Annotated in this window: 214 protein-coding genes, 2 tRNA genes and 4 pseudogenes (2 of these 220 running past the window's edge); 123 read left to right on the forward strand and 97 right to left on the reverse strand. The window is 67.9% G+C overall.

Translation table 11 applies throughout. From position 1 onward, the window contains the following. A protein-coding gene (locus AC3WQM_RS05215; protein ID WP_390346221.1) for a tripartite tricarboxylate transporter permease crosses the window boundary here: on the forward strand, positions 1–138 show its final stretch. 1,374 nt of this gene lie to the left of the window's left edge; only the last 138 of its 1,512 coding nucleotides appear in the window; its start codon lies beyond the left edge, outside the window; it ends in the stop codon at positions 136–138. A 75-nt stretch (positions 139–213) separates the two neighbouring features. On the opposite strand, the gene AC3WQM_RS05220 is transcribed toward AC3WQM_RS05215, so the two are convergent. Further along, positions 214–1,548 (reverse strand): amidohydrolase, encoded by a 1,335-nt coding sequence (locus tag AC3WQM_RS05220; protein ID WP_492677235.1) that lies wholly within the window; start codon positions 1,546–1,548, stop codon positions 214–216. A gap of 35 nt (positions 1,549–1,583) precedes the next feature. Then, a complete protein-coding gene (locus tag AC3WQM_RS05225; RefSeq protein WP_492677922.1) occupies positions 1,584–2,861 on the reverse strand; it encodes a porin in 1,278 nt (425 codons plus the stop codon). A gap of 363 nt (positions 2,862–3,224) precedes the next feature. Between AC3WQM_RS05225 and AC3WQM_RS05230 the strand changes: the two genes are divergently transcribed. The 4 genes from AC3WQM_RS05230 (at position 3,225) to AC3WQM_RS05245 (ending at position 7,748) form a co-directional block, all read left to right on the forward strand. Beyond that, positions 3,225–4,196: a tripartite tricarboxylate transporter substrate binding protein gene (locus AC3WQM_RS05230; RefSeq protein ID WP_492677236.1), complete on the forward strand. Its 972-nt coding sequence runs from the start codon at positions 3,225–3,227 to the stop codon at positions 4,194–4,196. Positions 4,197–4,327: 131 nt separating this feature from the next. Continuing rightward, on the forward strand, positions 4,328–5,941 hold the full coding sequence (locus AC3WQM_RS05235; RefSeq protein ID WP_492677237.1) for a gamma-glutamyltransferase family protein: 1,614 nt from the start codon (positions 4,328–4,330) through the stop codon (positions 5,939–5,941). Positions 5,942–5,962: 21 nt separating this feature from the next. Next, positions 5,963–6,916, forward strand: coding sequence for a DMT family transporter (locus AC3WQM_RS05240; RefSeq protein ID WP_095743893.1), 954 nt, complete (start codon positions 5,963–5,965; stop codon positions 6,914–6,916). 40 nt (positions 6,917–6,956) lie between these two features. Further along, entirely contained in the window at positions 6,957–7,748 is a 792-nt protein-coding gene (locus AC3WQM_RS05245) for an SDR family oxidoreductase (RefSeq protein WP_159274987.1), read from the forward strand. A 19-nt stretch (positions 7,749–7,767) separates the two neighbouring features. Here AC3WQM_RS05245 and AC3WQM_RS05250 read toward each other — a convergent pair whose 3' ends face one another. After that, positions 7,768–8,679 carry a DMT family transporter gene (locus AC3WQM_RS05250; protein ID WP_492677238.1) on the reverse strand — a complete coding sequence of 304 codons (912 nt, stop codon included), beginning with the start codon at positions 8,677–8,679 and terminating at the stop codon, positions 7,768–7,770. 109 nt (positions 8,680–8,788) lie between these two features. Between AC3WQM_RS05250 and AC3WQM_RS05255 the strand changes: the two genes are divergently transcribed. Together AC3WQM_RS05255 and AC3WQM_RS05260 are read left to right on the forward strand one after the other, a co-directional pair. Continuing rightward, entirely contained in the window at positions 8,789–9,775 is a 987-nt protein-coding gene (locus tag AC3WQM_RS05255; protein WP_307696304.1) for a quinone oxidoreductase family protein, read from the forward strand. Positions 9,776–9,884: 109 nt separating this feature from the next. Beyond that, positions 9,885–10,307, forward strand: a complete 423-nt coding sequence (locus AC3WQM_RS05260) for a response regulator (RefSeq protein WP_492677239.1) — start codon at positions 9,885–9,887, stop codon at positions 10,305–10,307. On the opposite strand, the gene AC3WQM_RS05265 is transcribed toward AC3WQM_RS05260, so the two are convergent. Then, positions 10,267–11,193, reverse strand: coding sequence for a LysR family transcriptional regulator (locus AC3WQM_RS05265; RefSeq protein ID WP_492677240.1), 927 nt, complete (start codon positions 11,191–11,193; stop codon positions 10,267–10,269). The two genes, AC3WQM_RS05260 and AC3WQM_RS05265, sit on opposite strands and share 41 nt — an antisense overlap. A gap of 70 nt (positions 11,194–11,263) precedes the next feature. On the opposite strand from AC3WQM_RS05265, the gene AC3WQM_RS05270 reads away from it, so the two are divergent. The 3 genes from AC3WQM_RS05270 to AC3WQM_RS05280 all read left to right on the forward strand — a co-directional run bounded on the left by AC3WQM_RS05270 (position 11,264) and on the right by AC3WQM_RS05280 (position 14,477). After that, on the forward strand, positions 11,264–12,271 hold the full coding sequence (locus AC3WQM_RS05270; RefSeq protein WP_492677241.1) for a bile acid:sodium symporter family protein: 1,008 nt from the start codon (positions 11,264–11,266) through the stop codon (positions 12,269–12,271). A gap of 158 nt (positions 12,272–12,429) precedes the next feature. Further along, a complete protein-coding gene (locus AC3WQM_RS05275; RefSeq protein WP_492677242.1) occupies positions 12,430–13,590 on the forward strand; it encodes a porin in 1,161 nt (386 codons plus the stop codon). Positions 13,591–13,868: 278 nt separating this feature from the next. Then, on the forward strand, positions 13,869–14,477 hold the full coding sequence (locus tag AC3WQM_RS05280) for an ATP-binding protein (RefSeq protein WP_492677243.1): 609 nt from the start codon (positions 13,869–13,871) through the stop codon (positions 14,475–14,477). On the opposite strand, the gene AC3WQM_RS05285 is transcribed toward AC3WQM_RS05280, so the two are convergent. Then, the gene (locus tag AC3WQM_RS05285; protein WP_447741567.1) at positions 14,466–15,422 is read right to left on the reverse strand and encodes a LysR family transcriptional regulator; all 957 of its coding nucleotides are present in this window, start codon (positions 15,420–15,422) and stop codon (positions 14,466–14,468) included. The genes AC3WQM_RS05280 and AC3WQM_RS05285 overlap by 12 nt on opposite strands. A gap of 152 nt (positions 15,423–15,574) precedes the next feature. Here AC3WQM_RS05285 and AC3WQM_RS05290 point away from each other — a divergent pair, with 152 nt between their 5' ends. Beyond that, entirely contained in the window at positions 15,575–16,453 is an 879-nt protein-coding gene (locus tag AC3WQM_RS05290) for a pirin family protein (protein WP_492677244.1), read from the forward strand. A gap of 27 nt (positions 16,454–16,480) precedes the next feature. On the opposite strand, the gene ureG is transcribed toward AC3WQM_RS05290, so the two are convergent. From ureG to ureE, 3 genes are all read right to left on the reverse strand, one after another. Next, positions 16,481–17,131 carry an urease accessory protein UreG gene (ureG, locus tag AC3WQM_RS05295; protein ID WP_369644510.1) on the reverse strand — a complete coding sequence of 217 codons (651 nt, stop codon included), beginning with the start codon at positions 17,129–17,131 and terminating at the stop codon, positions 16,481–16,483. A 21-nt stretch (positions 17,132–17,152) separates the two neighbouring features. Further along, positions 17,153–17,824 (reverse strand): urease accessory protein UreF, encoded by a 672-nt coding sequence (locus tag AC3WQM_RS05300; RefSeq protein ID WP_492677245.1) that lies wholly within the window; start codon positions 17,822–17,824, stop codon positions 17,153–17,155. Positions 17,825–17,975: 151 nt separating this feature from the next. Continuing rightward, complete coding sequence (gene ureE / locus AC3WQM_RS05305) at positions 17,976–18,578, reverse strand: urease accessory protein UreE (RefSeq protein WP_492677246.1); 603 nt, start codon at positions 18,576–18,578, stop codon at positions 17,976–17,978. Positions 18,579–18,763: 185 nt separating this feature from the next. On the opposite strand from ureE, the gene AC3WQM_RS05310 reads away from it, so the two are divergent. Continuing rightward, the gene (locus AC3WQM_RS05310) at positions 18,764–19,702 is read left to right on the forward strand and encodes an AraC-like ligand-binding domain-containing protein (RefSeq protein ID WP_492677247.1); all 939 of its coding nucleotides are present in this window, start codon (positions 18,764–18,766) and stop codon (positions 19,700–19,702) included. Positions 19,703–19,854: 152 nt separating this feature from the next. Further along, on the forward strand, positions 19,855–21,255 hold the full coding sequence (locus tag AC3WQM_RS05315; RefSeq protein ID WP_492677248.1) for an amidase: 1,401 nt from the start codon (positions 19,855–19,857) through the stop codon (positions 21,253–21,255). 35 nt (positions 21,256–21,290) lie between these two features. Here the strand turns inward: AC3WQM_RS05315 and ureC are convergent, their stop codons facing one another. The 4 genes from ureC to AC3WQM_RS05335 are packed head-to-tail and all read right to left on the reverse strand — an operon-like array spanning position 21,291 to position 24,257. Further along, positions 21,291–23,009 (reverse strand): urease subunit alpha, encoded by a 1,719-nt coding sequence (gene ureC / locus AC3WQM_RS05320; protein WP_095949383.1) that lies wholly within the window; start codon positions 23,007–23,009, stop codon positions 21,291–21,293. 3 nt (positions 23,010–23,012) lie between these two features. Next, positions 23,013–23,318, reverse strand: a complete 306-nt coding sequence (locus tag AC3WQM_RS05325; RefSeq protein WP_099792392.1) for an urease subunit beta — start codon at positions 23,316–23,318, stop codon at positions 23,013–23,015. Between the two features lie 7 nt (positions 23,319–23,325). Then, positions 23,326–23,925 carry a HupE/UreJ family protein gene (locus tag AC3WQM_RS05330; RefSeq protein ID WP_492677249.1) on the reverse strand — a complete coding sequence of 200 codons (600 nt, stop codon included), beginning with the start codon at positions 23,923–23,925 and terminating at the stop codon, positions 23,326–23,328. A gap of 29 nt (positions 23,926–23,954) precedes the next feature. Continuing rightward, entirely contained in the window at positions 23,955–24,257 is a 303-nt protein-coding gene (locus AC3WQM_RS05335) for an urease subunit gamma (RefSeq protein WP_062474548.1), read from the reverse strand. Between the two features lie 78 nt (positions 24,258–24,335). On the opposite strand from AC3WQM_RS05335, the gene AC3WQM_RS05340 reads away from it, so the two are divergent. From AC3WQM_RS05340 to AC3WQM_RS05355, 4 genes are all read left to right on the forward strand, one after another. Beyond that, positions 24,336–27,986, forward strand: coding sequence for a hybrid sensor histidine kinase/response regulator (locus AC3WQM_RS05340; protein ID WP_492677250.1), 3,651 nt, complete (start codon positions 24,336–24,338; stop codon positions 27,984–27,986). Beyond that, the gene (locus tag AC3WQM_RS05345) at positions 27,983–29,014 is read left to right on the forward strand and encodes a response regulator (protein WP_492677251.1); all 1,032 of its coding nucleotides are present in this window, start codon (positions 27,983–27,985) and stop codon (positions 29,012–29,014) included. The genes AC3WQM_RS05340 and AC3WQM_RS05345 overlap by 4 nt, the downstream gene beginning before the upstream one ends. A 90-nt stretch (positions 29,015–29,104) precedes the next feature. Then, positions 29,105–29,797, forward strand: a complete 693-nt coding sequence (locus tag AC3WQM_RS05350; protein ID WP_492677252.1) for a PA4824 family protein — start codon at positions 29,105–29,107, stop codon at positions 29,795–29,797. A 104-nt stretch (positions 29,798–29,901) separates the two neighbouring features. Then, entirely contained in the window at positions 29,902–31,134 is a 1,233-nt protein-coding gene (locus tag AC3WQM_RS05355) for a threonine synthase (RefSeq protein ID WP_489059815.1), read from the forward strand. 27 nt (positions 31,135–31,161) lie between these two features. Here AC3WQM_RS05355 and AC3WQM_RS05360 read toward each other — a convergent pair whose 3' ends face one another. Continuing rightward, the gene (locus AC3WQM_RS05360) at positions 31,162–31,470 is read right to left on the reverse strand and encodes a DciA family protein (RefSeq protein ID WP_056578205.1); all 309 of its coding nucleotides are present in this window, start codon (positions 31,468–31,470) and stop codon (positions 31,162–31,164) included. 204 nt (positions 31,471–31,674) lie between these two features. Between AC3WQM_RS05360 and secA the strand changes: the two genes are divergently transcribed. The 5 genes from secA to AC3WQM_RS05385 are packed head-to-tail and all read left to right on the forward strand — an operon-like array spanning position 31,675 to position 39,046. Then, positions 31,675–34,461 carry a preprotein translocase subunit SecA gene (gene secA / locus AC3WQM_RS05365; RefSeq protein WP_492677253.1) on the forward strand — a complete coding sequence of 929 codons (2,787 nt, stop codon included), beginning with the start codon at positions 31,675–31,677 and terminating at the stop codon, positions 34,459–34,461. A gap of 35 nt (positions 34,462–34,496) precedes the next feature. Further along, a complete protein-coding gene (gene argJ, locus AC3WQM_RS05370) occupies positions 34,497–35,726 on the forward strand; it encodes a bifunctional glutamate N-acetyltransferase/amino-acid acetyltransferase ArgJ (RefSeq protein WP_492677254.1) in 1,230 nt (409 codons plus the stop codon). After that, the gene (locus AC3WQM_RS05375; RefSeq protein WP_492677255.1) at positions 35,723–36,598 is read left to right on the forward strand and encodes an ATP-binding protein; all 876 of its coding nucleotides are present in this window, start codon (positions 35,723–35,725) and stop codon (positions 36,596–36,598) included. The genes argJ and AC3WQM_RS05375 overlap by 4 nt, the downstream gene beginning before the upstream one ends. Further along, on the forward strand, positions 36,595–37,044 hold the full coding sequence (locus AC3WQM_RS05380) for a (deoxy)nucleoside triphosphate pyrophosphohydrolase (protein WP_492677256.1): 450 nt from the start codon (positions 36,595–36,597) through the stop codon (positions 37,042–37,044). Before AC3WQM_RS05375 ends, AC3WQM_RS05380 begins: the two co-directional genes overlap by 4 nt. A gap of 37 nt (positions 37,045–37,081) precedes the next feature. After that, positions 37,082–39,046: an acyltransferase family protein gene (locus AC3WQM_RS05385; protein WP_492677257.1), complete on the forward strand. Its 1,965-nt coding sequence runs from the start codon at positions 37,082–37,084 to the stop codon at positions 39,044–39,046. 42 nt (positions 39,047–39,088) lie between these two features. On the opposite strand, the gene AC3WQM_RS05390 is transcribed toward AC3WQM_RS05385, so the two are convergent. The 10 genes from AC3WQM_RS05390 to AC3WQM_RS05435 form a co-directional block, all read right to left on the reverse strand. Beyond that, positions 39,089–39,298, reverse strand: a complete 210-nt coding sequence (locus tag AC3WQM_RS05390; protein WP_492677258.1) for a DNA gyrase inhibitor YacG — start codon at positions 39,296–39,298, stop codon at positions 39,089–39,091. A gap of 8 nt (positions 39,299–39,306) precedes the next feature. Further along, on the reverse strand, positions 39,307–40,062 hold the full coding sequence (gene zapD / locus AC3WQM_RS05395; protein ID WP_489059805.1) for a cell division protein ZapD: 756 nt from the start codon (positions 40,060–40,062) through the stop codon (positions 39,307–39,309). Positions 40,063–40,098: 36 nt separating this feature from the next. After that, a complete protein-coding gene (locus tag AC3WQM_RS05400) occupies positions 40,099–41,130 on the reverse strand; it encodes a hypothetical protein (protein WP_492677259.1) in 1,032 nt (343 codons plus the stop codon). A gap of 6 nt (positions 41,131–41,136) precedes the next feature. After that, a complete protein-coding gene (locus AC3WQM_RS05405; RefSeq protein ID WP_489059802.1) occupies positions 41,137–42,630 on the reverse strand; it encodes an MBOAT family O-acyltransferase in 1,494 nt (497 codons plus the stop codon). Between the two features lie 76 nt (positions 42,631–42,706). Continuing rightward, on the reverse strand, positions 42,707–43,318 hold the full coding sequence (gene coaE, locus AC3WQM_RS05410; protein ID WP_492677260.1) for a dephospho-CoA kinase: 612 nt from the start codon (positions 43,316–43,318) through the stop codon (positions 42,707–42,709). Between the two features lie 13 nt (positions 43,319–43,331). Continuing rightward, complete coding sequence (locus tag AC3WQM_RS05415; protein ID WP_492677261.1) at positions 43,332–44,297, reverse strand: prepilin peptidase; 966 nt, start codon at positions 44,295–44,297, stop codon at positions 43,332–43,334. Then, positions 44,297–45,526 carry a type II secretion system F family protein gene (locus tag AC3WQM_RS05420; RefSeq protein ID WP_492677262.1) on the reverse strand — a complete coding sequence of 410 codons (1,230 nt, stop codon included), beginning with the start codon at positions 45,524–45,526 and terminating at the stop codon, positions 44,297–44,299. The genes AC3WQM_RS05415 and AC3WQM_RS05420 overlap by 1 nt, the downstream gene beginning before the upstream one ends. Before the next feature lie 24 nt (positions 45,527–45,550). Continuing rightward, positions 45,551–47,284, reverse strand: coding sequence for a type IV-A pilus assembly ATPase PilB (gene pilB, locus AC3WQM_RS05425; RefSeq protein ID WP_489059796.1), 1,734 nt, complete (start codon positions 47,282–47,284; stop codon positions 45,551–45,553). 115 nt (positions 47,285–47,399) lie between these two features. Then, positions 47,400–47,476 (reverse strand) — tRNA-Pro (locus tag AC3WQM_RS05430). A gap of 52 nt (positions 47,477–47,528) precedes the next feature. Beyond that, positions 47,529–48,521, reverse strand: coding sequence for a polyprenyl synthetase family protein (locus AC3WQM_RS05435; RefSeq protein WP_447780035.1), 993 nt, complete (start codon positions 48,519–48,521; stop codon positions 47,529–47,531). 182 nt (positions 48,522–48,703) lie between these two features. Here AC3WQM_RS05435 and rplU point away from each other — a divergent pair, with 182 nt between their 5' ends. The 4 genes from rplU to proB all read left to right on the forward strand — a co-directional run bounded on the left by rplU (position 48,704) and on the right by proB (position 51,657). Beyond that, a complete protein-coding gene (gene rplU, locus AC3WQM_RS05440) occupies positions 48,704–49,015 on the forward strand; it encodes a 50S ribosomal protein L21 (RefSeq protein ID WP_042578903.1) in 312 nt (103 codons plus the stop codon). A gap of 12 nt (positions 49,016–49,027) precedes the next feature. After that, positions 49,028–49,288, forward strand: a complete 261-nt coding sequence (gene rpmA / locus AC3WQM_RS05445) for a 50S ribosomal protein L27 (RefSeq protein ID WP_013543198.1) — start codon at positions 49,028–49,030, stop codon at positions 49,286–49,288. A 72-nt stretch (positions 49,289–49,360) separates the two neighbouring features. Then, complete coding sequence (cgtA, locus tag AC3WQM_RS05450) at positions 49,361–50,437, forward strand: Obg family GTPase CgtA (protein WP_070063611.1); 1,077 nt, start codon at positions 49,361–49,363, stop codon at positions 50,435–50,437. An 80-nt stretch (positions 50,438–50,517) separates the two neighbouring features. Then, positions 50,518–51,657 carry a glutamate 5-kinase gene (proB, locus tag AC3WQM_RS05455; protein WP_489059791.1) on the forward strand — a complete coding sequence of 380 codons (1,140 nt, stop codon included), beginning with the start codon at positions 50,518–50,520 and terminating at the stop codon, positions 51,655–51,657. A gap of 34 nt (positions 51,658–51,691) precedes the next feature. Here the strand turns inward: proB and AC3WQM_RS05460 are convergent, their stop codons facing one another. Continuing rightward, the gene (locus tag AC3WQM_RS05460) at positions 51,692–52,285 is read right to left on the reverse strand and encodes a CNP1-like family protein (protein WP_492677263.1); all 594 of its coding nucleotides are present in this window, start codon (positions 52,283–52,285) and stop codon (positions 51,692–51,694) included. Next, positions 52,233–52,901: an RNA pyrophosphohydrolase gene (locus AC3WQM_RS05465; protein WP_099792345.1), complete on the reverse strand. Its 669-nt coding sequence runs from the start codon at positions 52,899–52,901 to the stop codon at positions 52,233–52,235. Before AC3WQM_RS05465 ends, AC3WQM_RS05460 begins: the two co-directional genes overlap by 53 nt. 135 nt (positions 52,902–53,036) lie before the next feature. Between AC3WQM_RS05465 and AC3WQM_RS05470 the strand changes: the two genes are divergently transcribed. Together AC3WQM_RS05470 and AC3WQM_RS05475 are read left to right on the forward strand one after the other, a co-directional pair. Next, a complete protein-coding gene (locus tag AC3WQM_RS05470; protein ID WP_492677264.1) occupies positions 53,037–54,782 on the forward strand; it encodes a proline--tRNA ligase in 1,746 nt (581 codons plus the stop codon). Further along, on the forward strand, positions 54,779–55,453 hold the full coding sequence (locus tag AC3WQM_RS05475; RefSeq protein ID WP_492677265.1) for a lytic transglycosylase domain-containing protein: 675 nt from the start codon (positions 54,779–54,781) through the stop codon (positions 55,451–55,453). The genes AC3WQM_RS05470 and AC3WQM_RS05475 overlap by 4 nt, the downstream gene beginning before the upstream one ends. Positions 55,454–55,463: 10 nt before the next feature. Here AC3WQM_RS05475 and paeA read toward each other — a convergent pair whose 3' ends face one another. The 5 genes from paeA to hemA all read right to left on the reverse strand — a co-directional run bounded on the left by paeA (position 55,464) and on the right by hemA (position 60,553). Then, positions 55,464–56,783: a polyamine export protein PaeA gene (paeA, locus tag AC3WQM_RS05480; RefSeq protein ID WP_492677266.1), complete on the reverse strand. Its 1,320-nt coding sequence runs from the start codon at positions 56,781–56,783 to the stop codon at positions 55,464–55,466. A 92-nt stretch (positions 56,784–56,875) separates the two neighbouring features. Then, positions 56,876–57,205, reverse strand: coding sequence for a Grx4 family monothiol glutaredoxin (gene grxD, locus AC3WQM_RS05485; protein ID WP_056578246.1), 330 nt, complete (start codon positions 57,203–57,205; stop codon positions 56,876–56,878). A 32-nt stretch (positions 57,206–57,237) separates the two neighbouring features. Beyond that, on the reverse strand, positions 57,238–58,086 hold the full coding sequence (prmC, locus tag AC3WQM_RS05490; protein WP_492677267.1) for a peptide chain release factor N(5)-glutamine methyltransferase: 849 nt from the start codon (positions 58,084–58,086) through the stop codon (positions 57,238–57,240). Continuing rightward, entirely contained in the window at positions 58,086–59,174 is a 1,089-nt protein-coding gene (gene prfA, locus AC3WQM_RS05495) for a peptide chain release factor 1 (protein ID WP_492677268.1), read from the reverse strand. The genes prmC and prfA overlap by 1 nt, the downstream gene beginning before the upstream one ends. Before the next feature lie 107 nt (positions 59,175–59,281). Beyond that, on the reverse strand, positions 59,282–60,553 hold the full coding sequence (hemA, locus tag AC3WQM_RS05500; RefSeq protein ID WP_139700143.1) for a glutamyl-tRNA reductase: 1,272 nt from the start codon (positions 60,551–60,553) through the stop codon (positions 59,282–59,284). A 111-nt stretch (positions 60,554–60,664) separates the two neighbouring features. On the opposite strand from hemA, the gene AC3WQM_RS05505 reads away from it, so the two are divergent. Further along, on the forward strand, positions 60,665–60,943 hold the full coding sequence (locus tag AC3WQM_RS05505) for a hypothetical protein (protein WP_492677269.1): 279 nt from the start codon (positions 60,665–60,667) through the stop codon (positions 60,941–60,943). A 7-nt stretch (positions 60,944–60,950) separates the two neighbouring features. Here AC3WQM_RS05505 and AC3WQM_RS05510 read toward each other — a convergent pair whose 3' ends face one another. The 4 genes from AC3WQM_RS05510 to AC3WQM_RS05525 all read right to left on the reverse strand — a co-directional run bounded on the left by AC3WQM_RS05510 (position 60,951) and on the right by AC3WQM_RS05525 (position 64,214). Further along, complete coding sequence (locus AC3WQM_RS05510) at positions 60,951–61,466, reverse strand: GNAT family N-acetyltransferase (RefSeq protein ID WP_492677270.1); 516 nt, start codon at positions 61,464–61,466, stop codon at positions 60,951–60,953. Then, positions 61,466–62,260: an ABC transporter ATP-binding protein gene (locus tag AC3WQM_RS05515; protein ID WP_492677271.1), complete on the reverse strand. Its 795-nt coding sequence runs from the start codon at positions 62,258–62,260 to the stop codon at positions 61,466–61,468. The genes AC3WQM_RS05510 and AC3WQM_RS05515 overlap by 1 nt, the downstream gene beginning before the upstream one ends. After that, positions 62,260–63,156: an ABC transporter permease gene (locus AC3WQM_RS05520; protein WP_062474491.1), complete on the reverse strand. Its 897-nt coding sequence runs from the start codon at positions 63,154–63,156 to the stop codon at positions 62,260–62,262. Before AC3WQM_RS05520 ends, AC3WQM_RS05515 begins: the two co-directional genes overlap by 1 nt. Before the next feature lie 80 nt (positions 63,157–63,236). Next, positions 63,237–64,214 (reverse strand): ABC transporter substrate-binding protein, encoded by a 978-nt coding sequence (locus AC3WQM_RS05525; RefSeq protein ID WP_492677272.1) that lies wholly within the window; start codon positions 64,212–64,214, stop codon positions 63,237–63,239. 225 nt (positions 64,215–64,439) lie between these two features. Between AC3WQM_RS05525 and AC3WQM_RS05530 the strand changes: the two genes are divergently transcribed. After that, positions 64,440–64,910, forward strand: coding sequence for an Lrp/AsnC family transcriptional regulator (locus tag AC3WQM_RS05530; RefSeq protein WP_056578260.1), 471 nt, complete (start codon positions 64,440–64,442; stop codon positions 64,908–64,910). Positions 64,911–64,923: 13 nt separating this feature from the next. Here the strand turns inward: AC3WQM_RS05530 and AC3WQM_RS05535 are convergent, their stop codons facing one another. The 6 genes from AC3WQM_RS05535 to ugpB all read right to left on the reverse strand — a co-directional run bounded on the left by AC3WQM_RS05535 (position 64,924) and on the right by ugpB (position 72,422). Beyond that, positions 64,924–67,428, reverse strand: coding sequence for a DUF3772 domain-containing protein (locus tag AC3WQM_RS05535; RefSeq protein WP_492677273.1), 2,505 nt, complete (start codon positions 67,426–67,428; stop codon positions 64,924–64,926). A 51-nt stretch (positions 67,429–67,479) separates the two neighbouring features. After that, positions 67,480–68,226 (reverse strand): glycerophosphodiester phosphodiesterase, encoded by a 747-nt coding sequence (gene ugpQ, locus AC3WQM_RS05540; protein ID WP_492677274.1) that lies wholly within the window; start codon positions 68,224–68,226, stop codon positions 67,480–67,482. A gap of 3 nt (positions 68,227–68,229) precedes the next feature. Then, positions 68,230–69,237 carry a sn-glycerol-3-phosphate ABC transporter ATP-binding protein UgpC gene (gene ugpC, locus AC3WQM_RS05545; RefSeq protein WP_489059766.1) on the reverse strand — a complete coding sequence of 336 codons (1,008 nt, stop codon included), beginning with the start codon at positions 69,235–69,237 and terminating at the stop codon, positions 68,230–68,232. Positions 69,238–69,240: 3 nt separating this feature from the next. Then, a complete protein-coding gene (gene ugpE / locus AC3WQM_RS05550; RefSeq protein WP_062474482.1) occupies positions 69,241–70,092 on the reverse strand; it encodes a sn-glycerol-3-phosphate ABC transporter permease UgpE in 852 nt (283 codons plus the stop codon). A gap of 39 nt (positions 70,093–70,131) precedes the next feature. Continuing rightward, positions 70,132–71,013: a sn-glycerol-3-phosphate ABC transporter permease UgpA gene (gene ugpA, locus AC3WQM_RS05555; protein WP_492677275.1), complete on the reverse strand. Its 882-nt coding sequence runs from the start codon at positions 71,011–71,013 to the stop codon at positions 70,132–70,134. Positions 71,014–71,111: 98 nt separating this feature from the next. Then, a complete protein-coding gene (gene ugpB, locus AC3WQM_RS05560) occupies positions 71,112–72,422 on the reverse strand; it encodes a sn-glycerol-3-phosphate ABC transporter substrate-binding protein UgpB (protein WP_489059762.1) in 1,311 nt (436 codons plus the stop codon). A 227-nt stretch (positions 72,423–72,649) separates the two neighbouring features. Between ugpB and serA the strand changes: the two genes are divergently transcribed. The 3 genes from serA (at position 72,650) to AC3WQM_RS05575 (ending at position 78,377) form a co-directional block, all read left to right on the forward strand. Beyond that, positions 72,650–73,882, forward strand: a complete 1,233-nt coding sequence (gene serA, locus AC3WQM_RS05565) for a phosphoglycerate dehydrogenase (protein ID WP_492677276.1) — start codon at positions 72,650–72,652, stop codon at positions 73,880–73,882. A 182-nt stretch (positions 73,883–74,064) separates the two neighbouring features. After that, on the forward strand, positions 74,065–77,943 hold the full coding sequence (locus tag AC3WQM_RS05570) for a DUF3683 domain-containing protein (RefSeq protein WP_492677277.1): 3,879 nt from the start codon (positions 74,065–74,067) through the stop codon (positions 77,941–77,943). Further along, positions 77,940–78,377 carry an HIT family protein gene (locus tag AC3WQM_RS05575; RefSeq protein ID WP_492677278.1) on the forward strand — a complete coding sequence of 146 codons (438 nt, stop codon included), beginning with the start codon at positions 77,940–77,942 and terminating at the stop codon, positions 78,375–78,377. The genes AC3WQM_RS05570 and AC3WQM_RS05575 overlap by 4 nt, the downstream gene beginning before the upstream one ends. A gap of 15 nt (positions 78,378–78,392) precedes the next feature. Here the strand turns inward: AC3WQM_RS05575 and AC3WQM_RS05580 are convergent, their stop codons facing one another. Further along, complete coding sequence (locus AC3WQM_RS05580; protein ID WP_492677279.1) at positions 78,393–79,169, reverse strand: hypothetical protein; 777 nt, start codon at positions 79,167–79,169, stop codon at positions 78,393–78,395. A 105-nt stretch (positions 79,170–79,274) separates the two neighbouring features. On the opposite strand from AC3WQM_RS05580, the gene AC3WQM_RS05585 reads away from it, so the two are divergent. The 18 genes from AC3WQM_RS05585 (at position 79,275) to AC3WQM_RS05670 (ending at position 93,893) form a co-directional block, all read left to right on the forward strand. Further along, positions 79,275–79,688 carry a gamma-butyrobetaine hydroxylase family protein gene (locus tag AC3WQM_RS05585; RefSeq protein ID WP_159278167.1) on the forward strand — a complete coding sequence of 138 codons (414 nt, stop codon included), beginning with the start codon at positions 79,275–79,277 and terminating at the stop codon, positions 79,686–79,688. Positions 79,689–79,860: 172 nt separating this feature from the next. Then, positions 79,861–80,592 (forward strand): bifunctional demethylmenaquinone methyltransferase/2-methoxy-6-polyprenyl-1,4-benzoquinol methylase UbiE, encoded by a 732-nt coding sequence (gene ubiE, locus AC3WQM_RS05590; protein WP_070063595.1) that lies wholly within the window; start codon positions 79,861–79,863, stop codon positions 80,590–80,592. A gap of 41 nt (positions 80,593–80,633) precedes the next feature. Next, on the forward strand, positions 80,634–81,638 hold the full coding sequence (locus tag AC3WQM_RS05595; RefSeq protein ID WP_489059753.1) for a Tim44 domain-containing protein: 1,005 nt from the start codon (positions 80,634–80,636) through the stop codon (positions 81,636–81,638). A gap of 164 nt (positions 81,639–81,802) precedes the next feature. Next, on the forward strand, positions 81,803–82,360 hold the full coding sequence (locus tag AC3WQM_RS05600) for a ubiquinone biosynthesis accessory factor UbiJ (protein WP_062477123.1): 558 nt from the start codon (positions 81,803–81,805) through the stop codon (positions 82,358–82,360). Beyond that, complete coding sequence (ubiB, locus tag AC3WQM_RS05605; RefSeq protein ID WP_492677280.1) at positions 82,357–83,922, forward strand: ubiquinone biosynthesis regulatory protein kinase UbiB; 1,566 nt, start codon at positions 82,357–82,359, stop codon at positions 83,920–83,922. Before AC3WQM_RS05600 ends, ubiB begins: the two co-directional genes overlap by 4 nt. A gap of 19 nt (positions 83,923–83,941) precedes the next feature. After that, positions 83,942–85,390 (forward strand): high affinity choline transporter 1, encoded by a 1,449-nt coding sequence (locus AC3WQM_RS05610; RefSeq protein ID WP_492677281.1) that lies wholly within the window; start codon positions 83,942–83,944, stop codon positions 85,388–85,390. 115 nt (positions 85,391–85,505) lie between these two features. Next, positions 85,506–85,841: an FmdB family zinc ribbon protein gene (locus AC3WQM_RS05615; RefSeq protein WP_489059747.1), complete on the forward strand. Its 336-nt coding sequence runs from the start codon at positions 85,506–85,508 to the stop codon at positions 85,839–85,841. Positions 85,842–85,855: 14 nt separating this feature from the next. Further along, the gene (locus AC3WQM_RS05620; RefSeq protein WP_492677282.1) at positions 85,856–86,488 is read left to right on the forward strand and encodes a DUF502 domain-containing protein; all 633 of its coding nucleotides are present in this window, start codon (positions 85,856–85,858) and stop codon (positions 86,486–86,488) included. Positions 86,489–86,525: 37 nt separating this feature from the next. Next, positions 86,526–88,334, forward strand: a complete 1,809-nt coding sequence (gene aspS, locus AC3WQM_RS05625) for an aspartate--tRNA ligase (protein WP_099792286.1) — start codon at positions 86,526–86,528, stop codon at positions 88,332–88,334. A gap of 67 nt (positions 88,335–88,401) precedes the next feature. Further along, positions 88,402–88,671, forward strand: coding sequence for a type II toxin-antitoxin system prevent-host-death family antitoxin (locus AC3WQM_RS05630; protein WP_307584105.1), 270 nt, complete (start codon positions 88,402–88,404; stop codon positions 88,669–88,671). Positions 88,672–88,677: 6 nt separating this feature from the next. Continuing rightward, a complete protein-coding gene (locus AC3WQM_RS05635) occupies positions 88,678–88,995 on the forward strand; it encodes a CcdB family protein (RefSeq protein WP_492677283.1) in 318 nt (105 codons plus the stop codon). 8 nt (positions 88,996–89,003) lie between these two features. Then, complete coding sequence (gene nudB / locus AC3WQM_RS05640; RefSeq protein WP_492677284.1) at positions 89,004–89,465, forward strand: dihydroneopterin triphosphate diphosphatase; 462 nt, start codon at positions 89,004–89,006, stop codon at positions 89,463–89,465. Beyond that, complete coding sequence (locus AC3WQM_RS05645) at positions 89,462–90,232, forward strand: endonuclease/exonuclease/phosphatase family protein (protein ID WP_492677285.1); 771 nt, start codon at positions 89,462–89,464, stop codon at positions 90,230–90,232. Before nudB ends, AC3WQM_RS05645 begins: the two co-directional genes overlap by 4 nt. A 139-nt stretch (positions 90,233–90,371) precedes the next feature. Continuing rightward, complete coding sequence (gene folE / locus AC3WQM_RS05650) at positions 90,372–91,103, forward strand: GTP cyclohydrolase I (protein WP_095743929.1); 732 nt, start codon at positions 90,372–90,374, stop codon at positions 91,101–91,103. A 3-nt stretch (positions 91,104–91,106) separates the two neighbouring features. Further along, positions 91,107–91,529, forward strand: coding sequence for a BLUF domain-containing protein (locus AC3WQM_RS05655; RefSeq protein WP_489059734.1), 423 nt, complete (start codon positions 91,107–91,109; stop codon positions 91,527–91,529). 16 nt (positions 91,530–91,545) lie between these two features. Then, positions 91,546–92,427 (forward strand): DMT family transporter, encoded by an 882-nt coding sequence (locus AC3WQM_RS05660; protein ID WP_095743930.1) that lies wholly within the window; start codon positions 91,546–91,548, stop codon positions 92,425–92,427. Positions 92,428–92,440: 13 nt separating this feature from the next. Beyond that, a complete protein-coding gene (locus tag AC3WQM_RS05665) occupies positions 92,441–93,262 on the forward strand; it encodes a DUF429 domain-containing protein (RefSeq protein WP_492677286.1) in 822 nt (273 codons plus the stop codon). Between the two features lie 136 nt (positions 93,263–93,398). After that, positions 93,399–93,893 (forward strand): BON domain-containing protein, encoded by a 495-nt coding sequence (locus AC3WQM_RS05670; protein WP_489059730.1) that lies wholly within the window; start codon positions 93,399–93,401, stop codon positions 93,891–93,893. An 81-nt stretch (positions 93,894–93,974) separates the two neighbouring features. Here the strand turns inward: AC3WQM_RS05670 and AC3WQM_RS05675 are convergent, their stop codons facing one another. The 5 genes from AC3WQM_RS05675 to AC3WQM_RS05695 form a co-directional block, all read right to left on the reverse strand. Beyond that, positions 93,975–94,484: a hypothetical protein gene (locus AC3WQM_RS05675; protein WP_492677287.1), complete on the reverse strand. Its 510-nt coding sequence runs from the start codon at positions 94,482–94,484 to the stop codon at positions 93,975–93,977. After that, entirely contained in the window at positions 94,471–94,854 is a 384-nt protein-coding gene (locus AC3WQM_RS05680) for a hypothetical protein (RefSeq protein ID WP_099792263.1), read from the reverse strand. Before AC3WQM_RS05680 ends, AC3WQM_RS05675 begins: the two co-directional genes overlap by 14 nt. A 57-nt stretch (positions 94,855–94,911) precedes the next feature. Further along, positions 94,912–95,286 (reverse strand): hypothetical protein, encoded by a 375-nt coding sequence (locus AC3WQM_RS05685; RefSeq protein WP_099792261.1) that lies wholly within the window; start codon positions 95,284–95,286, stop codon positions 94,912–94,914. Positions 95,287–95,340: 54 nt separating this feature from the next. Then, the gene (locus AC3WQM_RS05690) at positions 95,341–95,505 is read right to left on the reverse strand and encodes a DUF1328 domain-containing protein (RefSeq protein ID WP_070063586.1); all 165 of its coding nucleotides are present in this window, start codon (positions 95,503–95,505) and stop codon (positions 95,341–95,343) included. Positions 95,506–95,706: 201 nt separating this feature from the next. Beyond that, positions 95,707–97,062 carry a CHASE3 domain-containing protein gene (locus tag AC3WQM_RS05695; protein ID WP_492677288.1) on the reverse strand — a complete coding sequence of 452 codons (1,356 nt, stop codon included), beginning with the start codon at positions 97,060–97,062 and terminating at the stop codon, positions 95,707–95,709. Positions 97,063–97,192: 130 nt separating this feature from the next. On the opposite strand from AC3WQM_RS05695, the gene AC3WQM_RS05700 reads away from it, so the two are divergent. After that, positions 97,193–97,825 carry a response regulator gene (locus tag AC3WQM_RS05700; RefSeq protein WP_007837167.1) on the forward strand — a complete coding sequence of 211 codons (633 nt, stop codon included), beginning with the start codon at positions 97,193–97,195 and terminating at the stop codon, positions 97,823–97,825. Between the two features lie 55 nt (positions 97,826–97,880). Here the strand turns inward: AC3WQM_RS05700 and AC3WQM_RS05705 are convergent, their stop codons facing one another. Next, positions 97,881–98,285 (reverse strand): response regulator, encoded by a 405-nt coding sequence (locus AC3WQM_RS05705; RefSeq protein ID WP_492677289.1) that lies wholly within the window; start codon positions 98,283–98,285, stop codon positions 97,881–97,883. Between the two features lie 239 nt (positions 98,286–98,524). Here AC3WQM_RS05705 and AC3WQM_RS05710 point away from each other — a divergent pair, with 239 nt between their 5' ends. Continuing rightward, a complete protein-coding gene (locus tag AC3WQM_RS05710) occupies positions 98,525–100,546 on the forward strand; it encodes an AsmA family protein (RefSeq protein ID WP_492677290.1) in 2,022 nt (673 codons plus the stop codon). Between the two features lie 19 nt (positions 100,547–100,565). Here AC3WQM_RS05710 and AC3WQM_RS05715 read toward each other — a convergent pair whose 3' ends face one another. The 3 genes from AC3WQM_RS05715 to gpmA all read right to left on the reverse strand — a co-directional run bounded on the left by AC3WQM_RS05715 (position 100,566) and on the right by gpmA (position 103,722). After that, positions 100,566–101,330, reverse strand: coding sequence for a HesA/MoeB/ThiF family protein (locus AC3WQM_RS05715; protein ID WP_492677291.1), 765 nt, complete (start codon positions 101,328–101,330; stop codon positions 100,566–100,568). An 82-nt stretch (positions 101,331–101,412) separates the two neighbouring features. Next, entirely contained in the window at positions 101,413–102,855 is a 1,443-nt protein-coding gene (locus AC3WQM_RS05720; protein ID WP_099797176.1) for a S41 family peptidase, read from the reverse strand. A gap of 123 nt (positions 102,856–102,978) precedes the next feature. Further along, on the reverse strand, positions 102,979–103,722 hold the full coding sequence (gene gpmA, locus AC3WQM_RS05725) for a 2,3-diphosphoglycerate-dependent phosphoglycerate mutase (protein WP_013543140.1): 744 nt from the start codon (positions 103,720–103,722) through the stop codon (positions 102,979–102,981). A 105-nt stretch (positions 103,723–103,827) separates the two neighbouring features. On the opposite strand from gpmA, the gene AC3WQM_RS05730 reads away from it, so the two are divergent. The 6 genes from AC3WQM_RS05730 (at position 103,828) to nadA (ending at position 108,178) form a co-directional block, all read left to right on the forward strand. After that, positions 103,828–104,211: a rhodanese-like domain-containing protein gene (locus tag AC3WQM_RS05730; protein WP_492677924.1), complete on the forward strand. Its 384-nt coding sequence runs from the start codon at positions 103,828–103,830 to the stop codon at positions 104,209–104,211. A gap of 20 nt (positions 104,212–104,231) precedes the next feature. Continuing rightward, a complete protein-coding gene (gene grxC / locus AC3WQM_RS05735) occupies positions 104,232–104,492 on the forward strand; it encodes a glutaredoxin 3 (RefSeq protein WP_062477087.1) in 261 nt (86 codons plus the stop codon). 128 nt (positions 104,493–104,620) lie between these two features. Further along, positions 104,621–105,085 (forward strand): protein-export chaperone SecB, encoded by a 465-nt coding sequence (gene secB, locus AC3WQM_RS05740; protein ID WP_099792246.1) that lies wholly within the window; start codon positions 104,621–104,623, stop codon positions 105,083–105,085. 28 nt (positions 105,086–105,113) lie between these two features. Then, positions 105,114–106,154: an NAD(P)H-dependent glycerol-3-phosphate dehydrogenase gene (locus AC3WQM_RS05745; protein ID WP_492677292.1), complete on the forward strand. Its 1,041-nt coding sequence runs from the start codon at positions 105,114–105,116 to the stop codon at positions 106,152–106,154. Positions 106,155–106,177: 23 nt separating this feature from the next. Further along, complete coding sequence (gene nadC / locus AC3WQM_RS05750) at positions 106,178–107,056, forward strand: carboxylating nicotinate-nucleotide diphosphorylase (protein WP_487847817.1); 879 nt, start codon at positions 106,178–106,180, stop codon at positions 107,054–107,056. 6 nt (positions 107,057–107,062) lie between these two features. Further along, the gene (gene nadA / locus AC3WQM_RS05755; protein ID WP_492677293.1) at positions 107,063–108,178 is read left to right on the forward strand and encodes a quinolinate synthase NadA; all 1,116 of its coding nucleotides are present in this window, start codon (positions 107,063–107,065) and stop codon (positions 108,176–108,178) included. A 129-nt stretch (positions 108,179–108,307) separates the two neighbouring features. Here nadA and AC3WQM_RS05760 read toward each other — a convergent pair whose 3' ends face one another. From AC3WQM_RS05760 to AC3WQM_RS05790, 7 genes are all read right to left on the reverse strand, one after another. Further along, positions 108,308–108,670: a 6-carboxytetrahydropterin synthase gene (locus AC3WQM_RS05760; protein ID WP_062477101.1), complete on the reverse strand. Its 363-nt coding sequence runs from the start codon at positions 108,668–108,670 to the stop codon at positions 108,308–108,310. A 41-nt stretch (positions 108,671–108,711) separates the two neighbouring features. Beyond that, complete coding sequence (gene queE / locus AC3WQM_RS05765) at positions 108,712–109,350, reverse strand: 7-carboxy-7-deazaguanine synthase (protein ID WP_492677294.1); 639 nt, start codon at positions 109,348–109,350, stop codon at positions 108,712–108,714. Then, positions 109,347–110,189 carry a pantoate--beta-alanine ligase gene (gene panC, locus AC3WQM_RS05770; RefSeq protein WP_492677295.1) on the reverse strand — a complete coding sequence of 281 codons (843 nt, stop codon included), beginning with the start codon at positions 110,187–110,189 and terminating at the stop codon, positions 109,347–109,349. Before panC ends, queE begins: the two co-directional genes overlap by 4 nt. A 19-nt stretch (positions 110,190–110,208) precedes the next feature. Then, positions 110,209–111,114 (reverse strand): 3-methyl-2-oxobutanoate hydroxymethyltransferase, encoded by a 906-nt coding sequence (panB, locus tag AC3WQM_RS05775; RefSeq protein WP_159278152.1) that lies wholly within the window; start codon positions 111,112–111,114, stop codon positions 110,209–110,211. A gap of 72 nt (positions 111,115–111,186) precedes the next feature. Next, positions 111,187–112,764 (reverse strand): L-aspartate oxidase, encoded by a 1,578-nt coding sequence (nadB, locus tag AC3WQM_RS05780; RefSeq protein ID WP_095949345.1) that lies wholly within the window; start codon positions 112,762–112,764, stop codon positions 111,187–111,189. A 136-nt stretch (positions 112,765–112,900) separates the two neighbouring features. Next, positions 112,901–113,737, reverse strand: a complete 837-nt coding sequence (locus tag AC3WQM_RS05785; protein WP_095949343.1) for a segregation and condensation protein A — start codon at positions 113,735–113,737, stop codon at positions 112,901–112,903. A 68-nt stretch (positions 113,738–113,805) separates the two neighbouring features. Beyond that, entirely contained in the window at positions 113,806–114,012 is a 207-nt protein-coding gene (locus tag AC3WQM_RS05790) for a DUF3460 family protein (RefSeq protein WP_070061458.1), read from the reverse strand. A 39-nt stretch (positions 114,013–114,051) separates the two neighbouring features. On the opposite strand from AC3WQM_RS05790, the gene AC3WQM_RS05795 reads away from it, so the two are divergent. Next, the gene (locus tag AC3WQM_RS05795; protein WP_095743942.1) at positions 114,052–114,555 is read left to right on the forward strand and encodes an outer membrane protein assembly factor BamE; all 504 of its coding nucleotides are present in this window, start codon (positions 114,052–114,054) and stop codon (positions 114,553–114,555) included. Between the two features lie 9 nt (positions 114,556–114,564). Here the strand turns inward: AC3WQM_RS05795 and AC3WQM_RS05800 are convergent, their stop codons facing one another. Beyond that, entirely contained in the window at positions 114,565–116,001 is a 1,437-nt protein-coding gene (locus AC3WQM_RS05800) for an amidase (RefSeq protein ID WP_492677296.1), read from the reverse strand. Between the two features lie 141 nt (positions 116,002–116,142). Here AC3WQM_RS05800 and AC3WQM_RS05805 point away from each other — a divergent pair, with 141 nt between their 5' ends. Further along, positions 116,143–116,901, forward strand: coding sequence for a helix-turn-helix transcriptional regulator (locus tag AC3WQM_RS05805; RefSeq protein WP_492677297.1), 759 nt, complete (start codon positions 116,143–116,145; stop codon positions 116,899–116,901). 10 nt (positions 116,902–116,911) lie between these two features. Here AC3WQM_RS05805 and AC3WQM_RS05810 read toward each other — a convergent pair whose 3' ends face one another. Further along, positions 116,912–118,585: a SulP family inorganic anion transporter gene (locus tag AC3WQM_RS05810; RefSeq protein ID WP_492677298.1), complete on the reverse strand. Its 1,674-nt coding sequence runs from the start codon at positions 118,583–118,585 to the stop codon at positions 116,912–116,914. 133 nt (positions 118,586–118,718) lie between these two features. Between AC3WQM_RS05810 and AC3WQM_RS05815 the strand changes: the two genes are divergently transcribed. Beyond that, positions 118,719–120,431 carry an enoyl-CoA hydratase-related protein gene (locus AC3WQM_RS05815; RefSeq protein WP_492677299.1) on the forward strand — a complete coding sequence of 571 codons (1,713 nt, stop codon included), beginning with the start codon at positions 118,719–118,721 and terminating at the stop codon, positions 120,429–120,431. Positions 120,432–120,438: 7 nt separating this feature from the next. Here the strand turns inward: AC3WQM_RS05815 and AC3WQM_RS05820 are convergent, their stop codons facing one another. Genes AC3WQM_RS05820 through AC3WQM_RS05835 form a run of 4 tightly spaced genes read right to left on the reverse strand, consistent with a single transcriptional unit; the run spans position 120,439 to position 123,618 of the window. Then, on the reverse strand, positions 120,439–120,663 hold the full coding sequence (locus AC3WQM_RS05820) for a hypothetical protein (RefSeq protein ID WP_492677300.1): 225 nt from the start codon (positions 120,661–120,663) through the stop codon (positions 120,439–120,441). Beyond that, the gene (locus AC3WQM_RS05825; RefSeq protein ID WP_492677301.1) at positions 120,650–121,849 is read right to left on the reverse strand and encodes a CaiB/BaiF CoA transferase family protein; all 1,200 of its coding nucleotides are present in this window, start codon (positions 121,847–121,849) and stop codon (positions 120,650–120,652) included. Before AC3WQM_RS05825 ends, AC3WQM_RS05820 begins: the two co-directional genes overlap by 14 nt. After that, positions 121,846–122,820 carry a Bug family tripartite tricarboxylate transporter substrate binding protein gene (locus AC3WQM_RS05830; RefSeq protein ID WP_492677302.1) on the reverse strand — a complete coding sequence of 325 codons (975 nt, stop codon included), beginning with the start codon at positions 122,818–122,820 and terminating at the stop codon, positions 121,846–121,848. Before AC3WQM_RS05830 ends, AC3WQM_RS05825 begins: the two co-directional genes overlap by 4 nt. Before the next feature lie 42 nt (positions 122,821–122,862). Further along, the gene (locus AC3WQM_RS05835; protein ID WP_492677303.1) at positions 122,863–123,618 is read right to left on the reverse strand and encodes an enoyl-CoA hydratase/isomerase family protein; all 756 of its coding nucleotides are present in this window, start codon (positions 123,616–123,618) and stop codon (positions 122,863–122,865) included. 58 nt (positions 123,619–123,676) lie between these two features. Here AC3WQM_RS05835 and AC3WQM_RS05840 point away from each other — a divergent pair, with 58 nt between their 5' ends. Continuing rightward, positions 123,677–124,348: a GntR family transcriptional regulator gene (locus tag AC3WQM_RS05840; RefSeq protein ID WP_062478945.1), complete on the forward strand. Its 672-nt coding sequence runs from the start codon at positions 123,677–123,679 to the stop codon at positions 124,346–124,348. Positions 124,349–124,368: 20 nt separating this feature from the next. Here AC3WQM_RS05840 and metG read toward each other — a convergent pair whose 3' ends face one another. Next, entirely contained in the window at positions 124,369–126,465 is a 2,097-nt protein-coding gene (metG, locus tag AC3WQM_RS05845) for a methionine--tRNA ligase (protein ID WP_492677304.1), read from the reverse strand. Between the two features lie 226 nt (positions 126,466–126,691). Between metG and AC3WQM_RS05850 the strand changes: the two genes are divergently transcribed. The 5 genes from AC3WQM_RS05850 to AC3WQM_RS05870 all read left to right on the forward strand — a co-directional run bounded on the left by AC3WQM_RS05850 (position 126,692) and on the right by AC3WQM_RS05870 (position 130,160). Continuing rightward, positions 126,692–127,723: an isocitrate/isopropylmalate dehydrogenase family protein gene (locus AC3WQM_RS05850; protein ID WP_489059698.1), complete on the forward strand. Its 1,032-nt coding sequence runs from the start codon at positions 126,692–126,694 to the stop codon at positions 127,721–127,723. Between the two features lie 23 nt (positions 127,724–127,746). After that, entirely contained in the window at positions 127,747–128,472 is a 726-nt protein-coding gene (locus tag AC3WQM_RS05855) for a phosphodiester glycosidase family protein (protein ID WP_492677305.1), read from the forward strand. Between the two features lie 41 nt (positions 128,473–128,513). Beyond that, complete coding sequence (locus AC3WQM_RS05860) at positions 128,514–129,215, forward strand: YceH family protein (protein ID WP_492677306.1); 702 nt, start codon at positions 128,514–128,516, stop codon at positions 129,213–129,215. A gap of 85 nt (positions 129,216–129,300) precedes the next feature. Next, positions 129,301–129,756 carry a hypothetical protein gene (locus tag AC3WQM_RS05865; RefSeq protein WP_492677307.1) on the forward strand — a complete coding sequence of 152 codons (456 nt, stop codon included), beginning with the start codon at positions 129,301–129,303 and terminating at the stop codon, positions 129,754–129,756. A gap of 44 nt (positions 129,757–129,800) precedes the next feature. Next, positions 129,801–130,160, forward strand: a complete 360-nt coding sequence (locus tag AC3WQM_RS05870) for a hypothetical protein (RefSeq protein WP_492677308.1) — start codon at positions 129,801–129,803, stop codon at positions 130,158–130,160. Between the two features lie 18 nt (positions 130,161–130,178). Here the strand turns inward: AC3WQM_RS05870 and AC3WQM_RS05875 are convergent, their stop codons facing one another. Beyond that, positions 130,179–130,652 carry an Lrp/AsnC family transcriptional regulator gene (locus AC3WQM_RS05875; protein ID WP_492677309.1) on the reverse strand — a complete coding sequence of 158 codons (474 nt, stop codon included), beginning with the start codon at positions 130,650–130,652 and terminating at the stop codon, positions 130,179–130,181. Positions 130,653–130,742: 90 nt separating this feature from the next. On the opposite strand from AC3WQM_RS05875, the gene AC3WQM_RS05880 reads away from it, so the two are divergent. The 4 genes and pseudogenes from AC3WQM_RS05880 to AC3WQM_RS05895 all read left to right on the forward strand — a co-directional run bounded on the left by AC3WQM_RS05880 (position 130,743) and on the right by AC3WQM_RS05895 (position 135,393). Beyond that, positions 130,743–131,924 carry a M20 aminoacylase family protein gene (locus AC3WQM_RS05880; protein WP_492677310.1) on the forward strand — a complete coding sequence of 394 codons (1,182 nt, stop codon included), beginning with the start codon at positions 130,743–130,745 and terminating at the stop codon, positions 131,922–131,924. Between the two features lie 28 nt (positions 131,925–131,952). Beyond that, a pseudogene (locus tag AC3WQM_RS05885) lies at positions 131,953–133,152 on the forward strand (diaminopropionate ammonia-lyase); the annotation flags it as partial. 39 nt (positions 133,153–133,191) lie between these two features. Beyond that, the gene (locus AC3WQM_RS05890) at positions 133,192–134,397 is read left to right on the forward strand and encodes a M20 family metallo-hydrolase (protein WP_492677926.1); all 1,206 of its coding nucleotides are present in this window, start codon (positions 133,192–133,194) and stop codon (positions 134,395–134,397) included. A 231-nt stretch (positions 134,398–134,628) separates the two neighbouring features. Next, entirely contained in the window at positions 134,629–135,393 is a 765-nt protein-coding gene (locus AC3WQM_RS05895; RefSeq protein ID WP_492677311.1) for an alpha/beta hydrolase, read from the forward strand. Between the two features lie 31 nt (positions 135,394–135,424). On the opposite strand, the gene AC3WQM_RS05900 is transcribed toward AC3WQM_RS05895, so the two are convergent. Further along, positions 135,425–136,630, reverse strand: coding sequence for a patatin-like phospholipase family protein (locus AC3WQM_RS05900; protein ID WP_492677312.1), 1,206 nt, complete (start codon positions 136,628–136,630; stop codon positions 135,425–135,427). Between the two features lie 107 nt (positions 136,631–136,737). Here AC3WQM_RS05900 and apbC point away from each other — a divergent pair, with 107 nt between their 5' ends. The 4 genes from apbC to tsaA all read left to right on the forward strand — a co-directional run bounded on the left by apbC (position 136,738) and on the right by tsaA (position 139,750). Next, positions 136,738–137,829 carry an iron-sulfur cluster carrier protein ApbC gene (gene apbC / locus AC3WQM_RS05905; RefSeq protein ID WP_062478984.1) on the forward strand — a complete coding sequence of 364 codons (1,092 nt, stop codon included), beginning with the start codon at positions 136,738–136,740 and terminating at the stop codon, positions 137,827–137,829. Between the two features lie 77 nt (positions 137,830–137,906). After that, complete coding sequence (locus AC3WQM_RS05910; RefSeq protein WP_492677313.1) at positions 137,907–138,857, forward strand: LysR family transcriptional regulator; 951 nt, start codon at positions 137,907–137,909, stop codon at positions 138,855–138,857. Between the two features lie 51 nt (positions 138,858–138,908). Beyond that, the gene (locus AC3WQM_RS05915) at positions 138,909–139,256 is read left to right on the forward strand and encodes a winged helix-turn-helix domain-containing protein (protein WP_062478989.1); all 348 of its coding nucleotides are present in this window, start codon (positions 138,909–138,911) and stop codon (positions 139,254–139,256) included. Continuing rightward, positions 139,253–139,750, forward strand: a complete 498-nt coding sequence (gene tsaA / locus AC3WQM_RS05920) for a tRNA (N6-threonylcarbamoyladenosine(37)-N6)-methyltransferase TrmO (protein WP_492677314.1) — start codon at positions 139,253–139,255, stop codon at positions 139,748–139,750. The genes AC3WQM_RS05915 and tsaA overlap by 4 nt, the downstream gene beginning before the upstream one ends. On the opposite strand, the gene AC3WQM_RS05925 is transcribed toward tsaA, so the two are convergent. After that, a complete protein-coding gene (locus tag AC3WQM_RS05925) occupies positions 139,711–140,394 on the reverse strand; it encodes a nitroreductase family protein (RefSeq protein ID WP_492677315.1) in 684 nt (227 codons plus the stop codon). The genes tsaA and AC3WQM_RS05925 overlap by 40 nt on opposite strands. Then, on the reverse strand, positions 140,391–140,630 hold the full coding sequence (locus AC3WQM_RS05930) for a hypothetical protein (RefSeq protein ID WP_062478998.1): 240 nt from the start codon (positions 140,628–140,630) through the stop codon (positions 140,391–140,393). Before AC3WQM_RS05930 ends, AC3WQM_RS05925 begins: the two co-directional genes overlap by 4 nt. A gap of 115 nt (positions 140,631–140,745) precedes the next feature. Between AC3WQM_RS05930 and modB the strand changes: the two genes are divergently transcribed. From modB to fdhD, 7 genes are all read left to right on the forward strand, one after another. Continuing rightward, positions 140,746–141,435 carry a molybdate ABC transporter permease subunit gene (modB, locus tag AC3WQM_RS05935; RefSeq protein WP_070061481.1) on the forward strand — a complete coding sequence of 230 codons (690 nt, stop codon included), beginning with the start codon at positions 140,746–140,748 and terminating at the stop codon, positions 141,433–141,435. A gap of 26 nt (positions 141,436–141,461) precedes the next feature. Next, positions 141,462–142,211 carry a molybdate ABC transporter substrate-binding protein gene (gene modA, locus AC3WQM_RS05940; protein ID WP_070061482.1) on the forward strand — a complete coding sequence of 250 codons (750 nt, stop codon included), beginning with the start codon at positions 141,462–141,464 and terminating at the stop codon, positions 142,209–142,211. Next, entirely contained in the window at positions 142,208–142,996 is a 789-nt protein-coding gene (locus AC3WQM_RS05945) for an ABC transporter ATP-binding protein (RefSeq protein ID WP_492677316.1), read from the forward strand. The genes modA and AC3WQM_RS05945 overlap by 4 nt, the downstream gene beginning before the upstream one ends. A gap of 34 nt (positions 142,997–143,030) precedes the next feature. Next, the gene (locus tag AC3WQM_RS05950) at positions 143,031–143,207 is read left to right on the forward strand and encodes a hypothetical protein (RefSeq protein ID WP_492677317.1); all 177 of its coding nucleotides are present in this window, start codon (positions 143,031–143,033) and stop codon (positions 143,205–143,207) included. Positions 143,208–143,285: 78 nt separating this feature from the next. After that, complete coding sequence (locus AC3WQM_RS05955; protein WP_492677928.1) at positions 143,286–145,628, forward strand: FdhF/YdeP family oxidoreductase; 2,343 nt, start codon at positions 143,286–143,288, stop codon at positions 145,626–145,628. Further along, a complete protein-coding gene (locus tag AC3WQM_RS05960) occupies positions 145,625–145,915 on the forward strand; it encodes a helix-turn-helix domain-containing protein (RefSeq protein ID WP_307586209.1) in 291 nt (96 codons plus the stop codon). The genes AC3WQM_RS05955 and AC3WQM_RS05960 overlap by 4 nt, the downstream gene beginning before the upstream one ends. 19 nt (positions 145,916–145,934) lie before the next feature. Further along, positions 145,935–146,840: a formate dehydrogenase accessory sulfurtransferase FdhD gene (gene fdhD / locus AC3WQM_RS05965; protein ID WP_492677318.1), complete on the forward strand. Its 906-nt coding sequence runs from the start codon at positions 145,935–145,937 to the stop codon at positions 146,838–146,840. On the opposite strand, the gene mnmH is transcribed toward fdhD, so the two are convergent. The 5 genes from mnmH to AC3WQM_RS05990 are packed head-to-tail and all read right to left on the reverse strand — an operon-like array spanning position 146,777 to position 151,202. Next, positions 146,777–147,844, reverse strand: coding sequence for a tRNA 2-selenouridine(34) synthase MnmH (gene mnmH, locus AC3WQM_RS05970; protein ID WP_492677319.1), 1,068 nt, complete (start codon positions 147,842–147,844; stop codon positions 146,777–146,779). The genes fdhD and mnmH overlap by 64 nt on opposite strands. A 35-nt stretch (positions 147,845–147,879) precedes the next feature. Then, entirely contained in the window at positions 147,880–148,677 is a 798-nt protein-coding gene (phnE, locus tag AC3WQM_RS05975; protein ID WP_369631717.1) for a phosphonate ABC transporter, permease protein PhnE, read from the reverse strand. Then, complete coding sequence (locus tag AC3WQM_RS05980) at positions 148,674–149,510, reverse strand: PhnE/PtxC family ABC transporter permease (RefSeq protein WP_492677320.1); 837 nt, start codon at positions 149,508–149,510, stop codon at positions 148,674–148,676. The genes phnE and AC3WQM_RS05980 overlap by 4 nt, the downstream gene beginning before the upstream one ends. Then, complete coding sequence (locus tag AC3WQM_RS05985) at positions 149,507–150,325, reverse strand: phosphonate ABC transporter ATP-binding protein (protein WP_492677321.1); 819 nt, start codon at positions 150,323–150,325, stop codon at positions 149,507–149,509. The genes AC3WQM_RS05980 and AC3WQM_RS05985 overlap by 4 nt, the downstream gene beginning before the upstream one ends. Positions 150,326–150,338: 13 nt before the next feature. Further along, positions 150,339–151,202, reverse strand: a complete 864-nt coding sequence (locus AC3WQM_RS05990) for a putative selenate ABC transporter substrate-binding protein (protein ID WP_492677322.1) — start codon at positions 151,200–151,202, stop codon at positions 150,339–150,341. A 111-nt stretch (positions 151,203–151,313) separates the two neighbouring features. Between AC3WQM_RS05990 and selD the strand changes: the two genes are divergently transcribed. The 3 genes from selD (at position 151,314) to AC3WQM_RS06005 (ending at position 156,700) form a co-directional block, all read left to right on the forward strand. Next, positions 151,314–152,393, forward strand: coding sequence for a selenide, water dikinase SelD (gene selD / locus AC3WQM_RS05995; protein ID WP_369631720.1), 1,080 nt, complete (start codon positions 151,314–151,316; stop codon positions 152,391–152,393). Between the two features lie 199 nt (positions 152,394–152,592). Next, complete coding sequence (locus AC3WQM_RS06000) at positions 152,593–155,109, forward strand: ABC transporter permease (protein ID WP_492677323.1); 2,517 nt, start codon at positions 152,593–152,595, stop codon at positions 155,107–155,109. A gap of 106 nt (positions 155,110–155,215) precedes the next feature. Next, entirely contained in the window at positions 155,216–156,700 is a 1,485-nt protein-coding gene (locus AC3WQM_RS06005) for an AAA family ATPase (RefSeq protein WP_492677324.1), read from the forward strand. Between the two features lie 21 nt (positions 156,701–156,721). On the opposite strand, the gene AC3WQM_RS06010 is transcribed toward AC3WQM_RS06005, so the two are convergent. After that, a complete protein-coding gene (locus AC3WQM_RS06010; RefSeq protein ID WP_492677325.1) occupies positions 156,722–157,642 on the reverse strand; it encodes a LysR family transcriptional regulator in 921 nt (306 codons plus the stop codon). Between the two features lie 128 nt (positions 157,643–157,770). On the opposite strand from AC3WQM_RS06010, the gene AC3WQM_RS06015 reads away from it, so the two are divergent. The 3 genes from AC3WQM_RS06015 to AC3WQM_RS06025 all read left to right on the forward strand — a co-directional run bounded on the left by AC3WQM_RS06015 (position 157,771) and on the right by AC3WQM_RS06025 (position 161,654). Then, on the forward strand, positions 157,771–159,294 hold the full coding sequence (locus AC3WQM_RS06015) for an MFS transporter (RefSeq protein ID WP_492677326.1): 1,524 nt from the start codon (positions 157,771–157,773) through the stop codon (positions 159,292–159,294). 93 nt (positions 159,295–159,387) lie between these two features. Beyond that, complete coding sequence (locus AC3WQM_RS06020; protein ID WP_492677327.1) at positions 159,388–161,352, forward strand: bifunctional metallophosphatase/5'-nucleotidase; 1,965 nt, start codon at positions 159,388–159,390, stop codon at positions 161,350–161,352. A gap of 77 nt (positions 161,353–161,429) precedes the next feature. Continuing rightward, complete coding sequence (locus tag AC3WQM_RS06025; RefSeq protein ID WP_062469081.1) at positions 161,430–161,654, forward strand: SlyX family protein; 225 nt, start codon at positions 161,430–161,432, stop codon at positions 161,652–161,654. 10 nt (positions 161,655–161,664) lie between these two features. Here the strand turns inward: AC3WQM_RS06025 and trhA are convergent, their stop codons facing one another. The 8 genes from trhA to cyoA form a co-directional block, all read right to left on the reverse strand. Further along, positions 161,665–162,372 carry a PAQR family membrane homeostasis protein TrhA gene (gene trhA, locus AC3WQM_RS06030; RefSeq protein ID WP_492677328.1) on the reverse strand — a complete coding sequence of 236 codons (708 nt, stop codon included), beginning with the start codon at positions 162,370–162,372 and terminating at the stop codon, positions 161,665–161,667. Between the two features lie 63 nt (positions 162,373–162,435). Next, on the reverse strand, positions 162,436–162,999 hold the full coding sequence (locus AC3WQM_RS06035) for a response regulator transcription factor (RefSeq protein ID WP_062469084.1): 564 nt from the start codon (positions 162,997–162,999) through the stop codon (positions 162,436–162,438). Further along, positions 162,996–164,390: an ATP-binding protein gene (locus AC3WQM_RS06040; RefSeq protein WP_492677329.1), complete on the reverse strand. Its 1,395-nt coding sequence runs from the start codon at positions 164,388–164,390 to the stop codon at positions 162,996–162,998. The genes AC3WQM_RS06035 and AC3WQM_RS06040 overlap by 4 nt, the downstream gene beginning before the upstream one ends. After that, entirely contained in the window at positions 164,374–165,198 is an 825-nt protein-coding gene (locus AC3WQM_RS06045) for an SURF1 family protein (protein WP_492677330.1), read from the reverse strand. Before AC3WQM_RS06045 ends, AC3WQM_RS06040 begins: the two co-directional genes overlap by 17 nt. Next, a complete protein-coding gene (cyoD, locus tag AC3WQM_RS06050; RefSeq protein WP_062469089.1) occupies positions 165,198–165,620 on the reverse strand; it encodes a cytochrome o ubiquinol oxidase subunit IV in 423 nt (140 codons plus the stop codon). The genes AC3WQM_RS06045 and cyoD overlap by 1 nt, the downstream gene beginning before the upstream one ends. Continuing rightward, positions 165,617–166,258, reverse strand: coding sequence for a cytochrome o ubiquinol oxidase subunit III (gene cyoC, locus AC3WQM_RS06055; RefSeq protein ID WP_369644430.1), 642 nt, complete (start codon positions 166,256–166,258; stop codon positions 165,617–165,619). The genes cyoD and cyoC overlap by 4 nt, the downstream gene beginning before the upstream one ends. Continuing rightward, a complete protein-coding gene (cyoB, locus tag AC3WQM_RS06060; protein WP_489059652.1) occupies positions 166,251–168,257 on the reverse strand; it encodes a cytochrome o ubiquinol oxidase subunit I in 2,007 nt (668 codons plus the stop codon). The genes cyoC and cyoB overlap by 8 nt, the downstream gene beginning before the upstream one ends. Before the next feature lies 1 nt (position 168,258). After that, positions 168,259–169,284: a ubiquinol oxidase subunit II gene (cyoA, locus tag AC3WQM_RS06065; RefSeq protein ID WP_062469097.1), complete on the reverse strand. Its 1,026-nt coding sequence runs from the start codon at positions 169,282–169,284 to the stop codon at positions 168,259–168,261. Positions 169,285–169,474: 190 nt separating this feature from the next. Between cyoA and AC3WQM_RS06070 the strand changes: the two genes are divergently transcribed. Continuing rightward, positions 169,475–170,815 carry an MFS transporter gene (locus tag AC3WQM_RS06070; RefSeq protein WP_095743978.1) on the forward strand — a complete coding sequence of 447 codons (1,341 nt, stop codon included), beginning with the start codon at positions 169,475–169,477 and terminating at the stop codon, positions 170,813–170,815. An 85-nt stretch (positions 170,816–170,900) separates the two neighbouring features. Next, complete coding sequence (locus tag AC3WQM_RS06075) at positions 170,901–171,569, forward strand: HAD family hydrolase (protein WP_489059651.1); 669 nt, start codon at positions 170,901–170,903, stop codon at positions 171,567–171,569. Positions 171,570–171,597: 28 nt separating this feature from the next. On the opposite strand, the gene AC3WQM_RS06080 is transcribed toward AC3WQM_RS06075, so the two are convergent. From AC3WQM_RS06080 to AC3WQM_RS06100, 5 genes are all read right to left on the reverse strand, one after another. Then, positions 171,598–172,599 (reverse strand): isopenicillin N synthase family dioxygenase, encoded by a 1,002-nt coding sequence (locus AC3WQM_RS06080; RefSeq protein ID WP_492677331.1) that lies wholly within the window; start codon positions 172,597–172,599, stop codon positions 171,598–171,600. Beyond that, the gene (locus AC3WQM_RS06085; protein WP_062469108.1) at positions 172,596–173,339 is read right to left on the reverse strand and encodes an amino acid ABC transporter ATP-binding protein; all 744 of its coding nucleotides are present in this window, start codon (positions 173,337–173,339) and stop codon (positions 172,596–172,598) included. Before AC3WQM_RS06085 ends, AC3WQM_RS06080 begins: the two co-directional genes overlap by 4 nt. After that, entirely contained in the window at positions 173,336–174,046 is a 711-nt protein-coding gene (locus AC3WQM_RS06090) for an amino acid ABC transporter permease (protein WP_095946444.1), read from the reverse strand. The genes AC3WQM_RS06085 and AC3WQM_RS06090 overlap by 4 nt, the downstream gene beginning before the upstream one ends. Positions 174,047–174,059: 13 nt before the next feature. Next, on the reverse strand, positions 174,060–174,755 hold the full coding sequence (locus AC3WQM_RS06095) for an amino acid ABC transporter permease (protein WP_056578440.1): 696 nt from the start codon (positions 174,753–174,755) through the stop codon (positions 174,060–174,062). 121 nt (positions 174,756–174,876) lie between these two features. Then, complete coding sequence (locus tag AC3WQM_RS06100) at positions 174,877–175,704, reverse strand: ABC transporter substrate-binding protein (protein ID WP_062469113.1); 828 nt, start codon at positions 175,702–175,704, stop codon at positions 174,877–174,879. A 191-nt stretch (positions 175,705–175,895) separates the two neighbouring features. On the opposite strand from AC3WQM_RS06100, the gene fabV reads away from it, so the two are divergent. The 4 genes from fabV to AC3WQM_RS06120 all read left to right on the forward strand — a co-directional run bounded on the left by fabV (position 175,896) and on the right by AC3WQM_RS06120 (position 181,010). Then, positions 175,896–177,092 (forward strand): enoyl-ACP reductase FabV, encoded by a 1,197-nt coding sequence (gene fabV, locus AC3WQM_RS06105; RefSeq protein WP_492677332.1) that lies wholly within the window; start codon positions 175,896–175,898, stop codon positions 177,090–177,092. Between the two features lie 26 nt (positions 177,093–177,118). Beyond that, complete coding sequence (locus tag AC3WQM_RS06110) at positions 177,119–177,538, forward strand: group II truncated hemoglobin (protein WP_447741765.1); 420 nt, start codon at positions 177,119–177,121, stop codon at positions 177,536–177,538. 31 nt (positions 177,539–177,569) lie between these two features. Then, positions 177,570–178,793, forward strand: coding sequence for an NAD(P)/FAD-dependent oxidoreductase (locus tag AC3WQM_RS06115; protein WP_492677333.1), 1,224 nt, complete (start codon positions 177,570–177,572; stop codon positions 178,791–178,793). Between the two features lie 111 nt (positions 178,794–178,904). Then, the gene (locus AC3WQM_RS06120; protein WP_492677334.1) at positions 178,905–181,010 is read left to right on the forward strand and encodes a bifunctional 2',3'-cyclic-nucleotide 2'-phosphodiesterase/3'-nucleotidase; all 2,106 of its coding nucleotides are present in this window, start codon (positions 178,905–178,907) and stop codon (positions 181,008–181,010) included. A 132-nt stretch (positions 181,011–181,142) separates the two neighbouring features. Here AC3WQM_RS06120 and AC3WQM_RS06125 read toward each other — a convergent pair whose 3' ends face one another. Together AC3WQM_RS06125 and radC are read right to left on the reverse strand one after the other, a co-directional pair. Further along, positions 181,143–181,805, reverse strand: a complete 663-nt coding sequence (locus AC3WQM_RS06125) for a Smr/MutS family protein (RefSeq protein ID WP_492677335.1) — start codon at positions 181,803–181,805, stop codon at positions 181,143–181,145. Continuing rightward, positions 181,805–182,482: a RadC family protein gene (gene radC, locus AC3WQM_RS06130; protein WP_095946449.1), complete on the reverse strand. Its 678-nt coding sequence runs from the start codon at positions 182,480–182,482 to the stop codon at positions 181,805–181,807. The genes AC3WQM_RS06125 and radC overlap by 1 nt, the downstream gene beginning before the upstream one ends. Before the next feature lie 107 nt (positions 182,483–182,589). On the opposite strand from radC, the gene AC3WQM_RS06135 reads away from it, so the two are divergent. The 7 genes from AC3WQM_RS06135 to AC3WQM_RS06165 all read left to right on the forward strand — a co-directional run bounded on the left by AC3WQM_RS06135 (position 182,590) and on the right by AC3WQM_RS06165 (position 187,970). Continuing rightward, positions 182,590–183,033, forward strand: coding sequence for an FKBP-type peptidyl-prolyl cis-trans isomerase (locus tag AC3WQM_RS06135; RefSeq protein ID WP_062469447.1), 444 nt, complete (start codon positions 182,590–182,592; stop codon positions 183,031–183,033). Next, complete coding sequence (gene ispH / locus AC3WQM_RS06140) at positions 183,030–183,998, forward strand: 4-hydroxy-3-methylbut-2-enyl diphosphate reductase (RefSeq protein ID WP_095743996.1); 969 nt, start codon at positions 183,030–183,032, stop codon at positions 183,996–183,998. The genes AC3WQM_RS06135 and ispH overlap by 4 nt, the downstream gene beginning before the upstream one ends. 5 nt (positions 183,999–184,003) lie before the next feature. Continuing rightward, the gene (locus tag AC3WQM_RS06145) at positions 184,004–184,960 is read left to right on the forward strand and encodes a threonine/serine dehydratase (protein ID WP_492677336.1); all 957 of its coding nucleotides are present in this window, start codon (positions 184,004–184,006) and stop codon (positions 184,958–184,960) included. A gap of 63 nt (positions 184,961–185,023) precedes the next feature. Beyond that, entirely contained in the window at positions 185,024–186,355 is a 1,332-nt protein-coding gene (gene serS, locus AC3WQM_RS06150; protein WP_492677337.1) for a serine--tRNA ligase, read from the forward strand. A 57-nt stretch (positions 186,356–186,412) separates the two neighbouring features. After that, positions 186,413–186,502: transfer RNA gene (locus AC3WQM_RS06155), tRNA-Ser, on the forward strand. Positions 186,503–186,669: 167 nt separating this feature from the next. Continuing rightward, positions 186,670–187,116 (forward strand): hypothetical protein, encoded by a 447-nt coding sequence (locus tag AC3WQM_RS06160; RefSeq protein WP_492677338.1) that lies wholly within the window; start codon positions 186,670–186,672, stop codon positions 187,114–187,116. 281 nt (positions 187,117–187,397) lie between these two features. Beyond that, positions 187,398–187,970, forward strand: a complete 573-nt coding sequence (locus AC3WQM_RS06165; protein ID WP_492677339.1) for a hypothetical protein — start codon at positions 187,398–187,400, stop codon at positions 187,968–187,970. A 17-nt stretch (positions 187,971–187,987) separates the two neighbouring features. On the opposite strand, the gene AC3WQM_RS06170 is transcribed toward AC3WQM_RS06165, so the two are convergent. Continuing rightward, the gene (locus AC3WQM_RS06170; protein WP_492677340.1) at positions 187,988–188,236 is read right to left on the reverse strand and encodes a helix-turn-helix domain-containing protein; all 249 of its coding nucleotides are present in this window, start codon (positions 188,234–188,236) and stop codon (positions 187,988–187,990) included. A 301-nt stretch (positions 188,237–188,537) separates the two neighbouring features. Between AC3WQM_RS06170 and AC3WQM_RS06175 the strand changes: the two genes are divergently transcribed. After that, positions 188,538–189,209 carry a hypothetical protein gene (locus AC3WQM_RS06175; protein ID WP_492677341.1) on the forward strand — a complete coding sequence of 224 codons (672 nt, stop codon included), beginning with the start codon at positions 188,538–188,540 and terminating at the stop codon, positions 189,207–189,209. 8 nt (positions 189,210–189,217) lie between these two features. Beyond that, positions 189,218–190,759, forward strand: a complete 1,542-nt coding sequence (locus tag AC3WQM_RS06180) for a site-specific integrase (RefSeq protein WP_492677342.1) — start codon at positions 189,218–189,220, stop codon at positions 190,757–190,759. 263 nt (positions 190,760–191,022) lie between these two features. Here the strand turns inward: AC3WQM_RS06180 and AC3WQM_RS06185 are convergent, their stop codons facing one another. Then, entirely contained in the window at positions 191,023–191,838 is an 816-nt protein-coding gene (locus AC3WQM_RS06185; protein ID WP_492677343.1) for a Tle-like phospholipase domain-containing protein, read from the reverse strand. Between the two features lie 1,269 nt (positions 191,839–193,107). Here AC3WQM_RS06185 and AC3WQM_RS06190 point away from each other — a divergent pair. Next, the gene (locus tag AC3WQM_RS06190; RefSeq protein WP_492677344.1) at positions 193,108–193,821 is read left to right on the forward strand and encodes a restriction endonuclease; all 714 of its coding nucleotides are present in this window, start codon (positions 193,108–193,110) and stop codon (positions 193,819–193,821) included. Positions 193,822–194,352: 531 nt separating this feature from the next. Here AC3WQM_RS06190 and AC3WQM_RS06195 read toward each other — a convergent pair. After that, positions 194,353–195,093 (reverse strand): GntR family transcriptional regulator, encoded by a 741-nt coding sequence (locus AC3WQM_RS06195; protein WP_492677345.1) that lies wholly within the window; start codon positions 195,091–195,093, stop codon positions 194,353–194,355. Between the two features lie 174 nt (positions 195,094–195,267). Between AC3WQM_RS06195 and AC3WQM_RS06200 the strand changes: the two genes are divergently transcribed. The 7 genes and pseudogenes from AC3WQM_RS06200 to AC3WQM_RS06230 all read left to right on the forward strand — a co-directional run. Next, on the forward strand, positions 195,268–196,764 hold the full coding sequence (locus AC3WQM_RS06200) for an FAD-binding oxidoreductase (protein WP_492677346.1): 1,497 nt from the start codon (positions 195,268–195,270) through the stop codon (positions 196,762–196,764). 2 nt (positions 196,765–196,766) lie between these two features. After that, positions 196,767–197,801, forward strand: coding sequence for a TauD/TfdA family dioxygenase (locus tag AC3WQM_RS06205; protein ID WP_492677347.1), 1,035 nt, complete (start codon positions 196,767–196,769; stop codon positions 197,799–197,801). A gap of 4 nt (positions 197,802–197,805) precedes the next feature. Next, positions 197,806–198,810: an NAD(P)H-quinone oxidoreductase gene (locus AC3WQM_RS06210; RefSeq protein ID WP_492677348.1), complete on the forward strand. Its 1,005-nt coding sequence runs from the start codon at positions 197,806–197,808 to the stop codon at positions 198,808–198,810. A 53-nt stretch (positions 198,811–198,863) separates the two neighbouring features. Beyond that, complete coding sequence (locus AC3WQM_RS06215; protein WP_492677349.1) at positions 198,864–199,850, forward strand: Bug family tripartite tricarboxylate transporter substrate binding protein; 987 nt, start codon at positions 198,864–198,866, stop codon at positions 199,848–199,850. Between the two features lie 20 nt (positions 199,851–199,870). Next, positions 199,871–200,254, forward strand: a complete 384-nt coding sequence (locus tag AC3WQM_RS06220) for a RidA family protein (protein WP_492677350.1) — start codon at positions 199,871–199,873, stop codon at positions 200,252–200,254. Between the two features lie 225 nt (positions 200,255–200,479). Next, positions 200,480–200,725: pseudogene (locus AC3WQM_RS06225) on the forward strand (leucine zipper domain-containing protein); the annotation flags it as partial. After that, a pseudogene (locus AC3WQM_RS06230) lies at positions 200,718–200,927 on the forward strand (microcin ABC transporter ATP-binding protein); the annotation flags it as partial. The pseudogenes AC3WQM_RS06225 and AC3WQM_RS06230, both read left to right, overlap by 8 nt. A gap of 198 nt (positions 200,928–201,125) precedes the next feature. Here the strand turns inward: AC3WQM_RS06230 and AC3WQM_RS06235 are convergent. After that, positions 201,126–203,999: an FAD-binding and (Fe-S)-binding domain-containing protein gene (locus AC3WQM_RS06235; protein WP_492677351.1), complete on the reverse strand. Its 2,874-nt coding sequence runs from the start codon at positions 203,997–203,999 to the stop codon at positions 201,126–201,128. A 61-nt stretch (positions 204,000–204,060) separates the two neighbouring features. On the opposite strand from AC3WQM_RS06235, the gene AC3WQM_RS06240 reads away from it, so the two are divergent. Continuing rightward, positions 204,061–204,573 (forward strand): tripartite tricarboxylate transporter substrate-binding protein, encoded by a 513-nt coding sequence (locus tag AC3WQM_RS06240; RefSeq protein WP_492677930.1) that lies wholly within the window; start codon positions 204,061–204,063, stop codon positions 204,571–204,573. Positions 204,574–204,583: 10 nt separating this feature from the next. Here the strand turns inward: AC3WQM_RS06240 and AC3WQM_RS06245 are convergent, their stop codons facing one another. Further along, entirely contained in the window at positions 204,584–205,459 is an 876-nt protein-coding gene (locus AC3WQM_RS06245; protein ID WP_492677352.1) for a LysR family transcriptional regulator, read from the reverse strand. Positions 205,460–205,562: 103 nt separating this feature from the next. Here AC3WQM_RS06245 and AC3WQM_RS06250 point away from each other — a divergent pair, with 103 nt between their 5' ends. The 4 genes from AC3WQM_RS06250 to AC3WQM_RS06265 are packed head-to-tail and all read left to right on the forward strand — an operon-like array spanning position 205,563 to position 209,269. Next, on the forward strand, positions 205,563–206,687 hold the full coding sequence (locus tag AC3WQM_RS06250; protein WP_492677353.1) for a mandelate racemase/muconate lactonizing enzyme family protein: 1,125 nt from the start codon (positions 205,563–205,565) through the stop codon (positions 206,685–206,687). 44 nt (positions 206,688–206,731) lie between these two features. Beyond that, positions 206,732–207,718: a tripartite tricarboxylate transporter substrate binding protein gene (locus AC3WQM_RS06255; protein ID WP_492677932.1), complete on the forward strand. Its 987-nt coding sequence runs from the start codon at positions 206,732–206,734 to the stop codon at positions 207,716–207,718. A 13-nt stretch (positions 207,719–207,731) separates the two neighbouring features. Further along, positions 207,732–208,517: an SDR family oxidoreductase gene (locus AC3WQM_RS06260; protein ID WP_492677354.1), complete on the forward strand. Its 786-nt coding sequence runs from the start codon at positions 207,732–207,734 to the stop codon at positions 208,515–208,517. A gap of 26 nt (positions 208,518–208,543) precedes the next feature. After that, positions 208,544–209,269, forward strand: coding sequence for a ribonuclease activity regulator RraA (locus AC3WQM_RS06265; protein WP_492677355.1), 726 nt, complete (start codon positions 208,544–208,546; stop codon positions 209,267–209,269). A gap of 7 nt (positions 209,270–209,276) precedes the next feature. On the opposite strand, the gene AC3WQM_RS06270 is transcribed toward AC3WQM_RS06265, so the two are convergent. Then, complete coding sequence (locus tag AC3WQM_RS06270; RefSeq protein WP_492677356.1) at positions 209,277–210,209, reverse strand: LysR family transcriptional regulator; 933 nt, start codon at positions 210,207–210,209, stop codon at positions 209,277–209,279. Positions 210,210–210,310: 101 nt separating this feature from the next. On the opposite strand from AC3WQM_RS06270, the gene AC3WQM_RS06275 reads away from it, so the two are divergent. Genes AC3WQM_RS06275 through leuD form a run of 3 tightly spaced genes read left to right on the forward strand, consistent with a single transcriptional unit; the run spans position 210,311 to position 213,365 of the window. Next, a complete protein-coding gene (locus AC3WQM_RS06275; protein WP_492677357.1) occupies positions 210,311–211,273 on the forward strand; it encodes a tripartite tricarboxylate transporter substrate binding protein in 963 nt (320 codons plus the stop codon). Between the two features lie 38 nt (positions 211,274–211,311). Further along, a complete protein-coding gene (leuC, locus tag AC3WQM_RS06280) occupies positions 211,312–212,730 on the forward strand; it encodes a 3-isopropylmalate dehydratase large subunit (RefSeq protein ID WP_492677358.1) in 1,419 nt (472 codons plus the stop codon). Continuing rightward, positions 212,727–213,365: a 3-isopropylmalate dehydratase small subunit gene (leuD, locus tag AC3WQM_RS06285; RefSeq protein ID WP_492677359.1), complete on the forward strand. Its 639-nt coding sequence runs from the start codon at positions 212,727–212,729 to the stop codon at positions 213,363–213,365. The genes leuC and leuD overlap by 4 nt, the downstream gene beginning before the upstream one ends. Positions 213,366–213,490: 125 nt before the next feature. Here leuD and AC3WQM_RS06290 read toward each other — a convergent pair. Further along, positions 213,491–213,913 (reverse strand): annotated as a pseudogene (locus AC3WQM_RS06290) (IS5 family transposase); the annotation flags it as partial. Between the two features lie 192 nt (positions 213,914–214,105). On the opposite strand from AC3WQM_RS06290, the gene AC3WQM_RS06295 reads away from it, so the two are divergent. The 3 genes from AC3WQM_RS06295 to AC3WQM_RS06305 are packed head-to-tail and all read left to right on the forward strand — an operon-like array spanning position 214,106 to position 217,717. Beyond that, positions 214,106–215,041: an anti-phage phospholipase gene (locus AC3WQM_RS06295; RefSeq protein WP_492677360.1), complete on the forward strand. Its 936-nt coding sequence runs from the start codon at positions 214,106–214,108 to the stop codon at positions 215,039–215,041. 8 nt (positions 215,042–215,049) lie between these two features. Then, a complete protein-coding gene (locus AC3WQM_RS06300; RefSeq protein ID WP_492677361.1) occupies positions 215,050–215,946 on the forward strand; it encodes an anti-phage nucleotidyltransferase in 897 nt (298 codons plus the stop codon). Between the two features lie 25 nt (positions 215,947–215,971). Further along, positions 215,972–217,717, forward strand: coding sequence for an anti-phage protein (locus tag AC3WQM_RS06305; RefSeq protein WP_492677362.1), 1,746 nt, complete (start codon positions 215,972–215,974; stop codon positions 217,715–217,717). Positions 217,718–218,055: 338 nt separating this feature from the next. Here AC3WQM_RS06305 and AC3WQM_RS06310 read toward each other — a convergent pair whose 3' ends face one another. Then, positions 218,056–218,183: the 3' end of a hypothetical protein gene (locus tag AC3WQM_RS06310; protein ID WP_492677363.1), read on the reverse strand. Its footprint extends 388 nt past the window's final position; the window shows 128 of its 516 coding nt (coding positions 389–516); its start codon lies beyond the right edge, outside the window — the gene reads right to left on this strand; the stop codon is at positions 218,056–218,058.

Consider the following 218,183-nt stretch of genomic DNA (forward strand, 5'->3'; position numbering starts at 1 on the left):
CTGTCGCGTGGCGACTGGAGCGTGTTCGTCACGCGTCCGATCTCGGCCAGCCTGCTGGCGGCGGCGGCCCTGCTGCTCATCATCGTGCTGTTGCCGGCCGTGAAGTCCAAGCGCGAAGAGGCCTTCGTCGAAGACTGATCGACGGGCTTTCTCTGAACGCACAAACGGCGCCCTCGGGCGCCGTTTTTCATTTTTGGGGGATGCTGTTGGTCCCTATCTGCCCAGCGCGCTGAGCACCGCCACGGTCATCGCGTGCACGCCGGTTTTGATCGACGGCTCGGGCACCGGTGCGAAGAAGGGCGAATGGTTGCGGGCCAGCGGCTTGCCGCCGGGTTGGGCGGAGGCCGCGATGTCCCGCGCATCGAGCACGCCGATCGTGAAGTACATCGACGGCACACCGGCGTTGACGAAGGCCGAGAAGTCTTCGCTGCCCGTCGAGGGCACTGTGGATTGAACGACCTGCGCCGCGCCCAGCGCCTGCTTGAGCGCGGTGACTGCGCGCGTCACGACCGCTTCGTCGTTGACCAGCGCTTCTCCGCCCGGCATCAGTTTGACCGCGGGTTCGGGCGCACCGCTCGTCGCGGCGGCGGCCATGGCCATGCGGCGCACGCCGGCCAGCAGCTGCTCGCGCACCTGCGGCTTGTACGAGCGGATGGTGCCGCGCAGCGTGACCGTGTCGGGAATGATGTTGCCGGCGGTGCCGCCCTGGATGGCGCCGATGGTCACGACACCGAATTCGGCCGGGTCTTTCTCGCGGCTCACCACGGCCTGCACGTCGGTGACGAAGCGCGCGGCGGTCACGATCGGGTCGATGGTGGTGTGCGGGCGCGAGCCGTGGCCGCCGCGTCCCTTGAAGACGATCTCCAGCGCGTCGGAGTTGGAACTGCTGATGCCGACGCCATAGCCGATGGCGCCGTGGGGCGTGGGCGCCGTGTGCAGCGCGAACGCGGCGTCGGGCTTGGGAAAGCGCGTGAACAGGCCGTCCGCGAGCATCGCCTTGGCGCCCGAGACGGTTTCTTCGGCGGGCTGGCCGATGAACATCAGCGTGCCTTTCCATTGGTCCTTGAGCGCGACCAGCGCGCGCGCGGTGCCGAGCCAGCTGGCCATGTGGATGTCGTGGCCGCAGCTGTGGGCCACGAAGCTGTCGCGCCCGCCCCAGTCGGTGCGGGCCTGGCTGGCGTAGGGCAGGCCGGTCTTCTCTTCCATCGGCAGGCCGTCCATGTCGGTGCGCACCATCACGACCGGCCCGGGGCCGTTGCGGTACAGCGCCACGACGCCGGTGCCGCCGACCTTCTCGGTCACCTCGAAGCCGATGGTGCGCATCTCGGCGGCGAGCAGGGCGGCGGTGCGCGTTTCCTTGAAAGCAAGCTCGGGGTGGGCGTGCAGGTCCTTGTAGAGGGCGTCGAGCCGGGGGTACATCGCATCGACGAGCGGCGGGATCGCCGACGCCTGAGGTGATGCGGCGGGCTGGGCCTGCGCGCCCGCGCCGAAGGCGAGGAGGGCGGCCACGGCCAGTGAACGAAGCGCAAAGGTGGAGGTGTGGGTCATCGTGGAATGAATGCAGGGGCGCATGAAAACGAAGATCAGAAGATGTGGCGGATGCCGAAGTCGTAGCCCGTGGCGCTGCGCGGGCGCCAGCCGCTGGCGGCCACGTAGACCGGATAGGGCGCGTCGCTGGCGCTCGTCACAGCGCTGATCGCCTTGTCGTTCTGGCCGTCCCGGATGCGAACGCGCGCGAACGTGGCGTACAGCGCCGTGCGGCGGGACAGGTGGTGCACGTAGCCCAGCGCCCATTGGCTGGCGCTGGCGCCTTGCGCGGTGTCTCCCGGCAGGCCGGTGGCGCCGGCCTTGTAGCTGACGCGACCGAACGACGCGCGGACGAGTCCCGGGCCCACGGGCACCGTGGCGCCCACCAGGTAACCGTTGTATTTGTCGGTGCGATCCTGCATCCACGGCTGCGCCTGCGCGCGCCGGTGCCGCAGCTGCGACAACTCGCCCAGCAGCTTGACGGGGCCGAAGTCGTAGGTGGCGCTCAGGCTGACGGTCTTCAGCCGGTCCTCGCCGCCAGCGTCGACGGGCGGCTTGGCTGCCGAACCCGAGGGCAGGCGGTCCTTGTTGTCTTCACCGAACGCCAGCGCCACGTTGAGCGGCCCCTTGGCATAGCCGAAGCGCCCGCCCAGGTAGCGCCCGCGCGCGTTCGTCGGCGTCACGTCCGGGCTGTAGCGGGTGTTCTCGGGCAAGGCGTACTGGAGCTGCCCGTGGAAGCCGCCGAGGTCCGGCGGCAGGAAGTAGCCGATGCTGTTGCTGGCGCGTGCGTAGTTGTCGCCGGCCGCCACGCCGGCCGGTGCGCCGCCCAGGAGCGTGGACGAGGCGCTGTTGACGCGCGCGATCACCGACAGGCCCGCGCCCTGCACGGCGAAGGGGTCGGCCAGCGAGTCGTTGCGAAAGATCGGCGTGTAGTCGCGGCCCAGCCGCAGCTCGCCGAAGCAGCCCGACAGGCTCAGCGTCGAACGCTTGGCGAACGAGGCCAGGCCCGTCTTGCCGTCGTCGTTGGCGATGTTCGACTCCAGCCAGAAGCTCGCCGCCAGGCCGCCGCCCAGGTCTTCCGTGCCCCGAAAACCCAGGCTGCTGCCGCGGTAGCCGCCGCGCGACAGCGTGGTCTGGCTTTGCGTCACCCGCGGCACGGCCGCGGCGAGCACGGCGGCGGTAGGGCGCCGTGGATCGAACGCCGGGCGGTACTCGCTGACGGTCTCGAAATGGCTGACGCCCGCATCCATGACGCCGAAGAGCGTCACCGAGGACTGCGCCGAGGCCGCGCCGGCCAGCGCCAGCAGGGCCAGGCCGAGCGGGTGCCGCTTCACGCGAAGAACGCGCGAGCTGAAGCAGAGGGCGCCGGCATCGGCGCCCTCGAAGGAAGGAAAGTTCAAGGGGAGGTCTCCTGTGCGCCACTTCTGTGTCGAGTGGACTGGCGCGACTATCGGACGGCAGGGCGCCCGGGAGGAAATACCGTTTGCTGATGCGACCCCATCGCTATTTCTGATGGTCGGGCGCGGGGCCTCGCGCCGCGTGATGGCCGAGGCAATGGCCGTGGCCACATTGATGCGCCAGATTCATATATCTATCCGATAAATCCATTTCCCTTTTCAATGCCCCGCGTGTCCAATCCTGCGGCCACGTCGGACAAGGCGCGCTCCCGACACACCACCTCGGACACAATGAATTCCATGAAACGAACCACCCGCGCCGCGCTTGCCGCGGCTGCGCTGGTGCTGGCCGCGGTGCCCGCACTGGCCCAGAACTACCCGAACCGGCCCATCCGCCTGATCGTGCCGTTCCCGGCGGCCGGCGCCACCGACCTGTTTGCCCGCACGCTGGGCCAGAAGATGGGCGAGAAGCTCGGCGCCACCCTGGTGGTCGACAACAAGCCCGGCGCGGGCGGTGCCATCGGTTCCGACCAGGCCGCCAAGGCGCCGCCCGACGGCTACACGCTGCTGCTCGCGACCACGAGCACGCACGCCATCGGCCCGGCCATCACGCCCAAGCTGCCCTACGACACGGTGCGCGACTTCACGCCCATCGCCCACGTGGGCGATGCGCCGAGCATCATGCTGGTGCCGGTCAACACGCCCGCCAAGACGGTGCGCGAGTGGATCGACAGCGCCAAGAAGAACCCCGGCAAGCTCAACTACGCATCGAGCGGCAACGGCACCATCGTGCAGCTCACGGCGGAGCTCTTCAAGGCGCAGGCCGGCGTGTTCGTCACGCACATTCCCTACCGCGGCACGGCGCTGGCGGTGCCCGACCTCATCAGCGGCAAGGTCGACGTGCTGTTCGACTCGCTGCCCACCGGCATGCCGCACGTGCGCGACGGCCGCCTGCGCGCGCTCGGCGTGACCTCGCTCAAGCGCAGCCCGCTCGCGCCCGAGCTGCCGCCCATTGCCGACACGCTGCCCGGCTTCGAGTCGACCACCTGGTTCGGCTTCTACGGTCCGAAGGGGCTGCCGGCCGACATCGTGGCGCGCGTGAACAAGGCCGCCAACGAGGCGCTGGCCGATCCGGAACTGAAGGACAAGCTCGCGCGCCTGGGCATCGAGCCGGCGAACGCGGGCACGCCCGAGCAGTTCGCAAAGATGGTGGCGGTTGATGCCGCCAAGTGGAAAAAGATCGTCGTCGATCGCAAGATCACGAACGATTGACTCGGCTCGCCCCCAGGCTTCGCGCACTTCGTGTCGCTTCTCCAACCCCCTACCGGGGGCAACACCAGCGGCCCGGCAAAGCCGGTTCCGCGGTGTTCCTGAATGGTTCATGTCGCCCTTGAAAGCACCGTATGAAGTTTGATTACGTCAACCCCTACCTCTCGACCCGCCTCCCGGTCTTCGCGCGCAACGTGGTCGCGACCTCGCACCCGCTGGCCGCGCAGGCGGGCCTGCGCATCCTGCAGCAGGGCGGCAACGCGGTCGATGCGGCCATTGCCACGGCCGCCGTGATGACGCTGGTCGAGCCCGTGAGCAACGGCCTGGGCAGCGACGCCTTCTGCATCCTGTGGGATGGCAAGGAGCTGCACGGCCTCAACGCCTCGGGCCCGGCGCCCAAGGCCTGGACGCCCGAATACTTCAAGGCCAAATACGGCGCCGACGCCGCCACGCCGCCGATGCGCGGCATCGACTCGGTGACGGTGCCGGGCGCGGTGCGCGGCTGGGTCGCGATGAGCGAGCGTTTCGGCAAGCTGCCGTTCGCCGACCTGATGGCGCCCGCCATCGACATCGCCGAGCGCGGCTACCTCGTGCCGCCGGTGGTGCAGGGCAAGTGGGCGGCGGCCACGCCGATCCTGCAATCGCAGCCCGGCTTCGCGCAGGCCTTCCTGCCCTGGGGCCGCGCGCCCGAGGTCGGCGAGCTGTTCCGCTTCACCGCGGCGGCGCGCGCGCTCAAGGCCATCGCCCGCACCAAGGGCGAGGCCTACTACAACGGCGAGATCGCCGAGGCCATCGCCAAGTTCTCGAAGGAACAGGGCGGTGCGCTCACCGTGGCCGACATGGCGGCCTACCAGCCCGAGTGGGTCAAGCCCATCTCGCGCGACTACCGCGGCCACACGCTGCACGAGATCCCGCCGAACGGCCAGGGCATCGCGGCGCTGATCGCGCTGGGCATCCTCGAGAAGTTCGACATCGCCTCGCTGCCGGTCGACTCGGTGCAGTCGCAGCACCTGCAGATCGAAGCCATGAAGCTGGCCTTCGCCGACGTGTACCGCTACGTGTCGGAGCCATCGTCGATGACGGTGACCCCTGCGCAAATGCTCGATGACGCCTACCTGGCTTCGCGTGCGAGACTCATCGACGTGAACAAGGCGCAGGACTTCAAGGCCGGCAACCCGGTCAAGGGCGGCACCATCTACCTCACGGCCGCCGACGAGAGCGGCATGATGGTGAGCTTCATCCAGAGCAACTACATGGGCTTCGGCTCGGGCTGCGTGGAACCCGAATTCGGCATCAGCCTGCAGAACCGCGGCCACGGCTTCAGCCTCAAGGCCGAGAGCCCGAACGTGGTGGCACCGGGCAAGCGCCCGTTCCACACCATCATCCCGGCCTTCCTCACCAAGGACGGCCAGCCGGTGATGAGCTTCGGCGTGATGGGCGGCAACATGCAGCCGCAGGGCCACATGCAGACGCTGGTGCGCATGCTCGACTACGGCCAGAACCCGCAGGCCGCGTGCGATGCGCCGCGCTGGCGCTTCAACGCGGGGCTCGAGATCAACGTCGAGGCCGCGATGAATGCCAACACCTTGCAAGGCCTGCGCGACCTGGGCCACCACCTCGAGGTGATCAACGACTCCTACCAGGACTTCGGCGCCGGCCAGTTCATCTGGCGCGCAGGCGAGCCTTCGGTGGAAGGCTACGTGGCCGCGAGCGACCCGCGCCGCGACGGCCTCGCTGCAGGCTACTGAGGATCAAGGGATGATCGGGGGATGAACAAGACAGCCGCATCGGTCGGCATTCCCCCGCACGGACACGAGGCCGCCCGCAAGGGCTACGCCACCGGCCTCGTCCTTGCCACGCTGGGCGCCATCGCCTTCAGCGGCAAGGCCATCATCGTCAAGCTGGCGTACCGCTACGGCGTCGACGCCATCACGCTCATCATGCTGCGCATGCTCTTCGCGCTGCCGCTGTTCGCGCTGATGGCGTGGTGGGCCGGGCGCGGCAAGCCTGCGCTCACGACGCGCGACTGGCTCGGCATCCTCGGGCTCGGCTTCTCGGGCTACTACCTCGCAAGCTTTCTCGACTTTGCCGGGCTGGCCTACATCTCGGCCAGCTTCGAGCGGCTGATTCTTTACCTCAACCCCACGCTGGTGCTGTTCTTCGGCTGGCTGCTGTACCGGCGCCGCCCGACGCGCCCGCAGGTGGTCGGCATGGTCGTGAGTTATGCCGGCGTGCTGCTGGTGTTCGGCCACGAGCTGTGGACCGGCGGCGACGGCAAGGGCGGCGGCGCCGCCGCGTGGGGCGCGTTCCTCGTGTTCCTGAGCGCGGTGAGCTATGCGGGCTACCTCGTGTACAGCGGCGAGTTCGTCAAGCGGCTGGGGTCGCTGCGGCTCGTGGGGCTGGCGACCACCGTGGCCTGCGTGCTGTGCATCCTGCAGTTCGTGCTCACGCGGCCGATGAGCGCGGCGATGGCGGTGGCGCCCGAGGTGATCTGGCTGTCGGTGCTCAACGCCACGCTGTGCACGGCGGTGCCTGTCCTCATGGTGATGATGGCCATCGAGCGCATCGGCCCCGCCATTGCGGCGCAAACCGGCATGATCGGGCCCCTGTCGACCATCCTCATGGGGGTGGTCATACTGGGTGAGCCGTTCACCGCGTGGATCGCGGCCGGCACGGTGCTCGTCATCGCGGGCATCTTCGTTTTCACACGCAAGGGGCGGTAGCCCCTGCAGCATCGATCGATCGATCGACGGGAGCAAACACATGGATCTGGGCATTGCAGGCAGGACCGCACTCGTGTGCGGCGCGAGCAAGGGGTTGGGCTACGGCTGCGCCGAGGCGCTGGTGCGCGAGGGCGTCAACGTGGTGATCGTGGCGCGCGGCGCCGAGGCGCTCGACGCAGCAGCCAAGCAGCTGGTGGCAGCGGCCGGGCCGTCGGGTCCGTTCGTCAAGCACGTGGCGGCCGACATCACGACCGAAGCCGGCCGCGCGGCCGTGTTCGCGCTGGGCCACGACTTCGACATCGTCGTCACCAACGCCGGCGGTCCGCCCCCCGGCGACTTCCGCAACTGGGACCGCGAGGCGTGGATCAAGGCGGTCGACGCCAACATGCTCACGCCCATCGAGCTCATCAAGGCCACGGTGGACGGCATGGCGAAACGCGGCTTCGGTCGCATCGTCAACATCACGTCGAGCTCGGTGAAGTCGCCGATCGACATCCTGGGCCTGTCGAACGGCGCGCGCAGCGGCCTCACGGGCTTCGTGGCCGGCGTGGCGCGCACGTCGGTGGCGGCGCAGGGCGTGACCATCAACAACCTGCTGCCGGGCTCCTTCGAGACCGACCGCCTCAAGGGCACGATGGCCGGCGCGGCGCAGAAGTCGGGCCAGGATTTCGACACCGTGTGGGAAGCGCGCAAGAAGAACATTCCGGCCAAGCGCTTCGGCAACCCGGCGGAGTTCGGCGCGATCTGCGCGTTCCTGTGCAGCATGCAGGCCGGCTACATGACCGGCCAGAACGTGCTGGCGGACGGCGGCGCTTACCCGGGCACTTACTGACCGACGCCGCGGCGCGCGTTCAGCGCCGCGACGACACCACGATCCCGCCCACGATCAACACGAAGGCGGCGCCGTGGTACCAGTACGGCGCCTCGCCGAGGAAGGCCGCCGACAGCACGGCCGCGAACAGCGGCGTGAGGTTCATGAAGATGCTCGCCGCCTGCGGCCCCGCGCGCTGCACGCCGGTGCCCCAGCAGCGGTAGGCCAGCACGGCGGGGCCGATGCCGATGAACAGCATCGCGCTCACGAGCGGCCAGCCCAGGTCGATGTGGGCGGGCGTGAACGTCCACTCGCCGGCGGCCAGCGCGCCCGACCACGCCACGCCGAACACCAGCTGCGCCATGAGGAAGGCGGCCCAGTCGCTGCGCACATTGACGGGCTCGTGCGTGCGTGCCAGCAGCCAGCTGTAGAAGGCCCAGGCGATGGTGCCCGCGATCATGTACAGGTCGCCCGGCACCAGCCGCAGCGCCAGCAGCTGCTGCCACTCGCCGCGGCTCAGCACCAGCAGCACGCCCAGCATCGACAGCAGCGCGCCGCCCAGTGCGCGCCGGCTGACGCGCGCGCCGAAGCACAGCGTGCCCACGGCCAGCATCCACAGCGGCAGGCTCGAGCCCACCAGCGTGACGTTGATCGGCGTGGAGGTCTGCAGCGCCAGGTACTGGAAGGCGTTGTACAGGCCGATGCCCAGCAGGCCCAGCAGCGCATAGCGCTGCCAGTGCGCCCACAGCGGGCTGTCGCGGCGCAGCACCCAGGCCGCCAGCGGCAGCAGCAGCAGGAACGCGATCACCCAGCGCACGAAGTTCAGCGTCAGCGGCGACACCAGCGCACGCACCAGCCGGCCGACCACCGCATTGCCGGCCCACAGCAGCGGCGGCACGGTGAGGAGCAGGGCGGTGAGGGGCGTGAGGCGGTGGTGCGATGCGGACGACATGGCCGCCGACTCTACCGGGCCCGCACGGAGACCGTGCCGCGTCGAGAAAAAGGCAAACGTGGCACGATGCCCGTCCCATTCTTTTTTCCCCTGCGTGGAGACAGCAACGATGTTGAGCAAAGCCGTCCGTATCGACCGCCACGGCGGTCCCGAGGAACTGAAGGTCGTCGAGGTCGAGGTGGGCGAGCCCGGCCCCGGCGAGATCCGCATCCGCCACAAGGCCGTGGGCCTGAACTTCATCGACACCTACCAGCGCACCGGCCTGTACCCGTTCCAGATGCCGCTGCAACTGGGCATGGAAGCCTCGGGCATCGTCGAGGCGGTGGGCGAGGGCGTGACGCACCTGAAGGTGGGCGACCGCGCCGCCTACGCGAGCCAGCCGCCCGGCGCCTACTGCGAGCTGCGCGTGATGCCCGCCAAGTGCGTGTGCAAGCTGCCCGACGACATCTCCTTCGAGACCGGTGCGGCCATGATGCTCAAGGGCCTCACCGCGCAGTACCTGCTGAAGAAGACGCTGCCGGCCGAAGGCCTGCAGCCCGGCGACTTCGTGCTGTTCCATGCCGCGGCCGGCGGTGTCGGCCTCATCGCCTGCCAGTGGGCCAAGGCGCTCGGCCTGCAGCTCATCGGCACGGCCGGCAGCGACGCCAAGTGCCAGCTCGCGCTGGCGCACGGCGCGGCGCACGCCATCAACTACAGCACCGAGAACTTCGCGGCACGCGTGAAGGAGATCACCGGCGGCCAGGGCGTGAAGGTGGTGTACGACTCGGTGGGCAAGGACACCTTCGAAGGCTCCGTCGACAGCCTGCGCCCCTTCGGCCTGCTGGCGATCTTCGGCAACGGCTCGGGCCCGGTGCCGCCGGTCAATCTCGGCCTGCTGGCCTCGAAGGGCTCGCTCTACGTGACGCGCCCGACGCTGTTCACGCACATCGCCACGCGCGAGCGCACGCAGGCCATGGCCGACGACCTGTTCGCGGTGGTGCAAAGCGGCGCGGTGAAGATCCCGATCGACCAGCGCTACGCCCTGGCCGACGTGCAGCAGGCGCACCGCGACCTCGAGGCGCGCAAGACCACGGGCTGCACGATCCTCACGCTCTGAACCAGCGCACGGGCCAGCGGGTGATGTCCTACGTGCGGTGGGGTGTCACACCTTCGACTTGTGGCGGGCGCAATTTGTAGCCTGCACTTGTCCCTTTGCAGAGCCCGCCATGACCACCGTCCGCGCCTTCATCGTCGAAGACAACCCCGCCCAGCGCGCCAGCCTGGCGGGCACGCTGCGCGAGATGGCGCGCGTCGATCCGGTCGGCCAGGCCGAATCGGAGGCCGAGGGCACGCGCTGGCTCACGCGCAACCCGGCGCTGTGGGACCTGGCCATCGTCGATCTGTTTTTGGGCGACGGCACAGGCTTCAGCGTGCTCGAGGCCTGCCGCAACCGCGACCCGAAGCAGAAGATGGTGGTGCTCAGCAACCACGCCACGCCCGAGACGCGCCGCAAGTGCGCGCAGCTCGGCGCCGACGCGGTGTTCGACAAGGCCACCGAGGTCGAGGAGCTGATCGACTTCTGCGTGCGCCAGCGGCAGGAGCGCTTTTTCAGCGCGCCTTCGTCGGCGGGGCCGCGGGCGCCTCACTGAGCGCCGCCGTCTCGCGCACCATGCGCCAGACCCGCTGCGCGAGCGGCGACAGCTCGCGGTTGCGGCGCCGGATCAGCATGATCGCGCGCTGCACGTTCGGCACCAGCGGGCGCACCACCAGCCGCGCCAGCCCCTCGGGCGGCAGCGACAGCCCCGGCATCACGCTGATGCCGATGCCGGCCTCGACCATGCGGAATACGGTGGTCGCATGGCCCAGCTGCTGCTTCACGTCGCAGCGCGCGCCGTGCCGCTCCAGCGCCTGGTCGATGAGGCGCCGGCTGCCCGAGGCGTGGTCGAGCAGCACCAGCGGCTGGCCGTCGAGCGCCGACCAGTTCACCGAGGCCTTCTTTTCCGTCAGCCGGTGGCCGGACAGCGTGACCACCATGAAGGGGTCGTTGAGGATCGATTCGCAGTGCAGGTCGTCGGCCTCGGAGGGCTCGATCACCACGCCGAAGTCGACCTCGCCGCTGCGCACGCTGTCCAGCACGTCCTGCTGGATGCGGTCGAGCAGCAGGAATTGGATGCCCGGCGCCTGCACCGCACAGGCCGCGATGCAGTCGGGCATGAGGTTGGCCGAGAGCGTGGGGCTGCTGGCCACGCGCACCTTGCCGCCGCGCGCGCTGGCCAGGCCGGCCACGTCCTGCAGGGTCTGGTCGAGTTCGTCGAGCACGCGGTCGAGCCGGGCCGCGAACGAGTGGCCGGCTTCGGTCAGCACCACCTCGCGCGTGGTGCGGTCCAGCAGCTTGAGGCCGAGCTGGGCCTCGAGCTCCGAGATCGACCGGCTCACCGCCGGCTGGCTCAGGCCCACCTGGTCGCCGGCACGGCTGAAGTTGCGGCCCTCGGCCACCGAGCGGAAGACGCGGAGTTGGCGCAGCGTGACGTTCATGCGCTCAAATCATATATCCATCCGATAAATCCATTTCTCTTTTGAATGGCCGGAAGGTCCAATGCAGGGCATGGCACGTTCACGCTTTCTTCCTGACAACTTCACGCTCACGCTCGTCGCGGTCGTCACCCTGGCCAGCCTGCTGCCCGCCAGCGGCCGCGTGGCGCATTTCTTCGAGGGCCTGACCACGGTCGCGATCGGGCTGCTGTTCTTCCTGCACGGCGCCAAGCTGTCGCGCGAGGCGATCCTCGCGGGCATCACGCATTGGCGGCTGCACCTGCTGGTGTTCGCCTGCACCTTCATCCTGTTTCCGGTGCTGGGGCTCGCGCTGCGGCCTGTGCTGGGGCCGCTGGTGACGCCGCTGCTGTACACGGGCGTGCTGTTCCTGTGCGTGCTGCCGGCCACGGTGCAGTCGGCGATTGCTTTCACTGCGATGGCGCGGGGGAACATGCCGGCCGCCATCTGCAGCGCCTCGGCCTCGACCCTGCTGGGCGTGTTCATCACGCCGGTGCTGGTGAGCCTGGTGGTGTTGCCTGAAGGCGGGGCGGTGGCGTCGTCTTCGTCGCTCGACGCGATCGGGCGCATCCTGCTGCAACTGCTGGTGCCGTTCGTCATCGGTCACCTGTCGCGTCCGTTGATCGGCAAGTGGATCCAGAAGCGCGCTGCGGTGCTGAAGTTCGTGGACCAGGGCTCGATCCTGCTGGTGGTCTACACGGCGTTCAGCGCGGCCGTGATCGAAGGGCTCTGGAAGCAGATTCCCGTGAGCGCGCTGCTGGGCCTGCTGCTGGTGTGCGGTGTGTTGCTGGCGCTGGCGCTGGGTCTCACGACGTTCATGGCGCGGCGCTTCGGCTTCAACATCGAAGACGAGATCACCATCGTCTTCTGCGGCTCGAAGAAGAGCCTGGCGAGCGGGATTCCGATGGCGAAGGTGCTGTTCGCCTCGCACGCCGTCGGCGCGATCGTGCTGCCGCTGATGCTGTTCCACCAGATGCAGCTGATGGTGTGCGCGGTGCTGGCGCAGCGCTACGCGCGGCGTGCGGCGCCAGCCCCGGCGCCTGCGCTTCGCACGGCTGAGTAGCCTTTTCGGCGCAAGGCGTTCACGCACCGGCCGGCGCGTGAACGCAAAACAACACCCCTGAGGGGAGGGCTGGCGTCCACCAGATTCCTCCAATTTTGAACAGGACCATCCGGTCAGCGGCTCGATGAAGAGCAGCTGAAAACCCCGGAGAAACCTGAATGAAGAAATCCCTCACGGCACTCGCCGCGCTGGCCGTCACCGGCCTGGCTTCTGCCCAATCGTCGGTCACCCTGTTCGGCGTCGTCGATGCCGGCGTGAGCTACCAGAGCGCCACCTCGCGCAACCCCGTCACGGGCACCACCAGCAAGCAGAGCCAATGGAGCCTGGCCAACTCGGGCTACAACTCCAGCCGCATCGGCTTTCGCGGCACGGAAGACCTGGGCGGCGGGCTCGCCGCCAGCTTCTGGCTCGAGGCGCCGATCAGCAACGACGACGGCGCCACCGGCATCGCCAACTTCAACCGCCGTTCCACCGTCAGCCTGTCGGGCGGCTTCGGCGAAGTGCGGCTGGGCCGTGACTACACGGCCACGTTCTGGAACGACACGGTGTTCGACCCGTTCGGCACCAACGGCTCGGGCTCCAGCGTGATCAACACGGTGAGCGGCAGCACCGCGCTGGGCAACACGAACTACGTGCGCGCCAGCAACATGGTCGGCTACTTCCTGCCGCCGAACTTGGGCGGCTTCTACGGCCAGCTGCAGTACAGCCTGAACGAGAACACGAAGACCAGCGCCACCGACACCACGGCAGCCACCAGCAGCAGCGCCGGGCGCTATGTGGGCGGGCGTTTCGGCTATGCGAACGGGCCGCTGGACATCGCGCTGGCGGTGGGCCAGAACGTGGCGGTCGACACCACCACGCTCACGCGCAAGGTGCAGACCATCAACCTCGGCGCGTCGTACGACTTCGGCCCGGTCAAGCTGTTCGGCGAGCTGTCGAATGTGAAAAACAAGTTCGACCTCGCGGCGCTGGGCAACCGCCACGACAGCTACAACGGCTACCTGATCGGTGCGAGCATGCCGGTGGGCGCGGGCCTGATCCGCGCGTCGTACTCGACGGTGCGCTACAACGAAGGCGCGGTCGGCGTCACGGGTAACGACCCGCGCGCGAACAAGCTCGCGATCGGCTACGTGCACAACCTGTCCAAGCGCACCGCGCTGTACGCCACCGTGGCGCGCGTGAGCAACCGCAACGACGCGAACTACACGGGCAGCCTCACGGCCGCCAGCACCACGGGCTACGGCAGCACCGGCGTGGGCTACACGGGCCTGCCGCGTTCGTCGACGGGCTACGACTTCGGCATTCGCCACGCGTTCTGATCGGTCTCCGTTCGCGTGTGGCGGCGCTGCCGGTGCACGCGAACGGGCCCTGCCGTCGAACCAGTCATGCATCGATTCACATGATCCGAATTCATCACCTCGCAGGCGTGCTGGCAGCGCTCGGCCTGTCGGGCTGCATCGTGCTGCCGCCGCCTCTTTATCCGCCCGGGCCACCGCCGGGGTTTCGCGGCGAGGGACCGCCGCCACTGCCACGCTGCGAGGCTCCGAGCGGCTGCGCGCGACCGGCCTTTCCTGAAACGCGCTGAGGACTGTCGACCGTGTACGGCAGTTCACTCGGCCTGGTCATCGCCACGCTCATCGGCCTCGGCCTGGCCGGCGTGCTCGCGCTGATGGGCGCGCTGTTCGTCGCCAACGCCCGCGCGGCCGTGCACGCCCGTGGCCTCGCGCAGCAGGCCCGCACCGAGCTGCACCAGCACCTGGCGGACAGCCGCGTGCAGGATCTGCGGCCTTTGCTCGGCGCGACGCCCGATGCTGCAGACGCGTTGCGCCTCGCGGTGGACCTGCCCGCGGAAGCGGTGCCGGTCTTCGGCATTCCGTCGGAGCTGCGCGAGCTGCTGGCCAAGGTGGCCGCGCATGCCGCGCGCGTGATGGCGGCGGGCGCGACGCTGCAGGTGCGCGCGCGCATCGAAGGCACGCAGGCCGTCGTTCACTGGCGCGACCTCGACGCCGACAGCGAACGGCCCCCGCTGGCGCGCTTCTTCGACGCGCTCGACGCCGCCTCGCTGGCCAGCGCGCGCATCTGCGAGCGCATCGCGGGGCGCCACGGCGGGCGCATCTATTCGGCGCCGGACGACGGCGGCGTGCTCGGGCTGACGCTGCGCCTGCCGCTGTACGCGCCGGCGGTGGCCGCCGGATCAGTCGACTGAGGTGCGCGTCGGCGCCGACGCGGCCGGTACGCCCGACAGCTCAAGCGCCTCGAGCGCCTCGTACTCCACCGCCAGGAAGTCCACCAGCTTGCGCACCGACGGCAGCAGGCCGCGGCGCGAAGGGAACACCGCGTGCACGATGCCGCTGCGCGGCGCCCATTGCGGCAGTGCGTCGACGAGGCGGCCGGCCTGCAGGTCGTCGCGCACCATCATCGTCGGCATCTTGGCCACGCCCACGCCCTGCAGGGCGGCATGGCGCAGCGCGGCCATGTCGTCGGTCACCAGGCGGGGCTGGTGGCGCACCTCGGCGCTCGCGCCGTCGGGGCCTTCGAGCGACCAGGTGTGGTGCGGCTGGGCCGGGCCGAGGTCCAGGCTGGGCAGCAGGCCGATGTCGGCGGGGCTGGCCGGCGCCGTCAGGCCTTCGAGCAGGCGCGGGTGGGCCACCAGCCGCTGCGTGCTGTGGCCCAGCACCTTCATCACGAGGTCGGTGTCTTCGAGCGGCGGAAAGCGCACGCGCAGCGCGAGGTCGAAGCCCTCGCGGATCACGTCGACGCGGCGGTTGGTGCTCTCCAGCTGCACGGTCACGCGCGGGCACTCGGTCATGAAGCGGGCGAGCATCTCGGCCACCTGGTAGTACACCAGCGCCGGCGGGCACGACAGCCGCACCAGCCCCTGCGGCTGGGCCTGCAGGCGGTCGATGGCCTCCTGCGCGGCGTCGGCCTCGACCAGCATGGCGACGCAGTGCTCGTAGTACTGGCGGCCGATGTCGGTGACGCTGAAGCGGCGCGTGGAGCGCTGGATCAGGCGCACGCCCAGCCGCTCTTCGAGCAGCGCGATGCGCCGGCTCAGGCTCGACTTGGGCACGCTGAGCGCGCGGCCGGCCGGGGCAAAACCGCCGTGGTCGACCACCTGGGCGTAGTAGTAGAGATCGTTCAGGTCGCGCATGGCTTTGGGGGGCCCTCCGTGCCGTTGATCGTTCGCCAGATGGAACGATGAGGGCGAATTCTGGCATCTACTCAAAGCATCGTTGCGGCCCCATCCTTGATCCATGGCTTTCCCGTTCCGGGCGAGCCGCCAGATGGAAAGGAACACAGACCATGAAGAAGATCCTCGGCACCTACAGCGCACCGCGCCCGCACTGGGTGGGCGACGGTTTTCCCGTGCGCTCGCTGTTCAGCTACGACACGCTGGGCCGCCACGCCAGCCCCTTCCTGCTGCTCGACTACGCCGGCCCGGCCCAGTTCACCCCGACCGCACAGCCGCGCGGCGTGGGCCAGCACCCGCACCGCGGCTTCGAGACCGTGACCATCGTCTACAAGGGCGAGGTGTCGCACCGCGACTCGACGGGGCAGGGCGGCACCATCGGCCCCGGCGACGTGCAATGGATGACCGCCGGCGCGGGCATCCTGCACGAGGAGTTCCATTCCGAAGCGTTCACGCGCGACGGCGGCGAGCTCGAGATGGTGCAGCTGTGGGTCAACCTGCCCGCCCGGGACAAGATGGCCACGCCCGGCTACCAGGCCATCGTGGATGCGCAGATTCCGTCGGTGCCGCTGCCCGAAGGCGCGGGCAGCGTGCGCGTGATCGCGGGCGACTACCTCGGCCACAAGGGGCCGGCCCGCACCTTCACGCCCATCGACGTGTGGGACCTGCGCCTGAACCAGGGCGCGCAGGTGACGCTGCCGGTGCCCGAAGGCCACACGGCTGCGCTGGTGGTGCTGCGCGGCACGGTGCAGGTGAACGGCGAGACGGTCGTGCGCGACGCGCAGATGGTGCTGCTCGACCGCGCGGGCGATGCGCTGACGATCGATGCCAACAACGACGCGGTGGTGCTGCTGCTCAGCGGCGAGCCGATCGACGAACCCATCGTCGGCCACGGCCCGTTCGTGATGAACACGCGCGACGAGATCGTGCAGGCGATGAAGGACTTCGGCAGCGGGAAGTTCGGGCAGATGCCGGAGGCCGTGGCGCACTGAGCGCCCACCGCCGCCCTGGTTGAAGAATCAGGCGGCGGTGAGCATGCCCCGGGCTTCGATGAAGGCCACGACCTCGGCGACGCCCGTCAGCGTCTTGAGGTTGGTCATCACGTAGGGGCGCTGGCGGCGCATGCGCTGGGTGTCCTGTTCCATCACGTCGAGGTTCGCGCCCACGTAGGGCGCGAGGTCGGTCTTGTTGATGACGAACAGGTCGCTCTTGGTGATGCCGGGCCCGCCCTTGCGCGGGATCTTTTCGCCGGCCGCCACGTCGATCACGTAGATGGTGAGGTCCGACAGCTCGGGGCTGAAGGTGGCGGCCAGGTTGTCGCCGCCCGATTCGACGAACACGATGTCGGCATCGGGAAAGTCCTCGAGCATGCGGTCGATGGCCTCGAGGTTGATCGACGCGTCCTCGCGGATCGCGGTGTGCGGGCAGCCGCCGGTTTCCACGCCCATGATGCGCTCGGCCGGCAGCGCGCCGGCCACGGTGAGCAGGCGCTGGTCTTCCTTGGTGTAGATGTCGTTGGTGATGGCGACCAGGTCGTACTTGTCGCGCATCGCCTTGCAGAGCATTTCGAGCAGGGTGGTCTTGCCCGAGCCGACGGGGCCGCCGATGCCCACGCGCAGCGGCGGGAGCTTCTTGGTGCGGTTCGGGATGTGGTGCAGGGCGGAGGTCATGGGCGAAAAGGTCCGGTTCGGTCAGCTTCGGAAGAGGCGGGAATATTGTGTTTCATGGCGGGCCGACAACACCGCCAGCAGGGGCGCGAAGGCCTGGCGCTCGTCGTCGCCCAGTTGCATGGCGCGGTCGACGGCCGCAGGGATTTCGTTGGCCAGCCGCGCCAGGATGCGCTGGCCCGCGCTCTGGCCCAGCGGCACGGCCTTGACGGCGGCGGCGACCATGTTCTCGGCCCAGCCGAAGGCGAAGGCCAGGCAGCCGTCCTGCACGGTGGCTTCGGTGCGGCTGGCGGCGAACGCGAAGGCCACGGGGTAGGTCGCGGGCAGGCCGGCGAAGACCTCGGCCGTGTCGGCGTGGTGCAGCTTGAGCCACTCGACGAAGGAGCGGCCCATCTGCTCGGTCTGCAGGAAGAACTCGGCGGATTCGCGGGTGTGCAGCACCCAGTCGTTGAGGGTGCGGATGCGCTGCGCGTCGTTCGCCCGCCAGGCGGTGATCGCCTGGGCGGCCAGGGCGAGGTCGCCGCGCGCGAAGCTCAGGTGCAGCTGGTCGGAGAGCCACTCGGTGGCGCCGGCTTCGGAATGGATGCCGGCCCATTCGACCGCGGCCTCGACGCCTTCGGAGTACGAGAAGCCTCCCACTGGCAGGGCGGGGGAGGCCAGCCAGATGAGCTGGAGGAGGCTGTGCGGGGTTGGCATTTGTTTATTGGCGCGCGCTGCTGTTCAGGGCGCGTGCGCAGGCCACCGGGTACTTCCCTTCGCGAATGTCCCCCGGGGCTTCGCCCCTCCTCCTTGATTTCGCTGCGGGAAGCACCCAGTGCCCTGCGCACGAGAAGAGCGGTGGGTCATTTCAATGCGAGTGGCCGTGGGCGTGATCGTCGTCGAGCAGTTCGGGGGCGAGCACGAGGGGCTTCGGGCCGCTCTTGCCGTGGGAATGTCCGTGGTCATGGTCATGGCCATGGTCGTGGTCATGACTGTGGCCGCCATGCGAATGTCCTTGCGCCCCGTACGCGCCGCCTTCGGGCTCGAAGGCTTCTTCGACGGCCACGACGATCAGGTGCATCGAACGCAGCATGTCGGCCAGCACGTGGTCGGGTTCGATCTTCAGGTGGTCGGGCTTGAGCTCGATCGGCACGTGCCGGTTGCCCAGGTGGTAGGCCGCGCGCGTCAGGTCGAAGGGCGTGCCGTGGGCGGTGCAGTGCGTGATGCGCAGCACCGGCTGCGGCGCCGCGATCACGCGCACCAGCGAGCCGTCTTCCGCCACCAGCACGTCGCCGCCGCGCACCGCGGTGCCGCGCGGCAGGAAGATGCCGATCTGCCGGCCCTGCGAGTCGGTGGCGTCGAAACGGCTTTTCTGGCGCACGTCCCAGTCGAGTTCGATGGTGGCGGCACGCTTGAGCAGCACGGGCGCGAGACCGCGGCCCTGGGGCATGAGTTTGTTGGCGGTGAGCATGGCGGGTTGCGGGGTCGAATGAGGCCGATGAATGTAGCGCCTCTTGCAGCCCCTGTTCGGCGTGGTGTCCCAAGCCCGTCGGCGAGGCCAACGTGCCGAGAACGGGCTTTCCTTGGTTAGCAAATATCGGGCCTTGTGGGCTCGGGGGCTTGCCTGCGCGCCCCATCCGCCCCAGCATCCGCGTCATGAACAGCCTGGCCTACCTGACGACCGACGTCGCCACCCCGCTGCGTTTCGACTACTGGCACGACGTCGTGTGTCGCCACTGCATTCCCGCGGCCAGCCGTGCGATGACGGCCGAGCCGTTCGAAGGGCGGCTCGACGTGCGCGAGGTGGGCGCGGTCAGCGTCAACCGCATGTCGGCGCCGATGCATCACTGGTCGCGCGACGCGCCCCACCTGCGCCGGCACCCGCTGGACGACCTGTGGCTGGCGTTCGTGCAGGAGGGCGAAGGCACCTTGGTGCAAGGCGGGCGGCAGGGGCGGCTGCGCAGCGGCGACATGCTGCTCTACGACGCCGGCCGGCCGTTCGAATGCACGCTGGACGCGCGCTCGGTCTACCTGGCGCGCATGCCGCGCCGGCTGCTGCTGCGGCGCTTCGCGAAGGCTGAAGACTTCACCGCCCGCACCATCGCCGCGGACCGCCCCGGCGCGGCGCCGCTGCACGCGATGCTGCGGGAGACGGCGAACCCGGCCTTTGCGCAGCCGCATTCCACCGCCGCCGAACGCTTCGGCGGTGCGCTCATCGACCTGCTGGCCGTGACGCTCGAACTGCAGCAGGACATGGCTGGCGACGCCGGCGCCGAGCGCGGCTTGCATGCGCGCATGACGGCCTACATCGAGCGCCATCTGGACGACCCGGCGCTGTCGCTCGATACGTTGGCGCAGGCGCACCACGTCTCGGCGCGCACCGTGGCGCGGGCGTTCGCGCGCCAGGGCGAGACGGCGATGGGCGCGGTCTGGCAGGCGCGCCTGGCGGCCAGCCGCGAGGCGCTGGTGGGTGGGCGTGCGCACAGCGTGACCGACGTCGCGTTCCAGCACGGGTTTTCCGACCTGTCGCATTTCAGCCGGGTCTTCCGCAAGGCCTACGGCTGCGCGCCGCACACGTTGCTGAAGCCGCGCTGAGCGCCGCGCGCGGGGTGTCCGCCCCAGCACAAGTGCATGTCCGAAAGAGACCAGCGCGGGCCGCCCCGCGCCGATAAGGTTCGCCCGGGGTGGCAGCTTCGCCACTTGGATTCAGACCTTCTTTCTCAACCCTACACACGCGGGAGTCAGTCATGGCGGACAAGGAATTGCATCATCTCGAACTGCTGGAAGTCGGCCGGCAGATCCAGTCGCGCGAGCGCTCGTCGGAAGAGGTCACGCGCGCCATGCTCGCGCGCATCGAGGCCGTCGATGGCCGGCTGCGCAGCTACGCGACGCGCATGGACGCGCTGGCGCTCGACGAGGCACGCCGCGCCGACACCGAGATCGCCGCCGGCCGCGCGCGCGGACCGCTGCACGGCGTGCCGCTGGCCGTGAAGGACCTGCTGTGGACCGAGGGCGTGCCGAGCGCGCACGGCATGACGATCCACAAAGCGTTCCGCCCGACGGAAGACGCGACCGTGGTGCACCGCCTGCGCGAAGCCGGCGCGGTGATCCTGGGCAAGCTGCAGCAGACCGAAGGCGCCTTTGCCGACCACCATCCGCAGATCGCGTCGCCGGTCAACCCGTGGGACGCCACGCTGTGGCCCGGCGTGTCGTCCAGCGGCTCGGGCGTGGCCACGGCGGCGGGGCTGTGCTTCGGCGCGCTGGGCACCGACACGGGCGGGTCGATCCGCTTTCCGTCGGCGGCCAACGGCATCACGGGCCTGAAGCCGACGTGGGGGCGGGTGAGCCGCCACGGCGCCTTCGAACTCGCCGCCTCGCTCGACCACATCGGCCCGATGACGCGCAGCGCGGCCGACGCGGGCGCGATGCTGGCGGCCATCGCCGGCGCCGACCCGCGCGACCCGACGGCCAGCACGCTGCCGGTGCCCGACTACCTGGCGACGATGACGCGCGGCCTGGACGGCCTGCGCGTGGGCATCGACCCCGCCTGGACGCTGGACCGCGTGGACGCACCGACGCGCGCCACGCTCGCCGCCGCGATTCGCACGGTCGAATCGCTGGGCGCTTCGGTGCGCGAGGTGGTGTTTCCCGACACGACACAGGCGGTGCTCGACTGGTCGCCGCTGTGCGCGGTCGAGACCGCCGTGGCGCACGAGGCCACGTACCCGTCGCGGCGCGACGAGTACGGCCCGGGCCTCTCGGGGCTGATCGACCTGGGGCTTTCGCAAAGCGCCACCGACTACCAGAAGCTGCTGCTGCGCCGCGCCGATTTCACCGGCCGTGTGCGCACGTTCTTCGAGCAGGTCGACCTGCTGCTGATCCCGGCCATTCCCTTCGCGGCGCCGACACTCGAACGCGCCGGCCAGCTCGGCGTGGACCCGGAGCTGCTGGCGGGCATGCTGCGCTACACCTGCCCGTTCGACCTCACGGGCAGCCCCACGCTCACCTTGCCGGGCGGCGCCACCGAGGCGGGCGTGCCGGTGGCCTTCCAGTTCGTGGCGCCGCACTTCGGCGAAGACCTGCTGGTGCGCGCGGGCTGGGCATTCCAGCGCGCGACCGACTGGCACCGCCGGCATCCGGAGGTGTAAGTCACCGCAGCAGCCGCAGCGCGGCTTCCGTCAGGTCAGAACAGGAAGTAGCGCTGCGCCATCGGCAGCACTTTGGCCGGCTCGCAGGTCAGCAGCTGGCCGTCGGCGCGCACGGCGTAGGTCTGCGCGTCGATCTCCATCTTCGGCGTGTAGCCGTTGTGGATCAGGTCCTGCTTGCGCACGTTGCGGATGTTCTTCACTGCGCTCAGGTGCTTGCTCAGGCCGTAGCGCTCCTTGATGCCCGCGGCCAGCCCGGCCTGCGAGACGAAGGTCAGCGAGCTCTTCGCCAGCGAGCCGCCGTAGGCACCGAACATCGGCCGGAAGTGCACCGGCTGCGGCGTGGGGATCGACGCGCTGGGGTCGCCCATCGCGGCCATCGCGATGGTGCCGCCCTTGATGATGGTGAAGGGCTTCACGCCGAAGAAGGCCGGCTTCCAGACCACGAGGTCGGCCCACTTGCCGACCTCGATGGAGCCCACCTCGTGCGCGATGCCGTGCGCGAGGGCCGGATTGATCGTGTACTTGGCCACGTAGCGCCGCGCGCGGAAGTTGTCGTTGCGTTCGCTGTCCTCGGGCAGCGTGCCGCGCTGCTGCTTCATCTTGTGCGCGGTCTGCCAGGTGCGGATCACCACCTCGCCGACGCGGCCCATGGCCTGGCTGTCGGAGCTGAACATGCTGATCGCGCCCAGGTCGTGCAGCACGTCTTCGGCGGCGATGGTTTCCTTGCGGATGCGCGACTCGGCAAAGGCCAGGTCTTCGGCAATGCCGGCGTCCAGGTGGTGGCACACCATGAGCATGTCGACGTGCTCGTCGAGCGTGTTCACGGTGTAGGGCATCGTCGGGTTGGTCGACGAGGGCAGGAAGTTCGACTCGCCCACCACGCGCAGGATGTCGGGCGCATGGCCGCCGCCCGCGCCCTCGGTGTGGAAGGCGCAGATGGCGCGCCCGCCCACGGCGGCGATGGTGTTCTCGACGAAACCCGATTCGTTCAGCGTGTCGCTGTGGATCGCCACCTGCGTGTCGGTGGCATCGGCCACGTCCAGGCAGTTGCTGATGGCCGACGGCGTGGTGCCCCAGTCTTCGTGCAGCTTCAGGCCCATGACGCCGGCCTCGATCTGCTCGTGCAGCGCGTCGGGCAGGCTGGCGTTGCCCTTGCCGAGGAAACCCAGGTTCATCGGGAACGCATCGGCCGCCTGCAGCATGCGTTCGATGTGCCACGGGCCGGGCGTGGCCGTGGTCGCGAAGGTGCCGGTGGCCGGGCCGGTGCCGCCGCCGAGCATGGTCGTCACGCCCGAGGCCAGCGCCTCCTCGATCTGCTGCGGGCAGATGAAGTGGATGTGGCTGTCGATGCCGCCCGCGGTGACGATGGTGCCTTCGCAGCTGATGATCTCGGTGCCCGGGCCGATGACGATGTCCACGCCCGGTTGCACGTCGGGGTTGCCGGCCTTGCCGATGGCGGCGATGCGGCCGTCCTTCAGGCCGATGTCGGCCTTCACGATGCCCCAGTGGTCGAGGATGAGGGCGTTGGTCATCACCGTGTCGACGGCGCCTTGGGCGCGCGTGCGCTGCGACTGCGCCATGCCGTCGCGGATCGTCTTGCCGCCGCCGAACTTCACCTCTTCGCCGTAGCCGCCGGCGCGCAGCGTGTAGTCGGCTTCGACTTCGATCAGCAGGTCGGTGTCCGCAAGACGAACCCGGTCGCCCACGGTGGGGCCGAAGATTTCTGCGTAGGCGCGTCGCCCGATGGTGGCCATGTTTTAGAGCTTCCCTTGAACCAGGCCGCGAAAGCCGTAGACGATGCGATCGCCGGAAAAATCGACCAGCTCGACCGTGCGTTGCTGCCCCGGCTCGAAGCGCACCGCGGCGCCCGAGGCGATGTTCAGCCGCATGCCGCGCGCGGCGGCGCGGTCGAAGTCGAGGGCGCCGTTGGTCTCGGCAAAGTGGTAGTGCGAGCCGACCTGGATCGGCCGGTCGGCCGTGTTGCGCACCACCAGCGTGAGGGCGCGGCGGCCGGGGTTGAGCGTGTGCTCGCCGTCGTCGGTGAAAAGTTCGCCGGGCGTCATGGCGGCCTCAGATTGCCTGGGCCAGCAGCGTGGCGCCCAGGGCGACGACGGCGGCACCGGCCACGCGCGGCAGCCAGGCGTTGGCGTGGCGCAGCGCCCAGCCCAGCGCGATGCCGGCCGCGTGCAGCAGCAGCGTGGCGCTGACCATGCCGGCCAGCGTGAGGGCCGCGCCGTGCTCGCCCGCGAGTTCGTGGCCGTGCGCCACGCCGTGGAAGACGGCGAACAGGCCCACCACGGCCATGGCGACGCCGGCCGGCAGGTGCACGCGCGTGGCGACCAGCAGGCCCAGCACCAGCAGCGAGGCGGCGATCATCGGTTCCACCGCTGGCAGCTGCACGCCGGCCAGCCCGACCAGCGCACCTGCGAGCAGCATGCCCGCGAAGGCCAGCGGCGCCCACAGCAGGTCGGGCCAGGCGCGGCGCGCGACCAGCGCGCTCCACAGGCCGACCGCGACCATCGCCGCGAGGTGATCGGCGCCGGTCAGCGGGTGCATGAAGCCGGTGACAAAGCCGTGGTGCACGCCACCGTCGACGCCGGTGTGGGCGCTGGCGGCCAGCGGCAGCAGGAGAAGGGTGGCGAGCAGGGCGGAAGTCTTTGCGAAGCGCATGGAGGGATCTTTCTTCTTGTGGCGGAGGTTCAGACGATCGGCTGGTGGACGGTCACGAGCTTGGTGCCGTCGGGAAAACTGGCCTCGACCTGGATGTCGGGAATCATCTCGGCGATGCCGTCCATCACGTCGGCGCGGGTCAGCACGCTGCGGCCCTCGCTCATCAGCTCGGCGACGCTCTTGCCGTCGCGGGCGCCTTCCATCACGGCGGCGGTGATCAGCGCGACGGCTTCCGGGTAGTTGAGCTTGAGCCCCCGCGCCTTGCGGCGCTCGGCCAGCAGCGCGGCCGTGAAGATCAGCAGCTTGTCTTTTTCGCGCGGGGTCAGTTCCATGGCGGGGGTGGGGTCGGGTGGCGGTCGGTGATTATGGGCAAGGCTGTGGCTTTGCAACAGTCGTGCCCTGTTCGCCAAATGCCGTACCCGGTGGCACGGAAGCTGCACCGAAACGGTGTGAACGCAGCCGACGCCCCCCTCCTTCCCGACGACGCCCCCCAGCGCATCGTCAAGGTGCGGCGCGACTACAACAGCTGGGTCGCGAGCGAAACGCTGGAGGACTACGCGCTGCGCTACACGCCGCAGCGCTTTCGCAAATGGTCCGAATGGCGGGTGGCCAACACGGCCTTCGGGGCGGCCTCGTTCCTGGTGCTGGAGGCGGTCGGCGCCACGCTGCTGGTTCAGTACGGCTTCGCCAACGCCTTCTGGGCGATCCTCGTCACGGGGCTCATCATCTTCCTGGCGGGGCTGCCGATCAGCGTGTACGCGGCGCGCTACGGCGTCGACATGGACCTGCTCACCCGCGGCGCGGGCTTCGGCTACATCGGCTCCACGCTCACCTCGCTGATCTACGCGAGCTTCACCTTCATCTTCTTCGCGCTCGAGGCGGCCGTGATGGCCTACGCGCTCGAGCTGGCGCTGGGCATTCCGCCGGTGTGGGGCTACCTGGTGTGCGCGCTGGTGGTGATTCCGCTGGTCACGCACGGGGTGTCGGTGATCAGCCGGCTGCAGCTGTGGACGCAGCCGCTGTGGCTGCTGATGCTGGTGGTGCCCTTCGTCTTCGTGCTGGTGCGCGATCCTGGTGCGTTCGCGGGCATCACGCACTACGGCGGGGCGAAGTCGGGCGCGCAAGGATTCAACCTGCACCTGTTCGGTGCCGCTCTGACGGTCGGCATCGCGCTCATCACGCAGATGGGCGAGCAGGCCGACTACCTGCGCTTCATGCCGGCGCGCACCGCGGGCACGGCGCGCCGCTGGTGGGCCGGCGTGCTGGCGGGCGGGCCGGGCTGGGTGGTGCTGGGCGTGGTCAAGATGCTGGGCGGGGCGGCGCTGGCCTACCTGGCGATCACGCACATGGTGCCGGTGGAGCGCGCGGTCGACCCGAACCAGATGTACCTGGCGGCCTACGAGTACGTGTTTCCGAACTACGGCTGGGCGGTGGCGGCGACGGCGCTGTTCGTGGTGGTCTCGCAGCTGAAGATCAACGTGACCAACGCCTACGCGGGCTCGCTGGCCTGGAGCAATTTCTTCTCGCGCGTGGCGCACAGCCACCCGGGGCGTGTGGTGTGGGTGGTGTTCAACGCGCTCATCGCCTTCATGCTGATGGAGATGAACGTGTTCGAGGCGCTGGGCGACGTGCTGGGGCTGTTCGCCAACATCGCCATCGCCTGGATGATGGCCGTGGTGGCCGACCTCGTCGTCAACAAGCCGCTGGGGCTGTCGCCGCCGGGCATCGAGTTCAAGCGCGCGCACCTGTGGGACATCAACCCGGTGGGCGTGGGCGCGATGGCGCTGGCGTCGGTGCTGTCGATCACGGCGCACCTGGGCGTGTTCGGGCCGCTGGCGCAGGCCTTCTCGGCGCTGATCGCATTGGGCACGGCGCTGGTCGCGTCGCCGCTGCTGGCGTGGGCCACGGGCGGCAAGTACTACCTGGCGCGCACGTCCGACGCCGGCGGCTCGGTGCTGTTCGCGCCGGCCGCGGGCGGGCGCAAGGTGCGCTGGGCGCGGGTCGAGCCGTCGCCGGACGAAGGCGGCAGCTACCAGCGCCTGAAGGTGCAGCACTGCGTGATCTGCGAGCGCGAGTACGAAGGCCCCGACATGGCGCACTGCCCGGCCTACCAGGGCGCGATCTGCTCGCTGTGCTGCACGCTCGACGCGCGCTGCGGCGACCTGTGCAAGCCGCACGCGAGCCTGTCGGCGCAGTGGTCGGCGGTGCTGCGCTGGTTGCTGCCGCGTCGCAGCTGGCGCTACCTCGACACGGGGCTCGGGCATTTCCTGCTGCTGATGCTGGTCATCGTGCCGCTGCTGGCGGTGGTGTTCGGCGTGCTCTACCAGCAGGAGTTGCGGGCCCTGAGCGAGAGCGCGCTCGCGCTGGCGGCGCAGGCCGACGTGGGCGGGGCGCTGGTCGCGGTGCAGCAGGCGTCGTTGCGCTCGGGTTTTCTCAAGGCCTACATGGCGCTGCTGGTCATCGCGGGCATCGTCGCGTGGTGGCTGGTGCTGGCGCACCAGAGCCGCAAGGTGGCGCAGGAAGAATCGAACCGCCAGACCCACCTGCTGGTGCGTGAGATTGCCCTGCACCGCGAGACCGACCGCGCGCTGCAGGACGCCAAGCAGAGCGCCGAAGAAGCCCGCGAGATCGCCGAACACGCCAAGCTCGCGGCCGACCAGGCGCGGCGCGCGGCGGACCTCGCGAACCAGGCCAAGAGCCGCTACATCAGCGCCATCAGCCACGAGCTGCGCACGCCGCTCAACAGCATCCTGGGCTACGCGCAGCTCATGGGCGAAGACCACTCGGTACCGCCGCACCGCCAGCAGGCGGTGGCCGTCATCAAGCGCGGCGGCGAGCACCTGCTGTCGCTCATCGAGGGCACGCTGGCCATCGCTCACATCGAGGCCGGCAAGCTCACGCTGGACGCGCGGCCGATGCGCTTTGCCGACGCGATGCGCGAGCTGGCCGACATGTTCGAACTGCAGGCGGCCGAGAAGGGCCTGCGCTTTCGCTTCGAGGCGGCCGGTACGCTGCCCGACGTGGTGCGCGCCGACGAAAAGCGCGTGAGCCAGATCCTCATCAACCTGCTGGGCAATGCGATCAAGTTCACGGCGGCGGGGCAGGTGACCTTGCGCATTTCGTACGCGCGCGAGTTCGCCGCCATCGAGATCGAGGACACCGGGCCGGGCATGACGGACGCCGACATCGAGCGCATCTTCGAGCCCTTCGCGCGCGGCCACGCGGCGGTGTCGTCGGCGCCGGGCGCGGGCCTGGGCCTGACCATCGCGAAGATGCTGACCGACCTGATGGGCGGCGAGATGAAGGTGCGCAGCACGCCGGGCGAGGGCTCGCTGTTCTGCGTGCGGCTGTTCCTGCCGCGCGTGCACGAGGCGGTGGCGGGCAGTGCGCGCGTTGCACCGGCGCCGCGCGCGCGGCGCGGCTACGAGGGCGCGCGCCGTCGCCTGCTGGTGGTCGACAACGAGGAGGCCGACCGCGAGCTGCTGGGCCATGTGCTCGCGCCGCTGGGCTTCGAGCTGCGCAGCGCGGCCAGCGGGCACGACGCGCTGGATCTCATCGCCGCCGGCTACCGGCCCGACGCCATGTTCGTCGACCTCGCGATGCCCGGCATCGACGGCTGGGAGACCATCCGCCGCGCGCGCAAGCTGGGGCTGGCCGATGCGTCGGTGGCCATCGTCTCGGCCAACGCTTTCGACAAGGGGCTGGACAACGACGTGGGCATTGCGCCCGAAGACTTCTTCGTCAAGCCCGTGCGCCACACCGAACTGCTCGACTGGCTGGAGCGCCGGCTCGCCCTGCAGTGGACCGACACCGCCGCGCGGCCCGCGCCCGCCGTGGCCGCGCCGCGCGCGATGCAGCCGCCGTCGCTGGCGCGCCTGCGTGCGCTCGACGAGGCCGTGGGCCTGGGCTACTTCCGGGGCATCATGAACCAGCTCGACGACATCGACGTCGCGCAGCCCGAGTGCGCCGCGTGGACCGAGGCCCAGCGCGCGCTGGCCCGCCAGTTCCAGTTCGAGGCCATGGGCCGCGCGCTGGCCGAAGCCGCCGAGGGCGCCGCATGACTTTCTTGTCTCCACCGACCCTGCCCGCTTCACCGCTCGCCCGCACGCTGCGCGAGCAGCAGGGCGCCCACGGCGACCTGGTGCTGATCGTCGACGACGTGCCCGACAACCTCGCCGTGCTGCACGACGCGCTCGACGAATCGGGCTACACCGTGCTCATCGCCACCAACGGCGAGCAGGCGCTGCAGCGCGCCGCGCAGGCGCGGCCCGACATCGTGCTGCTCGACGCCATGATGCCGGGCATCGACGGCTTCGAGGTGGCGCGCCGGCTCAAGGCCGATGCGGCCACCGCGCACATCCCCATCGTGTTCATGACGGGCCTCACCGAAACCGAGCACCTCGTGGCCGCGCTCGAGGCGGGCGGGGTCGACTACGTCACCAAGCCGATCAAGCCGAAGGAGGTGCTGGCGCGCATGAACGTGCACCTGCAGGGCGCGCGCCGCGCGCGGCAGGAGGCGCACCAGGCCGGGCAGGCGCGCAACGCGCTCGATGCCTTCGGCTACGCGAGCATCACCGTGCGGCTGCCCGAGGGGCGGTTGATCTGGCAGACGGCGCTGGCGCGCGAACTGCTGGCGCGCTATTGCGAAACGCAGGCGCCCGAGACGCCGCCGGCCGTGCTCGGCTGGCTGCGCCAGCACGCGCCCGAGGCCCGCGCGCGCGGCATCGAGCCGCCGGCGCTGGTCATCGCGCAGGGCGCGCGCAGCCTGAGCCTGCGGCTGCACCGCCAGACCGGCGAGGACGACGCCGGCGACGAATGGATGATCGTCATGCGCGAGGTGTCCGACACCGCCGTGATCGAGGCCATGAGCCTGAGCCTGAAGCTCACGGCGCGCGAGGCCGAGGTGCTGTACTGGGTGGTCAAGGGCAAGACCAACAAGGACATCGGCGAGATCCTCGGCAGCAGCCCGGCCACCGCCAAGAAGCACCTGGAGCGCGTGTACGTGAAGCTGGGCGTGGAGACGCGCACGGCCGCCGCGGGCGTGGCGATCAAGCGCATCCGCGAGCTGCAGCCGCAGTTCGAGTTCTGAGGTCGTGAAGGGTGCGAGGGCCGCGCCGCGTCATGGCGTGGACTTTCGGGCTTCCTAGAATGAGGCAGGGCTCTCTGAGGGAAGCACGAGATGAAGAACAACAACAAACGCACCGCACGCCTGCTCTTCGCCGCATGCGCGGCGCTGTCGGGCCTGGGTGCACAGGCCGCCGGCCACTTCGATGTCGACGATGCCGGCACGCTCGATCCCGGCCAGTGCCAGTACGAAACCTGGTGGGGCCGCAGCGGCGCCGAGCCGGTCACGACGGGTTTCCATGTCGGGCCGGCCTGCCGGGTCGGGCCGGTCGAGCTGGGGCTGAACTTCGACCGGCTCTCGGCGCAGGGCGTGCATTCGGTCACGGGCGGCCCGCAGCTCAAATGGACCTTTGCCGGCACCGCCGCCGACGCGCCTTTCAGCGCCGCCGTGTCGATGGGCGCGGTGGCCGACCTGCGGCGTGGCGGTCGCTGGGGCGGCCAGCTGGTCGTGCCGCTCACCTGGCGACCCACCGGCAGCCTGCAATTCCACGCCAACCTGGGCGCCGACTGGGCGCTGGGCAACGGCGTGCGCACGCCGCGCGGCGGCCTGGCGGTGGAGTGGGCGCTGAACGACGCCGTGTCGCTGATCGCGGAGCGCAACCGGGCCGGGGGCGTGTGGACCTCGCGCGTGGGCGGCCGCTTCAGCCTGACGCCGCTGATCAGCGTCGACATCAGCACCTCGCGCACCGGGCCACAGGGCGTGCGCGGCGTGGTGATCGGGCTGAACCACGAATTCACGTGGAAATAAGTGAAGGAAATCTGAAATCCACTGCAATGGGATGAACTCCCGTATCGTGGATTTCGTTGATTTTGAATAAGATTCGGTCACATTTATTAACGAGTCAACGATCCGTGACCCCATCGCCCGTTCTGGACTTCAAGTTCACCGCGCCGCCGGAGAACCCCGCGCAGACCTTCCTGCCGGGCCGGCCGGCCGGGGTGCTCGGCCGCTCGTTCACGCCGCAGCGCAATCCGCGCCTGCAGGGGCTGCAGTGCCTGCGCTGCGACACGCTGTACCCGGTCACGCTCGCCAACGACGGCTGCCCGGCCTGCCGTCAGGCCGGCTTTCACGTCGGGCTGCGCGCGAGCTACCGGCCCGGCGGCCCGGACGTGGTGCCGATGCCCTACGTGCAGGGCTTTTCGCTCGGCGAGGGAAACACGCCGCAGCACGACATGCCCGACCTGGCACAGCAGTTCGGCGTGGCGCGCCTGAGCATCAAGGACGAATCGCGCAACCCGACCGGCTCGCCCAAGGACCGGCTGACCGCGATGGGCGTGGCCCAGGCGCTGGACGCCGGCGCCCACACGCTGGTGCTCGCCTCGTCGGGCAACACGGCGGTCTCGGCGGCGCACTACGCGTGGGCCGCGGGGCTTGGTTGCGAAGTGGCCACTTACGAGGCGATGCCCGCCACCTATGCGCGCCAGCTCGACGCGCTGGGCGCGCGGCGTTACGTGTTCGCCGACAACACCGGCCGCTGGGGCTTCGTGCGCGAGCGCTCGCAGTACCCGGGCTATTTCGCGCTCTCCAACTACCGCCTGCCGGCGCTCGGCAGCGCGCCCTTGGGCGTGGAGGGCTACAAGGCCATCGCCGAAGAGTGCCTGCAGGATGGCGGCCTGCCGGACCACGTCGTGGTGCCGACCGGGCGCGGCGACATGGCCTGGGGCATCTACGCGGGCTTTCGCGACCTGCTGGCGGCCGGGCGCATCGCGCGCCTGCCGCGGATGTGGCTGGTCGAGCCTTTCCCGCGGCTGTCGCGCGTGCTCGAGGGTGGGGCGCTCAACGGCAGCTACCCCGGTCGCACGGCGCAGCTGTCGAGCGCGGGCGCGACGGTCACCTATCTGCAATGGCAGGCCGCGACGGCCAGCGGCGGCGGGGCCGTGGTGGTGGGCGACGACGAAGCCCGCGCGGCGCGGCGGCTGCTCACCGCGGCCGGCGTGAGCGCCGAGCTGGCGGCGGCGGCAGGCCTGGGGGCGGTGCGGCAATTGCGTGAGGCCGAGACCATTGCGGCCGATGCGCACGTCGTGCTGGTGCTGACCTCCGACGCGTCGAGCGATCCGAGCTGGCCCGATCGCGCCGTGGCCTGAGCCGCGCGTGCCGTGCGGCTACGGGGCTCAGCGCCCCGTGTACACCTTGATGCGGATCGTCGCGACGTCCCAGCCCCGGTTCTTCAGGCGCGTGACCAGCATCGGCGACAGCTGGCGCAGCTTGGCGGCCGCGGCACTGCCCTTGACCAGCAGGCACCACACGTCGCCCTCGGCCGGCCCCGGCTGGATGGCCGCACGCATGGCCGGCGGAATCAACCCTTCGATCGCCTTCAGCCGCTCGGCCGTGTCCCGCGCGCGTGCCATCAGGCTCCCCAGGGTGGGGGCGCCTGCCGCAGCTTCGTGCAGTGAAATGGCGGGGGGAAGTCGGCGATACATGGGTAATCCAGGGGTTAGAAACAAGACAGCTAAAATGCCCGGTTTGCCGACGCGTGCGTCGGCGTTTGTTCCGGAACGGGGCCATCCGACTTCGAGACTTGCCAAGCTTGCATTCGAAGAAGGTGCGCCCAACTGCTTTCACCATATCTTAGGGAATCCGGTCGCAGTGCCTGTCGTGTCAGGTGCCCGCCCCTCTCCACGCCCATGGCAACCAACTTCCTGACCCAGATCTTCGGCAGTCGCAACGACCGGCTCCTCAAGCAGTATCGCAAGACGGTGACGCGCATCAATGCGCTCGAACCCGAATTCGAAAAGCTCAGCGACGACGCGCTGCGCGCCAAGACGCAGGAATTCAAGGACCGCATCGCCAAGGGCGAGTCGCTCGACGACCTGCTGCCCGAAGCCTTCGCCACCGTGCGCGAAGGTTCCAAGCGCGTCATGAAGATGCGCCACTTCGACGTCCAGCTGCTCGGCGGCATGGCGCTGCACAACGGCAAGATCTCCGAAATGCGCACCGGCGAAGGCAAGACGCTGACCGCCACGCTGCCGGTGTACCTGAATGCGCTGTCCGGCAAGGGCGTGCACGTGGTCACGGTGAACGACTACCTGGCCAACCGCGACGCGACCTGGATGGGCCGCCTGTACAACTTCCTGGGCCTGTCGGTCGGCATCAACCTGCCGCAGATGCCACGCGAGGAAAAGCAGGCCGCCTACAGCAGCGACATCACGTACGGCACGAACAACGAGTACGGCTTCGACTACCTGCGCGACAACATGGTCTACGAGCCCGGCGACCGGGTGCAGCGTGGCCTGAATTTCGCAATCGTCGACGAGGTGGACTCCATCCTGATCGACGAGGCCCGCACGCCGCTGATCATCAGCGGCCAGGCCGAAGACCACACCGACCTGTACCTGGCGATCAACAAGGTGGTGCCGCTGCTCAAGAAGCAGGAAGGCGAAGCCGATCCGCGCACGGGCGAGGGCGTCACGGTGCCCGGCGACTTCACGGTCGACGAAAAAACCCACCAGGTGTTCCTGACCGAAGACGGCCACGAGAACGCCGAGCGCATCCTGGGCGAGCTCAAGCTGATTCCCGAAGGCGCGTCGCTGTACGACCCGGCCAACATCACGCTGATGCATCACCTGAATGCTGCGCTGCGTGCTCGCCACCTGTACCACCGCGACCAGCACTACGTGGTGCAGCAGGGCGAAGTGGTCATCGTCGACGAATTCACCGGCCGCCTCATGAGCGGTCGCCGCTGGAGCGACGGCCTGCACCAGGCCGTGGAAGCCAAGGAAGGCGTCGAGATCCAGGCCGAGAACCAGACGCTGGCCTCGATCACCTTCCAGAACTACTTCCGCCTGTACGGCAAGCTGGCCGGCATGACCGGCACGGCCGACACCGAGGCCTACGAGTTCCAGGAAATCTACGGTCTCGAGACCACGATCATTCCGCCGAACCGCATCAGCAAGCGCGACGACCAGCTCGACCGCGTCTACAAGACGACGCGCGAGAAGTACGAAGCAGCCATCCAGGACATCCGCGAGTGCTACGAGCGCGGCCAGCCGGTGCTGGTGGGCACCTCGTCGATCGAGAACTCGGAAATCATCGACGCCCTGCTCGAGAAGGCAGGCCTGCCGCACCAGGTGCTCAACGCCAAGCAGCACGCCCGCGAAGCCGACATCGTGGCGCAGGCCGGCCGCACGAAGATGATAACCATCGCGACCAACATGGCCGGCCGCGGTACCGACATCGTGCTGGGCGGCAACATCGAGAAGATGATCGAGGCGATCGAGAACGACGAAGGCCGCGACGAAGCCACCAAGCAGGCCGACATCGCCCATGTGCGCGCCGAGTGGACCAAGGACCACGAGTTCGTGAAGTCGCTGGGTGGCCTGCGCATCATCGCCACCGAGCGCCACGAGTCGCGCCGCATCGACAACCAGCTGCGCGGCCGTTCGGGCCGCCAGGGCGACCCGGGTTCCTCGCGCTTCTACCTGAGCCTGGACGATCCGCTGATGCGCATCTTCGCGGGCGACCGCGTGAAGGCGATCATGGACCGCCTGAAGATGCCCGACGGCGAAGCCATCGAAGCCGGCATCGTCACGCGCAGCATCGAGAGCGCGCAGCGCAAGGTCGAGGCGCGCAACTTCGACATCCGCAAGCAGCTGCTCGAGTACGACGACGTGTCGAACGACCAGCGCAAGGTGATCTACCAGCAGCGCAACGACATCCTCGACGCGGCCGACCTCACGGCGCAGATCGCCGCGCTGCGCGAAGGCTGCTTCACCGACCTCGCGCGCCAGTACGTGCCGCGCGAATCGGTCGAAGAGCAGTGGGACCTCGACAGCCTCGAGAAGAGCCTGTTCAGCGAGTGGGGCATCGACATGCCGCTCAAGCAGCAGGTCGAGGCCGCCGATGCCATCTCCGACGAGGAAGTGGTCGAGAAGATCGTGGCCTACGCCAACGAGAGCTTCGACGCCAAGGTCACGCTCATCGGCCAGGAGAACTTCACTCAGTTCGAACGCATGGTGCTGCTGCAGAGCATCGACACCCACTGGCGCGAACACCTGGCCTCGCTCGACTACCTGCGCCAGGGCATCCACCTGCGCGGCTATGCACAGAAGCAGCCCAAGCAGGAATACAAGCGCGAGGCCTTCGAGCTCTTCGGCCAGCTGCTCGACTCGGTCAAGAACGAAGTCACGCGCCAGCTCATGACGGTGCGCGTGCAGTCGGGCGAACAGCTCGAGCAGGCGGCCGAGGAAATGGAAAGCCGCGGCGAGAACGTCTCGAACATCACCTACACCGCGCCCACCGAGACCGGCGAGGTCGAGGTGCGCGTCGACGAAGAGAACCAGCGTCGCCTGGCGGCCGTCGGCACGGGCGCCCTGAGCGCCGAAGCCGCCGCCTTTGCGCGCGTCGGCCGCAACGACCCCTGCCCCTGCGGCAGCGGCAAGAAGTACAAGGCGTGCCACGGCAAGCTGAACTGAGCTGAAGTCCCGCACCTTTCATTGAGAGAAATCCCATGCCCGTGAACCTGTCCGCTCCCGATCCCGCCGCGCTGTTCGCGGTGCCCGGCGTCCGCATCGGCGTGGCCGAAGCCGGCGTGCGCAAGGCCAACCGCAAGGACCTGACCGTCGTGCTGATCGACGAAGGTTCGGCGGTCGGCGGCGTGTTCACGCAGAACCGTTTCTGCGCCGCGCCCGTGCAGGTCTGCCGCGACCACCTGAAGGCCAGCTACGGCATTCGCGCGATGGTGATCAACACCGGCAACGCCAACGCCGGGACCGGCGAAGACGGCCTGATGCGCACGCGCTCCACCTGCATCGCGCTGGCGCGCCACCTGGAGCTGGCGCCCGAGCAGATCCTGCCGTTCTCGACCGGCGTGATCATGGAGCCGCTGCCCGTGGACCGCATCGAAGCCGGCCTGCCGGCCGCGCTGGCCGACGCGTCGGAAAACAACTGGGCCCGTGCCGCCGAAGGCATCATGACCACCGACACGATCCCCAAGGCGTTCAGCCGCCGGGTGCAGATCGGCGGCGCCACCGTCACCATCACCGGCATCAGCAAGGGCGCCGGCATGATCCGCCCGAACATGGCGACCATGCTCGGCTTCATGGCGACCGACGCGAAGATCGACCCGGCGCTGATCCAGCCGCTGGCCACGCAGCTGGCCGATGCCTCGTTCAACCGCGTGACCATCGACGGCGACACCTCGACCAACGACTCGTTCGTGGTCATCGCCACGCAGAAGGCCGCGCACGCCACCATCACCTCGCTCGACTCGGCCGACGGCCAGGCGCTCGTGGCCGCGATGCGCGACGTGGCCCGCCTGCTGGCGCAAGCCATCGTGCGCGACGGCGAAGGCGCGACCAAGTTCATCACCATCCAGGTCGACGGCGGCAAGGACGGGGCCGAGTGCCGCCAGGTGGCGTACGCCGTGGCGCACTCGCCGCTGGTCAAGACCGCCTTCTTCGCCAGCGACCCGAACCTGGGCCGCATCCTGGCGGCCGTCGGCTATGCCGGCATTGCCGACCTCGACCAGACCGGCATCGACCTGTTCCTCGATGACGTGCACGTGGCGGTGAAGGGCGGGCGCAACCCGTCGTACCGCGAGGAAGACGGCCAGCGCGTGATGAAGCAGAGCGAAATCACCGTGCGCATCGGCCTGGGCCGCGGCGCCGCCAGCGACACCGTGTGGACCTGCGACTTCAGCCACGAATACGTCACGATCAACGCCGATTACCGGTCATGAGCGAGCAGTTCCAGAAGCTCATCGAGCGCGCCGAACAGCTCATCGGCCGCATCGAATCGATCCTGCCGCAGCCGCTGTCGGCCCCTCCCGACTGGAATGCGTCCATCGCCTGGCGCTACCGCCGTCGCAACTCCGGCCATGGCGTGCTGGAGCCCGTGAAGCACGTGGCCACGATGGCGCTCGATTCGCTCAAGGAAATCGACGTCCAGAAGGAAAAGATCGAGCGCAACACGCGCCAGTTCGTCGAAGGCAAGCCGGCCAACAACGTGCTGCTGACCGGCGCACGCGGCACGGGCAAGTCGTCGCTGATCCGCGCCTGCCTGCAGGCCTACGCGCCGCAGGGCCTGCGCCTGATCGAGGTCGACAAGGCCGAACTCACCGACTTGCCCGACATCGTCGAGGTGGTGTCGCAGCGCCCCGAGAAGTTCATCGTCTTCAGCGACGACCTGAGCTTCGACGAGGGCGAGCCGGGCTACAAGGCGCTCAAGTCGATCCTCGACGGATCGATTGCCGCGTCGACGCCCAACGTGCTGATCTACGCGACCAGCAACCGGCGCCACCTGCTGCCCGAGTACATGAAGGACAACCTCACGTACAAGCACACGGACGACGGCGAGGTGCATCCGGGCGAGGTGATCGAAGAGAAGATCTCGCTGTCGGAGCGCTTCGGCCTCTGGGTGAGCTTCTACCCTTTCAGCCAGAACGAATACCTGACGATCGTGGGCCAGTGGCTCTCGTCGTTCGGCGTCGACGACGCGGCCATCGCGGCGGCGCGGCCCGAGGCGCTCGTGTGGGCGCTCGAGCGCGGCTCGCGCAGCGGCCGCGTGGCCTACCAGTTCGCGCGCGACTATGCAGGGCGGGCCGGCGCGTGAGTGAGACGGCACGCAAGCACACCGAAGTGGCCGTCGGCGTGCTGATCCGTCTGGCCGACGATGCGCTGCTGCTCACCACGCGGCCCGAAGGCAAGGCCTATGCGGGCTACTGGGAGTTTCCAGGCGGCAAGATCGAGGCCGGTGAAACGGTCGAAGAAGCCCTGCGCCGCGAGTTGCAGGAAGAGCTGGGCGTCACCATCGGCGGTGCCGAGGTCTGGAAGGTCACCGAGCACGACTACCCGCACGCGCTGGTGCGCCTGCACTGGTGCAAGGTGACGGACTGGACCGGCGAATTCGAAATGCGCGAAAGCCAGGCCATGGCCTGGCAGCAGCTGCCGCTGGAGGTGGCGCCGGTGCTGCCGGGCGCGCTGCCGGTGCTGCAGTGGCTGGTCGAGGAGCGCGGGCTGCCTGCGTCGGCCGCCGAGGCGGTGTCGACCCTCGCCTGACCTTGCACGGCGAGACCGTGGTCGAGAAGTAAGAGACATGCATCCCAAGTACCGTGCCGACATTGACGGCCTGCGCGCCGTGGCCGTGGCCTCGGTCGTCATCTTTCACGCGTTTCCGAAGCTGCTGCCTGGCGGCTTCATCGGCGTCGACATCTTCTTCGTGATCTCGGGTTTCCTGATCACGACGATCATCATGCAGAGCCACGCGGCCGGTGATTTCAGCTACCGCGATTTCTATGCGCGACGCATCCGCCGGATCTTCCCGGCGCTGATGCTGGTGCTCGCGGCGGTGCTCGCCTTCGGCTGGTTCGTGCTGCTGAACAAGGAGTTCGTCGAGCTGGGCAAGCAGGCGCTGGGCGGCGTGGGCTTCGTGGCCAACTTCGTCTTCTGGAGTGAGGCGGGCTACTTCGACACGGCCGCCGAGACCAAGCCGCTGCTGCACCTGTGGTCGCTGGGCATCGAGGAGCAGTTCTATATTTTCTGGCCGCTGCTGCTCGGGCTGGCCTGGCGCCGGCGCTGGCCGATCGTGCGGGTGTTGTGGGTGCTGGCGGTGGTGTCGTTCCTCATCAACGTGACGACGATCCACCCGTTCCGCACGGCGGCCTTCTATTCGCCGGCCTCGCGCTTCTGGGAACTGATGGTGGGCGGCATCCTGGCCTGCATGCGGCTGAAGCCCTCGGTGCCGAACATCTGGCGCAGCCATGTGCAGTCGGTCCTGGGCGTGGGCCTGATCGTGCTCGGCCTCGTGATGATCCGCAGCGACAAGGCCTTCCCGGGCTGGTGGGCGCTGCTGCCGACCCTGGGCGCGGTGAGCTGCATCGCGGCCGGCCCGACGGGCGTGCTGAACAAGTACTTCCTTTCCAACCGCGTGATGGTGTGGATCGGCCTGATCAGCTATCCGCTGTACCTCTGGCACTGGCCGTTGCTGGTGTTCGAGCGGATCATCAAGGGCGCCGAGTTGTCGGTGGCCACGCGTGTGACGATGGTGGTCGCGAGCGTGCTGCTGGCCTGGCTGACCTATCGCTTCATCGAGCGGTTCACGCGGGCCCGCGTGGGCGTGGGCATGCTGCGCACCCTCGTGGGAACGGGCGCCTTCGTGGCGGTGGCGGGCCTGGCCGTGTTGAACGGCCTGCCGGCACGTCACAACAGCGAGCTGCTGCAGAAGGTGACCGATGCGACGGTGGACGGTGACTACTACGCCGGCTTTTCTTCGGAAAACTTCGGACCCTACGCGGTGAACCGCATCGGTAACGGCGCTCGCAAGGTGCTGCTGATCGGCGACAGCCACGTCATCGAATACGGCCCGCGCGCCGCAGAGCTGGCACGCATCGCGCCCGAGCGCATGGCGACCACGTACTTCTTCACCTACGGCGCGTGCCCGGCCATTCCGAACGTCTTCGCCGAGCAGAACCCGGGTTGCGGCCCGGCCCGCGATCAGTGGATGGCGATGGCGCGCGACCCGCAGATCGACACCGTGGTGATCGGAAGCTGCTGGAACTGCTATTTCACGGGGGAGTTCCCGCTGGACTACGTGCTGCGCCAGAACGGCGCGTCGCTCTCCCTGACCCGCGGCGACCGCGCCGGCATCGAGCCCTCGCTGGTGGCGCTGCAGGCGTGGGTGACCGAACTGGTCAAGCAGAAGAAAAAGGTCTACCTGCTGCTGGACAACGCGCTGGGCGACGACTTCGAACCCCGTCGGATGATCGAGGGCAGCCGGCTGCGCACGCTCTCGGTGGTGGGGAATTCGCCGACCGCGCCCGTACTCGCCGACCAGGTGAAGCTCAACCAGCGGCTCCTGCAGATCGCGGCCGCCAGCGGCGCGGAGGCGATCGACGTGCTGGGCGCGCTGTGCAAGGACGGTCAGTGCCCGCGGACGATGCCCGATGGTGCGCCCGCCTACAAGGACCACGGGCACCTGCGGCCCGCGTTCACGCGGCAGTTTGCGACCTACCTGGACAAGGTGTTCCTGGAAGAGGGCGTGCAGCCCGCGACGGCCAACTGACGGCGACTCCGCAGCCCCAGGGCTGCGGCGCTGCTGGACACCCTATTGCGTCAGTTTGGGATCGCCGAAAGGCTCTTCGTCAGGCGGTGCCTCCGCCGGCATCCTGAACTCCTCGCTGGCCCAGGCGCCGAAGTCGATGCCCTTGCAGCGTGCACTGCAGAACGGCCGGAACGGGTTGCGTTCGGCGTAGATGCTGTCGCCGCCGCAGCTCGGGCAGCGGACGATGCGCTCGTCTTCTTTCTTCGTGCTCACGCCGGGCCTCACGCGCAAAGCGTCAGTTCGAAGGGGGTGTCCCCCGTGCTTGGGTGCAGGCGGTCGTCGGCTTCATGCCGCATGAGCCGCACGGAGACCATGAGGCGGTTGCCACTGATTTCCGGGACCAGGCCCAGCTTGGGATCGATGCGCAGCCGCAGCAGTTGGAAGCTGCGTCCCTGCGGCAGGTTCTGCTGGAACTGCCCGTGGGTGGCGATCACCTTGTAGGGCACGTCGGCGTCGCGCAGCAGCTTGAGCAGCAGGTAGATCGACGAGGCCAGCGGCGACAGCGTGTTCGACCAGCGTTCCAGGTCGGCGCGGCGGCTGGCCGGCGTGCGGTGCTGCCAGGCGTAGTAGGCGGGCAGGTCGAATTCGCAGGTGCCGCCCGGAATGCCGGCGCGGCTGCGGATGCTCATGAGCCACTCGTTCTCGGTGAGCGCTTGGCCCGCCTTGCCGGCCACGCCGTTGAGCGCGCTGAAGTTGCGTTCGAGCTGGTCGACCACCTGGTTCAGCACCGTCTCGGCGATGGCCGGATTGCCCCGGTAGCTGTTGAAGACGTTCTTGTGCTTGTCGAGGTCGCGCAGCACATCGGCCTTGAGGTCGGCACGTGCCGCCACATCCATGATCTCGAAAATCGTGACCAGGGCGTAGTGGTGCGAAAGCGGCGATTCCGAGGGCACCAGTTCCCCGAGACGACGGAACAGATGCTCCAGCCTCAGGTACGTGCGGATGCGCTCGTTGAAGGGGTACTCGTAGAGGATCACGCGTATTTGTCGGTTTCCTGTCGCGGAATCATAACTTCAGGGCGATTTGGAAGGGGGTGTCGGCATCACTTCACGCACCGCAGCCAGCATGCGCTCGCCGAGTGCGAGCTGTCCATGCATGGACATGTGCGTGTCGTTCGAGAAGTAGAAGTCGCGGATCTGCGTGTGCTTTTCGCGGGTGAAGGCGTAAAGGTCGGGGCCCAGCTTCGCGTCGCGGAAGCCGCTTTCGAAGTCCTTCGAGAAATCGGGCTTGAGGTAGACCGTGGTCTTGTTGGGCACCACCATCCACAGAAGCGGGATGGTGCTGTGCGCAGCGGTGAAGTTCTTCATTCGCGCCAGCGTGTCGAGGGTCAACGGGCCATTGTCTTCGTCTTCCTGGAAGAAGGGCATCCGGTCGCACTGGCGATGCGAGAAGAATTTGCAACCGTCGGGGACTTTCCTTACCCAGGTGTCACGATCGAAATAGGTGTCTACCGGCGAGTTCTTGGCCTTCCACGTGTGGTAGTAGGTCACGACGCCGGTCATGTACTGCACTTCCCAGTTGGGCGCGAAGGCCGGCACGGTCTCGTCGGGCTCGATCAGGGGCTCGGCCTTGGCGCTGTAGGGGAAGATGGTCTTGCCGTCCTTGCAGCGCTCGCTGTAGCGCATGCGCATGTCCAGCAAACGCTCCACGCTTTCGATGATGACCAGCTTGCCCTTGAAGCCGGAGTCATGGACCCACTGGCTGAAGTCGCCGCACAGCGATTCGCCGTACTGGCCCCAGTACGAGGTCGAGACCCGGTAGCCGGCTTTGGCGAGCACGGACTGCCAGCGGTGCGTCATGGAAAAGCTGTCGCCCACGACCATCACGTCTGCCTGTTCGATGGGCGTGCTGGCAAGGTAGGCCGGGTCGACCTTGGGTGGTGGGTCACGCCAGCCGAACTCGCGTTCGGACAGGCGTCCGATGCGCGTGAGGTCGCCGTAGGGCACCGGGCTGGTGAGCGAAATGATCCACAGGGCCATCAGGACGAAGTAGCCGAAGAGGAAGAACCGCAGCCAGACTTTCGCGGGCGTCGTGGTCGTCGTCATGTCGAATCAGAATTGGAAATAGAGGAAGGGGCTGTAGCCGCCCAGCTTCGAAACGCACCACGCGAACAGTGCGAAGGTACCGATGGCGAGCACCACGGTCGACAGGCGGGCCATCACCGGACGGCCGGCCATCGACTTCGGATGGGGAATCCAGCGCTCCAGGGTGATGGTCGGCGGCAGCGTCAGGCAGATGACGATCGCCACCAGCATGAGCTGGAAGAACTCCGGCTTGCGGAACGGCACCTTGCCGAATTCGCTGAATGCCGAGGCCGGCGCGCCGTGCAGGCCGAGCATGCCCTTGTAGATCGACATGGCCGTGTTCATGCCGTCGGCGCGGAAGACGATCCAGGCCACCACCACGCACAGGAAGGTCAGCAGCCAGCCCAGCACGCGCGCGATGCGCCCCGGGGTGGCGTTGCGACGGACCTTGGCGTTCCAGAGGTGGTTGACCATCAGGAACGCGCCGTGCATCGCGCCCCAGACCACGAAGGTCCAGGCCGCACCGTGCCACAGGCCGCCCAGCAGCATCGTGAGGAACAGATTCAGGTAGCGCCGCGCCGGGCCCTTGCGGTTGCCGCCTAGCGGCACGTAGAGGTAGTCGCGCAGGAAGGTCGACAGCGAGATGTGCCAGCGGCGCCAGAACTCGATGATGTTGGTCGACTTGTAGGGCGAGCGGAAGTTGAGCGGCAGCTGCACGCCCAGGCACATCGAGAGGCCCACGGCCATGTCCGAGTAGCCCGAGAAGTCGAAGTAGATCTGCAGCGTGTAGGCCAGCGCGCCGAACCATGCGGTGTACAGCGTGGGCTCGATGCCCTTGTGAACGCCGTTGAACATCAGGTCGGCGTACTGCCCCATGGGGTCGGCAATCAGCAGTTTCTTGGCGAGGCCGAAGACGAAGATCGTGAGGCCGATGGCGACCTTGTTCGGGTCCATTCGGTAGGTCGCGGGGTTCGCGAACTGCGGCATCATCTGCGCGTGGTGCAGCACCGGGCCCGCGATCAGGTGCGGGAAGTAGGTGACGAACAGCATGTAGTGGATGAAGCTGCGCTCGTGCACCTTGCCCTGCCAGCAGTCGACCAGGAAGGCGATCTGCGTGAAGGTATAGAACGAGATGCCGATCGGCAGCACGATGTGCACCAGATCGATCGGTGTGAGACCCGCTGCGACCAGTCCGGCGTCGACGTTTTCCAGGAAGAAGTTGGCGTACTTGAAGACGGCCAGCACGCCCAGGTTGATCACCAGCGCGGTGATCAGCAGCGTCTTGCGCTTGCGGTCGTTGCGGCCCGGCGCGGGTGTCAGCTGCAGGCCGAACCAGTAGTTGACGCAGATGGAGCCCAGCAGCAGCGGCAGGGCCTGCATGCTCCACCAGCCATAGAAGAACAACGAGGCCAGTCCGAGGAAGCCGGCGGCGGCGCGGGTGTTGCGCTTGCCGATCAGGAAGAACCCGATCAGGACCAGCGGGAAATAGACAAAAATGAAGGGATACGAGTTGAAAAGCATCTCGGGGAGGGCACTGCAGTGGCGAGCGCCTTTTTGTCGTAATCGTTATAGAGCCGCCGGGGCGGCTGGTCTCCGATTATCGCGTGGTGGCCGCAGCCCACAGCTTCCAGAGACCCCGCACCTCGGTGCCCAGTTCCGCGAGCGTCAGTGACTCGTTGTAAATCACGGCGTCGGCGGCGGCCCGGCGTGCCTTGCGCGGGGCCTGCTGGGTGATCACGGCGCGCACCGCTTCGGGTGTCCAGCCTGAACGCGCCATCACACGCTGCAGCTGGGTTTCTTCCCGCGCATCGACCACCAGCACGCGGTCCACGAGGGCGCGCCAGCGGCCGGATTCAACCAGCAAGGGCACGTCGAACACGACGACGGCATCGTTGCCGGCCGCGGCGGCCTGGCGCTGGGTCTCGGTGCCGATCAGCGGGTGCAGGATGGCTTCGAGGCGGGTCTTGGCGCCCGCATCGGTGAACACGAGCTGGCGCATGGCGGCCCGGTCGAGGCCGCCGTCGGGCGCGATGACGGAAGGGCCGAACGCGGCCTCGAGGGCGGGCATCGCAATACCGCCGGGCTGCGCGATGCGGCGTGCAATGGCGTCGGTGTCGACCAGCACGGCCCCTTCGGCCGCCAGCAGCGACGCAACCGTGCTCTTGCCGCTGCCGATGCCGCCGGTCAGGCCGATGCGCTTCACCGCCATGCCGCTGTCGTTCTCAAAGGGCCAGGGCCCCGAAAGGGAAGGCGAGAGGAATCCACTGCTTGACGACGGCGGGACCGGCCACGAGGCAGATCAGGCCGGCGCCGGCCAGGAAGGGGCCGAAGGCGATGGGGATGTCCTTGTGGGCCAGCTTGCCGGCGAAGCGCAGCGTGAGGCCGATCACGGCGCCCACCACCGACGAGACGAGGATGATCGCGATGAGGTAGTCGGCGCCGAGCCAGGCGCCCAATGCGGCGAGCAGTTTGAAGTCCCCATGTCCCATGCCTTCCTTGCCTGTGGCCAGGCGATAGCCATGGTACACAAGCCACAGGCTCAGGTAGCCGAACACGGCGCCCCAGACGGCGGCACTCAGGGCAACGCCGGTCCAGCCCATGGCGGCGCCGATCAGGCCGAGCCAGAGCAGCGGGTAGTTCAGCGCATCGGGCAGGAACTGGGTGTCGAAGTCGATGAGGAACTGGCAGATCAACACGGCACCGAAGGCCGCCCACAGTGCGCCGGTGGGGGTGAGGCCGAAGCGATATGCGCACAGCGCGAACAGCGCGCCCGTGATGAGCTCCACAAGAGGGTAGCGGGGGCTGATCGAGGTCTTGCAACTGGCGCATCGGCCACGCAGCAGCAGGTAGCTCAGCACGGGGATGTTCTGGTACCAGCGAATCTTGTGACCGCAGGCACCGCACCGCGACGCAGGGCGCGACAGGTCGAAAGGCGGCAGCTTCTCGAGGGCTTCGGCCGCCTTGTCCGCCGCCGCTTCGAGGCCGGCTGGCGGCGTGGCCTTCGGGCCGAACACCAAGGACCAGAGCGATGGCATGTCCTTCGACGACATGAGGTTGGCGACCGCATCGCTCAGCCAGCCCCGGTACATCATGACCGGGGTGCGGTAGATCACCACATTCAGGAAGCTGCCGACCAATAGCCCCAGCACACCGGCCAACGCGGTGTCGAACCCTTGCGACACGAGCATCAGACGACCTGGCCGAGCTTGAAGATGGGCAGGTACATCGACACCACGATGCCACCGATGATGACGCCCAGGAACACGATGATGATGGGTTCCATCAGGCTGGAGAGGCCGGCGACCATGTCGTCGACTTCGGACTCGTAGAAGTCCGCGGCCTTGCCGAGCATGTGGTCGATCGAGCCCGACTCCTCACCGATGGCGGTCATCTGGATCACCATCGAGGGGAACAGGTTGACGTTGGTCATGGCCGTCGTGAGGCTGGTGCCGGTCGAGACTTCCTGCTGGATCTTGGCCGTGGCATCGCCGTACACGGAGTTGCCCGAGGCGCCGCCCACGGAGTCGAGGGCTTCCACCAGCGGCACGCCGGCTGCGAACATGGTGGCGAGCGTGCGGGTCCAGCGGGCCACGCAAGATTTTTCGATCAGCGCGCCGAAGATGGGCAGGCGCAGCAGCAGGCGGTCCATGACCTTCTGGACGCGCTCGTTGCGCTTCCAGGCTTGCAGGAAGAAGTAGATGCCACCGCCGAGCACGCTGAAGATCAGCCACCAGTAGGAAACGAAGAACTCGCTGATTCCCATCACGATCAGCGTCGGCGCGGGCAGGTCGGCACCGAACGAGGTGAACACTTGCTTGAACGCTGGGATCACGAAGATCATGATGATCGCCACCACGATGAAGGCCACGACGACCACCGAGGTCGGGTACATCAGCGCCGACTTGATCTTCGACTTGATCGCCTCGGTCTTCTCCATGTAGGTCGCCAAGCGGTCGAGCAGGTCCTCCAAAATACCGGCCGCTTCACCGGCTTCCACGAGGTTGCAATAGAGGTTGTCGAAGTACTTCGGAAACTTGCGGAACGCGGCCGAAAGCGAGGTGCCAGTTTCGACATCGCTGCGGATGTCGTTCAGCAGCTTGGCGACGCTCGGATTTGCATTGCCGCGACCCACGATGTCGAAGGACTGCAGCAACGGCACGCCGGCCTTCATCATGGTCGCAAGTTGGCGCGTGAAGATGGCGATGTCCTTGGGCTTGATCGCCTTGCCCGAGCGCATGCGGCGCTTCTTGATCTTGGACGCCAGCACGCCCTGGCGGCGCAGTGCCGCCTGCACCTGGTTCTCGCCGGCGGCGCGAAGCTCGCCGCGCACCAGCTTGCCGTTGCGGTCCTTGCCTTCCCATTCGAAGACGAATTCCTTGTGTGTGACCTGCGAGCGGGAGGGTGCCACTGTTGCCATTCGATCTCCGGTTCAGTGTGTTCGTTATAGGTTGGTGCAGGCCACGACTTCTTCGAGCGAAGTGAGGCCCTGCATGACTTTGCGAAGGCCGGACTGGCGCAGCGAGCGCACGCCTTCGGCTTCGGATTGGTTCGCGATGTCCAGTGCGCTGCCATCGCGCAGGATGATTTCCTGGATGGCTTCCGAAATCGGCATCACCTGGTAGATGCCGACCCGGCCTTTGTAGCCGCCGCTGCAGGCGGCGCAGCCGACCGGGCGGTATGGCTTCCAGGTGCCGTTGATGTCTTCCTCGTTGAAGCCGGCTTCGAGCAGGGCTTCACGCGGGATATCGATCGGCGCGCGGCACAGCATGCACAGCCGGCGCGCGAGGCGTTGCGCGGTGATCAGGATCACGCTCGAGGCGATGTTGAAGGGCGCGATGCCCATGTTGCGCATGCGCGTGAGCGTGGTCGGGGCGTCGTTGGTGTGCAGCGTCGACAGCACCAGGTGACCCGTTTGCGCGGCCTTGATCGAGATGTCGGCGGTTTCGAGGTCGCGGATTTCGCCGACCATGATGATGTCGGGATCCTGCCGCAGGAAGGCGCGCAGCGCCGCCGCGAAGGTGAGGCCGGCCTTCTCGTTGACGTTGACCTGGTTGACGCCAGGCAGGTTGATTTCCGACGGGTCTTCCGCCGTCGCGATGTTGACGCCCGGCTGGTTGAGCAGGTTCAGGCAGGTGTACAGCGACACGGTCTTGCCCGAGCCCGTGGGGCCGGTCACCAGCACCATGCCGTACGGGCGGCCGATGGCGTGGAGGAGCCGTTCCTTTTCGTCGGCGTCGTAGCCCAGGGCATCGATGCCCATGCGCGCGCTGCTCGGGTCCAGGATACGCACGACGATCTTCTCGCCGAACAGCGTGGGCAGCGTGCTCACGCGGAAGTCGATCACGCGGTCGGGACCGATCTTGAGCTTCATGCGGCCGTCTTGCGGCACACGTTTTTCCGAGATGTCGAGCCGGGAAATGACCTTGATGCGCGAGGCCAGCTTGTCCTTGATGACCGTGGGCGGGGAGGCGATTTCGCGCAGTTCGCCGTCGACCCGGAAGCGCACCCGGTAGTGGTGTTCGTAGGGCTCGAAGTGGATGTCCGAGGCCCGCATGCTCACGGCGTCGAGCAGCATCTTGTGCAGGAAGCGCACCACAGGTGCGTCTTCGACCTCTGCGATGGCCTGTTCGTTGGCGTCACCCGAGGTGTCGGCTGTGACATCGTCGAACTCGAACTCGGCGCCGACGATGCTGTTGATGGACTCCGCCGCGCTGACCGCAGCGGCCTCGATCATGCGAGAGAGCTTGTCGTACTCCGCGATGACCCAGTCCACGCCCATCTGCGAGGCGAACTTGATTTTTTCTGCAGCCTGCTGGTCCGACGGGTCGGCCGTGGCGACGATCAGGCGGTTGTTGCGCTTGCTGAGAACGACGATGCGGTAAGCGTGGCAGAGCTTTGGATCGAGCAGGTCCTTGGGCAAGCGCTGGTGATCGATGGCATCGAGGTCGAGCAGTGGGGCTCCGAAAGCGCTCGACAGGGTGTGGGCGAGGTCCGCAGCCGAGACGGCACCCGTGCCGGTCAATTCGGCGATGAAGCTCGTGCGCCCGCTCAGTGACTTCTGATAGATCTCTTCGGCTGATTTCGCTGCAAGCTTGCCGGCGGACACCAAGGCGCGCGCCAGGCCGGGAAGGGCGATCTGCGTAGTTTCTTTAACGGGAATTTCGGCAGCGGCCATTCAGCGAATGCAAAAGATGTGAAAAAGTGCTTCACGATCATCGCTGAACACGCCTGTGCTGTAAATCGTTACACAGCAACAGGGGCTGACATTAACTGGACCAGTCGAGAAAAACTGGTCGGGGTGAGAGGATTCGAACCTCCGGCCTCTACGTCCCGAACGTAGCGCTCTACCAGGCTAAGCTACACCCCGATTGGTTGCAAGAAAAAGAACTCGTCCTAGATGCCAACTCTGTGGAGGTGTTTCAGGCACGTCGCTCAAGCAACTGAGCCGCTAATTGTAGCAAACCTGAAGCGTGCAAATTCGACGGAAGGTCGCGCAATGCATGAATTGCGCGTTCGGCCTCTGCCGCGGCCGCTGCACGCGAGGCTTCCAGTGCGCCCGTTTCGCGAACGATCTCGACGATTTTTCCCAGCTGGGCAGTGTCGCCGGCCTCGATGGCGGCGCGCACCAGCGCGCTCTGTTCGGGCGTGCCGCGCTGCATGGCGAAGATCAGTGGCAAGGTCGTCTTGCCTTCGCGCAGGTCGTCGCCGACGTTCTTTCCGGTTTCGTGAGCGTCGCCTGCGTAGTCGAGCACGTCGTCGATCACCTGGAAGGCGGTGCCCAGTGCTTGCCCGTAAGTGGCGCAGGCCTCTTCGACTTCGGGCGTGGTGCCGGCCAGCACGGCTGCCAGCCGGGTGCTCGCCTCGAAGAGTTTGGCGGTCTTGGAGCGGATCACGCGCAGATACGCCGCTTCGTCCAGCGAGGCGTCGTGCATGTTCATCAGTTGCAGCACTTCACCTTCCGCGATCACGTTGGTCGCTTCGGCCAGGATCTGCATGATGCGCATGTTGTTTGCATCCAACATCATCTGGAAGGCGCGCGAGTACAGGAAGTCGCCCACCAGCACGCTGGCGGGGTTGCCGAAGGATTCGTTGGCGGTGGCGCGGCCCCTGCGCAGGGTCGATTCGTCGACCACATCGTCGTGCAGCAGGGTGGCGGTGTGGATGAACTCCACCACGGCCGCCAGATTGAAGCGTTGGTCGCCGGTGTAGCCGAGTGCGCCTGCCATGAGCAGCAGCAGCGCCGGCCGCAGCCGCTTGCCGCCCGCCGAGATGATGTATTGCGAAACCTGGCTGACCAGCGGGACGCCGGTATTGAGGCGTTGGGCGATCACACGGTCGACTTCGACCATGTCGCCGGCAATCAGGTCCAGCACGGTGGCGGTGGGGGAGGTGTCGGCGGCGGGAACTGGCAAAGCGAAGGCGCGAGGCGCTGCGAAGATGAGGGCGGCCCTGGGGGCCGGAACGCCGGAATTATAGGGAGCCGTGCACGAATCCCAGGCGTGTCTCAGAGTCGGGGTGGTGAGCGATCGCAAACCGCGCTATAATCTTGGGCTCTGCGGAATTCGCTGCGGAGACTCATTTCTAAGAGGTTTACATGTACGCGGTCATAAAAACCGGCGGCAAGCAATATCGCGTTGCTTCCGGCGAAAAAATTAAAGTAGAACAGATTGCTGCGGACGTAGGCCAGGAAATCGTGATCGACCAGGTTCTGGCTGTCGGAAACGGCGCTGAAATCAAGGTTGGTACGCCCCTGGTGTCCGGCGCAACGGTGACAGTCACGGTACTGTCGCACGGCAAGCACGACAAGGTCGGCATCTTCAAGATGCGCCGTCGCAAGCACTATCAGAAACGTCAAGGCCATCGCCAGCAGTTCACCGAACTGCAAATCGGCGCGATCGCCGGCTAAGGAGCACATTCCATGGCACAGAAAAAAGGCGGCGGCTCCACGCGAAACGGGCGCGATTCCAAGCCCAAGATGCTCGGCGTGAAGGCCTTCGGCGGCGAACTGATCAGCGCAGGCTCGATCATCGTGCGCCAGCGCGGCACCCAGTTCCACCCCGGCGTGAACGTCGGCGTGGGCAAGGACCACACGCTCTTCGCTCTGGTCGACGGCCACGTGTCGTTCGGTCACAAGGGTGCGCTGAACAAGCACATGGTCAACGTGACGCCCGCGGCCTAAGCCCCGCAGTCACTTCGATCTTTCCGAGGCCCCGCATTGCCGGGGCTTCTTCATTTGTAAACTGGACATCCCATGAAGTTCGTCGACGAAGCCTTCATCGACATCGCCGCGGGCGATGGCGGCAACGGCTGCGTGTCGTTCCGTCATGAGAAGTACAAAGAGTTCGGCGGCCCCAACGGCGGCGACGGCGGCCGTGGCGGCCACGTGTTCGCGGTGGCCGACTCGAACCTCAACACCCTGGTCGATTTCCGCTACTCGCGCCGGCACGAAGCCAAGCGCGGCGAGCACGGCATGGGCTCCGACATGTTCGGCGCCGCGGGCGATGACATCGTGCTCCGGATGCCGGTCGGCACGATCATCACCGACGCCGAAACCGGCGAGGTTCTGTACGAGATGCTGACGGAAGGTGAGGTCGTCACGATCGCCAAGGGCGGTGATGGCGGTTTCGGCAACATGCGCTTCAAGAGCGCGATCAACCGTGCGCCGCGCCAGAAGACGCCCGGCTGGCCCGGTGAGAAGAAGAGCCTCAAGCTCGAACTCAAGGTGCTGGCCGATGTGGGCCTGCTGGGTATGCCCAACGCGGGCAAGTCGACCCTGATCAGCGCCATCTCGAATGCCCGTCCCCGTATCGCGGACTACCCCTTCACCACGCTGCACCCCAACCTGGGTGTGGTGCGCGTCGGCCCGGAGCAGAGCTTCGTGGTCGCCGACCTGCCCGGCCTGATCGAAGGCGCCTCCGAAGGTGCCGGCCTCGGTCACCTGTTCCTGCGGCACCTGCAGCGCACGCGCCTGCTGCTGCATGTGGTCGACATGGCGCCGTTCGACGATGCCGTTGACCCGGTCGCCCAGGCCAAGGCCATCGTGGGTGAACTGAAGAAGTACGATGCCGCGCTCTACGACAAGCCTCGCTGGCTGGTGCTGAACAAGCTCGACATGGTGCCTGGCGACGAGCGCGCGGCGCTGGTCAAGGACTTCGTCAAGCGCCTGCGCTTCAAGGGCCCGGTCTTCGAGATTTCGGCGCTCACGCGCGAGGGCTGCGAGCACCTGATCAAGGCCGTGTACCAGCAGGTCAAGGCGCAGCAGGTGGCCGAGCACGAAACCGTCGTGGTCGATCCGCGCTTCGTTCCGCTGCCGCCCGAAGGAAACTGAGGGCGTTGCATCGCCTTCGGTGCTGCAAAATGGATAGCAAGCAGCGCAGGCTGCATCCCTGAAACACGCCTTCTTCCTTCATGACCTCGAATTCCGGTTCCACTGCCTTGCGGGATGCCCGCCGTATCGTCGTCAAGGTGGGCTCCAGCCTCGTGACCAACGAGGGGCGCGGCCTCGACGAAGCCGCCATCGGCGAGTGGTGCCGGCAACTGGCGCAGCTGGTGCGCGACGGGCGCGAAGTGGTGATGGTGTCGAGCGGCGCCATCGCTGAAGGCATGAAGCGCCTGGGCTGGAAGACCCGGCCGCACGAGATCCACGAACTGCAGGCTGCGGCGGCCGTCGGGCAGATGGGCCTGGCCCAGATGTACGAGACCAAACTGCGCGAGAACCAGATCGGCAGCGCGCAGGTGCTGCTGACGCACGCCGACCTCGCGGACCGCGAGCGCTACCTCAACGCACGCTCGACCCTCGTCACCTTGCTGCGCCTGGGCGTGGTGCCGGTGATCAACGAGAACGACACCGTCGTCAACGACGAGATCAAGTTCGGCGACAACGACACGCTCGGCGCGCTGGTCGCCAACCTGGTCGAGGCCGATGCGCTGATCATCCTGACCGACCAGAAGGGCCTGTACACGGCCGACCCGCGCAAGGACCCCGACGCCAAGTTCGTCCACGAAGCCGCTGCCGGCGACCCGGCGCTCGAAGCCATGGCAGGCGGTGCCGGCTCGAGCATCGGGCGCGGCGGCATGATCACCAAGATCCTTGCAGCTAAGCGCGCGGCGGGTTCCGGCGCTTCGACGGTCATCGCCTGGGGTCGCGAAGCCGATGCGCTGTTGCGGCTCACGCGTGGCGAATCCATCGGCACGCTGCTGGTGGCGCAGACCGCCAAGCACCAGGCGCGCAAGCGCTGGATGGCCGATCACCTGCAATTGCGTGGTGCCGTCATCGTCGACGCCGGCGCGGCTGCGAAGGTGCGCGGCGAAGGCAAGAGCCTGTTGCCGATCGGCATGACGGGCGTGTCGGGTGAGTTCTCGCGCGGCGACGTGATCGCGGTGCGCGACGTCGACGGCGTCGAGCTGGCCCGTGGATTGGCCAATTACTCGAGCGTGGAGGCCCGGCTGCTGTGCCGCAAGCCTTCGGCCGAGTTCGAGCGGCTGTTGGGCTACGCGGCCGAGCCGGAGATGGTGCACCGCGACAACATGGTGCTGATGCCCGGTTGATCTGCTGGGCGGGGCGCAATGCCCCGCCGCCGGTTTACGGCAGTTCGCGCAGCGGGTTGCGGATGTTCTGCACCATCTCTGTGACCGAGCTGCGCGGCGCGTTGCCGCGGCACAGGCCCTGGGTCGCCAGCGCCGGCACGTAGCTGGAGTTCATGTCCCTCACGCGCTTCCATTCGGGCGACTTCGTTTCCTGCCAGGCACCGTTGTTGAAGCGGGCATAGCTCTTCATCTCTGCCGTCGAGCAGCGTACGCCTTCGTAGAAGGCATTGACGGCGCCACCGGCCCGGTTCTGTGCCACCACCACGTAGCGCACGATGCCGTCCTTCGTGATGGCGATGGTGTTCGGATCGACGCCGAACTTCAGTGTCATGTAGGGCGGCATCGCGATCGGCAGCAGACGGCTTTCGCTGAAGGCGGGCGGTGGCGGCACCGCGGTTTCTTCCCACTCCTTGTCCTGCTCCGTGCTCTTGGGTGCGGGCGGCATGCCGGCCTGGGCCCAGTCGGGGTTGTCGGTGTCGTAGCCGCGGGAGGCGCAGGCGGCCAGCAGGCTGACGCAGGCGATGACGAGCGCACGCTCAGCGTGGCGTCGGGAAAGAAGAAGGCGCGCTGTTCTTGGGAGGAGGTTCATCGCTCGCAGAAGGAAGGTCGGGATGCGGATCGAAGCTGCCGCCGGGCGGCAGGTCGAGGCCCGCAGGTGCTCCATGGTCCAGCGTGTGGCGCTCGAATTCTCGGGCGCGCACATTGCTGCGCAGGAAGCGGTTGCGGAAATCCTGCCGGGGCAGGTAGCGAGCAAGCTCGGTAAGCGCCATCTCGTAGACGCCGCGCTTGAACTCGACGACCACGTCGAGCGGGACCCAGTAGTCATGCCAGCGCCAAGCGTCGAATTCGGGATGGTCGGTGGCACGCAGGTTGAGATCCCAGTCGTGGCCGACAAGTTGCAGCAGATACCAGATCTGCTTCTGGCCTTTGTAGTGGCCCCGTGCGTCACGGCGGATGAACCGATCCGGCACCTCGTAGCGCAACCAGTCGCGGGTACGGGCCACGATGCGCACATGCTCCGGGTGGAGCCCGACTTCCTCGTGCAGTTCCCGGAACATGGCTTGCTCGGGACTTTCGCCACGGTCGATGCCGCCTTGCGGAAACTGCCAGGAATGCGTGCGTATGCGCTTGCCCCAGAAAACCTGGTTTCTCTGGTTGAGCAGGATGATGCCGACGTTGGGCCTGAAGCCGTCCCGGTCGAGCATAATCAAACCCCAATTTTTGAACTGAGTCGATTATGCATGCCGGGTTGCCCTCGGCAAGCGACCGGTTCCGGGCTCTCAGGGTCTCTCCGGGGTGCCTGTCTCCCTCCTCACTTCGAACCCACCTGCGCGATCCCGATGAAAGCTTCCCGATTTTTTGTCTCCACCCTGAAGGAAGCGCCCGCTGACGCCGAGGTCGCGAGCCATCGGCTCATGATGCGCGCCGGCATGATCAAGAAGCTCGGCACGGGCATCTACACGTACATGCCCATGGGCCTGCGCGTGATTCGCAAGGTCGAGGCGATCGTGCGCGAGGAAATGAACCGCGCCGGCGCCGTCGAGCTCACGATGCCCGTGGTGCAGCCGGCCGAGTTCTGGCAGGAGACCGGCCGCTTCGACAAGATGGGCCCCGAGCTCTTGCGCATCAAGGACCGCCACGACCGCGACTTCGTGATCCAGCCGACCAGCGAAGAAGTGGTGACCGACATCGCGCGCCAGGAAATCCGCAGCTACAAGCAGCTGCCGAAGAATTTCTACCAGATCCAGACCAAGTTCCGCGACGAGCGCCGTCCGCGCTTCGGCTTGATGCGCGGGCGCGAGTTCATCATGAAGGACGCCTACAGCTTCGACCGCGACCTCGACGCGGCCAAGGCCAGCTACCAGGTGATGGCGCAGGCCTACCGCAACATCTTCGACCGCTTCGGCCTGCGCTACCGCGCCGTGGCGGCGGACAGCGGCGCCATTGGCGGCGACCTGAGCGAAGAGTTCCAGGTGATTGCCGCCACGGGCGAAGACGCCATCGTCTACTGCCCCGACAGCAATTACGCCGCCAACATGGAAAAGGCCGAGGCGCTGGCCCCGGCCGGCCCGCGTCCCGCCGCCGCCAACGCGCTCGAGAAGACGCCCACGCCCGGCAAGAGCACCTGCGCCGACGTGGCCGAGCTGCTCGGCGTGCCGTTGGCCACCACGGTCAAGTCGCTGGTGCTGGCCACCGACATCCTCGACGATGCCGGCAACATCCAGGGCGCGCAGGTCTGGCTGCTGCTGCTGCGCGGCGACCACGACATGAACGAGATCAAGGTCAGCAAGCTGCCGGGCCTCGACAAGGGCTTCCGCTTCGCCACCACCGCCGAGATCGACGAGCACTTCGGCTGCAAGCCGGGCTACCTCGGCCCGCTGAACCTCAAGAAGCCCGTCAAGCTCGTGGCCGACCGCGAAGCCGCCGTGCTGGCCGACTGGATCACCGGCGCCAATGAGATCGACTTCCACATGACCGGCGTCAACTGGGGCCGCGACCTGCCCGAGCCCGACCTGGTCGCCGACCTGCGTAACGTGGTCGCCGGCGACGCCTCGCCCGACGGCAAGGGCGTGCTGGCCATCGAGCGCGGCATCGAAGTGGGCCACGTCTTCGTGCTGGGCACCAAGTACAGCAAGGACATGAACGCCACCTACCTCGACGAAGGCGGCAAGCCGCAGTTCCTCGAAATGGGGTGCTACGGCATCGGCATCACGCGCCTGCCGGCCGCCGCCATCGAACAGAACCACGACGAGCGCGGCATCATCTGGCCCGACGCGCTGGCGCCGTTCACGGTGGTGGTCTGCCCGATCGGCATGGACCGCAGCCCCGAGGTCAAGGTCGCGGCCGAAGCGCTCTATGAAGAGTTGCTGGCCAAGGGCGTCGACGTGCTGCTCGACGACCGCGGCGAGCGCCCCGGCGCGATGTTCGCCGACTGGGAGCTGATCGGCGTGCCGCACCGCGTGGTCATCTCCGACCGCGGCCTCAAGGAAGGCCAGCTCGAGTACCAGGGCCGGCGCGACACCGCCGCCACCAAGGTGCCCGTGGCCGGCATCGCCGACTTCATCGCCGGCAAGCTCGCGGCATGAGCGTGGCGGGGGGTCTTTCGCGACGCAGCTGCCTGTTAGGTGTGGGCAGCGCTGCGGCAGGCGCCCTGGCAGTTCTGTCGCTGCCGCAAACGGCCTGGGCCGGCGCGCAGATCGAAGAGCCGCTGATCGACTCGGTGCGCACTGCGCTGAGTTCGGCCATCCACAACAAGGCGCCGCCGGTGCCGCAGTTTGCCGACACCGAGGCCCGCCTTGCGTACCTGCGGTGGCTCGGCGAGATGAGCGAGCGCCTGCGCAAGAAGGTGGCCGATGCGTCCACGCGCATCGAGTTCCTGCAGACCGTCTGGTACGAGGCCAAGCGCTCGGGGCTCGACGTGAGCCTGGTGCTGGGCCTGATCCAGGTCGAGAGCAACTTCCGCAAGTTCGCGGTCTCCAGTGCGGGCGCGCGCGGCTACATGCAGGTGATGCCGTTCTGGACCCGCGTGATCGGCGACAGCGACTCCGCCAAGCTGTTCCACATGCAGACCAACCTGCGCTTCGGCTGCGTGATCCTGCGCCACTACCTCGACCGCGAGAAGGGCGACCTGTTCATGACGCTGGGCCGCTACAACGGCAGCCGGGGCCGGGCGCCGTACCCGGACGCCGTGTTCGCGAACCAGCGGCTTTGGGCGTACGCCGACAAGGACCGCGAGCGCGACCGCTCGGCCGCCTGAACACTGTCGCTCAGTCGGCGACCACGGCCTTCGCGGTGGCCGAGCCCCTGGTGACCATCACCTGGTCGATGCGGTAGCTGTCGACGTCCATCACCTCGAAGGTGTAGCCGCCCCAGGTCACGCTGTCCGTGCGCTTGGGCACGCGGCGCAGCATCACCATCAGGAAACCCGCCAGCGTCTCGTATTCCTCGGCATGCGGCAGCTCGTCGATGTGCAGTGCGCGTTGCACGTCCTGGATCGGTGTGATGCCGTCGATGAGCCACGAGTTCTCGTCGCGCTTCACGATCTGCTCTTCTTCGGGCGTCGAGGTCGACACCAGGTCGCCCATCACCGTGCTCATCACGTCGTTGAGCGTGATCACGCCCACCACCAGGCTGTACTCGTTGACGATGATCGCGAAGTCTTCGCGCGCCTGCTGGAACTGCTCGAGCACCTCGGTGAGCGAGAGCCGGTCGGGAATCACCAGCGCCTTGTGCAGCGTCAGGCCCTGGTCGAAGGCCAGCGGCTGGCCGCTGAGCACGCGCTGGAACATGTCCTTGGCGTCCACGTAGCCCAGCACGTGGTCGATGTCGCCGTCGCACACCGGGTAGGCCGAGAACGGCTCGGCCACGATGCGCGCACGCAGCACCGACTCGGGGTCGTCGTGCAAAAACCAGGCAATGCTCTCGCGCGCGGTCATCACGCTGCTGACGAGGCGCGTTTCCAGCTCGAACACGTTGGCGATCACCTGCTGCTCGCGTGCCGCCAGCACGCCGGCCTGCGCACCCGCCTCGGTCATGGCGAGGATGTCGGCCGAGGTGATCTTGTCGTCGCGCGCCATCGGCATGCCCAGCACCTTGAACAGCAGGTCGGTCGCGCGCGTGAAGAACCACACCAGCGGCTTGAAGGCGGTGATCAGCAACAGCATCGGCCCGACGATGCGCACGGCAAGCCGTTCGGGCGCGCTCATGCCCAGGCGCTTGGGGAACAGGTCGGCGAACACCAGGAACACCGCGATCACGATCACGAACGAGCACAGGAAGGCGATGTTGGCCGCCACCTCCACGCTCAGCCAGTTCTCGAAGAAGCGGGCGAAATACGGGCTCAGCGAGCCTTCGCCCACCACGCCGCCGAGGATCGCCACCGCATTCAGGCCGATCTGCACCACGGTGAAGTAGTGGCCCGGCTGCTCCTGCACGCGCAGCACCTTTTCCGCGCGCGGGTCGCCCTCGTCGGCCATCTGGCGCAGACGCAGGCGGCGCGAGGCGGCCAGGCAGATTTCGGCGAGGGAGAAGAAGGCGCTCATCGCGATCAGCAGCGCGATGATGAGCAGGCTTTGGGTGAGAGTCATGGCGGCACGTTGTAGACCGCCATGGTGCCATGACTGGCACCGGGTTCGGGCGCGCGCGGGGCGCGGCGCCCGTCAAACAGGGAGCGGAAGGCTCAGGCGGACGCGCCGCCGCCGATCACCTGCTGCAGCTCGCCCGACTCGTACATCTCCATCATGATGTCCGAGCCGCCCACGAATTCGCCCTTCACGTAGAGCTGGGGAATGGTGGGCCAGTTGCTGTATTCCTTGATGCCCTGGCGGATGCCGTCGTCTTCGAGCACGTTGACGGTCTTGAGCGCCTTGGTGTCGACGCCGACGGCCTTGAGGATCTGGATGGCGCGGCCCGAGAAGCCGCACATCGGGAAGCTGGCGTTGCCCTTCATGAAGAGCACGAGTTCGTTGGACTTGACGAGGTCGTCGATACGTTGTTGAGCGTCGGACATGGGGACTCCTGAAGAAAAGTGGGCTGGGGGGATTATTTCACCGTGCGCCAGATGCCGCCGGAGCAGCGCGCGATGCCGGCGAGGTCGTCGCGGCTTTGCACCTCGGCAAAACCGCGTTCGGCCAACAGCCGGCGCACCGCCTCGGCCTGGTCGTGGCCGTGCTCCAGCAGCAGCCAGCCGCCGTCGGCCAGGTGGGCAGGGGCGTCGCGCACGATCTGGCGGATGTCGTCGAGGCCGTCGGCGCCCGCGACCAGCGCGCGGGTCGGCTCGTGGCGCAGCGCGGGCAGGTGCGGGTCGCCGGCGGCGATGTACGGCGGGTTGCTGGCGATGACTGCGTAGCCGTCGGCGGCGCCGTCGAGCCAGCTCGATTCGGTGAAGCGCACCGGCAGGCCCAGGCGCTGCGCGTTGGCCCGGGCCACGGCGAGCGCGTCGGCGCTGGCATCGACCGCGTCGACCTGCGCGTCGGGGCGCGCATGCTGCAGCGCCAGCGCGATCGCGCCGCTGCCGGTGCCGAGGTCGAGCACGCGCGGGGCGGGGCGACCATCGAGGCAGGCCAGGGCCCATTCGACCAGCGTCTCGGTGTCGGGGCGCGGCACCAGCACGCGGGCATCGACCTGCAGCTGCAGGCCGTGGAATTCCTTCTCGCCCAGCAGATAGGCGACCGGCTCGCCCGCCGTGCGGCGCGACAGCTGGCGCGCGAACGCGGGCCAGGCCTCGCCGGGAAACGGGTCGGTGTCGTGCGCGAGCAGCCAGGCGCGGTCGTTCACGGGGCGGCCCAGCGCGTGCAGCAGCAGCAGCTGGGCGTCGAGGCGGTCGATGCCCAGGGCCATGGCCGCGGCCAGTGCCTGCGCCACGGTGGAGGGGGCGGAGGCTTCGGTCATCACGCGGGCAGGCTCGATTCCAGCTCGGCCAGCTGCTCGGCCTCGCGCGCGGCGCGCAGCGCCTCGAGCACATCGCCCAGGTCGCCTTCCATGATGGCGAGCAGCTTGTAGAGCGTGAGGTTGATGCGGTGGTCGGTGAGCCGGCCCTGCGGGAAGTTGTAGGTGCGGATGCGGTCCGAGCGGTCGCCGCTGCCGATCAGGCCCTTGCGCATCGCCGCGTCCTTGGCCGCGCGCTCGCTGCGGTCCTTCTCCTGGATGCGCGCCGACAGCACCTGCAGCGCCTTGGCCTTGTTGCGGTGCTGGCTGCGGTCGTCCTGGCACTCGGCCACGATGCCGGTCGGGATGTGCGTGATGCGCACGGCCGAGTCGGTCTTGTTGATGTGCTGGCCGCCGGCGCCGCTGGCGCGGTAGGTATCGATGCGCAGGTCCGCGGGGTTGATCTGCACCGCCACGGTCTCGTCGGGCTCGGCCAGCACGGCGACCGTGCAGGCGCTGGTGTGGATGCGCCCTTGCGTCTCGGTGGCCGGCACGCGCTGCACGCGGTGGCCGCCCGATTCGAAGCGCAGGTGGCCGAACACGTCGTCGCCGACGATGCGGATCACCACTTCCTTGTAGCCGCCGAGCTCGCTTTCGCTCTCGCTCACCACTTCGCAGCGCCAGCCGGCGCGCTCGCAGTAGCGCGTGTACATGCGCAGCAGGTCGCCCGCGAACAGCGCCGATTCGTCGCCGCCCGTGCCGGCGCGGATTTCCATGAAGGCGTTGCGCGCGTCGTCGGGGTCCTTGGGCAGCAGCAGGCGCTGCAGCTCGTCTTCGAGCTGCACCAGCTCGGCCTCGGCACCGGCGATTTCTTCCCTGGCCATCTCGGCCATGTCGGGGTCGTCGAGCATCTCCTTCGCGCCCGCGATGTCGGCTTCGCGCTGCTTGAAGCGCTCATAGCGGCCGGCGATCTGCGTGACCTCGGCGTGCTCGCGCGAGATGGTGCGGTACTGCGCCATGTCGCTCATGATGTCTTCGCGCGAGAGCAGGAAGTCGAGCTCGCCCAGGCGTTGGGCGTAGCGTTCGAGTTGGTGGCGCAGGAAGGATTTCACGACGGAAGGGGCTCGAAAAAGGGGGGAGAGGAACGCCGCAGTGCAGCGGCAGGGCGCATGAAAAGCGCGGCCCGCGCGGCGAGCGGGGCCATCGACGCGCGTCGTCGCTAACGCTCTTTGCGCAGGAACAGGCGCGACAGCGTCTGCGCCGTCTGTTCGCGCGAGGCGGCATCGCCCGCGTGCAGCTCGGCCATGGCGCCGTGCATCATCTTCTGCGTGAGGCCGCGCGACATGGCTTCGAGCACCGCATCGATCGATTCGCCCTTGGCCAGCAGCTTGCGCGCGCGGGCCATTTCGGTGGCGCGCCATTCGTCGGCCTGCGCGTTGAGTTGCTGGATCAGCGGCACGGTGCCGCGCTGGCCCAGCCAGTGCATGAAGCTCTGCACGCCGGCGTCGATGATGACTTCGGCCTGTGCCACGGCGGCCTGGCGGTTGGCCTGGCCCTGTTGCACGACCTGGGCGAGGTCGTCCACGGTGTACAGGTAGATGTCTTCGAGGGCCTTCACCTCGGGTTCGATGTCGCGCGGCACGGCCAGGTCGACCATGAACATCGGGCGGTGCTTGCGTGCCTTGAGCGCGCGCTCCACGGCGCCCAGGCCGATGATCGGCAGCGTGCTCGCGGTGCAGCTGATGACGATGTCGAACTCGGCCAGCCGCGCCGGCAGGTCGGCCAGGCGCATGGCTTCGCCGCCGAAGCGTGAAGCCAGCTTTTCGCCGCGCTCCAGCGTGCGGTTGGCGATGGCGATGGCCTTGGGCTCCTTGGCCGCGAAGTGCGTGGCCGCGAGGTCGATCATTTCGCCCGCGCCGACGAACAGCACGCGGGTCTTGCGCAGGTCTTCGAACAGCTGGCCGGCCAGGCGCACGGCGGCCGCGGCCATGCTGATCGAATGGGCGCCGATCTCGGTGGCGGTGCGCACTTCCTTGGCGACCGCGAACGAGCGCTGGAACAACTGGTTGAGCGTGCTGCCGAGCGCGCCGGCGGTTTCGGCCGCGCGCACGGCGTCCTTCATCTGGCCGAGGATCTGGGCCTCGCCGAGCACCATGGAGTCGAGCCCGCTGGCCACGCGGAAGGCATGGCGCGCGGCTTCGTCGTCGTGCAGGGTGTAGGCGTGCGAGCGCAGCAGGGCGGGGGCCACGCCGCCGCTCTGGGCCAGCCAGCCGAAGGTGTGGTCGAGCGCGATGTGCTCGGAGGCGCAATAAATCTCGGTGCGGTTGCAGGTCGAGATGATCGCGGCCTCGACCTGCGGGTGGCTGCTGCTGCCAAAAGAACTGCGCAGGCTGTGCAGCGTCGGGGCGATCTGGTCGAGCGCGAACGCGAAACGACCGCGCAGATCGAGCGGCGCGGTCGTGTGGTTCAAGCCGAGAGCCCAGACTGACATGGCCATGATTATAAAATCAGCAGCCGGGCGAGGTTTGCCGAGGGGCAAATGGCTTTCCCTATGACAGCCATATGCGCCGCCACATGGCCTTGCGCTCACTCACAGCCCCTCATGGACCTGCTGGATCTCTTCAACCACCTGCTTAATTTTGCGGCACCGGCGGCCTTCATCGCCTTGGTGCTCGTGGCTGTCGGGCGCTTCCTCGGCGGCCCGCGCACCGGCATCCCGCGCTGGTGGATGCAATGGGCGATCACCTTCGGAGCCGGCCTGCTGACCTCGCTGGCCGGGCTGATCGTCACGGGACGCGACGGCTCGATGGTCACCTATGCCGCGCTGGCGGTGGTCTGCGGCACCGTGCAGTGGCTCGCGATGCGCGGCTGGGGCCGCTGAGCCGGCCTCAGTCCAGCCGGCGGGCCATGTAGACCGAGTCCCCGGGGTAGGTTGCCAGCCGGGCCTGCTGTGCGTCGTCGGCCGGTGCCGTGGCCGCATAACCCTGGCGCTCCCAGAACCCCACCGAAGCCTGCACCGACACCAGCGTCGAGTGCCGCCAGCCTGCGCGCAGCGCGTGGGCCCAGGCGTGGCGCACGAGGCGCGGCCCCAGGCCCAGCCCCGAGGCCTCGGGGTGCACGGCCAGGTCGTGCAGGTAGAGCGCGTCGGCGTCGGGCGCCACCTCGAAATCGCCGTGCAACGGCGTGAGCTTGCCGCGCTGCGAGGGGTAGGCCGCCAGGTAGGCCTGCACGGCGCCGCCGTGCTCGGCCACCCAGCCGGTGTGCGGCGAGGCCGCCAGCCGCCGCGCGATGAGCACGCCGTCCTCCACGAAGCCCGCGCCGTAGCAGGCGAGCTGGATCGCCAGCACGGCCTCGAGGTCGTCCGCGCGCATGTCGCGCACGAGAAGAGAAGGCGCTGCGTCCATCAAGCGAGCAGCAGCTTGTCGTCGTCCAGCTTCTCGCCGCGCGTCTGCTCGAACATGCGCAGCAGGTCGGGCACGTCCAGGCCCGAACGCTGGTCGCCGGCCACGTCGAGGATGACCTGGCCTTCGTGCAGCATCACGGTGCGCGAACCGTAGTCCAGCGCCTGGCGCATGCTGTGCGTGACCATCATCGCGGTGAGCTGGCTGCCTTCGACGATCTTGGCGGTGAGCTCCAGCACGAAGGCGGCGGTCTTCGGGTCGAGCGCGGCCGTGTGCTCGTCCAGCAGCAGGATGCGCGAGGGCCGCAGCGAGGCCATCAGCAGGCTCACGGCCTGGCGCTGGCCGCCCGAGAGCAGGCCGATGCGGTCGGCCAGGCGGTTTTCCAGGCCCAGCTTCAGGATCGACAGCTTCTCGCGGAACAGCTCGCGCAGGTTGCGGTTGAGCGAAAAGCCGAAGCCGCGCCGCTCGCCGCGCTTCCACGCCAGCGCCATGTTCTCCTCGATGGTCAGCGCCTCGCAGGTACCGGCCATCGGGTCCTGGAACACGCGTGCCACCATGCCCGAGCGCTGCCAGGCGTTCAGGCGCGTCACGTCCTTGCCGTCGATGTCGATGCGGCCCTTGTCGACCATCAGGTCGCCGCTGATCGCATTGAGAAAGGTCGACTTGCCCGCGCCGTTGGAGCCGATCACGGTGACGAACTGGCCGGTCGGAATGTCCAGGCTCAGGCCGCGCAGCACGCGGTTCTCGATCGGCGTGCCCGGGTTGAAGGTGATTTCGAGTTGTTGGGCGCGCAGCATCAGTTCTTCCCCTTGAAGAGTCCGCCCAGCTTGCGCTTGTAGGCGGGCACCAGCAGCGCGAACGCCACGAGCACGGCGGTGACCAGGTTCAGGTCCTGCGCCTGCAGGCCCATGAAGTCGGTGTTCAGCGCCATCGCGATGAAGAAGCGGTACAGCAGCGCACCCAGCACGCAGGCCAGCGTGGTGATGACCATGCTGCGCGCGGGCAGCAGGGTCTCGCCGATGATCACGGCGGCCAGGCCGATCACGATCGTGCCCACGCCCATCGAGATGTCGGCCGTGCCCTGGCTCTGCGCGAACAGCGCACCGGCCAGCGCCACCAGCGCATTGGAGAGCGCCAGGCCCGCCATGGTCTGGAAGTCGGTCGAGATGCCCTGGGCCCGCGCCATGCGCGCGTTGCCGCCGGTGGCGCGCATCGCCAGGCCCGCTTCGGAGGCAAAGAACAGGTCGACCACGATCTTCGCGGCGATCACGATGATCAGCAGCAGCAGCGGCTTGGCCCACTGCTCGGGCATGCCGCCGAAGCTGACCATGCTGAACACGGTGGGTTCGGTGATGAGCGCCACGTTGGGCTTGCCCATCACGCGCAGGTTGATGGAGTACAGCGCGATCATCACCAGGATGCTCGCGAGCAGCTGCATGATCTTCAGCTTGACGTTGAGCCAGGCCGTGAGCCAGCCCGAGGCGGCACCGGCCACGCAGGCCACGGCCGTGGCGGCGGCGGGGTTCCAGCCCGCGACGATGAGCGTCGCGGCCACGGCGGCGCCCAGCGGAAAGCTGCCGTCCACCGTGAGGTCGGGAAAGTTGATGATGCGAAACGACATGAAGACGCCCAACGCGACCAGTCCGAAAATCAGACCGATCTCGATGGCGCCCAGCGAAGCAATGAGGGACATGGGGGCTTCCGGCGGGAGCGCAGTCGGCGGGCCCCGGCGCCCGGCCTGCGCCGGGAGCAGAAGGCCCGCCGGGGCGGCGTTTACTTGGTGCTGACGACCTTCGCCGACTTCAGCAGCGCGTCCGACAGGGTCACGCCCTGCAGCTTGGCCGCGCCGGGGTTCACCACCAGCTCGAAGCTGGTGCTGGTCTGCGAGGCGATGGTGCCGGGCTTCTCGCCCTTGAGGATGCGCACCACGATCTTGCCGGTCTGGCGGCCGATGTCGGTGTAGTTCAGGCCCAGCGCGGCCACGGCGCCGCGCTCGACGGTGGCGGTGTCGGCGGCCACCACGGGCAGCTTGGCCTGCTGGGCCACCTTCACGATGCCCTCGAAGGCCGAGACCACGTTGTTGTCGGTGGGCGTGTAGATCACGTCGGCCTTGCCGACCAGGCTCTGGGCAGCGGTGGGCACGTCGACCGTGCGCGCGGCGGCGGCTTCGACCACCGTCATGCCGGCGGCCGAGGCGGCCTTCTTGAGCGACTCGACGATGGCCACCGAGTTGGCTTCGCCGGGGCTGTAGATCACGCCGACGCGCTTGGCGTTCGGCACGACCTTCTTGATCAGGTCGATGTGCTTCTCGAGCGGCGACAGGTCGGACACGCCCGTCACGTTGGTGCCCGAGGGCTCCCAGTTCTTCACCAGCTTGGCGGCCACCGGGTCGGTGATGGCCGAGTACACGACGGGAATGGTCTTGGTGGCGGCCACGGTCGCCTGCGCCGACGGCGTGGCGATGGCGACGATCACGTCGGGCGCATCGCCCACGTACTTGCGGGCGATCTGGGCGGCGGTGCCCACGTTGCCCTGGGCGCTCTGGTAGGTGAACTTGAGGTTCTTGCCTGCTTCGTAGCCGGCGGCCTTCAGCTCTTCCTTCACGCCGTCGCGCACGGCGTCCAGCGCCGGGTGCTCGACGATGGCGGTCACGGCGACCGACTTGTCGGCGGCCAGGGCCGGTGCGGCGGCGAGCACGCCGAGGGCCAGGGCCACGGCGCTGAAGGGGGTGCGAAGCAAAGCGTTTTTCACGTAAGGGTCTCCGGGTGGGGAAAGGGGTGTGGGTGCGTTCGAAGCCGCCGGCAAGGCACCGGCAAAGCACCAGGGCGCGCAATTCAGCGGCCCGGCGTGGCGCAACGCCGTCCGGGCGCGTCGAAGTCTAGATCGTACTTTGCACAATTAAGGTGCATGAATGCCTCGGGCTTTCCCCGCTTTAGGAAACATAATTTCATCATTGATTCCTACGAGGAGACGAAATTGCAGATCATCGAACTCGACCGGACCGATCGGCGGATTCTGGACCACCTCCAGGCGCACGGCCGAGCCTCCAACCTGGACCTGGCCGAGGTGGCCCAGCTGTCGCCCGCGCAGTGCCTGCGGCGCCACCGGCGGCTCGAAGAGTTGGGGCTGATCAGCGGCTACGCCGCGCGGCTGAATGCGCGCCACATCGGGCTGGGCGTGATCGCCTTCATCCACGTCACGATGGCGCGCGGCCATGTCGACGAGCTGCCCAAGTTCCAGGACCTGATCGCCGACATGCGCCAGATCCTGGAGTGCTACTCGGTGACCGGCGACTTCGACTACGTGCTCAAGGTGGTCGCGCGCGACCTCGAGGCGCTGTCGCAGTTCCTCATGCACACGCTGATGCACATGCCGGGCGTGTCGGCGGTGCGCTCCAGCGTGTGCCTGAACGAGATCAAGTGCACGGGAGCGCTGCCGCTCGAATAGAGAGGCGGATGCCTCAGGTGCTCGTGGTGCCCGGCAAAGGAGAGGCCGGCGTGGCCGGCGCAGGCGACGGTTCGGCGGGCAGCACCGGCGCGGGCGCCGCCATCACCAGCGTCGTGGGCGTGGCCAGCGGCAGGTCGGCCTGCTTGAGCGCGTCGAGGATCGTGAACAGCAGGTCGCTGCGCACGCCGCCCGCCAGCCGGGGGCTCGGCACGTAGGCGATGGCCTGGAAGATCAGCAGCCCGTTCTCGATGCCCTCGAGCGTGAGCGAGGGCGCCGGCGTTTCCAGCACGCCCTCGTGCGCGCGGCAGGCCTCGAGGATCAGCTCGCGCACGCGCTGCGCGTCGGTGGTCAGCGGCATCGGCAGGCGGATCAGCACGCGGCCTTCCGCGTTGGCCAGCGTCATGTTGCGCACGGTCTTGGTGATGAACTCCGAGTTCGGCACGATCAGCGTCGAGCGGTCGCCCAACTGGATCTCGGTGGCGCGCACGTTGATGCGCCGCACGTCGCCCTCGGTGGTGCCCAGCACCACCCAGTCGCCCACCTTCACCGGCTGCTCCGCCAGCAGGATCAGCCCCGAGATGAAGTTCTGCACGATGGCCTGCAGGCCGAAGCCGATGCCCACCGACAGCGCGCTCGCCACCCACGCGATGCGCTCGATGCCGATGCCCAGCGCCGACAGCGAGAACGCCACCACCAGGATGCCGCCCACGTAGCCCAGCAGCGTGGTGATCGAGCTTTGCATGCCCGGCTCGAACTGCGTGCTCGGCAGGTAGCTGCGCGAGAGCCAGCGCTTGAACACCCGCAGCACGATGAAGCCGACCACCGCCACGGCCACGGCGCTGAGGATCGCGCCCGGCACCAGCTGGAACTCGCCCACCTTCACGCCGGTGCCGAGCTTGCCGCCGCGCTGGAACACCTCGCCCGGGCCTGTGCCCAGCGGCGCGGCCAGCGCGACCAGCATGTAGAAGAACAGCGCCACGCGGCTCAGGCCCGAGAGCACCGTGGCCGCCTGGTCGAGTGTCTGCGGCGCCAGGCCGAAGCTCTTCTGCAGCCGCTGGCCGGAGGCGCTGCGCGAGGACACCACGGCCATGAACAGGTCGTCGGCGAACTTGAACAGCACATAGAAGGCCGCCGCGACGATGCCGCTCCAGGTGAGCTGCGAGGCCAGGAAGCTCGCCAGCGCCACGTAGCCGAAAGCCACCAGCACCCAGATGGTGATGACCAGCACCACGATCAGCGCCACCAGCACCCCGACCCACATCGGCCGTTCGGGCAGGCCGGCGTCGGGTGCGTCGGCGCGCAGCGCCTTCAGGCGGTACACGACGGTGCCGACCAGCGCGGTGAGCAGCAGCGCCGTCGCCACATGCGTGGTGACCACGGCGGCAAAGCTGGCGTCGATGAGCGCGTTGAGTTCGGCGGGCGTCCACGCCAGCGCGGCCACCAGCGCCACCAGCCACGGCAGTGCCGACAGGCGCTGCGCCGTGAGGTCGGGAATGGCCGGCAGGCGCCACGACGGCCGCCCCGTGGCCAGCAGCCCGCGCCCCAGGCCGATGATGAACGCCATGAAGGTCAGCGTCTGCGCCGCCGACTGCAGCGCCTTGCGCGCCTGCGCGTCCCACGTGGCGTGCGCCTTGAGCACTTCGACGACGCCGTGCGCGGCCACGGCGACCAGCAGCACGTGCGTCGCGACGATGGCGATCACCAGCAGCGAGCGGCGCAGCCGCCCGGCCGGCAGCACGCGCGTGGCCAGGCGCGCCAGCCCGCGCTCGGCGGCCCAGACGCCCAGCCATGCGAGCAGCAGCGCGCCGATGAACGAGGCGATCACCGGTGTGCGGCTTTCGGGCTGCAGCGCCTGGTCGAAGCCGTCGCCGAGCGCCGCCCCGATCGCCTGCAGCCGTTCGAAATCGTCGGGCCAGGCCTCGCGCAGGTCGTCCCAGAACTCGCTGCCGAGCGGCGAGGCGGCGCGGCTGGTGAGCTCGGCCTCGAACTGCTGGCGCCGCTGCGACACCACGTCGGTGCCGCGCTGGCGCACGTCGATCGCCAGCAGCTTGGCCAGGCGGATGTCCGCATCGAGCGCATTGCGCTCCTTGGTCAGCTGCGCGCGCTGGCGCGTGATGTTGGGGTCTTCGGTGGCGCCGGCGGCGGGCGGGTTGCCGAGTTCGCCGAGCCGCGCGTTCAGGTCGGCCAGCTCGCCGGTGCGGGCGGCGACGAACTTGTCGGCCTGCACGCCGATCTCGTTGATCTGCGCGAGCTGCTTGCGTGCGTCGTCTTCGGCGCCCGGAACGACCGTGGCGTTGGCTTTGCCCGAAGGGGCGATCCGGGCGAACTGCGCGCGCAGCTCCGCGATGGTGGGCGGCGCGGCGGCGGCTGTCGCGGTGTTGGCGCTGTTGTTGGGGTTGCCGTTGCCGGCGTTCATGCTGGCGTCCGGCTGCGCGAAGGCGCCGCCGCACGTCAGCAGGGCCCACAGAGCCAGGAGGGCGGGGAGGCGCAGGCCCGCGAGGCGAGAGGTCCGATTCATGGCCGCATCATAGAAGCCGCCATGACGTAAGAACGGGTAAGAAATGCAGCGTCAGCCCGCAGGACTGAACAGGTCCACCCGGTCGGTGATGATGCCGTCGGTGCCCAGGTCGATGAGCCGCTGCGCGGCCCATTCGTCGTTCACCGTGTAGCTCAGCGAGCGCAGGCCCGCGCCATGCACCTGCGCCACGGTGGCGGCGTCCCACAGCGCTTGGTTGCAGACGATGGCCTGGCAACCCAGGCTCAGCGCGGTGTCGAGCCAGCCGTTCCAGAGCGTGTCGAGCAGCAGGCCGCGCGGCAGCTCGGGCTGCACGGCCTGTGCGCCCTTCAGTGCGTCGACCTGGAACGAAGTGAGCAGCGGCGGCACGGCCGCACCCTGCCAGAGGCGCGCGGCTTCGCGTGCCACCACCTCGCCGGTCTCGCGCTCGGTGCCGGGCGTGGGCTTGATCTCGATGTTCAGCAGCAGCTCGTTGGCACGGCAGAAGCGCGCCAGGTTCTCCAGCGTGGGCAGCGGCTCGCCCGCGAAGGCGCGCGAATGCCAGCCGCCGGCGTCGAGCTGCGACAGCGCGCTCCACGCCTGCTGGCCGCCGATGCCATGGCCGTTGGTGGTGCGATCGAGCGTGGCGTCGTGCATCAGGAAGACCACGCCGTCGGCGCTGAGCTTGGCATCGCACTCGAACATGCGGTAGCCGTGCGAGGCGCCGAAGCGGAAGGCGGCGAGCGTGTTTTCAGGCGCCAGCTTGCCGGCGCCGCGGTGCGCGACCCAGCGGGGGTAGGGCCAGGGGCTGCGTTCCGGCATCGCTCAGTCGGCGCGTTTGCCGGAGCCGGCGTCGAACCAGTGCAGCTTGTCTTCGCGCGCGGCGATCTTCACCGTGTCGCCGGCCACCGGCGGGTGGTCGCCTTCGTCGGTGCGCATGATGATCTGCTCCTCGCCGATGCGGCCGTACACCAGGCGCTCGGCGCCCAGCAGTTCGACCTGCTCGACCTGCACGGTCCAGCCGCTTTCGTCGAGCTTCATGTGCTCGGGGCGGATGCCCAGGATCTGGCCCGGACGCACGCCCGGTGCGTGCTTGAGCAGGTTCATCGGCGGCGAGCCGATGAAGCTCGCCACGAAGGTGGTGGCGGGCTTGGAGTACACCTCTTCGGGCGTCGCGAACTGGTCCATCACGCCGCCGTTCATCACGATGATGCGTTGCGCCAGCGTCATGGCCTCGACCTGGTCATGCGTGACGAACAGCGAGGTGATGCCGAGTTCGCGGTGCAGCTTCTGGATTTCGAGGCGGGTCTGCGCGCGCAGCTTGGCGTCCAGGTTCGACAGCGGTTCGTCGAACAGGAACACGCGCGGCTGGCGCACGATGGCGCGGCCCATGGCCACGCGCTGGCGCTGGCCGCCCGAGAGTTCGCGCGGCTTGCGTTCGAGCAGGTGGCCCAGCTCGAGGATCTTGGCCGCCTTGTCGACGCGCACCTTGATCTCGGCGGTCGGCACCTTGGCGATCTTCAGGCCGTAGGCCATGTTCGCGAACACGCTCATGTGCGGGTACAGCGCGTAGTTCTGGAACACCATGGCGATGTCGCGCTCGGAGGGTTCGAGCTGGTTCACCACCTTGCCGCCGATGGCGATCTCGCCGGCCGAGATTTCCTCGAGGCCGGCCACCATGCGCAGCAGCGTCGATTTGCCGCAGCCCGAGGGGCCGACGATGACGATGAATTCATGGTCGGCGATCTCGGCGCTCACGCCGTGGATGACCTGGTTGGCTTTCGGCCCGTGGCCGTAGCGCTTGATGACGTTGCGTAGGGAAAGAGCTGCCATTTTTTATTTCTCGGTATCAACAAGGCCCTTGACGAACCACTTTTGCATCAGGATCACCACCAGCGCGGGCGGCAGCATCGCCAGGATGGCGGTGGCCATCACGACGTTCCATTCGTTCTGTCCGTCGCCGCCGGCAATCATTCGCTTGATGCCGACCACCACGGGGTACATGTCTTCGCTCGTGGTCGCCAGCAGCGGCCACAGGTACTGGTTCCAGCCGTAGATGAACTGGATCACGAACAGCGCCGCGATCGAGGTCTTCGACAGCGGCAGCAGCACATCGAAGAAGAAGCGCATGGGGCTCGCGCCGTCCATGCGCGACGCTTCGGTGAGCTCGTCGGGCACCGTGAGGAAGAACTGGCGGAACAGGAAGGTCGCCGTGGCCGACGCGATCAGCGGCACCGTCAGGCCCGCGTAGGTGTTCAGCATGTTCAGGTCGGACAGCACCTTGTAGGTGGGCAGGATGCGCACCTCCACCGGCAGCATCAGCGTCACGAAGATCGCCCAGAAGCAGATCTTCTTGAATGGGAAGCGGAAGTACACGATGGCGAAGGCCGACAGCAGCGAGATGGTGATCTTGCCGATGGCGATGACCATGGCCGTCACGAAGCTCACCCACATCATGTGCGCCACCGGGGCGTTGGAGCCCGCGCTGCTCTCGCGCCCGAACAGGGCGCCCTTGTAGCTGTCGACGATGTTCGAGCCGGGGGTCAGGGGCATCGGCGCCTGCACGATCTCCTGGGCCGTGTGCGTGGACGCCACGAACGCCAGGTAGAGCGGGAAGGCGACGATGAACACGCCCAGGATCATGATGACGTGGGCCAGGATGCCCTGCGTACCGCGTTTCTCAACCATGCTGCGCTCCGCCCAGTTCGATTTGTTCTTGTTGCTTCATCAGTACTGCACTTTCTTCTCGACGTAGCGGAACTGGATGACGGTCAGCGCCACCACGATCACCATCAGCACCACCGACTGCGCGGCCGAGCCGCCGAGGTCGAGCCCCTTGAAACCGTCGTGGTAGACCTTGTAGACCAGGATGGTCGTGTCCTTGCCCGGGCCGCCCTGCGTGGCTGCGTCGACGATCGCGAAGGTGTCGAAGAAGGCGTAGACCACGTTGATCACCAGCAGGAAGAAGGTGGTGGGCGACAGCAGCGGGAACTGCACGGTCCAGAAGCGGCGCCACGGGCGCGCGCCGTCGATGGCCGCAGCCTCGATCAGCGACTTCGGAATCGACTGCAGCCCGGCCAGGAAGAACAGGAAGTTGTACGAGATCTGCTTCCACACCGAGGCCATCACGATCAGCGTCATGGCGTGGCCCGAGTCGAGCAGGTGGTTCCAGTTGATGCCGATCTTGCCCAGGGCATAGGCCACCACGCCCAGCGAGGGCGAGAACATGAAGACCCACAGCACAGCCGCCACGGCGGGCGCCACGGCGTACGGCAGGATCAGCATGGTCTTGTAGAACATGCCGCCGCGGGTGATGCGGTCGGCGAACACGGCCAGCATCAGCGACAGGCTGATGCCGATGCCGGCCACCAGCACCGAGAACAGCGCCGTGGTCTTGAACGACTCGGCATAGGCCGGGTCGTCGAAGAGCTGGCGGAAGTTGTCGAACCCGACGAACTCGACCGAGGTGCCGAACGCGTCCTGCTGCTGCAGCGACTGCAACAGCGCCTGGCCGGCCGGCCAGAAGAAAAACACGAGGATCACCGCCATCTGCGGTGTCAGCAGCAGCCAGGGCAACCAGCCCGAGCGAAAGAAAACGCGTTTTTCCATGAAGCCCCTACATAAAAAATCCCGCCCGGCGCGCCCTGGAAGAAGGGCGTGCGGGGGCGGGCGATATTAGCCGGACACGGAGCCCGGAACTTCAATCGTTAGCTTTTGTTCGCCTTTTGGAAGCGTTCCAGCTGTTCGTTGCCGCGGGTCACGATGGCGTCGAGGGCTTCCTTGGCCGTCTTCTTGCCGCCCCAGACCTGTTCGAGCTCTTCGTCCTCGATGGCGCGGATCTGCACGTAGTTGCCCAGGCGGATGCCGCGGCTCTTGTCGGTGACCTTGCGGATCATCTGCGTCACGGCCACGTCGGTGCCGGGGTTCTGCTTGTAGAAGCCCGATTCCTCGGTGAGCTTGTACGAGGCGGTGGTCACCGGCAGGTAGCCGGTGCGCTTGTGGCTGGCGGACTGCACTTCAGGCGTCGAGATGAAGCTGAAGAACTTGGCCACGCCCTTGTACTCGGCGGCCTTCTTGCCCGACATGACCCACAGGCTGGCGCCGCCGATCACGGTGTTCTGCGGTGCGCCCGGCACGTCCGGGTAGTAGGGCAGGGGGGCCAGGCCGTAGGCGAACTTGGCGTTCTTGGCCACGTTGCCGTAGAAGCCCGAGGACGTGTTGATCATGGCGCACTCGCCCGACACGAACGAGGCTTCAGGCACGTTGCCGCGGCCCTTGTAGATGAACAGGCCCTGCTTGGACATGCTGGCCAGGTTCTCGATGTGGCGCTGGTGCAGCGGCGAATTCACCTTCAGGCGCGCGTCCAGGCCCTGCAGGCCGTTGGCCTTGCTGGCGAACTCCACGTTGTGCCAGGCCGAGAAGCTCTCGACCTGCGTCCAGTTCTGCCAGGCCGTGGTGAACGGGCACTTGTGGCCGCTGGCCTTGAGCTTGGCGGCGGCGGCCACCACTTCGGGCCAGGTGGCGGGCGCCTTGTCGGTGGGCAGGCCGGCCGCCTTGAAGGCGTCCTTGTTGAAATAGAAGATGGTGGTCGAGCTGTTGAACGGGAAGCTCAGCATCTGGCCGTTGGGGGCGGTGTAGTAACCGGCCACGGCGGGGATGTAGGCGGCCGGGTCGAACTTCTCGCCCGCGTCCTTCATGACCTGGCCGACCGGAATGACGGCACCCTTGCTGGCCATCATGGTGGCGGTGCCCACTTCGAACACCTGCAGGATGTGCGGCGCGTTGCCCGAGCGGAAGGCCGCGATGGAGGCCGTCATGGATTCGTCGTACGTGCCCTTGAAGGTCGGGACGACCTTGTAGTCCTTCTGGCTCTCGTTGAACTGCTTGGCCAGGTCGTTGACCCACTCGTTGTTGACGGCGGTCATGGAATGCCACCACTGGATCTCGGTCTGGGCCTGGGCTGCATTGAACAGCGTGGCGGCCAGCGCCGATGCCAACGCGAGCGTCTTGAATCGCATGAAGACTCCTGAAGGGAAAAATGGAAAGCGCGAATGCTAGGGCATGTGCGTGACACAGCCGCGTCACATTGGGGCACGGACCCGGGGGCTATTCCAATCGGGGAAACCCCTTTGGCGCCAAGCCCGGCGCGGGTTGCGGGGCTCATGCTGCGCTGCACCATGCTAGCATCGTCCTCCCCTTTTTTGGCCTAGCTTGTCGCCATGGCCGGGGCCTCCTCGAGTACGTCATGAGCAGCAAAACCTCCCTCGACAAAAGCAGGATCAAGTTCCTTTTGCTCGAAGGCATTCACCCCTCGGCCGTGGAGGTGCTGCGCGCCGCCGGCTACACCAACATCGAGTCGCTGCCGGGTGCATTGCCCGACGCCGAACTCAAGGCCAAGATCGCCGACGTGCACTTCGTGGGCATCCGCTCGCGCACCCAGCTGACGGCCGATGTGTTCGCTGCCGCGCACAAGCTGGTGGCGGCCGGGTGCTTCTGCATCGGCACCAACCAGGTCGACCTCGAAGCCGCCCGCGAACACGGCGTGGCCGTGTTCAACGCCCCGTATTCCAACACCCGCTCGGTGGCCGAGCTGGTGCTGGCCGAAGCCATCCTGCTGCTGCGCGGCGTGCCCGAGAAGAGCGCTGTGGCGCACCGTGGCGGCTGGCTCAAGTCGGCCGACAACGCCTTCGAGATCCGCGGCAAGACGCTGGGCATCGTGGGCTACGGCTCCATCGGCGCACAGCTGTCGGTGCTGGCCGAGGCGCTGGGCATGCACGTGGCCTTCTTCGACGTGGTCACCAAGCTGCCGCTGGGCAACGCCCGCCAGGTGCGCGAGCTGCACCAGCTGTTGGGCCAGAGCGACATCGTGACCCTGCACGTGCCCGAGACGCAGGCCACCCAGTGGATGATCGGCGCGGCCGAGATCGCCGCCATGAAGCCGGGGTCGATCCTGATCAACGCCTCGCGCGGCACCGTGGTCGAGATCGAAGCGTTGGCCGGGGCGCTGAAAGACAAGAAGCTGCTGGGCGCCGCGATCGACGTGTTCCCGGTGGAGCCGCGCAGCAACAAGGACGAGTTCCAGTCGCCGCTGCGCGGGCTGGACAACGTGATCCTCACGCCGCACATCGGCGGCTCGACCATGGAGGCGCAGGCCAACATCGGGCTCGAAGTGGCCGAAAAGCTGGTCAAGTACAGCGACAACGGCACCTCGACCTCGTCGGTCAACTTCCCCGAGGTGGCGCTGCCGGCGCACCCGGGCAAGCACCGCCTGCTGCACATCCACCGCAACGTGCCGGGCGTGCTGTCCGAGATCAACAAGATCTTCTCGGACAACAACATCAACATCTCCTCGCAGTTCTTGCAGACGAACGAGAAGGTCGGCTATGTCGTGATGGACATCGACGCGGCCTCGTCCGACCTGGCGCTGGAGAAGCTGGCCAAGGTGAACGGGACGATTCGCAGCCGCGTGCTGTTCTAAGCCCCCTGTCTTTCCCCCTCTCCCTCGGGAGAGGGCGGGGGTGAGGTCCGGCGGCCTCCACGGCAGGCATCGGGCCTGCCATAGGGAATAGCGGAAAGGGAAGGGCAAAGACCCCAAGGCCTGCCCTAAAATCCACCCCCCGGCTACATGGGCGCGCAGCGCCTGGCCAAGGGCCCCACCCGATGAATGCTCCGACCGCGTTGAATACGCTGTTGTCACAGGCCGCAGAGCCTGTACGACTGCGCGAGATCCCTTACAACTACACCAGCTTCTCCGACCGGGAGATCGTGCTTCGCCTGCTGGGCGAACGCGGCTGGGACCTGCTCCAGACCCTGCGTGCCGAGCGCCGCACCGGCCGATCGGCGCGCATGCTCTACGAGGTGCTGGGCGACATCTGGGTGGTGCAGCGCAACCCCTACCTCGTCGACGACCTGCTCGACAACCCGCGCCGCCGCGGCCAGCTGGTCGACGCCCTGCGCCACCGCCTGGGCGAGGTGCAGAAGCGCCGCACCCCCGACAGCGACCTGCCGCGCGACCAGCTGGTGGGCGAGCTCACTGGCCTCGTCAGCCAGGCCGTCGCCGCCTTCGACGACACCTTCCGCGAAGTTGCCGCCCTGCGCCGCAAGGCCACGCGCGTGCTGCGCCGGCTCACGGCCAAGGACAACATCAAGTTCGACGGCCTCTCGCGCGTGTCGCACGTGACCGACGCCACCGACTGGCGCGTCGAGTATCCCTTCGTCGTGCTGTGCCCCGACACCGAGGTCGAGATGGCGCTGCTGGTCAAGGGCTGCATCGAGCTGGGCCTGACCATCATTCCGCGCGGGGGCGGCACCGGCTACACCGGCGGCGCCATCCCGCTGACCTGGAAGAGCGTGGTCATCAACACCGAGAAGCTCGAGGCCATGACCGAGGTCGAGCACGTGGCGATGCCCGGCCTCGACCACCCCGTGCCCACCATCTGGACCGAGGCCGGCGTGGTCACCCAGCGCGTGGCCGACGCGGCCGAGCGCGCGGGCTTCGTGTTCGCGGTCGACCCGACCTCCGCCGAGGCCTCGTGCGTCGGCGGCAACGTCGCCATGAACGCCGGCGGCAAGAAGGCCGTGCTCTGGGGCACGGCGCTGGACAACCTCGCCTCGTGGCGCATGGTCACGCCGCAGGCCGAATGGCTCGAAGTGACCCGCATCGGCCACAACCTGGGCAAGATCCACGACGCCGAGAGCGCCCTGTTCGAGCTGCAGTACTTCGCGGCCGACGGCAAGACCAAGCTGCGCACCGAGCGCCTCGACATTCCCGGCAAGACCTTCCGCAAGGAAGGCCTGGGCAAGGACGTGACCGACAAGTTCCTCTCGGGCCTGCCGGGCATCCAGAAAGAGGGCTGCGACGGCCTCATCACGAGCTGCCGCTGGGTGGTGCACAAGATGCCGGCGCACACGCGCACCGTGTGCCTCGAATTCTTCGGCAACGCGAAAGACGCGGTGCCCAGCATCGTCGAGATCAAGGACTTCATGTTCGCCGAGCAGAAGCGCTCGGGCGTGCTGCTGGCCGGCCTCGAGCACCTGGACGACCGCTACCTCAAGGCGGTCGGCTATGCGACGAAATCAAAGAAGCACGGCGGCCTGCCCAAGATGGTGCTGTTCGGCGACATCGCCGGCGACGACGCCGATGCGGTGGCCCGCGTCACCTCGGAAGTGGTGCGCATCGCCAACTCGCGCAGCGGCGAAGGCTTCATTGCCATCAGCCCCGAGGCGCGCAAGAAATTCTGGCTCGACCGCAAGCGCACGGCCGCCATCAGCAAGCACACCAACGCCTTCAAGATCAACGAAGACGTGGTGATCCCGCTGCCGCGCATGGCCGAGTACAGCGACGGCATCGAGCGCATCAACATCGAACTGTCGCTGCAGAACAAGCTGGCGCTCACCGACGCGCTCGAAGCCTTCCTCACGCGCGGCAACCTGCCGCTGGGCAAGACCGACGACGCGCACGAGATTCCCGCGGCCGAGTTGCTGGAAGACCGCGTGGCGCAGGCCGTGGCGCTGGTGCACGAGGTGCGCGCGCTGTGGGCCGGCTGGCTGCAGAACGTCGACGCGCTGTTCCCGCAACTGCAGGACCACACCTTGCGCGCCAGCTGGAAGACCCAGCTGCGCCAGCCGCTGCAGGAGATTTTCTCGGGCGCCGAGTTCGGGCCGATCCTGGCCGAGTGCACCGCCATCCACAAGCAGGTGCTCAAGGGCCGCGTGTGGGTCGCGCTGCACATGCACGCGGGCGACGGCAACGTGCACACCAACCTGCCCGTGAACAGCGACAACTACGAGATGCTGCAGACCGCGCACGCCGCGGTGGTGCGCATCATGGCGCTGGCACGCAGCCTGGACGGCGTGATCTCGGGCGAGCACGGCATCGGCATCACCAAGCTCGAATTCCTGAGCGACGAAGAGCTGCGCCCCTTCACCGAATACAAGGCCCGGGTCGACCCCGAAGGCCGCTTCAACAAGGGCAAGCTGCTGCGCGCGCCCGCGGGGCAGGCGCAGACGCTGCACGCCGACCTGACCAATGCCTACACGCCGAGCTTCGGTCTCATGGGGCACGAGTCATTGATCATGCAGCAGAGCGACATCGGTGCCATCGCCGACAGCGTGAAGGACTGCCTGCGCTGCGGCAAGTGCAAGCCGGTGTGCGCCACGCACGTGCCGCGCGCCAACCTGCTGTACAGCCCGCGCAACAAGATCCTCGCGACCTCGCTGCTGGTGGAGGCCTTCCTCTACGAAGAGCAGACGCGGCGCGGCATCAGCATCAAGCACTGGGAAGAGTTCGAGGACGTGGCCGACCACTGCACCGTGTGCCACAAGTGCCTCACGCCGTGCCCGGTGAAGATCGACTTCGGCGACGTGTCGATGAACATGCGCAACCTGCTGCGCAAGATGGGCCAGAAGAGCTTCCGCCCCGGCAACGCGGCCGCGATGTTCTTCCTGAACGCGACCAATCCGCAGACCATCAAGGCGGTGCGCGCCGGCATGGTGGGCATCGGCTTCAAGGCGCAGCGCATGGCCAACGACCTGCTGCGCGGCCTCGCGAAGAAGCAGACCGGCGCGCCGCCGGCCACGCTGGGGCCTGCGCCCATCAAGGAGCAGGTGATCCACTTCATCAACAAGAAGATGCCGGGCAACCTGCCGAAGAAGACGGCGCGCGCGCTGCTCGACATCGAGGATGCCGACTACGTGCCGATCATCCGCAACCCGAAGGCGACCACCTCGGAAACCGAGGCCGTCTTCTACTTCCCGGGCTGCGGCTCGGAGCGGCTGTTCTCGCAGGTGGGCCTGGCCACGCAGGCGATGCTCTGGCACGCGGGCGTGCAGACCGTGTTGCCGCCGGGCTACCTGTGCTGCGGCTATCCGCAACGCGGCAGCGGCCAGTTCGACAAGGCCGAGAAGATGATCACGGACAACCGCGTGCTCTTCCACCGCGTCGCCAACACGCTCAACTACCTCGACATCAAGACCGTGGTGGTGAGCTGCGGCACCTGCTACGACCAGCTGCAGGGCTACCAGTTCGACAAGATCTTCCCGGGCTGCCGGATCATCGACATCCACGAGTACCTGCTCGAAAAGGGCATCACGCTCGCCGATGCCGGCGGTGGCGGCTACCTGTACCACGACCCCTGCCATTCGCCGATGAAGCAGCAGGACCCGATGAAGACCGTGAAGGCGCTGGTCGGCGACAACGTGCTCAAGAACGACCGCTGCTGCGGCGAGTCGGGCACGCTGGGCGTGTCGCGGCCCGACATCTCCACGCAGATCCGCTTCCGCAAGGAAGAAGAGCTGAAGAAGGGCGAGGCCGCGCTGCGCGAGAGCGGCAACGTCGGCGCGACCGACAACGTGAAGATCCTCACCAGCTGCCCGAGCTGCCTGCAAGGCCTCTCGCGCTACGGCAACGACCTGAACAACGGCCTGCTCGAAGCCGACTACATCGTGGTCGAGATGGCCAACAAGCTGCTCGGCGACGACTGGATGCCGAACTACGTGGCCGCTGCCAACCAGGGCGGCATCGAGCGGGTGCTCGTATGACGGCGGTGGCGGGTTGCCCGCTGTGCGACGCGCCCGGCGGGCGCATCGTGTTCGAGGGCGCGAAGCTGCGCGTGATCTATGCGCAGGAAGAAGGCTTTCCGGCCTTCTACCGCGTGGTGTGGCGCGACCATGCGGCGGAGTTTTCCGACCTCGATGCGGCCGACCGCGCGCTGTGCATGGAGGCCGTGGTGCGCGTGGAGCAATGCCTGCGCGACGCGCTGGCGCCCACCAAGCTCAACATCGCCGCGCTCGGCAACATGGTGGCGCACCTGCATTGGCATGTGATCGCGCGCTTCGACTGGGACAGCCATTTCCCGGGTTCGGTCTGGGCCGCCGTGCAGCGGACCGCGCCGGCCGAGCGGCTGGCCGCCGTGCAGGCGCGGTTGCCGCAGGCGGAGGCCGACATGGTCCGCCGGCTCGCGTCGCTGGCCTGAGGCCTTCGTTTCTTCTCAGCTGGCCGCAGCGACCGTCTTGCGGTCCGCGCAGGCCTGCTTGAATTCCGGCGTGGCGCGCGTTTCCTTCGAGAAGCGCTTCGAGGCCACGCTGCCATCCCTGCACACGCGATCGAGCTCGGCCTGGGCGCTCTTGTTGCCCGCATGCGCGGCGTGGGCCAGCAGGCGCACCGCGTGGAAGGGCAGCGCACCCGAGGTGCCGGATGACGCCGTGGCTGCAGCGGACGTCGGCTGCGGTGTTGCTGCAGCCTTGACCGGTTCCGCTGGCAGCGTGCGTGCGGTGCTGGCCGAGGTCGGCATGCGCTCGACGGCGGTGAAGTCGCCGCTCTTGCCGGCGCGCTCGACCATCTGCCGGTAGCTGTCCATCATGAACGACGTGTCCTTGGGCGTGAGCTCCTTCGCCGGCTTGGCGAGGTAGGCCGCGACCTCGGGTGGCAGCGCGGCGTTCACGGCGCTCAGTTCGTGCGCGCCGCCGAAGCCCCGCGAGCCGGCCTGCGCGGCATGCGCCGCATCGTCGCCCAGCGCCATCGCACCCTTGGCGGCCACGCCGGTTGCACCTTCGGCCGCCACCGCACCGGCGCCGACTGCTGCGCCCTTGCCCGCCACGCCGGCCGCCTTGCCGGCGGTCGCGGCCTTGCCGGCCGCCTTGCCGATCAGGCCCCAGAAGGCATGGGCCGGTGGGGCGAGGGCGGCGCCCGCGAGCGCGGCGCAAAGGACGAGGGCGGCCCGGTTCGGACGCGACAGGAGGCGGGGAAAGCGTGTGCGTGACGGCATGCCGCAATGCTAAGCGCAGGTGGTCGGCACGCCGCCGCGGAGCGCGCGGCATACTGCGCGAGTCCTCTCCCTTTTCTCTTTTCTCTTCTTCCGAACGGATTCCCCATGGCAGGTTTGCAAGCCGGCGCGCCGACGCCCCAATCGATCACCGTGCATGGCCAGTCGCGCGTGCTCGAAGTCGGCTTCTCGGACGGCGCGACCTTCCGCATCCCCTTCGAGCTGATGCGCATCTACTCGCCCTCGGCCGAGGTGCAGGGCCACGGTCCGGGGCAGGAGGTGCTGCAGACCGGCAAGCGCGAGGTCGACCTGGTCGGGCTCGAGCCGGTCGGCAACTACGCCGTGCAGCCCGCCTTCAGCGACGGCCACAACTCCGGCATCTACACCTGGAGCCTGCTCTATGACCTGGGCGCCCGGCAGGCCGAGCTGTGGGCCGACTACGAGCGGCGCCTGGCCGCAGCCGGCGTGGACCGCGATGCCCCGATGGCCGACAAGGGCGGCCACGCCTGCAGCAGCCATTGAGCGTCGCCGGAACCGAGGGTAAACATACCCTGTTGCTATTGAAAAGATAGCCTTACAGATAGCAAAGACGCGCGTTGCGGCGGCCCTCCGTTGGAGGAAAAAGCAACAAATGTCCGCCGTGCCCGCGGGGTCGTCGCCTTGAAGGAATGCCTTCCGGCCTAACATCCACCGCATGAGTACAACCCACTTCGGCTTCGAGAAAGTCGACGAAAGCGAGAAGGCGCAACGTGTTCGCGGCGTCTTCGACTCGGTGGCCTCGCGCTACGACATCATGAACGACCTGATGTCGGCCGGACTGCACCGGGCCTGGAAGGCCTACACCGTGATGGTCGCGAACGTGGGCGAAGGCTCGCGCGTGCTCGACATCGCAGGCGGCACCGGCGACCTCGCGCTTGCCTTCTCGAAGAAGGTCGGCGCCACGGGCCAGGTGGTTCATACCGACATCAACGAAGCCATGCTGCGCACCGGCCGCAACCGCCTGCTCGACGCCGGCGTGGTGCTGCCCACCACGGTCTGCGACGCCGAGAAGCTCCCCTTTCCCGACAACCACTTCGACGTGGTCACCGTGGCCTTCGGCCTGCGCAACATGACGCACAAGGACGTCGCGCTCAAGGAGATGAACCGCGTGCTCAAGCCGCGCGGCAAGCTGCTGGTGCTCGAGTTCTCGAAGGTCGCCAAGCCGCTCACGAAGGCCTACGACTGGTATTCGTTCAACGTGCTGCCGCGCCTGGGCAAGCTCGTGGCCGGCGACGACGCGAGCTACCGCTACCTGGCCGAATCGATCCGGATGCATCCCTCGCAAGAGGAGCTCAAGACCCTCATGAAAGAGGGCGGTTTCGGACATGTGGACTATCACAACATGACGGGGGGAATTGCAGCCCTCCATGTTGGAATCAAGTGTTGATCACGATGACGACGCGAATTTTTCGCTCAAGAGGAGACGGCATGAAGAGTTTGGGTTCTTTGTTTTTGGCAGCAGCGCTGGTGCTGGGGAGCGTTCAGGCGGAAGCCGCACGCATGGGCGGCGGCAAGTCCGTCGGTCGCCAGTCGTCCAACGTGACGCAGCGCCAGGCCACGCAGCCCGCGGCCCCCGCGCAGCAGAACGCGACCAATGCGGCGCCCAAGCCCGCAACGCCCGCCGCCGCTGCACCGAAGCGCCCGTGGGGCGCAATGCTCGGCGGCCTCGCCGCCGGCCTGGGCCTGGCATGGCTCGCGAATTCGTTGGGCCTCGGCGCCGGCTTCGCCAACATCCTGCTGATCGCGCTGCTGGCCTTTGCTGCGCTCGCGGTGTGGCGCATCTTCAAGGCGCGCTCGGCCGCGTCGTCGGGCAATGCCAACCGCCAGGGCGCTTTCGCCTTCCAGGGCGCTGGCAGCCCCGCCGATGCACGCGCACCGGCACAGTACAGCCCGGCCAACGTCGGCAACGACGCCTCGGCACGGCCGTGGGAGCGCAACGCCACCGCCTTCGACGCCGCACCGGCATCGCACGGCAGCAGCCTCTCGGCCGCGGGTGCCGCAGCCGGCGGCAGCATGATCGGTTCGGCGCTTGCCGGTTCGCAGTCCTGGGGCATCCCCGCGGGCTTCGATGCCGACGGCTTCCTCACCGCCGCCAAGCGCAACTTCGTGACCCTGCAAGACGCCTGGGACCGCGCTGACGTGTCGATGCTGCGTTCCATGATGACCGACAGCATGGTCGAAGAGATCCGCACGCAGCTGGCCGACCGCGCCAGCCACACGGGCGGTGCGCTCAACAAGACCGAGGTCGTGATGCTCGACGCCAAGCTGCTGGGCATCGAAGAGCTGCCCGACGCCTACATGGCGAGCGTGGAGTTCTCCGGCATGATCCGCGAAGACGCGTCGGCGGGCCCGGCCCCGTTCCGCGAAGTCTGGAACATGACCAAGACCGGCAGCGCTGGCTGGCTCGTCGCAGGCGTGCAAGCGCTGCAGTGAAGTAAAAGGCTCGCCCCCAGGCTTCGCGCACTGCGTGTCGCTTCTCCAACCCCCTACCGGGGGCAACACCTGCGGCCCGGCAAAGCCGGTTCCGCGGTGTTTATGAAAGGAGACGATGCAGTTCACGGGTTACGGGGCGCAGCACTGACGGGATAATGGGGACCATGGCTACACCATCGTCCCCTTTTTCTTTGCTCGGCGACCTGTTCAACCGCATCGGCGAACGCCTGCAACCGCCGGCCTGGGCCGTCCACGAGATCCAGCACCGCGCGGTGCTGTTCCTGAACCACGTGCTGCAGCAGGAGCCCGAAGCGCAGCAGCGGCTGCTGCGCCAGCAGGGCAGGGTGGTGCGCTTCCAGTGGCGCTTCGTGACGATGGAACTGGTGGCCACGCCGGCCGGCCTGCTCGATCTGGCACCTGCCGGCTCCACGCCCGAACTCACGCTCACCGTGATCGATGACTCCCCCTTCGACATCGCCCGCGCCACGCTGCGCGGCGACAAGCCTTCCGTGCAGATCGTCGGCGACGTGCAACTTGCGGCCGAGGTCAACTGGCTGGTCGACCACGTGCGCTGGGACGTCGAAGACGACCTGGCCCGCGTGATCGGCGACGTGCCCGCGCACACGCTGGGCAACGGCGTGCGCCGCGTGGTGGGCGCGCTGCGCCAGTTCGTCGGCGACCGCTCGGCCCGTGCCGGCGGTGCGGCGGGCCACGCCGAATGAGTCGCTTCTATCGCGGCCTGTTCATCGTCTGGGTCGCACTGCGCTATGGCCTGGACGAGCTCGTGCTCACGAGCTTCCAGAAGCCCTGGCTGCGCGTGGTGGCACGCATTGTTTCTGTCGGGCGCAACCTTGACGCGCCGCGCGGCCAGCGCCTGCGCGAGGCGCTGGAGCGGCTGGGCCCCATCTTCGTGAAGTTCGGCCAGGTACTGTCCACGCGGCGCGACCTGCTGCCGCCCGACATTGCCGACGAGCTGGCCTTCCTGCAGGACCGCGTGCCGCCGTTCCCCTCGGCGGTGGCCATTGCGACCATCGAGCGCGCCTTCCGCCGTCCGGTGAGCGACGTGTTCGTGCAGTTCGACGAAACACCCATTGCCAGCGCCTCGATCGCGCAGGTGCACTTCGCGACCATCCGCACCAACCAGGGCGGGATCCGCGACGTGGCGGTGAAGGTGCTGCGCCCCAACATGCGCGGCGTGATCGAGAAAGACCTCGCGCTCATGGCCATGATGGCCGGCTGGATCGAAGGCCTCTCGGCCGACGGCAAGCGCCTGAAGCCGCGCGAGGTGGTCGGCGAGTTCGACAAGTACCTGCACGACGAGCTCGACCTCGTGCGCGAGGCGGCCAATGCCGCGCAGCTGCGCCGCAACATGGCCTCGCTCGACCTGGTGCTGATCCCCGAGATGTTCTGGGACTTCTGCCACCCCGAGGTGATGGTGATGGAGCGCATGAACGGCGTGCCCATTGCCCAGCTCGACAAGCTGCGCGCGGCCGGCGTCGACATTCCCAAGCTCGCGCGCGACGGCGTGACGATCTTCTTCACGCAGGTGTTCCGCGACGGTTTCTTCCACGCCGACATGCACCCGGGCAACATCCAGGTGAGCCTGGCGCCCGAGACCTTCGGGCGCTACATCTCGCTCGATTTCGGCATCATCGGCACGCTCACCGAGTCCGACAAGGAGTACCTCGCGCAGAACTTCGCGGCCTTCTTCCGGCGCGACTACAAGCGCGTGGCCGAGCTGCACCTTGAAAGCGGCTGGGTGCCGCAGGGCACGCGCATCGACGAGCTCGAGGCCGCGATCCGCACCGTGTGCGAGCCGTACTTCGACCGGCCGCTGAAGGAAATTTCGCTGGGCATGGTGCTGATGCGCCTGTTCCAGACCTCGCGCCGCTTCCACGTCGAGATCCAGCCGCAGCTCGTGCTGCTGCAGAAGACCCTGCTGAACATCGAAGGCCTGGGCCGCAGCATCGACCCCGAACTCGACCTCTGGGCCACGGCCAAGCCTTTCCTCGAGAAGTGGATGATCGACCAGATCGGGCCGAAGAAGCTGTTCCAGCAGCTGCGGGCCGAGGCGCCGCGCTACGCGAAATTGCTGCCGCAATTGCCGCGTCTGCTGCACGATTTCCTGGAAAATCGGCCGCCCGATCACCGCCGCGAGTTGCAGGAACTGCTGGCTGCGCAGAAGCGCACCAACCGGCTGCTGCAGGCCATTCTTTACGGCGGCGTCGGATTCGTCCTGGGTTTGCTCGCCATGCAGCTGCTGCTGCGCGTGCGTTTGTTCTAGAGGCTGGAGGAGTTTCGCCGTGTTGTTGACGCTGGTCATCGTCTATCTGCTGGTCACCATCGCCATCGGCCTGTATGCGGCCAAGCGGGTGAAGAACACCACCGACTTCGCGATTGCGGGGCGGCACCTGCCGCTGTTCATGATCATCACGACCACCTTCGCGACCTGGTTCGGGTCCGAGACGGTGCTCGGCATCCCGGCCAAGTTCATCGAGGGCGGCCTGAGCGGCGTGGTCGAAGACCCGTTCGGCGCGGGCACCTGCCTGATCCTGGTGGGCCTGTTCTTCGCGGGCAAGCTGTACCGCATGACGCTGCTGACCATCAGCGACTACTACCGCGAGCGCTACGGCCGCAGCGTGGAAGTGGCCTGCTCGCTGATCATCATGCTGAGCTACCTGGGCTGGGTGTCGGCGCAGGTCACGGCCCTGGGGCTGGTGTTCAACGTGCTGTCGGCCGGCGCCATCAGCATTCCGGTGGGCATGGTGATCGGCGTGGTCTCGATCCTGGCCTACACGCTGTTCGGCGGCATGTGGTCGGTGGCCGTCACCGACTTCATCCAGATGATCATCCTTGTCGTCGGCTTGGCGGTCATCGCGATGTTCGCGGGCGACATGGCCGGCGGCGCCGACAAGGTGATCGCCTTCGCGGTCAGCAAGGACCTCTTCAAGTTCTGGCCCGAACCCAACTGGCACGACATGGTGTTCTTCTTTGCTGCGGCCATCACGATGATGCTGGGCTCCATTCCGCAGCAGGACGTGTTCCAGCGCGTGATGTCGGCCAACAGCGTGAAGGCTGCCACGCGCGGCCCGGTGATCGGCGGCGTGGCGTACATCCTGTTCGCCTTCGTGCCGATGTTCCTCGTGGCCAGCGCGCTCCTCATCATGCCGGAGGAGGTGGCCGTGCTGCTGAAGGAAGATCCGCAGAAGGTGCTGCCCACGCTGGTGCTGCAGAAGATGCCGTTCGTGATGCAGGTGCTGTTCTTCGGCGCGCTGCTGTCGGCCATCAAGTCGACAGCCTCGGCCACCTTGCTGGCGCCCAGCGTCACCTTCACCGAGAACATCTGGCGCCAGTTCCGTCCCGCCGGCACCGACCGCGAGAACCTGATGACCATGCGCATCACGGTGCTGCTGTTCAGCGCCGCCGTGCTGGCCTACGCGATCCGCATGCAGGGCACGCCGATCTACGAACTGGTGTCGGGCGCCTACCAGGTGCCGCTGGTGGGGGCCTTCGTGCCGCTGGTGTGCGGCCTGTACTGGCGCCGCGCCACCACCCAGGGTGCCATCACCTCGATCGTGGGGGGCATCGGCGTCTGGCTGCTGTTCATGGCGATGCCCTGGGGTACCGCCTTCCCGGCCCAGCTGGCGGGCGTGCTGTCCTCGTTCGCCGGCATGGTCGTGGGCTCGCTGCTGCCGCAATGGATAGCGAACACTCACACGCCGCACCGCCTCCTCGCGACCGAACCGGCCTGACGGCGGGCAGGGCCGCAGCCCCGCGGCCCTTGCGGGCGGGGGCGCCCCTATAATCGAGGGCTTTGCGAGCGGCTCGCTGCGAGTTGCTACGCCCCCCATTCCCACCCGATTTTCCATGCCCATTTACGCCTACAAGTGCAGTTCCTGCGGCTTTGCCAAGGACGTTCTGCAGAAGATGTCGGACACGCCGCTCTCGGTGTGCCCGGAATGCGGTGCGAGCGCATTTGAAAAGCAGGTCACCGCCGCCGGCTTCCAGCTCAAGGGCTCGGGCTGGTACGTGACCGACTTCCGCGAGGGTGGCGGCAAGAAGTCCGAGCCCGCCACGGCGCCCGCTGCTTCCGGCGACGGTGCCAAGTCGGCCGACGCGTCTTCTTCGTCCTCCGCCTCCAGCCCCGCACCGGCGCCCGCGCCGGCCCCCGCTGCACCGGCTGCCGCCAAGAGCGGCGACTGACGGAACCCTCTCCCATGTCCGCCCTGCGCAAATGGCTGCTGTCCGGCTTGCTGGTGATCGTGCCGCTGGTCATCACGCTCGGCGTGCTGAACTGGATCATCGGCACGCTCGACCAGACGCTGTGGCTGCTCCCCGAGCAGTGGCAAACCTGGCTCAGCGACCACAAGGTGCGCGGTCTGGGCGTGCTGCTCACGCTGGCGATCCTGCTGGTGGTGGGCGCCACGGCCAGCAATTTCGTCGGCAAGCGCCTGCTCGGCTGGGGCGACGCCGTGGTGCGCCGCATCCCGGTGGTGCGCTCGATCTATTCGAGCGTCAAGCAGGTGTCGGACACGCTGTTCTCCGAGAACGGCAATGCCTTTCGCACTGCGGTGCTGATCCAGTGGCCGCGCGAAAACGTGTGGACCATCGCCTTCGTCACCGGCGCGCCCGGCAATGAAGTCGCCGAGCACCTGGGCGAGGGCGAGTTTCTCAGCGTCTACGTGCCGACCACGCCCAATCCCACGGGCGGCTACTTCGTGATGCTCAAGCGCAGCGACTGCATCGAACTCCAGATGAGCGTGGACGAAGCGCTCAAGTACATCGTCTCGATGGGGGTGGTCGTTCCAGGCGGCCCCACCACGGTGGCGGTGAAGCCATCCAACTCATAAAAACGAACGCGCCACGACGGCGCCGGAAGTCATCTCTATGGCCATGCGTACTCACTATTGCGGTCTTGTGACCGAAGCCCTGTTGGGCCAGACCGTCACCCTGTGCGGGTGGGTCAACCGTCGCCGCGACCACGGCGGCGTGATCTTCATCGACGTGCGCGACCGCGAAGGCTACGTGCAGGTGGTGTGCGACCCCGACCGCGCCTCGACCTTCGCCGTGGCCGAGAACCTGCGCAACGAGTTCTGCGTGCAGATCACCGGCCTCGTGCGTTCGCGCCCCGAAGGCACGACCAACGACAGCCTCAAGAGCGGCAAGATCGAAGTGCTGTGCCACGAACTGAAGGTGCTGAACCCGTCGGTCACGCCCCCGTTCCTGCTGGACGACGACAACCTGTCGGAAACCACCCGCCTCACGCACCGCGTGCTCGACCTGCGCCGCCCGGCCATGCAGCGCAACATGATGCTGCGCTACAAGGTGACGATGGAAACGCGCAAGTTCCTCGACGCCAACGGGTTCATCGACATCGAGACCCCGATGCTCGGCAAGTCCACGCCCGAAGGCGCACGCGACTACCTCGTGCCCAGCCGCGTGCACGACGGCAGCTTCTTCGCACTGCCGCAGTCGCCCCAGCTGTTCAAGCAGCTCCTGATGGTGGCCGGCTACGACCGCTACTACCAGATCGTGAAGTGCTTCCGCGACGAGGACCTGCGCGCCGACCGCCAGCCTGAATTCACGCAGATCGACATCGAGACCTCGTTCCTCGCCGAAGAGGAAATCCGCGAGATGTTCGAAGGCATGGTCCGCACCATGTTCCGCAACGCCGCGGACATCGACCTGCCGGTGTTCCCGACCATGAGCTACGCCGACGCGATGTTCAAGTACGGCTCGGACAAGCCCGACCTGCGCGTGAAGCTCGAATTCACCGAACTCACCGAGCTGATGAAGCGCGTCGAGTTCAAGGTGTTCTCGAACGCCGCCACCATGACCGGCGGCCGTGTCGTTGCACTGCGCGTGCCCGGCGGCGGTGCCGAGGGCGGCCTGTCGCGCGGCGAGATCGATGCGTACCAGGAATTCGTGAAGATCTACGGCGCCAAGGGCCTGGCCTACATCAAGGTCAACGACGCCGCCGCCGGCCGCGAAGGCCTGCAAAGCCCGATCGTCAAGAACCTCGACGACGCCACGCTGGCCGAGATCATCGCCCGCACGGGTGCGCGCAACGGCGACATCCTGTTCTTCGGCGCCGACAAGGAAAAGGTCGTCAACGACGCCATCGGCGCGCTGCGCGTGAAGATCGGCCACAGCGCCTTCGGCAAGAAGGCCGGCCTCTTCGAGGACCGCTGGGCTCCGCTGTGGGTGGTCGACTTCCCGATGTTCGAGTTCGACGAGGAAGGCCAGCGCTGGAGCGCCGTGCACCACCCGTTCACCGCGCCGAAGGACGGCCATGAAGACCTCATGGACACCGCGCCTGAGAAGTGCATTGCCAAGGCCTACGACATGGTGCTCAACGGCATCGAGATGGGCGGCGGCTCGGTCCGTATCCACCGCGAGGAAGTGCAGAGCAAGGTGTTCCGCGCGCTGAAGATCAGCGCCGAAGACGCGCAGCTCAAGTTCGGCTTCCTGCTGGACGCGCTGCAGTACGGCGCCCCGCCGCACGGCGGCATTGCCATCGGCCTGGACCGTTTGGTCATGCTCATGACCGGCGCCGAGTCGATCCGCGACGTGATCGCCTTCCCCAAGACCCAGCGCGCGCAAGACCTGCTGACGCAGGCGCCGAGCCCGGTCGACGAGAAGCAGCTGCGCGAACTGCACATCAAGCTGCGCAACACGCCGCAAGCCGCGGCCTGAGGTCGGCGGCCGGTTGGCGAGGGCAGGGTGATTGGCTAAAATGGCTAATCACTCCCCGGAGCCAGCCATGCAGATCACTGCCACCGAAGCCAAGAACCGATTCGGCTACTACCTCAGCCAGGCCGAGCGCGAACCGGTGCATGTGATGAAGAACGACCGCGTGGCGGTCGTTCTTGTTTCTGCGGCGCGTTTTGCGGAGCTCGAGGCGCTGGAGAAGCAGAAGTCGATGGCGCAGCGCAAGCGCGAGTTCAACGAGGAATACAAGGACTGGATTGCTGCGCAGAACGAGCTGGTCGAGACGCACGGTGTCTTCGGCGAAAACTTTCGCCCCTGGTAAGCACCTGTGGCGCAATTCGACATCTACGCCAATCCCGACAAGGCCCAGCGCACTGCATTCCCGTGGTGCGTCGACATGCAAAGCGACCTGCTCGGCGTGTTGCCGACGCGCTTGGTCATGCCGCTGACCACCCAGAAGTACCTGCCGGCCAAGGCGCCGCGCCGGCTGTGTCCGCCCGTCCAATGGGACGGCGAGACTTTCTTTGCGTTGCCCCAGATGACCGCGCCTTTTCGGGTGAAGGACCTGGGCACAGCGAAAGGCAATGTGCGTATCGCGTCGAATGACCTGGTGGCTGCGCTCGACGCGATCATCAGCGGCGTCTGAACACCGCTGTGAAGCCTTTCAAGATCCCCGAATCGGTGCTGGTCGTGATCCACACGCCCGCACTCGACGTGCTGCTGATCCGTCGCGCCGACGCCCACGAGTTCTGGCAATCGGTCACCGGCAGCAAGGACGCCCTCGACGAGCCGCTCATGCTCACCGCAGCGCGCGAAGTGGCCGAGGAAACCGGCATCCAGTGCGGCGAGGGCACGCCGCTGGCGTCGCAGCTGGTCGACTGGCAGCTGCGCAACATCTACGAGATCTACCCCGGCTGGCGCGCGCGCTACGAGCCCGGCATCACCCACAACACCGAGCACCTGTTCGGCCTGTGCGTGCCCGAGCGCCTGACGCCCGTGCTCGCCGCGCGCGAGCACACCGATTGGCAATGGCTGCCGTACCGGGAGGCGGCTGATGCGTGCTTTTCCCCGTCGAACGCCGAAGCCATTCTGTTGCTGCCAGAATTTGCCCGATGAACCCACCGGCAGCCGCAGCAACAGCAACGCACAACCTCCGGGTCGCGACCTACAACATCCACAAGGGTGTGCAGGGGATCGGGCCGGCGCGGCGGCTCGAGATTCACAACCTGGGCCACGCCATCGAGCAGCTCGATGCCGACATCGTCTGCCTGCAGGAAGTGCGCAAGATGAACCGGCAGGCCGCCGCCCGCTTTCCGCGCTGGCCCGAGCTGCCGCAGGCCGACTTTCTTGCGCCCGAGGGCTACACGGCCGTCTACGAGACCAATGCCGTCACGCGCCACGGCGAGCACGGCAATGCGCTGCTCACGCGCTGGCCGGTGATCCGCACCAGCCACCAGGACATCTCCGACCACCGCTTCGAGCAGCGCGGCCTGCTGCACGCGGTGATCGAGGTGGAGGGCCGCCCGATCCACGCCATCGTGGTGCACCTGGGGCTCATCAAGGGCAGCCGCGTGCGGCAGGTGGCGCGGCTGCGCGAGTTCATCGAGCGCGAGGTGCCGGCCGACGAGGCCGTGGTGGTGGCTGGCGACTTCAACGACTGGGGTGCGCGCATGCGCTACGCCATGAACGCCATGGGCCTGCGCGACACCAGCGACCTGCGCGGCCCGCGCACGCTCACGTACCCGTCGCGGCTGCCGGTGGCGCAGCTCGATTTCGTCTACGGCCGCCAGCTCGAACCATTGGCCTGTTCGGTGCCGCGCGGTCCCATCTGGGCCCGCATGTCCGACCATCTTCCGCTGGTAGCCGACTTCGCGCTGGCCTGAGCTCGCCCCCAGGCTTCGCGCACTGCATGTCGCTTCTCCAACCCCCTGCCGGGGGCAACACCAGCGGCCCGGCAAAGCCGGTTCCGCGGTGTTTCCCCTCTGGCGGTGCTGAAAAAGCGTTCACTGATACCATCTGCGGATGCTGAGGAAAACCGACGTCGAACCGCTTCCCGATCGAAAAGACGATGACGAGGGCACCCCCGTCTCCGTCAAGATCCGCGAGCGACTGAATGCAGCGCGCAAGCGTTTCAACGCCAACGACAACATCGCCGAGTTCATCCAGCCCGGCGAGCTGGAGTCCCTGCTCGACGAGGTCGAGGTCAAGATGAAGGCCGTGCTCGAGAGCCTGGTCATCGACGTCGAGAACGACCACAACACCGACAACACCGCGCGCCGCGTGGCCAAGATGTACCTCAACGAGGTGTTCCGCGGCCGTTATGTGCCGGCGCCTCCGCTCACCGAGTTTCCCAACGCCGAGCACCTGAACGAGCTGATGATCGTCGGCCCGATCACCGTGCGCAGCGCCTGCTCACACCACTTCTGCCCGATCATCGGCAAGCTCTGGATCGGCGTGATGCCCAACGAGCACACCAACGTGATCGGCCTGTCGAAGTACGCACGCCTGGCCGAATGGGTCATGGGCCGTCCGCAGATCCAGGAAGAAGCCGTGGTGCAGCTGGCCGACCTGATCCAGGAAAAGACGCAGCCCGACGGCCTGGCGCTGGTCATGGAAGCCGAGCATTTCTGCATGGCCTGGCGCGGCGTGAAGGAAATGGACAGCAAGATGATCAACTCCGTCATGCGCGGCGTGTTCCTCAAGGACCCGAGCCTGCGTCGCGAATTCCTTTCCCTCCTGCCCAGAAAGAGCTGAGCCATGCTGGTCCGACTTCTCTACGCCAGCCGCGCCGTCGATACCAGCCCCGAGGCCATCGAGGCGATCCTCGCGAAATCGCGCACGCACAACCCGGCCTGCGGCATCACCGGCATCCTCTGCTACGGCGCAGGCACCTTCCTGCAGGCGATCGAGGGCGGGCGCGAGGCCATCAGCGATCTCTACGGCCACATCCAGCGCGATGCGCGCCACAAGGACGTGGTGCTGCTGCACTACGAAGAAATCTCCGAGCGCCGCTTCGGCGGCTGGACGATGGGGCAGGTCAACCTCTCGAAGCTCAACGCCTCGACGCTGCTCAAGTACTCCGAGAAGCCCGAACTCGACCCGTACAAGGTCTCGGGCAAGGTCTCGCTCGCGCTGCTCGAAGAACTGATGGCCACCGCCGCCATCGTCGGCCGCCACTGATCCCGGTTCCGCCGGGGTGCCGCTCTCTGCCTTTGCGCTGATCCTGCTCGCCGGGGTCATTCACGCCAGCTGGAACATCGCCGCCAAGAAGGCGAACGGCGACTCGCGCTTCGCATTCCAGAGCGGCGTGTTCATGGCCGTGGTGTGGGCGCCCGTGGGCATCACGCTCGGCTGGAGCGTGGTGCCGACCTGGGGCACGAAGGAGTGGGCCTTCATCGTGCTGAGCGGCGTGCTGCACGTCTTCTATTACGTCGTGCTGCTGCGTGGCTACCGCAAGTCGGACCTCACGGTGGTCTACCCGCTGGCGCGCGGCTCGGGGCCGCTGCTGTCGTCGCTGGTCGCGATCCTGTTCCTCGGCGAGAAGATCAGCCTCGTCGGCGTGGCCGGCATCTTCGGCGTGGTGCTCGGCGTGTTCCTGGTAGCAGGCGGCCCGCGCCTCTTTCACAAGAAGCACGACCCGGTGCAGCGTGAGCGTGTGCAGAAGGGCATGCGCTACGGCGTGCTGACCGGTGCCTTCATCGCGGCCTACACGGTCACCGACAGCTACGCCGTCAAGTTCCTCGCGATGTCGCCGATCCTGCTCGACTACATGAGCAACTTCGTGCGCCTTGTGCTGCTGCTGCCCGCCGCGCTGCAAGACCGCGCGACCACCGTGCGCATGTGGCGTGAACAGTGGAAGTACGCGCTGCTGGTGGCGGCGATCAGCCCCGTCTCGTACGTGCTCGTGCTGTACGCGGTGCAGCAGGCGCCCATTTCGCACGTCGCGCCGGCGCGCGAGGTGTCGATGCTGTTCGCGGCGCTGATCGGCGGGCACCTGCTGCGCGAAGGCGATCGCATGCTGCGATTGCTGGGCGCGCTGTTCATCGCGGCCGGTGTGATCGCGCTCGCATTGGGTTGACCGAAGGCGGGCGATGCTCTTCGGCTGCGATTTCTCGAGCGCACCGACCGCCCGCAAACCGATCGTCGTGGCCGTCGGCGAGAGGGCCGACACGCACAGGGTCGTGCTCACGGGTCTGCAGCGCTTCTCTGCGCTGGAGGCATGGGGCGACTGGCTGCGTGACACGCCCGCCTGGGTCGGCGGCTTCGACTTTCCCTTCGGCCTGCCGCGCGAGCTGGTGGAGCACCTGCAATGGCCGACAGCATGGAATGCGCTGATCGCCCACTACGCCGCCCTGAGCCGCGCCGAGATTCGCGACACCTTCGCCGCCTTCTGCGCGGCGCGCCCGGTCGGCGGCAAGTTCGCGCACCGTGCGACCGATGCGCCGGCCGGCTCGAGCCCGTCGATGAAGTGGGTGAACCCGCCCGTCGCCTACATGCTGCACGCCGGCGTGCCGCGCCTGCTCGCAGCGGGCGCCAGGTTGCCGGGCCTGCACACGGGCACGCACAAGGACCGCATCGCGCTGGAAGCTTACCCGGGCCTGTTGGCGCGCGAACTCATCGGTCGGCGCAGCTACAAGAGCGATGACCTCGCGCGCCAGTCGCCCGAGCGCGAGGCCGCACGTGCCGACCTGCTGGCTGCGCTCGAAGCCGGGCAGACACGGCTCGGCCTGCGGCTCGAACTCACGGCCGCGCAGCGCGACGGGCTGCGCGCCGATGCCAAGGGCGACGAACTCGATGCGGTGCTGTGCCTGCTGCAGGCCGCGTGGGCCCGGCAGCGTGCCGACAGCCCCGGGCCTGGCTATGGATTGCCGGGGGGCATGGACCCGCTCGAAGGCTGGATCGTCAGCGCCTGAGCGGCTCGCCGTCGCTTGCTTGTCCTACAGCGCTTCGGGCCTGCGGCGACACCCGCAGGCGGGCGGTGGGCGCTAGATTGCTTGACGTGGACCAAGCCGGTCCATGCATTCATTCCGACCGCAGGAGGATTTCCGCATGACAACATCGAACCGTTCCCTCGCTTCCTTTGCCGCCTCGCGCACCTGGCTCGCCGTGCTCGCAGCCGGCGCCGCCCTGACCCTGGCCGCTTGCGACAAGCCGGGCAACCAGACGGCCGGCGAGAAGCTCGACAGCGCGGTCGCCAAGACCGAGCAGGCGGCCTCCGATGCCAAGGCCAAGACCGAACAGGCTGCAGCCGATGCGAAGACCGGCATGGCCGGCGCCGCGGCCGATGTGAAGGAAGCTACCAAGGAAGCCACCGCCGCTGTGACTGCCACGGTCGACGACGCCGCGATCACCGCCTCGGTCTCGGCCGGCCTGGCCAAGGACCCGGACCTGAGCGCAATCAAGATCGACGTCGACACCAAGGGCGGTGCCGTGAGCCTCAAGGGCCCGGCCCCGACGGCCGCCGCCAAGTCGCGCGCCGAGGAGATCGCCAAGGCCGTGCAGGGCGTGAAGTCGGTGGACAACCAGCTTGAAGTGAAGGGCTGATCGGCCCTTCCGCTGCGCCAAGCAAAAAGCCCGGTTCGACCGGGCTTTTTCTTGTCTGCGTGCAGCATGCGCAGGGGGATGTCAGGGCGGGTCCTGGCGCGGCGGTCGCGCAGGCCTTTGCATCAGTGTGTTGACCAGGTCGGCCACGTCGGAGGTCTTGAGCACGGCCGCGATCACGGCCGTGGCCGAGATCAGCCGCCAGGGCCGCACGAGCACCAGCAGCGAGCCCGTGGCGGCCGCGGCGGCCATGAGCTTGACGGGCTCCGTGCGGGCGTAGTGCTCGAGCAGGGGGCGGGCCAGCTGGCCGGCCGCGTGCGCGGGATGGCGGCGCCACCAGCGCTGCACCACGCCGCGCGCCATGGCGCTCCAGACGTTGTGACGGCGCCCCGGCGAGGCGGGTGGCGCATCACTCGCGTCGGTGTGTGCGTATTCGAGATCGTCGGCCTCGCCGGCGGCAAAGGCGCGGTGGGGCGCCGGTGCGTCGGGCTCGCTGCCGTTCAGTTGCCGCACGAGCGCGCGGCGCGAAATGGCCAGCCGCTGCTGCGGCGTCAGCGGCGATGCGGCAGGGCGGCGGGGATCAGGGCTGCTCATGGCGGGCTCCGGCGGCATGCAGCGCGTCGAGGTCCGCGGCCAGCTGGGCGCGCAGATCGTCGAAGCCGTAGTTCGGACTCGGGCGGGTGGCGATCCAGGTGCAGATCGCCGCAATCAGCACCGCCACGGCCGGCACGGCCACCAGCACCCAGTGGAAGCTGCCGTGCAGCACACCGAGCAGCACGGCCACGCCGATCAGCCCGAGCGCCAACACGGCGGTGGCCACGGCCAGGACGCCCGCGACCAGTCGGGCGACAAGGCCGCGTCCCGCCACGGCACTCTCCTGCCGGGCAAGGGCCGCGTAGTTGGCGATGTGATCGGCAATGAGCTCCGGGTGCCCGAGCACCGTCGAGAAGATCGGATGAAGCATGTGCGAGGGTGGTCGGGCGGGTCGGGTCGGTCGGTCGGTCAGTGGCGGTTCAGCGGATCAGTAGTCGTCGCGGCTGCGGCGGCTGGCCAGCACGATCAGTGCCGTGATGGCGGCGCCGGCAGCAGCGGCCAGCAGCACCGAGCGCACGGGCTGGTCGGAGATGTAGCGGCCCGTCACGTCGGCGGCCTGTTCGATGCGGCGGTGTGCGCGGGCGCCGGTGGTCGAGGCGGCGTCGAGGCCGCGCTGCACGGCCTGCTGCACGCGTGCGGCCAACTGCTCGACACCCGGTTCGGCGTCGCGGCGCAGTTCGCGGACCTTTTCGCCCGCCGCATTCACCGCGTTCTGAGCGTAGGCGCGGGTGGTTTCTGCCGCTTCCTGGGCGGTCTGGCGCACGTCGTCGGCGAGTTGCGAGGGGGTCTTGGTCGTGTTCATGGGAGAGTCCTTTCCGGGAAGATGAAATGCGGGAGCCTGTGGATCGTAACTACGCTACTTGCGTCGTAGCAAGCCGGCCAGGAAGCTGGCGATGGCGAGCACGGCAAAGATGATGAAAAGGACCTTGGCGATCCCCACCGCGCTGGCAGCGATGCCGCCGAAGCCGAACACGGCGGCGATGAGTGCGATGACCAGAAATACCACGGCGTAGTGCAGCATGCGGAACTCCTTCGAGGCTTCCCTCTTTGTGGTTTGAAACCGTGCATCCGGACGCATCGCTGAAGACGCGGCCCGGTGCCGGATGGCACAGGACCCACCTTAAGGGCAGGGCCGCATCGGCCCTGTCAGCGACCGGGGCGGGGGAGCGTAGGAGGCGACCGAGTCGCCGCAGGCCGTGGCGTGAAGAAATGCCGCGGCCCCTCAGGCCGAGGCCGCGCGTGGCGCGGTGGTGTCGGGGCTCGCCGGCTTCACCACCGGCAGCATCGCGGTGAGCCGCGTGCCCTGTCCGGGCGTGGAGGTGATGGTGAGCTTGCCGCGCGCCGCCTCGACCCGGTGGCGCATGCCCGCCAGGCCGTGCGTCGACGGGCGCATGCGCTGTGCGTCGAAGCCCTTGCCGTTGTCGGTCACCTCCACGATCACGTGGTTGGCGTAGTTCTTCAGCACGATGGTGGCTTCGGTGGCCTCGGCGTACTTGCCGATGTTGGTCAGGCTCTCCTGCACCATGCGGTAGATCGTGAGCTGGCGCGACTCGTCCATGGTCACGGGTTCCAGCGCCATCTCGATCGCCAGCCCCGAGCGCTCCCCGAACTCGCGCCCCAGGATTTCCAGCGAGGCGACCAGCCCGAGGTTGGAGAGCGACGAAGGCCGCAGGTCTTCGATGATGCGGCGCTTCAGTGCGATGCCGCTGTTGAGCAGCTCGGTCAGATGCTGCAGCCGCTGGATCGCGTCGGGCGCGTCGGCCAGCCGCGACTTCAGCCGCGCCACGTCGAGCTTGGCGGCGGTGAGCAGCGAGCCCAGCTCGTCGTGCAGTTCGCGCGCGAGGTAGCCGCGCTCGGTCTCGCGCACGTCCTGCAGGTGGGTGGCGAGCTCGGCCAGCGAGGCGGTGCGCTCGCGCACCTCGTCTTCGAGCGCATTGCGCTCGCGCTGCAGCACCTCCTGCTGGCGTTCGCCCACGGAGCGCAGCGCGTGCGTCTGGCGCAGGTACAGGAAGAAGGCGATCAGCGCGGCCAGCGCCACGATGCCGGTGCCGATACGCGCCAGCTGCAGTGACTTCATCACCTGCAGCTGGCTGGCGTGCAGTGTCTGGTTGCTGGCTTTCACCAGCTCGCTGGCGGTGGCGCGGATGGCCTCCATCTCCTCGCGCCCGACGTCGGTGGTCATGACGAACTTCCAGGCGTCCTCGTTGCCTTCGTGGCGCAGGCGCACGCTCATGTCCATCTCGGCCACCTTGCGCAGCACGTGCTTGGACAGCTCGGTCAGCTGGGTTCGCTCGGCCGGGCGTTCGGCATACAGTTGGCGCAGGGTCGCGAGGTGGCCGTCCACCTGCTTGACCGCGACGTCGTAGGGCTGGCGGTAGGCGGCTTCGCCCGTGAGCAGGAAGCCGCGCTGGCCGGTTTCGGCGTCCAGCATGTTCTGCAGGATCTGGTTGAGCGTGCCGCGGATCTGCTGCGCCTCGTCGATGTCCGCCAGGGCCCGGCTCGATTGCCTGTACCCTGCCTCGTTGATGCCCACGAGGGCCAATGCAGCCAGCGCTGCGAGCAGCAGGCTGACGGCCATTTTGGGAGGGGCTAACCAGTGCATGTCACCTTTAAGGTCGCATTCAATGCAACTTCGTGAATAATTGATAACAATCAGGGACCGGCATGCTGCGGCTTCCAAGTCCGCAGCACAACGACGAAAGTAACAGATGATCAAAATTGGAATTGTGGACGACCACGCCATCGTGCGATCGGGCCTCCGGCAGTTCTTCTCCGAGCACGTGGACCTGCGCGTGGCGGGCGAGGCAGCGAGCGGGCGTGAAGCCATCGAGCTGGTCCGCACCACCGAACTGGACGTGCTGGTGATGGATCTCTCCATGCCGGGACAAAGCGGTATCGATGCCCTCGCCATGATCCGCGCCAAGGCGCCGGACGTGGGCATCCTGATCCTCAGCGGCTACCCCGAGGAGCACTACGCGATGAACCTGATCCGTCAGGGCGCCAGCGGCTACCTCAACAAGGAATGCGATCCCATCGAGATCGTGAACGCCATCCGCACCATTTCGCTGGGTCGGCGCTACATCACGCCCGCCGTGGCCGAACTGCTGGCCCGCCAGCTCGACCGCAAGGACGACGCCGCGCCGCACGAGCAGCTCTCGGAGCGCGAGTTCCAGGTGTTCCTGAAGCTGGCCAAGGGCGAGACCGCCGGCGACATCGCCAAGACGCTGTCGCTGTCGGTGAAGACGGTGAGCACCTACCGCACGCGGCTGATGGAGAAGATGAACCTGTCGTCCAACAGCGACCTGACCTACTACGCGCTGAAGAACAAGCTCATCGATTGAGCGTGCTCCCGCAGGGGGGCCGGCGGCCGGGGCGCGTCCCCGCGCTGGCCTGTGTTCAGCTCGCATCGGGCGCGGCATGCATGGCTCCGGCCTGCGCCAGGCAGAAGTCGACCAGCGCGTCGATCTCGTTCGACTTGTCGAACACCGCGTCGACCCCGAACTCGGCGCAGCGGCGCCGGATGTCGGGCGTCGCATAGTTGCTGAGCACCACCACCTTCTGGCCGGGCTTGCGCGACTGGCAGGCCTGCAGGATGCCCAGGCCACTTCCTTGCTTGAGAAAGAGATCGACGATGGCCAGGTGCCATTCATCGGCATGGCCGTGCAGCCATTCGCGCGCATGCTGCTCGGTTTCGGCAAAGCCGACGACCGTCGCGCAGGCGAGCTCTTCCAGAGTGCCGATGAGGTTTTCACGGATCGTGGGGTTGTCTTCGACAACGTAGGTCTGCAATCTGGAATCCATGCCGAGCCGCTTCCTCCGAGGTGGGCAGGTGCTCGTGTCCTGAAGCGTCCCGCGAAGGGGAGCGTCTGCCCGTGCACACATTGAGGCCTCCCCGCGTCCGATCATGCAGGGTTCAAGGGCCGCGTGTTGTAGGCGGGTTCCGACGCACGATCGCGCCGTCGCCGCCGTAGGCCATGCCGCACGGGGTCTGCGGCCTGCCGCCGACCCGGCGGGGGCCGTCATCCGGGTAAGAATCGGGCATGGCAACCCAATCCCTTCGCACCCGGCCGCGCTGGCAGAAGCTGCTGGCGGTCTTCGTGCTGCTGGTCGCCGTCCTGCTGACCGCGCTCGCGCTCCTCGTCGCCTTCTTTCCGTGGGACACGCTGCGCGAGCCGCTCAACCGTTTCGTGAGCGAGAAGACCGGGCGCAAGTTCGAGATCACCCGCCGGCTCGATGTCGACCTCGGCTGGAAAGCCGCCACCATCCACTTCGACGGCATCGAATTCGCCAACCCCGACTGGGCGCGCGACCCCTACCTGGTGAAGGCCGAGCGCGCGAGCTTCGAGATCCGGCTCTGGCCGCTGATCGACAAGCGGGTGGTCATCCCGCGTCTGGCGCTGTCCGGGCCCACGGTGGGGCTGCAGATGGAGTCCGACGGGCGCCGCACCTGGGCCTTCGGCAAGGACACCTCGGACACCGGCACCGTGCCCACCATCGGCCTGATCCAGGTCGACAAGGGCGCCGTCGACTTCCTGGCCACGCACCTGGGCGTCGACGTGCACGCCGACCTGGACTACGACAGCACCCGCGGCGAGTTGCCGCTGCACTACCGCATCAAGGGCCGCTACAAGGGCCAGCCGCTCACGGCCGACGGTCGCACGGGCGACGTGCTGCAGATCAACGCCGCGGGCGCACCGCCGTTCCCGCTCGAGATCAACGCCGCCGCCGGCCAGACGAAGCTCAAGGCCAGCGGCACCGTGGCCCAGCTCGCGGGCTTTGACGGCATCAACGCCACGTTCCAGGTCAAGGGCCAGACGCTGAGCGCGCTGTACCCGCTGACCGGCGTCGTGCTGCCGCAGACCCCGCCTTATGCGCTGAGCGGCAGCCTGAGCAAGCGCGGCAAGCTCTGGGAGGCGGCGGGGCTCAACGGCCGGCTGGGCCTGTCGGACATCGGCGGCGACATGGCGTTCGACCAGGCCGGCAAGGTGCCGCGCCTGTCGGGCACGCTGCGCTCGCGCGTGATGGACATGGACGACCTCGGCCCGCTGATCGGCCTGCCGCCCACGGCGCGTTCCGCCAACGCGGTGGAAGGCGTGGCGCCGGTCGCCTCGGCCCAGCCCAAGCGCCCGCCCGGCGGCAAGGTGCTGCCGACCACGCCCTTCGACTTCGCGCGGCTGCACGCCATGAACGCCGACGTGGGCTACACCGCCGAGCGCATCCGCAACGTGCGCGAGGTGCCGCTGGACCGTGGCAGCGTCAAGATCAAGCTGACCGACGGCGTGCTGTCGCTCGACCCGCTCGACCTTGGCGTGGCCAGCGGCAAGCTGGTGGGGGCGGTCCGCATCGATGCCGGGAAGACGCCGACCGACATCCGCATGTCGCTCGACGTGCGCGGCCTGAAGCTCGCGCGGCTGATTCCCAAGCTGGAAAGCTCGGGCAACAGCGTCGGCCAGCTCGACGGGCGCATCAACCTGTCGGGCGCCGGCAATTCGGTGGCCAGCTGGCTCGGCGGTGCGTCGGGCGACATGGCGGTGCTGTCGGGGCGCGGCCAGTTCGGCAACCTGATGCCGGTGTTCGCGACACTGGTGGGCGGCGACATCCTCAAGTTTTTGCTGCGCGGCGACCGCGATGTGGAGCTGCGCTGCGCGGCACTGGCCTTCGACGTGAACAAGGGCGTGATGAGCGGGCGCACGCTGGTGCTGGACACCACCAACGCCGTCTTTACCGCCACCGGCCAGGCCAACCTCGCGACCGAGTCGCTGGACTTCGTGATCCGCCCCGAGCCCAAGAGCGCGAGCTTCCTGTCGCTGCGCACGCCGTTGGTCGTGAGCGGCACCTTCGGTGCGCCCAAGGGCGGCGTCGAGATCGGGCCGCTGGCCGGCCGTGGCTTGGCGGCGCTGGCGCTGGGCGCCATCAACCCGCTGCTGGCGCTGGCCGCGACCATCGAGACCGGCCCCGGCGAGAACGCCGACTGCACGGGCGTGCTGGCGGTGGCGAACCGGCCCACGGCCGGGGCGGCGTCGCGCGGTGCCGCGCGGGCCAAGGGGGCTCGCCAGCCTTAAAGGAGAAGAGGGTGGGCGCTCAGGCGCCGGCCTGGGGCCGCTGCGCGCAGACGCTGCAGTGCGGGTCGCGCGAGACGCGCAGCGTGTCGAAGCTGGTGCTGCGCCCGTCGAACATCAGCAGCTTGCCCGCCAGCGACGGGCCGATGCCCGCCAGCAGCTTGAGTGCCTCGCTGGCCTGCAGCGTGCCGATGGTGCCGACGACCGGGCCGAACACGCCGAGCACCGCGCAGCGCGTTTCCTCGAAGCTGGCTTCGGGCGGGAACAGGCAGGCGTAGCAGGGGCAGGTGGTATCTCGCGTGTCGTAGACGCTCAGCTGCCCGTCGAAACGGATCGCCGCGCCCGCCACCAGCGGCTTGGCGTGCGCCACGCAGGCGCGGTTCACGGCCTGCCGGGTGGCGAAGTTGTCGCAGCAATCGACCACCACGTCGGCCCCGGTCACGAGCTGCGACAGCAGCGCCTCGTCGGCGCGCACGGCGTGGGTTTCGATGGCGATGCCGGGGTTGATGTCGCGCATGGCCTGCGCGGCGGATGCGACCTTCGGCTGGCCCACCCGCGCATGCGTGTGGGCAACCTGCCGCTGCAGGTTGGTGAGATCGACCTCGTCGTCGTCGACCAGCACGATGTGGCCGACCCCCGCTGCCGCGAGGTACAGGGCCACCGGCGAGCCCAGTCCACCGGCGCCGATAACGAGCACCCGGCCGGCACTGACGCGCGCCTGGCCGTCGATGCCGAATTCTTCGAGGAGGATGTGCCGCGAATAGCGCAGCAGGTCGTGGTCGTCCATGCGCGCCTGCCTGGGCCTTTGCGGGGGAGGGGAAAACGCCGGTGGCGCGAACCGCACGGTGCGTGCGGCCCGCTTGCCGGGATCAGTTTTCCTTCTTCTCGTCCTTGTTGTCGACGATGACCTGCGTCTTGCTCACGAGCACCGGCTGGCCCTTCAGGCGGTTGAGCGCCTGCACCAGCGGGAAGTCCTTGTCGGTGCCGAACTCGGGCACCTTGCGGTCCTGCGGCGGCTTCTTGGCTTCTTCCTCGAGGCGCTTGCGGGCTTCGTCGCGGGCCTTTTCACGCTCGGGGTCCTTCACCTCGGGGCCCTGGCCGCTGGCCAGGTGCTTCTCGAGGTCGGCCTCGCGCATGCGCAGGGCGGCGAAGGGGCTGCCCTCGGCGCTTTCGTCGACCAGCACGTTGGGCACGATGCCCTTGGCCTGGATCGAGGTGCCGCTGGGCGTGTAGTAGCGCGCGGTGGTGATCTTCAGGCCGGTGTCCGGGCCGAGCGGGCGCACCGTCTGCACCGAGCCCTTGCCGAAGGTCTGGCTGCCCATGATGGTGGCGCGCTTGTGGTCCTGCAGCGCGCCCGCCACGATCTCGCTGGCCGAGGCCGAGCCTTCGTTCACCAGCACCACCAGCGGCACGTTCTTGAGCGCCGCCGGCAGGTTGCGCAGCGGGTCGCTGCCCGAGCGGCGCTGGTAGTACTCGGGCGCCGCCTTGTAGATCGACTTGCTTTCGGCCAGCTGGCCGTCGGTGGTGACCACCGTGACGTTCTCGGGCAGGAAGGCCGCCGACACCGCCACGGCCGCGTCGAGCAGGCCGCCCGGGTCGTTGCGCAGGTCGAGCACCAGGCCCTTGAGGTTCGGGTCTTCCTTGTAGAGCTCCTCGATCTTCTTGACGAAGTCGTCGACCGTGCGCTCCTGGAACTGCGACAGGCGGATCCAGCCGTAGCCCGGCTCGATCATCTTGCCGCGCACCGACTGGGTACGGATTTCCTCGCGCGTGATCGTGACCGGGAAGGTGCGGCTCTCGTCCTTGCGGAAGATGGTCAGCAGCACCTTGGTATTGGCCTCGCCGCGCATGCGCTTGACGGCTTCGTTCAGCGACAGGCCGCGCACGGCCGTGTCGTCGATCTTGGTGATCAGGTCGTTCGGCTTCAGGCCGGCGCGGAAGGCCGGCGAGCCCTCGATGGGGGAAACGACCTTGATGAGGCCGTCTTCCTGCGAAATTTCGATGCCCACGCCGACGAAGCGGCCCGTGGTGCCCTCGCGGAATTCCTTGAAGGACTTCTTGTCGAAGTACTGCGAGTGCGGATCGAGCCCGGCCACCATGCCCGAGATGGCGTCCGAGATGAGTTTCTTCTCGTCGACCGGTTCGACATAGTCGCTCTTGACCATCCCGAAGACGGCCGCGAGCTGCTGCAACTCCTCGAGCGGGAGCGGCGCGAGCGAACCCCGCGCGACCGTCTGCAGCGAGACGGTGGTCAGGACGCCAGCAACGGCGCCGGCGGCGACCCAGCCGGTGATCTTCAGTTTCTGGCCCATCATGAGTGAAATGTCCTGTATGTCGACGGCTGTCGAACCAATATACACAGCTTGGAAGCAAATTGCCTGCCGGGGTTCCACGGAGGGGCCGACAGGACGGATTTTGTTCCTTTGCTTACTTCTTCAACCCTTGCCTTGCGAGGCCACCGCGGCGGCGGCCTTCTCGGCGGCGGCGGCATCGCCCAGGTAGTAGTGACGCAGGGGCTTGAGGTCGTCGTCGAGCTCGTAGACCAGCGGAATGCCGTTCGGGATGTTCAGGCCGACGATGGCGTCGTCCGAGATGCCGTCCAGGTACTTCACCAGCGCGCGGATCGAGTTGCCGTGCGCGGCCACGACCAGGCGGCGGCCGGTGCGGATGGCCGGGGCCATCGACTCGTTCCAGAACGGCAGCACGCGCGCCACCGTGTCCTTCAGGCACTCGGTCAGCGGGATTTGCTCGGGCGACAGCTTGGCGTAGCGCACGTCGGAGCGCTCGCTGCGCGGGTCGTCGGCTTCCAGCGGGGGTGGCGGGGTGCTGTAGCTGCGGCGCCAGACCAGCACCTGCTCGTCGCCGTACTTCTTTGCGGTTTCGGCCTTGTTCAGGCCCTGCAGGCCGCCGTAGTGGCGTTCGTTCAGGCGCCAGGAGTGCACCACGGGCAGCCAGGTGCGGTCGAGTTCGTCGAGCGTGTGCCAGAGGGTGCGGGTGGCGCGCTTGAGCACGCTGGTGTAGGCCACGTCGAAGTCATAGCCCTCGGCCTTGAGCAGCCGGCCGGCCTGCTTGGCCTGCTCGACGCCGGTTTCGGTCAGGTCGACGTCGGTCCAGCCGGTGAAGCGGTTTTCGAGGTTCCAGGTCGATTCGCCGTGGCGGATCAGTACCAGTTTGTGCATGTCGGAGGCCTTTGGAAGCGCGTGGGAAAACCAGCATTCTAAAATCCCGGGTTTGCCATCCAAGGAACCCCCGTGAAATTGATCGAATTCGTCACCGCGAACTGGATGCTGATCCTGATGGCGCTCACCTCGGGCGGCATGCTGGCCTGGCCGATGATCCGGGGTGCGGGCGGCGGCACGCTCACGGCCCAGGGCGCCGTGCAGCTCATCAACCGCGAACGCGCCGTGCTGGTCGACGTGCGCGAACCCGAAGAATTCGCGACCGGCCACATGATCGGCGCCAAGAACGTGCCCCTGAACCTGCTGGACGAGAAGCTGGCCAGCACGGTCAAGAACAAGAACGTGCCGCTGCTCTTGGTGTGCGCCACCGGCGCCCGCGCCCAGCGCGCCGTGGCCACGGCCAAGAAGCTCGGCTACGAACAGGCCCAAGCCGTCGCTGGCGGGCTGAAGGCCTGGAAAGAGGCCAACCTGCCGGTTGAAAAAGCCTGATTCTTCCCAAGGTAGAGCGCATGCAAGCCGTCAAGATGTACACCACCGCCGTCTGCCCGTACTGCACGCGTGCAAAGCAGATCCTCAAGGCCAAGGGCGTCGAGCAGATCGAAGAGATCCGCATCGACACCGACCCGCAAGCCCGCACCACCATGATGGAGATCACCCAGCGCCGCACGGTGCCGCAGATTTTCATCGGCGACACCCACGTGGGTGGCTGCGACGACCTGATGGCGCTCGATAGCCGCGGCGGCCTGGTTCCGCTGCTGCAAGGCGCCTGAAGCCTTTCGCGGCCGGGCGTCACGAAAGTGCGCGGGCCGTCGGGCGATAATCGTTTGTTCCCTCATCTGCAGCCCGCTGCGGGACCCTCTCCCCGGCGGGCATTGTTTTGATCCTCGAAAGTTCAGCCATGGCCGACCAGCAAGCCCAAGATCCCGTGTTCCAGATCCAGCGCGTCTACCTCAAGGACCTGTCGCTCGAACAACCCAACTCGCCCGCGATCCTGCTGGAGCAGACGCAGCCCACCGTCGACATCCAGCTCGGCGTGGACGCCCAGCCCGTGGCCGACGGCATCTTCGAGATCACCGTGTCGGCCACCGTGCAGACCAAGATCGACGACCGCACCGTGTTCCTGGTCGAAGCCAAGCAAGCCGGCATCTTCGAGATCCGCAACCTGCCGGAAGACCAGATGGGCCCGATCCTGGGCATCGCCTGCCCGCAGATCGTCTACCCGTACCTGCGCGGCAACGTGGCCGACGTGATCCAGCGCGGCGGCTTCCCGCCCGTGCACCTGGCCGAAATCAACTTCCAGGCCATGTACGAGCAACAGCAAGCCCAGGCCGCCGGCCAGGCTGCCCCCACCCTGGCCCAGTAAACCGGCCGCACGACGCCGCCAGCGCACGATGAAGATCTGCGTTCATGGCGCCGGTGCCTGGGGCACGGCCGTCGCAGTCAACGCGGCGGCCCGCCACGAGGTCACGCTGTGGGCGCGCGACGCTGCCCAGGCCGACGCCATGTCGGCCGCGCGTGAAAACACCCGCTACCTTCCCGGGCTGGCCCTGCCGGCCTCGCTGGCCGTGCGCGCGGGCGACATCGCCCAGGCGCAAGCCGGGGCCGACCTCGTCATCGTGGCCACGCCCATGGCCGCCCTGCGCGGACAGCTGATCGCCCTGCGCGGCACCACCGCCCAGGTGGCGTGGCTGTGCAAGGGCGTCGAGCCTGCGCTCGATGCCTCTCCCACCGCCTACGGCCTGCTCGCCCATGAGATCTGGGCCCAGGTCGCCCCTGAATTGAAGGCAGGCGTGCTCAGCGGCCCCAGCTTTGCGCAGGAGGTCGCCGAAGGGCGCCCGACCGCGCTGGTGGCCGCCAGCCCGCACGCCGGCGTGCGCGATGCACTGGTCGACGCCTTCCACGGTCCGGCCCTGCGCGTGTACGCCAACGACGACATCGTCGGCGTCGAAGTCGGCGGTGCCGTCAAGAACGTGCTCGCCATCGCCACCGGGCTGTGCGACGGCCTCGCGCTCGGGCTCAACGCCCGCGCGGCGCTGATCACCCGCGGCCTGGCCGAAATGACCCGCTTCGGCCTGGCGCTCGGCGCCCGCGCCGACACCTTCATGGGCCTGTCGGGCCTGGGCGACCTCGTGTTGACCGCCACCGGCGACCTGTCGCGCAACCGCAAGGTCGGGCTGCTGGTGGCCCAGGGCCACACGCTCGCGCAGGCCGTCGATTCGCTGGGCCACGTGGCCGAGGGCGTGTACTGCGCCCGCACCGTGGTGCAGCGCGCGCGCGGCCTGGGCATCGAGATGCCCATCGCCGAAGGCGTGGTCGCGCTGCTCGACGGCCAGGTGAGCCCGCGCGACGCCGTCGCGGCGCTGACCGGGCGCGATCCGGTGCCCGAGTCGGTGCAGCCGCCCGCCGGCCCGGCCTCGCGCCATTCCTCCTGAAGAAGATTAGAGATTCCAGAGACATGAGCCCTCGCTTTGATTTCTCGGCGTCGGCCGTCGCCGCGCTGGCCGAGTCCGACGTCGCCCGCGCCCTGCAGGAAGACGTCGCCGACGGCGACCTGACCGCCTCGCTGGTCGACGCCTCCCGCACCGCTCATGCCCGCGTGCTCGCGCGCGAAACCGCCGTGGTGTGCGGCGCGCCCTGGGTCGAGGCCACCGTGCGGCGGCTCGATCCGCAGGCGCGCATCACCTGGCTGTGCGGCGAGGGCCAGCGCTGCGCCGCCGACCAGCCGGTGCTCGAAATCGAAGGCGGCGCCCGCGCGCTGTTGACGGCCGAGCGCACCGCGCTCAATTTCCTGCAGCTGCTGAGCGCCGTCGCCACCAAGACCGCGCTGTACGCCGACGCCGTGAAGGGCACCCGCGCCCGCATCGTCGACACCCGCAAGACCCTGCCGGGCCTGCGCCTGGCACAGAAGTACGCCGTGCGCACCGGCGGCGGGCTGAACCACCGCATCGGCCTGTACGACGCGGTGCTCATCAAGGAAAACCACATCGCCGCGGCCGGTGGCGTGGCCGCCGCCTTGCGCGCGGTGGCGCCCGTGGCCGCGCAGGCCGCGTTCGTCGAGGTCGAGGTCGAGACCCTGGCCCAGCTGCAGGAAGCGCTGGACGCCGGCGCCCGCATGGTGCTGCTCGACAACATGGACCTGCCCACGCTGCGCGAGGCCGTGCGCCTGAACGACGCCGTGGGCGAGGGCCGCAAGGCCGTGCTCGAGATCTCCGGCGGCGTCACGCTCGACGGCCTGCGCGCCCTGGCCGAGACCGGTGTCGACCGGATCTCGATCGGCGCGTTGACCAAGGACGTGAAGGCCATCGACTACTCGATGCGCTTCCTGACCCACTGAACCGCCATGACGACCGCTTCCGTCATCGATGTCGACTACGAACAGCCCGCGCAAGGCGCGGTCTGCGACACGCGCCACGCCTGGGCCCGCGTGCCCCCCGAGCCTTCGCCCGACGAGCGCATTGCGCTGAAGGAGCGCATCCGCCGCCTGCTGCGCGAGCGCAACGCGGTGATGGTGTCGCACTTCTACGTGCACCCCGACCTGCAGGATCTGGCCGAGGAAACCGGCGGCATCGTGAGCGATTCGCTCGAGATGGCGCGCTTCGGCCGCGACCACGCCGCCACCACGCTGGTGGTGTCGGGCGTGCGCTTCATGGGCGAGACCTCGAAGATCCTCTCGCCCGAAAAGCGCGTGCTGATGCCCGACCTGGACGCCAACTGCTCGCTCGACCTGGGCTGCCCGGTCGACGAATTCAGCGCCTTCTGCGATGCGCATCCCGACCGCACCGTGGTGGTCTACGCCAACACCAGCGCCGCCGTGAAGGCGCGCGCCGACTGGCTCGTCACCTCCAGCTGCGCGCTCGACGTGGTGAATGCGTTGCATGCGGCCGGCCAGAAGATCCTCTGGGGCCCCGATCGCCACCTGGGCGACTACATCCGCCGCCAGACCGGCGCCGACATGGTCAGCTGGAACGGCGCGTGCATCGTGCACGACGAATTCAAGGCGCTCGAACTCGAGCTGCTCATGAAGGAACACCCGAAGGCCAAGGTGCTGGTGCACCCCGAGTCGCCCTCGGACGTGATCGCGCTCGCGCACGCGGTGGGCTCCACCTCGGCCATCCTGAACGCGGCGCAGCGCTTCGACGCGACCGAGTTCATCGTCGCGACCGACACCGGCATGCTGCACAAGCTGCGCACGCTGAACCCGGGCAAGACCTTCATCGAAGCGCCCACGGCGGGCAACGGCGGCACCTGCAAGAGCTGCGCGCACTGCCCGTGGATGGCGATGAACGGGCTGGTCGAACTGGCGAATGCGCTGGAGACCGGCGCGGGCGAGATCCACGTCGACCCGGCACTGGGCGTGCGCGCGCGCGTGCCGATCGACCGCATGCTGGCGTTCACCGCCGGGCTGAAGAACGGCCAGGCGCCGGGCAGCTTGGTGGCCGGCATCGGCGCCGCCTGAGGTCTTGTCCCCTCTCCCGCGTGCGGGAGAGGGCTAGGGTGAGGGCTGGGGCCTCACAACATCGCGCACCGTGTTGACCGCCGCTGACCCTCACCCCAACCCTCTCCCCGAGGGGAGAGGGAGCAAGACTTAGAACTCCACCGTACAGCTGTCGCCCAGCGCCTCGCGCCACACGCGCACGCGCGCCAGCGACGGCCGCAGATCGGGCAGTGCGTCGGCGATGAACACGCACAGGTTCTCCAGCGTCGGCGGATGCAGCCCCGGCACGTCGTCCAGCAGGTGGTGGTCGAGCTGTTCGCGCACGTCCTCGAGCCGGCGGCGCAGCAGGCCCAGGTCGATCACCATGCCCGTCACTGGGTCGCGCTCGCCCGCCAGCCACACCTCCGCGTGGTAGGTGTGGCCGTGAATGCGGCGGCTGCCTTCGACCTCGATCTCGCGTTTGAGCGTGTGGGCGGCGTCGAAGAAGAAGCGTTGGCTGATGGTGAAGCGCATCGTCAGAAAAAAGAAACTCGAAACTGAAAGGGGCTGCCGCGTCAGCGGATGCCCGTGATCTTGTGGGTCTGCACGCTCAGGCGCCACACCGGCTGCTTCATGCATTCGGCGATGCACAGCTCGGTGTTCGCCACGCGGTCGGGCCCGTCCATCGGCTGCAGGAAGCGGTGCGCGAATTCGCCCGTGCGCGCCATCGCATCGAGGTCGATGCCGGCTTGCGGCCACACCAGCTTCAGCTCCTGGCCGCGCTGCTGCACCCACGGCGCGCCAGCCTTGGGGCTGATGCACAGCCAGTCGATGCCGGCGGGCGCGACGACCGTGCCATTGCTCTCGACCGCGATGCGGAAGTGCCGCGTGTGCAGCGCGTCGACCAGCGCCGCATCGACCTGCAGCAGCGGCTCGCCGCCCGTGAGCACGACCAGCCGGTGCGCGGTGTCGCCGGCGGGCCATTGCGCGGCGATGGTGTCGGCGAGCTGGTCGGCGCTCTTGAACTTGCCGCCCAGCGTGCCGTCGGTGCCGACGAAGTCGGTGTCGCAGAAACGGCAGACGGCTGTGTCGCGGTCTTCCTCGCGGCCGGTCCAGAGGTTGCAGCCGGCGAAGCGGCAGAACACGGCCGGCATGCCGGCCTGGCCGCCTTCGCCCTGCAGCGTGTAGAAGATTTCCTTGACGCTGTAGGTCATGAAGCGAGCGGCGTGTCGATTTCGAGGTTGTCGATGAGCCGTGTGCTGCCCAGCCGCGCGGCGGCCAGGGCCACGAGCGCATCGCCGGGTTGCGGCGCCTGCAGGTCGGCGCGGCGGCGCAGCACCACGTAGTCGGGCTGCCAGCCGCGCTGCGCGAGCGACTGCATGGCGCGCGCCTCGAGGGCGGCCACGTCGCGCTCGCCGGCACGCACGGCCTCGGCCATGTCTCGCAGCGCCTTCGACAGCTGCACGGCCTCGGCGCGTTCGGTGGCGCTCAGGTAGCCGTTGCGCGACGAGAGGGCCAGGCCGTCGTCGGCGCGGAAGGTCTCGCCGCCGACGATCTCGATCGGCAGCGCGAACTGCCGCACCATGTGGCGGATCATCATGAGCTGCTGGTAGTCCTTCTTGCCGAACACGGCCACGCGCGGCTGCACGCACTGGAACAGCTTCATCACCACCGTGCACACGCCGATGAAGAAGCCGGGGCGGAAGTGCCCTTCGAGCAGGTCGGCCAGCGCCGGGTCGGGGTGCACCTTGCAGGTCTGGGGCTCGGGGTAGAGCGCCTTCTCGTCGGGCGCGAACAGCACGTCGCAGCCGGCGGCGCGCAGCTTCTCGCAGTCGCTGTCCCAGGTGCGCGGGTAGGTGTCGAAGTCTTCGTGCGGCAGGAACTGCAGGCGGTTCACGAAGATGCTTGCCACGGTGGCGTCGCCCAGCGGCTTGGCCTGGCGCACGAGCGCGAGGTGGCCCTCGTGCAGGTTGCCCATGGTGGGCACGAAGGCGGGGCGCTGGCTGGAAGACAGGTGCTGGCGCAGTTCGTCGATGGTCTTGGCGATGTACATGGTCGGTGTCCTTCTTGGCTTACCAGGCGTGGAGGCGGTCGTCGGGGAAGCTGCCGTTCTTCACGGCCTGCACGTAGGCCTGCAGCGCGGGCAGCACACCCGGCGCGTCGGCCATGAAATTGCGCACGAACTTCGGCATCTTCCCGAGGTTGATGCCCAGCATGTCGTGCAGCACGAGCACCTGGCCCGCGGTGGCCTTGCCGGCGCCGATGCCGATGGTGGCGCAGTGTTTCAGCTCCGTGGTGAGTTCGGCGGCCAGCGCGGCCGGCACCATCTCGAGCACCAGCATGGCGGCGCCCGCGTCCTGCAGCGCATGGGCCTGCTGCTTGAGCAGCGCGCCGGCGGTGTCGCCCTTGCCCTGCACGCGGTAGCCGCCGAGCGCGTGCACGGTCTGCGGCGTCAGGCCCAGGTGGGCGCACACGGGAATGCCGCGCTCGACCAGGAAGCGCACCGTCTCGGTGGTCCAGCCGCCGCCTTCGAGCTTGACCATGTGCGCGCCGGCCTGCATCAGCACGGTGGCGCTGGCCAGGGCCTGCTCGCGCGACTCCTGGTAGCTGCCGAAGGGCAGGTCGGCGATGAGCCAGGTCGTGCCCTGCACGCGGCGCAGCCCGCGCGAGACGCTGTCGGTGTGATAGCGCATGGCTTCCAGGCTCACGCCCACGGTGCTGTTCAGGCCCTGGCAGACCATGCCCAGCGAGTCGCCGACCAGCAGGCAGTCGATGCCGGCCGCGTCGGCCATGGCCGCGAAGGTGGCGTCGTAGGCGGTGAGCATGGCGATCTTCTCGCCGCGCGCATGCATGTCGGCCAGCCGCGGCAGGCTCACGGGCTTGCGCTGCGCCAGGGGCGAGGCGGGCGGCAGCGTGCCGTAGGGCGAGGCGGGCGGGGCTTCGGACGGTGGGGTGGGTGGGGTAGGGGTGTTCGACATGGTTGGCTTTCTCCCTGCGGGCGTCGGTGGCCGGGCATCCTGAGGGTGATCGAAAGGTGACGAAGGGTGGGCTCAGTCGACCGGCGGCACCAGCACGGTGGGTGCGGTGGGCTCGGCCAGCGAAGGGTAATCGCGACTGAAATGCAGGCCACGGCTCTCGTGGCGGGCCTGCGCGGAACGCACGATCAGCTCGGCCACCTGCACCAGGTTGCGCAGCTCGAGCAGGTCGCGCGTGACGTGGAAGTTCGCGTAGAACTCCTGGATCTCGGCCTGCAGCAGCGCGATGCGGTGGCTCGCACGCTCCAGGCGCTTGTTGGTGCGCACGATGCCGACGTAGTCCCACATGAAGCGGCGCAGCTCGTCCCAGTTGTGCGAGATGACCACGGCTTCGTCGGCGTCGGTGACGCGGCTTTCGTCCCAGGCGGGCAGCGCGGCGCGTTCGCGCGACGGCGCCTGCGCAATGGCGTCGGCCGCGGCGCGCGCGAACACCATGCACTCGACCAGCGAGTTGCTGGCCAGCCGGTTGGCGCCGTGCAGGCCGGTGCAGGCGGTTTCGCCGATGGCGTACAGGCCCGGGATGTCGGTGCGGCCGGCCAGGTCGCTGAGCACGCCGCCGCAGGTGTAGTGCGCGGCGGGCACCACGGGAATCGGCTCGCGCGTGATGTCGATGCCCAGCTCCAGGCAGCGCGCCAGGATGTTGGGGAAGTGCTCCTTCAGGAACGCGGGCGGCTGGTGCGAGATGTCGAGGTACACGCAGTCCAGGCCGTGCTTCTTCATCTCGAAGTCGATGGCGCGGGCCACCACGTCGCGCGGCGCGAGCTCGGCGCGTTCGTCGTGCTTCGGCATGAAGCGCGTGCCGTCGGGCAATTTGAGCAGCCCGCCTTCGCCGCGCACCGCCTCGCTGATCAGGAACGACTTGGCATGCGGGTGGTACAGGCAGGTCGGGTGGAACTGGATGAACTCCAGGTTCGACACCCGGCAGCCCGCGCGCCAGGCGGCGGCAATGCCGTCGCCGGTGGCGGTGTCGGGGTTGGTGGTGTACAGGTACACCTTGCCCGCGCCGCCCGTGGCCAGGATGGTGTGCGGCGCGCGGAAGGCCAGCACCTCGTCGGTCTCGTCGTCCAGCGCGTACAGGCCCTGGCAGGACGGATCGGCCAGCCCGAGCTTGGTGCCGGTGACCAGGTCGACCAGCGTGTGGTGCTCGAATAGCGTGATGTTGGGCGTGCGGCGCACGCGCTCGATCAGCACCTGCTGCACGGCCGCGCCGGTGGCGTCGGTCACGTGCACGATGCGGCGCTGGCTGTGGCCACCTTCGCGCGTCAGGTGCAGGTCGCCGCCTTCTTCCGAGAAGGGCACGCCGAGTTCGCGCAGCCAGCCGATGGCCTGCGGCGCGCCTTCGACCACGAAGCGCGTGGCCTCGGGGTCGCACAGGCCGGCGCCGGCCACCAGCGTGTCTTCCACGTGGGCGTCGAAGCTGTCGCCCGCCGCCAGCACGGCCGCGATGCCGCCCTGCGCCCAGGCGCTGGAGCCGTCGTTCAGCGCGCGCTTGGTGAGCACGGCCACGCGGTGCGTGGGGGCCAGGTGCAGCGCGGCGGAGAGGCCTGCGAGGCCGCTGCCGACAATGAGGACATCGAAGTCGCGCGAGGGCATGAACTGAAGTACCGGGTTGAAGGCCGGGTCACTTCGTGGAACACCGTGGAACCGGCTTTGCCGGGCCACAGGTGTTGCCCCCTGAAAGGGGGTTGGCGAAGCGACACGAAGTGCGCGAAGACTGGGGGTAAGCCATTTATGTCGGCGAGTAGGCCAGTCGGACGTAGATGGGGGCGAAGGCCTCGGCCTGCGTGATGTCGATCAGCGTCTCCTTCGCGAGCTCGAGCATCGCGATGAAGGTGACGATCAGCACCGGCACGCCGCGCGAGACGTCGAAGAGCTTCTCGAACTCGACGAAACGCTGGCCCTGCAGGTGGCGCAGCACGATGCTCATGTGCTCGCGCACGTTGAGTTCCTCGCGCGAGATCTTGTGGTGCTGCACGAGCTTGGCGCGCTTCATGATGTCGGCCCAGGCGTCGCGCAGTTCGACCACGTCGACGTCGGGAAAGCGCGGCTTGATCGACTGCTCGATGTAGACCTGGGCCTTCCAGAAGTCGCGCCCGTAGGTCGGCAGCGCGCTGATGGCGGCGGCCTGCAGCTTGGTCTGCTCGTACTCCATGAGCCGGCGAACCAGCTCGGCGCGCGGGTCTTCGGCCTCTTCGCCGTCGGCCACCTTCTTGGGCGGCAGCAGCATGCGCGACTTGATCTCGATCAGCATCGCGGCCATCAGCAGGTACTCGGCCGCGAGTTCGAGGTTGGTCTGGCGAATTTCGTCGACGTAGCTCAGGTACTGCCGCGTCAGGCCCGCCATCGGGATGTCGAGGATGTTGAAGTTCTGCTTGCGGATCAGGTACAGCAACAGGTCGAGCGGGCCCTCGAAGGCCTCCAGAAAAACCTGCAGCGCCTCGGGCGGGATGTACAGGTCCTTCGGCATCGCGAACAGCGGCTCGCCGTAGAGCCGGGCCAGGGCGACCTGGTCGACGACCTCGGGCATGCTGGCCACGATCGTGCCGTTGTCCTCGTCTGCGCTCATGAGGAAGTTGCTATCAACTTAATAGCTGTGCGCGCAGGCTGGGCGGCGGGATGCCGGGTGGGCACCATTCACTTGGGTTGGGTCTGGTAGACGTACGGCTGCATCGGCACGCGCGCTTCGCTGTACTCCTCGAGCAGGCTGCGGTCGAGGTGCTTGTCCCAGAGCAGGGCGCGGCCGGCGCGCTGTTCGGATTCCAGCGTCGGCTTCTTTTGCTTCATCTCCTCGATGAAGTTCGTGATCTCGGAGGTGTAGTGGGGGCGGCGGAAGATGGACATAGACTGGACCTTTATCGCTCGAATTTTACCGGGGACGGCATGCAACGATTTCAGAAGGGCCGGATCGGCCTCGTGGCAGGACTGCTGGCGGCGCTGATCGGGCTCGCGGGCTGCGATCCGCAGCGCATCAGCGAGCTCGAAGAGGGCGTCTCGACCGAGGCCGACGTGCGCGCGCGTTTCGGCGAACCCGAGAACATCTGGGACGTGCCCAACGGCCGCGTGCTGGAGTTCAACCGCCAGCCGCAGGGCCAGAAGAACTACATGATCACCATTGGCGCCGACGGCAAGATGAGCGCGCTGCGCCAGGTGCTCACGCCCGAGAACTTCGCCAAGGTGCAGCCCGGGATGATGATGGAAGACCTGCGCAAGCTGCTGGGCAAGCCGGCCAAGGTCACGCCCTATGCGCTCAAGCGCGAGACCGAATGGGAATGGCGCTGGGTGCAGCCACCGAATTCGTCGATGGTCTTCACCGCCACGCTGAACGACGACCAGCGCGTGGTGCGCAGCGGCTCGTCGCCCGACCGGGGCACCGAGGCGCCCTGAGCGCGCTGCCTACAGCGCCGCCGCGTGCAGCGCCGGGCGCCGCGCGGCCCAGGGCATGGCCTGCTCGAGCTGCGCGGCGAGCTGCAGCAGCGTGGCCTCGTCGCCCATGGGGGCCATGCATTGCACGCCGATCGGCAGGTCGCCGGCCATCCCCAGGGGCAGCGAGATCGCCGGCTGGCCGGTGAGGTTGGCCAGCGGCGTGAAGGTCGCGTAGTCGAACAGGTGGTCGAAGTAACCCTGCGCATCGCGCGCGGGGTCGTCCTGGTCGAGGTAGCCCAGCGCCACGGGCGGGGTGCGCATCGTCGGCGTCAGCAGGATGTCGTGCTGCGCGAAGAAGGGCGCCACCTCGCGCGAGACCGCATTCATCTGCGCGAGCGCCAGTTCCAGGTCGAGCGCGCTCAGGCGCAGCCCGTGCTCGGCGGTGGCGCGGGTGCAGGCCTGCACCTGGCCCAGCGCCTTCTCCAGCGGCATCTGCAGCGCCTGCGCCACGCCCGCCACGCCGGCCGCCAGCAACGAGGACCAGAAGGTGCGTGTGGCCGAGAAGAAGGCCTCGTGCGCATACGACGGCGTCGCCCATTCCACGACATGCCCGAGACCGGCGAGCGTGCGCGCCGTCGCCTCCACCGCGTCGACGCAGGGTTGCGCCGCCGGCTGCGTGCCCGGGAACTGCGTGCTCACCGCGATGCGCAGCCGGCGCGGCGCCGACCGGATGGCCTGTGCGTAGGGCTGCGCGGGCGCGGGAATCAGGAACGGATCGCCCAGCTCGGGGCCGTGCATGAGGTCGAGCGCGGCGGCGGCGTCGCGCACGGTGCGGCAGACCACGCCCTCCATGCCCAGGCCCATCAGCGGCTGGCCGTAGCCCGGGCCGGCGCTGATGCGGCCGCGGCTGGACTTCAGCCCGATCAGGCCACAGGCGGCGGCGGGCACGCGGATCGAACCGCCGCCGTCGTTGGCGTGCGCCATGGGCACGATGCCGGCGGCGACCGCCGCGGCCGAGCCCCCGCTGGAGCCGCCCGCGCTGTGCGCCAGGTTCCACGGGTTGCGCGTCGCGCCGCCGAGGGCGCTCTCGGTGGTGGCGTTGAAGCCGAGTTCCGGGGTCCAGGTGCGCCCCAGCGTGGCCAGGCCGGCGCGGCGAAAGCGCGCCATCAACGCGCTGTCTGCGGCAGCCGGTAGCCCGTCGCCGAACAGCCGGCTGCCGGCCTGGCAGCGCACGCCCTCGGCCTGCAGCACCAGGTCCTTGATGAGGAAGGGCACGCCGCCCAGCGGACCCCGCGCGTCGTGCGACAGCGGGGCGTCGAAAAGCTCGGCCATGGCGTTGATGCGCGGGTTGAGCGCGGTCGCCGCCTGGCGCGCGCACTGCTGCGCTTCGGCGGCGCTGATGTCCTTGCGGCGGATGCATTCGGCCAGCCCGGTGGCGTCGAGGCGGCTGTAGTCGGCGAGGTTCATGGCAACGGGGTCCTGTTTGTGTGTGATGTGGGAACGCCGTGCAGCGTAGGGCGGGGTGTCCGGCAGCGGCAGTCGTTCAGATGAACGATGCGGGAATCTCCGCAACCCCCCGCGAGCGGGCGGCCCCTAAGATCGCGCCGCATGGCGCACAGCAGTTCTTCTTCGGGGTCGTGCATTCCGGCCGCACAGCTCGGCGCGCTGCTGCTCGACCTGTATCCGCGGGCCGCCGCGCCCGAGGCCTCGGCCGCCGGCGGGCTGCTGGACTGGCTGGCCGGCCACATTGCGTTCGACGCCGCCTGGTTCGGCCGCTCGGTGTTTGCTGCCGGACGGCTCGAGCCGCGAGACGGCCACACACGCGGGCTGGCGCCGGATTTCGTGGCCGACTGGTGCCGTGTGCGCCACCTCGATCCGATGGTGGCCGCGGTGATGGCACGACCGGGCCATGGCATGGCGATGGCGTCGCACGAGCTGCCGCCGGTGGGCTCGCTGCGCGCCTTCGCTTCGGAGCATCGCCTCGACCGGGTGCTCAGCGTGATGCTGCATGCGCCCGATTCGCCGTGGTGGACGCACCTGTCGCTGTACGGCCGCGAAGCCGCGAGCTTCGGTGAGCGCGAGCACGCGCTGCTGGAGTTGCTGATGCCTCACCTGGTCTCGGCGCAGGCGCTGCGGCTGCGGGAGACGCCGGCGCCCGGCGTCTCGGCCCTGGCGGTCCTGAGCCGTCGCGAGGCCGAGGTGGCCCGCCTGTTCGGCGAGGGCCACAGCTACAAGATGGTGGCCCGCAGGCTCGACAGTTCCCCGGCGACGGTGCGCCACCACCTGCGGCAGGTGTACGCCAAGCTCGGCGTCACGAGCAAGGTGCAGATGGCGCGGCTGGTGTGCGGCGAGGCCGCGCAGGCCTGACGAGCCCCGCCTAGGAGGTCGTTGCGGGCCGGCCCGAGGTCAACTCCTCGGCAAAGCCCGAGCGCTCCAGCACCTCGAGCGGCTGCGGCTGCAGCGACTCGATGCGCAGCAGCCCGTCGCGCGCCAGCACCGCCCGGTGCAGCTGCCGCAGCGCATCGACGCCGGTGGCGTCGATGTAGATCAGGTGCGTGGCGTCCAGCACCAGCGTCATGCCGCGCGGCGCGCGCTCCGCGGCGTTCACCGCTTCGTCGAGCTTGGCCGCCGCGCCGAAGAACATGGCGCCGTACAGCCGGTAGGTGAGCACCGGCGGCTGCAGCGTCACCAGCTCGACGCTGAACAGCCCGCTCATGCGCCGGATGAAGAGCGCGCACGCCAGCACGATGCCCACCTGCACCGCCACCGTGAGGTCGAACACCACCGTGAGGAAGAAGGTGCCGAGCATCAGCAGCCGGTAGTGGTGGCTGAAGTGGCGCAGCTGGCCGGGCGTGAACTCGCGCCATTCGCCCATGTTCAGCCCGACGAACACCAGGATGCCCGCCAGCACCGCGAGCGGCACGTGGCGTGCCAGCGGCGCCGCCAGCAGCACCACGACCAGCAGCGTGACCGCATGCACGATGCCCGCGATGGGCGAGCTGCCGCCGGAGCGGATGTTGGTCACGGTGCGCGCGATGGTGCCCGTGGCCGGCATGCCGCCGAAGAAGGGCGTGACCAGGTTGGCGATGCCCTGCGCCATCAGCTCCTGGTTCGGGTCGTGGCGCGGCTGGCCGCTGACCTGGTCGGCCACGCGCGCGCACAGCAGCGACTCGATGGCGCCGAGCAGCGCGATGGTCAGCGTCGGCGTCACCAGCTGCTTGACGGTCTCCCACGAGAAATCGGGCAGCGCGAAGGCCGGCACGCCCTCGGGAATGCCGCCGAAGCGCGTGCCGATGGTTTCCACCGGCAGCGCGAAGCCCCACGACACCAGCGTGAGCGACACCAGCGCGACGATCGGCCCGGGGATGCGCCCGACGATCTGCACCGGGCGCGTCTGCACCCAGCGCCCGCCCACGCGCTGCACCGCGCGCGCCAGCGCCGAGTCGCCGCGAAACAGCCGCGACCACGCCAGCAGCCCGAGCACGCAGGCCAGGCCGAGCGCGAAGGCATGCGGGTTGAAGGTGTCCAGCCGCAGCGCCATGGCGTGCAGCTGCGAGAACACGTCAGCCGGCATGCGCTCCACCGTGAGGCCGAGCAGGTCTTTCAGTTGCGACAGCAGGATCAGCACCGCGATGCCGTTGGTGAAACCCACCACGATCGACAGCGGCACGAAGCGCACCAGCCGCCCGAGCCCGAACAGCCCCGCCATGAACAGCAGCACGCCCGCGCAGGCGGTGGCGATCAGCAGGTTGGCCACGCCGTAGCGCTCGACGATGCCGTAGACGATCACGATGAACGCGCCCGCCGGGCCGCCGATCTGCACGGCCGAGCCGCCCAGCAGCGAGATCAGGAAGCCCGCGATGATCGCCGTCCAGATGCCGGCCTCGGGCTTGAGCCCCGAGGCGATGGCAAAGGCCATGGCCAGCGGCAGCGCGACGATGCCCACCGTGGCGCCCGCGCCCAGGTCCCCCAGGAACCGCCCCCGGTCGTAGCCGGCCATCGTGTCCAGCAGGCGGGGGCGAAAGCGGGTGAGGTTCAGCGGCGACGACATGTGCGGTCATTGTGGCCCGGCCTTTGTGGCGGCCGCGCGATGTCCCGGCGGTGAGTACTTTCAGTCAGCTTATCGGCGGCGAGTCTGAAAGATACATTTTTGACGTTTAGAAACAAACGTCAATGAGGTCGCCATGCACATCCTGCTCGTCGCGAGCGCGTTCAACAGCCTTACGCAGCGCGTGCTGGCCGAGCTCCAGGACCGGGGCCATACAGCGGGCGTCGTGCTGGCGCTCGGCGATGACAAGGCGCTGCGTGAAGCCGTGCGCCGGCACGCGCCCGCGCTCGTCATCGCTCCGATGCTGACCACCGCGATCCCCGAGGACATCTGGCGCGCCCACACCTGCCTCATCGTGCATCCGGGCCCGCCCGGCGACCGCGGCCCGTCTTCGCTCGACCGGACGCTGCAGGGCGGCGTCGACAGCTGGGGCGTCACCGTGCTCGAGGCCGTGGCCGAAATGGACGCGGGCGATGTCTGGGCCTGGTCGCCGCTGAAGGTGCCGCCGCAGGCCGGCAAGAGCGACCTGTACCGCGGCGAGGTGGCCGATGCCGCCGTCGACGCCGTGCTGCTGGCCGTCGAGCGCTTCGCCTCGGGCACCTACAAGCCGAAGCGGCAGAAGGCGGCCGACCTCGCCGCCGGCTGGCGGCCCTTCATGAAGCAGGCCGAGCGCCGCATCGACTGGGCCACGCAGACCTCCGAATCGGTGCTGCGGCAGCTGCGCGCGGCCGATTCGCAGCCCGGCGTGCTCGACGAGCTGCGGGGCGCGCCGTGGTACCTGCACGGCGGCCATGCCGAGGACGAGCTGCGCGGCACGCCCGGCGAACTGATCGCCACCCGCGCCGGCGCCGTCTGCCGCGCCACCGTCGACGGCGCGGTCTGGCTCACCCAGCTGCGGCCCTGGCGCGAGCCGGGTTCCGGTTTGCCGAGCTACAAGCTGCCGGCCATCGAGGCGCTGGGCGCGCGATTGCCTGCCGGCCTGCCCGAGGTGGGCGCGCCGCTCGAGTTGCCCGCTGGCCGCCGCACCTGGACCGACATGCGTTACAGCGAGCACGGCCCCGTCGGCGTGCTGAACTTCTCGTTCGCGGGCGGGGCCATGAGCACCGCGCAATGCCGGCGTCTGCTGGCGGCCTACCGCTTCGCCTGCACCCGGCCGACGTCGGTGCTGGTGCTGGGCGGGCTGCGCGACTTCTTCTCCAACGGCATTCATCTGAACGTGATCGAGGCGGCGGCCGATCCGGCGGAGGAATCGTGGGCCAACATCCATGCGATGAACGACCTGGTCGAGGCCGTGCTCACGACCACCGACCGACTCACCGTGGCCGCGTTGGGCGGCAATGCCGCGGCCGGCGGCGTGATGCTCGCGCTCGCGGCCGACGAGGTGTGGTGCCGCGACGGCGTGGTGCTCAACCCGCACTACACCCTCATGGGCCTGCATGGCTCCGAGTACTGGACCTACAGCCTGCCGCGCCGCGTGGGCGTCGACGAGGCCGCGCGGCTCACGCAGTCGGCGCTGCCCGTGAGCGCCAAGCGCGCGGTGGCGCTGGGCCTGGCGCAGCGTGTGCTGCAGGCCGCGCCGGAAGAGTTGGGTGACGAGGTCGGCCGGCTGGCCGCGCAACTGGCGGCATCGCCGGACCTGGCCGCGCGCCTGGCGGACAAGCAGGCGGCGCGTGCCCGCGACGAAGCAGCCAAGCCGCTGCAGGCCTACCGCGACGAGGAACTGGCGCACATGCGGCGCAATTTCTTCGATCCCGCCGAGCCGCACGCGGCGCTGCGCTCGGCCTTCGTGCGCAAGGAAAAAGCGCAGCACACGCCCGCGCACCTCGCGGCGCTCGGCCTGCAGCGCTGAACGGCCGTCAGTCCTTGCTGTCGGGAATCACCGCGTCGGCCGCTGCGCCCACCACCTTGCCGGTGATGCGCGCGGTGCCGATGGCGGCATCGGCTGCGAGGCCGACCGCGCCGGCGCCCACGCTCACGGCGGTGCTCGCGACGCTGACCACCGCGCAGCCGCTCAGCAGCAGCGCACCCGCGAGGGCGAGTGCGGAAAGGACGAGGGGGCGGAGGCGGTCACTGCGTTGCATGGGCGGATTCTGCACCCGCAGCGCTGGATCGGGCGAGCGACGCCAGGATCGCCTCGCGGTCCTGGTCCAGCCGTGGCGGTTGCCGCCGCACCTGCGTGCGCAGCCCGCCGACGTGCACCGGGTTGCCCGCCACCGTGAGCGGCTGGCCGCCCTGCGTGCGCACCTGCACCAGCATCTCGCGCGCCTGCACCTGCGGGTCGTTCACCACCGCGGCCACGTCGTTGTAGTCGCCGGTGGGAATGTTGTGCTGCATCAGCAGCGCCTGCCAGTGCGCGCAGGGCGCGGTCGACAGGCGCTCTTCGAGCACCTGCTTGAGCGCCTCGTGGTGCTGGCAGCGCGCCGGGTTGGTGGCAAAGCGCGCGTCCCCGGCGAGCGCGGGCAGCTCGAGCGCGGTGCACAGGCGCTGGAACAGCGCGTCGTTGCCCGCCGCGATCACGAACCAGCCGTCGGCCGCACGGAACACGTCGAAGGGCGTGATCGACGGATGCCGCGAGCCGATCGGCCCCGGCGCGCGGCCCTCGGCCTCCATGCGCGAGATCGCGTTCTCGAGCAGCGCGACCTGGCAGTCGAGCATGGCCACGTCGACCCGGTCCCCCAGCCCGGTGCGCCCGCGCTGCAGCAGCGCGGCCTGCGTGCCGACGGCCGCGTACAGCCCGGCGCCCAGGTCGCCGATCGACACGCCCACGCGCGTCGGCGGCGCGCCCGGGTGGCCGGTGAGGCTCATGATGCCACCCATCGCCTGCACCACCATGTCGTAGGCAGAGCGCCTGCTGTACGGGCCGGTCTGGCCGAAGCCGGAGACCGAGGTGAACACGAGTTTCGGAAAGCGCGCGTGCAGCGTCGGCCAGTCGTAGCCCAGCTTTTCCATCGTGCCGGGCCGGAAGTTCTCGACCAGCACGTCGGCCGTGGCCAGCAGCTGCTCGAAGACCGCGCGATCGGCCGGCGCCTTCAGGTCGAGCGCGATCGACTCCTTGTTGCGGTTGACCGACATGAAGTAGGCCGAGTCGCCTTCGACGAAGGGGCCGATCTGCCGCGCGTCGTCGCCCAGGCCGGGTTGTTCCACCTTGATGACGCGCGCGCCCAGGTCGGCGAGCAGCAGCGTGCAGTACGGGCCCGCGAGCACGCGCGTGAGGTCGATGACGGTGAAGCCCTGCAGCGGGCCTGCCTTGGGTGCGTGCGTGCTCATTCGACGCTCGCGCCCGAGCGCTCGGTGAGTTCCTTCGACTTCGCGCCTTCGGCCAGGGCCCAGGCACGGAATTCGGCCAGCGACTTCGAGGGCGCCGACTCGTTGCCCGACTTCTCCATCCGCGCCTTGACCTCGGGGTCGTTCAGCGCCGCCACGCTGGCGTCGAACAGCTTCTGCGCCACCTCCGGCGGCAGGCCGGCCGGGCCGAAGAGGCCGAACCAGAAGGTGTAGTCGTAGCCCTTCACGCCGGCTTCGGCCACGCTGGGCACGTCGGGAAAGAGCGGCGAGCGCTGGCCCGAGGTGACGGCCAGCACGCGCAGCTTCTGGCCCTGGGCCATCGGCAGCACCGAGGGCGGCGTACCGAAGGTGAGCTGCACGTCGCCCGCAGCCACGGCCTGGATCGACGGTGCGCCGCCCTTGTACGGCACATGCAGCATCTGCACGCCGGCCGCCTTCTCGAACGAGAGGCCCGCCAGGTGCGTCACCACGCCCGCGCCCGACGACGAGTACGCCAGCTTGCCGGGGTTTTGCCGCGCCTCGGCGATCAGCGCCTGCACGGTCTTGGCGCTCACGTCCTTGTTCACGGCGAGCAGCATCGGCGCGGAGCTCCAGCGCGAGATCGGCACGAAGCTCTTCGCACCGTCGTATTTCACGCTCTTGTAGAGCAGCTTGTCGCTGCCGTAGAGGTTGGCGCTGCCCAGCAGCAGCGTGTAGCCGTCGGGCGCGGCGCGCGCGACCTGGTCGGACGCGATGGTGGTGCCCGCGCCCGGCTTGTTGTCGATGACGATCGGCTGGCCGAGCAGCTTGCCCAGCTTGTCGCCGACGATGCGCGCCACCGTGTCGGCGCCGCCGCCGGCGGGGAAGCCCACCAGCAGCGTGATCGGGCGCGAGGGGTAGGCGTCGGCCAGTGCGCCGGCCGAGGCCAGCAGCGCGGCGGCGGCGAACGAGAGGGCTCGCAGTTCTTGCTTCATGGGTTTGTCTCCTGGGTCTTGTGTAGGGAAGGGCGGGCGCGCTCAGCGGCCCTGGAACACCGGCGTGCGCTTCTCGCGCCAGGCCCGGCCGCCCTCGGCGAGGTCTTCGGACGCGACGGTGCGCTGCATCTCGCGCGAGATCGCGGCGGCGTCGGCCGTGCCGCGCGCGATCTGGTTCAGGTGCTTCTTCATGCCCAGCAGCGCCAGCGGCGCCATGCCGGCGAGCACGGTGCGCAGGCGCTGCACCTCGGTGTCGAGCGCGGCGGCGTCGTCGACCAGCTGCGTGAGAAAGCCGCAGTCGCGCATGGCGGCGCCGTCGAGCTTCTCGGCGGTGAGAAAGAGGCGCTTGGCCGTGTCCAGCCCCAGCCGCGACACGTAGCGCTCCATGCCGCTCTGGTAGTAGTGCAGGCCGAGCCGGGCGGCCGGCATGAACATCTCGGCGCTGCGGGCGCCCACGCGGAAGTCGCAGGCCAGCACGAGGTCGGTCGCGCCGCCGTAGACGCCGCCGTGCACCGCCGCGATGGTGACGGCGCGGCAGTTTTCGAACACATCGACCATCTCGCCGAAGCTGCGGCCCTCGGTCTGGCTCTGGGCGGCCACTTCTGATATATCAAATCCGCTGCAGAAGTACTTGCCCTCGGCGCGCAGGACCAGCACCAGCACCTCGGGCGTGCGGTTCACTGTGTCCACATGCTGGATCAGCACGGGAAGATCGTCTGGCGTGAGCTTGTTGGCGGCCTGGGGACGGTGCAGCGTCAGGTAGGCGACATGGCCGTCGATCGCGAGGGTGGGAGACATTGATGTACCAAACAGATGAATTGATATATCTGTAAGGTTAGCTAATATCCAGATCGCCATGCAACCCGCGAAAACCCTCGACACCCACAGCCTGCAGGACCGCATCCGCGCCCGGCTCGAACAAGACATCCTGGGCGGCGTGCTGTCGCCCGGCATGGCCATCGACGAAAAGGCCCTGGCCCTGAGCTTCAACACCTCGCGCACGCCGGTGCGCGAGGCGCTGCTGCTGCTCAGTGCGCGCGGGCTGGTCGACATCGTTCCGCGCACCGGCATCTACGTGCGCCAGCTGCGGGCGAACGAACTGGTGGCGATGATGGAAGCGCTCGGCGAGCTCGAGGGCGTGCTGGCGCGGCTGGCCGCGCTGCGCATCGGCCCGGCGCTGCGCGAGGAGTTGCTGCGGGCCCTGGCCGGCACCGCCGCGCAGGCGCAGGCGGACGACGCCGAGGCCTACCAGCAGGCCAACGCCGCGCTGCACGACGTGATCTACCGCGCCAGCGGCAACCCCTTCATCGTGGAGCAGGCGCAGACCGTGCGGCTGCGCATCTCGGCCTACCGTGGGCGGATGTTCGAGAAGCCCGGCCGGCTCGCCGCTTCACAGCGGGAGCACGAACGGGTGGTCGAGTGGATTCTGAAAGGCCACGCGGACAACGCCGCGGAGGCGATGCGCGACCACATCTCGGTGGGCGGCAAGGTGTTCGCCGACCTCGTGTTGAACAACAAGTTCGGCTAGTTCTTCTTTGCGTGGTCGGGTCAGCGCACGCGCATGCCCGGCGTCGCGCCCGCCCAGGGCTCGAGCACGTGGATGCCGGGATGGGCCTTTTCGTCGCCATGGCTCGCGGCCAGCACCATGCCTTCGCTGACGCCGAACTTCATCTTGCGCGGCGCGAGGTTGGCGACCAGCACCGTGAGCTTGCCCACGAGCTGCTCGGGCTGGTAGGCCGAGGCGATGCCGCTGAACACGTTGCGGGTCTTGCCTTCGCCCGCGTCGAGCGTCAGGCGCAGCAGCTTGGTCGAGCCCTCGACCTTTTCGCAGGCCACGATCTTCGCGATGCGCAGGTCGATCTTCGCGAAGTCGTCGATGGTGATGGTCGGCGCGATGGCTTCGCCGCCGGGGAGTTCTTGCGCTTCCGTGGCAACGGGCGCGGCAGCCGCGGCTTCGGGCACGTCGAACAGCTTGTCGACCTGCTTGGGGTCGGCGCGCTGCATCAGGTGCTTGTAGTCACCGATGGGGTGGCCGGCCGGCAGGGCCTGCGCGGCGTCGGCCCAGGTCAGCGGGGCGATCTTCAGGAAGGCCTCGACGTTCACGGCCAGCGCCGGCAGCACGGGCTTGAGGTACAGCGTGAGCAGGCGGAAGGCTTCGATGCACACCGTGCACACGTCGTGCAGGCGGGCTTCGGCGCCTTCCTTCTTGGCCAGTTCCCAGGGCTTGTTCTGATCGACGTACTCGTTCACCTTGTCGGCCAGCGCCATCACCTCGCGCAGCGCGCGGGCGTAGTCGCGGCCGTCGTACAGCGACTGCACCTGCGTGGCGGCGGCACGCAGCGTGGACAGCAGCGTTTCGCCGTCGGCCGACACCGCACCCAGCTGGCCGCCGAAGCGCTTGCCGATGAAGCCGGCCGCGCGGCTGGCGATGTTGATGTACTTGCCCACGAGGTCGCTGTTCACGCGCGCCACGAAGTCGTCGGGGTTGAAGTCGATGTCCTCGTTGCGGCCGTTGAGCTTGGCGGCGATGTAGTAACGCAGCCATTCGGGGTCGAGCCCGATCGACAGGTACTTGAGCGGGTCGATGCCGGTGCCGCGGCTCTTGCTCATCTTCTCGCCGCTCACCGTCAGGTGGCCGTGCACATACACGGCGTTGGGCGCCTTGCGGCCGCTGAAATGCAGCATCGCGGGCCAGAACAGCGTGTGGAAGGTGATGATGTCCTTGCCGATGAAGTGCACCTGCTCCAACTCGGGGTCGGCCATGTACTCGGTGTACGAGATGCCGTCGCCGCCCAGCTCGATGCAGCGCTTGTCCAGCAGGTTCTTGAGCGACGCCAGGTAGCCCACGGGCGCGTCGAGCCACACGTAGAAGTACTTGCCCGGCGCATCGGGGATCTCGATGCCGAAGTAGGGTGCGTCGCGGCTGATGTCCCAGTCGCCCAGGCCGCCCTTGCCTTCGTCGTCCTTGTAGAGCCACTCGCGGATCTTGTTCTGCACCTCGGGCTGCACGTGGCCGGGGGCGGCGGTCCATTCCTTCAGGTAGGCCTCGCAGCGCGGGTCCGACAGCTTGAAGAAGAAGTGCTCCGAGCTGCGCAGCTCGGGCTTGGCGCCCGACAGCGCCGAGTAGGGGTTGATCAGCTCGGTGGGCGCGTACACGGCGCCGCACACCTCGCAGTTGTCGCCGTACTGGTCCTTTGAGTGGCAATTGGGGCACTCGCCCTTGATGAAGCGGTCGGCCAGGAACATGCCCTTGGCCGGGTCGTAGAACTGCTCGACGCTCTTGGTCTCGATGAGGCCGTTGGCGCGCAGGTCGCGGTAGATGTCCTGCGCCAGCTGGTGGTTCTCGGGCGCGTCGGTCGAGTGCCAGTTGTCGAAGGCGATGTGGTAGCCATCGAGGTAGGACTTGCGGCCCGCGGCGATCTCGGCCACGAAGGCCTGCGGCGTCACGCCAGCCTTGTCGGCCGCGATGGTGATGGCCGCGCCGTGCGCGTCGTCGGCGCACACGAAGTTGACGTCGGCGCCATTCATTCGCTGGTTCCGCACCCAGATGTCGGCCTGGATGTATTCCATCATGTGGCCGATGTGGAACTTGCCGTTGGCATACGGCAGGGCGGTGGTGACGAAGAGCTTGCGCGGGGCGGACATCGGGGAGGGCGCTTTCGGGAGTGACGAACGGAAGGGGCGCGGGGCCCGTGGAGGCGGCCAGGGGCCGCGTCCGGGAACCGGGCATTTTAGGCGGCCCGTCCCGCAGCCGCCGCCATGGGGCTGCTCACCCCGCCGGCGGGGTACCCGGAGTGACCCCTGAGCCCACGGGGGTGTCGCCCGTGCGACGTATGCTCGCAGCCTCTTTACTGAAAGTGAGCCGCCGCCGATGACCACCTCGATCCCCGCAACCCTCATCCCCGGCGACGGCATCGGCCCCGAGATCGTCGACGCGACCCTGGCGGCGCTCGACGCGCTGAAGGCGCCTTTCGTGTGGGACACCCAGATCGCCGGCCTGGGCGGCGTCAAGGCCTCGGGCGACCCGCTGCCCAAGGCCACGCTGGACAGCATCCGCAGCACCCGGCTCGCCCTCAAGGGCCCGCTCGAAACCCCTTCGGGCGGCGGTTATCGCTCGTCGAACGTGCGCCTGCGCGAGGAGTTCCAGCTGTACGCCAACCTGCGTCCCGCGCGCACCATCATCCCGGGCGGGCGCTACGACAACATCGACCTGACCGTGGTGCGCGAGAACCTCGAGGGCCTGTACATCGGTCACGAGCACTACGTGCCCATCGACGGCGACCCGCACGCCGTGGCCATGGCCACCGGCGTCAACACCCGCAAGGGCAGCCGCCGCCTGCTCGAGTACGCGTTCGACACCGCCGTGGCCACCGGCCGCAAGAAGGTCACGCTGGTGCACAAGGCCAACATCATGAAGGCGCTCACCGGCCTCTTCCTGGAGACCGGCCTGGACTTGTACGAAGAGAAGTACAAGGGCCAGTTCGAGCTCGACACCGTGATCATCGACGCCTGCGCGATGAAGCTGGTGCTCAATCCCTGGCAGTTCGACATGCTGGTGACCACCAACCTGTTCGGCGACATCCTCTCGGACCTCGTGGCCGGCCTGGTCGGTGGCCTGGGCATGGCGCCCGGCGCCAACATCGGTACCGACGCCGCGATCTTCGAGGCCGTGCACGGCTCGGCGCCCGACATCGCCGGCAAGGGCATCGCCAACCCGACCGCGCTGCTGCTGGCCGCCGCGCTCATGCTCGACCACGTCAAGCGGCCCGAGCTGGCCACGCGCCTGCGCACCGCCATCGACCAGACGCTCAACCTGGACAACGTGCGCACCGGCGACCTCGGCGGCAGCGCCGGCACGGCGGCCTTCACGAAGGCGCTGGTCGCGCGCATCAACGGCGGCTGAGAACAGCAGACAGTGCAGGTCGCATGAAAAAACTGCTGCTGCCTGCGCTGGTCTTTTTGCTCGCCGGCCTGGCGTGGTCCGCCGCCGGCGCCGTGGACGCGCCGCCGCGCTACACCGTCGTCAAGGTCGACCTGCGCACCGACAAGCTCGCGCTGTTCCTGAACGACGATACCGGCGCCGCCTTCAAGCGCTTCGACCGGCTCGAGGCCTGGTTGAAGGCGCGCAACCAGCAGCTGCTGTTCGCGGCGAACGCCGGCATGTACCACGCCGACTTTGCGCCCGTCGGCCTGCTGGTGCGCGAAGGCCGCGAGGAAGCACCTTTGAACCTGGCCGACGGCGTCGGCAATTTCTTTCGCAAGCCCAACGGCGTGTTCCTGGTGACGGCCGACGGGCCGCGCATCGTCGAGGCGTCGGAATACCCGGCGATCGCCGCGAAGGGCGGCGTGCAGCTGGCAACCCAGTCGGGCCCGCTGCTGTTGCGCCACGGCGCGGTGCACCCGGCGCTCATTCCGAATTCGGATTCGCGCAAGACCCGCAACGGCGTGTGTGTGTCGGGCACCACCGCGGTCTTCGTTCTTGCCGAGACGCCGGTGAATTTCCACGACTTCGCGCTGTACTTGCGCGACGTGCTGCATTGCCGCGACGCGCTGTACCTCGACGGCACCGTGTCGGCGATCTATTCGAAGACACTGCAGCGCAACGACTTCGTGCGCGACCTCGGGCCGATGCTGGCCGTGGTGGCGCCCTGAGGCCCGGCTGCCTTTTCACTTCTGCCCTTTCTCCCAGAGCCATGTCCACACCGCTGCCCGTCCTGTCCCTCCTTGAAACCCGCGTCCTCGGTGTGCTGGCCGAAAAGCAGCGCACCGTGCCCGACAGCTACCCGCTCACGCTCAACTCGCTGGTGTCGGGCTGCAACCAGAAGACCAGCCGCAACCCGGTGCTCGAACTCAGCGAGTCGCAGGTGCAGGCCGCCATCGACAGCCTGAAGGGCTACAGCCTCGTGGCCGAAACCAGCGGCGGGCGCGCCTTCCGCTACGAGCACAACACCGACCGCGTGCTGCGCATTCCGTCGCAGTCGGTGATCCTGCTCACCGTGCTGATGCTGCGCGGCCCGCAGACCGCCGGCGAACTGCGCATCGCCTGCGACCGCATGCACAACTTCGCCGACATCTCGTCGGTCGAGGGCTTTCTCAACGAACTCGCCGAACGGCCGGCCGGCGCGCTGGTGGTGAAGCTGGCGCGCCTGCCCGGTGCGCGCGAAAGCCGCTGGGCGCACCTGCTGAGCGGGCCGCCGGCGGAAGAGATCGCAGGGCCGGGCGCCTCGGGCGACGGCGCCTTTGTCACGCCCGGCGACTCGCTCGGCGAGGTCGCGGCGCTCAAGGCCAACGTGGCGCGGCTTGAGACCGAGGTGGCGTCGCTGAAGGCGCTGCTGGGGCGCGTGTGCTCGGAGCTGGGCATTTCTCCTGACGCGCCGGACGTACCCGAGGCCTGATCCTCCCGCTTCACAAAGGCTTCATCCAGCCCGCACATTCGCCGCCTACCGTCGGACCCATTGCGAACCCAATGGAGCTCCGACCATGGACCACGGACAAACAGCCACCTGGCGCGACCACACGCCCTTCGACGACATCACCCGGCGCCTGCTGGGCGGGCTGGCAGCACTCGCTGGCGTTGCCAGCCTCTACGCCTTCTTCTGGTGGGCCGCCTCGGCCACCGGCTTCCTGCTGTTCGACGGCTGGTGGCACACCTGGCGCGGCCTGGGCACCGCGCTCGCGTTCCGCGACGCTGACTCGGCGTTCTACCTGCTGAGCTGGACGCTGTCCGTTCTTGGCGGCGCGGTCGGGTGGGTCGCGCTCGTCGCGCTCGCCGTGACCCACCGGCGCGGCTGGGGTGCGGTGGCGATGTGGATCAAGGCTGGCTGCCTGCTCGGCGCGGTCGCCGGGCTGGCCTTCGAACCCGGTCGACTGCTGGCGCTGGCGCCGATCGTCGGCGCGGTGCTGTTGATGCTGCGGTCGATGTTGTCGGCGCGCTGAGCCCATCGGCTATCGTCGGCTCCCACGTCGTTCGCGGGAGCCGCATGACCTACGCCTGTCCCCATTGCCGCCAGCCGGGCATCGCCGCCGTTGCCAAGCGCTGGTCCAGCCGCGAAACGCCCGCGGCATGCGGACTTTGCGGCAAGCTCTCGCATGTGCTGGCCAGCACCTCGAGCGGGATCGGGGTGGCGGGCTTGCTGATCGTCGTGCTGTCGGGCATCGCAGCGGCTGCATGGGACATGGCGCCGCTGCTCTTGCTCGGCGTGGGCCTGGCGGTGGCGAACAACTTCCGGGCCTGGCGCCGCGCCAGGCTGTGGCCGATCTCGAAGGAAAGCGCCGACAGCGCCAAGAAGGCCGGCTGGTTCGTTCTGGGCCTGCTGGCGCTGTTCGGCCTGGGCTCGTGATGCCGAGCGCCTGCGCGCTCAGCCCCCCGCCGACACCGGCACGTCCAGGCTCACCTTCACCGGGTCCATCGTCACCAGCGTGCGAAAGCGCTTGACGTTGTTGCTCTGGAAAAACAGCTGGCGGGTGAGGGCGGTGTACTGCGCCATGTCGCGCACCACGCACACGAGGATGAAGTCCCACTCGCCCGTCACGTAGTAGCACTGCTGCACTTGCGGGCAGTCGCGAAAGCCCTGCTTCATGGCGTCGAGCCGTTCGATCTGCTCGCTCTCGGCCTCGACCTCGACCACGATGGTGAGCGGGTGCCCGAGCGCGGCGGGCGACAGCACGGCGCCGTGGCGCTGGATCACGCCCTCGTCGCGCAGGCGCTTGAGCCGACGGTTCACCGCCGCCGTCGACAGGTGGATGCGCTCGCCGAGTTCGCCCTGCGAGAGGCGGCTGTCGGCCTGGATCAGTTCGAGCAGGTGCAGGTCGAGGGCGTCGAGGGGTGTCATGGAGAAAAGGCGGTGTGTCGCGCAAAAACGTTGCGTAGCGGCGGCTCATTTTGCGCACCTGTCCCGCTGCGTTGTCAATAGCATCTCGTCATGAAGTTTCCAGACGCACCCCTGCGCGACCAGCTGGCCGGCTGGCGGCACCAGCTGCACGCGATGCCCGAGACCGGCTTCGAGGAGGCGAAGACCTCGGCCTTCATTGCCAGCGCGCTGCGGGCGCTGGGGCTCGAGGTGCACACCGGCATCGGCGGCACCGGGCTGGTCGCCAGCCTCACGGTCGGCAGCGGCACCGGCGTGATCGGCCTGCGCGCCGAGATGGACGCGCTGGCCATCACAGAGCTGGCGACCGAGCGGCCCTACGCCTCCGGCACGCCCGGGCGCATGCACGCCTGCGGCCACGATGGCCACATGGCGATGGTGCTCGGCGCCGCACAGTTGCTGCGCGAGCGGCGCGACTTCGACGGCACCGTGCGCTTCATCTTCCAGCCTGCCGAAGAGCACGGCCGCGGCGCCCGGGCCATGATGGACGACGGCCTGTTCGAACGCTTCCCGGTCGACGAGATCTACGGCCTGCACAACATGCCCGGCCTGCCCGCCGGCACCTTCGCCACGCGCGCGGGTGGCCTGATGGCGAGCGAAGACAACTTCGTCATCTACATCCACGGCCGGGGCACGCATGCGGCGCGGCCGCACATGGGCATTGACCCGATCGTGATCGGAGCGCAGATCGTGCTGGCGCTGCAGACCATCGTGTCGCGCACGCTCGACCCCGGCGCGCAGGCCGTGGTGTCGTGCACCGAGTTCATCACCGACGGCATCCGCAACGCGATTCCGTCGAACGTGGTCATCAAGGGCGACACGCGCAGCTACGACCCGGCCGTGCAGCGCATGCTCGAGGCGCGCATGCGCGAGATCAGCGAAGGCATCTGCCGCCTGCACGGCGCGGAATGCACGTTCAGCTACACGCACGAGTTCGCGCCCACCGTGAACTGGGCCGAATGCGTGCCGACCGCGGTGGCCGCCGCCACGGCCGTGGTGGGCGCAGAGAAGGTCGACGCCAACGTCGCGCCGATGATGATCTCGGAAGACTTCGGCGCCTTCCTGCGCGCCGTGCCGGGCGCCTTCGTCTTCCTGGGCAACGGCGCCGAGGGCGAGCCCGGCGGCACGCCGCTGCACAACAGGCGCTACGACTTCAACGACGCGGTGCTGACGACGGGCGCGCGCTACTTCGCAGAGATCGTGCGGCTGCGCCTTCCCGTGCACGCCGCCGCCTGATCCATTCTTCCTTTCCGGTTTTCTTCCTATGCTCTTCGCCAATCCCCACGCGCAACGGCGCGGCTACGACGCGGCCCTGCAGGCCGTCATGAACATCGCACGCGGCCGCGAGAGCCGCCAGTGGCTGTCCACCTGGGACCGGCTCTCGCCGCAGCCGACACCGGCGTGGCCGCTGCCCCGACTCGCCGCGCAACTGGGCGTCGCGCAGGTGGTCGTGAAGGACGAATCGCGCCGCTCCGCGCTCGGCAGCTTCAAGGTGCTCGGTGCGCCCGTGGCCTTGCTGCGGCTCGTGCTGCGCCGCTGGCCCGAGCGAGGCTGGACACCGGCCGACCTGTTCGCAGGCCGGCATGCCGAGGCGCTGCGCGACTTCGTCGTCATCAGCGCGACCGACGGCAACCACGGCCGCGCATTGGCCGCGGCCGCGCAGAGCATGGGTTGCCGCTGCGTGATCGTGCTGCACGCGCAGGTCAGCGAAGAGCGCGAGGCGCCCATCGCCGCGCTCGGCGCCGAGATCGTGCGCATCACCGGCAACTACGACGCCTCGGTCGAGGAGGCCGCGCGCCTGGCCGGGGTGAACGGCTGGGAGGTGGTCTCCGACACCTCCTACGAAGGCTACGAAGAGATTCCGCGCGACGTGATGCAGGGCTACGGCATCCTCGTCGACGAGCTGCTCGAGAACACCGCGCCCGGCGCACCGTGCCCCTTCACCCACGTCATCGTGCAGGGCGGCGTCGGCGGGCTCGCGGCCGGCGTGGCGAGCCATTTCTGGGAGCGCTACGGCGCCGCGCGGCCGACGCTGATCGTCGTCGAGCCCGAGCAGGCCGACTGCCTGCTGCAGAGCGCGCGCAGCGGCCGACCCGACCGCGCCACCGGCAGCGTCGATTCCGTGATGGCGGGGCTGGCCTGCGGCGAGACCTCGCCGCTCGCGTGGCGTTTCCTGCAACCCTCGGTCGACCTCTTCATGACCGTCACCGATGCCGACGCCGAGCACGCCATGCGCACCTTCGCCACCGGCGAAGCGGGCGACGTGCCCGTGCTGGTCGGCGAATCCGGCGCGGCCGGCCTCGCCGCGCTGCAGGTGCTCGCGGCCGACCCCGAGTTGGCGCGCACCGCCGGCCTCGACGCCACCTCGCGCGTGCTGCTGTTCAGCACCGAAGGCGCGACCGCGCCCGGCGTGTACCGCGCGCTGACCGGCCGCACAGGCGAAGAAGTCGTGGCGGCGCAGTCGCAATGGCTGCAGCGCGAAGGCATCGCCGAAGCGGCACTGATGGCGCGCATCGACGCGCACGCCGCCATCGGTGCGACGGCGCAAGGCGGCGTCTGCCGCATCGCGCTCACCGACGCCGACCGCGCGGGCCGCGACCGGCTCGTGCAATGGATGCGCGACCTGGGCCTCACCGTGCGCATCGACCGCATCGGCAACATCTTCGGCATCCGCCCCGGCCAGTTGCCCGATGCCCGACCCGTGATGACCGGCTCGCACATCGACACCGTCGCCACGGGCGGGCGCTACGACGGCAACTACGGCGTACTGGCCGGCCTGGAGGTGGTGCGCTGGCTCAACGAACGCCAGCGCCAGACGCTGCGCCCCTTCGTGGTCGCCGCGTTCACCAACGAGGAGGGCGTGCGCTTCATGCCCGACATGATGGGCTCGCTGGTGCATGCGGGCGGCCTGGCGCTCGAGGCGGCGCTCGACACCGTCGGCACCGACGGCGCGCGGCTGGGCGACGAACTCGCGCGCATCGGCTACGCGGGCGACATGGCCTGCGGCGCGCTGGTGCCGCATGCGTTCGTCGAACTGCACATCGAACAGGGCCCGGTGCTGGAGGCCGAAGGCGTCACCATCGGCGCGGTGGCCGACCTGCAGGGCATCTCGTGGCAGGAGATCGTTGTCACCGGCCAGTCGAACCACGCGGGCACGACGCCCATGCACCTGCGCCACGACGCCGGCTACTGCGCCGCCGCCATCGCGGTGTTCGTGCGCGAGCTGGCACGCCGCTACGGCGGCAGCCAGGTCGCGACCGTCGGTGCGATCGACCTGCACCCGAATCTCATCAACGTGATCGCGGCGCGCGCCACGCTCACGGTCGACCTGCGCAACACCGACGAGGCGACGCTGAAGGACGCCGAAGGCGAGTTGGCGGACTATCTGCGGCAGCTCGAAATGACCGAAGGCGTGACCATCGAAGCCCGCACGCTGGCGCGCTTCGAGCCGGTGCAGTTCGATGAACGGCTGGTGCGCCTCGTCGAAGCCAGCGCGCATGCACGTAATCTGAGCCACCGCCGCATGACCTCGGGCGCGGGCCACGATGCGCAGATGATGGCGCGCATCGCGCCCGCCGCCATGGTCTTCGTGCCGAGCGTGCGCGGCATCAGCCACAACCCGAAGGAGCACACGGCGAGCGCCGACCTGGCGCAGGGCGCGAACGTGCTTCTGGACGTGGTGCTGGGGCTGCTGGACGAGGCGCACTGAGGGGTGCGAACTATCGTCCTCATCGGTATCGACGGCATTGACCACTGACCTGCGCGCCTCCGATGATCCGGCGCGATGCAAGCCGCATCGTCATAAAAAACAAGGCGTTTCATGGAACTCAGAGGGATTCTTCGCGCCCGGGTGGCCGCACTCGGCTGCTGCGCGGTGCTGGTGGCACTGTCGGGTTGCGGTGGGGGAGGAGGAGGCGGGGGCGGCGGTGGAGGCGCTGTCTTGCCGATCGCACCGGGGGCCGTGGCACCGCCCCCCACGACAACACCCGCGGCGGGTCGAACGACCTCCGCCACCATCCAGTCGTCGAAGACCGGCGCCACCTACGAACTGCAGGTGTACCTGCCACCCTCCTACGACAGCAGTGCCGCGCCGCTGCCCATCATCTACGCGCTGGACGCCGATGCCGCCTACAACCCGCCGGGGTTGCGCTTCCAGAACCTGAAGGAGATTCTCGAGCGCCGGCGCGTGGAAGCCATCCTGATCGGCATCGGCGGTACCGGGCGAAGGGGCACCGATTTCAACCTGCCGGGCGCCCTCGCGTACCACGAGTTCCTCACGACCGAGCTGCTCCCGTTCATCGAATCGAAGTACCGGGTGGACACGGGCAAGCGCATCCTCACGGGCCTGTCGCTGGGCGGCAGCATGACGGGCATGGCGCTCTTCCTCGAAGGGGCGGGCAGCACGCTCGCGTTCTCGCACTTCCTGTCCTTCGACGGCGCCTTCGGTTTCCAGAAAGCCGACATCGACGTGCTGGAGCAGCGGATGTACGACGCCCGCAACGGCAAGGCGCTCAACGCGACGCTGTTCCTTGCGCGTTGCGGCGACACCACCAGCTGCAACTACGTGCCGGTGGGCGACCTGTACGACAAGCTGCTCAAGCGCGCGTACCCGGGCCTGACGCTCGTGGAGAAGACCTATTCGAAGAGCCACCTCGCAACCGACCTGCCGGCTTTCGAGGACGCGATGGCGCTGATCTTCAAGTAGGCAGGCGGCAGGGTGCGCGCACCCTGCGTCGTCACGCCGGCACCCACTCGAAGAACCGCAGCACCTCGTCGCGCTGGCGCATCGCGTCCGCGCGCCCCAGCGCCATGAGCTCGCGCGTGTAGGCCGACTCGAACAGCAGGTAGCTCGCGAGCGCGCCGCCCTTCACGTCGGCCGCGACCTTCGAGCCGCCCAGCAGGTGCCGCACGGCGCCCGGCAGCGCGTCGACGTGGCGCGCCGCGATCATGTCGATGCGCTCCGACGGCGAGATCACCAGCAGGTCGAGCGGGCGCAGCGCGCTGGCTGCGCGCGCCTCTTCGGGGATCAGGCCCAGCGTGTGGTTGATGCGGCGCAGGCGCTCGATGTCGACCGCCAGCGCATCGAGAAAGATGCTCGACAGTGCATGGCCGGCGATCTGCGCCATGGTCGGGTAGCCGCTGTGGGTGTTGGGCGCATCCTCGTCGCGCGGCTCGTGCATGCGGCCCGCGCCGATCACCACGATGCGCTGCGCGCCCAGGTGGATCGCCGCCGCGATGGGCGCCGACTGGCGCATCGAGCCGTCGCCGAAGTACTCGGTGTGGCCCGGCGGCATCGGCAGCGCGGTGGCCGGGAACACGAAGGGAATGGCCGACGAGGCCATCAGGTGCGCGTGCGTGATGCGGTCGCGCACCGACAGGCGCTGCGAGCGCACCCAGGGCTCCATCGGCACGGCCGCCTCGAAGAAGGTCACGTGCTCGCCCGAGCTGTAGCTCGAGGCCGTGACCGCCAGCGCCTGCACGTGGCCCTGCTGCATGAGCGTCGGCAGGCGGTCCAGCGGCACCAGGCGCTGCAGCAGGCCGGCCAGCGGCGTGTTGTCCAGCAGCGACTTCGGCTTGATGCGCATCCAGTTGGCCGCGAAGCGCCCCAGCCCGAGCAGCATGCGCCAGCGCGCACCGCTGCCGAGCACCGAGAGCGAGTCGGCGCGGTAGATCTGCTCGGCGCGGAACTCGCCCCACACCTGCGCGATGTGCGCGACCACGCGGTCGAAGTCGTCGGCGCCGCAGGCCAGCGCCGCGGCGTTGATGGCGCCGGCCGAGGTGCCGGTGATGATCTGGAACGGGTTGCCGCCGCCGATGGCCGCACCCGCCGCCACGGCGTCGCGCCGGATCTCGGCGATGGCTTCGAGCACGCCGACCTGGTAGGCGGCGCGGGCGCCGCCGCCTGTCAGCAGCAGGCCGGTGGCGGGGCTTGTCTCGGGCATTGCGTCGGTGTCTTTTCTTCTTCGGCGTTTTTCGGACGGGAAATGAGCGCGTCCCGGTACGGGCTTGGCGGGCGGAATAGACTACCCGCCATTCAGGAGTTTGATCAATGGCACTCACCCCCGACGGGCTCATGGACGCACTCAAGAGCGTCACGGACCCTAACACCGGCAAAGAATTCGCAGCGACCCGCTCGCTCAAAAACCTGCAGATCGCCGAGGGCGATGTCTCGTTCGACCTCGAACTCGGCTACCCCGCCAAGAGCCAGCACGCGGCCATCCGCAAGTCGCTCGTGGCCGCGGCCAAGGCCGTGCCGGGCGTGGAGAACGTGTCGGTCAACATCGTGACCAAGGTCATCAGCCATGCGGTGCAGCGCGGCGTGCAGCTGATGCCCAACGTGCGCAACATCGTGGCCGTGGCCTCGGGCAAGGGCGGCGTGGGCAAGAGCACCACGGCCGCCAACCTGGCGCTGGCGCTGGCCGCCGAGGGCGCCAGCGTGGGCCTGCTCGACGCCGACATCTACGGCCCGAGCCAGCCCATGATGATGGGCCTGGACGGGCGCCCCGAGAGCATCGACGGCAAGAACATGGAGCCCAAGGAGCGCCACGGCGTGCAGGTGATGTCGATCGGCTTCCTGGTCGACGCCGACCAGGCCATGATCTGGCGCGGCCCCATGGCCACGCAGGCGCTCGAGCAGCTGCTGCGCCAGACCAACTGGAAAGACCTCGACTACCTGATCGTCGACATGCCGCCGGGCACCGGCGACATTCAGCTCACGCTGAGCCAGCGCGTGCCGATGACCGGCGCGGTGATCGTCACCACGCCGCAGGACATCGCGCTGCTCGACGCGCGCAAGGGCATCCAGATGTTCGAGAAGGTCGGCGTGCCGATTCTGGGCATCGTGGAGAACATGGCGGTGCACATCTGCTCGAACTGCGGCCATGCCGAGCACATCTTCGGCGCCGACGGCGGCAAGAAGATGGCGGCCGAGTACCAGATGGCCTACCTGGGCGCGCTGCCGCTGGACATCAACATCCGCCTGCAGGCGGACAGCGGGGCGCCCACGGTGGTGTCCGACCCCGACGGCGAGGTGGCCGGGCTCTACAAGGCCGTGGCGCGCAGCGTGGCGGTGGGGATCGCGGAGAAGGCGAAGGACTTCTCCGCGAAGTTCCCGACGATCTCGATCAGCAAGAACACCTGAGGCACAGGCGGGGGCAGGGCGAGGGCCTGGGCAGGCGCCCCGGACGAGAGCCCCCAAGAAGAAAAAGGACGCACGCAATGAACCTGCTCGCCTCGATGCGCTACCTCGTCGCACTCAGCGAGCACAAGCATTTCGGCCGCGCCGCGCAGGCCTGCCACATCACGCAGCCGGCCCTGTCCAACGCGCTGCGCGCGCTGGAAGGCGAGTTCGGCGTCGTCATCGTCAAGCGCTCCCGCGTGTACGTGGGCCTCACGCACGAAGGCGAGCGCGTGCTGGCCACGGCGCAGCGCATGCTGCGTGACAACGAGGTGCTGCTGCAGGAGCTGCGCAGCGAGGCCGGCGACCCGCGCGGGCGCCTGCGCATGGCCGCCGTTCCCACCGCGATCCCGATGCTGTCGCGCTTTGCCGCGATGCTGCAGCAGCGCCATCCGGGCATCGTGCCGGCCGTGCTTTCGATGAGCTCGCAGGAGCTGGAGACGGGCCTGGAAAACCTCTCGGTCGACCTCGCGCTGGGCTACACCGAGCGCATGCACCTGCCGGGCGTCAAGCTCAAGGCCTGGCCGCAGAGCATCGAACATTACTTCCTGCTGCGACGCGCGAAGAAGCCTTCGGCCGACCGGCTGCGCATCGGCCGCCCCATCCCCTGGGCCGAAGCCGGCAAGCTGCCGCTGTGCCTGCTCACGCCCGACATGCACAACCGCGCCATCATCGACCAGGCCCTGCGCGAGGCCGGCATGGCCGCGGTGGCGCCCGCCATCGAGACCAACTCGGTGCTCACGCTCGCGCTGGCCGTGAGCGCGGGCACCGTCAGCAGCGTGCTGCCCGGCGCCATGGTGGCGGCCGTGCGCAGCCACCGCGAACTGGAGGCGCTGCCGCTGGTGGCGCCCGAGGTGCGCACGCCCATCGGCTTCATGACGCAGGAGGGCGTGCGGCCCGCGCGGGCGCTCGATGCGGCGCTGGCCTTCTTGCAGACGCCCGAGTGGCAGGCGCAGGCGCGCCAGCACAGCGGCGCGCTCGACGCCGCGTAGCCCGGCACACGGGTGCCGACGGCACCTGGATGGTTTACCCTTCGCGCCATCATGAAATCCAAAGCCCAGTTCCGCCTGCGCATCTACCGGGACGACACCATCGCCATCGGCCCCGGCAAGATCGCCGTGCTCGAAGCCGTGGCCGAGACCGGTTCGATCTCGGCGGCGGCCCGCCTGCTCGGCATGTCGTACCGCCGCGCGTGGATGCTGATCGACGAGATGAACCAGACGCTGGCCTCACCCGCAGTGAACACCGCCGCCGGCGGCTCGCGCGGCGGCGGCACGGCGCTCACGCCGGTGGGCGAGGACATCGTGAAGCGCTACCGCGCCATCGAGAACGCCGCACGCCTCGCGACGGCGGCGGACGTTCGCGCGCTCACGCGCCTGCTCGCGCCATGAACGCCGCCGACATCGACCCCGTCGTCAGCCGACCGGTCGGCATCGTGCGCAGCCGTTTCACGGAAACCTCGGGCATGCCCATCCAGACGGCCGGCGCGCCCGACGAAGTGGGGCGCCTGGAGGTGTTCGCCGAGTTTGCGCCGGGGCTGCGCGACATCGAAGGCTTCGACTACCTGATCCTCGTGACGCACCTGCACCGCTGCGCGCACGAGCGGCTCGAGGTGGTGCCTTTTCTCGACGACGCCACGCACGGCGTGTTCGCCACGCGCGCGCCCGCGCGGCCCAACCGGCTGGGCCTGTCGATCGTTCGGCTCACGGCGGTGGAAGGCACGACGCTGCATTTCAGCGGCAACGACATGATCGACGGCACGCCCGTGCTGGACATCAAGCCCTACGTGCCGCGCTTCGACGTGCGCGAGACCGAGCGCGTGGGCTGGTTCGGCGCGCGGCTCGATCAGCTGCCGCGCACGCGCTCCGACGGCCGGATGGACTGATCGCCGTCGGCTGACGCCTCGCCGCCGGCCGCGCTCGGCAGCAGGTCGCCCTGCCAGCACGACCACACGTCCTGCGACAGCGTCTCGCGCGCCTGCGGCGGCGCCTCGCGGATCGTGCCCATGCTGATGAAACCCGCCAGGTACTCGCCCGGCTGCACGCCGACCTGGCGCACCAGCGTCTCGTCGAAGCAGCGCTCGCCGCTGAGCACGATGGCGCCGTAGCCCAGCTGGTGCGCGGCGGCCAGCAGGTTGCCCAGCGCCGCGCCGGCGCCCAGCCACTGTTCGCGCGCGGGGATCTTGCTGCGCTCGCGCGGCGACACCACGAAGCCCAGCAGCAGCGGCGGGCGCGTGGCGTGCTCGCGGGCGCGCCGCAGGTCGGTCGGGCTGGCGAGCGGATCGCGGCGCAGCTTCTCCTGCTCGAAGCACCAGGCCAGCGCCTCGCGGTTCTGCGGGCGGAACTCGATCACGCGCCACGGATGCAGCCCGCCGTGGTCGGGCGCGCGCAGGCCGGCCTGAATGATGGCGTCGAGTTCGCCGGGGTTCGGGCCGGGCGATTGCAGCCGTCGCGGTGACACCGAGCGCCGCGTCAGCAGGACTTCGAGGATGCGTTCCGCACCCGTCATGTGGCGCCACATCGTTGTCATGGCCCGCGCCGGTCGGTCCACGCGGCGCTGCGGCGCAGCACCTCGCCGATGTCTTGCGCGTCGCCCGGTGCCACCAGGAACGACTGGCTCTCGCCGCCCGGCGCGATGATCGACAGCACGAAGCCGCCGGCGTCCAGCGTGCGCTCGATGCGCCATTCGTGCACCTGCGTCACATGGCGAAGCTCGGGCCTGCCGGAGGTCGAGCGGACAACGGTGTCATGAGGGGAAAGGCGCATGGGGCGGATGGACAAAGTCTCCAACGCTGTATTCGCCAGTATATGAAGACCGGCGCATCCGTGCATCCCCGTGGGAACCAGAAGGCCACTCATGTAACAATTACGCCGTATCTCAATGAACACGACGACCACTTCTTCGCTCATCGCCACCACCGACTGGTCGCCGCTGGTCCTGTCGCTGCAGGTCGCGGCGGTCGCGACCTTGCTGGCGCTGGTCGCGGGCGTGGCGCTGGGCTGGGTGTTCGCGCGCAAGCAGTTCACCGGCTCGGGCGTGCTCGAGGCCGTGTTCATGCTGCCGCTGGTGCTGCCGCCCACGGTGATCGGCTACGCCATCCTGGTGGCGGCAGGGCGCCGCAGCCCGCTCGGCGCCTGGCTGCGCGAGCACTTCGACTACACCATCATCTTCAGCTGGCACGGCGCCGTGGTGGCGTCGGCCGTGGTGGCGCTGCCGCTGGTGCTCAAGTCGGCCAGCGCCGCGTTCTCGAACGTCGACCGCTCGCTCGAGGCTGCCGCGAGCACCTTGCGCCAGTCGCCGTTCTCGGTGTTCCTGCGCGTCACGCTGCCGCTGGCCTGGCCCGGCATCCTGGCCGGCACGCTGCTCGCGTTCGCGCGCGCCATGGGCGAGTTCGGCGCCTCGCTGATGGTGGCCGGCTCCATTCCCAAGCAGACCCAGACCCTGTCGATGGCCATCTACGACGCCGTGCAGGCCGGCCACGACGACCTGGCGCTGCTGCTGGTGGTCGTCACATCGGTGCTGTCGATCGCCGTGCTGGTCGTGTCGAACCGCTTCTTTTCGCTTCGTTGATTTCCACTTTCTAGGAGACTGTGCCCATGCGTCCGTTCCGCCTTCTGTCCCTCGTGCTCGCCCTGGCCCTGCCGTTTGCCGCCGCCGCGCAGCAGATCACCGTGTCCGCCGCCGCGAGCCTGACCGACGCGTTCAAGGAAATCGGTCCCAAGTTCGAAGCCGCCAAGGCCGGCAGCACCGTGCGCTTCAACTTCGCCGCCTCGGGCGTGCTGCTGCAGCAGATCGGGCAGGGCGCGCCGGTCGACGTGTTCGCCAGCGCCGACCAGGAGACGATGAACCGCGGCAACGACCAGAAGCTCATCGACACCGCCACCCGCAAGGATTTCGTCACCAACAGCCTCGTGCTGGTCGAGCCCGCGCAGGGCGCCGTCGGCCTGAAGTCGCTGCAGGACCTGAGCGGTGCGAACGTGAAGAAGATCGCCGTCGGCAAGACCGCCACCGTGCCGGTCGGCCGCTACACCAAGCAGGTGCTGGACAACGCCAACCTGTGGACCGCGCTCGAACCCAAGTTCGTGCAGGCCGACAGCGTGCGCCAGGTGCTCGACTACGTGAGCCGCGGCGAGGTCGAGGCCGGTTTCGTCTACCGCACCGACGCGGCCGTGGCCGGCGACAAGGTCAAGGTCGCCTTCACGCCCACCGGCCACACGCCCGTGACCTACCCGATCGCCGTGGTGGCCGAGAGCAAGCAGAAGGCGCTGGCGGGTGACTTCATCGCCTTCCTGTCGACGCCTGCGGCCCAGGAAGTGCTCACGCGCTACGGTTTCGGCAAGCCATGATCGATGTCGATCTGCAGCTCACGGTGAAGGACGGGGCCCGGCGCTTCGACCTCGCCGTGCGCTTCCAGACCGACGTTCCCTTCGCCGCGCTCTACGGCCCCTCGGGGGCCGGCAAGTCGCTCACCCTGCAGGCCATCGCCGGCCTGCTGCATCCCTCGGCGGGCCATGTGCGGCTCGATGGCCGCACGCTGTACGACGCGGCGCAGCGCATCGACGTGCCTGCGCCGGCACGCCGCATCGGCTACCTGTTCCAGAACTACGCGCTGTTCCCGCACCTCACGGTGCGCGAGAACGTGGCCTTCGGGCTCACCGCGTGGCACCGCCGCACGCTGCCGGCCCGCGACGCCGAGCGCGTGCAGGCGCTGCTGGCCAGCTTCGGCCTCGCCGCGCTGGCCGACAGCCGGCCGCAGAAACTCTCGGGCGGCCAGCAGCAGCGCGTGGCCCTGGCGCGCGCGCTGGCCTGCGAGCCGCAGGTGCTGCTGCTCGACGAACCCTTTGCCGCGCTCAACCCCATGCTGCGCGCCGAACTGCGCAACGAGCTGGCGCAGGTGTGCAAGCAATGGGGCATCCCGGTCCTGATGATCACCCACGACATCGAGGACGTGCTCGCGCTGGCCGACGTGGCCTTTGTCTACAAGGACGGGCAGGTGGTGCGCGAGATCGACCTGCACAACGCCGACAGCCGCGACTTTGCGCTGCGCGAGATGGCCGGGGTGCAGGAGGTGGAGGAGACGCCGCTGCGCAGCAAGCTGCGGGGCTTGTTGATGGGCGGTGCGCGCAGCTGATGGCTGTGCACGGCATCGACGCTACAGTCGGGCGATGAAATCAGTCAACGTCTCTTCAGCGCGTTCGAAACCTGCATTTCTGGCGCGAGGCCTGGCATCCTTGGCTGAAGCTCGTCGCAGCGGTGGGTACGTCGACGCGAACGAGCTGATGCGACGCCTCGCGGCGAAGCTCGATCTGGCGGCGAAGCGACAGAAGCCGACTCATCGCTGAGCCCGTCATTTCCATTTTGAATCGCCGCATGTCCCGATTCAATTTGACGCCATGCCCCCGCAGGCCAACACTGCCGCCATGAGCGAGCAGAAGATCGAGTTTTACAAGGGCCCCGCCGGTGGCTGGGGCGCGTTGCGCAGCGTGACGAATGCGCTGTTGCGGCAGGACATTCCGGTCAAGGGCGCGAAGACGCTGCTCTCGGCCAACCAGCCCGACGGCTTCGACTGCCCCGGTTGCGCCTGGCCCGACCGCAACCATGCCTCGACCTTCGAGTTCTGCGAGAACGGCGTGAAGGCCGTGGCCGCCGAGGCCACCGCGCGCCGCGCGGGCCCGGAGCTGTTCGCGAAGCACACCGTGGCCGAACTGGCCCAGCAGAGCGATTTCTGGCTCGAAGACCAGGGCCGGCTCACGCACCCCATGGCCTATGACGCGGCCAGCGACAAATACGTGCCGATCGACTGGGACGACGCCTTCGCGCGCATTGCGCGGCACCTGAACGCGCTGCCCGACCCGAACCAGGCCATCTTCTACACCTCGGGCCGCGCGAGCAACGAGGCGGCCTTTTTGTACCAGCTGTTCGTGCGCGAGTACGGCACCAACAATTTTCCCGACTGCTCGAACATGTGCCACGAGCCCAGCGGCAGCGGCATGCGCCCGCAGCTGGGCGTGGGCAAGGGCACGGTCACGCTGGAAGACTTCGAGAAGGCCGACGCGATCTTCATCTTCGGCCAGAACCCGGGCACCAACCATCCGCGCATGCTCGGCGAACTGCGCGCGGCGTCCAAGCGCGGCGCGCGCATCGTGAGCTTCAATCCGCTGCGCGAGCGCGGCCTGGAGCGCTTTGCCGACCCGCAGGACAAGCTGGAGATGGCGACGCTGGGCTCCACGCCGATCAGCACACACTACTTCCAGCTGCGCGTGGGCGGTGACTTCGCGGCGGTGAAGGGGATGATGAAGCACGTCATCGAGTGCGAAGACGCGGCGGTGGCGCGCGGCGAGCCTTCGGTGCTCGACCACGCATTCATCGCCGAGCACACCCTGGGTTTCGAAGCGCTGGCCGACGACCTGCGCGCCGAATCGTGGCCGCTGCTGGCGCAGGAGTCGGGCCTGAGCGAAGCGCAGATGCGCGCGGCGGCCGACGTGTACCTGGGCGCGAAGCGCGTCATCGCCTGCTGGGGCATGGGCATCACGCAGCACCAGCATTCGGTGGCCACGATCCAGATGATCGGCAACTGGCTCATGCTGTGCGGCCACATGGGCCGCGAAGGCGCGGGCGCCTGCCCGGTGCGCGGCCACAGCAACGTGCAGGGCGACCGCACCATGGGCATCTGGGAAAAGCCGCCGGCCGCGCTGCTCGACCGGCTGCAGCAGGTGTTCGGCTTCGAGCCGCCGCGCCAGAACGGCGTGGACACGGTCGAGGCGATCCAGCTCATGCTCGACGGCAAGGGCAAGGTGTTCTTCGCGCTGGGCGGCAACTTCGCGGCCGCCACGCCCGACACCTACCAGACCTGGAAGGCGCTGCAGCAGTGCGACCTCACGGTGCACGTGACGACCAAGCTCAACCGCAGCCACATCATCCACGGGCGCGAGGCACTCATCCTGCCGTGCCTGGGCCGCACCGAAATCGACATGCAGGCGAACGGCCCGCAGGGCGTGACGGTCGAAGACTCGATGAGCATGGTGCACATCTCGGTGGGCATCAACCCGCCCGCGTCGGAACTCTTGTTGTCCGAGCCCGCCATCGTCGCGCGCCTTGCTGCAGCCACCATCGGCGCGCGCAGCAGGACGCCGTGGCTCTGGCTGGTCGAAGACTACGCCCGCATCCGCGACAAGATCGAAGCCGTGTTCGACGACTTCAAGGACTTCAACGCGCGCGTGGCGCACCCCGGCGGCTTCCGCCTGCGCAACACGGCGAGCGAGCGCGTGTGGGCCACCGCGTCGAAGAAGGCCGTGTTCTTCACGCACGCCGTGCCGCTGGACACGCACGCCCACCGGGCCCGCGCGCGCTTCGCGTCGCAGCGCGACACGCTGGTGTTCACGCTGCTCACCACGCGCTCGCACGACCAGTACAACACCACCATCTACGGCATGGACGACCGCTACCGCGGCGTGTTCGGCCAGCGCCGCGTGGTGTTCATCCACAAAGACGACATCCGCCAGCTCGGCATGAAGGACGGCGACTGGGTCGACATCCAGACCGTGTGGAGCGACGGGCAGGAGCGCCGCGCCGATCGCTTCAAGCTGGTCGCCTACGACATCCCGCGCGGCAATCTCGCGGCCTACTACCCCGAGACGAACCCGCTGGTGCCGCTGTCGTCGGTGGCCGAGAACGCGGGCACGCCGACCTCCAAGTCGATCCCCGTGGTGCTGTCGCTGCATGTGGCGCCGGTCGCGGTGGAGGCCGACGCCGTGGCGGCATGAGCGATTCGGGGTTCGACGCCGACGCCTTTTCCATCGCGATCCTGCGCGCGCTCGCCGAAGCCCCGGGCGAGGGCGGCATGTCGCTGCCGCGCCTGGGCAAGCGGCTGGGGCAGGGCGCGAGCGTGGTCATGCGCCAGCTCACGCTGATGGGCGATGCCGCATTGGGCGGCGTGCGTGGACCGGGCTGGGTGCGCGTGGTGCAGCTGGACGATCGCTGGGTCGCGCATCTCACCGACGCCGGGCGCGCGATGCTCGAGCGCCTGCCGGCTGACGAAAAACCCGGCTGAGCGGACAATGGCCGCGGCCATGACAGACACCCCCGAACCCGACGCCCTGCCGCCCCTCGCACGGCATGCCGTGCACGTCTTCGGCGAGCGCGGCCTCGCGCCCGAGGGCGTGGTGCGCGACGACACACTGGCCGCCGAGGTGCCGGTGGCGCTGGTGTTCAACGGCGTCTCGCACGCGGTGATGATGGCCACGCCACAAGATCTCGAGGCCTTCGCGCTGGGCTTTGCGCTCAGCGAAGGCATCCTCGACAGCGCCGCCGATTGCCGAGGCATCGACGTGCGAACGGTCGAGGCCCTCGATGCGGGCCTGCCCGAGGGCATGCCGGGCATCGAGGTGCAGCTCGAAGTGTCCACGCGCAGCTTCGAACGCCTGAAGGACCGCCGTCGCAGCCTCGCGGGCCGCACCGGCTGCGGCGTGTGCGGCGTCGAAAGCTTCGCGGGGCTCGACCTGTCGCCGCAGCGCGTGCCGCCACGCGACTGGATCGAACGCATCGACCTGGCCACGGTGCTGCGCGCCTTCGCCGCCATGCCGCCGCGCCAGGTGCTCAACGCCGAAGCCGGTGCGATCCATGCTGCGGCCTGGGCCACGGTCGACGGCGAACTCACCGACCTGATGGAAGACGTCGGCCGCCACAACGCGCTCGACAAGTTGCTCGGCGCGCTGGCGCGCGCGAATCGGCTGCAGGAGCCAGGCTTCGTGCTGATGTCCAGCCGCGGCAGCCACGAGCTGGTGCGCAAGTGCGCGCGCCTGGGCATCGCGGCGATGGCGACCATCTCGGCGCCGACCGCGATGGGCGTGCGCATGGCCGAGCTCAGCGGCCTGCGGTTCTGGGGCCTGTGCCGCGCGCCGCGCGGCGTGCTTTACGCCGACGGGCTCGGTGCGCCGAGCGCCAGCACCGCGTCGGCCACGGCCTCGATGCCCTGATCCGAGAGGTCGGTCGCCCCTACGCGCTGGCGCTTCGCCCACGCGCGAAAGTGGGTCTCCTGCGACTTCTGGTAGTGCGGGTCGTAGTGCAACGACATGAGTTCGGCGAACAGGTGCGGCAGGTCGGCCTCGTGGGCCCACTGCTGCCAGCGCGTCACCGTTTCCTTGCCCTGCAGTTCCTTGAGCACGCCCATTTTTTCGGCGAGCGCCGCGCGGTCGTCGCCCAGGTAGGCGTAGTCGCGCAGCAGGTAGGCCAGCCGCGCCTCGGGCGTGGCCTCCACCTCTATGCACGGCGCGGCGCGCATCTGCGCCACCAGCGACAGCGGCAGCGACAGCCGCCCGATGCGCACGCTCTCGCCCTCGACATACAGCGGGCGCGAGAGGTCGATGGCTTCGAGCACGGTCGCGATGCGTGTCTCGAACTGCTTTTGCGAGGGCTGCGCCACGCCCGGCAGCGCGCCGAGCAGCGAGCCCTTGTGGTTGGCGAAGGCTTCCAGGTCGAGCACCTGTGCGCCGCGTTCGGCCAGCGCGTGCAGCACGCGCGTCTTGGCGCTGCCGGTGGCGCCGCAGACCACGCGCAGGTCGAGCTGCGGCGTCAGCGCGTCGAGCTGCGAGATCACGTGCCGGCGAAAGCTCTTGTAGCCGCCCGCGAGCTGCTGCGCGTCCCAGCCCACGAGCCGCAGCCACGTGACCATCGAGCCGCTGCGCATGCCGCCGCGCCAGCAGTAGACCAGCGGCTTCCACTTCTCGGGCCGGTCGGCCAGCGTGTCGCGCAGGTGCGTCGCGATGTTGGCCGCCACCATCGCACCGCCGATGCGGCGCGCCTCGAAGGCGCCGGTCTGCACGTAGACCGTGCCGACGATGTGGCGCTCCTCGTCGTTGAGCACGGGGCAGTTGATGGCGCCGGGAATGTGGTCGAGCGCGAACTCGGCGGGCGAGCGGGCGTCGATGATCGAATCGAAGGCGTGGCGGTCCGCCACCCGGACGGGCTGGCGATGACTCATGGCTGAAGGGACCTCATGCCGCCATTGTCGGCCACTCAGGCGTAGGCGGGACCTAAGCCTTTTCGCAAGCGAGCACTCGCCAAGTCGACAAAGGTGACCAGCACGAACATCGCGATCAGCACCGTCATCGCCTGCTGCTGCTGGAAGATCGACAGGTGGAAGTACAGCAGCTGGCCCAGCCCGCCGCCGCCCACGAAGCCCAGCACGGCCGCCATGCGGATGTTCATTTCCCAGCGGTAGAGCGTGTAGGCCACCCACTGCGGCAGCACGATCGGCAGGCTGGCGTAGCTGAAGGCGGCGACCGGGCCCGCGCCCGAGAGCGCCAGCGCCTGCTCGGGCTCGCGCGGTGCGTTCTCCAGCGCTTCGGCGAACAGGCGCCCGAGCACGCCGGTCGTGTGCAGCGACAGCGCCAGCGCACCCGCGAACGGCCCGATGCCGGCGGCCAGCACCATCAGCGCGGCCCACACCAGCTCGGGCACGCTGCGCAGGAAGTTGAGCACGAAGCGCGCGCCATGGCGCAGCGGCCCGCCGATGCGGCCCGAGGCCGGCAGCGCGAGCACGGCGCCCGCCACGGCGGCCAGCACGGTGCCCAGCGCCGACACCGCCAGCGTCTGCAGCGCGCCGTGGCCGACCTTGGCCAGGAACTCGGGCGACACATCGGGCGGGAAGAACTCGGCGATGAACTTGCCCATGAGCCGGAGCGATTCGGCCGAGCCCAGCGCGCCGTAGTCGATGCCCAGGTAGACGAAGCTCGCGACCACGGCTGCGGCGATCAGCGCCACGGCGAGCCAGCAGCGCAGGCACAGGGGCGGGCGAGGCGGCAGCGTCGTCATGCCAGGAGCTTTCGCAGCGCGTTGCTGAGCATGTCGGCCAGCAGCACGAGCGCGAGGAACACCAGCAGGATGCTGCTGGCCTCGCCGCCGTTGAGCATCTTCATCGACTGGTCCATGAGCTGCCCCAGGCCGCCCGCGCCTACGAAGCCCATCACCACCGAGGCGCGCACCGCGCATTCCCAGCGGTACACGGTGTATGAGGCCAGCTCCTGTGCCGTGTGCGGCAGCAGGCCGTAGCACAGCGCCGCGAGCCGGCCGCTGCCGCTTTCGAGCAGGGCGCGCGCGGGGCGCGTGTCGGTCGATTCGAGGATCTCGGCGTAGACCTTGCCCAGCATGCCGCCGTAGGTGATCGCCAGCGCCAGCACGCCGGCCGCGGGGCCGAGCCCGAGCGCGCGCACGAACAGCAGCGCCCACACGATCTCGGGGATGGCGCGCAGCACCATCAGCAGCCAGCGCGCCGCTTGGCGGACGATGCCGGCCTGCACGCGGCCGGGGCCGGGCCCGATGCGCGAGATGGAGAGCGCGCGCGTGGTCACGAAGCCCAACGGCGCGCCGATCAGCAGCGCCATGGCCGTGCCGGCCGTGGCCATGGCCAGGGTCTCGAGCGTGGCCTTGGCGAGCAGGGCGAGAAAGGCCGGCGAGCTGTCGGGCGGAAAGAAGCCGGCAAGAAAGCCGCCGATGACCGCGAGGTTGCCACTGCCGAACAGCGCCCAGGGCTTGAATTCGGAGAGCGCGAGCACCGGCCAGGCGACGGCCAGCGCCGCGAGCCAGGCGGCCAGGCGGCGGCCCGCGTGCGGATCGCGCAGGGCGGGGCGGGCGAGTGTCGCCGTCACGGGCAGTCCGGCCGGTGGAAGGCCGGCTCGACCGTGCCTGCCGTGAGGGCGACCGGTCCTTGCGTCGCCACGCCGCCTTCGCTCGCGTAGAGCGCCTCGAGCAGCGCCGGCGTCACCTGCGCGGCCGGCAGGTCGAAGGCGACCTGCCCGTCGCGCATGCCCACGATGCGCGGGAACCAGCGCAGTGCCAGGTCGACCGCGTGCAGCGACGCGACCAGCGTGGCGCCCGTCGATTCGCTCTGCGCCACCAGCTGGCCCACGGCCGCGTGCGCCAGCGTGGGGTCGAGCGCCGACACCGGTTCGTCCGCCAGCAGCAGCGCGGGGCGCTGGTACAGCACGCGCGCGATGCCCACGCGCTGCAGCTGGCCGCCCGAGAGGCGGTCGCAGCGGTCGAACAGCCGGTCTTCGAGCGCGAGCCGGGCCAGCGCCGCGTGCGCGCCCGCGATGTCGGATGGATAGAACAGCGAACCCAGCGCGCGCGCCGTCGACCACTGGCCGAGCCGGCCCGCGAGCACGGCCGTGACCACGCGCAGGCGCGGCGCGATCGGCGGTGCCTGGTGCACGGTGCCGATGCGCGCGCGCAGCTGCTTGAGCGCACGGGCCGGCAGCCGCCACGGGTGCTGGCCCAGCGCCTGCACCTGGCCTTCGCCGGGCCGCAGCGCCGCGCCGAGCACGCGCAGCAGCGTGGTCTTGCCCGCGCCCGAGGGCCCGATGACCGCGATGCGCTCGCCGTTGCGCGCGGCCAGCGTCACGCCGGCCAGCGCGCGCTGGCCGTTGGGGTGCACCACGCCCGCGCTGTCGAGCGAAAAACTCATCCGCGCAGTCCGCTCACTTGATGAGACCGGCCGACTTGCCCGCCGTCTCGATGCCGTCGTAGTTCGACGACTTGGTGGGAATGAACTTGCTCGCGCGCTGCAGCGCCATGATCTCCTTGTGCGCCGGGTTGGCCGGGTCGAGCTTCAGGAAGGCGTCGGTCAGCTTCTTCGTCACGGCGGCGTCCAGGCCCGGGCGCACGGTCCAGTTGTAGTCGTAGTAGGTCGGCGTGGTGGCCAGCACGCGCACCTTGGCGGCGTTGGGGTTCTTGGCCTCGACCAGCTTGTCCCACACCGAGGCGTTGAGCACGCCCGCTTCGGCGCGCGAGGCGGCCACGAAGGCCACGGTGGCGTCGTGCGCGCCCGAGAACGCGACGGTCTTGAAGTCCTTCTCGGGGTTGATGCCGGCCTGCAGCAGGAAGTAGCGCGGCATCAGGCTGCCCGAGGTGGACGAGGGTGCGCCGAAGGCGAAGGTCTTGCCCTTCAGGTCGGCCAGGGTCTTGGCGGGGCTGTCGAGCGGCACGATGAACTTGCTGGTGAACACCTCGTCTTCCGCGCGCTGCACGATCGGCACCGCGCCGCCGTTGGTGCGGATGCGCGCCTGCACGAAGGTGAAGCCGCCGAGCCACGCCAGGTCGATCTTGTTCGTGGCCAGGCCCTCGACCACGGCGGCGTAGTCGGTCACGGGCGTGAACTGCACGTCCATGCCGGTTTCCTTCTTCAGGTAGTCGCCCAGCGGCGTGAACTTGCGCTGCAGCTCGGTGGGCGCCTCGTCGGGAATGGCCGACACGCGCAGCACGCCCTGGGCGAAGGCGCCCACGGCAGTGAGGGACAGGGCCAGCGCGAGGGCGAGCCGGGACACGGTTTGTTTCGTTTGCATGGTGTGATGACGCGTTCAGTGGAAAAAGAAAAGGGTGTGTCGGGGCACTCGGGCAGACGGCGGTGCGGGCTTCGATAATCGCGGCTTGTTCCATTCGACCGACCTGCCGCCATGATCGAAGCCGCACCTTCCAAGCTCCTGAATCCGTTGGCGCCGCTGCGGCTCACCAGCTTCTCGCATGGGGGCGGCTGCGGCTGCAAGATCGCGCCGGGCGTGCTGTCGCAGATCCTCAAGAACCATGCGGGCGGGCTGATTCCGCCCGAGCTCATGGTCGGCATCGAGACCGCCGACGACGCGGCAGTCTACCGGCTCAACGACGAGCAGGCGCTGATCGCCACCACCGATTTCTTCATGCCCATCGTGGACGACCCCTACGAGTTCGGCCGCATCGCCGCGACCAACGCGATCAGCGACGTCTACGCGATGGGCGGGCGCCCGATCATGGCGCTGGCGCTGGTCGCCATGCCGATCAACCAGCTGCCGGTGGAAGTCATCGCCGAGATCGTGCGCGGCGGGCAGGACGTGTGCCGCGCGGCCGGCATTCCGATTGCGGGCGGCCACACCATCGACTCGGTCGAGCCGATCTACGGACTGGTCGCGATGGGGCTGGTGCACCCCAAGCGCGTGCGGCGCAACGCCGATGCGCAGGCGGGCGACGTGCTGGTGCTGGGCAAGCCGCTGGGCGTGGGCGTGCTGTCGGCGGCGCTCAAGAAGCAGCAGCTGTCCGAGGCCGGCTACCGCCAACTGATCGAGAACACGACCAAGCTCAACACGCCCGGCATCGCGCTGTCGGCGCTCGACGGCGTGCATGCGCTGACCGACGTCACCGGCTTCGGCCTGGCCGGCCACGCGCTCGAACTCGCGCGCGGCGCGGGGCTCGCCGCGGTGGTCGAATGGTCGCGCGTGCCGCTGCTGGACAACGTGATCGCCATGGCCGGCGGCGGGCTGGTCACCGGCGCGTCGGGCCGCAACTGGGCGGGCTACGGCGCCGACGTGCAACTGCACGAAGGCCTGCCGGCCACCGCGCAGGCGCTCATGACCGACCCGCAGACCTCGGGCGGCCTGCTCGTGAGCTGCGCGGCCGAGGCGGTCGAGGCGGTGCTGGAGATCTTCCGCAACGAAGGCTTCGGGCAGGCGGCGGTCATCGGCCGCGTGGAAGCTGGCGCGCCGGGTCTCGTCGTGTTGCCGTAGCCCTCGGTATTTCCCCCTCCCCCGCTGGGGGAGGGCAGGGGTGGGGCCAGCGGCGTTCGATCAGGCACAACCGTCGTGCGAGCGCCGCGTGCCCCCATCCCAACCTTCCCCCGGGAGGGGAAGGAGCAAGACAAGGGGCCGGTGCGGCAATAACCCTTGAGTCCGCCGGTGCCGGTAGGCGTCGGCTATCGTTCGCGCCATGAACGCTTCCCTTCGCCTTGGCTGGCGCACGCTCTGGCGCGACCTGCGCGCCGGCGAGCTGCGCCTCTTGATCGTGGCCGTGGTGCTGGCCGTGGCCGCGCTCACGGCGGTCGGCTTCTTCGCCGACCGATTGCAGGGCGGGCTGCAGCGCGACGCGCGCCAGCTGCTGGGCGGCGACGCGGTGGTCGTGAGCGACAACCCGACGCCCGAAACTTTCATTGCACAGGCGAAGTCGCTGGGCCTTGCGGGCACCGGCACCTTCGGCTTTCCCACCATGGCGCGGGCCGAAGACGCCCAGGGCGGCGCCAGCAAGCTCGTGGCCCTGAAGGCCGTGACGCCGGGCTATCCGCTGCGCGGCAACCTGCAGACGGCCACCACGGCCGAGGGCGCGGGCACCGTGACGCGCGACGTGCCGGCGTCGGGCGAGGTCTGGGTCGATGCCTCGCTGCTCGACTCGCTGGGCCTGAAGGTCGGCGACACGCTGCTGCTGGGCGACACCGGCCTGCGCGTGGGCCGCGTGATCACGCTGGAACCCGACCGGGGTGCGGGCTTCATGAGCTTTTCGCCGCGCGTGATGCTCAACCAGGCCGACGTGGCGCGCACCGGCCTCGTGCAGCCGGCCAGCCGCGTGGGCTACCGCTATGCCGTGGCGGGTGACGATGCCGCCGTGAAGCGCTTCACCGAATGGGCCGACGCCACCATCAAGAAGGGCGAGCTGCGCGGCGTGCGGCTCGACTCCTTCGAAGGCGGCCGGCCCGAGATGCGCCAGACACTCGACCGCGCCGAGAAATTCCTGAGCCTGGTCGCGCTGCTCGCGGCGCTGCTGTCGGCCGTGGCCGTGGCGCTGGCCGCGCGCGGCTTCGCGGCCAGCCACCTGGACGACTGCGCCATGCTGCGCGTGCTGGGCCAGAGCCAGCGCACCATCGCCGCGGCCTACGCCTTCGAGTTCGCCGTGATCGGCACTGTGGCCAGCGCGATCGGCGTGGCCATCGGCTTCGCCGTGCACTACGTGTTCGTGCTGCTGCTGGCCGGGCTGGTCGAGACCGCCTTGCCCGCCGCCACGCTGTGGCCCGTGGCCTTCGGCCTGGGCATGGGGCTCACGCTGCTGTTCGCCTTCGGCCTGCCGCCGGTGCTGCAGCTGGCGCGCGTGCCGCCGCTGCGCGTGATCCGGCGCGATGTGGGCGGGCTCAAGCCCGCGTCGCTCGCCGTGCTCGGCATCGGAGTGGCGGGCTTCGCAGCCTTGCTGATGGCGGCCAGCAGCGACCTCAAGCTGGGCCTCATTGCGGTCGGCGGCTTTGCCGGTGCCGTGGCCGTGTTCGCGCTGCTGAGCTGGCTGGCGGTGAAGGTGCTGCGCCGCAGCGTCAGCGAGACCACCGCGCCGCGCTGGCTGGTGCTGGCCACGCGGCAGATATCGGCGCGGCCGGCCTACGCCGTGGTGCAGGTCAGCGCGCTGGCCGTGGGCCTGCTGGCGCTGGTGCTGCTCGTGCTGCTGCGCACCGACCTCGTGGCGAGCTGGCGCAAGGCCACGCCGCCCGACGCGCCCAACCGCTTTGTCATCAACGTGATGCCCGAGCAGAGCGAGGCGTTCCAGAAGACGCTGCGCGACGCGGGCGTCGCCAAGTTCGACTGGTACCCGATGATCCGCGGCCGGCTGGTGGCGATCAACGACAAGCCCGTGACGCCCGACGACTACACCGAGGACCGCGCCAAGCGCCTGGTGGACCGCGAGTTCAACCTGAGCAACAGCACCGATGCGCCCGCGCACAACAGCGTCACCGCCGGCGCCTGGACGCCCGAGGCGAAGAACGAGGTGAGCGTGGAAGAAGGCCTGGCCCAGACGCTGGGCCTGAAGCTGGGCGACACCCTGCGCTTCGACATCGGCGGCATGCAGAACGACGCGCGCATCACCTCGCTGCGCAAGGTCGACTGGGGCTCGCTGCACGCCAACTTCTTCGTGATGTACACCGTGGCCTCGCTGGCCGACGTGCCCGTGACCTACATGGGCGCCTTCCGTGCGCCCGAGACGCGCGGCTTCGACAACGCGCTGGTGCGCAGCTTCCCCAATGTGACCAACGTCGACATGAGCGCCACCATCAACCAGGTGCAGCGCGTGCTCGACCAGGTGGTGCGCGCGGTCGAGTTCCTGTTCGGCTTCACGCTGGCGGCCGGGCTGGTGGTGCTGTTCGCCGCCGTGACCGCCACGCGCGAGGAGCGCGCGCGCGAGTTCGCCGTGATGCGCGCGGTGGGCGCACGCGCCAGCCTGCTGCGGCAGGTGCAGCGTGCTGAGCTGGTGGGCGTCGGCCTGCTCGCGGGCTTCCTGGCGAGCATCGTGGCCTCGGTGATCGGCTGGGGGCTGGCGCGCTACGTGTTCGAGTTCACCTGGACCGCGTCGCCGCTCGTGCCGGTGGCCGGCGCGCTGGCCGGTGCGGTGCTCGCGCTGGCGGCGGGGTGGTGGGGCCTGCGCGATGTGCTGCGCCGGCCGGTGGTCGACACGCTGCGCCGCGCGGCCGAGTAGGGCCGCGCAGGCCCGTACAGTTTTTTTCTTCCGCGATCGGCAGGACGGGGCCGGGGATGCAATACATTCCCCGGCCCCGTATTCAATTCAGAAGAGAAATTCCTGCATGCGCTTGGCGTCATTCCAGATCACCAACTATCGCTCGATCCACGACAGCGGCTCCATCGATTCCTCCCAGATCACAGCGATCCTCGGCCGAAATGACAGCGGCAAGTCGAACCTGCTGCGCGCGTTGCACAGCCTGAACCCGACCGACGGGCTCACGGCACTCAGCCCCATCAAGGACTTTCCCCGGCACCGCCGCCTGGACGAATGCACCGACGACACCCCGGTGGTGCACACGCGCTGGGACCTCGATGCCTCCGAACAGCTGGCGCTCGCCGCCATCCTGCCGCGCGCGGCCGGCGTGCGCCAGGTCACGGCCGGGCGCGGTTACGGCGCCACGCGCACGACCGGCTTCGAGGGCCTGGGCCCGCTGTCGATCGACGTGAGCGACATCAAGGCCAAGGTGCGCAAGATCGTGCCCGCCGTGAAGGCCGCGGCCGAGAAGGTCGCCGACGAGTTGAAGGCGCCGCTCGAACAGGAGGCCGACGCCTTCGACGCCGCGATGATCCCGAGCCCCGATTTCGTCAAGTGGTCGGCCGGCGCGCTGCTGGCGCTGCAGGCGTTGCGCCAGGCGCTGGCCACGGCCGGCGCCGAGATCGCCGACAAGCAGGCGCAGATGCTGACCGAGCTCGAGGAGCTGGCACGCACGATCGACAACGACCAGCCCGCGCTGGCCCGCGCCCGCGCCTGGGTGCTGGAGAAACTGCCGCGCTTCATCTACGTCGAGGACTACGCCTCGCTGCCCGGCCGCCAGAACATCGCCGAATACCTCACGCGCAAGGGCTGGGGCGAGCGCACGGCGGGCGAGCGCAATTTCGAGAAGCTGTGCCAGGTGGCGGGGCTCGACCCGCAGCAGCTGCAGGACCTGCTGGCGAAGAACGACCTGGCGACGCGCAATCAGTTGGTGAACCGGGCCGGTGCCGTCGTGACCGCCGAGATCCGCCGGCTGTGGAAGGACCGCCCGCTCAAGATCCGTTTCAACCTCGACGGGCAGCACCTGGAGACGCTGGTGTCGGACCCGAACGGCGCCTACGAAGTCGAGGTGAACCTCGACGAGCGCAGCCGTGGCTTCCAGTGGTTCTTCTCGTTCTACATCGCGTTCTTCGCCGGCACCCGGGGTGTGGCCGCCGGTGACGTCGTGCTGCTGCTCGACGAGCCCGGGCTGCACCTGCATGCGCGCTCGCAGGCCGATCTGCTCGCGCACCTGGAGAACGACTTCGGCCACCAGATCCTCTACACCACGCACTCGCCGTTCATGGTGCCGGCGCACTGCCCCGACGCCGTGCGCGCGGCCCACATCGACGACGTGGCAGGCACCACGGTGCGCGCGGCGACGCCGGAAGATGCACGCACGCTGTTCCCGCTGGACACACTGGCGGCACTGTGGGGCCGCACGGCTGCGCCCGTGCAACCGCAGCCGGCCCCCGTGGCGGCTGCACCAGCGCCGCAGCCGGTCGAAGCGCCCGACCTCGCGGTCGCGGCCTGACGCACCGGCCCCGCCCGCCGTTCAGCGGTGCGGCGGGCGGTTGTCTTTCTCTTCCTCGTCGGCGGTCGCAGTGAACATGTGTTCGCTCGCGAAGTCGACAAACGCCCGCACCTTCGGCGACAACTGCCGACTCGAAGGCCACAGCGCCGAGAACTGCCCCTGCCGCACGAGGTGCGCGGCGAGCACGCGCTGCAGTTCACCACGGCGCAGCGCGTCGCGCGCCAGGAAGTCGGGCATGTACGCAATGCCCAGGCCCGCGACGGCGGCGCCCAGCATGGCTTCCATGTTGTTGCAGACCAGGCCCGGCGGCAGCTGGGGCGGCAGGCCGGGCAGGTCCCAGTCCTCGATCTTTCCGCCGGTCACGAACTTGTAGCGCAGGCAGCTGTGACGGGCGAGGTCGGCCGGCACTTGCGGCACGCCGTGTTGCGCCAGGTAGGCCGGCGAGGCGGCGAGCACGAAGCTGAACGGGCCGAGCCGGCGCGCCACGAGCTGTGAGTCGACCAGCTCGCCGCTGCGGATGGCCACGTCGACACCTTCGGCCACCACGTCGACCAGCCGGTCGTTGAAGTCGAGGTCGAGTTCGATCTCGGGAAAGCGTGCCTTGAACGCCGGCAGGATCGGCAGCAGAAAGCGGTAGCCGATGGTCGGCAGGCTCACGCGCAGGCGGCCGCGCGGTGTGGCGACGGCGTCCTGCAGCATGGCGCGCGCATCGCCGAGCTCGTCGAGGATGCGGCGGCAGCGCTCATGGAACATCGCGCCCTCGGCCGTGAGCCGCACCTGCCGCGTGGTTCGGTGGAACAGCCGCACGCCCACCTGCGCCTCGAGCCGCGCGACGTTCTTGCCCACGGCCGAGGCCGAGATGCCCAGGTCGCGGCCCGCCCGCGCAAAGCTCTGCAGGTCGGCCGCCCGCACGAAGGATTCGAGTCCGCTGAAGCTGTCCATGGGCTTGATTGGCAACCTGGGGTTGGCAGTGTGAGGAGCTGAAGGCCCATTTTCGTTTCATTGAATCCTTTTTATCTTCGCTTCACGCATTTCCTTCCTTTTCCTTCTCCCGCGTGAAAGCCCTCCCGATGTCCTCCCCCGATTCCCACAAGGCCTGGCTGCTCGCCGCCGTCTGCCTGGCCGCGCTCGGCATGCCGCTGAGCTTCACCGGCCCGGCCGTGGTGCTGCCCGCGATCCGCGACGCGCTGGGCGGCACGCCGGTGCAACTCAACTGGGTGACCAACGCCTTCATGCTGAGCTTCGGCGCCACGCTGATGGCGGCCGGCGCGCTGGCCGATGCGTATGGGCGCAAGCGCGTCTTCCTGCTGGGCCTGGCGGTGGTGGCGCTGAGCAGCGCGCTGCTGACGCTGGCGCCGGGCATCGTCGCCTTCGATCTCGCGCGCGCCGTGCAGGGGCTGGGCTCGGCAGCCGCTTTCGCAGCCGGCACGGCTGCGCTGGCGCAGCTGTTCGACGGGCCGGCGCGGCTGCGGGCGTTCAGCCTCATCGGCACCTCGTTCGGCGTGGGGCTGTCGTGCGGATCGATCCTCTCGGGCTGGCTGGCCGACACCGTCGGCTGGCACGCCGTGATGCTGAGCCCCGGCGCCGTGAGCCTCGTTGCGCTGGGCCTGGCCGCGCCGCGCATGCGCGAGTCGCGCAACCCGCAGGCGAGGGGGCTGGACGTGCCGGGCACGCTCAGCTTCACGGCCGCACTGAGCCTGCTCACGCTGGGCGTGCTGCAGGCGCCCGACAGCGGCTGGGGCAGCCCGTGGGTGCTCGCGGCGCTGGCCGGCGCGCTGGCCATGGGCGCGGCTTTCATCGCCATCGAGCGGCGCGTGGCGCATCCGATGCTCGACCTGTCGCTGTTCCGCTTTCCGCGCTTCGTCGGCGTGCAACTGCTGGCCGCGGCGCCGGCCTACGGCTTTGTCGTGCTGCTGGTGCTGCTGCCGATCCGCTTCATCGGGCTCGAGGGGCGCAGCGCGCTGGAGGCGGGCGGCTTCATGTTCGCGCTGTCGGGGCCGATCCTCGTGGTGCCGACGCTCGCGGCGTGGCTTGCACACCGGTTCTCGGCGGGTGTGATTTCGGCCGTGGGGCTGCTGGTGTGCGCGGCGGGGCTTGTGTGGCTCAGCCGCTGCGCGCCGGGCACGCCCTTGCACGGCCTCGTGGGCCCGCTGCTGCTGATCGGCGCGGGCATCGGCCTGCCCTGGGGACTGATGGACGGCCTGGCCGTGAGCGTGGTGCCGCGCGAGCGGGCGGGCATGGCGTCGGGCATCTTCAACACGGTGCGCGTCGCGGGGGAGGGCATCGCGCTGGCGCTGGTGGGGGCGGGGCTCACGGCCCTCGTGGCGCTGCAACTGAAGGCGTCATCGTCGCCTTCGTCCGTCGCGGTGTCGCAGGCGGCGCAGCGCGTGGCGACGGGCGACCTGGCGCAGGCGCTGGCTCTGCTGCCGGGCATGGACCGCGCGGCGCTGCTGCAGGCGTATGGCGTGGCGTTCGGGACGCTGTTGTGCGTGCTGGCCGGGGTGACGGTGCTGACGGCGGTCGTGGTGTTTGCATTCCTGCGCGGCGATGAGCCTGCACGAGGCCACGCTGAAGCACTCGGTCAGAACGCGTAAGGCGCCTCACCCCGCACCCGATGAGGTGCTTTCATGGACACGTCATGCGCCGTTGCCAGCATCCCCGCTCGATCAACAGGAGCGGAGTGCGAGATGGTGAGGAACAACAGTCGACGGGTCGTGGGAGCAGCTGCCACGGTGATTGCAGCCTGCGTGATGGCCGCATGCGGTGGCGGTGGGGGCGGCGGTGTCGCGTTCCCGCCGATCGCCGTGGCGCCGCCGCCGGCACCAGCCCCCGCGCCCGCGCCGCAGGGCAAGGCGATCGACCTCACGATCCTGCACATCGACGACCACCACTCCAACCTCGAAGCCAAGGACAAGACGCTGCAGCTCAACGCAGGCGGCGGCGCGCCGGTGGCGGTCACGGTCAATGCGGCGGGCTTTCCGCGCGTCACCGCGGCGATCCAGGCGCTGGCCGCCCAGTCGCCGAACGTGCTGAAGCTGCATGCCGGCGACGCGCTCACCGGCACCCTGTACTTCAACCGCGCGGGCGCCGACGGCGAGGCCGATGCGGCGCTGATGAACACCGTGTGCTTCGACGCCTTCACGCTGGGCAACCACGAGTTCGACAAGGGCGACACCGGCCTGAAGGGCTTTCTCGACCTGCTGCGCAAGGGCACGTGCCAGACGCCGGTGCTCAGCGCCAACGTGAACTTCGGCGCCAACTCGGCGCTGCACCCGTCGAAGGCGCCCGGCTACGTGAAGCGCTCGACGGTGCTCGAACGCGGCGGCGAGAAGATCGGCCTGGTCGGCCTGACCATCGCGGGCAAGACCAAGGCCTCGTCCAGCCCCGACCCCGACACCACCTTCGAGGACGAAACCGTCGCCGCCCAGCGCGAGATCGACCTGTTGCGCGCCCAGGGCGTGAACAAGATCGTCGTCATGAGCCACATCGGCTACGAATACGACAAGCAGGTCGCGTCGCGCCTGAGCGGCGTCGACGTCGTGGTGGGCGGTGACTCGCACACGCTCATCGGCCCCGACGCGCTCACCCGCTATGGCGTGGGTTCGCCGGCCGGCGCCTACCCCACGGCCCTGACCGACAAGGACGGCAAGAAGGTCTGCCTGGTCCACGCCTGGGAGTACAGCCAGGTGGTGGGCGAACTGAAGGTGAGCTTCGACGAGAAGGGCGACGTCACGGCCTGCAGCGGCACGCCGCACGTGCTGATCGGCGACGACTTCCGCGTCGGCGGCAAGGCCGTCGATGCCAACCAGCGCAGCGCCCTCCTGGCCGACGTGGCGGCCAGCGGCTTCCTGCGCGTGACCGCGCCCGACTCCACGGCCACTGCCGTGCTGCAGCCCTTCAAGGACAAGGTGGCGGTGTTCAACACCACGCTGGTGGCCACCGTGACCGAAGAGCTGTGCTCGCGCCGCGTGCCCGGCGGCACGGGCACCGTCGACTACTCGCGTTCCAGCGTCTCGTGCAACGCGCTGGGCAGCGTGAGCCTGCGCGGCGGCGACATCCAGCAGATGGCGGCGCAGGCCTATCTGGAGATCGGCCACAGCAAGTACGGCGGCGCCGACATCTCGCTGCAAAGCGGCGGCGGCGCGCGCATTCCGCTGGTGCCGGGCAACGTCACGGCGGCGAGCGTGATCCAGGTGCTGCCCTTCGGCAACATGCTGTTCCGCCTCGACGTCACCGGCCGCGAGGTCAAGGGCATGCTCGAAGACGGCCTGCAGGCCGTGTACGGCCCGGGCGGCTCCACCGGCCCGTACCCCTACACCGGCGGCCTGCGCTTCGACGTCGACGCCACGCAGGCCAACGGTCAGCGCGCCAGCAACATCGAGGTGCGCGCGCCCGGCACCGGCGTGTGGGGCCCGCTCGACCTAGACAAGACCTACAAGCTGTTCGTGCTGAGCTTCAACGCCAGCGGCGGCGACGGCTACAAGACGCTGGCCGCCGTGCCCGCGGCGCGGCGCCTGGACATCGGCGTGCTCGATGCCGACGTGTTCTTCAACTACATCGAGTCCAAGCCCAAGGATGTCGGCTCGGGCCTGTCGCTGTTGCAGAAGCTGCCGGTCGAGCTGTACAGCACCAAGTCGTACAAGGCACCTTGAGGCCAGGACGCATGCGCAGGCGTCGGGCAGGGTGTCGTCGCACGGAAAGTCGGTGGATCTTCCTGTCCAATAGCGGCATGGAACATTCACCGAACGACGTGACAGAGCGCCTGAACGACCTCGAGATCAAGTCGAGCTATGCCGAAGACCTGCTCGAGCAGCTGAACATGACGATCTACCGGCAACAGCAGCAGATCGACAGCCTGATCCTGCAGGTCGCGCAGCTCAGGCTGCAAAGCCAGAACGCGGGACAAGACGGAGGCGCACGCAACCTGCGCGACGAACTTCCTCCCCACTACTGAGGACGTGCGGTCAGCCGTGCGCGTGCCAGAGCACGGCGAAGAAATGGCAGGTGCTGCCGGCCAAAACAAAAAGGTGCCACACCGAATGCGCATAGCGCACCTTGTTGTCGAACAGGAACACCACGGCCCCGGCCGTGTAGAACAGCCCGCCGGCCACGAGCCAGGCCAGCCCCGCCGATGACATGCGCTCGTACAGCGGCACCGCCGCCATCAGCGCCATCCAGCCCATCGCCACGTACAGGCCGGTGGACCACAGCGGGTGCTGCAGGCGGTTGAACAGCTTGGCGCCCACGCCCAGCACGGCGGCGGCGGTGACGGCGCCGAACAGCGTCCAGCCCCAGGGACCGCGCAGCACGCCGAACAGAAAGGGCATGTAGCTGCCCGCAATGAACAGGTAGATGGCCGCGTGGTCGAGCCGGTTGAACCAGGCCTTGGCGCGGCCGATGGGCAGCGCGTGGTACAGCGTGGAGATCAGGTACAGCACGATGGCCGTGCCCGCGAAGAGCGAGGCGCCCACCACGGCCGCGGCCTGGCCCTTCTGGGCGGCGCTGTAGACCAGGATCGGCAGCGAGGCGATCGCCAGCAGCAGGCCCAGTCCGTGGCTCAGGGCGTTGAAGAGCTCTTCCATCGCGGTCTGGTCGCGCGCGGCGGACGCCTGCTTTTTCTGCAGATCGGTGGAACGGGCGGGCTGCAGCTGCAGCGGCGGGCTATTCGTCATCAGGAACAGAGCCTCCGGGGTCGGTGTTGGTTTCGCAAGAATTCGCGAAACCGGCAGATCATGTTACTTGACCTGCTGTTTGCCGAGTTTGCGTGCCAATGTGCGCCGATGCATGCCGAGCCGGCGCGCGGTTTCCGAGATGTTGAAGCCGGTCTCGGCCAGCATTTCGTGGATGCGCTCCCACTCCAGCGTCTTGATCGAGGTGGAGCGGTTGGTCAGTTCGACCTCGGTGGTGCCGGCGGCGCGGCCGAAGGCGGCCTCGATGTCGTCGGTGTTCGAGGGCTTGGCCAGGTAGTGGCAGGCGCCGAGCTTGATGGCCTCGACGGCGGTGGCGATGCTCGCGAAGCCGGTGAGCACCACGATCAGCATCTCGGCGTCGTGCCGGTGCAGCATCTGCACGCAGGCCAGGCCCGAGGCCTCGCCGTTGAGCTTCAGGTCGACCACGGCGTAGCCGGGCGAGGGGCCGTCGCCTTCCTCGAGCAGCGCTTCCACCTCCTCGAGGTTGCGGGCATGCACCACCACGTAGCCGCGCCGCTCGAACGAGCGCGCGAGCGTGCGCGCGAAGGCCTCGTCGTCCTCGACGATGAGCAGCTGGCGGACTTCGGCGGTGTCGGGTGTGTGGGTCATGGGCTGCTCGGGGCTGGGGGGGCGGCGGAGTCCGCGAGGGGGGCGGCTGCTTCGTCGTCCTCTTCGAGCACGATGGCCGCCAGCGGCAGCGTGATGGTCACGATGGCGCCGCCTTCGGGGCGGTTGCGCACGGCGACGCGTCCGCCCAGGGTGCGCGCCACGTTCACCACCAGGAACAGGCCCAGCCCGCCGCCGGGTCGGCCCTTGCTCGACTGGTAGGGCTTGCCGAACTCCGCGAGGATGGCCGGCATGAAGCCGGGGCCCGCGTCGGTGACGGTGATGGTGAGCGCGTCGGCGTCGTGCGTGGCCTCCAGGCGCAGCCAGTGCGGCGAGGCCTCGAGCGCGTTGTCGAGCACGTTGCACACCATCTGCTTGATGGCCGAGTCGGACACCATGGGCAGGTCCTGCCCGAACAGGTTCTCGTAGTCGAACTCCTCGACCGGGCGCGTGGTGCGCCATTCTTCGACGAGGTCGTCCAGGAAGGTGCGCACGGTGGTCTCTTCGGACGATTCGCCGCGCGTCTCGCCGGCCGACAGCAGGATGCCGCTCACGATGCTCTTGCAGCGCTGGATCTGCACTTCCATCTCGGCCACTTCCTGCAGCAGCTCGGGGTCGGAGCTGAAGTGCGGCAGCCGGCGCCAGTCGCCCAGGATCACGGCCAGCGTGGCCAGCGGCGTGCCCAGCTCGTGCGCCGCGCCCGAGGCCAGCAGGCCCATGCGCACGATGTGTTCTTCTTCGGAGGCGCGCTGGCGCAGGTCGGCCAGGCGCGCGTCGCGCACGCGCAGGTTGCGGCTGATGCGGGTGATGAAGACCACCAGCAGCGCCGCGTTGAGCGCGAAGCACACCAGCATGCCCTGCACGTAGGGGCTCCACAGGCCGCGGTCGTGGTCCAGCGGCAAGGGCAGCGGGCGCGAGAACAGCGCCAGGCCCGCGAAGCACAGGCCGGTGATGACCACGATGGTCCAGGTCGACCAGGCCTTGAGCAGCACCGCGCCCAGGATCACCTGCAGCAGGTACAGGAAGACGAAGGGGTTGGTGGCGCCGCCGCTGAGGTACAGCTGGGCCGTGAGCGTGGCCACGTCGACCAGCAGCGCGACGAACAGCTCTTCGTTGGTCACGCGGCCATGGATGCGCAGGCGCAGCAGGCTCACCATGTTGAACAGCGCGAGGCAGGTGAGCACCTGCAGCATGTGGTTCAGCGGCAGCCGGATGCCGAAGCCGTAGTGCACCACGAGGATGGTGGCCACCTGCCCGACCACGGCGAACCAGCGCAGCTGGATCAGCTGCTGCATGTTCTGGTGGCCGATGGCGTTGTCCAGGCTCGCAACGCCCGCGCGCGGGGCGTGCAGCTCGCCGGCCACCGCGACGAGCTTGTCAGTCGCGGCGGGCATCGGCGGGGTCGGGGCGTGCGGCGTCGGCATGCGGTGCATTTTCGCCGCTGCCGCCGGGGGCCGCCCGCCGGCGCCGGTCGTCGCGCCACACGAACCCATAGGCGCCGAGCACCATCAGCGCCAGCCCGTACCAGGTGAGGGCGTAGACGAGGTGGCTGTTGGGGAAGGCGATGACGGTCAGGCCGCCGGCCGGCCAGGTGGGCGCGGCCTGTGCGGGCGCGGGCCCGGCCTCGGCATCGACGAAGTACGGCGCCACGTCGGCCAGGCCGCGCGCGGCGGCAATGGCCTGCACGTCGCGCGAGAACCAGCGGTCGGCCGCGGGGTCGTTCGTGCGCAGGAAGCCGCCCTTGGGCTCGGTCAGGCGCAGCAGGCCGGCCACGGTGGTGTCGCCCTGGGGCTCGGGCGCGGTGCGCGCCGCGCGCTCGCGCGCCTCGGGCGGCACGAAGCCGCGGTTGACGAGCACGACGCTGCCGTCGGCGGTGCGCAGCGGGGTCAGCACCCAGAAGCCGGCACCGAACCGGGTGCTGGCCTGCACCAGCGCTTCCTTGTCATGGAGGAGCGTGCCGCGAAGGCGCACGTGCCGGTATTCGTCGTTGGCCGCGTTGACCGTGGGCCATTCGGGTCGCGCCGGCGCGTCGGCGGCCGGTGCGTGCACGCGCTGGTCGACGCGGGCGATGAGATCGAGCTTCCAGGCCCTGCGCTCGACCTGCCAGGTGCCGAGCGCAAGAAAGCCGGCAAAGGCGAGGAGGGCGCAGACCGCCAGCGCCGCACGCGTGACAACGGAGCGCGGGCGGGCGGCCGGGGCCATCAGGGCATGTTCTTCATGTCGTGGACCATGGCCGGCATCATGTTGGTGTTCATGTGATACATGACCCACAGCGAGCCGGCCAGCGTGATGACCACGAGCACCAGCGTGAAGATCAGCGCCAGCATGTTCCAGCCGCCTTCGGACTTGGCGTCCATGTGCAGGAAGTACACCATGTGGACCACGATCTGCACCACGGCGAAGCCGAGGATGACGAGGGCGGTGGTGCTCGGGTTGGCGATCACCTTGCCCATCACGAGCCAGAACGGGATCGCGGTCAGGATCACGGCCAGCACGAAGCCGGTCATGTAGCCCTTGAAGGTGCTGTGGCTGACCGGACCGTCGTCGTGGTGGTCGCCGTGACCGTGGCTGTCGTGTGCGCCGTGGCCGTGTGCGGCGGTGGCGGTGTGTGCGGGGGCGCTCATGCCATCGATCCCATGAGGTAGACAAAGGTGAAGACGCCGATCCACACGACGTCCAGGAAGTGCCAGAACATCGACAGGCACATCAGGCGGCGGCGGTTGGCGGCGGTGAAGCCGTGCTTGGGCAGCTGGACCATCAGCACGACCAGCCAGATGATGCCGAAGCTCACGTGCAGGCCGTGCGTGCCCACCAGCGCGAAGAACGACGACAGGAAGGCGCTGCGCTGCGGGCCGGCGCCTTCGTGCAGCAGGTGCGCGAACTCGTACAGCTCCAGGCCGATGAAGCCCAGGCCGAGAAGGCCGGTGATGCCCAGCCACAGCAGCACGCCGCCCATGCGCTTGCGCTGCATCTCGAGCATCGCGAAGCCGTAGGTGATCGACGACAGCAGCAGCAGCGAGGTGTTCATCGCCACCAGCGGCAGATCGAACAGGTCGGCGCCCGAGGGGCCGGCCGCGTAGTTGCGGCCCAGCACGCCGTACACCGCGAACAGGCACGCGAAGATGAGGCAGTCGCTCATCAGGTAGAGCCAGAAGCCCAGCAGCGTGCCGTTCTCGGGGTGGTGGTCCTCGTTGCGGACGTGGAACAGGTCGAACGCCGGTGCGTTCGCGTTCCGGGAGGGGAGGGCGGTGGTATCAGACATGGGCGGTGGCCAAGAGGCGCGTGCGTGCTTCTTCGGTGCGAACGACTTCTTCCGCGGGGATGTAGTAGTCGCGCTTGTAGTTGAAGGTGTGGGCGATGATCGCGGCCAGCATGGCCACGAAGCCGATGCCGGCCACGAGCCACATCTGCCAGATCAGGGCGAAGCCGCACACCGCGCTCAGTGCCGCGATGATGAAGCCGGCGGCCGTGTTCTTGGGCATGTGCACGGGGCTGAAGCCGTCCAGCGGGCGCTGGTAGCCGCGGGCCTTCATGTCGGTCCAGGCGTCGTTGTCATGCACGCGCGGCGTGAACGCGAAGTTGTAGGCCGGCGGCGGCGACGAGGTCGACCACTCCAGCGTGCGGCCGTTCCACGGGTCGCCCGTGGTGTCGCGCAGCGACTCGCGGCGGATGAAGCTCACCACCAGCTGGATCAGGAACGAGGCGATGCCCAGGGCGATCAGCACCGCGCCGAAGGCGGCGACCTGGAACCAGATCTGCAGCGACATGTCCTGGAAGTGGCTCATGCGGCGGGTGACGCCCATCAGGCCCAGGATGTACAGCGGCATGAAGGCCATCCAGAAGCCGACGATCCAGAACCAGAACGAGCACTTGCCCCAGAACGGATCGAGCTTGTAGCCGAAGGCCTTCGGGAACCAGTAGGTGATGCCCGCCAGCATGCCGAACAGCACGCCGCCGATGATCACGTTGTGGAAGTGGGCAATCAGGAACAGGCTGTTGTGCAGCACGAAGTCGGCCGGGGGCACGGCCAGCAGCACGCCGGTCATGCCGCCGATCACGAAGGTGATCATGAAGCCGATGGTCCACATCATGGGCAGCTCGAAACGGATGCGGCCGCGGTACATGGTGAAGAGCCAGTTGAAGATCTTCGCCCCTGTGGGGATCGAGATGATCATCGTCGTGATGCCGAAGAACGAGTTCACGCTGGCGCCGGAGCCCATGGTGAAGAAGTGGTGCAGCCACACGAGGTACGACAGGATCGTGATCACGACCGTGGCGTACACCATCGAGGCGTAGCCGAACAGGCGCTTGCCCGAGAAGGTGGAGACCACTTCCGAGAAGATGCCGAAGGCCGGCAGGATCAGGATGTACACCTCGGGGTGGCCCCAGATCCAGATCAGGTTCACGTACATCATGGCGTTGCCGCCCATGTCGTTCGTGAAGAAGTTGGTGCCGACGTAACGGTCCAGCGACAGCAGGGCCAGCACGGCCGTGAGCACCGGGAAGGCAGCGACGATCAGCACGTTGGTGCACAGGGCGGTCCACGTGAAGACGGGCATCTTCATCATGGTCATGCCGGGCGCGCGCATCTTCACGATGGTGGCCAGCAGGTTCACGCCTGAGAGCAGTGTTCCGACCCCCGCGATCTGCAAGGACCAGATGTAGTAATCGACCCCCACGTCAGGACTGAACAGGATGCCCGACAGCGGCGGGTACGCCAGCCAGCCGGTCTTGGCGAACTCGCCCACGAACAGCGAGGCCATCACGAGGCCGGCGCCGAAGGTGGTCATCCAGAAGCTGAAGTTGTTCAGGAACGGGAAGGCCACGTCGCGTGCGCCGATCTGCAGCGGCACCACGAAGTTCATGAGGCCCGTGACCAGCGGCATCGCCACGAAGAAGATCATGATCACGCCGTGGGCGGTGAAGATCTGGTCGTAGTGGTGCGGCGGCAAAAAGCCCGCGTTGTCGCCGAAGGCGACGGCCTGCTGGGCCCGCATCATCAGTGCGTCGGCGAAGCCGCGCAGCAGCATCACCAGGCCCAGGATGATGTACATGATGCCGATCTTCTTGTGGTCGATGCTGGTGATCCAGTCATTCCACAAGGTGCCCCACAGCTTGAAATAGGTCACGGCGCCCAGCAGCGCCAGGCCGCCCAGGATCACGGCCGCGAAGGTCACGAGCAGGATCGGCTCGTGAAGGGGAATCGCCTCCCAGGAGAGGCGGCCGAAGACGAGCTTCGTCAGGTCTAGGTTCTGCAACATCTTAGTCTTCGGTGGTGCACATCGCGGTGACGTACTTGCGCTTGGGCGTGTCGAGGGAGTCGGCCTGCCAGGCCTGCTTGGTGGCGACGTTGAAGGCGCCGGGCTTGCCCAGGCCGCCGTCGGCGTCGATGGCCATCATTTCCTTCATGCACATCTTGTTGCGGTCGACGCACAGGTTCAGGATGGCGTCGTACAGGGCCGGGTCGACCGCGGCGTAGTGGCGCACGGGCTCGCGCTCGCTCGGCACTTCGAGCTTCTTGTACTGCTCGCGGGTCAGCTCGCCTTCCTTGCCGGTCTTGACCTTGGCCACCCACTGGTCGAAGCCGTCATGGCTCAGGCCGTGGAACTTGAAGCGCATGCCCGAGAAGCCCGCGCCGCTGTAGTTGGCGGAGAAGCCGTCGAACTCACCCGGCTTGTTGATCACCGCGTGCAGCTTGGTCTCCATGCCCGGCATGGCATAGATCTGGCCGGCCAGCGCGGGGATGAAGAAGGAGTTCATGACCGACGAGGCTGTGATCTTGAAGCTGATCGGGCGGTCCACCGGGGCGGCCAGCTCGTTCACCGTGGCGATGCCCTGCTCGGGGTAGATGAAGAGCCACTTCCAGTCCAGCGCCACCACCTCGACCACCAGCGGCTTGGTTTCGGCGGGAATCGGGCGCTGCGCGTCCAGGCGGCTCAGCGGGCGGTACGGGTCCAGCGTGTGGGTGCTGATCCAGGTGATCGCGCCCAGCGCGATGATGATCAAGAGCGGCGCGGCCCAGATCGCCAGCTCGAGCTGCGTGGAATGGTCCCAGTCGGGGCTGTAGGTGGCCTCCTTGTTCGACTGGCGATAGCGCCAGGCAAAGAAGATGGTCAGGGCGATCACCGGAATGATGATGATCAGCATCAGCACCGTGGAGACGACGATGAGGCGTCCCTGCTGGTTGGCGATGTCGCCGGAGGGGTTCAACAGCACCGTGTTGCAGCCCGCCAGGAAAATGGCGGAAAGCAGCAGAAGTGCTCGGCGAAGGGTCTTGAGGATGTGCATGCCGGGAGAGGAAAGTGCGAAGGCCGCGCAAAAATGACCCTGCAATCTACGCCGCCCAAGGGATTCCGCCTATTGGACGTTTTGTCCTATGGCGGTAAACGCAATTCGGTGAGACGCTACAGGGTGTCCAGAATTTCCCCTGTGTCGTGCCCCGGCATGACACCCGAATTACAGCCAGCCAGCTAGCAAGATGACGACGTCCAGCATCAGTCCACCAGGCGCCCAGCCTGTGTCGCACCCGACCGAAGGCGGCGCCCGCGCCGCAGACGCCGACCATTCGCACATCGCCCCGGGCGAGATCGCGGTCGGCGTGGTCATCGGCCGCGCCTCCGAGTATTTCGACTTCTTCGTCTACGGCATCGCCTCGGTGCTGGTGTTCCCGGCGGTGTTCTTCCCCTTCGAGCAGCGCCTGGAAGGCGTGCTCTGGGCCTTCGTGATCTTCTCGTTCGCCTTCATCGCGCGCCCCTTCGGCACCGTGATCTCGATGGCGATCCAGCGGCGCTTCGGGCGCGAGACCAAGCTGACGATCGCGCTGTTCCTGCTGGGCACCTCCACCGCCGGCATCGCCTTCCTGCCGGGCTACGCGAGCATCGGCTTCACGGCCATCGTGCTGCTGTCCATCTTCCGCTTTGCCCAGGGCCTGGCACTGGGCGGCTCGTGGGATGGCCTGCCGTCGCTGCTGGCGCTGAACGCACCGCCCAACAAGCGCGGCTGGTACGCCATGCTGGGCCAGCTGGGCGCACCGCTGGGCTTCTTCCTGGCCAGCGCGCTGTTCGCGTACCTGTATTCCAGCCTGCCGCTGGCCGACTTCCTCGACTGGGGCTGGCGCTACACCTTCTACGTGGCCTTCGCCATCAACGTCGTGGCGCTGTTCGCGCGCCTGCGCCTGGTGGCCACCGACGAGTACGCGCGCCTGCTCGAAGAGCGCGAGCTGCAGCCCACCAGCGTGGTCGAGCTGACCCGCTCGCAGGGCGCCAACCTGCTGATCGGCGCGTTCGCCGCGCTGGCCAGCTACGCGCTGTTCCACCTGATCACGGTGTTCCCGCTGTCGTGGATCTCGCTGTACTCCGACCAGTCGATCACCGAGTTCCTGATCGTGCAGATGGTCGGCGCGGTGTTCGGCGCCATCGGCATCGTGGCCTCGGGCCTGATCGCCGACCGCATCGGCCGTCGCTTCACGCTCGGTGGCCTGGCCGCCATGATCGCCGTGTTCAGCGGCTTCGCGCCCACGCTGCTCGACGGCGGACGCATCGGCCAGGACATCTTCATCGTGCTGGGCTTTGCGCTCCTGGGCCTGTCGTACGGCCAAGCGGCCGGCGCCGTGACCTCCAATTTCGCGCCCAAGTACCGCTACGTGGGCGCGGCCCTCACGGCCGACCTGGCCTGGCTCATCGGCGCGGCCTTTGCCCCGCTGGTCGCCCTGGGCCTGTCGGCCCACTTCGGCCTGGCCTTCGTGAGCATCTACCTGCTGTCGGGCGCGCTCGGCACGCTGGCGGCGCTGGGGCTGAACCGGGCGCTGGCGCGGGACTGACCGGCAGCATTGCCGTTTCTCGAAACAAGGGGCCGATGGCCCCTTTTTTCATGGCCGCCGCGTCGCTCGCTTAGGATTCGCCTCGATGTTCACCGCCGCCATTTTTGACATGGATGGGCTGCTGATCGATTCGGAGCGCCCCATCATGGCCGCCTGGATCGCCGCGGCCCGCACGCTCGATGTCGAGCTTTCGCACGCCCAGTACCTGCAATGCGTGGGGCTGGCCATGAGCGAGTCGAAGCAGATCCTTGCCGCGCTGCTCGGCGGCCCCGCCGCCTACCAGCACGCGGCGACGCAGGTGACCGCCGCGCTGCAGCTGGAGCGCGCCGACGGCGACGCCCGGCCGCTCTTTCCCATCAAGCCCGGCGCGGCCGAGCTGCTCACCGCCTTGCGCGGGCGCGGCACGCGCTGCGCGGTCGCCTCGTCGTCCACGCGCGGCCAGATCGCGGCCTGCCTCGGCAGCCTCGACGTGCTCCATCACTTCGAGGCCTTCGCGGGCGGCGACGAGGTGGCGCGCGCCAAGCCCGACCCGGCGCTGTACCGGCTCGCGGCCGAGCGCCTGGGCGTGGACCCTGCGGCGTGCGTCGCCTTCGAGGACAGCGAGAACGGCGCCAAGGCCGCGCTGGCCGCCGGGATGCGCGTGGTGGTGGTGCCCGACCTCAAGCACCCGCCCGAGGCGATCGTCGCGCAGGCCTTCCAGGTGCTCGATTCGCTGCACGACGCGATGCCGCACGTGCCGCGCTGGTTTCCCTGACGAAGTCAGGGCCCGTGTTCAGTTCAGTTCAGAGCACTTCGTCCCGCAGCTGCGGGAACACCTTCGACACCTTGGCCAGCAGGTAGTCGCCGTAGCGCCCGCTGAAGGCGTGCACGTTGGCGCGGTCCCAGCGCTCGGCGCTGTCGTCCAGCGCGTCGGCGCCGGCCAGGCCTTCGATGCGCTGCACGCGGGCCTCGAAGTTCGGGTCGAAGAACAGCGGGAACGACAGCCGGTCGCGGCCCGAGGTGTTGCGCTTCACGCGGTGCGGCGTCGACTTGTAGAGCCCGCCGGTCATGCGGTCGAGCATGTCGCCGATGTTGCAGACGAAGGCGCCGGGCACCGGCGGCGCATCGATCCAGCCGCCCGGCGTGTGCACCGCGAGGCCGCCCACGGTGTCCTGGTGCAGGATCGTGAGCAGGCCGTAGTCGGTGTGCTCGCCCACGCCCCATTGCACGTCCAGTCCTTCGGGCACGGCCTGCGTCGGGTAGTTGAAGAGGCGGAACAGGATCAGCGGGTCGGCCGTGTAGCGTTCAGCGAAGTAGCCCGCAGGCAGGCCGAGGCTCAGCGCGATGCCTTCCATCAACCGGTGGCCCAGCTGCGTGACGGCGTCCATGTACGCGAGGATGGTCTCGCGAAAGTCCGGCACGTCGGGAAAGAGATTCGGCCCGTGCACCGGCGTTTTCGCCTGCACCAGCGGGTGGTCGGCGGGCAGCTCGGTGCCCAGGTAGAGGCCTTCCTTCCAGTCGGGGCGGCCCGAGGTCAGCTCGCCGCCGCGCGGGAAGAAGCCGCGCCAGGCACGGCCGCCCAGGGCCATGCGCCATTGCATCTTGGTTTCCTCGGGCAGGTCGAAGAAGCGGTGGCTCAGGTCTTCGAGCCGCTGGATCAATGCGGCATCGACGCCGTGGCCCGTGACATAGAAGAAGCCGTGCGCGCGGCAGGCGTCGCCGATCTGCGCCGCCACGCGTGCGCGTTCGGGCGTGCCGGCCACCAGCGGCGCGACGTCGATGAGGGGGAGGGAGGAGTCGGTCATGCGTCTCTCGAAAAAGGCGAACGGATGTCGGACAGGAACTGCTGCGCACGCGGGTGCTGCGGGCGGTTGAAGAAATCGTCGGGCGTGGCGCGTTCGAGCACCTGGCCCTGGTCCATGAAGAGCACGCGGTCGGCCACCTCGCGCGCGAAGCCCATCTCGTGCGTGACGCAGACCATGGTCATGCCGTCGCGCGTGAGATCGCGCATCACCAGCAGCACCTCGCCGACCATCTCGGGGTCGAGCGCGCTGGTGGGCTCGTCGAACAGCATCAGCGGCGGCTTCATGGCGAGCGCGCGCGCAATGGCCACGCGCTGCTGCTGGCCGCCCGACAGCTCGCCGGGCCAGGCATTGGCCTTGTTGGCCAGGCCCACGCGCTCCAGCAGCGCCATCGCGCGCGCGTCGGCCTCCTTGCGCGACAGGCCGTGCAGCTGCATCGGCGCCATGGTGCAGTTCTGCAGCACGCTCAGGTGCGGGAACAGGTTGAACTGCTGGAACACGAAGCCGATGCGCGAGCGAAACGCGTTCACGTCCAGGCCGGGCGCGTGGATGTCCTGCCCGTCGAGCGTGATGCGGCCCGACTGGATCGGCTCCAGCCGGTTGAAGGTGCGGATCAGCGTCGACTTGCCCGAGCCCGAGGGCCCGCACACCACGACCACCTCGCCCTTGTGGATGGTTTCGGTCACGTCGACCAGCGCGTGGTAGCTGCCGTACCACTTGTTGACTTGTTGGAGTTCGATCATGCGGGCACCTTGAGGGTCGCGGCGGGAAGGCCGCGGCGCGCGAGCCGGCGCTCCAGCCAGTAGGCGAAGCGCGAGAGGCCGAAGCACAGGATGAAGTAGGTCAGGCCCAGGATCAGGTAGATCTGCGCCGGCTTGGTGAACACCTGCGTGTTGATCTGCGTGGCAATGAACGACACCTCGGCCAGTCCGATGATGTAGCCCAGCGAGGTCTCCTTGATGGTCGAGACGAACTGGTTCACCAGCGAGGGCAGCATGCTGCGCAGCGCCTGTGGCAGCACCACGAGGCGCATCGCGCCGAAGTAGCTCAGGCCGAGCGCGCGCGCGGTTTCCATCTGCCCGCGCGGCAGGCCCTGGATGCCGGCACGCACGATCTCGGCGAGGTAGGCGGCATCGAAGATCACCAGCGCGATCAGCATGGTGGTGAACTGGTCGGTCTTCACGCCCGTGACGCTGGGCAGGAAGAAGTAGGCCCAGAAGATCACCATCAACAGCGGCAGGCCGCGCACCACGAACACCAGCGCCGTGACCGGCCAGCGCACGCAGCGCCACGGACTCACGCGCGCCAGGCCGAGCACGATGCCCAGCGGCAGCGCCAGCACCAGCCCGCACGAGGCCAGCAGCAGCGTGAGCACCAGGCCGCCGAGCGGGCCGTTGGGATATTGCCCAATGAGGAAGTAGACCCAGTAGTCGTGGATGATTTCGAGCATCAGCGCGCCGCCTTCAGATGGTCCGCACCGGGAAGCGGTGGTGGTACCAGGTCGCCAGGCCGGTGATGGCCAGCGACACCGTCAGGTACGCCGCACTCGCGAACGCGAACGACTCGAAGCTGCGGAAGGTCGCGCTCTCGACCTGCCCGGCCTGGTACATCAGCTCGGCCACGCCGATCACCGTGGCGATCGAGGTGTTCTTCCACAGGCTCAGCGTCTGCGAGATGAGCGGCGGCACGGTCACGCGCAGCGCCTGCGGCAGCACCACGCGGCGCATGGTGGCCAGGAAGCTGAAGCCCAGCGCGCGGCCGGCCTCGAACTGCACGGCCGGGATCGAGCGGATGCCGCTGCGAATGTCCTCGGCCATGAAGGCCGCCGTGTACAGCGACAGCGCCACGATCGCGCTGTAGGCCTCGATGTGGCCTTCATAGAGCCAGGTCTTCAGGCCCTCGGGCAGCAGCTCGGGCGCGCCGAAGTACCAGAACAGCATGTGGGCCAGCAGCGGGATGTTGCGGATCGATTCCACGTACGCAAAGCCGAGCCAGCGCAGCGGCGCGAGCGGCGAGAGCCGCAGCAGCGCCACCACCAGCGCCAGCGGCAGCGCAAAGACGAGCGAGACCGCGAGCAGCTGCAGCGACAGCCACAGGCCCGCGACCAGCATGTCGTGGTACTGGCCGGTGAGCAGCAGCGAATAGTCGAACAGGGGCATGGGAAACGGGAGGCACGGCGAAAGGCGCCGGGGCGCACATGGTACGCATGCGGGCCGTGCCGCTCAAAAGCGAAGGGCGGGTCGCATGGCGGCCCGCCCCTGGTGTGCCGAGCGCGCGGGCTCAGTCGATCTTGTCGGTCTCGAGCTTGAAGTCGCGGGTCTGGAAGCCCGATGCCGTGTTCGGGCCGTACCACTTCAGGAAGATCTTCTGCGCCTCGCCCGACTTCTCGAGTTCGCGCAGCGTGTCGTCCACCACCGTCTTCAGGCCGCTCTCGCCCTTCTTGATGCCGATGGCCAGCGACTCGGTGCTCAGGTTCTGCTTGAGCACCACGTACTGCGCCTTCTGCGGGCCCAGCTTGGCGTAGCTGCGCAGCAGCGCGGCCTCGTCGTCGACGTAGCCCACGCCCTTGCCCTGCTGCAGCGCCTGGAAGGCCTGCTGGCTGGTGTCGAAGGTCACGACCTCGGCGGTGGGCACGGCCTTGCGGATGTTGGGTTCCTGCGTGCCGCCGCGGATGGTCAGCACCTTCTTGCCGCCGAGCTGCGGCACCTCGGTGATGCCGCTGGTCTTCTTCACGATGGCCTTCTGGCCGGTGACGAAGGTGGTGAGCGAGAAGTCGATCTGCGCCTCGCGCTCCTTGTTGTGCGTGAGGCCGGCGGCCACCAGGTCCACGTGGCCCTGTTGCAGCTCGGGAATGCGCGCGGCCACGGCGATCTGCTTGAGCACCGGCTTCACGCCGATCTTTTTCGCGATGGCGTTCACCAGGTCGACCTCGTAGCCGACGATCTGGCGCGTCTTCGGATCGATGAAGGTGGCGGGCTCGTCGGTGCCGAGCACGCCGACCACGAGTTCGCCCTTCTTCTTGATGTCGGCGAGCTGGTCCGCATGGGCGGCAACGCCGGTCAGCAGGGCGGAAGCGGCAAGGGCCGCGGCAAGCAGGGTGTGGCGCATGGTGGGGATCGTCCTCTCTCCAGAGTGAAATTCAGGCCGGAACCATATCAATAAAACCCAAGATTATTAAATCGTCAATCGACATATGCATATGGGGCTGATGAATCGGCCTATTGCCGGCTGGGTTAAATTCGCGACGCCGCGACGTGCCCCGCCGCCGTCCCCCGAATGTCTTACCGAGCGAGCTTTTCATGATCATCCAACCCCGCGTGCGCGGCTTCATCTGCGTCACCACCCAACCCGTGGGCTGCGAAGCCAATGTCCGGCAACAGATCGCGTACGTCAAAGCCAAACCCCCCATCGCGGGCGGCGCCAAGCGCGTGCTGGTGATCGGCGCGTCCACCGGCTACGGCCTGGCCGCGCGCATCACCGCGGCCTTCGGCAGCGGCGCCGACACGCTGGGCGTGTGCTTCGAACGCGCGGGCAGCGCGACCAAGCCCGGCTCGCCCGGCTGGTACAACACCGCCGCCTTCCACCGCGCCGCCACGGCCGAAGGGCGCTACGCCAAGACGATCAACGGCGACGGCTTTTCCGACGCGGTGAAGCAGCAGGCCATCGAGACCATCCGCGCGGACCTCGGCCAGGTCGACCTCGTGGTCTACAGCCTGGCCGCGCCGCGCCGCACGCACCCCAAGACCGGCCAGGTCTTCAACTCCGTGCTCAAGCCCATCGGCAAGGCCGTGACGCTGCGCGGCCTGGACACCGACAGCGGGACCGTGAAGGAATCGGTGCTCGAGCCCGCCACGCAGGAAGAGATCGACAACACCGTCGCCGTCATGGGCGGCGAAGACTGGCAGATGTGGATCGACGCGCTGCAGCAGGCCGGCGTGCTGGCCGACGGCGCCAAGACCACGGCCTTCACCTACCTGGGCGAGCAGATCACGCACGACATCTACTGGAACGGCTCCATCGGCGCCGCCAAGAAGGATCTGGACGAGAAGGTGCTGGACATCCGCGCGCAGCTGGCCGCCAAGGGCGGCGACGCGCGCGTGTCGGTGCTGAAGGCGGTGGTCACGCAGGCCAGTTCGGCCATTCCGATGATGCCGCTGTACCTGTCGCTGCTGTTCAAGGTGATGAAGGCCGAAGGCACGCACGAGGGCTGCATCGAGCAGGTGCACGGCCTGTACGCCGACAGCCTGTACGGCGCCACGCCGCACCTGGACGACGAAGGCCGCCTGCGCGCCGACTACAAGGAACTGGCGCCGCAGGTGCAGGCCCGCGTGCAGGAACTCTGGCCGCAGGTCACCGGCGAGAACCTCAACGAGCTGACCGATTTCGCGGGCTACAAGACCGAGTTTCTGCGCCTGTTCGGCTTTGCCGTCGAGGGCGTGGACTACACGGTCGACGTGAGCACCGATGTGGGCATTCCCGATCTGATCCAACTCTAGAGCGGCCCGAGGGGATACTCGCTTTCATGCAGATTCAAGACAAACCGCCCGCCGGCACGCCCTTCGAGTGGATCGGCGGCGAGCCGAAGGTGGCGGCGCTGGTCGAGCGCTTCTACGACCTGATGGACCTCGAGCCGGCCTACGCGCAACTGCGCGCCGTGCACGGCACCGACCTGGACAACGCGCGCCAGCGCCTGTTCTGGTTCCTGTGCGGCTGGCTCGGCGGGCCCGCCCACTACACCGACCGCTTCGGCCACCCCATGCTGCGCGCGCGGCACCTGCCGCAGGCCATCGGCGGCCACAGCATCGGCATCAAGGAACGCGACCAGTGGCTGGCCTGCATGGACCAGGCGATGGGCGAGACCGGCGTGCCCGAAGACCTGCGCGCACGCCTCAGGGACTCCTTCTTCAAAACCGCCGACTGGATGCGCAACCGCGGCGAGTGACCCGACAACGATTCCCGAAAGACTGTTCTCCATGAATTCCATCGTCATCATCGGCGGCGGCCACGCCGCGGCCCAGCTCTGCGCGGGCCTGGCGGAAGCCGGGCAGGGCGCGCGCGTGCACCTGGTCTGCGAAGAGGCCTGCGAGCCTTATCACCGTCCGCCGCTGTCGAAGGCCTTCCTCAAGAGTGCCGACGAAACCACGCAGCCGCACAAGGCTGCCGACTGGTACCGCGAAGCGGGCATCACGCTGCACCTGGGCGACGCCGCCGTGGGCATCGACCGCGAGGCGCACACCGTCACGCTGCGCTCGGGCGCGGTGCTGCCGTGGGAGCGCCTGGTGCTGGCCACCGGCACGCGCGCACGCCAGATGCCTGGCCTGCCGCAAGGCCTGGAGAACGTGGCGAGCCTGCGCGCCGCCGACGAAGCACATCGCCTGCGCACGCGGCTGGCGGATGCGCAGCAGGTCACGGTGCTGGGCGGCGGCTTCATCGGCCTCGAAGTGGCGGCCACCGCGCAGGCGCTGGGCAAGCGCGTGCAGGTGATCGAGTGCGCGCCGCGCCTCTTGGGCCGTGCCGTGTCGCCCGAGCTGTCGGCGCACGTGCTCGCCACGCACCGCGCGGCCGGCATCGACATCGTGCTGGGTGCGCAGACCGGCGCCTTCGAGGTCATGGGCGACCGGCTCGTGTCGGTCGAGGTCAACGGCGTGAAGCAGCCGATCGACCTGCTGCTGCTGGGCATCGGCGCGGTGCCCGAGACCGCGCTCGCGCAGGCCGCGGGCCTCGAGTGCGCCGACGGCATCGTGGTCGACGGCCACATGCAGACCAGCGCGGCCGACGTGCTTGCGGTGGGCGATTGCACGCGCTTCCCCGACCGCCGCGCGGGCCGCGTGCTGCGGCTCGAATCGGTGCAGAACGCGAACGACCAGGCACGCACGGCCGTGGCCACGCTGACCGGCGCGGCGCGCGATCACGACGCGGTCGCATGGTTCTGGTCCGACCAGGGCGGCCTGCGCCTGCAGATGGCGGGCCTCATGCCGGCCGAAGGCACGCCGGGCCTGTCGAGCGTGCGTCGCGCAGGGCCAAAGCCCGAAGCGTTCTCGCTGTTCCACTACGTCGACGGCCAGCTCGTGTGCGTCGAATCGGTGAACGCGCCGGTCGATCACATGATGAGCCGCAAGCTGCTCGAAGCGGGCCGCAGCCCCGCGCCCGAGGCGGTGGCGGACGCGGCGGTACCACTAAAGAATCACCTGGCGTAAATCTGACGCAACGGCTGTCGCAACGGCGCTGCACGACAGGCCCGGATTCACCGGTCTGTCACCCGGCTTTCGGAGACTGGTCCTTCCTCATATCCGCAGGGAGACCTCTCGATGAACAACGCAGTGGCCGCGTCGCTGGCGCGCCTCGCCCCCATGTCCACCTGTGCCGCCGTCCTGGCCGCCGTGCTCACCGCCTGTGGCGGTGGCAACGGAGGCGGCACCACGTTCCCCCCGATCGTTCCGCCTCCTGCGCCCGCGCCTGCCCCGGCGCCCGTGGCCGCCGGCACGCGCGCCACGGTCGCGCTGCTCGAAACGACCGACCTGCACTTCAACGTGCGCAGCTACGACTACTTCAAGCTCGCCGAAGACAAGTCGTACGGCTACGAGCGCACTGCCACGCTCATCAACGCCGCGCGCAAGGAGTTCGCGAACACGATGCTGTTCGACAACGGCGACACCATCCAGGGCACCGCGCTGGCCGACTACGAAGCGCTGGTCAGCCGCATCCCGTGCACGCAGCCGCTGTCGATCTACAAGGTGATGAACGCCACCGGCTTCGACGCTGGCACGCTGGGCAACCACGAGTTCAACTACGGCCTGGACTTTCTCAACCAGGTGCTCGGCGGCGGCCTCGATGTCGAGGGCGTGGACGGCAGCAAGAAATGCGCGGGCCCAAGCTTTCCGATGGTGGTGGCCAACGTGCACAGCCTCAAGAGCGGCAAGCCGCTCGTCGCGCCGTACACCATCGTCACCAAGCAGTTCACGGCCACCGCGCCGGATGGCAAGAGCGTGACGGTGCCGGTGAAGGTCGGTGTGATCGGCTTCACCACGCCCGGCATCATGAACTGGGACAAGCGTTTTCTCGAAGGCAAGCTGCGCACCGAGGGCGCGGTCGAAGCGGCCAAGCGCTACGTGCCCGAGCTGCGTGAGAAGGGCGCCGACATCGTGGTCGCGCTGCAGCACGGCGGCCTCGACGCCTCGCCGTACTCGCCGACGATGGAAAGTCCGGGCCTGTACCTGTCGAAGGTGCCCGGCATCGACGTGCTGATGATGGGCCACCAGCACGGCCTGTTCCCCGACCGCGGCGCCAAGCCCGGCTACACGCAGCCCGGCGTGGACAACGCCGCCGGCACCGTCAACGGCGTGCCGGCCGTGATGCCCAGCTCGTGGGGCAAGGCGCTGGGGCTCGTGAAGCTCGAGCTCGTGTGGGACGGCAAGGCCTGGGGCGTGGACAAGAGCAAGACGCTGGTCGAGGCGCGCTCCACGCAGACCGGCAAGGACGGCGCGGGCAAGGCCGTGTACGTCGACGCCGACCCGAGCGTGGCACCGCTGGTCGACACCCAGCACCAGGCCGCGATCGACTACGTGAAGACGCCCATCGGCAGCACCGACTTCCGCATGAACACCTTCTTTGCCGACGTGGGCGACCCGGGCGCGATCCAGATCGTGAACCAGGCCCAGGCCGACTACGTGAAGACCTACATCCAGGCCAGCCTGCCGCAGTACGCCGGCCTGCCGGTGCTGTCGGTGAGTGCGCCCTTCAAGTCGGGCTTCGAGGGCGGGCGCGACTACACCGACGTGGCCGTGGGCAACCTGGCGATCTTCAGCGCCGCCGACCTGTACCTGTACCCGAACACGGTGTACGCGGTGAAGGTGACGGGCGCCGAGATCAAGGGCTGGCTCGAGGCCGCGGCCAAGCGCTTCAACAGGATCGACCCGGCGCTCACGACCGACCAGCCGCTGATCAGCACCTTCCCGGGCTACAACTTCGACATGTTCACCACGCCCGACATGCAGTACGAGATCGACGTGACGCAGGCCGTGGGCAGCCGCATCAAGAACCTCATGTACCTGGGCGCGCCCATCGACCCGGCGAAGGAGTTCGTGATTGCCACGAACAACTACCGCGCGACGAGTGGTGCGAGCTTCATTCCGGCGCTGGACGGGCGCGCGACGATCTACGCCTCGCCCGATGCGAACCGCGACGTGCTGATCGCGTACATCAAGGCGAAGAAGACGATCACGCGCGCGGCGGACGGCGCGGCGCGCAGCTGGCGCTTCACCAAGGTGACGACGGCGGGGAATGTGACGATCACGTCGGGGCAGGGGCAGTTGAGTGCTGCGACCGATGCGGGACTGGCGAACATCTCGCTGCTCAAGGCGGACGATGACAGCGGCAAGGGCCGCTCGGTCTACAAGGTCGACCTGAGCAAGTGACCTGAACTTCTCCCTCCCCCGCTGGGGGAGGGCAGGGGTGGGGGCACGCGGCCTCCAACGCTGTGCAGCCTCGAAGGCCGCGTGCCCCCATCCCGACCTTCCCCCGGAAGGGGAAGGAGCAAGGCACGCAAGTCAGCGCCGCACGGGCGCCAGCAGCACCACCAGCGCCCCGGCCCCGCCTTCGGCCGGCTTCGCTTGCACGAACGCAATCACCTCGTTCTTCTGGATCAGCCAGCGCTGCGTCTTGGTCTTGAGCACCGGCTGCTTGCCGGGCGAGCCCAGGCCCTTGCCGTGCACCACGCGCACGCAGCGCAGCCCCTGCTTGTGCGCATTGCGGATGAAGCCACCGAGCGCCTCGCGCGCCTCGTCGCTGCGCAGGCCGTGCAGGTCGACCTGCCCCTGGATCGACCAGTCGCCCTTGCGCAGCCGCGCCGTGATGTCGGTGCCGATGCCGGGGCGGCGAAAGCTCATGGCGTCGTCGACGTCGAGCAGCGTGGTCACGTCGAACTCGTCGGACAGCGATTCGCGCAGCACGCGCTGCTCGTCGAGCTGGTGCTGAAACGGAATGGGCGCGGGCGGCTCGGGCGCGAGCGGCACCGCGGCCTTGCGGCGCAGCGGTTCGGTGGCGCCGATGGCGCGCGTGAACAGGTCTTTCTCGGCAGCGCGCTTGCGCTCGGCTGCGGCCCGCGCGGCGGCCTCGGCGGCTTCGCGCTCGCGGGTTTCGGCGAGCACGCGCTGCACCTGCTTGAGGTCAGCGAGGGTTTTCAGGGCGGGAGGACGGGAAGAAGAAGCCATCAGATCAGTCCCCGTTCCGCCATCGAGAAGCTCTGGCCCGGGCTCACGATGACGTGGTCGAGCACGCGCACGTCGACCAGCGCCAGCGCGGCGCGCAGCGTCTGCGTGAGCGATTCGTCGGCGCGCGAGGGCTCGATGCTGCCGCTGGGGTGGTTGTGGGCCAGCACCACGGCCGCGGCCTGGTGGTGCAGGGCGCGGGTGACGACCTCGCGCGGGTAGACGCTGGTCTGCGTGAGCGTGCCGCGAAACAGCTCCTCGAGCGTGAGCAGGCGGTGCTGCACGTCGAGGAACAGCACTGCGAACACCTCGTGCGGGCGCGAGCCGATGTGCATCTGCAGGTACTGCTTGACCGCCTCGGGCGAGTCGAACACCGTGCGCTCCTTCAGGCGCTCGCCCATGGCGCGGCGCGCCAGTTCGAGCACCGCCGTGAGTTCGGAGCGCTTGGCGCTGCCGCCCATGCCCTTGACCGCCTTGAGGTCATCGGGCGCGGTGTGCAGCAGCCCCGACAGTCCGCCGAAGCGCTCGAGCAGTTGCTGGGCCAGCTGGAGCACGTTCTTGCCGGCCACGCCGGTGCGCAGCAGCAGCGCCAGCAGCTCGGCGTCGGCCAGCGCGGCGGCGCCCCGCGCGATGAGCTTTTCGCGCGGCCGGGCGTCGAGAGGGAGATCCTTGAATGCCATGAAACCCTGCAGAAACCTGGGCCGGGGCGAGATGTTGCCCCGATCCTTAAAATGAGGGCCAGTTTATCGGGACACCTCCCTCGTCTTTGCCCACCTTCGCTGCACCCATGTCCCAAGTTGTGACTTCCGGCTCCTTCCTGACCCTGCACTACCGGCTGGCCGGTCCGGCGGGCGACATCATCAACACCTTCGCCGACAAGCCCGCCACGCTGTCGCTGGGCACCGGCGAGCTCTCGCCGGCCATGGAGCAGCGCCTGATGGGCATGGAAGAGGGCGCGCACGCCACCTTCGAGCTGCCCGCCGGCGAGGCCTTCGGCGAGCGCAACCCCGACATGCAGCAATGGGTGGCGCGCAAGCTGCTGGCCCAGATGGGCGACCCCGACGAGCAGTACGCCGTCGGCGACGTGGTGCAGTTCCCCACGCCCGACGGCTCGGGCAGCTACGCGGGCGCGGTCGTCGAGTCGAACGAGACCGGCGTGCGCTTCGATTTCAACCACCCGCTCGCCGGGCAACCGGTCACCTTCGAAGTGAAGCTGATCGGCGTGCTATGAACCCGAACATCGAAGAAGTCCTCCTGGCCGAGCCGCGCGGTTTCTGCGCCGGCGTGGACCGCGCCATCGAGATCGTCGAGCGCGCCCTCGCCAAGTTCGGCGCGCCGATCTACGTGCGCCACGAGATCGTGCACAACACCTACGTGGTGAACGAGCTCAAGGCCAAGGGCGCGATCTTCATCGAAGAGCTCTCCGACGTGCCGCCCGGCTCCACGCTGGTGTTCAGCGCGCACGGCGTGAGCAAGGCCGTGGAGCAGGAGGCGCGCGACCGCGGCTTCTCGATCTTCGACGCCACCTGCCCGCTCGTGACCAAGGTGCACGTCGAGGTGGCCAAGCTCGCCAAAGAGGGCTACGAATTCATCATGATCGGCCACAAGGGACACCCCGAGGTCGAGGGCACGATGGGGCAGCTGTCGAGCGGCATCCACCTCGTGGAAGACGTGGCCGACGTGGCCAACGCGTCGCCGCTGCAGACCGAGAAGCTCGCCGTGGTCACGCAGACCACGCTCAGCGTGGACGACGCCGCCGAGATCGCTGCCGCCGTGCGCGCGCGCTTTCCGAACGTGCGCGAGCCCAAGCAGCAGGATATTTGCTACGCCACCCAGAACCGCCAGGACGCGGTGAAGATCATGAGCCCGCAGGTCGACCTCGTGATCGTGGTCGGCAGCCCCACCAGCTCCAACAGCAACCGCCTGCGCGAGCTGGCGCAGCGCCTGGGCACCGAGAGCTACATGGTCGATTCGGCCGACGAGCTCAAGCCCGAATGGTTCGAGGGCAAGTCGCGCATCGGCCTCACCGCCGGCGCCTCGGCGCCCGAGGTGCTGGTGCACGAGGTGATCGAGCGCGTGCGCGCCTTCGGCGCCGTGTCGGTGCGCAAGATGGACGGCATCGAGGAAACCATCAAGTTCCCGCTTCCCAAGGGCCTCAAGCTCGACGACATCCCGCCCCCTGGGCACATCTCCTGAACATCATGAAAAACACCGATTGGCGCCCCGACATCGAGAGCGCCTCCCGCAGGCTGGGCGAACGCGCCGGCCATTTCCTGCGTGAAACGCCGCTGTGGAAGCTGCCGGCCGCCGCCCTGGGCGTGGCCGCGCCCGGCGCCGAAATCTGGCTCAAGCTGGAGCACATGCAGGTCAGCGGCAGCTTCAAGGCCCGCGGCATGATGAACCGCCTGCTGGCCAACGACATCCCCGCCGCGGGCGTGATCGTGGCCTCGGGCGGCAACGCCGGCATTGCCACGGCGGCCGCCGCCAAGGCGCTGGGCGTGCCCTGCCAGGTGTTCCTGCCGGGCGTGTCGCCCGAAGCCAAGCGCGCGCGCCTGCGGGCGCTGGGCGCCGAAGTGGTCGTGGTCGGCGAGTTGTACCCCGACGCGCTGGCCGCCTGCCTCACGCGCCAGAAGGAAACCGGTGCCTTGCTCACCCACGCCTACGACCAGCCCGAAGTGGTGGCCGGCGCCGGCACGCTCGGCCGTGAGATCGAGGCGCAGGGCGGCCTGCCCAACGCCGTGCTCGTGAGCGTGGGTGGCGGCGGCCTGATCGGCGGCCTGGCCGGCTGGTTCGAGCAGCGCGCCCGCGTGGTGGCGCTCGAGCCCGAAAAGGCCCCGACGCTGTTCCGCGCCCGCGAGGCCGGCGAGCCGGTCGACGTGGACGTCGGCGGCATCGCGGCCGATTCGCTCGGCGCGCGCCGCATCGGCGCCATCGCCTGGGAGATCACCCAGCAGCAGGTGCGTGACGCGCTGCTGCTGTCCGACGACGCGATCCGCGCCGCCCAGCAGTGGCTCTGGAAGGAGCTGAAGCTCGCCGTGGAGCCGGCCGCCGCGCTGCCGTTGGCGGCGCTGCAGACCGGCGCCTACGTGCCGCGCGAGGGCGAGAAGGTGTGCCTGATCATCTGCGGGGCGAACGTCGATCCGGCCACGGTCGCCTGAGTCGCCGCAGGCGTGCAAGCGGGGAGAGCGGGCGCGGGCCGGGCGCCCACCTAAAATCTCCCCATGCTCGACATCACCCTGCTCCGCAAAGACCTGGCCTCCGCTGTGGCCGGCCTCGAAAAACGCAAGAAGAACCAGCCCTACCTCGACGTCTTGGCGTTCACCGCGCTCGAGGCCGAGCGCAAGACGCTGCAGACCCGCACCGAGGAAATCCAGGCGCGCCGCAACACGCTGAACAAGCAGATCGGCCCGCTCAAGGCCAAGGGCGAGTCGGTCGACGCGCTCATGGCCGAGGTCAACGCGCTCAAGGCCGAGCAGGAATCGCAATCCAAACGCCTCGAGGAAATCCAGCCCGAGCTGCACGCACTGCTGCTGGCCGTGCCCAACCTGCCACACGCCAGCGTGCCGCTGGGTGAAGACGAAGCCGGCAACGTCGAGATGCGCCGCTGGGCCCCGAAGGGCGGCGCCGGCGCCAACGCCACGCCGCTGGCCTTCGCGCCCAAGGACCACGTCGACCTCGGCGCGCCGCTGGGGCTCGATTTCGAGATGGGCGCCAAGCTCTCGGGCTCACGCTTCTCCGTCATGAAGGGCCCGATCGCCCGCCTGCACCGCGCGCTGGCCCAGTTCATGGTCGACCTGCAGACCGAACAGCACGGCTACACCGAGTGCTATGTGCCCTACGTGGTCAACGCCGCCACGCTCAGCGGCACCGGCCAGCTGCCCAAGTTCGAAGGCGACCTGTTCGCCGCGAAGAAGGGCGGCCAGGACGGCGAGGCTGCGCCCGACCATTCGGCGCTGTACCTCATTCCCACCAGTGAAGTGCCGCTGACCAACTTCGTGCGCGACGAGGTCGTGGCCGAGGCGCAGCTGCCGATCAAGCTCACGGCCCACACGCCGTGCTTCCGTTCGGAAGCCGGCAGCGCCGGGCGCGACACGCGCGGCATGATCCGCCAGCACCAGTTCGACAAGGTCGAGATGGTGCAGATCGTGCACCCCGAGAAGAGCTACGACGCGCTCGAGCAGATGACCGGTCACGCCGAAGCCGTGCTGCAGGCGCTGGAGCTGCCGTACCGCGTGGTGCTGCTGTGCACCGGCGACATGGGTTTCGGTTCCACCAAGACCTACGACCTCGAGGTGTGGCTGCCCGCGCAGAACACCTACCGCGAGATCAGCTCGGTGTCGAACTGCGAAGCCTTCCAGGCGCGCCGCCTGCAGGCCCGTTTCAAGAACGCCCAGGGCAAGAACGAGCTGGTGCACACCCTCAACGGCTCCGGCCTGGCCGTGGGCCGCGCCCTGGTCGCGGTGCTGGAGAACCACCAGAACGAAGACGGCTCGATCAACGTGCCGGCGGCGTTGCGTCCGTACCTCGGCGGCCTCGAAGTTTTGCGCGGTTGAAGCGCAGGGCGTCAAAAGTCAGATTTTTCTGGCTATAATCTGAGGCTCGACAGCACCGGAGAGGTGGCAGAGTGGTCGAATGTACCTGACTCGAAATCAGGCGTACTAGCGATAGTACCGAGGGTTCGAATCCCTCCCTCTCCTCCAAATATGCTTGCAAGCTATTGATTGGTAAAAGATTTTTAGCTTACCACTCCTGAACTAGCAAAGCTACTATCAAAAGCCGCAGTGATTTTCACTGCGGCTTTTTTTTGCTTTGGAGCGATGGTTGTCACTGCTATCGTCGTCGTCTTTCCATTTCCAGCGAGACGAGCATGAGTGCGCCCGAATCGGCCAGCGAATCATTTGAGGCGAAAGAAGCCCTGGCAATCGTTGCATCGCCTCGTTACGAAGGTGCGCTGGTCGTCGGCGACGTGACGTCGGGCTGGGGGATCTTCGAAGCAAAGGTTGATTCGCTGGTGTTGAAGGGGACCACCTTGGAATTCGACATCAGTGGTGAAGACACGGTCGGTGGAAAGTTCGATGTTCAGGGCGCCGCGAGGCACGATCCTTCATCGAGGCGTTACGTTTGCCCGGAGGCCGGGCGTCGATATCACAAGACTCCTACCCAGATCAGACCGACCGAGTTCTCCTTTGCCGCTCGAGAGGTCGCAGATGGTGACGAAAAGCTGTGCTATCTGAGTTTTGAATGGGAGGATCTCTCCGGTAAGTGGACTGCGCACGGTCTGCTGGAGATTGCCTCTAACCAACTCGCTCGATGAATGAAGTAGCCTCCCGCACGGCGCTGCCTGGCAAAGTTATTTAGTCGCCCCCCCACTGGCCACAGGCGGCTATGATTTGGTTGTCAAAGTGCTGTTTTCGCTCGCCGAAGCCAGGTTTTGACCGAGCGCACAGCAGTGCAACAGACGCGAACTGAAGCCCTGAGCTTCAATCTCGCAGACCTTCTCCCTTCCTCTTTGCATTCCCTTCCGCGGCCAATGGCTGGCAGGTCGGGCCGCTGCATGGGCGCTCGCTTCTTCAATCAACAAGGAGCTTCTTTCCTATGGCAACCAAGACCAAGAATCCAGTCGCAACGAAAGCTGTGAAGTCCGCAACCTCCCCCAAGAGCGCTACCACGGAGGGGGGCTTGCCTGAGGGGTTCGTCTCGCCATTCACCCGGGTCGAGATGCAGCCGAACATCCGCATCGATGACGGCTTGAGTTGCATCGCGATGATCACGAACCAGCCGTTGGACACGATCATGAACGATGCCATTAAGCACGGCCTGGCACCGCATGGACCGGACTGGCCGTATGCGCCGACCCTAGCCGCCATCCTGCGGCAGTACGGCTTCAAGGCAGAAGAGAAGGAATGCGCCACCATCGATGCGCTGCCGGACGTGGCGCTCATCACGGCGCTGTACAACCCAGCGAAACAGTTTGGCCGTTGGATCTTGTGGCACCACGTCAGGGCCACGGAGAAGGTCAAGTCCTTCCACTACGTCATCGACCCGGCGTACTTTGTCGAGCCCAAGTATTTTGTGACAACCGAGATTCAGAGGCTAATCACGCCGAAGTCGCCGATCTACTACCTAGAGATCACGCCGACAGTGGCCGTGAAAGGAAAGGCGAAGTAGGCGGCAGCTCTGGCGACTCAGGACCGCTTTGCGGGTTTCTTGACGACTCGAATCTTCCGCGTTGGCAATGGCGCAACCAACTCCGCGAGTGAAATGCCGAGTCCTCCCGCGATGCGCCAAGCGTTGTACAGGGTAACGCGGCGTTCAGCGCGTTCCACAAAGCCAATGAAGTTCGGATCCAACTCTGCGTAGGTTGCCAGATCGAGTTGCGTCATTTCCTTTTCCAGGCGCCGAGCACGAATAGCTTTGCCAAGAAGAACGCTCATCTTGTGGATCTCTTCTTTGGCTGCTGCTGCCTCGGTCTCTTCGGCAGTGGTCGTTTGTGGAGCTTTGGATGAGGGGGAAGACGCAGTCGACATTGCGCGCAGTCTTCATGTCCGATCCACTCGAGTGAACTCACTAGTCGTAGTTTTCTGGCAAACTCAAAAACTACGACTAGTAATTCAGAAAAAAGACGCTTGGAACAGCAACTTCAGCCGGCGCGACAAAGCCATCCCTTGCGCTCAGCGGGCTCAGGCGGCCTGGGCCAATCGGGCAAAGCTCACAAAAACCATGGAGAAGACATCAATGAAGTTCCAACTACGCCCGCAGGAAACCGTCCTGTTCGAGGGCGACGGCACCTGGCTAAAGAGCAAGGTCAACGTGAAGGAGACTGAAGTCGTCGTTACAAATGAGCGACTGGTCATCGCCGCCAGTGGGCAGACCATCGAGAAAGCCGACATTGCGTCCGTGACCGAAGGCAAGCACGGCTTTGCACCCAAGATCGTGTTTACGCTACGCACCGGCGCTACGGTCACCCTGATGGCCGCAAACGTCCATGGTTTCAAGGCGGCGGCGTTCATCCTGGCTGGTCAGGAGGAGGGTGGCTCGATGCCCGCCGCGCCGGAGTTGTCGCAGGTCAAGAACGGTACAGCCTGGGTTGCTGCACTCGGCCCGCTCTTTACCGCAATCATCGTGGCTGTCCTTGCAGTGCTGTTCTGGGGCAACCCAGACAACTGGGGCTGGCTCACGCTGATTCAGATCTTCCTGCTGCGTGTGGCACTCATGTGGCTGTTCCTGCGCATCGACTACTTGTCACTGCAGAAGCAAGGCCATGCGGTCAAGCAGCTTGGTCTAGCCGACCCCATCACGCTGCCGTACTACCTCTTCAGCCGGGCAAAGGTCTTCGGGCATAGCAAGTTGTACGGTATTACGTGGTGCGTGCTCCTCGCCCTCGACATCCTGCTGGTGTTCGCGTGAGGCCCGCTATGTTGATTCGAGCTACTTTGGTCGCGAGTCTTGCAGCGTTGGCGGCATCTGTGTTCGCGCAGACACCTCAGTTCAGCTGTCCCATCCGCCTGGAGCTTCTGACCGAGATAGACGGTGCGGGTGTGGGCGGGCTGGACAGAATCATCTACGGCGTGCGTGCGCGCGACTGGAAGCCCGAGTTCCTCGACCAGGCGCTTCGCCGCTATGAGGCATGCCAAGCCGCTGCGCCCGGTCCACAATCCCTCAAAGATGCTGAGCGTGCCGATGCTTTGCGACAGTTCCAGTTGTTCAAGGGCTCGCTGCAACAACGCGACCAGCTGGTGGCCCAAGAAGCCCGGCAAGCCAGTGCCCAGATCGCGGTGGCTCAGAGCGGCGCGGCGCAGATCGGCCAGCGTGATGGCGCGCTGACGTGGGCCTATGTGCAGCGGCGCGCCGGCAGCGCGTCAGATGAGTCCCCGTTCACTATCACGTGCGCCGAGCCGAACCAACTGCCCCGCGACCTTCTGACGCTGTCACCGCAAAGTCAACTGGAGTTGCCGAAGTTCTACGCCGCCTGCGTTCAAGCTCAGCAGCTTGTCAGTGGCCCGAGCGCGACCCTGTTCAAGGAAAGCATCGACGAGCTTGCCCGAGAGCGTCAGGCGCAGGCCGGGTTCCTCGCCGGCGTGCGCACCTTGGTGGCTGCACCACCGCAACAGCAGACCCACCAGAGCGTGTCGGCGCTGGAGAATGCCAATCGCTTCCACTCGAGCAGCGAGCCTGCGGTGAACGCCGCAGCGAAGCAACTTGCCACGCTTCGACAGCAGGTCGATGCTCGGGAGTGCTCGGCGCACGGCAAGCAAGCCGGCATTCCCGAAGACCTGCTGAAGGCCCAATACCTCATCGAGTGGGCTACGCCGGCACCGCTTGTCGGGATGGCTTGCGTTGCTGCGCGCAACGGAGTGCCGTTTCGGTTCAGCGCGAAAAGCTTGCTGTCCAAGGACAGCTTCGAGGTCAGGGGCACGCCCAGCGTCAAGGTCGTCCTCGGTCGGCAGGACACGGCCGAAGGCATCGCGCTGCTGGTGCCGCAGGAAGGCACGGTCCAGGGCAAGAGCGATGTTGTGAGGCACGAAACTGGTTGCGATCTGCTGATTCGGAAATCGAAGACCGATCAGCGAGGCGAGGGACAGATGGTGTTCGTTCCGATGGCGAAGTCCAAGGACAGGTGTCCTGTCTTGGCATTGAACGCATGGTTGGAGATGGCGGAGATCACAGGCGGACCGCTGTTTCGACAGGTCAGCCGCCATGACTACTTGGTGGGCGATCGAGGCCTGACTCCGCAGGCTGTAGCGCAGATAGTGCAAGCGGCTGTTAAGGCGGCGAGAGGTCCGGATGCGGCGGCCGAGTGTGCGGCGCATTCATTGCGAGCTGGATTTGTGACGGAGGCGGCGGCGAGTGGCGTGCCAGTCAGCGAAATCATGGGTGTAACGCGACATACGTCCGTCGCCACGCTTTATGTCTACATACGACCCATCGAGAAGCGTCGAGTGCGGAGCTTGCTCTAAGAGCGGCTAACAAAACCATGTCATCGTCAAACACCTGATCGGCGTTTGACGCTGCAGTCAGAGCCTTTAGCCCCGAAACCATTCCTCTATCTACCAGAGGAGTGGCGGCGTCAGGTGCGATTTTTAGCCCACGAATACGAAGAACTTCGTCCGCCGAAGCAGCGAGCGAGAGCAGCACAGCTATTGCAAATGCAATGCCTTTGAAAATCTTCATTTCACCTCCCAGCAACTACCGTTTTCCAAGATTTATCGAGGATCGATTTTCAGTCGAGATAACACCTTACCGACAAATTGATGCTATTCGCGAACTCTTTGAGCGCGGGATCATTACTACAAGCAAGAATCCCTTCTGCCAAAAGGTCGCTTCGATGCGAATTTCTTCCAGAATAATCGAAATGAGTTTCGGTCACCTGATCAGATGAAATTTTCTTGAGGAAGATTGGATGGTGAAGCCTTACTTTTTGCAAGATATCATCTTCCTGAAATATTGCGATTCGCTCGGCAGGTTTATTATTCCCTTTGGTGCCATCAAAAACTCTCGGGGATGAGTTGAACACAACGGCGTCCACCCCTTCCCAGAATGACACGGAAAGAGCCAGTCCTCCCCCGAGAGAATGCCCAGAAAGAGAGACGACCCTTTGGGGATGTTTTTTAATATATTCCCTCACGTGTTTTTTTGCACTTTTGTACGGAATCGATACGCCGAGCATCAAATTCCCCGTTGTCCAATCTATTTTCTCCTTGGTCCCCTTGAACGCAAATATTGTTCGATTTGAGTTGGCATCCTCCCAGATGTCGAATTGCAGATTGGAGAAAAAAGCACCAAGAAAGGTTTTGGGGCTGTAGGAATTTTTCTTGGCATCAATACCTTCCCCGTTTTCATCAACCTTTCTCCATCCTAATTTTTCCAGTGAAAAATAGGTTTTCTCCACGTCATCTGCATAGGCGTTTGACGCCATCATCGCGTACACCGCAATCTGATCAATATTCCTTGATTGAAGAGATACCTGGGCAATGACGGTCGAGGAAGGAATAATCACAAGTGCTGCAATGAGCGCTTTATGGATTAGCTTGAGCATCGTTGACTCCTTCTGGTTGCAACTGGTCGACTCGCCCGTGCCGCTTCGGTGCCACGCTCGCGAAGGCAACTGCACGTGCGGCCTGCCGCGCTAGCATCGAATGCTGTCGGAATAGACGCAACTGTATCTGGCGGAGGCGAAAGCGACCAAGATGGTCGCGGCGCAAAAGCACAGGAGCCTGCGGAAATCCATGACAGCCCGATCAGGTCGGTCTCGGCGTCATCCTAGATGTGCCATCTTGCGGTGTCCTCCCCTGTTTGAGGGAGGATCGGCCAAAAGCCGACGCTCGTAGGTCCTTTAGACTTCGCCCGATAGTGGGTATTGAATGGCCCACTTGCCCCCACAATTACCTCCAATGCCTTTGCCCAAGATGTGAATAAGGCGAGATTGCCGCAATGGCAATCAGATGCGGCGGCGCTGGGCTGTTCGTTTGCGAGGAGTGCGAGGCGACTTGGTTCGTCGAGTCCGCGATTGGGACGAAGCCCTTCGTGGACCTCGGTACCCATCTGCGAAGCTTGGGGCTCGCACCACTGTGGGACGAGCTTGACGCCCGAGTTCCATAGGCTCGACTCGGCCAAAGGGCTTCACTCACACGAGAGCGTCGATAGCGGACATCAACGAACAAGGGAGGGAGCATGTGGCATCAGAGCACCGTGTACGGAGCCATCGACTGCTTCAGAGGGCGACGTGGTGACGTCGACTCGTTGAATCTAGCAGCCGTCGCGTCCCTACCCGAAACCGATGAGCGCCCCTTATTGGTGTGTGGAATGTTCTCGGTACCGCAGAGCGATCGAGTGACTATCGACTACACGTATCAACCAATCCATCTCGCGGCATCACTCGAGGAGGCTGAATTTGATTGGCCAACATAGTTAGAGACGTTCGAGCAGCTCCTCGCCGAGCCGCCGAGATAGCTCATCGAGCTTCACTGCAATAGCATCTGTCGTGAAATCGCTTGGGAAATTGCCAGCAGGACGCTCGTGAACACTTATTTGGAAACTAGGCCCTGCCGCAGGGATCAACACCGGCAGGCGCCAGCCTCAGCCGGTGAAATGACGGCTAGGTCATCGCGAGCACTTCTTCATCTACAGGAGACGCCAATTGTCGATTTGGGTGCACGGGGAGCAAGGAGCTACACCGTCGATTGGAGAAATATGCGGCGCGCACTGTCGCTTTTGCAAGACTCAACTCGTCAGAGAAGAGATCGAAGACCGATGGATTGGTGTGTCAAATACGTACGAGCGACAGCATCGGGAGTACATCCTTGCCATGGCAGAGTGCCACGGCGATTTCCTCCTTCGTGATCTGGAGTACAGAGCCCCCCCTCGCGAGGAGCCTGCCTGCCTCTGCATCTGCCCTGTGTGTGGCTGGTGGAATGTCTCCAAGGAAATCTACCTGGAAACACGCGCGAGAAGCTGGTTCGTCGAGTTCGGCGCAGCCGCTTCGCTGCGCAAGTTTGGCGACATTGATATCTGGGCTCCTGTGAATGAAGTTCGGCAGTACTTGGCCGCTAGATACGAGAAGCGCTACCTCGTGAATCCCCGCTGCTTCGAAGAAGTCGTAGCTAGCGTATTCGCTAGCCATGGCTTCGATTCCGAAGTGACCCAGTATTCGTCGGATGGAGGCATCGATATCATCCTGCGCGACGCCGCGAATCAGGTGACTGCAGTCCAAGTCAAGCGGCATAGAGGCGCAATCGAGGTTTCAGCGATTCGGGAGCTTCTCGGTGCGATGGTCCTCAATGGCCATACCCACGGTGTATTCGTCACAACATCCAGATTTCAATCCGGATGCGAGGAAACCACCAAGAGAGCGTCTCGCCTAGGGACAACAATGCAACTCGTTGATGGAGCCGCTTTTCTGAGACATCTCCGTCAGGCCCAGCTTCATGATTTTTTTCACTATCGGACGTTGATCGGCAACGAAATCATCCAATCGCTGGAGCTTCAATTCGGCGGCGAATATCACGAAGGCTCCCTCTGATCATGCGACGCCACCATGCATGACGGCAACCCTATCCTGAGCAATCAGATCCGGACGATGCGAACTCAGATGCGAGGATTGCGAGATATGCGGCTTGAACATCCGGCGCGTGTACACGCATCCCTTCAGGATGCATCGAGCCATTCGCCAAGTTGTGTTGAATGGCGCCGGGATGCGGCAGGTCTTGCTATAAGTGCCCAGTCCCGCACAGCGCGTGTAAAGCGCTCGCATGAGAACCTCCTGACGGTTGATGGGGGCCGCAGGCAGTCCTCGTCATCGAACTCTAGTAAGCGTGCTTCGGGGGCGTCGCCGCCCTCTGCCACATTCCGGGGTGCTCGCAGGACTGCGGGCCCAACTACTGAACGGTTTCGCAACACCAAGCAAACGCCGACCTCGTCAGCAGTGCCGGGCTCAATCCTATGACCTGCGTCATCGATCGCCAGCCACGATCCACGCTTCATGCCCCGGGGTCGGACCCGTCCAACGGCGAACTGCTGAGTGGATGTCTAGAGGTCGAAACGGAGACTTTTTTCAGGCCTTGGCGCGCCCGTTGGCGCGTGACTGCTTCTCCAGCTCCTGCGCAATGGTGGTGGCGATGTCCACCATCCGATGCATGTGCCGCTTGGCAAAGTGCTCCGCGGCATCCGGGTCGCCGTGGTCGAGCGCGCGTGCGATGTCCAGGTGATCGGACATGTTGCTCTCCCAGTGCGCCTTGCTCAGGTCGCGGAAATAGATCGTGTGCAGGATCGGGTAGTTGAACTGGTCAAGCAGGTTGCCGATTTCGGGGATGCCCGACATCTCGTTGATCGCGCGATGGAAGCGACCGTTTTCCCGCCGGTGGTTCTTCTCGCTGCCCTGGGCGAGCTGGTCCTCGATGTCGCGCATCAGCTGATGCACGATCTCCCGGTGCCCGGGCATCGCGATGCGCTCGGCCGCCGCACGCGCACCCAGCCCCGAGATCACCTCTCGGATCCTGAACTGCGCCACGATTTCCTCGCGTGACGGCGTGGCCACCGTGGCCCCGCGGTTCGGCTCGAGCACGATGAAGCGATTGATTTCCAGGCGGCGCAGTGCTTCACGCACCGAGCTGCGGCTGACGCCCAGGTCCTGGGTCAGGTCCGCTTCCACCAACCGCTGGCCGGGCTTGTACTCCCCGTCGACGATGCGCCGCGCCACCTCGGCCATCACGTAGTCGGTCACGCTCCCGCCCGGCTCCCGGCGCTCCTCGGGTGGCAGGTAGAAGGGGACGATCGACGCTTTGTCAGTGCTCATGGGCTCTCCGTGTCGCGCCGATTGTCCGACAGAAGTCCGAATTCGCTCTGACAAAGACCCGATGAATCCTTCGTGCGTTCCATTGGGAAAACACATTGGCCGGGTTTTTCCTAGGCTTGACCACTGATAAATTGTCAGACAAAGTCGCCATCCATTCGTTGATTGGGTTGAAAAATGGAGACTTTGTCTGACAAGGCGATGGCGCAAGCGGAAGCGGCGGGCTTGGATGCGTCGCTCGCATTGAGCGCTCGCATCCGCGCGCTCCTGGAAGACCTGTCGGATCAAATCACCGTTCTGGATGCCGCCGACGCCGGTCCGCGCTACTGCCGGGATTGGTCCGATACGTACGGAGAGCCCGCCCCGGTCGTGCGGCCGCGCACGCCAGAAGCACTCGCCGGCGTGGTGTCGCGACTGGCTGCGGCGGGCGTGCCGATGGTGCCGCAAGGGGGCATGAGCGGCCTGGCGGGTGGCGGCGCACCCCGCGCCGGGGAAGTGGTGATCTCCACCGAGCTGCTGCGCCGCATCGAGCACGTGGATGCGCTCAGCGGCACCATGCGCGTTCAGGCCGGCGTCACCTTGCAGGAGGTCCAGGAGGAGGCCGAGCGCCACGAGCTCTTCTATCCCGTGGACCTGGGCAGCCGCGGCAGTTGCCAGATCGGGGGCACCATCGCGACGAACGCGGGCGGCAACCGGGTGCTGCAGTACGGGATGACGCGCGCGAGCGTGTTGGGCCTGGAAGTCGTGCTGTCCGACGGCAGCGTGGTGTCGCGGCTGGGCGAGGTCGTCAAGGACAACGCCGGCTATGACCTGAAGCACCTGTTCATCGGCTCGGAAGGCACGCTGGGCATCGTGAGCCGCGCCACCTTGCGGCTGCAGCCGCTGCCCCGCGAGCGCATCACAGCCATCGTGGGCTGCGACAGCCTGGCCCAGGTGCTGCAACTGCTGGTGGCCGCGCGCCGGGTGCTGGGGCCGGGGCTGACGGCCTTCGAGGTCATGTGGCGCGACTACTTCGAGCGGGTGCACGGGCTCGGCATCGGGCGCGATCCGTTCGCCGGCGCGGCCAACCACGAGGTGCTCATCGAGGTCTCCTGCTTCGACCCGGATGCACAGCGCGACCGCGAGCGCGTCGAGGAGGCCCTCGCGCTGCTGGCCGAGACGATCGGCACCGAGCACGTGGCCGTGGCCCAGTCGCTCGGCGACGCCACCGGATTCTGGGACGTGAGAGACGCCTCGGGCGAAGTCGCGCGTTCGATGGGCGAGTACCTGTCCTTCGACATCAGCATTCCCACCAGCCGTCTCCCCGAGGTCCTCGAGCGGATCAGGCAAGGGCTGGACGCGGTCCGTCCCGGACTGCAAAGGGCCACCTACGGGCACCTCGGCGACGGCAACCTGCATCTGCTGGTGCAGGCCCCCGGGGCACTGTCCGACGCGATCGAGGCCGCGGTCTATCGCTTGGTGGCCGAGGTCGACGGTTCCATCTCGGCGGAGCACGGCATCGGCTTCGCCAAGCGCGAGGCGCTGGCCCGCAACCGTCCCGTGCCCGAATTGGCACTCATGCATCGCATCAAGGCGGCCCTGGACCCCCAGGGCCTGCTCAACCCGGGCCGCGTCCTGGCCGAAACCACCACGGCTGTCGGCGTCACCGCGGCCGCCATCAACCCGAGGAGATAAGCATGGTGAACATTCTGAGAACCCCCTTCCAGGGCGCGAGCGCCTGGACGCGCGAAGACATGGCGCGCGACAGTTCGTGGCGCTACACGCTCAGCGCGCAGGAAGTGGGCGAGTTGCGTGACGCCGTTCGGGCCGCGCAGGCCACCGGGCTGGCGCTAGAGAAGATCGACAGGCAGCACTTCCCGCTCGACAAGCTTGCGCAGCGCATCGCGCAACTGACGCAAGAGCTGGCATCGGGCCGGGGCTTCGCGCTGTGGAGCGGCCTGCCCCTCGATGAATGGAGCGTGGAGGAACGCAGCCTGGCCTACTGGGGACTCGGTCGCTATCTGGGCGATCCCGTGGTGCAGAACGCGCGCGGAGAACTGTTCGGTCACGTGACGGACACCACCGGCACGGACCCGCAGACCAACGCGAATTCGCGCTTCTATCACACCAACCACGCGGCGCCTTTTCACGTGGACGGCGCCGACATCGTCGGCCTGATGTGCGTTCGCACGGCAAAAGCGGGCGGCGCGAGCCTGGTGGTCAGCTCCACGAGCATCTACAACCGGCTGCTGGCCGAGCATCCCGAGCTGGTGCCGCTGATGTATGAGCCGCTGTGGTTCGATCACCGGGGCGAACGCAATGCCGTGACGGGCCAGCCGTATTGGGAAACCTCGATCGCCGGCTGGATCGACGACAAGCTGTCCATCATGTACCTGCGCAACTTCATCGAGTCCGCGCAGCGCTACGAAGGTGCCCCCCAACTCACCGACGACCATCGCCGCCTGTTCGACCTGATCGACGGCTATGCGCAAAGCCCCGAGCTGTGCTTGTCGATGGATTTCCGTCCCGGCGACATCCAGTGGCTGAACAACCATGTCACGCTGCATTCGCGCACCGGCTTCACCGACTGGCAGGAACCCCACAAGCGGCGCTGGCTCATGCGCCTGTGGCTCAACGAGCGCCAGCGCGAGCGCTTCACCGAGACCTACGGTTTCTACGGCATCGCGGTGGACGCTGAAAAGTCCGACGCTTCACCGGCCGCTGCCGCGTAACCGCATGCGGCAGGTTCGTTTCGATCGGCCCGGCGCGGCCGACGTCCTGCGGCTGGTGGACGCACCGCGTCCCGAACCGCGCCCGGGCGAGCTTCGCATCCGGGTTGCGGCCGCGGGCGTCAATCGCGCCGACGTCGCGCAGCGCCAAGGCGTCTACGCGCCGCCGCCCGGTGCTTCGGACATCCTGGGCCTGGAGGTCAGCGGCGTCGTCGATGGCCTGGGCGCAGGCGTCGATGCGGACTGGCTCGAGCGCAAGGTCTGCACGCTGACGCCCGGCGGAGGCTATGCCGAGTGGGTCTGCGTGCCCGCCACGCACTGCCTGCCGGTGCCCACAGGCTGGTCCTGGGCCGAGGCCGCGGCATTCCCCGAGGCGGCGATGACCGTGTGGAGTAATGTCTTCGAGCTGGGGCGCCTGGCGAGCGGCGAGACGCTGCTGGTGCACGGCGGCACCAGCGGCGTGGGCGCCTGCGCGGTCGCATTGGCCCGCGCCCTGGGGCACGAGGTGATGGCCACCGCCAGTGGTCCGGCCAAGTGCCAGGCCTTGTCCGACTGGGGTGCGCAACCGATCGACTACCGCCGCGAAGACTTTGTCGAGCGCGTGCTGGCGCTCACACAAGGGCGCGGTGCGGACGTGATCCTGGACATGGTGGGGGGCTCGTACCTGCAACGCAATCTCGCCTGCGCCGCAATGGGCGCCCGCGTGGTGCAGATCGCCTTCCAGGCCGATGTGCGCGCCGAGATCGATCTGCTCGCCTTGATGCAGCGGCGCGCCGTGCTCACCGGCTCGCTGCTGCGTCCGCGCAGCGAGGCAGACAAGGCGCAGATCGTGGCCAGCCTGCGTGAGCACGTGCTGCCACTGGTCGCCGCGGGCCGCATGCGCGCGCCGGTCATCGATTCCCTGCACGCCTTCGATGCGGTCGCGCATGCGCACGAACGCATGGAGTCTTCACAGCACGTCGGAAAGATCGTGCTCGCGTGGGACTGCGTGCTCGCACGCCAGAAACCCTAGTGCTTGCCATCTCGTTCTTCCTATTCAAAACCCAGCCCCACAAGAGAGTCCCCATGAACCACGTTTGCAAAGTACGCCGTATCACCGCGGCGCTTGTCATCTTCGCCGGCGCGCTGTCATTCGCTGGTGTTGCGTCTGCCCAGCAAGGCCAGCCGCCCGTCAACCTGCTCGTGGGATTCCCCGCCGGCGGCAACGTCGACTCGGTGGCACGCCACCTTGCGACCGGCATGCAGAACGCATTGGGGCGCAGCGTCGTGGTCGACAACCGCCCGGGCGCCGGCGGACAGATCGCGATGCAGCTGCTCGCGCGCTCGGCGCACGACGGACGCACGCTCATGCTGTCCAACGAACACGCGGTCTCAATCATTCCCATGACCGTGCGCAACGTGGGCTATGACCCGCTCAAGGACTTCGTGCCGGTGGCCACCGTGACGACGCTGCCGCTGGCACTGGCCGTGCACCCGAGCGTGAAGGCCAACAACATCCAGGAACTGGTGGCCTGGGCCAAGGCGCGCAACGAGCCGCTGAACGTCGGCATCCCCGCACCGGCAAGCCAGCCGGACTTCGCGGTCGGCCTGCTGGCCAAGCGCTTCGACATCAAGGCCGCCGCCGTGCCCTATCGCGGCGGTGCGCCCATGGTCGCGGACCTGATGGGCGGCCATGTGCTGGCGGGGCTGACCGGCATCAGCGAATTCCTGCCGCATCAGAAGGCGGGAGCGATCCGCATCATCGCGGTCTCCGGCCCCGAGCGCCTCGCCCGCCTGCCCGGCGTGCCCACGTTCTCCGAGGGCGGGCTGCCCGGTTTCGAGGAGCGCACCTTCATGGGCGTGTTCGCTCCGGCAGGCACGCCGCCGGAGGTCATCACGCGCTACCGGGAGGCGATTCGCAGTGTGGTCGCGACCCCGGCTTATCGGCAGGCGCTGGACGAGCTCGGCTTGCAGGCCTTCTACGGCGACGGTACCGACCTGGAAGGCCGTGTCCGGCACACCACCCAGACCTGGGGCCAGGTCATCCGGGATTCCGGCTTCGTGTCGAAGTGACGCGGCGCCGGACACCACCGATGAAAGAAGTCGTCGATGTCGGGCTGCCGACCCCCAACCAGCCGTTCTCCTGGGCCGTCAAGGCCGGCGGCACCTTGCTCTTCACCGCCCACGGGCCCGTGCGCGCCGACGGCAGCATCCACACGGGCGCCGTCGAAGACCAGGCGCGCCTGACCTTCACTAACCTGCGCAACGCCGTTCAGGCCGCGGGCGGGCAGATGGACGATGTGGCGCAGGTGCTGATCTACATGCTCGATGCGGCGGACATGCCCGTCATCGACCGGGTGTACCGCGAGTTCTTCACCTCGCCCTATCCCAACCGCTCCAGTGCGGTGGTTGCGGCGCTGGTCGTGCCGCACATGAAGATCGAGATCGTGGCGTATGCCGCGGTTGGTGGATCATGAGTAGTTCGCGTCAGATGACGCCGGCTCGTGGCGCGGCATCGGCGCCTCGCCGCAGCGTTTCCCCCTCTCCCTCTTTCCTCCTAGGTGTGAAGCTTCAATAGGTTGTTGCGGGTGTTCACCCGGAGCGGTTTTGAGAGATTAGGAATCGCCAAACCCCCGATCCACTCAACACCTGAAGCCGGATGAACGCACAATGCGCGATTGACGTACGTGCGGCGATTGGAGATGGTTCAAGACATTACAAGACGTGGCTTATCAGCCTCACAGCGGCTCTTGCACATGGTGTGAGCGCCGTGACTGCCAGGAAATGGCTTGGGCGTTATCTGACCGAGGGTGCCGCTGGTCTTTGACAAGACCTCTCGCCCCGAGCTGTCTCCGCGAGCCATCGATCCGAGCGTTGCGCTGACGATTGTCGAGCTGCGCCGCAAGCTGTTCCTGCAATCGCGCATCGCCTCCTACACGGGCGTCTCCAAGGCTGCTGCGCGAACTGCGCGGAACACGGACGGCCATGGTCTTCCAGGAGCCGATGACAGCTCTCAACCCTGTCATGCGCTGCGGCGACCAGGTCGACGAGGTACTGGCCACGCACACCGCGATGGATGCGGCAGCGCGGCGGGCGAGGATCCTGGATACCTTCACGCGTGTTTGGCAGCCGGACCCGGCACGCATCTATTTCAATGCCGTCAAGGGGGCGGTCAATGCTCAGCTTCTCAGGCTGACCGGCACGTGCCTATCGCCATGCGACCCAATAGTATTGCCTTGAAATTGATCCAAGTCTGCGCAAGGGCGCGTCAGCCGGCTCGAGCAAAGGAGTTCATCGCTCGTTCGAGCAATCCAGGCTACGTTGAAACATTGACAGAACGGACTGTGGTCAATCGATCAACAGATCGCTCAACAACCGTGCCGCATGCACGGCCTCGCGTTGCGCGCCGTCGGCAATCTGGTGTCGGCAACTCGTGCCGTCCGCCACGACGATCGCGTTCGGCTGCTTGCGAATGGCCGGCAGCAGGCTGGCCTCAGCCATCTGCATCGACACCGCGTGGTGGGTGGCCTCATAGCCGAAGCTGCCGGCCATGCCGCAGCATGAACTCTCGATGAGCTCGGGCTGTGCACCGGGAATGAGCTTGAGGACGTCGAGGATGGGGCTCACCGCGCCGAAAGCTTTCTGGTGGCAATGGCCGTGCAAAAGGATCGGCGCTTCGGCGGCCCGTAGCCGCACTGCGAAGCGACCGGCCTTGGCCTCGCGGGCGACGAACTCCTCGAACAGCAGCGCCTGGGTGGCCACGGTCTCGGCCTTGGGGCCCCGGCCCATCACGAGCGTCTCGTCGCGCAGCGTGAGCAGGCAGGACGGCTCCAGTCCCACGATGGGCACGCCGGCCTGCGCGAAGGGCAGCAGCGCATTGATGAGCGCGCCGGCCCGCGCCTTGGCCTCGTCGACCATGCCGGTCGCCAAGTAAGTGCGGCCGCAGCAGTGGTGGCCGCCGTCCTTGGTGACGGTATGCAGCGTGTAGCCGGCCGCCTTGAGCACGCGTGCGGCGGCCAGGGCGTTCTCGCTTTCGAAGGTGCCGTTGAAGGTGTCGACGAACAGCACGGCGGTGCGTTCGCCGGCGGCGGCGCGGCGCAAGGTTTCTTCGGCGCTGGAGAAGCTTTCCTTCGAGCGCCAGAAGGTGTCGCTGCGCCAGGCGGGCAGTGAGCGCGCGGCTGAAAAGCCGAGCAGCTTCTCGCCCAGCCAGGCCGCGCCCGGGAGCGTGTTGCGCAGGTTCAGCAGCCAGGGAAAGCGGCTGGCGAGCGCGGCGTAGTCGGGCAACCGGGCCACCAGCTTGTCCTTGAGCGTGTGGCCGTGGCGCTTCTTGTAGTGATCGAGAAACTCGACCTTCATCTTCGCCATGTCCACGCCGGTCGGGCAGTCGCGCTTGCAGCCCTTGCAGCCGACGCACAGGTCCATGGTGTCGTGCATGGCTTCGCTGGTGAAGGCGTCGGGCCCGAGTTGCCCCGAGATGGCCAGCCGCAGCGTGTTGGCGCGTCCGCGCGTGAGGTGCTGTTCGTCGCGCGTCACGCGGTAGCTGGGGCACATGGTGCCGGCGTCGAACTTGCGGCAGTGGCCGTTGTTGTTGCACATCTCCACTGCCTTGGCGAAGCCGCCGGTGACGTCGCCGCCGGTGCCGGGCGCCGTGGTCACTTCGGTCACAGGGTCGGCCTGCACGTTCCAGGCAGACCAGTCCAGCACCGGCGTGATCGGGATGCGCTTGTAGGGCTTCGGCGCCTCGGCGGGCGCGAAGCGGAAGAGGGCGCCGTCGTCCATCTTCGGCGGATCGATGATCTTGCCAGGGTTGTAGAGGTTGGCCGGGTCGAAGTGCTGCTTGATGGCGCGGAAGGCCTCGTTGATCGCGGGCCCGAACTGCCATTCGATCCATTCGCCGCGGCACAGCCCGTCGCCGTGCTCACCGCTAAAGGCGCCTTTGTACTTGCGCACGAGGGCGCTGGCCTCTTCGGCCACGGCGCGCATCTTGCCCGCGCCATCGACACGCATGTCGAGGATGGGGCGCACATGCAGCGTGCCGACCGAGGCATGCGCGTACCAGGTGCCGCGGCTGCCGTACTTCGCGAACACTTCAGTCAACTCATCGGTGTAGGCGGCCAGGTTCTCGAGCGGCACCGCGCAGTCTTCGATGAAGCTCACGGGTTTGCCGTCGCCCTTGAGACTCATCATGATGTTGAGACCGGCCTTGCGCACTTCCCACAGGCTCTTTTGCGGCGCCTCGTCGGCCATCTCGACCACACTGCCGGGCGAGCCGAGGTCGCCCATCAGTTCGACCAGTTGCTTGAGCTTGGGCAGCAGCGACGCGCGGTTCTCGCCGGAGAACTCGACCAGGAGGATCGCGGCGGGGCGGCCGATCAATGCGGTTTCGATGGTCGGGCGGAACGCCGGGTTCTGCAGGCTGAGCTCGATCATCGTGCGGTCGACCAGCTCGACCGCAGTGGGGTCGAGCTTGACGATGTGCTGCGCGGAATCCATGGCCGCATGGAAGGTCGGGAAGTTCACGACACCTAGCACCTTGGCCTTCGGCAGCGGGCTGAGCTTGAGCGTCAGCGAGCGGGTGTAGGCCAGCGTGCCTTCGGCGCCGATCAGCAGGTGCGCGAGGTTGACGCTGCCGTCCGCGGTGTAGGGGCGCTCGCTCTGGTTGTCGAAAATTTCCAGGTTGTAGCCCGCCACGCGGCGCATCACCTTGGGCCAGTGCTCGTGGATCTCGCGCCGGTGCTGCACCGCCAGCGAGTGCACGAACTCGGCGATGCGCGCGGCGCGGCCCGAGGCCTGCGCCACGGGGCCGAACTGCAGCAGCTCGCCGTCGGCCATCCAGGCGCTGGCGCCGAGCACGTTGTGCACCATGTTGCCGTAGGCGATGGAGCGCGAGCCGCACGAGTTGTTGCCGGCCATGCCGCCGAGCGTGGCCTGCGCGCTGGTGGACACGTCCACCGGGTACCACAGGCCGTGCGGCTTGAGCTGCGCGTTCAGGTGGTCGAGCACCAGGCCGGGCTCCACCACCGCGGTGCCGGCTGCGGGGTCGACCGCCAGCACCTTGCGGAAGTGCTTGGTGTTGTCGATGACGAGCGCGGCGCCCGTGGTTTGTCCGCACTGGCTGGTACCACCGCCGCGCGGCAGTACAGGCACCTTCAGTTCGCGCGCAATCTGCAGCGCGGTGGCAATGTCTTCCTCGCAGGTCGGCACGAAGACGCCCGCCGGCATGATCTGGTAGATCGACGCGTCGGTGGCGTAGCGCCCGCGCGAGGCGGGCCGCTCCGGCCAGCTGAGCTACGGCTCCTCCGGCCCGGGCACCGCGGGCCACTTGTGCGGCGTGCTGTTCAACGCGGCCATGGGCACCAACCTGCTGCACGTGCCCTACAAGAGCGGCGGGGGCCTCATGACGGCCGTGCTCTCCGGCGAAGTCGACATCACCTTCGCCAGTGGCGTCACTGCGCTACCGCAGATCGTGGGCGGCAAGGTGCGCGCGTTGGGCGTGACCACCGCCACGCGCGCCGCCGCATTGCCCCAGGTGCCGACGATGGAAGAACTCGGCCTGCGCGGCTTCGTGTGCAACAACTGGCACGGTGTGGTGGCGCCAGCGAGAACGCCGCCGACCGTCATTGCGCGGCTCAACGCGGCGATCTGCGACGTGCTGCGCATGCCCGAGGTGGTGCACAAGCTGCAGGTCATGGCCTTCGAGCCTGCGCCGATGACGCCGGAAGCGTTCCTGACCTACATGCGCGCCGAGCGCGTCAAGTGGGGCCGTATCGTGAAGGATTCCGGCGCCACTGCCTGAAGCAGACGCGCTACGCGGCAGCCGTCTCGCCCAGCAGCTGCACCAGCGCATCGGCCAGCGGCGCGCGGGCCGACCCGCGCAGCCACAGCATGCCGACCGTGCGCACCGGGCAGGGCGCCGGCAGCGGCCAGCGCTTCAGGTCGCTGCGCGGCGCACCCACCGTGGCCCAGTCGGGCAGCACCGACACGCCCAGGCCCTCGGCCACCAGCTTGGCGATGTGCTCGATGCCGTCGAGCTCGAACTGCACGCGCGGGCGCACGCCATGCTGGCGCAGGTACTCGTCGGCGAGCTTGCCGGCCACCACGCTGCGGTCGTAGCGGATGAAGGGCTCGCGCGCGGCGGTGGCCAGCGGGTCGCGCACGCGCAGCCGCGCCGGCGCCAGCAGGATCAGCGGCTCGCGCCGCAGCGGCACCCAGTGGCAGGTCTTGGGCAGAGCGAACGTGGGGTGCACCAGCAGCGCCGCGTCGAGCTCGCCGGCCAGCACCTTGGCCATCAGCGCGGTGGAGGTGCCGGGCTCGATGTAGACCTCGATGTCTTCGTGCACCTGCCGCCAGCGCACCAGGGCCGGCGGCAGCATGCCCATCAGCGCGGTCGGCGTGGCGCCCAGGCGCAGCGGGCCGGCGGGCAGCGCGTTGTCGGAGGCTTCGGAGCGCAGGTCGCGCACATCGCGCAGCAGCGTGCGGGCGCGCGCAAGGATGCGGTTGCCGGCCACGGTGGGCTGCACCGTGCGGCCGGCGCGGCGCAGCAGCTGGCTGCCGATGTCGGCCTCGAGCGCGCGGATCTGCTGCGCCACCGTGGTGGGAGCCAGGTCGAGCCGGCGGCCCGCCTCGGCCAGCGAGCCGGCCTCGGCGACGGCGATGAAGGTCTCGAGAAAGCTGGTGTCCATGAACACGTATTTTGCGTGGTTTGAACAGTCGATTACATGCTGTTTTTCGTGCTTCATCGGACGCAGACTGGCGCCGTTCTCACAACCCTTCCCGGAGATTCCAGTGCCTGTCATCCAGTCCATCGATGTGTGCGTCGCCCGCGTTCCGCTCGACCAAGTCACTTCCTTTTCCAACCGCACCGTCCACGAGCGCCACTACGGGCTGGTGAAGGTGCGCTCGTCCGACGGTGTCGAGGGCATCGGCTTCTGCTACGTGGGCAGCGCGGCGGGCGAGCTGTTTCGCGTCGCGGTGGAGCAGCTGCTCGCACCGGTGCTGCTCGGGCAGGACTCGCTCGCCATCGAAGGCCTGTGGCAGCGCATGTACCAGGAGGCGCTGCTGCAGGGCCGCATGGGCACGGTGATGCGCGCGCTGAGCGCGCTCGACATCGCCCTGTGGGACCTGAACGCGCGCACCGTGGGCCTGCCGCTGCACAAGTACCTGGGCGCGGTCGAGCTCGACACCGTGCCGGCCTACGCCAGCGGCGGCTACTACCTGGACGGCAAGACCGCCGCCATGGTCGGCGAGGAAATGGCGAGCTACGCCGCGCTGGGCTTCAGCGCCGTGAAGATGAAGACCGGTCGCTGGGACCCGAAGGGCGAGGAGGCGCGGGTGCGCGCCGCGCGCGAAGCCATCGGCCCCGACGTGGCGCTGATGCTCGACTGCAACAACGGCTGGGTCGACACCGTGCAGGCCATGGAGTACCTGCGCCGCATCGAGCCCTACAACCCGTACTTCATCGAAGAGCCCTTCGGCCCCGACGACATCGAGAGCCATGCGCGCCTCGCGAAGCTGACGCGCATTCCCGTGGCCACCGCCGAGATCGGCTACGGCCGCTGGTACCACAAGCAGCTGCTGGACATGGGCGGCGCCGCCATCCTGCAGACCGACGCGGCCGTGTGCGGCGGCATCACCGAGTGGAAGCGCATCGCCGCCATGGCCGCCGGCTACGGCGTGCAGATGTGCCCGCACTGGTTCCACGACCTGCACGCGCCGCTGGTGGCGGCCACGCCGAATGCGCGCTACGTCGAGTTCTTCTGGGACGATCAGGTGCTGAACTTCCGTCGCCTGGTCGATCGCCAGCTGTCGCACCAGGGCGGTCGCGTCGTGCTGCACCAGACGCCCGGCCTGGGCTTCGGCTTCGACGAGAAGGAAGTCGCGAAGTACGGCCGCTGGAGCCACTGCGGCTGAATACGAACATCCAGAAAAAAGAACGGAGACAGAACATCATGAGACTGAGACGTCGTCAACTCATCGGCTGGCTTGGCGCGGCGGCGGCGCTGCCCGCGCTGCAGGCCTCCGGCCAGGTCGCCGAGGCCGCGCTGCCGCGCGGGCCGGTGCGCCTCGTCGTCGGCTTTCCGGCCGGCGGCGGCACCGACATCCTGGCGCGCATCCTGTCGGCCAAGCTGGCCGCGCTGTGGGGCCTGCCGGTGGTGGTGGAGAACAAGGCCGGCGCCGCCGGCATGATCGCCACCGGCGAGGTGGCCAAGGCCGCGCCCGACGGCAACACGCTGCTGATGGGACACATCAACGCACTGGGCATCGCGCCGGGCCTGTACCCGCGGATGGCCTACTCGGCCGAGCGCGACTTCGCGCCCGTCGTGCTGGTCGGCAAGACGCCGCAGGTGCTGCTCGCCTCGCGCGACTCGCCCGCGCCCACGCTGGCGGGTTTGCTCGCGGCGTGCCGTGCGCACCCGGGGCTCGTGAGCTTCGGCTCGGCCGGGGCCGGGTCGGCGCAGCACCTGGCGCTGGCGCTGTTCGAGCAGCGCGCCGGCGTGCAGGTGCTGCATGTGCCCTACAAGGGCTCGGCCCCGATGGTCACCGACCTGCTGGGCGGCCATGTGAAGTTCGCCTTCGAGGGCATGACGACCGCGATGGGGCTGGTCAAGGACGGCAAGGCGGTGGCGCTGGCGCAGACCGGTGCGCGGCGCGCGAGCGCCTTGCCGCAGGTGCCGACGCTGGCCGAGTCGGGCTTTCCCGGCTTCGAGGCCAGCATCTGGTTCGGCGTGGTCGCGCCGGCCGCGATGCCGCCCGCGCTGGTGCGCCGCTTCAACGCCGACCTGAACAAGGTGCTGGCGCAGCCCGAGGTGGCGGCGCGGCTGGCCGAGTTCGGCGCCGAGGAGGGCGGTGGCACGCCCCAGGCCTTCGCGGCCTACATCCACACCGAGCAGCGCAAGTGGGCGCAGCTCATCCGGGATCGCAAGATCTCGGCCGATTCGTGAAAGAGGCCGACGCATGGACCTGCAACTGAAGGGCCGTACGGCCCTCGTGATGGGCGGCGGCGGCGGCCTGGGCGGCGCGATCGCGATGGCCCTGGCGGCAGAGGGCGCACAGGTCGCCGTGGTCGACCGCGACGCACAGGCCGCCGCGACGACCGCCACGGCCATCACCGCGGCCGGCGGTCGCGCCCTCGACGTGGCGTGGGACCTGGCCGACCTGGATTGCATCGACGAACGCATGGCGCACATCGAACGCGCACTGGGCCCGGTGGACATCCTCGTCAACAACACGGGCGGCCCGCCGCCGACCACCGCGCACGGCCAGGCGCTGGACCTGTGGCGTCGCCACTTCGAAGCGATGGTGCTGTCGGTGATCGCCATCACCGATCGCGCGTTGCCCGGCATGCGCGCACGCGGCTTCGGCCGCGTGATCACCAGCGCGTCGTCCGGCGTGGTGGCGCCGATCGCAAACCTTGGGCTGTCCAACGCGCTGCGCCTGTCGCTGGTGGGCTGGTCGAAGACGCTGGCGCGCGAAGTGGGCCGCGACGGCGTGACCTGCAACGTCGTGCTGCCGGGGCGCATCGCCACGCAGCGCATCCGCTTTCTCGATACGCAGAAGGCCGAGCGCGAAGGCCGCACGGTCGAGGCCGTGTCGGCCGAGAGCACCGGGTCGATCCCGCTGGGGCGCTACGGCGAACCGCGCGAGTACGCCGATGCGGTCGCCTTTCTTGCCAGCCCGCGCGCGGGCTACATCACCGGCTCGACCCTGCGCATCGACGGCGGGTTGATTGCCAGCGTCTGACTGCTTTCCTGGAGTTTTCTTCTCTCATGACGAACATCGAATCCCTTCCGCTCGACCCTGCCGTGGTCGATGCATTGGCCGCGGTTTCCACCGCGACGCTCACCACCGTGCTGCTCAAGCACGGCCTGCGCAACGTGTGGATGCGCGGCACCCGTCCGCTCGTGCCGGGGCAGCCGCGCCGTGTGGGCCGCGCCTTCACGCTGCGCTTCGTGCCGGCGCGCGAAGACCTGGCGACGCCCGCCGCGTGGGCCTCGCCGATCTCCACTCGCGCAGCCATCGAGGCCATGCCTGCGGGCTGCATCGCGGTGGTCGGCGCCATGGGTGTCACCGACGCCGGTATCTACGGCGACATCCTGTGCGCCCGCATGCTCAAGCGCGGCGTGGCGGGCCTGGTGACCGACGGCGTGGTGCGCGACCTGGCGGGTGTGCTTGGCACGGGCCTGCCCGTGTGGGCCCAGGGCACGGCGGCGCCGCCGTCGGTGGCGGGCCTGACCTTCGTCGGTTGGCAGGAGTCGATCGACTGCGGCGGCGTGGCCGTCTTCCCGAACGACGTGGTGGTCGCCGACGACGACGGCGCCGTACTGATTCCCGCCGCGATGCTCGACATGGTGGTGGAGGCCGCGCTGGCGCAGGAGCGCCTGGAGACCTGGATCATGGGCGAGGTCGAGACAGGCGCGGTCTTGCCGGGGCTGTACCCGCCGGACGAGAAGAACCAGCAGCGCTTCGCGGAATGGGCCGCCGCACGGGGATAGCGTGGGGCTACCAGGTGCCGGTCAGGCCCGACCGCTCGCGGCGATGCGGTGCGAACTCGCCCAGGAGGAAGTCGATCAGGGCCCGGCTCTTCGCCGAGAGATGGTCCCGGGTCGGGAACACGATGTAGATGTCGGCGGGCGGCAGTTTCCACTCCGGCAGCACGGGCACGAGCAGGCCCGCGTTCAGCGCGGCGGCGGCGTCCCACTGCGAGCGCATCAGGATGCCGTGCCCCTCGATGGCCCAGCCCAGCGCGGACTCGCCGTCGTTGGTGCTGAGGGCGCCGCGCACCTTGACGGCCTCCTGTCGTGATCCGTTGCTCAGATGCCAGGTGCCGAAGGTCTCGTCGCTCTCGCGGATGAAGATGCAGCGGTGCGTCAGCAGTTCGCGCGGCGTGAGCGGCACCCCTTCGCCCTGGAGGTAGGCAGGCGCGGCGCAGAGCATGCGGCGGTTGCGCGCGAGCAGCCGCGCCGTGATCCGGGCATCGGGCAACTCGCCGAAACGGATGCCCAGGTCGAAGCCTTGCTCTACAAGATTCATGACCTTGTCGCTCAGGTGCAGCTGCACTTCGACGGCCGGATATAGCTTGGCGAACCGTGCCAGCGCAGGCGCGATGAACTTGCGGCCGAAACCCAGGGTGGCGCTCACCTTCAGCAGGCCCTGCGGCGTGGCCTTGCTGCCGGCGATGCTGCGTTCCAGCGATTCCAGCTCGGCGAGCACGGCCGCGCCGTCCACCCAGTAGCGCTCGCCTTCCGGCGTCAGGCTCATGCGTCGGGTCGTGCGCTGCAGCAGCCGCACACCAAGACGCTCTTCGACCGCGGCCAACCGCTTGCTGACGGAAGGCGCCGTCACGCCCATCTCCTGCGCAGCCGCCGCCAGGCTGCCGCAACGCATCACCGTGGCAAAAAAAGCCAGATCCGAAAAGCCGTCCGCTCGATTCATAACTTTGGCGACATTAAGAAGTTACTTCGAAAGTATTGGTCGGTAGAAAGTTAATTATTAGCATCTCGCCGAGATTTGCCAACACACAGGAGACACCCCCCATGAAACGCCGCGCACTCACAGCCGCCTTCCTCGCCGCCCTGGCCTTCGGTTCCAGCGCGCACGCGCAGAAGTACCCCGACCGTCCGATCAAGCTGGTCGTGCCCTACGCGCCTGGTGGAAGCGCCGACATCGCCGCGCGCCTGATCGGCGAGCAGTGGGGCAAGGCCCTGGGCGGCACGGTCATCATCGACAACAAGGCCGGCGCGGGCGGCAACATCGGCGTCGACAACGTCGCCAAGGCGCCGGCGGACGGCTACACCATCGGCCTGCAGACCGTGTCGCTGGCGATCAACCCGGCGCTGTACAAGATGCCCTACGACACGCTGAAGGACCTCGCGCCGATCGGCATGGTGGCCAGCTCGCAGCACGTGCTGGTTGTGAACAACGCGCTGCCGGCCAAGGACGTGAAGGAGCTCCTCGCCAAGGCCAAAGCCGCACCCGAGAAGATGACCTATGGCTCCGCAGGGCCGGGCAGCACCTTCCACATGGCAGCCGAGCTGTTCAAGGCGGTCGGCGGCGTCTCCATCGTGCACGTGCCGTACCGCGGCGGCGGTCCCGCGCTGGTCGACACCATCGCGGGCCAGGTCGACATGAGCTTCCCGGTGCTGTCGGCCGCACAGCCGCAGATCCAGGGCGGCAAGCTGCGCGCGCTCGGCGTGACGGGGTCCAGGCGCTCCTCGCTGTTGCCGAACGTGCCCACGATCGCCGAGGCGGGCCTGCCCGGCTACGCGTTCGAGACCTGGTTCATCGTCTTCGCGCCGGCCGGCACACCCGCGCCGATCATCGCGAAGCTCAACGAATCGCTCAACAAGGCCCTCGCGACGCCGGCCCTAGCCCAGCGCATGACCCGAGAAGGCTTCGATCCCACGCCTTCCACGCCGGCCGAAGCCCGCGCGCGGGTGGAGCGCGAACTCCCGGTGTGGGCCAAGCTGATCAAGGAGCGAGGCATCACGGCGGAGTGACCCGCGTCCGCTCAACGGCCATGCAAGACAGGACAAGAATGAATTCCCCACGCACCCTCTACCGGCAACTGGTCGACTCCCATGCTGTGTGCACGCTCGACGACGAGAACGTCCTGCTGTGGTGCGACCTGCACCTCATGAACGAGTACACCAGTCCGCAGGCGTTCGCCGGGCTGTACGAACAGGGCCGCGGCGTCGCGATGCCCGGGCAGAACGTCGCCGTTGTGAGCCACATCATCCCGACGCATGCAGACAAGCGTTGGCGCGTGATCGCCGATCCGGCGTCGGCGCTACAGGCGAGCAACCTCAAGCGCAACTGCGACCACTTCGGTATTCCCTTGTTCGACACGAACGACGCGCTGCAGGGGATCGAGCACGTCGTCGCGCCGGAACACGGCATGGTCCTGCCGGGCATGGTCGTCATCTGCGGCGACAGTCACACGACCACCTATGGCGCGCTGGGTGCATTGGGGTTCGGCATCGGCACCTCGGAGGTCGAGCATGTGCTGGCGACCCAGACGCTCGTGTACCGGCTAGCGCGGCAGATGCGCATCCGCGTCGACGGCACGCTGCCGACCGGCACGAGCGCGAAGGACCTGATCCTGATGATCATCGGCCACATCGGCGCCCAGGGTGCGCGGGGGTTCGTCGTCGAGTTCTGCGGTGGCGCCATCGATGCACTGTCCATCGAGGCACGCTTCACCTTGTGCAACATGGGGGTGGAAGCCGGCGCGCGCGGCGCGCTCATCGCGCCTGATCGGAAGGCGCTGGACTATGTGATGCGCCACGCGCCCGAGGTCGCGGGCATCCACCGGGATTCGGCGCTGGAAGCCTGGAAGGGCCTGCGCAGCGAGGAGGGCGCGGTGTTCGATGTTGAGCACGCGTTCTGCGCGGACGACGTGGCGCCGCACGTCACGTGGGGCACCAGTCCCGACCAGGTGATCGCGGTGAACGGGCACATTCCCGAACCGGGCAGTTGCGCAGACGAAGCGCTGCGCCGATCGACTGAACAGGCCCTCTCGTACACCGGCCTGGCGGCCGGGGCCGCGATAGAGGGCACGCCTGTGCAGCACGTATTCATCGGCTCGTGCACCAATGGGCGCATCGAGGACCTGCGCAGTGTCGCGGAAGTTGTCAAAGGCCGGGTTGTGGCTCCGGGCGTGCGCGCCATGGTCGTGCCCGGGTCGGGCGCGGTGAAGCATCAGGCGGAGGCCGAGGGCATCGCGAAGCTGCTCGTTGACGCAGGTTTCGAGTGGCGCAATCCGGGCTGCTCGATGTGCCTGGCCATGAACGACGACGTGCTGGCCCCGGGCGTGCGCTGTGCGTCGACCACTAACCGGAACTTCGAAGGGCGCCAGGGCCGCGGCGCGATCACGCACCTGATGAGCCCCGCCATGGCCGCCGCGGCCGCCATCACGGGCCGCATCACCGACGTACGAAAGCTCTCCCTGCCATGAACGACCACACACGCATCCAGTCCCGGGGGGCTGCCATCCGTATCGAGAACCTGGACACCGACCAGATCGTTCCGAAGCAGTTCCTGACAGGCATCGACAAGTCCGGCCTCGCCAAGGCCCTGCTCCACGATCTGCGCTTCGATGCGCAAGGCGCGCCGAAACCGGGCTTCGTGCTCAACCGGCCCGAGTACGCCGGCGCCGGAATGCTGATCGGCGGTGCGAACTTCGGCTGCGGCTCCAGCCGTGAGCACGCCGTGTGGTCGCTGCAGCAGTCCGGCATTCGGGCCGTGATCGCACCGAGCTTCGGAGAGATCTTCTATTCCAATGCGATGAACAACCGGCTCCTGCTGGTGATGTTATCGCGCGAAGCCGTCGCGCAGCTGATGGACGAGGTCGAGCAATCGCCTTCGACGCGGATCGACGTGGACATCGAACGGATGACCTTGCGCAGTCCCGGCGGCGAGTGGCGTTTCGCCCTGTCGACGCGGCACCGTGAAATGTTCCTGAAGAACCTGGACGTGATCGGACTGACGCTGCAGAAAGAGCCGCAGATCCGTCGCTTTTCCGAAGCCCATCTGGCGAAGAATCCGTGGCTGGTCGACATCGCGTCGCGCAGCCGTCTGCGTCTGGCCTGATCGTTCGCCGGCGGCGAGAAAGCGCCCGGCCAGGGCCTTCTTGCCGCCGCTCGGCATCCGCATCTAGGATGGGCGCTGTTGCATAACCCGAATTCAGGGCGAGCCTCTCCTTACCCCAGACGCAGCTATGCCACGCGCACAGTCTCAGGCGTTCCCAGACGGGTGAACCTGTTGAGGATCGATGCCCGTACCTGTAGCTCGGTCACCTGCCTCTGGAAGTCCCGTGCCATCACGCGCTCGCCCAGTCTCTCGAAGCACCCCATCTTGGTCTCCACCAGGCTGCGGCGGTGATAGTCGCTCCACTTCTTCCAGATTGAACGGCCCAGCTTGCGCGTCGCCCTCAGGATCTCGTTTCTTGCCTGCGCCCCAGCTTTGGCATCCGCCCAAGGCTTGGCGTTCTTGCGTGTGGGGATGATCGCCGCGGCCTGCCGACTGGCGATAGCCTCGTGGCACGCTTTGGTGTCATAGGCACCGTCGGCGCTCACCGAATGCAGTTGTTCGTCCGCAGGAATCTGCGCCAGCAACTCCGGCAGCATCGGCGCATCGCCATCCACACTCAGCGGTCATTTAGGAGCAGCACCCTTCGCTCAGTGCACTTACGCCACCAGCCACTCAAACTCGACCGGCTGTGTCACGGTTCATGAACGCCTACGCGCTTCGGGCAGCGATGAGCTGAACCCCGCGAGGGCAAAGGGCAGACTTCGTCGAGGACCTCTGGGTATGTTGTTACATTTGCCGTCATGCCAGATGACACTACCGATCGCAAGCCGGTCCGGCTTCTCAGCTTGGACGGGGGAGGCGCCAAGGGGTTCTACACCTTGGGCGTTTTGAAGCAGCTCGAGGGAATGCTCGGGCACCGCCCTCTATGTGAGCACTTCGATCTCATCTTCGGCACGAGCACCGGTTCTATCATCGGGACGCTGCTGGCGCTGGGCTACCGTGTCGACGAGATTCGCACGCTCTACGAGGCGGAAGTTCCACCGCTGATGAGTACGGGCGGCAAGGCGAAGCGGTCTGCGGCGCTCCAAGCCCTAGCTGATCGCGTATTCAAAGACGTGACATTCGCGGACATGAAGACAGGAGTCGGCATCGTTGCCGCCCGCTGGCTTGAAGAGAAGCCGATGGTCTTCAAGGCGCATGTGGGTCAGGCGCATGGCAGCAAGGGCACATTTGAGCCTGGCTTCGGGGCTACGGTGGCGGACGCTGTAGTCGCCTCTTGTTCCGCTTACCCCATCTTCAACCGCAAGATTGTCCAGACCACCAACGGCGCGGTCGAGCTCATTGACGGTGGCTACTGCGCAAACAACCCGACCCTCTACGCCATCTTGGATGCGACAAAGGCGCTGGGCTGCGCCAATGCCGACCTTCGGGTAGTGAGCGTAGGCGTTGGCAACTATCCAGAACCGCCGCGCTACTGGCACAAGTGGGCCATCGAGCGCTTCTTCCTGGTTCGGCTACTGCACAAGACGCTGGGGATCAATACCCACTCCATCGAACAGCTGGCAGAACTCCTGTGCAAGGACGTGCCCATGATCCGCATCAACGACAGCTTCACTTCGCCGGACATGGCGGCCGACCTGATGGAGCACAACCTTGACAAGTTGAAGCTGCTCTATCGGCGAGGGATCGAGTCCTTTGGCAAGCACGAGCAGCAGCTCGGGCAGCTCTTTACCTGAGGAGAGTCATGCCTATTCCGGAACAAGACCTGGCTGCGATGGCCAACATCGGCGCTCAGGTCACTTCAAGGGACACATACAACACGGTGAGGTTGGCGCTCGAGGCGCCGAACACCGGATTTCACGGGAAGAGCTACGAGATCTTCTTGCAGGGGTCATACGGCAACGACACAAATATCTTCCGGGAAAGTGATGTCGATGTCGTGATCCGCCTGGACTCCATCTTTACTTACGACACAACGGCCCTGCCGGCCGAACAGCGGGCCGCCTTCACGGCGGTCCATGGTGCCGCCGAGTACACGCATGTCCACTTCCAGGCTGACGTGTTGGCAGCCCTAAGAAGCCGGTTCGGCGATGCGGTCATGCCCGGCAAAAAGGCGGTCGCGATCGAAGCCTTGCACAACCGACGTAAGACCGACGTGCTTATCGCCATCCAGCACCGACGGTACCTCTGGTACGTGTCCGATCAGGTCGACCAAAACAGCTATGTCCTGGGCATCAGTTTTCACAAGGCCGACGGCACGCGGGTTATCAACTATCCGCAGCAGCACCGCGCGAACTTGACCACGAAGAACCAGCAGACGAATGAATGGTTTAAGCACATCGTGCGGATTTTCAAGAATGCTCGTCAGAAGATGATCGAGGATGGCTACATCGAGACGGGCATCGCCCCTTCTTACTACCTCGAAGGGTTGCTCTACAACGTCCCGAACGACTGTTTCGGCACGAACTATGTCAATTCGACAGTGGCCTGCGTCAACTGGCTCTACGAAGCCGATCGCTCAACCTTCCTGTGCGCCAATGAGCAGTATCCGTTGCTCGAAGGTAGTCCGGATGTGACGTGGAGGAGCACGCAGTGCACGACCTTCCTGCAGGGAATAGTGGCCCTGTGGAAAGGTTGGTGATTCGAACCGAAATGTGATTGAGCTCATGAAGCGATACACCATCGACTTGTTCATGTTTCCCTATCAGCAAAGCTACCAGGTGAGCATCGAGCACCTTGCGCGGGATGTATTGAAGGAATTGGGGGCCACCGTCGAGGCGAAAGCGCTTCTTGTCGGCGTTCGTCGACCAAGCAACAACGTTTCCCATCCAGTTTGCGTGGATCCCGAGAAGGGGCGCTGGAAGCTTTCACTGTTCGATGGACTGCTTGAAGCCGTCGAAGAGGTCTATGCGAATCATCCGCTGCAGAACATGTGTTACGGCGATGAACCCAGTAATCGCGACAAACCAGAGTGGATGCGACGAGATTCCACTACAACCGCTGTCCATCGTGCCCTCCTCTCATACGACGTTGAGCAGGACGTCAAGTCCTTCTGCGGCGCTTCTCGATTGGTGGGGGAATACTACGTCGTACCAATCATTCAGGTGCCCGAGTCGCTCTTCAAACAGTTTCCGCGACTAGATGAGCGACCGCCCAGAAACGAGTGGGGTCAGACCGGCTACCGAAGCTTGATTGACGCTGCGTTGGCGACCGTTCTGAAAGAAGCAACCAGCGAGCTCGAGCGCCCTGAGCCCGGTCGATTCATGTTTGGTGAGATCCGCCGCGCGGACGAGATCGTCCGCATCGCGGCGAATCGTTTCCTCGACACGCCAGGGTTGGCAATCTCGCCGAGGTATATCTCGACGGATCCATTCATGCGCCTCAACCTCATTTCGTCGCTTCTCTACGAAGGAACCAAGGGCATCGGGCGAATGCTTCTGGCGAACCCTGAAAATACCAATGTCGAGTATCTGCTGCGCTTTCGCGATCCGGTGCCGTTTCGCGAGCCGCGCTGGACACGAAAAGTCCTGCAACTGGCATCCCCGGACGTTCTTCTCATCGCCGATTCCGAGTACGTCTACGGCCTTGGCCGTCTGCTGTCCTCGTACAACCCGAGCGACCAGGACGTGTTCATGGTTGAGTTTCTGGACCACTACACGTGGGAGCTCCGCTGCGGTGATTTGGCCCTGCTCCGATGCGACTATGGGTCGCCGTCCCTCCCCCGCGAGGCCTTGGAAAAGGATACCTTGACCAGCAGCCTCGAACGTCTGTTCCCACAGTCGACGGACGCCGACCGAGAGCAGCTCTGGCAACTCTTCATTGCTGCCTCGCGCCTGGGTCACGGAAGCATGATCGTCGTGGCGGACGATGCTGAGGCAGAAGCTGATCGACTGATGCGTCAGGGAACAGGGATCGCGCCGATGAAGCTATCCGTGAACGTCCTGCGGCAAGTGAGTTCCATTGACGGCACCATCCTGCTGGATCCGCACGCAAACTGCCACGCCATCGGCGTCATCCTGGACGGACCAGCCAATGACCAATGCACCCCTTCCAGAGGGTCACGCTTCAATTCCGCGGTCCGCTATGTCCGCTCCGGCCCCGCTCGAAGGCTCGCTATCGTCGTGTCTGACGATCGAACCATCGACGTCTTTCCGAATCTGTGCCCTCGTGTGAGTCGCAAACAGGTAGAAAGTCACATCAAGGAGTTTGCGGCATCAGACGTGGACAGTTACCACTCTTCGATGAACTGGCTCGACAAACGGCGGTTCTATTTGGACGCCCAGCAATGCGGGCAGATCAATGCGCACCTCGAGCACCTTGAAAAGGTGCCACGTGACGTCGGAGAGATTCGGTACCTAGTAGACCCCTTCAAGGAGGACTCGGAGTTCGACACCAGTTACCTGGTCAAGTAACCCGGCCGAGGCAGTTCTCAGTGGAGGGCACCGTGCGCCATCCTCAGCACGAACTCCGCTTTCTACCCAGTGAATGACCCAAGATCGAGGAATAGCGATCATTGGAACGCGATAGCCGCAGTACGGCTACCACTGCAAAGCCGACAAGCGCGGCTGGCCCCATGCAAAGAAGGCGAGATGGGAATGAGTTCCTCATAAGCCACATTGTCGATAACTGAGAACGGGGAGTCCGCGCCGATGCGATCAGTGTCCAGCTGACTCGGCCTCCTCATGCGGAAGGTCAGGGCGCTTGCAGCGACGACCGGACCTTTCACAGCAGGCTCCAGGATTGCGGCTTGTCAGGGCCACCAGGTCTCACCTTGGCGCGCGATGAGCAGTGGGAACAGGTCCGAAACCTTGTAGCGCGCCAGCGGATCTCGGTAGAACTTGTGGTGCGGGTCAAAGAAGCAGTCAGGCATCCCGCTTC

The organism is Variovorax sp. FW301-JW7 (genome assembly GCF_058788795.1).

What these genes read in the sequence shown, in the direction of transcription:
- AC3WQM_RS05220 (WP_492677235.1), bottom strand. Translation starts at nt 1,548, where the DNA reads ATGACCCACACCTCCACCTTTGCGCTTCGTTCACTGGCCGTGGCCGCC.
- AC3WQM_RS05230 (WP_492677236.1), top strand. Translation starts at nt 3,225, where the DNA reads ATGAAACGAACCACCCGCGCCGCGCTTGCCGCGGCTGCGCTGGTGCTG.
- AC3WQM_RS05235 (WP_492677237.1), top strand. Translation starts at nt 4,328, where the DNA reads ATGAAGTTTGATTACGTCAACCCCTACCTCTCGACCCGCCTCCCGGTC.
- AC3WQM_RS05240 (WP_095743893.1), top strand. Translation starts at nt 5,963, where the DNA reads ATGAACAAGACAGCCGCATCGGTCGGCATTCCCCCGCACGGACACGAG.
- AC3WQM_RS05245 (WP_159274987.1), top strand. Translation starts at nt 6,957, where the DNA reads ATGGATCTGGGCATTGCAGGCAGGACCGCACTCGTGTGCGGCGCGAGC.
- AC3WQM_RS05250 (WP_492677238.1), bottom strand. Translation starts at nt 8,679, where the DNA reads ATGTCGTCCGCATCGCACCACCGCCTCACGCCCCTCACCGCCCTGCTC.
- AC3WQM_RS05255 (WP_307696304.1), top strand. Translation starts at nt 8,789, where the DNA reads ATGTTGAGCAAAGCCGTCCGTATCGACCGCCACGGCGGTCCCGAGGAA.
- AC3WQM_RS05260 (WP_492677239.1), top strand. Translation starts at nt 9,885, where the DNA reads ATGACCACCGTCCGCGCCTTCATCGTCGAAGACAACCCCGCCCAGCGC.
- AC3WQM_RS05265 (WP_492677240.1), bottom strand. Translation starts at nt 11,193, where the DNA reads ATGAACGTCACGCTGCGCCAACTCCGCGTCTTCCGCTCGGTGGCCGAG.
- AC3WQM_RS05270 (WP_492677241.1), top strand. Translation starts at nt 11,264, where the DNA reads ATGGCACGTTCACGCTTTCTTCCTGACAACTTCACGCTCACGCTCGTC.
- AC3WQM_RS05275 (WP_492677242.1), top strand. Translation starts at nt 12,430, where the DNA reads ATGAAGAAATCCCTCACGGCACTCGCCGCGCTGGCCGTCACCGGCCTG.
- AC3WQM_RS05285 (WP_447741567.1), bottom strand. Translation starts at nt 15,422, where the DNA reads ATGCGCGACCTGAACGATCTCTACTACTACGCCCAGGTGGTCGACCAC.
- AC3WQM_RS05290 (WP_492677244.1), top strand. Translation starts at nt 15,575, where the DNA reads ATGAAGAAGATCCTCGGCACCTACAGCGCACCGCGCCCGCACTGGGTG.
- ureG (WP_369644510.1), bottom strand. Translation starts at nt 17,131, where the DNA reads ATGACCTCCGCCCTGCACCACATCCCGAACCGCACCAAGAAGCTCCCG.
- AC3WQM_RS05300 (WP_492677245.1), bottom strand. Translation starts at nt 17,824, where the DNA reads ATGCCAACCCCGCACAGCCTCCTCCAGCTCATCTGGCTGGCCTCCCCC.
- ureE (WP_492677246.1), bottom strand. Translation starts at nt 18,578, where the DNA reads ATGCTCACCGCCAACAAACTCATGCCCCAGGGCCGCGGTCTCGCGCCC.
- AC3WQM_RS05310 (WP_492677247.1), top strand. Translation starts at nt 18,764, where the DNA reads ATGAACAGCCTGGCCTACCTGACGACCGACGTCGCCACCCCGCTGCGT.
- AC3WQM_RS05315 (WP_492677248.1), top strand. Translation starts at nt 19,855, where the DNA reads ATGGCGGACAAGGAATTGCATCATCTCGAACTGCTGGAAGTCGGCCGG.
- ureC (WP_095949383.1), bottom strand. Translation starts at nt 23,009, where the DNA reads ATGGCCACCATCGGGCGACGCGCCTACGCAGAAATCTTCGGCCCCACC.
- AC3WQM_RS05325 (WP_099792392.1), bottom strand. Translation starts at nt 23,318, where the DNA reads ATGACGCCCGGCGAACTTTTCACCGACGACGGCGAGCACACGCTCAAC.
- AC3WQM_RS05330 (WP_492677249.1), bottom strand. Translation starts at nt 23,925, where the DNA reads ATGCGCTTCGCAAAGACTTCCGCCCTGCTCGCCACCCTTCTCCTGCTG.
- AC3WQM_RS05335 (WP_062474548.1), bottom strand. Translation starts at nt 24,257, where the DNA reads ATGGAACTGACCCCGCGCGAAAAAGACAAGCTGCTGATCTTCACGGCC.
- AC3WQM_RS05340 (WP_492677250.1), top strand. Translation starts at nt 24,336, where the DNA reads ATGCCGTACCCGGTGGCACGGAAGCTGCACCGAAACGGTGTGAACGCA.
- AC3WQM_RS05345 (WP_492677251.1), top strand. Translation starts at nt 27,983, where the DNA reads ATGACTTTCTTGTCTCCACCGACCCTGCCCGCTTCACCGCTCGCCCGC.
- AC3WQM_RS05350 (WP_492677252.1), top strand. Translation starts at nt 29,105, where the DNA reads ATGAAGAACAACAACAAACGCACCGCACGCCTGCTCTTCGCCGCATGC.
- AC3WQM_RS05360 (WP_056578205.1), bottom strand. Translation starts at nt 31,470, where the DNA reads ATGTATCGCCGACTTCCCCCCGCCATTTCACTGCACGAAGCTGCGGCA.
- secA (WP_492677253.1), top strand. Translation starts at nt 31,675, where the DNA reads ATGGCAACCAACTTCCTGACCCAGATCTTCGGCAGTCGCAACGACCGG.
- argJ (WP_492677254.1), top strand. Translation starts at nt 34,497, where the DNA reads ATGCCCGTGAACCTGTCCGCTCCCGATCCCGCCGCGCTGTTCGCGGTG.
- AC3WQM_RS05375 (WP_492677255.1), top strand. Translation starts at nt 35,723, where the DNA reads ATGAGCGAGCAGTTCCAGAAGCTCATCGAGCGCGCCGAACAGCTCATC.
- AC3WQM_RS05385 (WP_492677257.1), top strand. Translation starts at nt 37,082, where the DNA reads ATGCATCCCAAGTACCGTGCCGACATTGACGGCCTGCGCGCCGTGGCC.
- AC3WQM_RS05400 (WP_492677259.1), bottom strand. Translation starts at nt 41,130, where the DNA reads ATGACGACGACCACGACGCCCGCGAAAGTCTGGCTGCGGTTCTTCCTC.
- AC3WQM_RS05405 (WP_489059802.1), bottom strand. Translation starts at nt 42,630, where the DNA reads ATGCTTTTCAACTCGTATCCCTTCATTTTTGTCTATTTCCCGCTGGTC.
- coaE (WP_492677260.1), bottom strand. Translation starts at nt 43,318, where the DNA reads ATGGCGGTGAAGCGCATCGGCCTGACCGGCGGCATCGGCAGCGGCAAG.
- AC3WQM_RS05415 (WP_492677261.1), bottom strand. Translation starts at nt 44,297, where the DNA reads ATGCTCGTGTCGCAAGGGTTCGACACCGCGTTGGCCGGTGTGCTGGGG.
- AC3WQM_RS05420 (WP_492677262.1), bottom strand. Translation starts at nt 45,526, where the DNA reads ATGGCAACAGTGGCACCCTCCCGCTCGCAGGTCACACACAAGGAATTC.
- pilB (WP_489059796.1), bottom strand. Translation starts at nt 47,284, where the DNA reads ATGGCCGCTGCCGAAATTCCCGTTAAAGAAACTACGCAGATCGCCCTT.
- rplU (WP_042578903.1), top strand. Translation starts at nt 48,704, where the DNA reads ATGTACGCGGTCATAAAAACCGGCGGCAAGCAATATCGCGTTGCTTCC.
- rpmA (WP_013543198.1), top strand. Translation starts at nt 49,028, where the DNA reads ATGGCACAGAAAAAAGGCGGCGGCTCCACGCGAAACGGGCGCGATTCC.
- cgtA (WP_070063611.1), top strand. Translation starts at nt 49,361, where the DNA reads ATGAAGTTCGTCGACGAAGCCTTCATCGACATCGCCGCGGGCGATGGC.
- proB (WP_489059791.1), top strand. Translation starts at nt 50,518, where the DNA reads ATGACCTCGAATTCCGGTTCCACTGCCTTGCGGGATGCCCGCCGTATC.
- AC3WQM_RS05460 (WP_492677263.1), bottom strand. Translation starts at nt 52,285, where the DNA reads ATGAACCTCCTCCCAAGAACAGCGCGCCTTCTTCTTTCCCGACGCCAC.
- AC3WQM_RS05465 (WP_099792345.1), bottom strand. Translation starts at nt 52,901, where the DNA reads ATGCTCGACCGGGACGGCTTCAGGCCCAACGTCGGCATCATCCTGCTC.
- AC3WQM_RS05470 (WP_492677264.1), top strand. Translation starts at nt 53,037, where the DNA reads ATGAAAGCTTCCCGATTTTTTGTCTCCACCCTGAAGGAAGCGCCCGCT.
- AC3WQM_RS05475 (WP_492677265.1), top strand. Translation starts at nt 54,779, where the DNA reads ATGAGCGTGGCGGGGGGTCTTTCGCGACGCAGCTGCCTGTTAGGTGTG.
- paeA (WP_492677266.1), bottom strand. Translation starts at nt 56,783, where the DNA reads ATGACTCTCACCCAAAGCCTGCTCATCATCGCGCTGCTGATCGCGATG.
- grxD (WP_056578246.1), bottom strand. Translation starts at nt 57,205, where the DNA reads ATGTCCGACGCTCAACAACGTATCGACGACCTCGTCAAGTCCAACGAA.
- prmC (WP_492677267.1), bottom strand. Translation starts at nt 58,086, where the DNA reads ATGACCGAAGCCTCCGCCCCCTCCACCGTGGCGCAGGCACTGGCCGCG.
- hemA (WP_139700143.1), bottom strand. Translation starts at nt 60,553, where the DNA reads ATGTCAGTCTGGGCTCTCGGCTTGAACCACACGACCGCGCCGCTCGAT.
- AC3WQM_RS05505 (WP_492677269.1), top strand. Translation starts at nt 60,665, where the DNA reads ATGGACCTGCTGGATCTCTTCAACCACCTGCTTAATTTTGCGGCACCG.
- AC3WQM_RS05510 (WP_492677270.1), bottom strand. Translation starts at nt 61,466, where the DNA reads ATGGACGCAGCGCCTTCTCTTCTCGTGCGCGACATGCGCGCGGACGAC.
- AC3WQM_RS05515 (WP_492677271.1), bottom strand. Translation starts at nt 62,260, where the DNA reads ATGCTGCGCGCCCAACAACTCGAAATCACCTTCAACCCGGGCACGCCG.
- AC3WQM_RS05520 (WP_062474491.1), bottom strand. Translation starts at nt 63,156, where the DNA reads ATGTCCCTCATTGCTTCGCTGGGCGCCATCGAGATCGGTCTGATTTTC.
- AC3WQM_RS05535 (WP_492677273.1), bottom strand. Translation starts at nt 67,428, where the DNA reads ATGAATCGGACCTCTCGCCTCGCGGGCCTGCGCCTCCCCGCCCTCCTG.
- ugpQ (WP_492677274.1), bottom strand. Translation starts at nt 68,226, where the DNA reads ATGCCGGAACGCAGCCCCTGGCCCTACCCCCGCTGGGTCGCGCACCGC.
- ugpC (WP_489059766.1), bottom strand. Translation starts at nt 69,237, where the DNA reads ATGGCAGCTCTTTCCCTACGCAACGTCATCAAGCGCTACGGCCACGGG.
- ugpE (WP_062474482.1), bottom strand. Translation starts at nt 70,092, where the DNA reads ATGGTTGAGAAACGCGGTACGCAGGGCATCCTGGCCCACGTCATCATG.
- ugpA (WP_492677275.1), bottom strand. Translation starts at nt 71,013, where the DNA reads ATGGAAAAACGCGTTTTCTTTCGCTCGGGCTGGTTGCCCTGGCTGCTG.
- ugpB (WP_489059762.1), bottom strand. Translation starts at nt 72,422, where the DNA reads ATGCGATTCAAGACGCTCGCGTTGGCATCGGCGCTGGCCGCCACGCTG.
- serA (WP_492677276.1), top strand. Translation starts at nt 72,650, where the DNA reads ATGAGCAGCAAAACCTCCCTCGACAAAAGCAGGATCAAGTTCCTTTTG.
- AC3WQM_RS05570 (WP_492677277.1), top strand. Translation starts at nt 74,065, where the DNA reads ATGAATGCTCCGACCGCGTTGAATACGCTGTTGTCACAGGCCGCAGAG.
- AC3WQM_RS05575 (WP_492677278.1), top strand. Translation starts at nt 77,940, where the DNA reads ATGACGGCGGTGGCGGGTTGCCCGCTGTGCGACGCGCCCGGCGGGCGC.
- AC3WQM_RS05580 (WP_492677279.1), bottom strand. Translation starts at nt 79,169, where the DNA reads ATGCCGTCACGCACACGCTTTCCCCGCCTCCTGTCGCGTCCGAACCGG.
- AC3WQM_RS05585 (WP_159278167.1), top strand. Translation starts at nt 79,275, where the DNA reads ATGGCAGGTTTGCAAGCCGGCGCGCCGACGCCCCAATCGATCACCGTG.
- ubiE (WP_070063595.1), top strand. Translation starts at nt 79,861, where the DNA reads ATGAGTACAACCCACTTCGGCTTCGAGAAAGTCGACGAAAGCGAGAAG.
- AC3WQM_RS05595 (WP_489059753.1), top strand. Translation starts at nt 80,634, where the DNA reads ATGAAGAGTTTGGGTTCTTTGTTTTTGGCAGCAGCGCTGGTGCTGGGG.
- AC3WQM_RS05600 (WP_062477123.1), top strand. Translation starts at nt 81,803, where the DNA reads ATGGCTACACCATCGTCCCCTTTTTCTTTGCTCGGCGACCTGTTCAAC.
- ubiB (WP_492677280.1), top strand. Translation starts at nt 82,357, where the DNA reads ATGAGTCGCTTCTATCGCGGCCTGTTCATCGTCTGGGTCGCACTGCGC.
- AC3WQM_RS05615 (WP_489059747.1), top strand. Translation starts at nt 85,506, where the DNA reads ATGCCCATTTACGCCTACAAGTGCAGTTCCTGCGGCTTTGCCAAGGAC.
- AC3WQM_RS05620 (WP_492677282.1), top strand. Translation starts at nt 85,856, where the DNA reads ATGTCCGCCCTGCGCAAATGGCTGCTGTCCGGCTTGCTGGTGATCGTG.
- aspS (WP_099792286.1), top strand. Translation starts at nt 86,526, where the DNA reads ATGGCCATGCGTACTCACTATTGCGGTCTTGTGACCGAAGCCCTGTTG.
- AC3WQM_RS05630 (WP_307584105.1), top strand. Translation starts at nt 88,402, where the DNA reads ATGCAGATCACTGCCACCGAAGCCAAGAACCGATTCGGCTACTACCTC.
- AC3WQM_RS05645 (WP_492677285.1), top strand. Translation starts at nt 89,462, where the DNA reads ATGAACCCACCGGCAGCCGCAGCAACAGCAACGCACAACCTCCGGGTC.
- folE (WP_095743929.1), top strand. Translation starts at nt 90,372, where the DNA reads ATGCTGAGGAAAACCGACGTCGAACCGCTTCCCGATCGAAAAGACGAT.
- AC3WQM_RS05655 (WP_489059734.1), top strand. Translation starts at nt 91,107, where the DNA reads ATGCTGGTCCGACTTCTCTACGCCAGCCGCGCCGTCGATACCAGCCCC.
- AC3WQM_RS05665 (WP_492677286.1), top strand. Translation starts at nt 92,441, where the DNA reads ATGCTCTTCGGCTGCGATTTCTCGAGCGCACCGACCGCCCGCAAACCG.
- AC3WQM_RS05670 (WP_489059730.1), top strand. Translation starts at nt 93,399, where the DNA reads ATGACAACATCGAACCGTTCCCTCGCTTCCTTTGCCGCCTCGCGCACC.
- AC3WQM_RS05675 (WP_492677287.1), bottom strand. Translation starts at nt 94,484, where the DNA reads ATGAGCAGCCCTGATCCCCGCCGCCCTGCCGCATCGCCGCTGACGCCG.
- AC3WQM_RS05680 (WP_099792263.1), bottom strand. Translation starts at nt 94,854, where the DNA reads ATGCTTCATCCGATCTTCTCGACGGTGCTCGGGCACCCGGAGCTCATT.
- AC3WQM_RS05685 (WP_099792261.1), bottom strand. Translation starts at nt 95,286, where the DNA reads ATGAACACGACCAAGACCCCCTCGCAACTCGCCGACGACGTGCGCCAG.
- AC3WQM_RS05690 (WP_070063586.1), bottom strand. Translation starts at nt 95,505, where the DNA reads ATGCTGCACTACGCCGTGGTATTTCTGGTCATCGCACTCATCGCCGCC.
- AC3WQM_RS05695 (WP_492677288.1), bottom strand. Translation starts at nt 97,062, where the DNA reads ATGGCCGTCAGCCTGCTGCTCGCAGCGCTGGCTGCATTGGCCCTCGTG.
- AC3WQM_RS05700 (WP_007837167.1), top strand. Translation starts at nt 97,193, where the DNA reads ATGATCAAAATTGGAATTGTGGACGACCACGCCATCGTGCGATCGGGC.
- AC3WQM_RS05705 (WP_492677289.1), bottom strand. Translation starts at nt 98,285, where the DNA reads ATGGATTCCAGATTGCAGACCTACGTTGTCGAAGACAACCCCACGATC.
- AC3WQM_RS05710 (WP_492677290.1), top strand. Translation starts at nt 98,525, where the DNA reads ATGGCAACCCAATCCCTTCGCACCCGGCCGCGCTGGCAGAAGCTGCTG.
- AC3WQM_RS05715 (WP_492677291.1), bottom strand. Translation starts at nt 101,330, where the DNA reads ATGGACGACCACGACCTGCTGCGCTATTCGCGGCACATCCTCCTCGAA.
- AC3WQM_RS05720 (WP_099797176.1), bottom strand. Translation starts at nt 102,855, where the DNA reads ATGGGCCAGAAACTGAAGATCACCGGCTGGGTCGCCGCCGGCGCCGTT.
- gpmA (WP_013543140.1), bottom strand. Translation starts at nt 103,722, where the DNA reads ATGCACAAACTGGTACTGATCCGCCACGGCGAATCGACCTGGAACCTC.
- AC3WQM_RS05730 (WP_492677924.1), top strand. Translation starts at nt 103,828, where the DNA reads ATGCTGATCCTGATGGCGCTCACCTCGGGCGGCATGCTGGCCTGGCCG.
- grxC (WP_062477087.1), top strand. Translation starts at nt 104,232, where the DNA reads ATGCAAGCCGTCAAGATGTACACCACCGCCGTCTGCCCGTACTGCACG.
- secB (WP_099792246.1), top strand. Translation starts at nt 104,621, where the DNA reads ATGGCCGACCAGCAAGCCCAAGATCCCGTGTTCCAGATCCAGCGCGTC.
- AC3WQM_RS05745 (WP_492677292.1), top strand. Translation starts at nt 105,114, where the DNA reads ATGAAGATCTGCGTTCATGGCGCCGGTGCCTGGGGCACGGCCGTCGCA.
- nadC (WP_487847817.1), top strand. Translation starts at nt 106,178, where the DNA reads ATGAGCCCTCGCTTTGATTTCTCGGCGTCGGCCGTCGCCGCGCTGGCC.
- nadA (WP_492677293.1), top strand. Translation starts at nt 107,063, where the DNA reads ATGACGACCGCTTCCGTCATCGATGTCGACTACGAACAGCCCGCGCAA.
- AC3WQM_RS05760 (WP_062477101.1), bottom strand. Translation starts at nt 108,670, where the DNA reads ATGCGCTTCACCATCAGCCAACGCTTCTTCTTCGACGCCGCCCACACG.
- queE (WP_492677294.1), bottom strand. Translation starts at nt 109,350, where the DNA reads ATGACCTACAGCGTCAAGGAAATCTTCTACACGCTGCAGGGCGAAGGC.
- panC (WP_492677295.1), bottom strand. Translation starts at nt 110,189, where the DNA reads ATGTACATCGCCAAGACCATCGACGAACTGCGCCAGCACCTGTCTTCC.
- panB (WP_159278152.1), bottom strand. Translation starts at nt 111,114, where the DNA reads ATGTCGAACACCCCTACCCCACCCACCCCACCGTCCGAAGCCCCGCCC.
- nadB (WP_095949345.1), bottom strand. Translation starts at nt 112,764, where the DNA reads ATGCCCTCGCGCGACTTCGATGTCCTCATTGTCGGCAGCGGCCTCGCA.
- AC3WQM_RS05785 (WP_095949343.1), bottom strand. Translation starts at nt 113,737, where the DNA reads ATGAGCGCAGACGAGGACAACGGCACGATCGTGGCCAGCATGCCCGAG.
- AC3WQM_RS05790 (WP_070061458.1), bottom strand. Translation starts at nt 114,012, where the DNA reads ATGTCCATCTTCCGCCGCCCCCACTACACCTCCGAGATCACGAACTTC.
- AC3WQM_RS05795 (WP_095743942.1), top strand. Translation starts at nt 114,052, where the DNA reads ATGCAACGATTTCAGAAGGGCCGGATCGGCCTCGTGGCAGGACTGCTG.
- AC3WQM_RS05800 (WP_492677296.1), bottom strand. Translation starts at nt 116,001, where the DNA reads ATGAACCTCGCCGACTACAGCCGCCTCGACGCCACCGGGCTGGCCGAA.
- AC3WQM_RS05805 (WP_492677297.1), top strand. Translation starts at nt 116,143, where the DNA reads ATGGCGCACAGCAGTTCTTCTTCGGGGTCGTGCATTCCGGCCGCACAG.
- AC3WQM_RS05810 (WP_492677298.1), bottom strand. Translation starts at nt 118,585, where the DNA reads ATGTCGTCGCCGCTGAACCTCACCCGCTTTCGCCCCCGCCTGCTGGAC.
- AC3WQM_RS05815 (WP_492677299.1), top strand. Translation starts at nt 118,719, where the DNA reads ATGCACATCCTGCTCGTCGCGAGCGCGTTCAACAGCCTTACGCAGCGC.
- AC3WQM_RS05820 (WP_492677300.1), bottom strand. Translation starts at nt 120,663, where the DNA reads ATGCAACGCAGTGACCGCCTCCGCCCCCTCGTCCTTTCCGCACTCGCC.
- AC3WQM_RS05825 (WP_492677301.1), bottom strand. Translation starts at nt 121,849, where the DNA reads ATGAGCACGCACGCACCCAAGGCAGGCCCGCTGCAGGGCTTCACCGTC.
- AC3WQM_RS05830 (WP_492677302.1), bottom strand. Translation starts at nt 122,820, where the DNA reads ATGAAGCAAGAACTGCGAGCCCTCTCGTTCGCCGCCGCCGCGCTGCTG.
- AC3WQM_RS05835 (WP_492677303.1), bottom strand. Translation starts at nt 123,618, where the DNA reads ATGTCTCCCACCCTCGCGATCGACGGCCATGTCGCCTACCTGACGCTG.
- AC3WQM_RS05840 (WP_062478945.1), top strand. Translation starts at nt 123,677, where the DNA reads ATGCAACCCGCGAAAACCCTCGACACCCACAGCCTGCAGGACCGCATC.
- metG (WP_492677304.1), bottom strand. Translation starts at nt 126,465, where the DNA reads ATGTCCGCCCCGCGCAAGCTCTTCGTCACCACCGCCCTGCCGTATGCC.
- AC3WQM_RS05850 (WP_489059698.1), top strand. Translation starts at nt 126,692, where the DNA reads ATGACCACCTCGATCCCCGCAACCCTCATCCCCGGCGACGGCATCGGC.
- AC3WQM_RS05855 (WP_492677305.1), top strand. Translation starts at nt 127,747, where the DNA reads ATGAAAAAACTGCTGCTGCCTGCGCTGGTCTTTTTGCTCGCCGGCCTG.
- AC3WQM_RS05860 (WP_492677306.1), top strand. Translation starts at nt 128,514, where the DNA reads ATGTCCACACCGCTGCCCGTCCTGTCCCTCCTTGAAACCCGCGTCCTC.
- AC3WQM_RS05865 (WP_492677307.1), top strand. Translation starts at nt 129,301, where the DNA reads ATGGACCACGGACAAACAGCCACCTGGCGCGACCACACGCCCTTCGAC.
- AC3WQM_RS05870 (WP_492677308.1), top strand. Translation starts at nt 129,801, where the DNA reads ATGACCTACGCCTGTCCCCATTGCCGCCAGCCGGGCATCGCCGCCGTT.
- AC3WQM_RS05875 (WP_492677309.1), bottom strand. Translation starts at nt 130,652, where the DNA reads ATGACACCCCTCGACGCCCTCGACCTGCACCTGCTCGAACTGATCCAG.
- AC3WQM_RS05880 (WP_492677310.1), top strand. Translation starts at nt 130,743, where the DNA reads ATGAAGTTTCCAGACGCACCCCTGCGCGACCAGCTGGCCGGCTGGCGG.
- AC3WQM_RS05890 (WP_492677926.1), top strand. Translation starts at nt 133,192, where the DNA reads ATGGCGCGCATCGACGCGCACGCCGCCATCGGTGCGACGGCGCAAGGC.
- AC3WQM_RS05900 (WP_492677312.1), bottom strand. Translation starts at nt 136,630, where the DNA reads ATGCCCGAGACAAGCCCCGCCACCGGCCTGCTGCTGACAGGCGGCGGC.
- apbC (WP_062478984.1), top strand. Translation starts at nt 136,738, where the DNA reads ATGGCACTCACCCCCGACGGGCTCATGGACGCACTCAAGAGCGTCACG.
- AC3WQM_RS05910 (WP_492677313.1), top strand. Translation starts at nt 137,907, where the DNA reads ATGAACCTGCTCGCCTCGATGCGCTACCTCGTCGCACTCAGCGAGCAC.
- AC3WQM_RS05915 (WP_062478989.1), top strand. Translation starts at nt 138,909, where the DNA reads ATGAAATCCAAAGCCCAGTTCCGCCTGCGCATCTACCGGGACGACACC.
- tsaA (WP_492677314.1), top strand. Translation starts at nt 139,253, where the DNA reads ATGAACGCCGCCGACATCGACCCCGTCGTCAGCCGACCGGTCGGCATC.
- AC3WQM_RS05925 (WP_492677315.1), bottom strand. Translation starts at nt 140,394, where the DNA reads ATGACAACGATGTGGCGCCACATGACGGGTGCGGAACGCATCCTCGAA.
- AC3WQM_RS05930 (WP_062478998.1), bottom strand. Translation starts at nt 140,630, where the DNA reads ATGCGCCTTTCCCCTCATGACACCGTTGTCCGCTCGACCTCCGGCAGG.
- modB (WP_070061481.1), top strand. Translation starts at nt 140,746, where the DNA reads ATGAACACGACGACCACTTCTTCGCTCATCGCCACCACCGACTGGTCG.
- modA (WP_070061482.1), top strand. Translation starts at nt 141,462, where the DNA reads ATGCGTCCGTTCCGCCTTCTGTCCCTCGTGCTCGCCCTGGCCCTGCCG.
- AC3WQM_RS05945 (WP_492677316.1), top strand. Translation starts at nt 142,208, where the DNA reads ATGATCGATGTCGATCTGCAGCTCACGGTGAAGGACGGGGCCCGGCGC.
- AC3WQM_RS05950 (WP_492677317.1), top strand. Translation starts at nt 143,031, where the DNA reads ATGAAATCAGTCAACGTCTCTTCAGCGCGTTCGAAACCTGCATTTCTG.
- AC3WQM_RS05955 (WP_492677928.1), top strand. Translation starts at nt 143,286, where the DNA reads ATGAGCGAGCAGAAGATCGAGTTTTACAAGGGCCCCGCCGGTGGCTGG.
- AC3WQM_RS05960 (WP_307586209.1), top strand. Translation starts at nt 145,625, where the DNA reads ATGAGCGATTCGGGGTTCGACGCCGACGCCTTTTCCATCGCGATCCTG.
- fdhD (WP_492677318.1), top strand. Translation starts at nt 145,935, where the DNA reads ATGACAGACACCCCCGAACCCGACGCCCTGCCGCCCCTCGCACGGCAT.
- mnmH (WP_492677319.1), bottom strand. Translation starts at nt 147,844, where the DNA reads ATGAGTCATCGCCAGCCCGTCCGGGTGGCGGACCGCCACGCCTTCGAT.
- phnE (WP_369631717.1), bottom strand. Translation starts at nt 148,677, where the DNA reads ATGACGACGCTGCCGCCTCGCCCGCCCCTGTGCCTGCGCTGCTGGCTC.
- AC3WQM_RS05985 (WP_492677321.1), bottom strand. Translation starts at nt 150,325, where the DNA reads ATGAGTTTTTCGCTCGACAGCGCGGGCGTGGTGCACCCCAACGGCCAG.
- AC3WQM_RS05990 (WP_492677322.1), bottom strand. Translation starts at nt 151,202, where the DNA reads ATGCAAACGAAACAAACCGTGTCCCGGCTCGCCCTCGCGCTGGCCCTG.
- selD (WP_369631720.1), top strand. Translation starts at nt 151,314, where the DNA reads ATGATCGAAGCCGCACCTTCCAAGCTCCTGAATCCGTTGGCGCCGCTG.
- AC3WQM_RS06000 (WP_492677323.1), top strand. Translation starts at nt 152,593, where the DNA reads ATGAACGCTTCCCTTCGCCTTGGCTGGCGCACGCTCTGGCGCGACCTG.
- AC3WQM_RS06005 (WP_492677324.1), top strand. Translation starts at nt 155,216, where the DNA reads ATGCGCTTGGCGTCATTCCAGATCACCAACTATCGCTCGATCCACGAC.
- AC3WQM_RS06010 (WP_492677325.1), bottom strand. Translation starts at nt 157,642, where the DNA reads ATGGACAGCTTCAGCGGACTCGAATCCTTCGTGCGGGCGGCCGACCTG.
- AC3WQM_RS06015 (WP_492677326.1), top strand. Translation starts at nt 157,771, where the DNA reads ATGTCCTCCCCCGATTCCCACAAGGCCTGGCTGCTCGCCGCCGTCTGC.
- AC3WQM_RS06020 (WP_492677327.1), top strand. Translation starts at nt 159,388, where the DNA reads ATGGTGAGGAACAACAGTCGACGGGTCGTGGGAGCAGCTGCCACGGTG.
- AC3WQM_RS06025 (WP_062469081.1), top strand. Translation starts at nt 161,430, where the DNA reads ATGGAACATTCACCGAACGACGTGACAGAGCGCCTGAACGACCTCGAG.
- trhA (WP_492677328.1), bottom strand. Translation starts at nt 162,372, where the DNA reads ATGACGAATAGCCCGCCGCTGCAGCTGCAGCCCGCCCGTTCCACCGAT.
- AC3WQM_RS06035 (WP_062469084.1), bottom strand. Translation starts at nt 162,999, where the DNA reads ATGACCCACACACCCGACACCGCCGAAGTCCGCCAGCTGCTCATCGTC.
- AC3WQM_RS06040 (WP_492677329.1), bottom strand. Translation starts at nt 164,390, where the DNA reads ATGCCCGCCGCGACTGACAAGCTCGTCGCGGTGGCCGGCGAGCTGCAC.
- AC3WQM_RS06045 (WP_492677330.1), bottom strand. Translation starts at nt 165,198, where the DNA reads ATGGCCCCGGCCGCCCGCCCGCGCTCCGTTGTCACGCGTGCGGCGCTG.
- cyoD (WP_062469089.1), bottom strand. Translation starts at nt 165,620, where the DNA reads ATGAGCGCCCCCGCACACACCGCCACCGCCGCACACGGCCACGGCGCA.
- cyoC (WP_369644430.1), bottom strand. Translation starts at nt 166,258, where the DNA reads ATGTCTGATACCACCGCCCTCCCCTCCCGGAACGCGAACGCACCGGCG.
- cyoB (WP_489059652.1), bottom strand. Translation starts at nt 168,257, where the DNA reads ATGTTGCAGAACCTAGACCTGACGAAGCTCGTCTTCGGCCGCCTCTCC.
- cyoA (WP_062469097.1), bottom strand. Translation starts at nt 169,284, where the DNA reads ATGCACATCCTCAAGACCCTTCGCCGAGCACTTCTGCTGCTTTCCGCC.
- AC3WQM_RS06070 (WP_095743978.1), top strand. Translation starts at nt 169,475, where the DNA reads ATGACGACGTCCAGCATCAGTCCACCAGGCGCCCAGCCTGTGTCGCAC.
- AC3WQM_RS06075 (WP_489059651.1), top strand. Translation starts at nt 170,901, where the DNA reads ATGTTCACCGCCGCCATTTTTGACATGGATGGGCTGCTGATCGATTCG.
- AC3WQM_RS06080 (WP_492677331.1), bottom strand. Translation starts at nt 172,599, where the DNA reads ATGACCGACTCCTCCCTCCCCCTCATCGACGTCGCGCCGCTGGTGGCC.
- AC3WQM_RS06085 (WP_062469108.1), bottom strand. Translation starts at nt 173,339, where the DNA reads ATGATCGAACTCCAACAAGTCAACAAGTGGTACGGCAGCTACCACGCG.
- AC3WQM_RS06090 (WP_095946444.1), bottom strand. Translation starts at nt 174,046, where the DNA reads ATGCTCGAAATCATCCACGACTACTGGGTCTACTTCCTCATTGGGCAA.
- AC3WQM_RS06095 (WP_056578440.1), bottom strand. Translation starts at nt 174,755, where the DNA reads ATGCCCCTGTTCGACTATTCGCTGCTGCTCACCGGCCAGTACCACGAC.
- AC3WQM_RS06100 (WP_062469113.1), bottom strand. Translation starts at nt 175,704, where the DNA reads ATGCGCCACACCCTGCTTGCCGCGGCCCTTGCCGCTTCCGCCCTGCTG.
- fabV (WP_492677332.1), top strand. Translation starts at nt 175,896, where the DNA reads ATGATCATCCAACCCCGCGTGCGCGGCTTCATCTGCGTCACCACCCAA.
- AC3WQM_RS06110 (WP_447741765.1), top strand. Translation starts at nt 177,119, where the DNA reads ATGCAGATTCAAGACAAACCGCCCGCCGGCACGCCCTTCGAGTGGATC.
- AC3WQM_RS06115 (WP_492677333.1), top strand. Translation starts at nt 177,570, where the DNA reads ATGAATTCCATCGTCATCATCGGCGGCGGCCACGCCGCGGCCCAGCTC.
- AC3WQM_RS06120 (WP_492677334.1), top strand. Translation starts at nt 178,905, where the DNA reads ATGAACAACGCAGTGGCCGCGTCGCTGGCGCGCCTCGCCCCCATGTCC.
- AC3WQM_RS06125 (WP_492677335.1), bottom strand. Translation starts at nt 181,805, where the DNA reads ATGGCTTCTTCTTCCCGTCCTCCCGCCCTGAAAACCCTCGCTGACCTC.
- radC (WP_095946449.1), bottom strand. Translation starts at nt 182,482, where the DNA reads ATGGCATTCAAGGATCTCCCTCTCGACGCCCGGCCGCGCGAAAAGCTC.
- AC3WQM_RS06135 (WP_062469447.1), top strand. Translation starts at nt 182,590, where the DNA reads ATGTCCCAAGTTGTGACTTCCGGCTCCTTCCTGACCCTGCACTACCGG.
- ispH (WP_095743996.1), top strand. Translation starts at nt 183,030, where the DNA reads ATGAACCCGAACATCGAAGAAGTCCTCCTGGCCGAGCCGCGCGGTTTC.
- AC3WQM_RS06145 (WP_492677336.1), top strand. Translation starts at nt 184,004, where the DNA reads ATGAAAAACACCGATTGGCGCCCCGACATCGAGAGCGCCTCCCGCAGG.
- serS (WP_492677337.1), top strand. Translation starts at nt 185,024, where the DNA reads ATGCTCGACATCACCCTGCTCCGCAAAGACCTGGCCTCCGCTGTGGCC.
- AC3WQM_RS06160 (WP_492677338.1), top strand. Translation starts at nt 186,670, where the DNA reads ATGAGTGCGCCCGAATCGGCCAGCGAATCATTTGAGGCGAAAGAAGCC.
- AC3WQM_RS06165 (WP_492677339.1), top strand. Translation starts at nt 187,398, where the DNA reads ATGGCAACCAAGACCAAGAATCCAGTCGCAACGAAAGCTGTGAAGTCC.
- AC3WQM_RS06170 (WP_492677340.1), bottom strand. Translation starts at nt 188,236, where the DNA reads ATGAGCGTTCTTCTTGGCAAAGCTATTCGTGCTCGGCGCCTGGAAAAG.
- AC3WQM_RS06175 (WP_492677341.1), top strand. Translation starts at nt 188,538, where the DNA reads ATGAAGTTCCAACTACGCCCGCAGGAAACCGTCCTGTTCGAGGGCGAC.
- AC3WQM_RS06180 (WP_492677342.1), top strand. Translation starts at nt 189,218, where the DNA reads ATGTTGATTCGAGCTACTTTGGTCGCGAGTCTTGCAGCGTTGGCGGCA.
- AC3WQM_RS06185 (WP_492677343.1), bottom strand. Translation starts at nt 191,838, where the DNA reads ATGCTCAAGCTAATCCATAAAGCGCTCATTGCAGCACTTGTGATTATT.
- AC3WQM_RS06190 (WP_492677344.1), top strand. Translation starts at nt 193,108, where the DNA reads ATGGCAGAGTGCCACGGCGATTTCCTCCTTCGTGATCTGGAGTACAGA.
- AC3WQM_RS06195 (WP_492677345.1), bottom strand. Translation starts at nt 195,093, where the DNA reads ATGAGCACTGACAAAGCGTCGATCGTCCCCTTCTACCTGCCACCCGAG.
- AC3WQM_RS06200 (WP_492677346.1), top strand. Translation starts at nt 195,268, where the DNA reads ATGGAGACTTTGTCTGACAAGGCGATGGCGCAAGCGGAAGCGGCGGGC.
- AC3WQM_RS06205 (WP_492677347.1), top strand. Translation starts at nt 196,767, where the DNA reads ATGGTGAACATTCTGAGAACCCCCTTCCAGGGCGCGAGCGCCTGGACG.
- AC3WQM_RS06210 (WP_492677348.1), top strand. Translation starts at nt 197,806, where the DNA reads ATGCGGCAGGTTCGTTTCGATCGGCCCGGCGCGGCCGACGTCCTGCGG.
- AC3WQM_RS06215 (WP_492677349.1), top strand. Translation starts at nt 198,864, where the DNA reads ATGAACCACGTTTGCAAAGTACGCCGTATCACCGCGGCGCTTGTCATC.
- AC3WQM_RS06220 (WP_492677350.1), top strand. Translation starts at nt 199,871, where the DNA reads ATGAAAGAAGTCGTCGATGTCGGGCTGCCGACCCCCAACCAGCCGTTC.
- AC3WQM_RS06235 (WP_492677351.1), bottom strand. Translation starts at nt 203,999, where the DNA reads ATGCCGGCGGGCGTCTTCGTGCCGACCTGCGAGGAAGACATTGCCACC.
- AC3WQM_RS06245 (WP_492677352.1), bottom strand. Translation starts at nt 205,459, where the DNA reads ATGGACACCAGCTTTCTCGAGACCTTCATCGCCGTCGCCGAGGCCGGC.
- AC3WQM_RS06260 (WP_492677354.1), top strand. Translation starts at nt 207,732, where the DNA reads ATGGACCTGCAACTGAAGGGCCGTACGGCCCTCGTGATGGGCGGCGGC.
- AC3WQM_RS06265 (WP_492677355.1), top strand. Translation starts at nt 208,544, where the DNA reads ATGACGAACATCGAATCCCTTCCGCTCGACCCTGCCGTGGTCGATGCA.
- AC3WQM_RS06270 (WP_492677356.1), bottom strand. Translation starts at nt 210,209, where the DNA reads ATGAATCGAGCGGACGGCTTTTCGGATCTGGCTTTTTTTGCCACGGTG.
- AC3WQM_RS06275 (WP_492677357.1), top strand. Translation starts at nt 210,311, where the DNA reads ATGAAACGCCGCGCACTCACAGCCGCCTTCCTCGCCGCCCTGGCCTTC.
- leuC (WP_492677358.1), top strand. Translation starts at nt 211,312, where the DNA reads ATGAATTCCCCACGCACCCTCTACCGGCAACTGGTCGACTCCCATGCT.
- leuD (WP_492677359.1), top strand. Translation starts at nt 212,727, where the DNA reads ATGAACGACCACACACGCATCCAGTCCCGGGGGGCTGCCATCCGTATC.
- AC3WQM_RS06295 (WP_492677360.1), top strand. Translation starts at nt 214,106, where the DNA reads ATGCCAGATGACACTACCGATCGCAAGCCGGTCCGGCTTCTCAGCTTG.
- AC3WQM_RS06300 (WP_492677361.1), top strand. Translation starts at nt 215,050, where the DNA reads ATGCCTATTCCGGAACAAGACCTGGCTGCGATGGCCAACATCGGCGCT.
- AC3WQM_RS06305 (WP_492677362.1), top strand. Translation starts at nt 215,972, where the DNA reads ATGAAGCGATACACCATCGACTTGTTCATGTTTCCCTATCAGCAAAGC.